We start from the raw sequence: 230686 nt of genomic DNA, 5'->3' as shown, positions 1-230686 counted from the left end.
GGGTCATCATTACTTATGAGTATATGGCTCCTAATGCCGCTTCATATGAAGATCAGACAAAGCGCTTATTACAGGCTCAGGAAGGAAACTACGATGTAATTGGCGTGGATGTGGCAGATGAGGAAAAGATATCTCCTGTGCTCGATAAAATGGTGGACTCAGGCCATAAAGTCATGACTTTTTCCAGTTCTGACGCAGCTCCTGGCTGTAAGAGAATTGCTTACGTTGGAAATACACACAACTACAGGGACGGAGCAGATTTAACAGAAGCTCTTTGCGAAAAGCTTGAACACAAGGGCAAGGTTGCTATGCTGGTTGGAAGCCATGGAGCTCCTTGTCATGAAGACAGAGCCAAGGGAGCAAAAGATACTATTTCAAAATATCCAAACATGGAGCTGGTGGCTGTTGAATATGACAACGACTCCATTGATACAGCCTATGAACTAACTATAAAAATACTAAAAGACAATCCTGATATTGCCGGTTTTATATGCTGCAATATGAGTAATCCTGTTGGAGCAGCAAGAGCCGTTACAGAACTTGGAAGTAATGCCGTGATTGTTGGAATGGATCATGATCAGGATGCTCTTCGCTATCTAAAAGATGGCATTATCTATTGCCTTGGAGTACAGGATTGCTACTCAATTGGCTTTGATACCTTACAGGTAGCAGTAAAAATAGCAGATGGAAATGTGCCAGGTGATCTTTTCCCAGAGAAAACTGATGAAAGTACAACAATCATCTATCAGGAAGATGCAGTACCCATGCTGGAAATCTTATATGGAGACATTTCGCAGTGAAAAGAAAAAGGCTTACTGAAAAGGCAGTGTCAGTAACTGCGGCGATAGGCAGTGTTCTTATCATGATAATGGTAATCGCCAATACTTTTTGGGCTTCTAAGCAGACTATTTCGTCAAGAAATCAGGCTGTTTCTGCGGTGAGTGCTTTTTACCTTGAATCCATGGCAGACAGACGTGCCAAGACAATTACAAACCTTATCAACAATAATTTTGACTACATGGAAAAGGCTGTAAGCGTCATAAATGGTGAAAAAATAGAATCGCAAGATGATCTTCGCGCGGCTATAGGCAGAATGAAAACTCTTTTGTCCCTTAACCGCTTCGCTCTGGTAGATGAGGATGATATAGTTTATACGCAGTATACCACCTATACTGGTGGTAGCAGACATCTTTTCCTTGCTGAGAAGACCTTAGATAGCAAAATGATCAGCACCGTCTTCATTTATGGCTCATCCAAAGAGCTCTGTCTTGCTATTCCAATTGATATAAAATTACTTGGAAAACAGTTTAAAGCATGCTTTGTTCAAATTGATATCAATGACATAGTTGATCTGCTTGCTTTTGATGATCAGGAAAGTACTCATTTTGCCCTATATTCTGCAAATGGCGGAAATATATCAGAGACAGAGCTTGGTCCCCTTATAGGAACAAAAAATATTTTTGACGCAACAAAAGGGAATGTTTCAGATGAAAAGTGGAATTCATTCCGCGATGATTTTGCAAATGAGAAAAAGGGAACATTAACTTTTACTATAAATGACGACGTGGTGGATACTATTTTCTATCAACCTGTGCCAGACACCGGATGGGAACTGGTTGTAATGATCCGCGAGAGCATTATTCAGGATCAGATAAAAGAAATCAGCAATAAAAGTCTTGCTGCCAATCGTATGCAGATATTCTTCCTGCTGTCAGTAGCTACTATTTTCTCAGCCATTTTGTTCTACATGATGAGGCGTGTTACTAACGATAAGCTGGAAGAGGAAAAAGAAAACAGCAAAGTCTTCAAGAGCATGGCAAATACAGACTCCATGACAGGAGTCAGAAATAAGCATGCCTACATGGAGACTGAATCTCAGTTAAACATCAGAATCCGTGAAGGAACCATCGAAAAACTTGCCCTCGTTGCATGTGATATAAATGGACTAAAATACGTCAACGACACCCAGGGACATGCTGCCGGCGATCAGCTTATCAAGGATGCAAGCGCTCTTATTTGTGATCTTTTCAACCATGGTTCTGTTTATAGAACAGGTGGTGATGAGTTTGTAGTTCTTTTGCTGGGAAAAGGTTACGATACCAGGGGCGAAGTCATTGAAGCCTTTAATAAACAGGTAGAAGAAAACATCAAGAACAATGGTGTTGTTGTTTCTATCGGCTATGCAACACTTCAGCCGAATGATGAGCAGTTACATGATCTGTTCGAGCGAGCAGACCATATGATGTATGACCGCAAAAAGCAGTTAAAGAGCATGGGCGCAAGAACCCGAGAATTTGATGAAACCAATTAATACAATGAGGCTGCCTTAAATCGGCAGCCTCTTTACATGTCTCAATCCCATCAAAAGCGGGAAGTTTTACCCTAAAATATTAAATACCATGATGCCGCCTATTATAAGCAGGGCACCAATTACCTTTTTGCTGGTTATCTTTTCCCCAAAGATAAATCTGGACATGATCATCACAAGTACATAATTAACAGGCTCCATTACTACAGTTCCCATGTAGCCAAGCTTATCATCGCCGTAGCAGACGATGCAGATTACCATGGACAACACTAAGAGTCCGTACCCTATTATCACGTAGGGATTCAAATACTCTTTGATAAAAGAGCTATGCTCCTTGTTGGCACTCTTTTTAAGGAGCATCTGTGAGCTGGCTGCAATGATCTCAGATAGCAGCATCAGCAAAAGAAAAACATTAAACATCTCTGTTCTCCTTTCCGCCTGCATCTGATCCGTCCACACTATCATTAGCATTTCCGGTATTATCCTCATCAGTTCCCATATTCATGATCACAACACCCGCAATGACCAGCAATACTCCAACAACCTTCCATGGTGTGATTCCTGTGGAAAAGAGAAGGAAATTCCAAAGCATTGACCACAAAAGCGTAATTGCCTTATTGGCGCTGGCAACTGAAATCTGAAACTTCTTGATCATCTGCTGCCAGATAAGTGCGTAAACTGCAAGGATCACAAACTCAAGACCAAAAAACAGTATATATTTAAATGATAAAAATGGATGTTCTGAAGCAAGCTTCCCAGCCACAGTTGAAAGGGAATACACAATAACCGCGCCCTGAAGCTGCAAGATATCCACAATTCCTATTTTCTTTTTCAATTTATATTTCTCCGATTACTCTAGTGTACTGACTCTTCCTAGGGAGTCTAAAGTCTTAGTTATCCCCTGGATATATTGCCTCCACGAAATGCTGTGCTATATGCTCGTTGCAGGCTTCGTTCACATGAATAATGTCTGTAAGCATCTGATCTGCATTGTCCTCATCGATAGTTCCATAATAATTGTCGACAAAAGAGACACCTCTTTCACCGGAAATATCGATCATAAACTGAAGATATGTTGTAAGTTTGCCGTTTCCAAGGTCTACTCTGTCTCCACTTACCATGCCAGTTGAATCATAGCCATAGCACATGGTAAAAGACATACATACGATCCTGATAAATGGATACTTTTCCTGAAGTGCCTTGATTCCTGCGTTAAGCGCTCCTCTGTAGGTAATAGGATTAACGTCGTTATTAGGATCCATACCGATTCTTCCATTTAAGTAGTCCTGGGCATTGTAGTAAATAACAATTGTATCAACCTTGTTAAAATCAAGGCTCTTGAGATTGTTGATTGAAGCCTGATATGTTCCATTATCAAATTTGCCGGCATTCTGCTCCATGAGACTATAGTCCCCGCTTGCAATGCTGTTTGCCACATTTATGAAGCTGAAAGCATCGATTGCATCGCCATCGTAGAAGTTTACGTTCTTATTGGAAACACAAGATGCTGGGAATCCACAATTGATCACAGTTGCGCCAAGTTTCTGTGCCACTTTGTTGCACACTCCGTCATCTCCCTGCATATGAGTGATGGCGTCATTTCCCAGAAACAGTATTGTCTCCTCGTCATCGTACTCATGCCCCTCTCTATTAGCCTCAGGCAAAAGAAATATCTGGTCCAGAACCTCTATCTCCATGCTGCCAGTCTCAGTCTGATCAAGCTCTGCTGTTCCCTGATTCCACTTAACAAGCTTAAATACTGAAAAAGCTATTACCGCAAGGATTATTCCAATTACAACAAAATGAAACCACATTGGTATGTCTGAGAAGCTAAAACTCTTCTTGTCAAAGTTTTCTCTTTTGCCTCTTGTTTCACGTTCATTTCTGTTCATAATGTAAGTCATGGCATCTATGTGCCACAGGCTCCTTTCATGATTTTTTATCCCCAGTCAGTTGATAATAATGTTTCAAAGTCGAACCCATCTATTATAGCACGCATTTTTGAAAGTGCATCTTCCATCTCTTTTGTCGACTTTATCTCATGGTCACCTTTCTTAAAACATTCTACCATATATTTGTTTATCTCCGGTTTATAGTGAGAATAGTCCGCATAGTTATTGAGGTCTGTCACTTCCTCCATGTCCTGGAAGTAGAAAAGATGCACATTATCATAATCTAGCAGCCTGTCAGCCACGTACTGGTACTGCGTTAAGGTTGCTTCAAGTGTATTTTCCTGCATCACGTTGTGCCAATACAAAATGCTATAGGGTGGGAAGAAGAAGTAAAACTCAGTCTCAGGATGGGCCTCTACGTAGGGAAGAATATTGACATCAAGATTCTCCTGCGTTGCTGGTATAAGTGTGTCTGCAGCCATCTCTTCATCCACCTTCTCAGGCTCTTCATATGTGTGCATAACCCACTGAATGTTGTAATATTCCGGAGTCCACCAACTAAAATATATTTCAGAAAGATCTGAACCCTTGCCCTGAACTATAGGCCTGAAAATATACTGAAAAAGGACATCTTTGTTCAGCAGATACTTAACATCATTAAATATATTGTCATCATACAGATACTCAGGCCTTGGATACTTCACAGTGTCTGTATCTGCCGCCATTACAGGTATATCCATTGCAAAGAACACTGCATCCATGCCATTTGTCTTCCTGGACAAGCTGCCTTCGTCATAGATAATTTCCAGAATATTGCTGTCATCCTTGGGATAAGCCCCGCTGTAACTGAGTTTCAAAGTATCAAATCCGCAAATATCCTTGAAATCATCCGTGTCAAAGTTTACAGTCATGGATGACCCTATAATGCAGGCATTGTAGGTCATATTCCGCGCCATTCCCGGGTTCTGGCTCAGCTGATTATCCACAATGTAGGGGAAATCCGCAAGCGGCGCATGGTAGTGGAAGAACGGATCAACATAGGCCACAAGCGCCGCCATTGCACACAGCCCTGCAAGCACCAACGCCAGGAGTAGGGCAAGGAGCCTTGCGTAGTGCTTTGTGCTATTACCTGCATTTTGAATTTTTTTGTTTTCCTGCATCATATCACTCATTTCTTATACTCAAATCTACTTTCTCAGAAATTCATATACAAGAATGTACTTACGCCGCCGAAACTTACAATGCACCACAGCAGTAGAAAAGCCGTAACAAGCGTGGTCCACAGTCCTATCTTGCGCTCCCTTGCCTTCTCCTGTGCATTCTTGCAAAAGAACACCATAACGACAGAGCCCACAAGAAATATCCACAAGCACAGTTCCCATACAAAATCAAGCTTCATAAGAGGTGTGACCTTTATCACATACCACAATTCATCAAGTTGGAATATTGAACTCATGCCAGTTCCAATCTTCCTGATTCCGCCTGCAAACATCTGCCTGAACAATCCAATAGCCTGCCTTGCACTTTCAGCCCTAAAGAAGACCCAGGCTGCAGTAACATAGATAAATGTAAGGCCAGTCCATAAAATATCCTTCTTACTCCCCACTTCACCATGCGCACTCTTGCTCTTTCCAAGTGCCCTTGTCTCCACAAACAAGACACCATGCATAGCTCCCCAGATGATAAAGTTCCAGCCGGTTCCATGCCAGAATCCGCTCAAAAGAAAGACAATCATGAAATTCAGGTACATTCTGCCAGCTCCCCGTCTGTTTCCACCAAGGGGAATATACAAATACTTGGTAAAAAACTTAGTGAGAGTGATGTGCCATCTTTTCCAAAAATCCACAATGCTCACTGCCTTGTATGGCGAATTGAAGTTTAGTGGCAGCTCAAGCCCCATCATCATGCACACGCCACTTGCCATATCACAGTAGCCGCTAAAATCAAAGTACAGCTGGAAGGAATAAAACACCGCAGTCAGCACAGCCTCTATACTTCCAAGGCCCAGAAGATTCTCATACCCATAATCCACAGCCTTCCCAAGGGTATCCGCCATGATCACCTTTTTAAATAGTCCCAGGGAAAAGAGGTAAAGCCCTCGCAGCACCGTCTCTGCATCAAAGCTTTTTTCACATGCCGCTTCAACCTGCTGCCTGTAGTCACCATATCCCATAAGTGGCCCCTGAAGAAGCTTTGGGAAAAAGAGAATGTAAGACAAGTAGTCTAAAAGCCTAAACTCCGCGATTTCGCCTCTTCCCAGATCTACAATATATGAAATCTGATTAAAGGTATAAAAACTGATAGCTATTGGAAGAAAAGCCCCCCACAGCTTAAAGAACAAAAGAAGTACAAGATTAGTAATAACTCCAACAGCCATCCATATATGAACTGGAGCTATCTCTTTTTGCCCAAAATGAAGCCTAACCCTGCTATCTCTCATGAAAGCCATAGGAATTGCAGTACATGCATTAAGACACAGACTTATCAGGATTATGCCAAGATTCTGCATCCCAAAAAGCCCATAAAAGCACAAAGATCCCAGCACAATCCACAAATCTACCAGCATCTGTGCCTTCCCCTTTTTGCGTCCCTCTCTCCTTATCCAGTTAAACCCAATAATAAAAATGGGCAAAAATAAAAGCAAAAACTCATACGAATTAAATGTCATTGTTTTCCAGCACCCTATAATGATCAATACATATTTATTATCTCTACAAAATGCTCAACGCCTGTTTTTAGGTCAAAGGCCTTCTTCCAGCCAATTCTCTCAAGATCTGCTGGATCGAGGATTTGTTTATTTATCGGTGATTGGAGGCTCTTTTCCCTGGAATCTGCCTCTTTCACAGACACGCTGACTCCTGCAGTTTCGGCAATAAGCTCAGCCAGGCCCTTTATTGTTATTTCATTTTCTCTTGAGCAGATGTCAAATACTCGGTTGTGAGATTCAAACTCTTTATCTCTCATGGCACCTAGTTCACCACTTAGCATGGCGCTGACAATTCCGGATGCGGCATCTGCCACGTAATTGTAGGAGCGAAGCTGAGTACCTGCGCTATTAAGGACAATATCTTCGCCGGCTACAGCTTTTTTAGCAAACTGGACATGGGCTCTGTCATCAGAGCCTGTGATTCCAGGGCCGAAGGTATGGCATGGTCGAACAACCACTATATTTATGTGTGAAAGGCACATGGCTTCCGCTGCTGACTTGCTCACAGGATAACAGGAACGAGGGCCTCTCCGGGTCACTTCATTTTGCACAAGCTGCATATATCTCTGAACATGGCTAGATAATCCTGCTACACTTTTACTGTCAGGACCAAGTACTTGATCATCTAGATAGTCATCCCGTAGCGCATCCTCTGAATCGACGCCTGTAATAGACCTCTTCCACTTATCAGCCCAACTTTTTCTATCCTCTTCATCCAGGGAATAAACTTCTCCGGAGGATACATACACAAATTTCTGGCAGCCATGGCTTCTGCCATACTCCAAAAGTCTTGCTGTTCCGCAGATGTTGCCCCTTACTGTCTCATCAGAATGATCTATAAAAGCTGATGGAAAGGCATTTCCAGCCGCATGGATGATGTAATCCACATGCTCATCTGGTAATTTGTCAAAAGAACTATCGTCAAGAATATCAAGACTGCAGAACTTCAAGCAACCAGCACCTGCAAATCTGCTAAATCTTTTTTCAAGTTTTGCCGTATTTCTGCCGCAGGCAATAACATGTATTTCTCCATACTCGCACAGCTCATCAACAATAAAGGAGCCAATGGTTCCACTAGCTCCTGTTACAAGCACGCTCATTCCGCGCAGCTTCTCAATTCCAAGAGTATGCTGTGCCGCAGTGTGCAAATCCTCTATATACAACTTGCTATCGTATATTGTTTTTTCCCTATCCAACTAACTTCCCTCTGTTTTCTCTATGTCAAACTCACCTTGATTTTCTCTTATCTCGATCCAATACGCAGCTGCGTGGCTCCATTTAGTCCACTCACATTGACATGTGTTTCAGCTTACTTAAGCCACTCGCTTCTCTTGCTAACAAGAAGTGCCTTGAAAATATCGATATCTTCAACTGTTGTAAGTTTGATATTCTTCTCAGACCCCTGGGAGAAAAAGACTTCTCTGCCAAGCTCGATCATAAGTGTGCAGGATGCAACTGAAGCTGTGATGCCCTTTTCAAGAGCTTCCCTGTGAAGGTCGCAGATCTGGCCAATCTTAAAGCCCTGTGGAGTCTGAGTTCTCTTTAAGTTATCCCTAGGGTACGATTCGTCAGACTTAACACCATCGGTTGTTGTGAGCATAGCTTCCGCACAGGGAATTGCTGTGATAGCGTTTCCATGCTGCTTGGTCTTCATGATACAGTCAGAAATTATCTCAGCTGAAACCATAGGTCTTATGGCATCGTGGATAAGTACAATGTCATCCTTGTCAAAATGCTTCTCAAGCTCATATACACCATTTCTAATGGAGCTCTGGCCGTTTTCGCCGCCATGAACTATATACTCAAGCTTATCGATATTAAACTGCTTGGCGTAGGCTGACACCATCTGCTCCCAGCCTTCAACGCACACAACAGCTATAGAATCTATCTCCGGATGATTCTGAAAAGCCTCCAGAGTATACACGATTACTGGCTTTTCATTTACAGTCAGAAACTGCTTGGGAATATCCTGATGCATCCTTGCACCTGTTCCACCTGCAATTATAAGAGCTACTGTTTTCATAAAAACCTTCTTTCCGAAATACAAAATTCAAAATTCAAAAAATCTATTCTGCTACTAATTCAATAGACGTTACAATTTAAATCTCAGCCACTGCTCATCACTCCTGGATCACATTGACATGCATTGGCACGCGCTTATCCTCTGGTGGCAGAGACATATAATCCTTGTAAGTCTTTTTAAGCCACTTATCATGATTCTTGGGAATAGGGAACTCTTTTCCCCTGATCATGCCTGTATCTGGCCCATAGATCAAATGCTCCGCGTCAAAGTCAAGTCCCCAGTATCTGGGATCTGGCTGCTCATTAGAAATAAAGAGGTATCTATGACCTCCCTCAACACTTGTACTAATGTCAGCACCAGATTCATTGCCAGCTCCTGCCTGGTCTCGTACAAGCCCCGCAAGACCGCCCTCAGCCTGGATATTCATATATCTATGAGCGATCCACTTAAATGGGATCAGCCTTCCCACACCAGCCAGGACAAAGGCTACCGCCTTCATGATTCCCTTAAACTTACTATAGTCAATAAAAGGCCTGTGGCCCATGGCCAGAGCATACAAGAGCTTTAACCTTGTAAGCTGCCACTTGTGGTTATCTGCCTCCACATCAAACACAAACAGATCCAGTGTAGGATGTGAATATCTGTTATCGTAAAAGTCCTCAGCCCCAAAGGTTGTGCCCTCGTAGGTAAGCGACTGATCTGCAATCTTGGTTATAAAGTCAAAAAATTGTGGATATCTCTCAAATCTGAGAAGTTTAAATCTCTTATCTGCTTCATTCTCATAGACTTCCAGAAACTTCTCATAATCTTTTCTGAGGAAAAGAATATCCACGTCATCATCCCATGGAATAAAGTCCTGATGCCTTACAGCCCCCAGAAATGTGCCTCCATGCAAAAAATACTGAATGCCGTGCTTTTTACAAATTCTGTCCACCTCGCACAACATGTCAAAATCTGACTGGTGAACCCTATCTAAATATTCCTGAATCTTTTTATCCATTGTACTACCTGAATTTCTATATTTCTTTCATTGTGCTGCTATCACCAGACAAACACACTGTCGTAATCCGACTTACATAGTATACGTGATAGCCACTATGCATTCCTCATATCTGTCTCATCCCCCGATGATCTCAGGATCGGCGTAAATATTGTAACCATGCATGCTGGTCACAAGTTCAAAGCCCAGATCAAGCAAATCCCCATCTATCTTTCTATCTTCAGCAAGGATAACATAGCTGCACTTGGTCTCTCTTGTGGCCTCAGCAAGTGCCTTGGCATCAATTACCTCGGGCTTTTCCATAACTTCATAAACATGATTGTAATAACCCCATTGAGTTACCACTATATCACGACCAAAAGGCATAAGTATGTCAGTATCATACTGCCTTACAAAATGCACCAGCTCAGATGGGAAGGCTGCGCGAACCCTAGGCTCTCCATCCTCCGGCGCGATCACATCACAAATATCAATAACCTTCTGTGGAATATGGTATAGATTCTCAGCAACTGTCATATGCCTGCTGGCATACACCAAAGAACCTGTAGACGCAATAATAGCAAGCGCCGCAACGAAGGCAATCCTCTGATACATACTCTTTTTCAGGGAAAAGATAAATCTGCAGGCGGCAAAACCAATGACCACATACATTGGGATAAGCCACATAATCCTGTAATAAGTATCACTTCCATCGTCAAAAACCGCCACATACAAAATCTTTGTAACAGGGAAAAGAAATCCCAAAAGTATCAAAAGCGGCACTATCCCGAGCATTATTTTCTTTTTTAAGCTCTTTTCACATATGACCAGGTAAATAGCCGATGCCAGGAACATAAGAAGAATCGCCCCGTTCCCGCCATAGAGCTTTAAGGCTACCCAGCACTCCATGAATATTCCGTACATAATGTCCTCACTAAACTAATCTGCTTATCTATATTCACGTTAATAAATTACGATTATCTATGCGATCACCTATTGATCAACATCCAATATATCAATACATATATCATGTTGGGGATCACGCAGCATATAGCGCCTAAGATAACGCGCAAATTTCTCTCAAATAAAAGAAGTACCAGCGTAAAGAGAGCGCACAAACCACTTCCAAAGAAAACGCCCAGTGAAGTACATACTCCTGAGAGCATATTTATAAGTGCCAGGAAAATCCAAGGCGAAATCCGATAAATAAGCTTCGCTTCCCTATATTCCTCGTAGGACTCTGTCGCCATAGCGCTTTTTCCACCAAAGATGGATCTTCTTTTGCTATCTTCCAGCATCCAGAGAAAAACCCAGAAGATCAGTGGAAATACGAGGTTACAAACAATTGTCTTGCCCTGCCAGGTCCTGGTCAAAAAGAAAGTGGCAGGTGTGTAGATTGACACATTTCCAAATAACATAAGGAATGAAACAATGATCATAAATACCGGAATAATTTCCTGTCTTCTTCTAAAAAGAATCCTTGCAATCTCAACATAAACCAGATAAACAAAGGGAATAACAAGAACCGGGATTACTGAGTGTGAAACAATAGTCGTATGTATTCCACTAACTCTTCCTATAAAAGCTGTCCACATAGTGATAACAGCCAGTGCATGTCTGACATCATAAGATGTTGACATTCCAGTGTATGGCAAAATGGTATTCATGACATCTGCCTGCTGTGCCAAGAGCGATTCTACAACATAATAGGCGTCATCCCCATCAAAGCTTGCAAACACCACAGATAGCACCATCTGAAGGAGAACAAGCGCAAAGAAAATTCCCCAGTAAATCCTGCTCTCCAGAGAGTAATTTATTTTGAGCATCCTGGGGTCAGACCTTGGGCTTAATAGCTCATGGGCAGACGCATGTGTCTCTCCCGGGAAAAGAGATAGCATAGACATGCCATTTCTCTTTAGCTGGAGAATTAGTCTCACAAGCCCTGCGCCTGCCAGCAAAAGCGTTGCAACCAGATAGTACTTCGTACAATAAGAAAAAGCATTGTAGACATAATGAAGCATACATGGTATAGCGATAACTTCAAACACCGCAAAATATACCACGTAGCCAAGAATCATAGTAATGCCCACTGTCCTTCTGACAATCGGAAGCATGCCATTTACAAGGACGCCAATCAAAAATGGAACTACAAGCAAAAAGAAAATTAGTTTTATTACTGACCAAGCAACTATAATCAAGCCAACATCCACCTTTTTTCACACTTATTTATATTCTCAGTCCTTGTCAGTGTTGAGCACGAGATTCAAGTGCTCCTGCAGGATGCTGATACCTGTGAGATTCTCACCACCTCTAGGGATGATGATATCCGCATACTTCTTAGAAGGCTCAACAAACTGCTCATGCATAGGCTTAACAGTTTCAGCATACTGAGTAAGGATTGAGTCAATAGAACGAGCTCTCTCAACCATATCACGGCGGATTCTTCTCATGAGTCTCTCATCCGCATCTGTTTCAACAAAGACCTTGATATCCATAAGGTCTCTAAGTTCCTTATTTTCCAGGATAAGGATACCCTCTACAATAATTACCTTTTTAGGCACAACATGCACTGTGGCATCTGATCTGTTGTGAACAGTGTAATCATAAACAGGCATATCTATTTCCTGATTATTCTTAAGTTTTTTTACATCCGCGATCATAAGATCTGTATCAAAAGATTCAGGGTGATCGTAGTTAAGGCGTGATCTGTCCTCATAGGAAAGATCATCATGTGCCTTGTAATATGAATCATGGTTGATAACTACAATGTCATCACCAAATTTCTCCTTGATCCTGCGCACAATAGTAGTCTTGCCTGAAGCTGTTCCTCCTGCAATTCCTACTATACAAACTTTATTAGACATAAAATTTCTCCTTTAACTATTTATACATGACACTTTTATCACATGATATACGAATACACCTATATCATTATACCAAAAGTTGATTAAAAGTTGATTCTCTTTTCCTCAACTACAAGCGGTCTTCCGATGACACGAGTATTGATATTCAGGATATACTCACCCATAAGCCCGATGAAAAAGAGCTGTATAGCACCGATCAGGAACATACCAATGATCATTGGAGCGTAGCCCGCATGGAAACTGTACCAGTGAGTAAGCTTAAGTACTAGATATACAAAGGCAACGATAATATCAATAAGTGCACATACAAAGCCTGCGATAGTGCACAGACGAAGTCCTACCTTGGTGTAGGAGGTGATGCTCAGCATAGCTGCGTCATAAAGTGTGTAAAAATTATTGTGAGTCTTGCCGGCACGGCGCTGTGGCTGTTCGTACTCAACAGTTGTCATGTTGAAGCCCTCGCCATACTCAGCAACAATACCTCTTATGAAAGGCACAGGATCATTGAGCTTTCTAAGAAGCTGGATAAAGGTCTTGTCATAAAGCCCAAAGCCTGTAAAATGCTCAATCATGCGGACATTACTCATGTTCTTTATCATCTTGTAATACATTGTTCTAAGGAAATAGATAAATCCGTTTTCCTTACTTGATGACTTTATACCGCTGACAATCTTATGTCCTTGCTCCCACTTTTCCACAAATACAGGAATAAGCTCCACAGGATCCTGGAAATCTGCGCAGATAGGAATAACGCAGTCACCATCAAGGCTGCACATTCCGTGAAAGGGTGAATTGAACTGACCAAAATTTGTGACATTAAAAATAGCCTTTATCTTGGGATTGCCAGCACAGATGGACTCTATCTTATCTCTTGTGCCATCTGTTGATGCATTATCAATAAAGACAATCTCGTAGTCGTAACGAGACAACTTTTCCTTAAGTACTGTTTCTACTGCTGTAGAGATTCCCTCTACATTTTCCACCTCGTTAAAGCATGGAATCAAGATACTGATTTTCTTCATAAAACTCCTTACAAGCGGCCAAATTCATGGCCAATACTACTATAAATAAAATGCGGCGCAGAATAAAAACACCGCCCCGCATTATACCCCTATTTGAAATTTTAGTCTACTTCTACTTCATCCTCTGCCTCTGAAACGCCCTTTTCATCAGCTTCGTGGTACTCTTTCTCCGTATTGACATTCCAGATGTTAGAACGGTCAGTTTCTCCACTGATGATATTCTTGACAGTCTCAAAGGATGTGCACATTGAATGGTCAATATTATTATATCTGTGCTGTCCGTTACGTCCTACGCAGTACAGATTGTCGATAGTGTTGAGATACTCAACAAGCTTATCCATCTCTTCATAAGTATCAAAGTAAGCTGGATATGCCTTCTTGACACGTTCCATGTGGTAGTCCATAACTTCTGAAGCATCGCTGATAAGGTTAAGAGTAACCATCTCATCGATAGCCATCTTGGCAAACTCATCCTCAGTCATGTTCCACATGTTATCGCCTTCAAAGCAGAAATACTCAAGGCCAACCCATACGGTATGCTCAAGATCTTTTACCAGATAAGGAGACCAGTTGTTGTAAATCTGGAATCTGCCCATCTTAACAGTTCTATCCTGAACATAAACCCAGTTATCAGGAACGATATTGCCAATAGTCTTGATCTTGGTCTTGTTCTCAAGGTTGAGCTTAGGAACAAGGACACCAAGAGTCATGTAGTCACGATAAGGAAGGCCTGCTGCAATCCTTGCTGGCTCTGCAGGAACATCATTCATTCCAGCTACCAGATCCTTGACAGGCATTGAGCTAATTACTACATCGCCGTCTATATCTATCTCCTTACCATCCTGAAGATAGGAAACACCTACGATATGGTTGCCCTTCTTGCGGATCTTAACAACCTTGGCATTCATGATAATTGTTCCGCCAAGCCTCTTGATTTCTTCTGCAGTAACATCCCAGAGCTGACCAGGGCCAAGCTTAGGATAGCTAAACTCCTCGATAAGAGAAGTCTCTACCTTGCCACCAGTCTTACCAGTCTTCTTGCGGAAGGCATTTCTCAAAACCTCTAAAATAGAAACGCCCTTAACTCGCTGAGCTCCCCAGGAAGGATCAATCTCAGATGGGTGTCTGCCCCAAAGATTCTCTGTATAATACTCAAAGAACATGGAATAAAGCTTCTTGCCAAATCTGTTGACATAGAAATCTTCCAAAGACTTCTCCTGTCTCTTGAAGATCATGGCTCCAATGTAAGAAAAGCCGCAGGCAATGGTCTTTAAAAGGCCCATGTTCTTGAAGGTCTCAACCTTAAGTGAAATAGGGTAATCATAGAACTTACGATCAAAAAAGATTCTGGAAACCCTGTTACGACGAAGCATAACTCTGTCTTCTTTCTCAGGATCAGGTCCACCCTCAGCAAGCTCCATATGCTTGTCAAGAACAATATCATCATATGAAGGATGTCCCTGAGTTGGGAGCATATTCTGCCACCACTCATTAACCTCAGGTACCTTGGAAAAGAACCTGTGGCCACCCATATCCATACGGTTTCCTTTATAATTAACAGTTCTGGAAATACCTCCAAACTGCTGTGTCTCTTCAAATACAATAACCTGATAATCCTGTGACTTAGTCAAAAGCTCATAGGCCGCTGTAAGGCCCGCAGGTCCAGCTCCGATTATCAATGCCTTCTTCATACGCACTCCCTCTAAACTTCAGTATTCTAGCGTTAGTTTCCAGAAAAGCGCAAACCTCTCCTAATATAAAAACCAACATATGTAGTATACATTACGCGCTTTTATACTTCAACATTTGAGGAAAATTTATTATTCAGCGTACTTCTAATTACCAAATAATAAATATTTTTTCACCGCAATCTATATTTTTGTGGTTAACGAAATATCGTAAATTCTTTAAGATTTTCTTAATCTTGTTCCCAAAATCTTCACAGCATGCTTTTTAGTGATAAAATGGCTATTGGAGTATTTAAAAGAGAGGTTAAAAGATATGAAGAAGAAATTCGCTGTACTTACAGCACTTACACTTTCATTCTCAATGGTACTTTCTGGATGTTCACTTGGAAAAGATGATTCCAAGGAAGCCACAGAATATATCAATGACGAAAATGTTGATGCATCAGATGATGCCAGTCAGGAAATTTCCAGTAACATTATAGTTGCTGACAGTTTAGAAGAGCCAGATTACAATGATCCTACAGCTGGTGCCAGTGTAGAAGTTGCTGAAACTCCTCAGGAAGAAAACCCTGTTGACGACAACCTTGTAATGGTATTCTTTGGAGACAGCCAGATGGCTAATGGCCGAGGCGATGGAACTGATATCCCGACACTTGTTGGCCAGAGAGTTCCAAATGCCACAGTATACAATCTTGGAATTGGCGGAACAACCGCTGCATTTAAAAGAACATCTGCAGGTTACCTTGACTATGAAAACTGGACAGATAACTGTTTCCTAGGAATGACATATTGTCTGTCTGGCCAGGTAGACAGAAACAAAGTTCTGGCCGAGAGCTTTCCTGATGTTCTTAATACAATGAACCAGATTGATCCATCTCAGGTAGATTATTATTTTATTGAATATGGTTTCAACGACTTCATGATGAAAACTCCATTAGACATTAATGATTCAGAAGGCCACCCAACAGACCTCCCTCAGGAATATACCTTCTACGGATCACTTTCCTACGGTATAAATGTCCTAAAAAAAATCAGCCCTCAGGCCAAAATTGTTATGATGTACCCATTTTATGGAATCTACAAGGACGGCAATGGCGCATATCTAGGAGATAGCTTTATTGTAAGTAATGGTGTTGGCACACTTTCTGATTACGCTGATAAGATGGGAAACGTTGCTGAGGATCAGGGAACCTTTATTTTTGATGGAATGTACCACACAAAGTGTGATCTCTACGTAGATACTCAGGAGCAGTACCTGCAGGATACAGTCCACTTAACAGAGACTGGCCGTAGGATCATGGCAAGACTTATCGCTCACATTCCTAATGGTGTAGAGGGTTACGAGCCCACAGCTTACAGAGACGGTGACTTCATCAAGATTGCAGAGTTCAATCCGGATGAGACTTACCGCATGGATCCTGCAACTCTCAAGGAACACTTCTCCGACCAGTACGACAAGTACATTAATGGTGACTACATCCTCGCTCAACCACAGTGATGAGCGCCGCAAATTTACGGCTATAATGATAAAGAAGGTCTGGTGACACTTACGCACGAAGCACAGTTGCTTTAGCCATTTTTATCATCTCATACCGATGCGCATCCTCGTAGCGTTTAATATCTTAAGAAATCCAGAGAAATTTACTATGATAATGCTAACACATAAAAGTTCAGGCATTCAAAGGGCCAGGCCGCGTTAGTAGAGTAAGAATGCACAATATTTTGTGACGTTCCAAACCGCGGAATCGAGCCCAAAGCATAAGTCTCAAGTGCCTTTGCACGCAGAGACTTATGCTTTGGGCTCGATGAAGTGCTTGGTTTGGCGGAACAAAAATTGTGTATCTTACGAAACTAACGTGGCCTGGCCCTTACTTCCTGAAAAACTAATCAAGCTTACTAATACCTATGACTGCAGTTGCTATGAGGCGGATGAAGTTCACTGCGACAAGTCCAATGGCCATGCCGAAGAGGCCCTGGATAAATGTTAGTGGAACAACAATTGCCGCAAAGGCTACGATGTAGATCACATTGATCACAAGCTGCATCTTCTCTTTTGTAAAACTCATGATTATGACCATAAGAGATCCCGAGATGAAATACAGTATCTGACCGAGGTTTGCCAGAAAGAAATAATCCTGCGCCTCCTCAAATACATCTGGATACATGATCTTTACAAACACCATTGAAACCACAGTGCACACAAAGGCTCCAATTATAGACAATACAGCCATTGCAACACCGATAAGTCCAAATTTCTTTTTATCAAGCTTTATCTTGTAGTTAGTAAAATAGCTGATGATTATGCCATTAAGCGGTGTTGTAAGCATAGCCACAATCTTACCTATAAGGCTTGCTGTATAGAACACTGTCACTTCTCTGGCGCCAACAGCAAGTCGTAGAAGTAACCTGTCTGAATTCAGGATAAGCGCACCAATAATGTTACTTGCTGATATTATCCAGGCTGACTTAAGATTATCCTTATAGCTTGCAGATAGCTTTGTAAAGGGGGCTCTGAAAATCTTTCCCCTAACTACTGTATATGCAATGCCGAACACTTCTCCCACAAGAAGCGTGATTGCCCAGCTTCCTGTGTATGGAAGGAGCAATAAGCCAATCAGGTAGCCTACAGATACAGAAGTAAAGAACAAAAAGTAATCCACAAATCTTATTGTCATTCTGTACTCAACATCTGCGTAATATCTAAACACTGTCACTATCATCAGGATCAGCATCTGGATATAGCTTGCAAACGTTAGCTCTTTTAACATAAAAAGAGAAATGAAGGTCACAAGAAATGACGCTCCGGCGATCATAGATAAAAACAAGTTGTAGTCGCCGTTTTCATGAGTTCTCTCCTTGGCTGCCACCATTCGTGAATAGCTGGCTGCAGTGCCAAAGCCCGATCCCATGATTGATACAAATGAAATCAAATAAAGAACGGTGCCAAAAGCCTCCGCTCCAATCCTGGCATTGAGGCCAGGATTGATCACAAGCTGTAGGACACCGTTGTAAATTACTAGTGCAAGTACACTAAATATAAAATCTCTGGAAGCGCCCAGTACCAGGCTCTTCTTCCCAGTATTACCCATTATAATCATTCTCCTTGTGTCTCTGGAGCATGTTAAGCTGCATTTCAAACTGTCTCCTGTCGCCTATAGCCATAGTTGACAATATAACGCCGGCAAAGAAGCTCTGCACTGCAGACAACATGATAAAGCAACATACGATAAGCGTAGGGAACCTTGGTACAAGGTGCGTAGCCCAGTATTCCTGCAGGATTGGAACAAAGAAAATAACAGAAATAAGTGCCAGAAGCGCTGCTATAAGTGTAAAGAAGCCAAAAGGTTTGTAGCTTCTATATAGTCTCATGATAGTTCTTAAAACCTTGAAACCGTCAGAGTAGGTGTTGAGCTTACTAACCGATCCTTCTGGACGATCTCTGTAATCAATAACAACATTATCAATCTGCATGTTGTTATATACAGCGTGAATAGTCATCTCAGTCTCAATCTCAAAACCCTTGGACAGTACAGGGAATGTCTTAACGAACTCATAGCTGAAAGCTCTAAAGCCTGTCATGATATCTCTGATATTGCAATCAAAGAGTTTGTTGATACTGCCTCTTACAAGGTTATTTCCAAAGTTGTGGAAAGGTCTCTTATTCTCCTGATAATAAGTTGATGAAAGTCTGTCTCCAACAACCATATCTGAATTGTGGTTAAGAACTTTATCCACCATCTCAGGAGCTGCATCCATAGGATATGTATCATCTCCATCAACCATGACATAAACCAGGGCATCGATCTCGCGGAACATGCGTCTTATTACATTTCCCTTACCCTGCATATATTCATTTCTAACAATAGCTCCAGCCTCTGCAGCAATTTCAGCTGTTCTGTCCTTGGAATTATTGTTATAAACATAAATAGTTGCATCAGGAAGAGCCGCCTTAGCGTCGCGAACAACCTTCCCAATAGTTTTTTCCTCATTGTAACAAGGAATAAGAACTGCAATTTTGTCCATTAAATCACCCTCATTTTGTATTTATGATATACGGATTGCTCCGCTTCACTCTCGTCATCCTATATCATTTGATGTTATCATCTTCATTATTCTTATTACCAATCTTCATTCGCTCATGTCCACCAAGCTTATTGGCAGCGTCCTGATCGCCGCGAAGAATAGCATTTACAATCTGCATTCTAAATCCGGCATCGATGAAGTCACAATGCTTACAGAATGGATAATTCTGACGGCCTGCTGCTATATCACGTCTAACCTTCTGGAATCTCTCACTGCCCCAGGCCTCTTTAAGAGTCATCTTTGTTAGGTCGCCAAAATCAGTCTTCTCGAAGTTATCACAGCAGCACAAGCCCATCTTGCCATTTGGCATAATCCACATATCTGTAAATGGTAAAAGACATGTCTCTTTAATTACCTTTTCTGTAGCCTGCTTGTTTGGCGCGCTTCCTGCTCTATTTGTAAGAACCTCCTGAAGGTATCTCATCTGGATCTGGATATCAAGATCCTTAAACTCCTCAGGATTAGCCTTAACATAGTCATAAAGCTCCTGAATGTTCTTGTGGAGCTTCATCTCCATTGAATAGTTATTGATAATAAGCTGATTGATGTATGGTGCTACCTCTTTTACCTTATCAATTGTAAGGATAAGGCCGTTAGTAGACATAAAGATAAAGCTGTCAGGAAGCTTCTCCCTGGCATACTTGTGTCTTTCTACAATCTTGGTATCAAGAAGAGGCTCGTTGTTACCATAAAGTGTAAGGTGTCCCTTGTAACCCCAGTCCGCAAGCTGATCGATTATGCTCTTGTAAAGATCGTCATCAATCTTCATAAGAGGTCTGCACTCAGCATGTACATTGGCGGTACAGAAAGAACAGGTTGAGTTACATCTGTTGATAGTCTCGATATTTACAACATTGGGCATTGGAACTTCCTTGGAATTAAGGAAGTAGTCGCAATACGCCTTCTGTGATTTACTTCTTGTAATAAACTGAAGTTTGAGGTAAGCATCACTTGCAAGGGTTGGAAAATGCTTTCTTGCAAACCAACCAAATTTTCCCATAAAACTGTTAACTCTAATTGGCATTTCTAAAATTCTCCCAAATTAGTTATTGTAATATTGCTTGTACCACTTGGCAAAAGACCTAAGTCCTTCCCTAAGCGGTGTAGAAGGCTTAAATCCAAAGTCTTCCTGAAGTGGAGTCACATCGGCATAAGTTACTTCTACATCTCCAGGCTGCATTGGAACAAGTTCCTTGTGAGCCTCAAAATCATAGTCCTGTGGAAGAACACCAGCGCTTATAAGTTCCTGCTGGAGGATATCCACAAAATCAAGAAGGTTTACAGGATCATTGTTACCAATATTATAAACCTTATATCTTACACCGTTCTCATTTTCAGAAGGAGCAGTTCCCATCACATTGATGACGCCTTCAACAATATCTGTAACGAAGGTGAAATCTCTTTTACAATTGCCATAGTTAAAGATCTTGATAGTCTCGCCCTTAACGAGCTTGTTTGTAAATCCAAAGTAGGCCATATCTGGTCTTCCTGCTGGTCCATATACTGTAAAGAAACGAAGGCCTGTGCTAGGAATTCCATAGAGCTTAGAATAGGAATGTGCCAGAAGTTCATTGGACTTCTTGGTAGCAGCATAAAGAGATACCGGATTATCAACCTTGTCGTCTGTGCTATATGGAATCTTCTTGTTAGAGCCGTAAACGCTTGAACTAGAAGCATAAACAAGATGCTCAACGCCGCGATAGTCAGCATTATCTGCATCTATCCCATCATAGGAATGACGGCAGGCCTCCAAAATATTGTAAAAGCCAATAATATTTGACTCAATATAGGCATCAGGATTCTCTATTGAATAGCGAACTCCCGCCTGGGCCGCAAGGTTAACAACAACCTCAGGTTTAAACTCGGCAAAAGCCTTGTCCACAAAAGATTTGTCTGCAATGCTGCCCTTGTAGAATACAAAATCTGAAGAACCGATAGTCTCGCAAACTCCGTACTCTCCAGCCTGTCCATTGTTCTTAACAAGCTCTGCAATGGCCTTGAGTCTATCCTTCTTGATACCAACATCATAATAATCATTCATGTTGTCGATACCAAGAATCCTGATATCTTTATATCTTTTTACAAGTTCCATGCACAGATTAGCACCGATAAAGCCTGCGGCTCCTGTGACAAGAACTCTTTTACCATTTAAATCAATATTCTTATCTAACATTTCAAATTCCTATTATCTGCAATCAGCAGAAACGCACCTCACAGCAAGATGCGTCCACTGACCATATATTTATAAGTTACTTTGCGCCACGTCCGAAGAGAACAACGCCAACTGTCTTAAGAAGAATCTTGAAGTCCTCAGTAAGACTCCAGTTGTCGATGTAGCGAAGATCAAGCTTAACTACCTCATCGAAATCCTCGATATCACTTCTACCACTGATCTGCCATAGTCCTGTAAGACCTGGTGTCATAGACAGACGTCTTCTGTAATGCTCGTTGTACTGCTTAAACTCATTCTCTGTCGGTGGTCTTGTTCCAACAAGGCTCATATCGCCCTTAAGGACGTTGAGGAACTGTGGAAACTCATCAAGACTAGTCTTTCTGATGAACTTACCAACCTTAGTTACTCTTGGGTCGTTCTCCATCTTGAACATAAGACCATTCATCTCATTCTGAGCCTCAAGCTCTTTCTTGCGCTCTTCTGCATCAGTATACATAGATCTGAACTTGTAGATCTTGAAACGTCTTCCGTTCTTACCAATTCTCACCTGTGAGAAAAAGACAGGTCCTGGTGAATCAAGTTTGATGGCAGGTGCAAGGAAAAGAGTGATAAGTCCTGTAAGTATGATTCCTACGATTCCGCCCAGGATATCGATGACTCTTTTGATGAAGAGTCTCTTATAGCTGGTGTGGAACATAGTATATGTAATAACTGAGTAATCAAGGAAATCTCCAACGTTTGTTGCAGCCTTGCCTACATCTGGAAGTTCAAGGTTATAGTGAGTTGTAACACCCATCTCCTCAAAGCCAAGGATAATATCCTGCATCTCGCGCTGAGGAATGTTAGGAGTGTTGATAAATACTTCATCGAAAGGATCAGTTATAAGGCGCTCTGTAAGGTTCTGGATTCCATGATGAATATGAACTCCATCGATGTACCATTCCTCTGATGAATCTCCATCAGCTTCTGAATCCACGCAGTATGCTCTTACAACCTTGTAGCCAACACCCTTACTGTTCTCAACAAGTTTCTTGATAGTCTGCTCCATCAGAGCCTTCTCTGAAACCACAACGACTCTCTCTACATTGAGGTCGCTTGAGATGTACTTTCTAAAGAACTTCTTGAAGATAATCCTCACTATATAAGTAAGAAGAATATCTCCCCAGATAAAGTTAAGAACTACAAATCTGGACAAAATATTGGACCAGCCCAGGAAGAATACCATGGACATTGAGGCCAATATCATGATAGCCATAAAGCGTATCACATATAAAAATTCTGACAGATACCCCCTTATTATGAAGTCTCTGTTCCAGTCTGCCAAAAATGCGTAGCCTACGCAAAATAGGAGAAACACAACGCATACCATATAATGAAGCGTTTTATCTCCCCAGTCATTGTTGTTGTTGAATCGTAGCCACGAAAAGAAAATGTAGGTCACGATTATGCACGCCATGTCAATTGCAAGGAGTACATAGGTCTGAAGCGTCTTATACTTGTTGCTCATATGATTTTCCCCATATTAATAATAATATATGCAGGTTCCTAAAGATCATTGGAAGCATATATTGTCTCTCCCTGCAAAACAGCATCCAAATCATAGTCCCACGCCATAACATTGTAACATATTTATGCAATAGTCCAAGTCCTAGGATATTATTTTTTCTTTTTTCTGATCAAAAGAACTATTGAAGCCAGTCCAGTAGCTATTCCCGTAAATACTCCAGTGCTCAACCCGCGTCTTTCATACTCCATAAGGGCTATCTGACTGTCAAACTTATACATAGGCGTACTTTCATCAACATAGCCTACAATATAGTTTCCCTGAGTTTTCAATTCCTGAGCCTCTTCTTTTGTAAGGTAAGTAGCTTCCATTCCAAGGCTTCTGCCAGATTCATTTAGTTCTCTACTGCCGTAGAAGGCATATGGTTCCTGGGTTAAAAGATAAAACAACATAACAGAAGCTATTCCGGCTGCCGCTCCAAAGCACATGGACTTGATGAGATCAGCTAATGACATGGAACTGATCCATGAATTTTCTTTTCTCAAGTTACATTTTGTGTTGCCAGCCAAAGCCGTATAGATAGCCGCTCCCATAAATACAAATACAAAATTCTTGAATGAAAGATTGTATAAATGTGGCTCCCAGATACCCATCACCAGCATTCCCATTAAAACTGCAAGTTCAGCCATGTGGGAATTTTTCAGGCTGTAGTGGATAAACCACATAGTAAGGCAGGCCATGACTACAAAGGTCACAATTCCAAGCTGCAGGAAAAGATATAGCTGAGACATATCAAGACCATAAGTAGACATCCACTCATCAGGATTATTTAACCTGATTCCAAATAGCGCCGGAGAATTGTTGGACCAGAAGTACTTGGCTATAGAAAATCTGGTGGTAAATATTGTCGTATCTATTTTTCTAAATACGCTCTCTGGCAGGATAAATGGCATAACGATTGCTATAAAGCATGTCCCTGGAAAAGAAATATAACAAACGATCTTTTCAAGGATTCCAGGTTTTTCCCTAAGACAAAACCACAGATTGATAATAAGGTAAGCTGTTCCTGCAAGAAGGCCAGTTCTACTGCCGGAATACTGGAATATATAGAGGTTAAATAAGAATGCAAGGACTGAGAATATCATGAGTTTAATTGTGTTTGTTTCCTGCATCAGTCTCTTGCTAACATAGTACATAACCAGCATCATAACTGATAGCACTGTCATGTGAAGGCTGTTAGGATGAGCATAGCCAAGTCCATGTCTGAACATAAGTCCGATCCCGGCTCTCTCCTGTGGATAATATATCTCATCAGCAAGGCCAAACACACCAGTGAATATCTTAAATAACGTTATAATAGCAGATACTATTGCGCCAGTTTTTACAACCTTAATAACGCTTACCTGTTTCATTCCAAGCATCATGCAAAAGTACAGGATAAGTCCCTTTTCACCAGTCTTTACATACACAATTCCCGCAAGCAGCATAAAGAAAGCAACTACTGCGTATTCCTTTATAGTATGCTTTGTTATCAGCATCTTAATTGCAAATAGTCCAAATACAAATAAAAGAGACAAATTAAATATCATCTGTCCCTCATAAAAGCCAAAGGCCTTAACAGCTATCATAACAGCAAAATAGAGAAGGTATATGCCTTCTCCAATCTGCGCTCTATTGTCTTTAATTTTTTTTAGAAAATCTGATTTCATCTTTTTCCGCCGCAAATTTATCTATTATATCGCACTCTTTCTGTAGATCATACTTTAGCAAACTGTTGGTACTTATCTTCTCAATTTATCAATCGTCTGATACCACAAATACTTCGCGTTAGTCACGAGATATCTTTTTACAAGACGCCTTGGATCCTGGAACAGTCTGTAAAGCCACTCAAAGCCGATATTCTGAATCCACTTTGGAGCTCTCTTAATTGTCCCTGCGTGGAAGTCAAAACCAGCGCCAACGCCCATCATAACGCCTTTTATCTGACCTTTGTGAGCATTCATCCACTTTTCCTGCTTGGGCGCACCAAGACCAATCCAAACAATATCAGCCCCTGAGTTGTTGATCATCTCAACATAAGACTTATCTTCTTCCTCAGTGATCGCTCTAAAAGGCGGAGAGAACATGCCCTTTATCACGATGCCAGGGTATTTTTCTTCCAGGTTCTTTTTAAGTTCATCCAGTGTTTCCTGGGAAGAACCGTAAAAGAAATGACTAAGGCTTCCATCAGCAGTTGCCCTGAACATATGCTCCATAAAATCAGGGCCTGCCACTCTTTCTGACAGTTCAAATCCTTCCTTGTGCTGGAACTGAGCTATAGGATTGCCATCAGGAAATACAAAAGCAGCTTCGTTAAGTACCTTTCTGTAATCCGCATTTTCTTTTCCCATAACAGAGGTATGTACATTAGAAAAGCAGATATACTGACCGGATAATTCCTTTATATGCCTCTTAACGTGAAGAACCGCTTCTTCCGTCCTTGCAACAGCGTAGTGAATGCCGAAGACATCACATTTTTCAGAACGCACTGCAAAGGGAACTGCCGCATAATCTCTGATATCGCTGACAATACCGCCACGAACCTGATAATCCAAAGCCTTGAGGGCCACATAAGGGTGAAGGCCACAGTCTTCGAGGGTTTTGATTACTCTATCTGTATCTCTACATATATTTCTGTCATGAATAAGCGCCTTAGCGTAATTGCCTGACTTCACCATTTCTTTTATCTCTTGATCACTTGGAAATGGTGCATACAGCTCCAAAACTTCCTCTTTGATATCTCCAACGCGCTTTAAATAGCGGATGATAGCTACTTTTCTGAAAAGATATACAAAGATCAGGTCAAGGCCTATAAAAGCTACGATGACAAATCTTGAGGAGTTCACTCCCTGCTGGAGAACATAGAGATATAGGATAACTGCGATGAAGAGCATTATCCTGCCCTTTATGATTGTAGCAATATTCTTGATCCCGTCATGGACAAAGCTGCCAACACGCTTTGCATCGTAAGCCATGAAAATAATAGCCTGCACCAGCACCACAAATATGGCAAGTGCCACGTACATGCCATCATAGATATCATCCCAGGTGTGAAATCTTTCTCTATATCTTATAAAAAGCGCACCGAAATAAGCCAGCAATAAAGCCAGCTCATCCAGTACTAATAATTTCTTTTTAGAAAATCCCCGAAGTCTCTCAGTCACTTTTTCAACCCGTCATTTGCTACAGCACACATATCGCAAGTGCTGCATTTATCTAATTCTTCCTTAGTAACCTTGCCATCACGCAAGTCTCTTACCACCTTGAGTTCATACATTGAGTAAGGCTTCTTCATGAAAAGAGCCTTGAACTTGTGGCGTATTACCCACCAGGCAGGAACCCAGATGTATTTGTGCATCGCAGGTGAAACTGAGCCAATCATCCAGCAGTCTCTGTCGCAGTGCCTAACCACTTTTCTAACCTTCTCAGCCTGCTCTGAATTCCAGAGTTCATCCCAGCTCTGAGTGTTAAGGTTTCCCATAACCTCTTTATCCTTGGTTCCATTACAAGGCATAACGTCTCCGTATGGATCAATAAAGAAGGTATCAAAACTCATATCGCAGGGCAGAAGTCTCTTTTGCCCATAAATATAATTGATAAGGCCGTGGTTAAAGTACGCTCTGAACCACTTCTTGGGGCTCTTTGACTTAAGGAGCATGTTGATAAGTTCCTCAAAGTGCTCAGCCACCATTGGCCTGTCGTGTATGATATTCTTGGCTTCAACAAAATAGAAGCTATTATGAAGTGAGGCTGTAGCAAACTCCATATCAAGCTCATCAGACAGCTTGTAAAGTTCGCACAGATCAGGAGCATTCCTATCCTGCACTGTCATACCAAAGCCTACATCCTTAAGTCCCATCTCACGGAGCTTTTTAAGAGTTGTATATCCTCTGTTAAAGCCATCCGGAAGTCCACGGATCTCGTTATTTGTCTGCTCAAGACCTTCTATGGAAATTCTGATTCCTATGTCAGGAAATTCCTTGCACAGATCAATTATCTTATCTGTGAAAAATCCATTTGTGGAAATAACGATTCTATCGCTCTTTTTGCGAAGCTCTCTTACTATATCCTTGATATCCTCACGAATAAAAGGCTCTCCACCTGTTATGTTAGTAAAATACATAGGCGGAAGCTTCTTTATTGTCTCTATTGAGATTTCATCCTTGGGATCAGATGGTGCCTTGTATCTGTTGCACATAGTACAGCGGGCATTACATCTGTAGGTAACGATCACAGTTCCATTTAACTTCTTTGACATTTGAATAAATCTCCAATTGCTATAAATAATGTGGGTGATATGATAAATCAACGTACATTATAAAACATGCTGGGCAACTTCTCAACATGTACGGTTTTTGTGCTTTTGGGGCTTTGGGGACTTTTGGGGTTTCTGCCTCTGGACTTTATACGAAAACCTGCATCTTCCTTATTTTCGTATAAGCTTGTTTTCTTACTTCTGTCTGCGTGCATTATACGAAAACCAGCATACATTAGATTTGCATGTAATCCTATTATCTCCCACAAGCATTGTCCATTACACGAAAATCATGGATTCCACAAATTTCATATAAGCCTGTTTGAAGACTTTCTCTACCGGCTATTACATGCAATCCCAGTTATTACCACTTTTCGTATAAACCAATTGCACAAAACTAATTTTATCTTATTACACACAAATCTATCTTTTTACTTTTTCGTATAAATTCCTTGTGCACAATCCCAATTTAGCCTTATATGAAATCCCCTTTTCTTTCATTTTCATATAAACTAGTCCAGTTCAATCTACTTTTTACTATTATATGAAAACGGCAATTCCGCTTGTTTCATATAAAATGCTCAGTTAATGCCCCAGCAAACTACTAAAAAGCAGCTCAATAAGAACCATTACACATCAATATTCTCAATCATCACCGGAATTCCGCGGTTTACGCACTCCCTGACAAGTGGTGCGGCATCGCCGTAGTAGCCAGCCCACTTGTCCATATATTCAAGTGAAAAGCCATTTGGATCATATATACAATTAGATATATTCCCTTGTTCAAGCTTTCCTACAAGTTCCTGATACTTCTCCCAGAGTTCACCGTCAATCTCCGGAAGTTCCGTAATGACCTGGGCCTGAGGTACTATTACCGCCACAACCCTATCTCCAGCATCCGCAAATATCTTGAAAGACCTTATTATTTTGTCTATTGACCTATTCCTATCTCGCAAAAGAAATCCCAAGGTAATGTGGTATATGATAACCTTTCGCCCTGCATATTTTCCAAGGAAAGCCGACCACCTGTCCTCCTCGCCGTCAGTACATCTTCCTCCATCACTTACGCCCGGAGATGTTTGCGGGTTTCCTGCATTCTCAAGTCCATTCCTGCTATTCTCAAGTCCATTCACAACACTCTCAAGCTCCACCACTTTCTGATTCCAGAAGCTTGCAGTATCTGCCCCTGTCATCTCAATCAAGGACTCCACATAAAAGTCCCTAAGGGCCTTGCCTCTTACCACGACTCTGTCCGCATTAAATACCCCCTCTTGCTGTACAAATGCCTTTATTGCTGTAGAAGCCTTGTCACCTGGCTCTGCTGGCGCATCCATATCAAGATAGGGCACATATACTAGCTCATCCGTGAATTTCAAAAGATTTGCAGAGTAAAAGAATTCATGCACAGTCATAGCCGTATTGTGACCGTCATAAGGAACCTGCATCACAATCACATCGGGGTGGATTCCCGCAAAGTCAAACTTCTCGCAGTCTGAAACCTGCACATACTCAGGGAAAAGAGTTCTCTCATCATGCTTATCATAGATATTACCCTCAAAATCGCAGTCATAGTAAAAGATAGGTAGCACGTAAACTTCATACTCAGGATTCGCTGAGTATGCCTTCCACAAAGGCTCCATGGTATCCCACCACTTTGCCCTTACTGGAAGAAACACGGCGATTTTCTTTTTTTCTATTTCACCACTCCAACCAGCTGACTTATACACTACATTACCATTATTATTTCCATTCCCTGCAGACTTATCCGCCAGCAGCTGGCTGGCCTTCTGCACATATCTCTGCACCGAAGAAAGAAGTTGCGTGGGCTCCCAGGTATAGCCATAGGGTTCTTTTCCAAAGTGGTCTCGTAGCATACGCTCCTGTTCTGCATAAACAGGGTACTCATGCATACCACCTGACTTTACAATTCGCATAAAATCACCGTATTCAAGTTCCAAAAGTTCCTCATATCTGGCGTTTACATCGATATACGTGTTCTCAAAGGGCATTTTGACTATGTTCTTATAAAGGTCCTTTGGGAAAATATGGTGTCCATAAGGCACATAGAAAACCATAAGTGCCACATCATCAGCGCTTCTTACAGGGCACTCACTAAAAATCTTTTCAACCTTCTTCCGAAGCTCCCAGACAAGTTTCCCGCTCTTACCGGTATCCTCAGCTTCCTTTAGCTTACCAATCGCAATATTTGCCCGTTCTCTTCGCTCTTTTTCTTTTGCCTCATCCTTGTAAAGGCCGTCCAAAGGGAAAATATCGATGCCGACAGTGTAAGGGCAGCCGTAAAACTCTCTCATGTGGGCTATTCCAAAATCAATTGTATGACTGTTGACAACGCGTCCTATAAACTCGCGATATTCAGGTTCTCTGTCTATAGTAAGTATCTCAAAGCCCTCTGGCAGCTCTTTTGCCGCGACTTCAAAAAACTTGTTATAGTCATCACGCATCATACAAATATCAAAGTCATCATCCCAGGGCACATATCCCCCGTGCCGCACTGCTCCGAGAAGTGTGCCGTAGTCTGCATACCAAGTAATTCCGTACTTTTCGCAAATGGACGCAACTAAAGAAAGGACCTTTAACTGCGACGCGAAGTAGCGTTTCATCATCGTAGATATGTAAAAGCCCTCTCGAACCTCCGGCTGAAAATAAGCTGGAGGAAATGTTAAATTTGTCAGGTCATTCCGTATTTTCTTCATCAACTCATATAATCAATTTTCTTTTGTGTTTTTTCATTCTTCAGATAGTTAAAATCCAGAGCCCTGGCCGATGAAATGATTTCCTTGTAGCTTGTCTTTTTCCCAAATAGGAGTGTTGTACCAAGTACAAATCCGTCAACGCCCTGAGGGGCATATTCAAGGAGCCTCTCTGGCCCGCAGGCGCCATCCCAGTAGAGCTCAAATTTCATCTTGGAGCGTAACTTTAAAAGCTGCTCAATCTTTTCACCAACATAAGGGAGAAACACCTGGCTGGCATTTCCTGGATTTACCGCCATTACCAGAACCCTGTCCACAATTCTCAGCATCTCTTTTACCGTCTCAACAGAAGTACCCGGATTTATGGCAATTCCCGGATACATCTTGGCGTCAACGATCTTCTGTAGGGTGGTTGAGGGATGATACTCAGCCTCAGGGTGGATGTACACAGTATCTCCAGGACGGAGCCTAGATAAAAAAAGATCTATGTTGCGCCTAGGGTGTTCAATCATAAGGTGCACATCAAGCGGCTTTTTGCTGACCTTAGCGATGTAAGCCATATCGTAAAGTGACATAGCAAAATTATCGACATAGCGACCATCCATTATGTCGATGTGGAAGGAATCAATCCCAGCCTCTTCCAGAGCTTTTACCTCTTTTTGCAGATTGCCATAATCTGCACACATCATAGATGCGCACAGCTTAAAGTCCTTCTTTTTATCACCCATATTCCGCTCCTCGCATGCTGATATAGCTTCCTGGACAGCGTCATTAGTTTCTGTATACACTAAATTCTGTTATATTCGCATACATTCGGTATTAAGTATATTTTATCACATTTTAATGATACAATATAGGTGAAAACTATATTTGAACCAGATTACAAGGAGCCCCAATGAAACCAGGTTCTTCCTTTATTCCAGCAGAATTCTTCAGCTCAGAAACACGCTTAGACTTCGAGATTCCAGAAACCATGAAAAGAGCCTGGGCAATCCAGCTCACTCTTTTACACCAGGTTCTGGAAATTGCTCAGAGAAACCACATAAAGCTCTGGCTTGACTACGGTTCGCTTCTCGGCGCAGTTCGTCACAATGGCTATATCCCTTGGGATGACGATATCGATATTTGCATGGAGCGCCCCAATTATATGAGATTTCTTTTTATTCTGGAAAAAGAGCTGCCGGAATACTGCAGGATTCGAAGTTTCTACACAACTCCTGGCTATGATCAGCCAAAGGCCTTCATTTCCAACAGAGACAAGATTGACCTGGGCGGCATACGACCTATGCAGCTTGAGAAAGATATCACTCCCCTCTCCGAGGCGGATATAACTGATATCTACTATGGTCTTCCTTACGTTGCCGGAATAGATCTTTATCCTCTTGACTATGTGCCAAAAAGACAGGAAAAGTGGGAACTAATAAGACAGATCTATACTGCAGTCTACGATCTTGCCATGGATTACGAAAAATATAAGAATGCTGGGGAATTGGATGGATATATTGAGCAGCTTGAAGACCTTCTAAACGTTAAGGTAAAAAGAGATGGGGATGCGCGCTTTGAACTATGGAAACTGGCCGATAGCGTTGCACAGATGACAACAAGACAAGAAGCCAGCTCCATGCTATGGTACCCAGACGCCGCCATGCGCTCCAATGATATGCGCAGGCCACTTTCTGCCTACAACGAAACTATTGAAACTGACTTTGAAATGCTAAAAGCCCCTATTCCAGCAGGTTTTAAAGAAGTTCTCAGTGCCTGCTATGGAAGCAGCTTCATGACTCCCGTTCGACAGGTCTCTACTCATGACTATCCATTTTACAAAATGCAGCAGGAATACATTGACAGGTGCAGATAATACTGACAGGCAAAAAATATAAATTATAAAAGAAAGCGTACTACTATGGCCGTAGATTTTTTAAATGAAATTTATGACGAAGCTACCATGCTCTTTGAACTAAAGAAAATGTGTGAATTTAGCCAGCGAGGACAATACAGGCTTTTGTCGGACACCTGGAATTGTCAAACGCAGATAATGGCCTCATTTTGCCAAAAAACTGCCACAATAAATAGTAACCTTGGTCTTCAAATATGGGATAAAATATCATCCATCAGCAGTTGCATCTCAAAATCAAACTACTCCCAGGTTGCTGACTTCATAGAAGAACTGCTGCCACAAATGTACGATGCCATGGCCCTTCGAGGCACCATCGATGTTACAGATGAAAACTACAGGCTATTCAGCTCAAAATCAGGGTTCCTATGCCTTGAAAACCTTACTACCCACAGCGTTTCTACCAGCACCACAGATCCATCTTTTGAAGCCTATAAAAAGGCATCTCTCCTATGCGAACCTAGCAAGAACGCTTTTTGTTCAATAGGCTGCAGCCTTGGCTATCTAGCCCAGCAAATGTACGAAGTATCTGACCAGTTGATGGATATTTATATATATGAGCTTAGTCAAAAGAGAATAGATTACGCCATGCAATATGGCGTTTTGGACAAAATTCCGCCCCACAAACTCCACATAGCAGTAGTCGCCAACATCCATGAGCTAGCAAAAATCATAATAAAAAGCCACCTTGATGAGGATAAAGAATATACAACAGCCTTTTTTATCGATTCAGAATTATTAGAGCCTCTAGAAAAAGAAAATGCCATTTTAGCCAATGCTATTTTGGAAAAAAACACAACCAGCCTCAATTTTCTAAATGTTGTTGAGCGTAATTTTTACTGTAACTACAGCAGTGTCAAAAAATTTGTCAGCGATATTGAAATAGCCAAACCATCTGAACACTGGATTGTTGTTGGCGGCGGCCCATCTTTAAACTACAGCATAGATTACATAAAAGAAAAAGCAAGTACAGCCACTATCATAGCTGCTACTACCGTGATCAGAAAACTTATAGATACAGGAATAATACCCGATTTCATGATAGCTATTGATATGCAGGCTAGAACATTCCGCCATTTAGAGGGCCTTAACGACCTTGACGTGCCGCTTATCTTGTCAGACTGCGCATCCTGGAAATTTGGAAAACTTTACAAAGGCGAAAAATACCTAATTCCAACTTCTGGAATGTATTTTTCAAAAGAAATCTATAAGAGGCAAAATGTATCCTGCCATGACATCAGTGGCACTGTATCCGCTGTTGCCATTAACATTGCTGCACTAAAAGGCGCCACTACTGTAGATCTTGTAGGCCTTGACCTCTCCTATCCCGGCGGACAGACCCATGCAAGCGGAACCATGGATAATTCAACTATTGACACCTCTAACCTTATAAATGTCCCTTCCGTCAATGGCCAGGAAGTAGCTACAACCCCAGTCTTTATGTCCTATATAAGGGATGTGGAAAAAATAATTGCTAAAAACCCCAACATAAAATTCATCAACAAATCCCGTGACGGTGCTTATATCAAAGGGTGTGCAAAATAAACTCACAGCTCGTAATTTGCAATCATTACGGGCTTTTTTTGTGCGATAAATTCCTGGACGATGGGCAAAGAGCTTCCATAATAGGCGGTAAAAGAGCTGACGAAGTCGCCTGTTGTCTTAAAATCAGCCCTTTCTCCCATATTGCTTACAAGGCCAACCGCTGTCTCCTTTGCAAGACTCTTCACTTTATCATAAAAAATCTCAAGCTGGTGGCTACTAGTCCCAATTTTACCTGAAACACTTATTATGCCCTGATAAAGATAGACTGTTACATCCACTTTATCAGCATTTTCTTTAAATATCTTAAAGCGCTCTTTTAGCGCATCTTCGAACCGATCCTTATTTTCAAAATATTCATAGGGAGCTATTCCAAAGAGGATTTTCTTTTTAGATATCTCTTTTTGTCTATCGTCAAAACCGTAAAGCCCCTTGGTAGCAATAATCTTGTTCTCCCAATAATTTCTATATTCTGCTGTATCCTCAAGAGCAAATTCAGTAAGCGCCTTAACATAATGACTTCTGATATTCTCAGACTGAACCAGCACCTTATCAGCATAGATCACGCCAGGCTTTAAGACATAGAACTGCATACCAAGCATATCCGGAAGATCATTTTCTGTATACTCACCCACAGGGCCAATAGGAACGTAAATAAGTTCACGGGTAAAGTTTCGAAGATTTCTTGAATAGTAATACTCTGGCACCGTGAGAACCGGATTCCACTCATCGTACGGATTTTGGATGTATATTCTATCTGGGCAGTGCTCTGCCAGATCAAAATCTGTAAAGCCAACCAAATAAACGTGATCAAGATTCACACTACCGGCATCAGCACTGTTTTCATCGCTACTTTCATCATGGCAAATTTTGTTATCACATTTTTCGCCATCTCTGTTCCAGCCGCATTCTGCCTCATTGTTACAATTATCATTCTCACCTGATTCGTTATCGCGACTCCTACTCTCCAACTCTTCTAAAATCCTCACATAGTCCTCAAAGTGCTCAGCCTCAAGGATTTCCTCGTCTGTGCTCTGGATTCGTCCGTAGAAATCCCTGTGCATAAGAGGAAGTGGCACAACATATACGTCTGTATCCGGATCTGCACACTCTTTTATAAAAGAGTTCTCAAGGCTCTTCCACTCAGAAGGCCCCACTGGAAGGAACAAAACTTCTCTCCTATTTCGCTCATGTGCAGCCATCTGCTCCGAACAGCTTGCACTGGCATCTTCCGCCGGATTCAGATTTTGCTCCTTATCATTACAGAAAGGCTCTGGCCTCTCCAGCATTTTCTTATCAAAAGAAAACTGTGGGAGCGATGCTCCTGTCTCACTTTCAAATGCCTTTCTCTGGCCTTCAAAAGAAGGATAGTCGTGGCCAGCAACTCCTTTTTTTACTACATTGTAATCCCCATAGCGGCTGCTTAATACCTTGTTATAGCAGGCCGGAACTGGAATAAGGGTATCTTCAAAGGGCAGGTACACAGTCTCTTTGTAGTATTCAAGTTTCTCTCCTTTTCCGCCCTTTAAAATCCAGGGAAAAATCTGCCCTATATGATGCGTATTATTCGAACCAGTCTTTTCATCTATTTCAGATGGAGACGTCACTTCCGCCATGATGCTTTCCGCGCGCCTGTACAGATCCACTGCCTTTCTAAGCGCAGCTTCATTATGTCCAGCGTCATTTCCAGTTCTACCAGAAATATCATTTTGGGAAATGCTTCCCTTACCACCGCTTGGCTTCTCAAGCTCTGTAATATAGGGCTCTGCCTCTGCAAGAAGGCGCATTATCCTATCGTCTCTCTCTTTTTCTTTGGCTGGATCATCATAAAGATAGTCCTTCAGGAAGATATCAACTCCTGAAAGCCACGGGAAATTATAGTTATTTAAAAGATGTTCGTCGTCGAACCTTATATGACTGTTGTTCACCACTCTTGCAAGAAAAAGCCAGTGTCCCTGGTGTCTCTCGTAATCATGGATGCAATAATTTGCAGGAAGCTCAGCATCGCAAACCGCACGGAATTTCTCGTAATCATCCCTTAACATGCAGATATCAAGGTCATCGTCCCAGGGCACAAAACCACCATGACGCACAGCTCCCAGAAATGAGCCCCAATCAGCAAAATATCTGATATTGTGAGCGCGACATATCCTGTCAATTTCAAAGAGCACGTCAAGAGCAGCAGCCCAGGACTGCTTAACCGCCGTCGGTATGTAGAAACCATTTCTGATCTCATCTCGAAAAAAATCCACTCCGTGTCGCATCAGGTGCCCTCACACACTTAGCAGTGCCTCGATTCTATCCTCATACCCAAAGGCTTCCTCAATCCTCGCTCTACCTGCTGCCGCAATCTGCCTCCGAAGGTCCTCACGAGCCAAGTAATAATCTGCCTTGGCTATGGCATCCTCAAGGGATGTATACAGAACGCATTCCTGCCCATCATAGAAATACTCTGCCAGCTCACTCTGATAACTTGATAAAAGAAATCCACCAGCCCCCATTACATCCAGTGCCCGAAGGGGGATTCCTGACCTATTTGCCTTAAGAACCGGGCACAGATTGATCTTACTTGCCGCAAATACCTGCGGCATCTCCTTAAGATAGTCAACAGCGCCGCAGTACTCCACGTTTGGAAGAAGCCGCTTCTCATCTTCGGTCAATTCAAAGGTATAGAGCTTAACCTGATGTCGCCCTGACAATACGCTTAGTAGCGTCATCCTCTCAAGGTGCGTCACGTGGGAAGCCACTGCCCACGCAAGCTCCATGCGGCTTATCTGGATAGCCTTCTCAGAAAGCTCGCGGTAGCGCTTCCTTACACTTTCCGAGAATTCTTCAGTTATCACATCATCAACAATATATCCGCCATATAACTGCAGCTGCGTCTTCACAACGCCATCAATGTATCCCCTCTGATATTCATCCATATGTGACATCATAGCCGGAAGCATGGACTCATAAAGCTTTCCAACAAAAGAAATCTCACACCCGTACCTTGCCTGATTTACCTTGATTCCAGCTAATCTCTCCACATTAACTGCAAGTGGCAGGTAGTACACATTAGATAGCCCTAACGCTTTATACCTCTCATAATCAGCCCTTGCGAAAAAGAAAATCCTATTGCACTCATACTCCATGCACTCCGCAGTAGGCAAATTGGGCGGAGAATCAAAGAACCATGACACATATTTTATATCATGCTCTTTGCACACCTTGGAAACCACCGGCCAGAAGTTTGTGGTCAGCACCAGATCAAAATTACCGTCAGATAAATCTTTTTCCATCCTGGCAGTAAACTTCTCGTCTTCGTACTTGTCAACACCCTCCCGATACAGCACATTGGCACACTTATGCCCTGCCTTTTCAAGATAATACACAAGGTCATACTGAATATATGAATTTAGGAAATCATAGAGAAGAATGTTCATTTAAACTTACCAGAATTAGCTCTTTGGCTATATTCATATCATCACTATACTAGTTTCGAGTTTACTTGCATTTCATCAATTCTCAGTTTCTTTACACTGTTTCAGATATTCTTTTGCCTTTTCTTCTGTAAGTTCAAACCTAGACTCAAGCTTTTTTATAATAGTCTCATCATCTATATTATCTTCAAGCTTATCCTCTATAAAGGCACGTATTCCTTGTTCTACTCCCTGCTCTATTCCCTGCTCAAATATCGCTTCTGTGGCTCTGCACATCTTGACCTTTCCTCCTTCTTGCTTATCTGTGGGGATGTTTGCACCAGTAAACTCATTGATCACATTAATCGACTCAACACTCATGCTCCAATCCTCCTCATGCTCAGATTGCATTTCAGCTAATAAATTATCTTCATTCTGTCTTTTGATAAACTCAAAAACATCTCCAACTTCTGTCTTAAACTTTTTGAAATCAGTAATATCATGTGGTGAAATAATATTTAATCTGTAATCATTACAATATACCACAAGAGTTATAATGGGTACTATTCTATCACTTACTTTTAGCCCCGATAAAAAATCATCCCCTTCGTCCGATAATACTTGAAATTCACGCCCCAAACCTCATCTCGCACTCTTTCAGGATTGCCAGGTCAAGCTCTGCAATCTTGCTCATAATAAAACCATTCTCTTCAAAAGGAATCTTTATTACTTCGTTTCTAAGAGCCACCAGCTCTTTTATCATCGAGAGTTCCTTGGAAGGAAGCCCTTCAAAATACTTCTTCACATTTTTCTTGTCCGCGCCAAGCCTGACAATCTGATCATACAGACAACGATTGACTCCATAAGAATATATATTTGCCATCATCATCTCAACTGCTGCCTGGCATCCAGGATAGTCTGGCATCTCATGGCACTTGTCGTAAGTTCCTCGAATTGCCCTATACGCTGAATCGTAGTATTTATCAATGTTCATCGTCTTGGTGTTGGAACCTGCCGTATCACAGTAGTTGTAAAAGATCTCTTTTACTGCCGCAATGCTCCCTGCTCTCAAATAAGTATATATGAGTATCTCAAGGTCCTCTAAGGCCGCCATGTTGTGTTGCATGCGAATCTTGGGCTCTTCAAAGATTTCCCTCTTAAAAATCTTAGTAACCAGATATCCACCGCTTACTATAAGCCTCGACCTCTTGTCATCGTCAAGCTCCCCTGCCAGATCATCACTGACCGTCAAAATTGCCTTATCAGTAGACTCGGCATAAAAGCCGGAATCCACAATATCTGCCCCTGTTTCAACCGCCTTAGCATAGAGCTTTTCATACATGGTAGGTGCCACAAAGTCATCTGCATCTGCCATACCAATATATTCTCCGGATGCAGCATCAAGTCCAAGGCTTCTTGCTCCTCCGCATCCCATATTCACCGCAGAATCCACCACCACAACCTTATCAGGAAATGCAGCCTTGCACCTGTTACAGATATCGATAGTATCATCCGTTGACGCATCATTGACAACTACAACCTCAATATCCTGAAGTGTTTGATTTACCAGGCTTCCAAGACTCCTTGCAAGTGTATCGTGTGCATTATAAGCTGGTACAACTACGCTAACTTTCTTCATTACAAATCTCCTGATTTTTTTATAAAACGACTTGGCTCCAGAATCGCCTAGATCACCATTATCACATGCACTTTTCTATAAGCATCTTTGCTCTCTCCTCGTAGGAAAAGTCTTTTTTAACCTTCTCATAGCCCTTTCTTGCAATAAGTATCCTTTCAGACTCGTGAGCCAGATAATAATCTGCTTTATCCACTGCTTCCTCTATAGTTGCAAAGGTCGCAATTTCGTCGGACCTGAAATACTCCTCCATCTCTTCCTGATGGGAAGTCAAAAGAAATCCGCCGCAGCCAAGTACATCCACTGCCCGCAAAGGAATTCCTCCTCTGTTGGCCCTAAGAACAGGGTTTAAATTGATCTTGCTACTTTTAAACACCTGTGGCATTTCCATTTCATAACTGACACTTTCGCAGAGCTTGACCTTATGACCAGCAAGCAGCTCCCTGTCTTCATCTTTTATTTTTCCAAAGAACAATCTGGTATCATAGCCTCTGTCACCGAACAGCCTCAATAGTGCTAGCCTCTCCACATGTGCAATATGAGCGCATATAGCATAAAAGAGATGAGCTTTTTCCGGTTGTATTGCCTTCTCCGATAGTTCCAGATAATGTTTCTTAACTCCATTAACAAAATCCGGTGTTAAAGCCGCATCAATTACTCCAGAGCCTGCCCTTGTTATCTGAACCTGGATCATAGCATCCACATATTGTTGCTGCTCCGGCGTCATTATGCTCTTGTATCCCAAAAGTGTACCAGACTTATACAGCCCTCCAACCAGGGAGATATCGCAGGCATACCTGTCTGTCCTATTGATTTTATCCAGTCTATCAGTATTTACCGCAAGAGGCAGATAATACACCGTATCAAGGCCATGTATATTTTTGAAAATCAGGTAGTCATTCTTGCAGAAAAAGAAAATGCGATTGGTAGGATAATCCATGGTTTCTGTGGAACTTATCTCCGGGGGGCTATCATAAACCCAGCAGCAGTGCGGAATATTGTTAAGATAACAAACCTTTGCCACAGTTGGATAATAGTTAGTTGCATAGACCATATCAAAAGAGCCTTCCTGTAGCTCTTTTCTCAAGACTGTTGCAAATTCCTCGTTCCATTCCTTATCCCTCAAGACATACTGAAAAAACTTGCACTTATGTCCAAGCTTAATAAAAGTATATTGAAGATCTCCAACGATAAGAGATCCCATAAGATCAAGCATGAGTATGTTCATATAGCCCACCAATGTTATACGCTTTTTAGTTTATTTTATCACATTTTGTAATATAATTATTATAAGTAGCTATCCAAAGTTTTTCGTTAAATTTGTTTTCTCTATGTAGGTGCAATATTCATGCCAAACGCAAAATTATATGCACACCTGCAAATACATAATGATATTTTATCGATTGCAGCCGATGCTTTAGGAATTTCTCCCGAAGGAATCAGCGATGTTGTCATGCTAAAAAAAGGAATGACTAACAAGTCATTTAAATTCACTGCAGATGGAAACGAATACATAATGCGTATTCCAGGAGAGGGAACTGACAAACTTATAAACAGAAAAAACGAAGCAAGCGTATATAAAGCCATCGCTGGTCTTAATTTGTGCGATGACCCTGTGTACTTAAATGCCCTAAACGGCTTCAAAATAACCAAATATCTCCATTCCGTAAGAAGTTGCGATGCAAAAAGCCATATGGATCTTGTCTTATGCATGAAGAAGCTCAGAGATTTTCACCAGCTTCATATAGTTGTTCCTCATGAATTTGACATTACTTCCCAGATAAACTTTTATGAAAAACTATGGAATGGCGCGCCATCGTCTTTTTCAGATTACACGGAAACAAAAGATCATTCATTATCATTAACTTCTTTTATTGATGCTCAAAAAAAAGACTATTGTTTAACACATATAGATGCTGTGTCAGACAACTTCCTCTTTTACAAAGACTTTGATGAAAAAGAAAAGCTGCAGCTAACCGACTGGGAGTACTCAGGAATGCAGGACCCTCACGTTGACATAGCAATGTTTTGTATCTATAGTCTGTACACCAAAAAAGAAATAGATAATCTAATAAATATTTACTTTGAAAATAATTGTCCTCTTCAAACAAGAATAAAAATATACTGCTACATATCACAATGTGGACTTCTTTGGTCAAACTGGTGCGAGTACAAGGAAAGGCTTGGTGTAGAATTCGGTGAATATTCTAAATGGCAATACCGATATGCTAAAGAATACTACGCAATAGCTCAAAAGATGCTTGAGGAGTTATAGCTATATGAATAAGATTACAAAAGCAATAATCGTTGCTGCTGGCGAAGGGAAGCGTCTTCGGCCAGTTTCGTATAAAACACCCAAACCCCTGGTTACAGTAAATGGAAAACGTATTATAGACTCTATCATTGACAGTCTTTATCTTAACCAGATTACCGAAATTTACATTGTTGTAGGTTATAAAAAGGAACTCTTTAATACGCTAAAAGATAAATATCCATCAATTCACCTTATAGAAAATCCATATTTTGATAAATGCAATAATATAAGCTCCTTATATGTAGCCAGAGAGTTTCTTGGAAACTGCTTAATACTTGATGGTGATCAGCTCATTAACAATTCAAAAGTATTTGACCCAAGTATTCACCATTCAGGATATAGTGCACTTTGGACAGAAAGCGAAACAAGTGAATGGTTAATGCAGACTCGTGACGATTTAGTAGTCAGTTGCTCGAGAAATGGCGGAAAAATAGGCTGGCAACTGTTCTCTATCAGTAGATGGAACAAAGAGGACGGATCCAAACTTAGAAAACATCTTGAACTTGAGTTTATGGAAAATCACAATGATCAAATATACTGGGATGATATTCCAATGTTTATACATGCAGATGAGTACCTACTTGGCGTATATGAAATAAATAAAGGGGATGTAATAGAAATAGATAATCTAGATGAACTTATAGCCCTTGATCAAAGCTATGCAAAATACAAAGGAAAGCAGGTGCACTTATGAAACTAAGTAAAAACAGAATAGACTGGATGATCACTCTGCTTCCATTCTTTTTGATAATGAGCCTGGCTTTGCTTCTTTTTCTTTTCCCTGACTCCTCAAATGCTATCATTGAAAAAATACGATTTTTCTTTGGGAATACACTTGGAATATTTTATCTCATTATCGGTATCTTCTTTTTAATTTTTTCTCTTTATCTTGCTTTTTCCAAATATGGCAATGTCGTACTGGGAGAAAAAGAAGAGAAACCCAGATATTCCTTTTTTGTATGGGGAAGTATGATGTTCACCTGCGGCCTTGCAGCCGATATTTTATTCTATTCTTTTTCAGAGTGGCTCATGTATGCAACAAATCCCCACGTTTCAGATCTAGGCCAGCCACTTGACTGGGTAGGCGTTTTCCCACTGTTTCACTGGAGCTTCATCCCTTGGGCCTTTTATCTGGTACTGGCTGTTGTCTTTGGTTACATGCTCCACGTAAAAAAACGCGAAAGACAAAGATACTCTGAAGCCTGCAGGCCAATTATTGGAAAAAAAGCTGATGGACTATTAGGCAGAATAATAGATCTCTTTGCGCTATTTGCTCTTCTGGCAGGTACTGCTACTACTTTCAGTGTAGCAACTCCTCTGATGTCTGCCATCATATCAGATTTGTTCCATATAAATGTTAACCGGACATTACTAACAATTGTTATCCTGCTCATTACCTGCTTTGTTTACACCTATGCAGTTCTGCATGGTCTAAAAGGAATCTCAATTCTTGCAAATGCCTGCATTTATCTCTTTTTTGGCATACTAGTACTAGTTTTTATAGTCGGAGGGCAAAGCAGATTTATCCTGGAATACGGTTTTCAATCTTTGGGCAAACTATTCCAAAACTATATTGAGCTGGCTACTTACACCGACCCCATCAGAAAAACAAGCTTTCCTCAGGACTGGACAATTTATTACTGGGCCTATTGGATGGTTTGGTGCATAGCTACGCCATTTTTCATTGGCAACATTTCCAGAGGCCGAACTATCCGTCAAACAATCCTTGGCGGTTTTGCCTTCGGAGTTGGCTCCACCATTGTAAGCTTTATAGTTCTTGGAAATTATTCCCTTGGACTTCAGACAAGTGGAAAAGTGGACTTTATTGCTACCTATGAGGCAAATGGTGATCTTTATCAGCTGATTATTGATATTATAAATACAATGCCTTGTGCAACACTCATTTCTGCTCTTATCCTTCTTACAATGATTGCTTTTTATGCTACTTCTTTTGATTCAATAGCCTATACAGCCGCCTGCTATAGCTATAAAGAACTAAAAAAGGGAGAAGAGCCTCACAAACTCATTGAACTACTATGGTGCATTCTTTTGATAGCACTTCCGGTAGCTCTTGTCTTTTCAGAAAGTTCTATGAATAATATCCAATCAGTCAGCATCATAACCGCATTTCCAATCGGCATCATCATGCTTATAATGGTTAGTAGTTTCATAAAAGACATAAATAATTAGACTACACATCTTCTCCATTTAAGACGTCTAGTAAATCTCTGCATATAAACTCTGAAGCGGTTACTCCAATAGCGCTCTTATAATCAAGAAATTGTGCAAAGATTTCCTCTCGGTTGCTCCTTTTTGGATCATCACCTTCTATAACAACGCTTCTAAGGAACTGCTCTATCTCATTATAATTCTCTCCTGGTACCCTATAGTAAGATTCAACGACTTTCGTTCCCATTTCGTTGAAACACTGCCCTTTCCTTGTAAGAAACAGTAGTGGCTTATCCGTATACAGGAACTCTGCTGTAAAAGAAATACTGTCCATGATCATAGCATCTGCCGTTTCAAAATACTCGAGATAACTCGCCTCTTCCACCACTTTGGAATTAGGTAGCTCATTCCACCTTGAAATATAGCTATCATATTCCTCATAGGAGCCAAATACTCCGTTTTTAACTGCTGATGACCTAAGATTGGGATGTGGTTTAAAGACAAAACTCACCTTATCTTTGTATTTCTGTGCCAGATACAATAAAAACCAGGCATTTTTGTGGAAGGTAGAAAAATGGAGAATACCATGATTCATAACAGTAAAATGCGGGGCTATGATCACCTTTTTGAATTCAGAAACATCTCTCCCGTCCGGAATCCGCCACAAGCTTCGGATATCGTCATCGTTAAAAATATGTTTCTCATAAAAATAATCCATCTTGGCATAACCTGAATATCTGACATTTTTACCTTTTAATAACTGATATTTCTGATATTCTTTAAGATTATAAGTAGAGTCACAATACACACGCCAAATAACATTCACAAATTCTTTATTGTAAACAGCGTTTATCAGGTAATCCGTACCATCACTTGCCTCAACATGTATTCCGTATGGGATATAGGCAACCAGACATCTCAAAGGAAGCATGCAAAACCACTGCACAGTAGGGAGTGACTGGAACCATGGTGAGAGCTGATAGAGCACATCAGGATACTCTCCCATTTCTTCCCAACTTCTATATTGCTTAGCTTCAAAATCAATTCCCTCTACGACTTTATAGCTGTTATTCTTAAACCAGCTAAGTGACTTTTTGTAAGTGTCAAAAGAATCTTCCTGATTCCTGTCAATCAGCGGAGAAACGACAATGCTGGTCTCAAAGTCATCTCTTTTCTCAAAGAATCTATAAACCTGCTCAGAAGGCCACTGGGCTGCGGAATAAGTTTGAAAAGCAACCTTTATCTTCTCATCTCTTTCCTTCTTTTGACAAAGATATGTCTTAGCAGACCTTATAGCAAGGTCATAAAGTTGCTCAAAAAGTTCCTGTCCACCATCAAGTGATTCCCTAAGAATAAAAAGTCCTAAAAGATGCTCCCACCTGTACTTATCCGGAATAATCTGCTTTGAAAAATCACCCTTATCAATACCATCAATAAGTTCATCAACTTTTTTAGAAAAATAATCAATTGATTCCTGGTCCATGCTTTTACCTCTGCAATGTAATATGCTTATTCCTACATCAGCTCTGTTTCAAAATAAAATTAGATTTGATGCCATATTTTTCTCGCTCATCTTTGTACTTAACATCAATGTCATAAAGAGCTTTTATCACTTTCTCCCTGTGCCTTGGATCTTGATTAGAGGCAAGCCCCTTATTTCTCTGATAATAATCATACAAAGGCTCATCAATATATCCGACATCATACTCTTTAGAAATTCTTAAAGTCATATCCCAGTCTTCATAAGCAAAAAGAGACTCATCAAATAGGCCAACCTTATCAAAACATTCTCTTTTTATGATCATAGAAGTACAGGCAACAAAGTTTTTTCTAAGAAGCCTTGGGAAGATAAACCCCTGATACCCTAGTTTATTGTCTTTAAAATTTGGAATACGTATCACAGGTTTCGTCAAATCTCCATCAAGCACCCAAGCGTAATTAAGAGTCATGCAATAAGCCATTCCTACATTTTTGCTCTGACTTTCCATAAAAAGAACCTGCTTTTCGATTTTATCAAGGCGACAATAATCATCGTCATCCTGATAAACGATATACTTTCCTTTGGAAGCACGTATACCTCTGTTTCTTGAATATGAAACCCCCTTATTCGTTTCATTTTTTATATATACAATTCTTTGGTCGTTAAAACTATTTACTATCTCTTCTGTGTTATCTGTTGAGCCATCGTCGATAATCAAAAGTTCAATATTTTTCCACGTCTGCATGAGAATACACTCAATGGATCTTGCAATATACTGCGCTCTATTGTGAGTTGCAATAATTACACTTACAAGACCTTCTTCAACTAGCTTTTTGCAGATTTCTTCCACGCCTTGATTGGTATCATGCAGAAAAGCTATCGTTTCAGCTTCCAGTCTGCCAAGTCCGCTCAAATATTCATTTTCACACCACACCGGTACAACTTTATCTGAAACAAGCTTTATTATTTTGAATAATTCATTAAAGACCCTAGTATTGATCAAGCAGGCTCTGGCAATATCCATGTTTTTTAGATAATATTCTTTGAAAAAATGAGCATCTACTAATTCTTTATATTCGGTATATAATTCCGGAATACTCTGTATTAGTTCAAAAAGTTCTGTTTGAATAGCCATTCTTGAAGAAATTCTATTTTCACCTGCTGTTTGTCCCTCTCCTACTAAAGTTTTCTCCGTAAAACCTACACACTTGCAATATCCATGATCTGCAGTATGAACTATCTTATCTGCGAAAAAAAATAATGGATAAGCAAAAGATATATCTTCATCGCTACCTTCATTAGTAAAACGCTGTCCTACATCTCTTAGAAAATGAAGACTATAAGCATTGCATAAATATTTTTCATCCACTTCTCCTGATGTCAAAAGTACCTTTCTCTGATGGGGACTATCTACCACTGTGATAATAGCTTTGTCTGGAGTCACTGGCTCAAGTTCAAAATATTCAAATGCTTCATGTACAATTGTCATTTTGTAGGAAATAATCTGAACGTCATACTCTTTTACCATTGCCAACAATTTAACGTTAAGATAGTCTCCTGCTCTTAGAAAAAATACGTAATCACCGTTAGCATAATCAATACCGAGATTTAACAGGTCACATTTAGAGCTACTATCGGACATGACTAGAATTATATGTTCAGGATCATTTTGCTCTATTTTCCTAAGCCTATCTTCTACACGCTCACCAAGTCCATTGACTATTATAATTTCAACATCAATGTCCTCTTGTTTCTGCTTTTCAAGATATTTTATCGACCTCTCAAGATTTTCTTTTTCATCTAATAGCGGGATTATTACACTGGCTTTCATCATGCATTATTCCTCTATGTATATCGTCTATCGCATTCTTCCATTATTTTGATATCAATTTCTGATATCCGTTTTATAACCTCTTTATTATCTCTATAAGGAATTGTTATTACCCTATTTTTTTCCATAACTAATCTTTTTAGCATATCTGTCAATTCATTTGATAATCCTTCGAAATAATTGGCTACATTTTTTACATCAGCGCCGTATCTATTTATCTGGTCATACAGACATCTATTCAACCCAAAAGAATAAAATTGTAATATTGTGTATTCCATAGCGTCTTTAATACTGTCATATTCGGGAAAGCCATGGCATTTGTCATATATTCCACCTATAACGCCATATACACTTTGATAGTAGCTTTCAAGATTCATATCTTTAGTAGCCGAATTCTGATTATTACAATAAATATAAAAAACTTCCTTTATATTCCATATTTTCTTTGCCCTAAAATACATATACTTTATAAGATCATTGTCTTCGAGACTTCGTACGTTCTCTCTTATCCGAAATCTTGGTTCATAAAATAGACTACGTTTAAATAACTTGCTTGTAATATATCCCCCTCCAAGAACAAGGATTCTTCGTTTTTCATCGTTAAGAGTACCTATGCAGTTATCTCCCACATTAAGTACCGCACGATCTGTAGCCTCAAAATAAATCCCGCTGTCCACTATGTCAGAATCAGTCTCAACAGCAGTATTGTACAGTTTTTCATACATTTCTGTAGAAACATAATCATCACCATCTACAAATCCAATGTACTCACCTGTCGCCGCATCAAGCCCCTGATTTCTGGCACCTCCTACACCTCTGTTGCTAACCCCATTAATTATTTCAACTTTCTCAGGAAACTGTTCCTTGCATCTTTTCATTATTTCCCAGGTATCATCAGTTGACGCATCGTTAACCACAACTATCTCTATATCTTCAAGACTTTGGTTAACCAAACTGCCAAGGCACCTGGCCAAAGTATCATGACAATTATATGCAGGAACTATCACACTCACTTTTTTCATTGTCATCACCCTTATCGCTCATTGTTTTCTGGTTTATCATGGTGCACCATGTTGCACTGAATTTCTCCATAGAAAACATATTTTCATATTTTCTTCTAGCATCATGCACCATTTGCTCATACTGCAGCTTACTACTGTCTCTTATGCTTACTGCCTTGGAAATAGTTTCAGCAAGACTTTCCACATTTCCTGAAGAAAAGACAAAGCTATCCCTGCCATTTTCAAGCCAGTAGGCTACTCCACATATATCAGAGACAATAGGAACTGCTCCCATCATCATTCCTTCTACCGCCGTAGCAGAAAAGGGCTCCATCCTTGAGGGGACGAGAACATAATCCATTCTGCTCATAAGTCTTAGCGTATCATCATGTGGAATAACTTCTTTAACGCTAACCTCCGGAAACTTCCTTGATGCATTTACTATTTCAGAATAATACTCCTCCTCACCTTCTACCCTTGCTCCGCAGAGCACAAATTCACACCTTGACCTGATATCATCTGGCAAGACTTCAACAGCCTTACATAAAATATCCTGTCCCTTTACAGGTGAAAAAGTTCCAGGGAAGATGAACTTTACCTTAGCGGCATTCAAGTTCCCGCCATAGCCATCCGCGCGGATTATCTCAATTTCTTTACCTCTATCCTCGATTCCAAAGGGTAAAAGACCTGTCTCATAACCACAGTAGTGTCTTATCAGTTCTTCGGTTACAGGGCTAACCCCGAAAATATGTATATTGGACTTCAAATCTTCCTTTTTGGGAAGTACTGTTTTATATGCTTCAAACCATGCCCGATGTTCATGTATCCACCATATAGTCTTTACTTCAGTAGTATTCAGTGCATAGATTGCTTCAAGGCAGAGCAAAGTGTTGGCCACTACCAGATCATATTTCCTAAATATTCTCTGCCACATTGCCAGATTGTCTAAAAAATCATCTGCAATAGTCACAGATACCTGCTTCTCTTCAAGTCTTTTCCTAAGGGCTCCATCTTCCATTGACACTACATCTACGTGGTATCCCTGATTTATGCAGACACTAATCGCATCCATTAGGACCAATGGAGCACCTGTATTATTTAAAATATGCGAGATAAACAGTATTTTCATAAGATTAAGCACCCGTCTCTAGAAAAAGATCTTAGCCCAGATTTTCAGCAACCACATCGAATTCCGATATATCAATTGGCAGGTCTTCAATCTTCTCATATAGTTTTATAAAGGATAATGCAAATCTGCGAACATCTTTATTTGCCTCTATTCCATATACCTCAGCCTTCGGAAATTCATATTTAATGCGTCCCAACATATTTCCGCATCCGCATTCCACATGAAGTACTTTAAAGTTCATCTCATTAGTAAAGCCTTTTCCCGAAAGAGACTTTACAAAATTCATCTCATTTTCACTCATGGCCGCTTGTATCGTTGGGTCAAATCCCCATTTATCCACAAGTATTACCCTATGAGTTTTAAACAACTCTCCTACATCATTGTTTTTCCTAAAGCTCTGTCCACCAGCATGATAAATAAAAGCGTTGTGGCAAACGAAAAGCTTATATCCTGCTGCCCTTATAGATAAAGACAAATCATCATCCTCGAGATATCCCGGAGAAAAAGACTCATCAAAGCCGCCTACCCTGTCAAAAACCTTTCTTTTGACAAGCATAGCAAAACCACATAGCTTGCTTTGCTCCTCAAGATAAATTTCTTTAGGAACATTTACCTGCGCTCCATATTCCATATACTGCTCAGGGGCGTCTAGTTTTATCTCCTCTCGCTGATCTGTTATAGCATAGTTCTGCATTGCACCCACAGCGCCTGCATCATTCAGGCTATATAACCCCATTCTCATCCAGAACAATGCATTTGCAGGCATTCTGGTATCATTATTAAGGTAAAAGATATCATAGCCCTCAGGAACATACTCACAGGCAGCATTATTTCCAGCAGAAAAGCCAAGGTTTTCGCTATTTAGTATTATCAGCGCTTCATCATGCTCTTTTCCCCATTCAGAGAGCCAATCCTGTGAGCCATCTGTGGATCCATTATCGAATATGACTAAAAGATATGAATCAGGATTACAGTTCGTATATATGCTTTCTATGCATCTTTGAAGGTAATATACGTTGTTATAGGACAATACAATAAAAGCAGCTTTATTTACCTTCGCCTGTCCAAAATCAAGCATTTCCTTTTTCTTCAAACTAATCCCCGATTTTAATGTCTCATCATCACAGAGAAATTCAGCGTTTTCATAACACAAAAAAGCCTGATCAGCATTTGAATTCCTGCACTTATCTCCAAGCTCTTCATATATTTTGTAGGTATCCTTATCCAGATATTTAAGCGGGCTCTCAGGCTTCACCTGATCCCTGATCTGATCTGTGCTTCCCTGGCTCGCCCTTGCAAAAGCTTCGTCATCAGCCCAAACCTCCTTATATCCTTCCTTATACTCGAGCTGGGCAGCCTGAAGCATCCGCTTGGGAGTTAGCTTTTCCTGATAATATGGATTATCAAAAAGATTTGCATTATCCTCCCTTACTTCATGCCCCTTCTCAAATGAGATTGCATCAAAATCCTGTGAAAGCCACTTAAAATCCCTGTCACAAATAGTTTCACAATTAAAGAAAGTGCCCCCCTGTCTAAATGAGTGCCACTCCCTAAGCATGTATGTGCTCTGTTTTTTAAGTGCTACGTAAGTTCCATAGGTCTCAAATTCGCTAAATGACGAATCCTGTATTTTCTCCGGAGGAATTGCATTTATTATCTTTTCCCAGAATTTCTCCCCTGGGATACTCTCGTTTTTTTCTATATCCGTGATCAAGTCGCGCATGATATCAGTGCGGATGAGCATGTGCTCAGAGACAAAAGATCTTTCTATAACCTTACTGAATCCAGGTAAAATAATCCCCATGGTGTCAAAATATTCCTTGTGAAACTCATGTTTCATATCAAGGTAGGGCTTTCCCGTTTCCTTGTGAAACATATTTACTTCTCTGCATGGAATAGTATCTCCATCCCAGACCATATAGTACTCATCCTGGCATAAAAAGGCATACTGCATCTTAAGAAACTGCTGATAATACCAGCCAGTAACCCCTCTTGGGAGTTCACGCCCCGCAAGTATGTTTTCCAGCCTCTTTTTCATGCAGACATGGACATCATTAAAAGGTATCACCTGGTTTTCATCTATCGCTTCTACCTTATCTCTTAGCTCTTTTGATTCATCTAGAATTTCTCTTACTTCCGGCGCACTGACAAAGCAAACAGGCCCATATCCTATGTTCTCAACAAGTCTCGGATACAAGTTTAGTAGCCTTTTGCTATCATTTGGCGTTATTACAATTAGTGTTTTAAAAGATATACTCTTTTTATCCAAATTTTATCCCTCGTGTGCGCGCTTTATTACATTTATAATTTTACCATATAACGTTATTTGTATAAAGAAATGCTGTATAATATATGTATTGGATAAATAGCTACCTAAAAGCATAAGGAAAGGTTAGGTCTTTTGCTATGAACCCACATAAATTTTGCTTTATATCCTGCTTTTCCGATATTGAAAGAGATTTGCAGATAGACATCGCAATCAGGCAACTACATGTTCCGCCAGGATATGAGCTTGAATATCTTGGCGTTAGCGATGTGCCATCGAAGGCTCTTGGATATAATGAAGCAATCGAGGCAACTGACGCTGAATATAAGATTTTTTTTAATGAAAATGTCACCTTAAGTAATCCCGATATTCTGAATGCAATAATACAAATATACATGGCAGATCCTGATATAGTGGTTATTGGAGTACTTGGAACTGCCAGAATGCCTGTAGATATGGTTTTGCAGCATGGGATCACCTATGGCAAACCCTCAGATGAAACTTTTCCAGTAGATGGCAAATATATTGAAGTTCTCTGCATATCCGATGATTTTTTGGTTGTTCGAGGAGATTTTAGATTTGACGATAAAACTTTTGATGGCGACTATTTTTATGCCGAGGCGCTATGTGCAAACATGCTAAAAAGCAAAAAGAAAATAGTAGTAGCAGATCAGTCTCTTCCTTGGATAAATAAAACGCTGCAACCTGACTATTCTCCTTCTTTTGAAAAATATCGCCAAATAGCACTTGAGAAATTCGGAGATATCTTTTGTATTGATAAGTCAGCTCAGAGAATTGGCGTTGTATACCTGGAAGAAATGTCTCCCAATGACCTTTTGTGGCCTCTTATGCAGACAAGGCACGACATCGAAATCGTTGACCTTGGGATTTCAATATACAGAAACACAGAAGAAGACATATCTAAAGTCTATGAGTATATCCGCAACCATCATATAGACGTTCTTTTTAGTTTTGACTTTTGCCCTGCCGTTTCTGATGCCTGTGAAAGAAGTGGCATAAAATATATATCCTGGGTATACGATGCACCTCAACAGGCGCTTTACGAGGATCAGATGACAAACAAGTGCAATTATATCTTTTCATTTGACAAGGATCAGACCAGGTTCCTTATGGAAAGTCAGTGCCCCCATGCCTTTTATCAGCCTCTTGCGACCAATATTACCCGCATCCAGCAGATAAACATATCTGAAGAGGATATAAAAAACTACTCCTGCGATATTTCTTTTGTTGGAACTTTATACTCAGATAATTCCTATGATGAGATAATTGAAAATCTTAGTCAGGTATCCAGAAAAGAACTAGATACCATCTGTAAAAATGCTTATGGAATATGGGATGGAAAGGACCGCATTCTGGGGAAACTGACAAACCATGCCAAATCTGAAATATTAAAAGCCATAACCACATCAACAAACTCAATGATTGAAAAAGCCCCAGATGAATATATTAACGCAAGGCTCATTTCCAGGCATCTTGCCAATATGGAACGCAAGACTATACTAGAGTGCCTTTCAAAATATAATCTTCGTTTCTACACAAGAGATCTAGAATGTCACCTGGAAAAAGTCAAAATCTGTCCGGCCCTTAGTTACTCATCCGAGCTGCCAATCGCCTATAATCTTAGCAAAATTAACTTAAATATCACTTTGCATACCATAACTTCGGGCATTCCTCTGAGAGTGTTTGATATCATGGGCTCTGGCGGATTTATGCTAAGTAACTTCCAGCCTGAATTAGAAGAACTTTTTGAGATTGGAAAAGAAATAGAAGTTTACCGCAGCTTAGAAGAGCTTGAGGAAAAGGTTTCTTTCTACCTGACCCATGAAAATGAGCGGGCCAGAATTGCACATAGAGGACTGGACAAGGTCATTAGGTTTCACAGTTATGAAACCTGCGTTGAGCGCATTCTTAAATGTGCCAACATCAGCTGAGGAAAAATAGCTATGACTACGACATCTGTGACCTGTTCATATATAAGAATCCCTGGTTTATTTCACGCACTATTCACTGATATGTATATAGGAGATTTAACTTGAATATTGTTTTTTTCAGATACAAAAACATATGCGAGACAGATTACATTGAGGCCTTTAAGCAACTTGGTATCAATGTTGTTGAAGTTGACCTGAATTCTATAAAGGCAGACTCACTGGAAAAAAGAGCAAATGCTGTGGGGGAGCACATTAAGATAAATACTCCAATGTTTGTTTTTACTATTAATTACTTTCCTTATATTTCTATAGTCTGTGAAGCCTTAAAGGTGCAATATGTAAGCGTTTCTGTTACCTGCCCCATGATTGAAATCTATAACACAACTATCCGAAACTCCTGCAACAAGGTATTTCTATTTGATAAAGAGCAGTATTTATCTATAAGAAATGAAAACCCAGGTGGAATCTTTTATCTCCCTCTGGCAGCAGCAACCCAGAGGCTGGGGTTAGTGGCTGAAAGCCCATCTGACTACAAATTCGATATTTCTTTTATCGGATCACTTTATAAGGAGAAGGATCCATTTACTAATTTAAAGCTGTCAGATGAAGATTTATCAAGATTTGAAAGCCTAATGCAAAGGCAGCTTGAAACTTCGATTTATTCCCAGGACTATTTGGAAAAAGAGATCACAGATGTGGATGTACAAAAGATAAAAAAGGCGTCATCTGATTTCTATCCTTCAGATCTAAGCGTAAGAGATCTTGACCGCTTTGTTGCTATTAATAATTTTCTTAGTCCTCACATGACTTACCTCGAAAGGTGCTCTGTACTTAATAAGATTGGCCAGAGTTTTCCACATAAACTACATCTTTTTACAGGAAGTGATACAAATAATATTTCCTCTGTCAAAAATGGCTCCATTTCTGTTCATGGTCCTGTTAACTCGATTACGGAAATGCCTCTGGTCTTTAGAGATAGCAAAATAAACCTTAACACTACAACCCGATCCATGAAATCAGGCCTTGCCCAGAGGATATGGGATGTTTTGGGATGTGGAGGTTTTCTACTGAGCAATTATCAGCCTGAGCTTGAGGACTATTTTGAAATAGGAAAAGATTTAGAAGTATATGAAAACTATGATGAGCTTATAGAGAAAATAGACTATTATCTAAAAAACGAGGACAAGCGCCTTGAAATTTCTTCAAATGGCTGTCTGACCGTAAAAACCAGTCATAGTACCTTAAACAGAGTAATAGAAATCATCCAAAAAATAGCCCCTTAAGGAGCTATTTTTTTATTGACTCTATTCCATAGCTTTTTCTGTCTTCTTCATATTCCTTGTCAATGTAGTCAAGTGCCGCAACTACCTTCTTTCTATGTTCCATGTCGCTTTTAAAAAGAGTTCCATGAGATGACTGATAGTAATCGTAAAGTGGCTTTTTAATAAAACCTGCGCGATAGTTCCTTACTATCCGAAGCGTGATTTCCCAATCTTCAAATGCATAAAGAGTCTCGTTTAACAATCCTACTTGTTCATAACACTCTCTTCTGACCATCATTGAAGGAAAAGTTACATAATTCCAGGGCAGTAAAGCCGGAAAAATATAACCTTTTTTCTTAATATCAGATATGCGCCTTGACGGCATGATAACTACATCTCCGCCTCTATTCTCAATCCTGTTTATATGATTTATAGTCTCATGAAATACCATGCCGGAATCCAGATCATCCTGCCTGAAAAAATCTATCTCCATCTCTATTTTTTCAAGCCTGCACAAGTCGTCATCATCATTTATAACAATATACTCACCCTTGGCAATCTTTATGCCGACATTTCTCGTTCCTGCTGGGCCAAGATTGTGGTCATTCCTTATATATTTTATTCTGGGGTCTGAAAATTTCTGAACCAGGCTTTGAGTATCATCGTCAGAACAATCGTCAATTATAATAAGTTCAAACCTCTGGTAAGTCTGTGAAAGGATATTATCTATTGCTCTTAAAATCTTATCTGCCCTGTTGTAGGTTCCCATAACAACGCTTACAAGGCTCTTTTCATATAGTGTTTCATGAAGCTCATGATCAGAAGTAAAAGTCTTATATAGAAGTTTTAATAGCTCCTTGTCACTTTGACTATAAGAATAGATAACCTCATTTTCAATCCACTTTGGGGCAATCTTCAGGCACACGTATTGAAGTGCCTGAAAAGAAGCCAGTGAAAACTGCTTCTTAATATCCAGAGCCTGCGCCAAATATAATATTTTAAGATAATATTCCCTGATAAAATGAGCGGTTACAATATCTCCATAATCCGACATTATCTCTGGAATAGAAGTAAGAAGCTCATAAAGAGAAGTCTGATTCTCTATAATGTTACTAACTCTTTTTGCAAAGTCAAACTCTCCCTCTTTAAGTCCATAGCTACAGTAGCCATTTTCCGGAACTATACATACAAGTCCTGCAAGATACAGCAGCGGATAAACTAGTATCTCGCTAACAGGCTGATCTACGTCCAGAAGAAAATCCCTTCTATAGATATGGCAAAAGATATTCTCGTCAAGCTTACTGTTTATAAGAAACTGCCTTCTACTCTGAACATCAGATAAGTAATAAACTTCTGCATCTGTAGTATCAAAGGGATCATCCATGAAATATTCAAAGTAGTCCATAGCTCTTGTGATATTGTAGGAAAAAATATCCGGAGTATCAGAAAGTTTATCACAAAGGTCTGCGATAGCACCCAGAAGCTTATCATTTATAGCATCGCCGGCTTCTAGAAATACCACATAGTCGCCTGTAACATGGGAAAGACCTATATTTATAAGGTCATAGGCAGATTTCTTTTCTTCTACCTTTATAGAGATAATTCCGGACGGATTCTCATCCTCCAAAGAAGTGATATTTTCTTCTGAAAGGTCAGATACGCAGTTATCAAGTATTATTATTTCTATCCGATTTAGCGAAAGGCTCTGCCTCTTGATGTAATCCCAGGTTCTATGAATATTCTGCCTTTCATCTGTATATGGAATTATCACACTAAATCGGATCATATTTTCCCTCGCGATGAAACAAAAACTATTTTTCGTTAATTAAATTATACAATTCATAATAACGGCTATGCAAGAAAGAATGTCGCTTGCCGGTCTTGTGCACGAAGAAAAAGGGCCTCGGTTGCCCGAAGCCCTTTTAGGTAGTTGCAATGTTTCAAACAGATGTTTTAAACATATATTGCAGATATATTAGCCGAGAAGTGAAAGAACACCCTGGTTAGTCTGGTTAGCCTGAGCCAGCATTGACTGACCTGCCTGAGCAAGGATGTTATTATTTGAATACTTAACCATCTCGGTTGCCATATCTGTATCACGGATCTGTGATTCAGCTGCCTGAGTATTCTCAACAACGTTATCAAGGTTCTTGATTGTGTGCTCAAGTCTGTTCTGGATAGCACCGAGATCAGATCTCTGCTTTGATACTGAATCAAGAGCTGCCTTGATATTTGTGATTGCAGATTTAGCCTTCTCGTGTGAGCTAACCTGCACGTTATCTTTCTGTACGCCGATAGCGGAAGCGCTCATCTTCTTGATGCAAACCTCAATCTGGTTCTGAGAATCTGTCTCAGATCCAACCTGAAGTTCCTTACCTGTAAATGTACCGTTAAGGAGCTGCTGGTTGTTGAATTCTGTTGCAGTTGCAGTACGTGTAATCTCAGTTGAAAGCTGATCAAGCTCAGACTTGATGTAGCTACGGTCAGAAGATGTAAGAGTGTCGTTAGCTGCCTTTGTAGCAAGCTCGTTCATTCTCTGAAGCATATCATGTACTTCGTTTAATGCACCTTCAGCTGTCTGTACTACAGAGATACCGTCCTGAGCGTTAGCAGAAGCCTGTGTAAGACCCTTAACCTGACGTCTCATTTTTTCTGAAATAGCAAGACCTGCTGCATCATCTGCTGCTCTGTTGATCTTGTAACCAGATGACAGTTTCTCACTTGACTTGGACTGGATACCAGTTGTGATACCAAGCTGTCTGTTTGAATTCATCGCTGTAATGTTGTGTTGTACTACCATAATTTTTATCCTCCTTGATAAATACGGCTGCTTCCATGCAGCTCGTTTGCTTTGTTTAGGAAATGTTTTCAGTGCTGGCCTAAAAACATTTCATTTGTTTTACACCTTTATTATCGACTATAATTCTAAAAACTTTAGACCTAAAATTATAAATTAAATATAAAGAATTCTTCTGGTGGAAAAATTAAGCGGTGGCCTTATAAAAAGCCACCGCCCAAAGTGCTTATGGATTTTTCTGTTTATATTACTGAAGGAGTGAAAGAACACCCTGATTTGACTGATTGGCCTGTGCCAGCATTGACTGACCTGCCTGAGCAAGGATATTGTTGTTAGAATATCTAACCATCTCCTCTGCCATATCTGTATCACGGATCTGTGATTCAGCAGCCTGTGTATTTTCTACTACGTTATCCAGGTTCTTGATCGTATGCTCAAGTCTGTTCTGGATAGCACCGAGGTTAGATCTCTGCTCTGAAACTCTCTGAAGCGCTGCCTTTACGGCTATAATCGCATTCTTAGCAAGTGAATGAGTCATTACACTGATCTGATCATCACCCTCTTTGAAGGTTCCAGCTTCTACCGCTTCTTTATATTTTGATTCAGTTTCTGGAGAGAAATCATTATACTGACCTGGCGCATTTGTTTGCGCTGATGTCTTTGTTTGTGCTGCAACACCCAGAATTGAAGCACTGAGTCTTGCGATATCGATCTGAATCTGGCTCATAGATGCTGTCTCTGAACCTACCTGCAGCTGTTTAGCAGTAAATGTTCCATCAAGAAGGAACTGATTGTTAAACTCTGTAGCATCAGCTGTTCTTGTGATCTCTTTTGAAAGCTGATTCATTTCTGCCTGGATATATGAACGGTCTGTAGATTGAAGTGTATCGTTGGCAGCCTTAACAGCAAGCTCATTCATACGCTGAAGCATATCATGAACTTCAATCATAGCACCTTCAGCCGTCTGTACGCAGGAGATACCATCCTGTGCGTTAGCAGAAGCCTGTGTAAGACCTCTTACCTGTCTTCTCATTTTCTCGGAAATCGCAAGACCTGCTGCATCATCTGCTGCACGGTTGATCTTGTAACCAGAAGAGAGTTTCTCAGAAGATTTAGCCTGGATATCAGTTGTGATACCGAGCTGTCTGTTAGAGTTCATCGCGGTTATGTTGTGTTGTACTACCATATTCAATTCCTCCATGACCGGGGCCCGCTTCCTTGCTGCCTTTCCATCGTTTTTTTATTGTGCAGACCTTAGCGGAGTCCCTTCCATGGCTGCTTGTTTTTCTCTTTTCACTATGAATATCGGCACTTTATTACATAACTTAACCCTTTTTGAAACTTTTTTTTAAATTTTTTCTACAATTTGAAATTTATTTTAAAAAATTTGCATTTTGCTATTAAGTTTTGAAAAAATATGCCGATATAGGCGCGAAAGTAGCATAAAAACAGCACCGCCGAAAGCGGTGCTGTTTTCTATATTATTCACTCAATTTTGTTTATCAAGAAACTGTGGCGGAATATCTTTAAAATTATTCATTGTCTGATAATAATTAAAGGCCGCCGCTGATGCCTGCCTTCCAGCGTTCATCTTCTGTCTTGCTGCTGAAAAGAACTGCTCAGCCAGGCGCTTGTTTCTATGTTCCGATGCTTCTATAGAAGCGCTCTTGCCAGTTATTTCTTCTATTAGCTGCTGCATTCGTTTGATCTGATCTTTATAGAGGTCTTTGTTTGCTCCAACTTCCTCTTTTACCCTGTCAAACAGAGACTGGAAGCCGTCATCCAAAAGCGATAGCTCATCGATAAGTTTTGCTTTTTCATCGAGGCAGGCATCAAATTCTGGTTCCCTTTCTTCGTCAAGGCTTGAGAGGATTTCTTTTTGCTTGTCATTTTCCTCTTCAAGTTTAGAGAGAATGCTGATCTTCTTAATAAGACTTTCTTCTAGCATATCCAGACTTGCTGCTACCATGGCTCCTCCTATAATGCATTACTGCACATTTTCCACATATCACTTTCTGAATACGAAATTTCTTTTTTGCCAACATTACGCATCCTTAACGTAAACGTGATTGGCTCTCATGACTTCGATCCAGTTATCTCTTATTGCGTGCATGTGCTTGTTGACTTCGGCTATGATTTCTTTGTCTTTAGAAATGTTGGCCTCAACAAGTCTCCTTGCAATATAAGAATACATGTTTTCGAAATCCTGTGCAACTGCGTACTTCATATCGAGCGTATTGCGAAGGTATTCAATGATCCTCTCTACCTTGATTATATTGTCGTGGGCCTTCTGAATATCTTTTTTCTCAATAGCAAAATCTGCGATATTGAGGAATTTGATGGCCCCATCATATAGCATAAGTGTCAGCTCCGGACCAGACGCTGTCATTACCTTATTATTTTTGTACTGTGCATAAGCATTTTGTTGTGCAGTCATTACTGGCATAATTGTACGCTCCCTCGTTTAATATTTTTGTCATTCCGTTTCGACATATGTACTAATGAATACACACATCAGATATTTTCGTCAGGTCACTGATCAGCCGCTGCCTCCGCCAAAGAAACTTGATAGCGAACCGCTTGCTGAATTAACCTTGGCAAGGGCTGTCTCCATCTTGGAGAACTGCTTGTAATACTTATCCTGCGCTGCCTCGTAGGCCTTCTGGGCCGTTGAGATCTTGGTGTTATAGGCACTGTACTGAGAAGCCATAAGCTTGTCTTCGTAGATGGTAAAAGAACTGCTGTACTGAGTACCTTTCATGAGATCTGAAAGTTTACCGTAGAGGTTCTTGGCAAGTGTTGAGAAGAAATCCTGCACCATCTGCGGATCAGAAGAAATAAAGCCTGAAAGAAGATCTGTGTTTCCACTTGTGGTTGTGTCATCTTTGTCACCATCGATGTGGAGAACATCCCTCTCGTTTTCTTCTGTTCCAAAGTAGCTTCCTGTGGATATTCCAAAGCTTGCAAGTGACATTTTCTGAGTTGTGCCATCCTTGAGCTTAACATCTATTGAAGAATTCATGATGTCTCTCATGGCTGTTCTAAGGGTTCCTACTGTCTCATCCTTAGAGAGAAGCCCTGTCTTTATCTTATCTTCCCAGGCTTCTACTTCCTTGTCGCTCATGGCGTCTTTTTCATCGTCCGTGAGCATCTTATATTTCTTGGCTGCGTCGGCGTTATAGACTGTAGCAAGCTCTTTTACCAGGTCGTTATACTCTTTTACCAGGTTCTTGATATTGTCCATGATGCCGCTGGTATCCTGCTTGGTTGTAAGTGTGATGTCGTCAGCCACCTGATTTGCAGTGATTGTAAGGCCGTTGATCTCGAAGGTATTGGACTTTGATGTATATTTTTCACCGTTGAGCTCGATTACGGCGTCATCTCCTTTGATGTAGTTTGATCCGCCATTGTCATTGAGCTTAAGGCCCAGAGCCTTCATGGCATCTGTCTCTACCATCTCGAAGTTATTCTCTGCTCCAGCCTCCTTGGATGAGATATAGAATCTTCCGTTATTCTCGTCGTAATTGAAGTTCATATTGCTTCCGAAGGTTTCGCGAAGCTTTGTAAGTACATTGTCAATTGTATCTGTAGCTGCGATATCCACAGACTTGGTCACTCTGGTATCCTCAGCGCCATCTTCTGGTGCTTTGCCAAGCTTGAAGCTAAGTGTTCCGCCACTTGAAAGTCCAAGTTGATCCATTGTTGTAGATTTTGTAGCCTTGGTAGCGTTTGCGCCTTCGCCAACTGTAACTTCTGTTCCAGTAAGATACGCTGATTTGGCAAGACTCTTAATGCTGAGGTTCTGAGTAGAGTCCATAGCACCATCGCCAGTTACGACGGTTGCCGCATTTGTATTTGAAACTGTGGTTGTTTTCTTGGTGTAGGCAGTTGAAAATCTCATGCTGCTGAGTGCACCGTTATAAAAAGAAACAACCTTCTTATTTAGTTCTTTCCACTTATCCTGCTTCCAGGTGAGCTTTTTCTGATCACCTACAGCAGTGTCCCATTTGGTTTTCTTGGTACTTGTAAGAGCAGTGATGATGCTCTCAGTATCAAGACCTGAGTTCATTCCTGTTATTCTGATAGGCATAAGCTTTCTCCTTTCTCAATCCGTGAGCGTGTTACATTGACGTCCTTGTCTTGTTGTTGCAGACTGACAGTTTATATGTCATATCCTGGCTTGCATATGCTAGTATGCAGCAATTGATCATACGGCATATTGGTAGCGCATCAGCGCTTCTCATCCACCATAAGTCCTGCAATTTCCCATACTTTGGCTATCATGTCCAAGGTCTCATCTGGTGGGAATTCCTTGATGACTTTCTTGGTCTCCTTGTCCACCATCTTGATGGTTACACGATTTGTCTTTTCATGAATTCCAAAAACAGCTTCCGCAGAGGACTTGGCATTCTTGGTCATCTCTGTGATAGCCTGTTTAACCTTGGCATTGTCGGCCTGGATCTGCTCCTCTGTCTCAGCCATCTTGCTCTGAGCCTGAGTGTAAGCCTGTGCTCCACTCTGGGCATCACCATTAGAGCCAGAAGAATTATCTGTGGCTTCTACTTTTAGTTCAATTGACTGAGAGCCGGCACTTGCCTCATGATTTACAATCTCTGACTGAGACTGGCTCTGCTCCTGTACTTGTGTTCTTACCTGCGGCTGAGTCTGCTGAATAAGCGGGCTAAAGCCGTTAATTGCTTCGATTCCCATAATCCTATACCTCCATGTCAGAATCAGGAATGCTCCTTAATTTATATGTTGCGCATTTGTTTTGTTTTAAATCTATGTAATAAAGAGTGCAGATGTGCATAGGTAACCCACAGTCTTTCTTATCACATATATCGGATATGGGGAGGTAATGTTTATAGGTGAGATGATAAAAAATTGAAGATTTAAGAAAAATTTTAGAATTTTTTGGGGGAAGTGATTGTCCCGAGCATATAAAAATGCTGATCATGGACAATTTATATGGTTCCATATCAAATCTTCACACCCGCAGGATTTCAGGAAGGAGCTTGGTATAGGCAAAATTCTCCAGCACTTTCTTTTGGCCAGCAGCCGCAATAGCTCTGCGTTCATCGTCATGCTCCAGGTAATAGGCAGTCTTTTCAATCATATCTTCCGGAGTGTAGGCAATAACAAGATCCTGGCCATCCACAAAGTACTCCGCAATCTCCTCCTGATAATTTGTTAAAAGAAATCCACCAGCCGCAAGGATATCCACAACGCGAAGAGGAACCCCAGACAGAATGGACCTTAAGGTGATGTTAAGGTTTATCTTGCTGCGGCGAAATACTCTCGGCATCTTGATTGTATAATCTGCAACGCCCATATTGCAGACACCTGGTATTTCTTTTGCCCCTGGAGTAGTATAAAGAACTGTCTCGAAGCGCTTTCCCATCTCAGCCAGGATGTGGTGGCGCTCATTTACTGTAACTTTCTTGCGAAGAATGTCACGAATAACGTTGTCGTAGTCGATTTCGTACTTGCCAGTTTGCTGGAACTTGATATATTCCCGGAGCTGCCTTACATGCTCATCAGAAAAAATCGCATCTTCCGTAAAAAAGTCTGCACCAAAAACCCGCTCCTGGGCTGCGATAACAGCATCAACGTACCCTTTTAGATATGGCGGAAGATAATTGACCTGATCATAGAAATTATATTCGTTGTCGTAAAGACTTCCAAGAAAGCACACTTCATGCTCGTAGATTATGCGGCCATCGGTCTCTGCATCAAGGTCGTGGCACAGCTGTGATAGGCGTTCTGCGTTGACTGCAAGAGGGCTATAGTGGAATGTCTGGGTGCCAATTTGTGCTGCGGTGTCATTGGCAAGCCGTGAGTTCTTGGCCGCCATCTGGGCATAGAGGCGCTTATCAAAAAGAAATATGTGATTCACCGAATTAGATGTGGTGTGAGAATCAAGAGTATAATGCGGGCAGTCAAAAACCCAGGAAACGTACGGAATCTGAAGCTTCTGACACACTTCAGAGATATTTGGGAAGTAGTCAAAGCTAAAAACCAGGTCGTATATAAGTCTATGCATATGCCCAGTGCTCACAGATTCTCCATCACTTATCGAATTGGAATTTCCTATAATTGCAGATTCCACCATACTCTTGGCATCGGCAGTTTCTTCACTCTCGGCTTGCAAGTTTATCCCTGTTATTTTCTCGTAAAATGTCATCTCTATCTCAGGCGTCAGGTCATACCCCTCCATCTTGAGCTTAATGGTATCAACCTGGTGGCCCAGACGCTCCATGGCGTCACGGCAGTCTTTTCCATTAAATTCATCCCAGTCATAATAAAGAATTCGCATTTGATCTCCATAACTTAGCTTCATTCGGATTTGTAGGACACATCCCTCACTTCGCGAGGACCTGACCTGGTCCAATACGATTCCTGTTTTTCTGATGAAAAAGAGGAATCTATATCTTTTACCATTATATCGTAAAGGCCGATACACTTTCCAGTGTACCGGCCTTATCTTAATCATATTTAACAACTATAAATGAAAATGTCATGCCTGCTTAAGCTGAAGTCCTCTGATATCTTCAGAATTCTTCTGAATGGCACGTTTCATTACTGAAATATCAGCAATAGCGTTTTCAAACTCTTCAGTCTTGTCCATATAACGCTTAGAAGTATCAAGATAACACTGCTCAATTGTATTGAGCCTTGGTATAACATTGTTCTCAAGCATATCAACTTTAATTACTGTGACATCATGCTCCAATGAATCTAGGCGCAATTCAACTCCATCTAAACGTGACTCGACTCCATCCAAACGTGACTCGACTCCATCTAAACGTGATTCAACTCCATCTAAACGTGATTCAACTCCATCCAAACGTGACTCGACTCCGTCCAAACGTGACTCGACTCCCTTTAGATTCTTTTTTAATATATCTTCTATTGCTAAGATATCCTCATTTGTTAAAAGCATTTTTCTTCCTCCATATTGCTCTTTAAGAGGACCCCGTCTTGTATTTCTATGTTATCACACTCACAGTGTCATGTCATTTGTAACAAATTAACAACAATTTACCTCACAAAAATGTCAACCTTATTGCGAAACTACATAAGCTTTATTGATTTGTGACATTAGTAACCTCTGATCTATCACTAATTACATTTTTATAATATATCGCTAAAGCATATCTATATTACTTCACTTTATTCCGTATTCTTCTAGTTCTTTCATCAAAAGTAAGTCAGAAATACCTCTAATTACTTTTTGTCTCGTATTTCCTCTTAAAGCGGTAAATAGAACTGACATAACAGCTGTCATATTTCTCTTTCCTTCTGTTCTTTCTACGTAAAGAACTTTTCCATCATACTGATAAAATTTCGTATCAGGAATACGTAATAATAGTTGTATATAGAAGGCTGTTACAGAGTAAAAGTCTTGCTTTATACTATCCCAATCCTTACCCACCATTGAACTAATACTTTTTTCGATAATATCGATAGCATTACCAAAAGAAACATTATCAATATCAATTCCATTATTCAAGCCAAAACTTTGGGCAAGATTTACATAATTTTGGCATACATAATCATAGTCTTGTTTAGATAAAGATGGTTGATTTCTTTTCTTATCTAATAAATCAAAACCTTCTTCTATTAGTTTCGCCTGAAATTTCTTTATAGCTTCAACAAAAGATTCATTATCGGTGTAATATAATACATACTCTTTTGTGAACAAATGCATAAGCGATAGTTTACCCTTTTCTTCTAAATCTTCCCTTATTTCAAACAACTGCTGAGGGCCAGTTCTTTTAAAAATTGCTATAGGCCAAAATGATGCTTGTTTTCGCTCAAAATCAATAGTGAATCCTCTTTTTTCGGCTTCCTCCCCCATTATTTCCATTATTATTTTTTTTCTATTAATCATTATGCTACCTCGCATCCATTAGGATCACCTATTCCTTTAAACCATCCATAAGCAATTATACAAAGGCATAAAAGGCGCTGCCACTCCCGCTGCTGCAGCTCCAGACGCGCCTATAGCAGCGGCCAAAGCCGCTAAAGCCGCTCCTAGTAAATATATAAGAAATGCTGCTAGTACAATAATCACAATTGCCGCAATTATAAGTCCTACTATCGCAGCAATATCTTTTGCAGAAATCACCTTACCATGTTCATCATATTCATAAGAAACATAATTGCCGAGAGCATCAGTTTCTTTCAAAACTCTATTACACTCATCATATTCATAAATGTGGATTAGTTTTCCTGCTATGCTAATACTGGTAATATTACCATTAGGGTCATATTCATAATACAACTTGTGCAAAAAAACAGGTGCCAAAATGATCTGGCACCTGTTTAACATCTTTTTACGAATATATCTTACACATGACTTTTTACAGCAGCTTCTTGAGTTCCTCGATTCCTGAAACATCAGTAGCCTGCTTGTTCTCGTTCTGAATCTGGATGTAAACTTCTTTACGGTAGATCGGAATCTCTTTTGGTGCGGCGATTCCGAGTTTGATCTGGTCACCCCTAATGTCCAGAACTGTGATCTCGATGTTGTTGTTGATTACTATTGCCTCATTCTTTTTTCTTGATAATGCTAACATTTGCCTTCTCCCTCCATGGTTTTGCTAGTCTTGTTTGTCAGTGCCCGGATTATGAATTTGCTTCTTTGTTTTTCTGCAAGATATCATAAATTGGGAACTTTACTGGATAGTCATCATTATCGATAATGGTCTGGGCTGCCTTTCTCTCTTTTACATTAATAATAAAAGGCCCCATGAGATTAACAGTCATCTGCTTCAGGTCGTGAGGCACGGTAACTGTAACCAGCACCAGAAGGTCGTCGTTCTGAAGATCCCCTACATCCTCAGTGATGCTAACATCTACCTCAGGCTTGTAATCAGGACACACAATAAGCGGATCCATTACCGGCATTGCGAACGTAGGCTCGTCAATGGATTGAAGCCACTTGATAGTGTCAGTTCCTTTCTCCTCATCGTACATAAGAGTAAATTTCTTGAGGTCAGGAAATCCGATTATTCCATTAGGAAAAGAAATTATCTTGCTATCATCAATTTCTACTTCGCCAAAGATTCTAGTTGTTAATTTCATTGCTTAACCTCCATGATTGATAATGATACCCATTACATAATTAATTATATACGCTATTTCGACATAATTCCACAAAATGTTTATACCTCGGCATTACATTTGATGATTTCGGATTGCTCCACATAAAAAATTCTGCGAGCAAATGAACTACTCTGCTACTACATAAGTGAATTCGATTTGTATATGAATATGTAAGCAGAGCGATTTTGGGGCTATGGAACTGAGACCAAGGGTCAATGTTAAGTATTTGATGATATCGGATTGCTCCACTTCGTTCTCGCAATCCTGCAAGCATTCGGAAATCGCCATTCTCACTTTGTTCGTCTGGCTTTTTTCCTCATGCTTGTTCGGTCTTCAAGGTCATATGTTGCTTCGTGCTAGCACGACAACATATGACTTTGAAGACCTATATCATCAAATGTAGTTCATAAGCGAGCTCTGACTGATCTTGCCGGTTGCCATGAGGCTTGCTTCGTAGGTGACCTGAGCAGTTGTGAGCTGCGTTGCAGTCTCAGCAAGATCAATGTCCTCATTATCTGACTGGAGAGTCTTGAAGGTTGTTGTCTGGTTCATGAGACGCTGATTTACCAGGTCAAGTCTCTTTGCTCTGGTGCCGTTTGCGGTAACAGCGATATTGGCTACATCAAGGGACTTCTGGTTGGAAGTTATCTTGTGCTCAAATTCCTGCTGCATCTCATCCCTAAGGTAGTTAAATGCTTTCTGGGCTGAGTCTATTTCCGCCTGAACCCTTGCCTTTACTGCATCATCTCCGGTGGAAGCCAATTTTTCTTTTAACGTCTTGATAGTACCGTCAATCTGCTGAAGCTCTGAGAGCATCTTGGAGAGGTCCTGGACATCTCTTCTGACACTTGTTGTAAAAACCGCATCAGCTGTAGTATTGACAACAACGCTCTGGGCAAATCCCACATCGTAAGCGATATCGTGGCTAGCCGATCCTCTGTTATACAGAATCGACTTGGCGTTTTCATCTATATAAGTGCAGTTAAAAAGATTCTGTGGCCTGATGTCGCCATTTACCCACTCTTTTTTATCGTAAATAACGTCAATTGACTTAGCATTTATCAGGTCTGGCAGAGTTGAGAGCCTGGCCTTTAATTCTTCATTCAAAAGAACTTCACCTGTAGCTGCATTCAGAACTGCCATAGCTTTTCCAGATGCAAGTCTTGCGTAAGCCTCATCAATCTCAGCTTCGCTACTTGTTGAGTAAAGAATATTGTTGTCATCATCTGACATTATCAGCGTTGTTTCTTTATACGAAGAGTTGACACTTCCGTTGGCGGTCACGTTGATGATAGTGTTGGTGTAGGTTCCATCGGTGTTCTCATAGGTATTATTGTCAACAATTGTGAAGGTTCCGTCGCTATTTACTGTTGCGGTATACCCGGCCTGATCCAGGGTGAGCTCGTAGGTCTGCCCGATTGCTGGTAAAAGAGGTAACTTAACCGAGATTCTACCTTCATCTCCGGTATATGTGACTGTCGTAACCTGCTTGCTCTCTATATTTGTGATGGCTGAGTCAACATTTCCTGTTGAGCTTAAAAAGATTCCATCGCCAGAAAGTGCGAAAGTACCTACCTCAAGGCCTGTAGTAGCGTCAACAGCCTCGATATTATAGTGGCCGTTTGTGTTAAGCGTCGCTGTGTAGGTGACTCCATCGCTTGTTATCTTGTAGTTTCCTTCATTATCTATAGGCACAGAAACAGTTCTCGTAATACCGTCAAGTGTCTTGTAGGTAAGATTGATAACATCTGTTTTGGAATCCACGGAGCTTGTAGCTGGCTGTATCAGTTCTTCTCTGTATTTGAGCATTGCCTGATTTGTTGTCATATTTCCATTTTCATCAGGAGTTGGCTTAACGTAATTTAAATTATCATAGGAAAGCCTGATCCTGCCTACAGTGCTCTCGATAATGCTGTGTTGATAAACTGTTTCTTCATCAGTTTTACTAAGAACTGTGGAGGAATCCAAAAGATATTTTCCCAGAATTCTCTTGGAATCACTGATAGAATCTGCATTGAATTCATCATTGATATCACGATAATCTGCTGTTGTTGTCTTATCAAATGTTAGAGATGTGTCAGTCCTGTATCCGGTAAAGACGTAACGCCCGGCGTAGTCTACATTTCCTGTCGAGTAATACTCTTTTGCCAAAGCATCCATCTGAGTTACGATGATTGAAAGATCGTCCAGGGTCAGGTCCTTGTTGGCGCCCTTGGTTGCCTGCTTTACAGAGTCTGTCAAAACGCTAGTTACTGTAGAAAGCGCATCTGCTGTGACTTCCAGCCAGCTCTGGGCATCCTTGGCATTTTTCTCGTAGTACTGCGAAAGCTGGGTTACGTTACTTCTAAGGCGCAGTGCACGAATCGCGATAACTGGGTCATCTGAAGGGCGAGTTAGCTTTTTTCCCGTAGACATCATGGTATTGAGCTGATCCTCAGTGACTTTGTTGTTATTTATGTTGTAAAGGGAATTGTTCTGCATGATCTTGTTGGTGATGCGCATATAAACCTCCGCTATAAACCGAGACTTTCCGTGTCTATCATACGCATCCATGCGACTTTATTTCTCATATCTTTTATCGGACAATTCACTACAATTCTGAAGTGGGGAAAGGAAGATTTGCGTTGGACTTGGTGTGGATTGAGGAAACTTGGTGATGCTAGGCGATGCAAAAAAGCTTGTTTTCTTGGCTGTGCATCACTTGGGCTGCAATCAGTGATGCTAAAAGACAGGATTATGAAGTTATGCATCACTCTGATTTGCCTTGTTGATGCATAACTTGTTTAATTGCTATTTTAGCATCACTTTTACTTGATCCAGTGATGCTAAAAGACAGGATTATGCAATTATGCATCACTCTGATATGTTTTGTTGATGCATAACTTGTTTAATTGCTATTTTTGCATCACTTTTACTTGATCCAGTGATGCTAAAAAGCATGTTTTCTTGGTTGTGCATCACTTGGGCTGGAGTCAGTGATGCAAAAAGACAGGATTATGATATTATGCATCACTCTGGCAAGTCTTGTTGATGCATAACTTGTTTAAATTCTATTCTTGCATCACTCTGATTTGCCTTGTTGATGCATAACTAGCTTAAATTCTATTCTTGCATCACTTTTACTTGATCCAGTGATGCAAAAAAGCTTGTTTTCTTGGCTGTGCATCACTCGGGCTGCAATCAGTGATGCTAAAAGGCAGGATTATGCAGTTATGCATCACTCGGATATGTCTTGTTGATGCATAGCTCATATAAATGCAATTTTAGCATCACTTACGCTAGAGTCAGTGATGCTAAAAGGCTTGCTTTCTTGGCTGTGCATCATACTCCGGTCTGGAGTATGAGTCTGTCGTAGATTTCTGTGAGGGTCTGGATCATCTTGGAAGAGAGGGTGTAGGCGTTCTGGTATTTAACAAGATTTGAAGCTTCCTCATCTTCATCAACGCCAGAGTCTGAAAGTCTCTGATTATCAATAGTGTTCTCAAGTGAAGTATAAGTATCCTCAAGTGTCTGAGAATTGCTCTTGTTAAGTGAGATGTCCGCAAGGACCTTGGTTAGGAACTCGCCGGAGGTGGCGCCGCGGAAGATCTTCTTGGTATCAAACATCTCTTTTAACTTCTTGAGATTCATGAACTCGGATTCGCCTTCTGTAACATCGGCCTTGGTTGCAAGTCTGTCTGCATTGTCCAAAAGAACTTCATTGACGCAGAAGTTGCCGCCTGTCAGGAAGTAGTAGCCTTTGTTTTCTGAGAGTGTTGTGAGATCCTCATAGCTGTACTGAGCTACAGAATTGGTGTCCATCATTCCTGTCAAAAGATTTACACCCTCCAGAGAGTCTGATGTGAAGCCATTTTCCATGATGTCATTAGTTGCAGCTGAGAACTGGCGAAGCCATTCATTCATCTGAGCCATGTAATATGGAAGGCCCTGGTATTTGTTGGAGTAACCGATTTTTACAGTCTTGCCAACATCAGGGATACTTGAAAGAGATCCTGGGTCGATGGTAAAAGTGTAAGTGCTGTCGCCGTCGTACTCCCACTTATCATATCTGTAGTCCTTGGCTCCGATGTGAATACGGCCGTCCTTGGGAATCGTGCACTTAGTCATATCTTTCAAATAAGATGCCTCAACTTTAACAGTCACAGTAACTGTGCCGTCTGGATACTGCTTGACATCAGTGCCCTTCCCGTGGAAGTACTGGGCATTGTTACCATCTCTCATTGCCAAAAGACCTTGCAACTCCCCACCAATTAGCTGAGAATCAATTGCAAAATCTGAAAGTTCATTGACATTGTCGCCGTCCTTGTAGCTGCCGTAGCCCCACTTGATGTCAAAAAGACCGCCCACGTCGTTCTGGCCTGTACTGCCGTCTTCATCTCTTGCAACACAGATCATCTTTCTATATTCATATGTATCAAGCAGCTCGTAACTTCCGGCAACCCAGATCTGATATCTTGTAGCTCCGGTTATCCTGCTTGGATTGTTTTCATCAACTATAGGTGTTTCCTTGGTTTCAACTGATATAAGCTTGGAAAGTTCATCGATCATGGCATCTCTTTTGTCCCTAAGCTCGTTGGCCTTGGCGCCAGTCATCTCGATGATGTTGATCTGCTTGTTAACGCTGGCAATCTCCTGAGAAATTGAACTTATGCGGTCGCAGCAAAGCTTGATTTCTGCGTTAACGTCAGCCTGCTCGTTCTGAAGTGAGCCGTATACATTGTTGAAATACTCAGTAACTGCCTTCATCTGGGAGATGTAGGTTGCCTTGGTCTCTGTAGTTCCCGCTGCTGTCATGACTGATTCAAGGGATGCTTCCATCTTGTTAAAAAGAGTTGAGAAACCGCTTGTTCCGTCGTCGTCCAGATACTTTTCAATAAGCTGGTTGTAATAGTTCTTTTGCGAAACATTACCAAGGAGCTGCTCGTTATTGCGATATTTAACATCATAGAATTCATCCCTGACACGCTCGATTGCGATAGTGTCAACACCGGCTCCCGCACAGCCATATCTTGCAAACACTCTAAGAGAGTTACTTGCAACCTGGGTTACTTTCTGACGACTGTAACTGTCCGTGTTTGCATTGGCTATATTGTTGCCTGTGGTGTTCAGGGAAGCGTTTGCGGCACGAAGTCCGGACGCTGCAATATTCAGACCAAAAAATTGTGATGTCATATCTTTTTCTCCTATAAAACAAAACAGAATTTCGAAGAAATTTCCTAAATCATAAAAATGTCACATTGATGCTCTACCTGCCCATCCTCATAAACTACGAAGACTACTGGTATCTCACATCCATGTGACTTTATCCTTAATATCCATATGTCGAAGCATAATTTCTTCGCTTCACAACTAATATCGGCATGAGACCAGCTTTTCATTAGCCTTTCCCATGCCGATTATGATTTCTACACCTCTACATCACGCGCCGAGAGTTGTAACAAGGTGCTCCAGCATCTCGCTGACAACGTTGATATATCTTGAAGAAGCGTTGTAAGCGTTCTGGAACATGATCATGAATTCCAGTTCTTCGTCACTTGATACGCCCACAATCTGCTCTCTGCCTGATGCAACGGCATCAACAGTCTGCTGCTGGGCCTCCTGGATGCTCTTATAAACATCGCCTGAGTTTGCAACCTGAGAAACCAGGCTGTTGTAGTAGGTCACGAAGCTGTTTCTTGTAGTAACATTGGGATTTAGAACGTACTCTTCCTTGGTAAATGCCTCTTTTAACAGGGTCATGGTCGTGTTGTCCTCTTCGCCGTCGATTTTTCTGAAGGTAAAAAGAGTTGGATCCATGAGGAGCTTTGGATTTACCTGGGCGTTCATAATTGTAAAGCCTGTTTCTACGGTGCCTGCAGGCTTTTCCTTGTTAAAATCGTAGGTTATCCTGTCGCCTTCGTTGGCAACCACAAAGAGCGTAAAGTCTGAAGGAAGTCCCACTGTCTCGTCGAGGTAAGCTGGATTTGATTCAGAATTTTCCATTATCTCGTTTATCTTAGTCATGACCGCGTGGATCATCTGATCGAACTCAGCCTGAATATTCATGATAACGGACTGGGAAATATTCTTGTTGTAGTAGTCCTGATCCTCCACAATATCGTGGTAGGTCGCGTTGTGATCACCTCTTGCCAAAAGAACTGACTTGAGCTTTCCAATATCTGTATTTATTGTAGTTGAAACGGTCTGCGTAAGGTCGTAGAGGTGTCCGCCGTCGATTGAAACTATAACCTTGTTGCCATCCTTGTCGTACTCTGACTTGGCAGCGTACTCCCAGTATGGAGTCGCGTAGCCAACAGGGCTTTCAAGGGTTCTATCTATTCCAATATGGTTAACGTGGTCAGTTGTTACAAAGGATGATCCTTCGAAAAGAACTGTCACATTACCAAATATATCTTCCATGTACTCGATCTTGCCGTATTCACCAAGTTTGTCCAAAAGAACATTTCTCTCATCGCGAAGGTCATTGGCTTTTTCCTGTCTTCCAGACTCGATTTCCACAATGTCTTCGTTGAGCTGGCGAATACGATCACCGTAGTTATTTATGTTTTCCACCATTGTTTCAACTGTGGAATCCATGTTTTCCTGATAAGAAACAAGTCCTTCGTAAACACTTTTTGCTCTTGTAAGAAACTCATTAGCACGAGTTACCATTGAGCTTTGATTTACCGCAGAACATGGGTCTTTTGCCAACTCCTGTATGGAAACCCACAGGTTGTTAAGGGAATCTGCAAACTCTGAGCCGTTCATCTCCTGGAGCTGATCCTCGATTTCCTCAAGAGCCTTTACAGAAACATCATAAAAAGCAAGTCTTCCGCTTTCCTGCCTGTAGGAAATATCAAGGAATTCACTTCTGACCTGCTTACAGTGATTGTAGTTAACACCGGTTCCAATCTGCTTCCAGGATATCTGCTCATTCTTTTTCTCAAGAGTCTGATAAGCTCTGGTGCCCTGGCTCACCTGCTGCCTGGTATAGCCTTCTGTATCCACGTTTGACATGTTGTGAGCCGTGGTGTTCAAGGCATTTTGTGAAGTTTGAAGGCCTGACTGGCCAACATATAGGTTTGCCATTAACATGGGCGGTTCTCCTTGTTCTACCACCGAAAATGGACCTGGGGGACGGGGTCAACGGTCCATTTTTGGGCGCAAAAAAGACACTATCGGGAAATTGTCTATTCCCGGGTGGGTTATCAAATGCTTCACTGCTTTGCATCAAACCCGCCCGATGTGTAACCTAGACAATCGCCTGTAGTGTCTAAAGCTCTGGAATAATTAGCTGTCTGTGGAGCTCTTTTAGACGCTTGGATGATATTCATCTCGAATCGAACCATTTCAAGGGAACTGATAAGAAGTTCCTGGTTCTGTCCGTTTACACGCCTGACATTTTCAGTGACGCTTTTTAGGCGATCTCTCTGAATAGACAGGTTTTTCTGATCTTGTGGTCTCTTTTCCAAGATTGTGATCAGATCGGTCAGTTTCAATGAATTAACATCCATGTTAAGCACGCTGGCTATGTTCTCCATCGCCACGATACGCTGCTTATCAAGGCGCTGGATCTTGCCTATCACATGCTGCTCTTCATCCGTGATTTCCGCAAGTGCCTTCAGATCGCCTGATACGATGATGGCGGTCTTTCGGCTTGACAACCCCAGTAATTGCTCGTACATAGTGCATTCCTGATCAAGTACCTGCACTAGATTTTCCATCAAACTAGCCACTGGAATTATCCTCCTATTGTTTTATTCTATTTTCAAAAAAGGCTATTAGCATCTCGTCTTTAGGCACCTATATCATCATGTTTCTCAGTCCCACACGCGATGAATCATCGCGCCCAAGGCCGTACTTTATGATAATCCTTCAGATGCTTCGTATTTCGCTAAAAGCTTGTCAGCAAATGCCTCTCCACTCACATCATAAGTTCCGTTCTTGATAGCAGCTTTGTACTTAGCTACAAGGTCCTCCCTGACATCTGGAGCTGCGCTTACAGCCTGTTTAGCAACCTGGATATCTTTTCCTATAGAAGAAAATGATACAGTATCTCTGATGTCATTTGTCTTCTTTGTAGGCTGCGCCTTATTAACTTTGCTGTTTGAATAAATCTGCTGAACCTGACTGTATGCTTCTATACGCATGATCTTTTCCTCCTTCCCTGGAGTATTTTTTTATCTACTTCATTTATCGGTAGATATTTGCATTACTTTAGTCTTTTTGGATTATTTCTTTTAGATCAAAAAAATTTTTCCCCACTCATTTAATGATCTTTGGATGCCTCATGTGACCGCTGCAATGCGCCTACTCCCAAGGGATTTCAACACTTTTCATCTGTTTCTACTTTTATTATCGGACACTTGGTAAAAAAACTTTAGGCTTTTTTTAGAATTTTTTTAAAATTTTTTTGTGGGCTTATACGAAATCTGCCTTAGTTTCTGGCTAGTTTCATGGCAGCAAGCCCTGTCCGTAGGACTTGCTGTCATGTTCATATCAAACAAATGCTGCAACAAGCGGAACTCACAATCTCGCGAGGTCGATCTGGTGCATGGTGCCGACGCCACCGCTCTCTTTCAGGAACAGGCCACTTGCGCGCATCATAGCTGCAACTGTAAGGCCCGCAGCCACGGGAGTAAATGCATTTCTAACTTCAACACTCTGGCCTTCTTCAGAACCAGGCTTGTACCCGTTATCCCCCTGCCCCTGATACTCAGTAAACTCAGTTGCTACGCTGCCAAGGAAAATAGCGCCAACATCAGCTTCCTGCAAAGACAAGAGCCTGTCTGTGCCATCTTCATCTCTAAGCCAGACCTGAAGCTTGCCATAGGCCTCATCATTTTCATCAATCCAGCCGTTGCCATCGCTGTCGAATTCAGTCAGATCAGCAAAGCCATCACCGCTCTTGGTGCCAAAAAGCTCTGACCCATCATTCACCACGCCATCGCCGTTTCTGTCATAGGCAAGAAAGCCTGAGCCTGCGCCGAGTCCTGCAACTTTTTCCTCAACTCCATCACAGTCAAGGTCAAAGAAAAAGCTCTGGTCGCTGATACTAGTCACATCGCTTCCAACGTTGATGACAAGCGGGTCAATGAAATTCACAGCACTAGGCATGCTGATTCCTGCTGCCTTTGTAAGTCGCCTTGACAAAGAAAAGTCCACATTAAAATCAATTTCACGGCCATCTTCTGTCTTGGCAATTCCCTGTCCGCTAAAAGATGTAGCTTCTTCCTCAACATGTCGCATCTCAATAGTAGTCACTCTTACCATTCCACTATTTGACAGTATGGACCTGACATCTCCAAAAATATTCCAAGCGCTGGTATTTTCAGTATTTCCACTGTCAAAGCCGTCACCTAACAGGTTTCCACTCGAAGCCTCTGAGCTGTTGTCTAATCTTCTTGCGCCTCCCCCGCCTAAGATCTGCAGAAAACTCATTAGTGTCTCCAGGAGCCTTGCTCTTATCTGGGCTATCTGCTCAACAAAACTTGTCTCCAAGTCTTTACCAAGCTCAGTCATACCGGGTCTTAGAGAATCGTAATTCTCACTTCCAAGAGCCATCTGTCCTGACATTTGATACTGCCAAGTGCTCTCATAAATATCCATCTTTCTGTTTGCTTTCAGCATTGCTGCAATTTCACTCTTTTCTTCCTCCACACTCTTTCCCTGACTCTGCAAATTGTCAAGAAAAGCGCCTCTTGAAACCACACCACTTTTCACGGATACCGTGTTTTCCTCATAGTAGTGGTTACTAGAGACCAGATTCACATTGCTCTGTGCAATCTTCATGCTACCTCCTAAATTATTGGAAGTCTTTTGCTCTACGATCAAGTCGGCTGACTCCTACTCGATTTCGCACACGAACATTCCGCACTTTGTGCTCCATGTTCTTACGACCGGCAAATGAATTTGTATGCAAGCATCCATTCGCTTGCCGGTCTTGTGCAACAAAAGACCTCCATGAAGAATAATCTTCCATGAAGGTTCACGCTTTCCATAGCTATGTGATCAATATTGATTGCTGGTGGGGTATCCACAGTGCTTATGCTTTTGGGCCAGGCATACCTGTTCATCGCTGGTGTACAGTTATCCACAAATGCACTAGTCTGCGAATACATATCAATTTCAATCATGTCAACTTAGATATCGACATATCCCACCATAAACTCAAGTCCATAATAAAAAGACTAAATATTCAAAATATTCTGTCTTAAAATCAAATTATTATGCAAGTCATAGCTCCAAACATCTTACACGAAATCCTACTTATAGACTTGTTTCGTGTAAGCCTGGAACCTTGGCTCTTCAGAACTCTTTATATGCAAGTTAAGGTATCTTAGATTTGCATATAAGCCCTTCGCATAGCCTAATACTCCTGGCCTTACATGAAATACACACCGGCCGTATTTTCATATAAGTCATAGCTCCAAACATCTTACACGAAATCCCACTTATAAACTTGTTTCGTGTAAGCCTGTAATCTTGGCTCTTCTGAACTCTTTATATGCAAGTTAAGGTATCTTAGATTTGCATATAAGCCCTTCGCATAGCCTAATACTCCTGGCCTTACATGAAATACACACCGGCCGTATTTTCATATAAGTCATAGTTCCAGAGGACTTACACGAAATCCTACTTATATACCAGTTTCGTATAAGCCTGGAACCTTGGCTCTTCAGAACACTTTATATGCAAGTCAGAATAATGTAGATTTGCATATAAGTCCTTCGCATAGCCTAATACTCCTGGCCTTACACGAAATGCACACCAACCGCATTTTCATATAAATCAAGAAAAAGAAGTGGGAAATAACAATTCCCTTTTCGGATCATTACTTCCCACTTCTCGATACTCAAATATTTACATCGAATTCATATCACAAGTCCAGCAAACACAGGCATCTGATTTCTAGTAGCTGCTTATATTTTCCAGCGCCTTACTCTTCCACGTCCCTCTCTCTTGGGCCGCTGACTTCCCCGGAGAGGAAGTGTCTTCTGCAGACGGAAACGTAGGACTCATTGCCGCCCATCATGATCTGCTCGCCGCTTCTTACTATCTTGCCGTTTGAGACACGGGCGTTAAAGTGAGCTCGTCTTCCGCACCAGCACACAGTTGGAACTTCCTCGATATAGTTGGCAATCTCCATAAGACGCTTGGAGCCGCTGAACAAGTGGCTTGTAAAGTCAGTTCTAAGGCCATAGCAGATAACTGGCAGATCATACTTATCCACAACAAGTGCCAACATATCAACCTGCTCCTCTGTCAGGAACTGGGCCTCATCCACAATGACGCAGTCAAGCTCTTTCCAGGAATCTGACTTGCCTGTAAGCCACTCTTTTTCCACAGTTTCAAGAAACTCCTCCACAAAGGTGCACTCTGCGGACAGTCCCATTCTGGACTTCACAGTCTTCTCGCCGTCACGATTCTCTGTGGCAGGTTTTAAAATGATGGCGTTCTGGCCCTTCTCAAAATAGTTGTAGCGCACCATCAGCGCATTGGCAGTCTTGGAGCTTCCCATAGCTCCATATCTGAAGTACAATTTCCCCATTTTATAAATTCCCCCATTTTCTTATTCATTTTTACAACAGGTAGTGTTCATACCACTGCTGGAACACATAGAAAGACCAGGCAATCCTTGAATAGTTCTTGCCTGTGGCTGCCCCGGCATCACCTGTCTGAAGATAAGCACTCAAAAACTTATTTACATATTCAGGATCAAAGATTCCCTGCCTTGTCAGGTATTCCTTGCTACTATAATCCACAAGCTTACCCTTAAGAGGCCCTCTCATCCAGGCATCAAGCGGCACGCAAAAGCCCTTCTTTGGCCTGTCCAGAAGCTCTTTTGGAATATAGTCATAGGCAATGTCCTTCAAAATATGCTTCTTATCGCCCTTGAAATACTTGTATTTGTGCGGAATCCTGTACGAATACTCCATTACAGCTGTGTCAAGGATTGGACATCTGGCCTCAAGTGAGTATTTCATAGAAGCCCTGTCCATCTTGACCATAATGTCATCGGTCAGATATGTATCCATATCAAGCAGCATACGTCTGACCTGCCAGTTGTTCACGCCATACCCTGATTCTATTGGGTACTTTATCATCATAGCTTTTTCTCTGTCCTCTTTTGGTAAAAAAGACATAGCAGCCTTCAAATACCACTCAGATGCAAGCTGTACCTTGGTTTCCGGATTTCTATTGCCAGCTACTACCCTCACCTTAAAGGGCAGCTTTTTCCACAGGGCTCCTCCAACTACAGGAATTTGGCAAGCTCCATAAGAAAGCGCTCCAAGAGCATCTATTTTCTGGGCAGTAGCCACATTATCATATACATTATATCCGCAGAAAAACTCATCTCCGCCATCACCTGAAAGAGCAACAGTCACCTGCTTTTTGGCAAGCTTGGATACCAGCATTGTAGGTATCTGCGAGCTGTCTGCAAATGGCTCATCGTAGTACTTTGGAATACTATCCACCATGTCAAACATGTCTCTTTCACTGATATACAGCTCTGTGTGGTTAGTTCCAAGATGCTGTGCAATTTCTTTTGCATACTGAGCTTCGTTGTACTTGGGATCATCAAATCCGATGCAGAAAGTCTTGATGGGCGTATCGCTATGGGACTGGGCTATAGCCGACACAAGGGATGAATCATAGCCGCCGCTAAGAAACGCTCCCAGAGGCACATCCGCGATCATCCTATCTGCAACCGCCTTGTTAAGCCTCTCTTTTAACCCGCTCTTTGCCTCTTCGTAGCTCTTTACAGGGTTAAAAGCCCCCTTGTGATAAGCTTCCTTGACGCTCCAGTATCTCTTTATCTCTATTTTTCCAAGGTTGAACTTCAAAAGACATCCTGACTCAAGCTTATACACATTCTGATAAATCGTATCCGGAGCTTTGATATATTGATGATGAAGATATCTTGGAATGACATCCTTCCTGATTTTTTGCACAAATCCAGGACACTTTACAATAGGCTTAAGCTCTGAGGCAAATACGATATTATCTCCGTCAAGCCAGTAATATAAAGGCTTCTTGCCAATCCTGTCTCTTACAAGATACACATTTCCATTTCTCTTATCAAAAAGAGCTATAGCAAACATTCCATGAATATGGCTTACAAAATCTTCGCCCCATTTCAGGTATGCAGCGATTATGACCTCTGTATCGCAACTCGTCTTAAATGGATAGTCCTTTATTTTCTCTTTTAACTCAAGGAAGTTATAAATCTCGCCGTTAAAAACCACTACGATATCATCATTTTGCGAATGCATGGGCTGATGACCAAGTGGAGACAGGTCAAGAATTGAAAGTCTTCTCTGGGCAAGGCCTATACAGTAGCCTCCGCCATAATCATACACTTCAACGCCGTTGTCGTCCGGGCCTCTGTGATACATAGTATCGTTCATGGCTCGAAGCTGGTCCGTTGTAATGCTATTCTTGGATATATATCCACAAATACCGCACATCTAGTAAGTCTCCAGGCTCAAATTTTTCTAGTCAATAATATATCTTCGATACTCTCGCAGTTCTACATTACACTTTCAAGAAAGTCCTTCCACTGGGCAAACACCGCCTTGCTGTTGCCAATGTCAGCAATCTTTCTTGCATTATTTCCAAGCCTCTCAGCTAGGTCTCTATCCTCTATAAGTCTGTTAAGGCCTGCCACAAGCGCATCCTCATCCTTGATAGGGATCAGAAGCCCGTCAACTTCATTAGTCATAACTGTTGCAGGGCCGCCACATGGGCAATCCGTTGCAACTATAGGCATTCCAAGTGCCATGGCCTCCAAAAGAGAATTCGGCATGCCCTCCCAATCGGATGTAAAAGCATACACACTGCCCTTAGGCAGCTCTTTTTCCAGGCTATCGCTGCCACCCATAATGAAAACGTAATCCTCTGCGTGGTTATCAGCAATTATCTTCTCAAGGATCTCCCTGGTTCCATCGTGGGAGTCGTCGCCATACATCTTAAGCACGTAATCCGGGTGCTTTTCATGAACCCGTAAAAAAGCTCTCACAAGCATAGACTGGTTTTTAAAGTCCACAAGTCTTGCGTGATGCACAACACTCTTTTCACGCTCCATGGGCGCTTCTACCCCAATATACTTGGGATTTATAGGATTTAAGATGACCCTTGAATTGTCCTGAAGAAGGGGTTTAAAGAAGTCCTTTTGGCCCTTTGTCTGGAACACGCAGCCCGCAGCCTTAGGGAATAGCCACTTGTTCTGAATTTTGTCGGTAAAAGAGTCATAGTGGCCCTTAGGATCTGTTCTGATTGATATAACTACTGGAATTTTCATGTTGCCAGCAGCCATGAGGGCTCTGTAGTTAGCTCTTTTGGCAAAGGCTATGAGAACGTCTGGCTTGTACTCTCTTACGAACTTTTTCAGATATTTGACCCTAAGAAGAAACTTAGTTACTCTTCCCTTATTCTGATCTTCGTCCCTAAGCCCCACGTGGATTCTCTTCACCGCGTCGTCTATCTGGTATTCGTCTTCTGCCTGCCATTCTGTGGCTATGAACACCTCATAGCCCTCTTTAGCAAATTGATTTGCAAGATTGGTTACTACTCTCTCTGCTCCGCCTCTTGCCAGGCAATGTAAGTGAAATGCAATTCTTTTCACGGTACTACTCCTTAAACACGCTTTGACCATCAAACAAGCTTATTTAATATCTTCTGCAGATCCTGCGCATACTTGTCAGGCGTATAAACACAGGCCCTTCCTCTCGCCACATCGCTGTAATGCTGCATTTTATCCTCTGAAGACAGCATAGCTTCTATGGCATGGGCCAGCGCTACGTCATCTGATGTCATATGTTTTTCGTCTGTATCTTCAATAGGACTCATGTCCCTTACAAGTATACCGTAGGCACCTTCTATAAAGTCAGGCATGAGTTCTCTCTTTGTACCCTTTTTCAAAAGATCTTCCAGCTCATCCTCAGAAAGAACTATCTCCCTGGGTCCTGTCTTGCAGTCTGCCGCAACAACAGGCTTGCCAAGGGCCATTCCTTCTAAAAGAGCATTAGGAAAGCCTTCATGGTTAGATGCAAGCACGTAAAGGTCGCTCTTTGCAACATAGGCAAAAGGATTCTTTCTAACACCTACAAAGCAGACTTTATCCTCGATACCAAGCTTTCTCACCAGTTCCTTGTAGGATTTGTACTCTCCCCTTCCAAGGATCATGAGTCTTAAGTCGCTGTGCTTTTGGGATTCAAGGTAAAAAGCCTTGATCAGATGCCATATTCCCTTGATGTAATTGTCCCTAGCCATGCAGGAAATAACTCTGGTGCCCTTTTCAAAAGGGAAATCCTGTATTTCTTCCTGTCCCAGGGTATCAATAGTCTCAATATCCGTAGGATTATAGATAAATTCAGTCTTGTTAAACTTATAATCCCTCTCAAGAATTGCCATTATCTCCCTTGAACAGGACAGAATAAGGTCTGACTTTTTAACAAATAATCGTATATGCCTTGGAGCCTCCATATCTGTGTAGCATCTAAGGCCTGTAACAAGCTTCTCTCCAGCCTTGGATAAAGAATTGGAGAGATTTGCTGTGGCTCCAAAACTATAGGAAATATCTATATTTCTTTCCTTCTTGATCTTTCTGATCTTGTTAGCTCTTTTAACTAAGGTAAGGGCCTTATTAAGTTTGCCCTTCTGACTTGGAAGATTGATGTTTACTACATCAACACCTGAAACGTCATAGTTGGCATTTTTGTCATCAAAAATCAGCAGGGTCACGTTAAAGAAATCCTGCATGAGCTTGGCTGTAATAGCAGCAACTCTCTCATATCCGCCCTGATGAAGGGTCGGAACAATGATCATAAGATTTTTTTTCATTAATCTTTAAAACTCCCATGTTCGTAGAAATAGCTAATTGCCCGAGCCTGAGTCTGCGCATCAAATCCGGCATCTGCAAGTTCCTGCTCAAATCTTGGTGTTTCTGCCTGCCTATCTGGCATATTTCCCAGATCTTCAAGTATCTTCCCAGCCCATTCCGAAGGGTCTTTTCTAATATCCATGCGGCTTACAAGCTCTGTTATGTCAACTTCAGTTGTGATGGTATCAGAGATAAGGCACTTAAGCCCTGCCGCCTGTGCCTCCACAACAGTTCCCGGAAGCCCTTCAAAAAATGACGGGAATAAGAAGTAGTCCATGGCCCTGTAATAGTCGCTGGAATTTCCCTTAAGGCCCAGGAACCTGACTCTGTCCTGGATTCCAAGATCATTAACCTGAGCTTTCACAGTGTCCATAAGTGATCCCTGGCCTAGCATTATCAGCAAAAGCTTCCTGTCTGGCATCTTCTCTTTAGCCAGTTTAAGGACCTGATCAAATATCCTTATCAGATACTCGTGGTTCTTCTGGTAATCAAATCTTCCTACGTGGCCTATCACAATTTCGTCCTCTGAAACCCCAAGCTCTGCCCGGATCTTGTTCCTGATATCAGCGTCATAAGCAAACTTTTTTACGTCAATTGCGTTGGGTATAGTCCTGACATATCCCTGGTCAAAGAGCTTGTCTCCAAACACAGCCCTACCGGCCTTTTCAGAACAGGTAAAATAGTGATCTGCAGTTCCCAGGCGTTTTAGCGGAAGGCGCAGGATCTTAGTTGCAATTCCCTTAAGCCCTGGCTCAGTGCCTGCATTTCTGGAGTGGGCAATAGTTACGGCTGCTCCACCCTTTTTTCTGGCAACTGGCAGGTACAAAGCTGCAGTGCTGGTCATGTGTCCATGGACAACCTGCCACTTTCCTCTGTTTTCGGAAAAGAAATTACTAATAGCCTTTTTATAAGCAAAATAATTCTTGCCCTCAAAGCGGGGTAAAACGTATATATTTCCCCCAAGCTCCCTGATTGCTTCATCGTAATAATCAGGCTCTCTTACAGCTAAAAGTTCATCTGAAGTTGGGGCCATTTTCCCAGTCTTCTTAGCAGAATAGTGCACCAGAAAATCAAACTGGATCTTGTCCCTGTCAATATTCCTATATAAATCCATTATACGGCTCTCAGCACCGCCAAGCCCCACGCGCCCAAAGACGTGAAGGACCCTGATTGGCTTGCAAACGCCAGCCTGTGAATTATTCATCTGAGAATTATTTTCCATATTCTTATCTTCCATCTAAATTCGCATCCACATCAAACCACATAGGCTGCGCTTTAGTATAACACAATCGCCGCTTTATAGGAAATTTCCCAAAGCTTTACTCATTTCCCTGCAAAACCACAAGCTTGTTGTATGGAATCTCGATGCCTTCTGCCTTGAAGCGCTTCATGATCTCGATAAGGCAGTCAGAGCATGTCCTTGGGTTATCCCTAAAGTCCCTGGTCTCCACCAGAACTCGCAGCGTGATTCCGCTCTCTCCAGCCTCCTTGCACAAGACAGTTGGCCTTGCGCCGAAGTGATTAGGGTGCTGCTCAATAACATCCGCCATAATATCCATAGCCCTGTAAATATCCGTGCCATAGGCAACTGACACAGTTATTGGAAAAGAGTAAGAGCGGTCCTGGGTGTAATTGATGATAGTAGCACTTCCAACAGTAGAGTTAGGCACGTAAATACGCTCATTCTGATAGGTCTTTATCACTGTGTGGCGAAGGGTAATATCCTCAACAAATCCCGGGTCAATTGAATCAATCGCTACCCTGTCCCCAATATCAAAAGGCCTGGACCTTGACGCCGACAGCGCGATCCCTGCAAACACGTTACTAAGAGTTGACTGGGCCGCAAGACCTATTACAACCGCTACAATTCCAGAGGAAGCAAGCGCTGTCTCCCAGGTCTTGGAAAAGGCCGGAATCCCGCTCAGAGCAAAAAGAGCTGCCACAGCCCAGAAGAAGGCCATAATAATGCCCTTTAAAAAGATCAGGTGGAGCTTGCCGCGAAGACGCTCCTTGCTAAAAACCTTCCCCATTATAAGGTTCAAAATCCACGCCACCACAAAGGGCAGTATATATTTTAAAAAGATATTCAAAACTTCCTCCATACTTAACTTCTCCTCACCAACTCACAACTCTAAATTACTTTTAATACAATCCAATAATCCGCATTTAGTGCTCCATTTTCCTGATCAGGTTCTCATCTTAACAAACGCTTCCAGTCTTGGGAGAATCAAGAAAATATAACCCCTCTGGTTTGCATTTATCAGCCCTTTTCTCTTAAGCCTGTCTCTGTACACAGAAAATTCTGGCGTGGTCATCCCTAGTGCATTTCGAATTTCCGTGACATTTGTATGGCCTGAAAGGCACATCTCTTTTACCACTGATCTGTCTTTCTCAGATAATTCATCCCAAATCTTGGCATATACATACTCTTCCAAGTACTGATCATACTCCGGAATAATGTCCTGAAGTTCCTTGTCCCTGTTCTGCCAGACCAGATATCCCAATACCTGAAAAGCATATGAGTAACCCTTAGTAAGCTTGGCCATTTCCTCAGCCTTGTCCTGCGAGATGTCAAAAACCCCCTTATATCTTGCAACTATAGCCGTATAATTTAACGGCTCAAGATTAACCTTGGGCGCTCTATACAAAAATGTAAGTGACTTCTCATTCTGCAAATCATAGATATTCTCGTATAATCCAGTCATTATGAGGAATACCGGATAATCTTTTCTCAAGAAGATCTGAAAAGCAGCGGAAAAAATCTTGATATTGGAAGAATTCGTCACCTCATCCACTGTGATAAGAAGCCTCTTGCCAGCCTTCTGCACATGAGACAGCATCTTATCCAGCGCTACCTCTATATCAGTAACCGGTGCCGCATTCTCTATAGATACCCCAAGCCCAAGCGCAGAAAAATCGAGTTTAGCCTTGATAAAAAGAGCATGCATCTCCGGAATTGCATACAGATCTGCTGCCAGCTTCTGCAACATATCACGCTCAGGATTAAGTTCAACGACAATCCACCTCTTATCGCGCCTCAATTCCTCTGCAATGCTAGTCATCATGACAGTCTTGCCAGTTCCTCTAGCCCCAGTGACCATGTAAACCTGATTAGAAGGTTCATCGTCCTGAAAAGTCTCTAAAACCTCATTAGTCTGCGTAATTCTGGATATATACTCTCCCGGTTTCTTGCCGAAAGATAAAGAAAAAGGATTGCCCATTTTGCAAATGACCTCCTACTTTATATTCACTATATTCCTTTATACTTTTTTATATTTCTTTATACTACTATCATAATTTTATACTTCTTTATACTAGCCGTCAAGCCCAGTAATTTCCTGATTTTAAGCGCAATTTATAATTATTTTATTTTTTATCTGGTAAAAGAACTGTTGACATCTTGTTACACTTGTTCTATAACATACTTATACAAATTGTTAGCAGCCCTCTCTGTTGAGTGCTAATTATATTTAACACAACATATACCACCAGAAATATACTGCTGACACCTAATATTCACAAAACCACTACAACAAATATTTATAGAAAAGGAGCGTGATTTTTATGTTAATGCCTATGCTTTGGAGTAATAATGATATTTTTGATGAGATGGATGATTTCTTTAACAGAGGATTCTGGAACTGGACAGAGAACGGAACCTGCAGAGATGGCGCCTGCCAGAATGACAGAGCCGCTAGAGATCACCAGAACACAGCTCTTTCTGACAGAAACGGATTTGCTGGTGCAAGCCTCATGAGAACCGATGTTATTGAGAAAGAGGATTCCTATCAGCTGGAGGCTGAACTTCCTGGATTTAACAAGGAAGACATCAATATTGATCTTAAAAACGATATCCTCACAATTTCCGCTCAGCACAGTGAGAACAAGGATGAGAAGGATGAAGGCGGCAAGTACATCCGCCGCGAGCGCAGATCTTCCTCCTACCAGAGATCCTTCCGCGTTGAGAACCTCAAACCTGAGGACATCATTGCCCAGTACAGAAATGGCGTCCTCACAGTCAACATCCCTAAAAAGGAAGCCCTTCCTGAAAAAGAAGAAGCTGCAAGAATTGAAGTGAAGGATTGATGTAAATGCCCTCCGCACTCTGGCTCATCAGCCAGGATGCGGAGGGCTTTCTTTTTCCCATATTTCTTTATAACTGAGTGTCAATAAATTCCTTAAATCTAGGTAGGAGCAGCTTTATCACTCCTCTGCTCTCAACATCTATTATGCCTTTCTCTTTAAGCCTTGCGCGTGGAATTGACCACTCACTATGACTCTTCCTAGTCATTTCAAGTAATTCACTGACTGGCATACTATCCTTTTTAGCTATAAACTGAAGGAACCACCTGTCATTTGGCGCAAGCTCGCTCCAAATCTTCTTGTATACCTTATCAGCAAGAATCTCATCAAAGCTCTTTAAGACCTCATCCGTAAGCTCTTTTGCCTTATAATCCCACATATACTTGCCAAGAGCCTGATACGCATAGGCATAGCCCTTAGTCATAAACGCCATTTTCTCGGCCTCCTCGTAGGAAACGCCCAAGGTGTTCTTGTAATCATCTCTGATATAGGTCACGTTAAGAGGCTTCATCTCATACTTGGTCGCCCTTAGGAAAAAAGTCAGACCATCAGCATTTTCAAGACTCTCAATGTCCTCATATAAACCTGCCAAAATAGCAAAAATTGGAAGTTCCTTCCTGATAAGTATCTGGAACTCCTGAATAAATCCAGTAATACTCTTAGTCTTGCGAGCCTCATCGATTGTGATAAGGAGCTTTTTCCCATGCTTCTTCATATGTTCCAAAAGAGCTTCCAATGCATAATCGATGCTGGCTACAGGACTTTTTTTGGAAAGATTAAGTCCTATTCCAAAGGCAGAAAGATTGAGACTTGCATCAACAAAGCTAGTAATAAAGGGAATCTCACTATAAAGCTTAGCAACAATCTCGCTTATGATCTCTGAATCAGACCGAATGTCTACTACAATCCAATCATCCTGCTCCCTGAAATATCTCTCAATTGCAGTAAGCGTAACCGTCTTGCCAGTTCCCCTGATCCCAGTCAGCTTAAAAACCTGCTCATCAGGCGAGTCATATTCCAACTCCTCAGTAATACTGTCAATTATAGAGTTACGACTCAAGTATTTACTTGGAATCTTTCCAAAACTAATAGTATATGGATTTCTACCTGCCATCAAATCATCTCCTAAGCTATATAAATCTATATAATTAACTTCTACCTATATAATACTATATAATTCTATATAATTCCAGAGAGACTATATAAAGCTATATAATTCTATATAAAACTATATAATTTCTGCCACATAAAAATGCCCTCCGCACTCTGGCTCATCAGCCAGGATGCGGAGGGCTTATCATTACTCCTCTTCCTCGTCTTCCATCTCATCAAACGCAATTATGGAATCAATTATATCCTCGAAATCTTCCTGTAATTCCTCAAAAGTGTCCCCTTCGTAGGTGTACAGACGGCCGTCAATCTCAACCTCACCAGTGTAGTAATCACACTTAGCATCATAATTCACTGTGCCAGTGTATCCTTCGTATTCAAGTTTCTCTTTCTTATCTGACATTACTTATCTTCTCCATTAAGCGCATTATAGATTGCATCAATATCATAGTCTGGCGCATATTTGCTGGCAAGCATGACTATATGGCGAATCCTCTCTACATCTTCCTCTAGCTCGTCGGCAATAGTCTCCAAATCCTTACCTTTAGCCAATTTCTTGGGAATCTTCTCAACAAAAAACTTTATTTTGCCTTTTCTTTCCCCTTTTCTCTCAGCCTCACTAAGCTCATCAGCCATTATTTCTCTAAGAGCCTCGCACATATTCTCATCTCCTCAAAAAAGATCCATCCACTGTAAGTAACAGTAATATTGCAGAATAAAACAAGCCTGTTGCATAGGCCATGTACCTTCCCTGTGGGAATATTAAAAGAGCCACTACTCCAGCGTTTATCATAAGTCCCAAAAGTGAAACTCCTCCAAACACAAAAATTTCCGTATAAGATTCTTTTTTTCTCATCTTAATACCAGCAATAGATAAAAGTATCACGTAAAGGCCATATAGAGCCATAGACGCTGCAACAATAATAGCTGGAGCTGGCTTTGCATTGGAATATGCAAAGGCCCTTAATAAATTTGCCAAAAAAACTGTCAAAAGATCCTTTTTATCCTGACCCATCAGAACCCTGGCCATGTGCGACTCTATCTCGCTATCAAGTATTCTGATCTGATCATAGCCCATATCGGGATTTTGCTGTTTTATGTACTCAAAAGTAGCAGGCAACACTATTTCGTAGCCTATAACATCGTAGCTGCTTGCAAAATGATCTGTAAGGCTATACCAGTCTGTTCCTCTGAAATTATCAAGGAGAATCTCCTGATCATAGCATTCATCATATATTTTCAGAAATAGTTCTTTTTCTCCAGGGAATATCTCATTATCCGTAAAAAGATCTGCATCAGACCTGTCTGCAGAATACATCATTACACATAGAGCCCCCATCCCATTTCCTGTGTGCTCGTGAAATACACCTCTTACCAAATAATTGTAAGTACAATCAAATAGTTTAGAAGAAGCGGAAATAGCAACAATAGATATCAGGACAATTAGAAAATGCTTAACACTGCGGGTTTTCTTGATAACTATAGTGCAGATAAAAGAGGCTGCTATCCACAATATCAGCACTATCATCATCTGCTTTCTGGTATTGACAATAACAAAAGAGATAACGACAAGGCTTACAAAATCTAATTTTCTTTTGTAAACCAGCCATCTTGAAAGCCTTATGCAAAACAGTACAAATAGCGGCATTGCCAACGACTCTGTCATGATCGATTCAGAATACATGGAACCTCTTTGGGCAACAAATCTGTTAAGAATAGAGGTAAGAAGCTGTGAAAAGAATACCAGCAAAACAAATACAAGTTTAAAAAATCCACCTCTTTTGTCCTGTGGTAGCAATTCTGATGCCAGATCATACACATACATTGTTGCCATGCAAGTAACATATACCCATAAAAGGCTTTGCAAAATCACTGCTACAAAAAGATATCTATTCTCACCAAAAATCGTTCTAAGAATCCATAGAAATGTTGGATATACAGGTTCTCTTGAAAAGTCCATTGATGCATAACTGCCTGAATCCACGCACCATATGGGGCCATCTATAAATGCTATTCCAAAAAAGAACAAGCAAGATAAGATCAAAACAAAAAGAGTAAGTCTGGTTCTATTCATATGTATTCCTTTGATTCTTTTTTATCTAAGTCGCAACTTGGCCCAAAAATGCCAGGCCACATATTTACTATATAGCCTGGCATGTGCTTACGCAACAATAATTGATTCCTGTACTATCATCCAATAGCCTTCTCGTATCTCTCTTCTACAACCTTCCAGTCCAGAACCTCCCAGAAAGCCTTGATATAATCAGCTCTTAAATTCCTGTACTTTAGGTAATAAGCATGCTCCCAAACATCAAGCGCCAGGATAGGCGTTCTGCCTGTGCCCTCAGAAATAGGATTGTCCTGGTTAGGAGATGCAGTAACATAGAGCTTGCCATCTTTATCTACAGAAAGGAAAGACCAGCCTGATCCAAACTGTCCAGCTGCTGCCTTGGAAAGAGCATCTATAACAGCCTCCAGCCCTCCGCAGTCCCTGTCTATCGCAGCTGCAAGCTTGCCACTTGGAGCTTTGGAAGGACTTGCACTAAATGCCTCGAAATACAGGTTATGATTATAATATCCACCGCCCTGATTCCTCAAACCCTTGCGAAGAGTCTCGTCAGAAACCTTATCAAGAGATGCCAATACTTCCTCAACAGGCTTATCCGCTAATCCAGCCTTCTCAGCCAGCTCATTGAACATCTTGGTGTAAGCTGCGTGATGCTTGCCATAATGAGTTTCTATTGTAGCCTGGTCAATGTGCGGCTCCAGACCATTTGCTTCATAAGATAGCTTTACCTGTTCGAACATAAAGAACATCTCCTTTCGTCAGAAAACGCCGGCCACAGCGGCAGGCGAACAATTGAGTATAAAAAAGAATATACGGCCAGGAAGCATTTACAGTGTAATGTAATTTCGTGACCATATATCCATTTTATCACACTTATATTTAATTCAATAGTATTAAAGCCAAATTTACATGCTTATCCCCTCATCAATTCAAATTAAGCATTAGCATCCCGTGGCAATAGACCAAAAGCTTTTACATGTAGTATACTAATAGATAAAGTCACCGTAGCAGCATAGTCTGCGGTTAACTGCTCAAACAAATAATGAAAAAGGACTCAACATGAAAAAGAAAACTCACTTATACATCTTCCTTGTATTAATTATTCTCACTATAATTGCTGCACTTGTCCCATTTATCTGGGCATCAAAATATGCGTATCCTTGGGCGGATGATTTCGGATATGGAGCCAACCCTCATTTGATATTCAGATCTACAGGTTCTGTTTTTGCTGCAATTGGTGCGGCCTTTGCTAGAACTGTAGAGGCTTATCTGACTTGGCAGGGAACCTACACTTCATGCTTTCTTATGGCACTTCAGCCAGGCGTTTTCAGTGTAAAACTGTATCATCTTACCGGAGCCATGATGATTACAGCTATGTTCGTTTCCTATTACATACTTTTCAACAGCATACTCAGGAAAGTTTTTAAAGCTTCTAAAACTATTACCTGGTGTATATTCCTTCTCACAACATTTATTAGTATAGAGGGAGTAGATGGCAAGGCTGAGGCATTTACTTGGTTTAACAGTGCTGTCCATTACACTTTTGGTCATGCACTTCTCATGGTCTTCTTGGGATTAACTTTTCTTTACATGCAGGATACAGAGCAAAAGAGGCCTTTACTTAATTGTATTCTTATTAGCATTCTTGGATTGCTAGCTGCAGGAGTAAATAATATTACTGTATTCGGTGGTCTCCTTACTCTCATTATTTTCATAGGATGCTCTATGCTCTATTTGACAATTTGGGGTAAAAGAAATTACAAGATTGTTTTTCGTATATTGCCAATGACTATAACATACATAATCGGCACTGTTATAAACCTTACCGCCATCGGAAACAAAAAAAGAATGGTTCTTGTAACAGACAAAACAAATGGTCTTTTTGTTACAGCAAAAAATGCCTTTGTATTAAGCAACGCTTTTATACAAAGACATTTCTCCCTAGTTACTTTAGCTTTTATTTTAATAACATGCATACTGACTTGGTACATGATCACGCAAGAAGAAGTCCTTAAAAATGTTGACTTCAAATTTCCTCTTCCTGGTCTGATTACCTTTATTAGTTATTGCCTGCTAAGCGCTTTATATGCACCATCAACTTATCTTGATGCATCAACAGAAATAACTATCGGTTATATAAACGGTAATCTAGGCGTTCGAAGGGTTGCCAATTGTGTATATTTTGCCTTTATTCTTTTATTAGTACTCAACATATTTTATTATTGTGCTTGGCTCTATAAAAAGAACTTTAACTACCATAACTCTATTCTAGGTACATCCATTGTGTGTATTTCTGTGGTTATGACTATACTCTCCATAAAGAGTCAAATCATTGAGACACCAGGCAAATACCTTACATCCGCTTCTATAAGCGATTTGTCCCTTAGCACAGCACAATACTATGGTTACCAAATGGCTCTCAATTTCCAAATATTGGAAACTGATGATGCCGTTGTTACTGTTTCACCAATAGCTGTTGATCCATTCGTTCTCTATCCTCGCGATGCATCAGACTGGAAAGAAGGAGTTAGAACATATTATGGCAAGGATGAAGTCAACTACGATCATGAGCCATACTTCTAATTGCGTTGCAATTAGAAGTTTTCTCTATAAAACTGCCAAGCATTCCCCCAATCAAACTCTACATCCTTGACAGATATTCCCGGCCCGTATTTCTCATTTTGATACACCAACAGATACCCCATTGTCTCTCCGCCACCGATATAATAGATATCATCTCTTTCGGAAAAAGCCTTAAATACATTACTTACCCCATTTTCATGTGCATAATACATTCCAATTGGAGAAGGAATCACCCAACCGCCAACAGCTATGATATTGTGGTAGAAGCCTTCATATTCAGTTCGATTTATGTCCCAAATATTGGTAGCCCCATTTAATCCGGCAAACATCTCATTTATGCTCATCACAAAAAGGCCATCTGTTTCATTTATGCTCTTAATGTAATTGTATCTAGAATAATCCCTATTTTCCCAACTCTTAATGCTATAATCAAGGTTCTCTTTTTGCCAAAAGAATAAAGCTATTACAGCACAAATAAGGCCTGCAATTTTTAGCGGCATTGCAACTTTCTTACCAAATGTTCCAAGGCTTTGGCTCATTGCAGTCCCTACAGCCTGTACTTTTTTACGATTATCACTGCACAACATCACCAGAGTCAGTATAAACAATATTCCTGCAAACCATATGCCAAACTCTGCTCTCCATGGTGCTCTGCGAAGGCATGCAAGATAATACATCTCAAATAGCACGCCACACGACAAAAATACTGAACCAATAAGCCCTGTCCAATTCTTTGATACAATAAAATAGACAACAGATACCAGCAAAACTACTACTGCCAAAATAGGCAAGTTACTCTCTTGTGCTGCCTTTCCAATAAGCCCGGCGGTATCTCCCGCAAGTTTAGTATCAAGCCTAAAGCGGTTCATCTTGATATCTTTACCAATCTCTGCCATGAGCTTTATCTTATCAAGGGAATAATTGTCGCAATCATTCCACATCCACTCTTCCATAAGGCGGAAATCCCACTCAGTAAATCCATTTGCTAAATACTCATCCTGAAAACGTTCAAAGTTATAGTTTCCAAAATCTCTCTTTTGGACCATGATCTTATCCCACTGATAATAACTGTCCCAATCTGAGTTCAGATGATATGCGATATAATTTGTACCCAATACCAGAAGACAGCCTGCTATAGGTATTAGCAGTTTCAATGTTGAGCCGAGCAAATTGCCTTTTATCTTCCTCATAGTATTGGCAGAGCATATCTTCGATTCAGTTTCCGCGCCATAGCAATGACTAATCATTAGTACAGCTAAAATTGTCACTATTCCCAATGGTGCAACCTGTACCATGCTTTCTTTTCTTACAGCCAGTCCAAGTGCCAGAAACAATCCGCCCGTAATTAGTCTGCACCAACTCCTCTTTTTTATGAAAATAGAACAACTGATCAAAACAAAGCCAGTAGCCACGTATATTGCTGCATTTTTGCTATACTGAACATTCACATAAAAATCTTTGAAAAGAAGAAGATTCACAATAACTGTCAAAACTGCCGTAAATGTCAGGCTTAGTTTTTCTGACAAAATCTGACAAATTATAAACATTGATAATAGATTGAAAAACAAAAAAGACAGTAAATAGCAGTTAAACCCCGGGAATAAAACATACAAAGCTTTTATAAAATATCCCCATAATATCCCGCTGTAAACCAAATATTGTGATGGCTCTCCATACGCACCAGCCGCTATCATATTTATTACTACATCATCATTGGTTTCATAACAAATATCACCATACGCAATACATAGAACAAATATGATAACTGATATAATGCCTATTTCAAGTTTTCTAACCGCTTCCTTGTAGTTGTTTTTATCTAATGCCATTGCAGCTCCTTAAGGTATCAGCACAGTGGTTGTATGCAATTTAAATAAATTAGCAGCACTTCGATTAACTATCCATTCACAATCAGAACCAATTCCCATAGCTGGTAGCGATTCAGAACCAGTATCCCACTGAAGATACAAGATTGCATCACTTCCCTCTTCAGCTAGTTCAAAGTAAGTCAATTCGTATTCCCTAATAGCTAACACTTCATTAAATCTTCCGCTTCTTAAGTCTCTATAGGTTCTTGCGCAAAAGCTATCACTGTAAATACTATGGCAAGTAGGTGAAATGATTAAAAATAGAATAGCAATAGCAGCCACACCGATTGTAATCATTTTCCCAATATTATTCGTTTTTTCTAGAAGCGCCGAATCCTGTATCCATTGTGAAAATATAAGCGACAACACGATAAGTAAAAGTCTTGCAATAATATAGTAGCTAGCAGTAACATGGCCTGTTAGTTGTACTCTATGGTACCCAAAAACTGCTGGGAATATAGTAAAATACTGCATTGCAAATATTCCAGCTATACTAATTAGCATCAATTTCCATGTAACTTTTTTTGAAATCACTTTTACCCCAAGAATTATTCCAGCTGTTATTACAATAACCATTACTGTAACCATTAAAGGATCAGCAATTTTCTTTAATTCAATAAAGTAGCACTGGAAAGTATCTCTAACAGCATCGACTACTGTCTCATGGCCTTCATTAAGATCATTTTGAGTTCGTTGGAAATTTCCTGGTGCTAGCACATTTATAAATGCCCCTATCATAGCAAAAATAAATGGGATAATAAGTATCTTACTTACTCTAACTTTATCAGACGCAAGAATAATAATTGCAAGGAGCATAGAACAGTTAATAGAAGTAATTACAAGTGATCCACCACTTGCCAAAAACGCAAACACTGAACTTAATACTAAATACAGAATTGCCTTCTTCCCTTCATTCTTAATAGCTCGTAGGAAAAATCCAGTAGTGAACATAGCCAAAGTGAACATTAACATATATCCAACATTGCCAGTATACCAATAAAAAATCATGGTCCCACCTGAACTTCCTGTCATTCCAAAACAAGAAATCATTGCAGCAAACATAGCTATGGCAAATGCTGTATTATCTTTTATCAATGTTCTAAGCACAAATCCCACTGCAAAAATAAAAAGAACCATATAAACCAGCATAGCCACATGAAAAGCTGGAAGTCCACCTCTATTGTAAGGTCTTACCATGTGGTCAAGGTACATTGCTGTATAACATCCTTGTTGAACACGATAAATATTTAATGTCTTGTAAAAAGATCCAATAACAGAGGACTTATACTCAGCAGCCCCATCTCTTCCTCCGCATTCATAACTAAAATCATCCTCTGCGGGAAAAGTATATAATGTCCCTGCCACCACAGAAAACATCATAACTATTGTAAGAATAGCCACCACAACGCCAACTATTTTCTTGATTCTACTTGTAATATCTGCCATTATCATCTCCGTTTGCTGTATCTATAAGATATCGAGTTAATTACTACATTGTTTCATTATCAGTTTTTTTCATTTGGAAGATTAATCCGCTCTTGCACGATATACAAAGGTCTCTCTTTTGCAACGTCAAATATATTACCGATATATATTCCCAGTACGCCAAGTGTGCTCAGAATAAGTCCTCCAAAAAAGAACACTGCTGCTGCCAATGTATTCCACCCTTCCGGATTAGCCACATGCATTGCCCAGGAAATTAGGACAAAAATAATATAAATCAACGAACCAATTGCTGAAATAGCTCCCACATAAACAGGAACATAGAGCACCCTGTTTGAGAATGTGGTCATAGCCCTTATTGCATACTCCACTTTCCTTCCAAATGTATAGGAAGATTTCCCTGCAAACCTTGTCTCATGCTCAAGATCAACAAAACCTTTCTTATATCCAGTCCATAACAGGAACATAGTAAAATCTCTTCCCTGCCCCTTTGTATGAACATAGAGATCTGTCGCTCTCTTACTAGCTATGAGGTATGTTCCAAGTTCATAATCAAAATCAAGTTCTGACAAATAGCTGAATACCTTATGAAAAGCCTTGGATAATAGCTGTACTATGGCTGAGTCCTTACGGTCATGGCGTCTGACAATTAGTACATCCAGTTCCTGTTCCCGCACCTTCTCATACAACATCGGAATATTTTCTGGTGCGTCCTGAAGATCACAGTCCATGGTAACAATCCAATCTCCTCTGGCCGCAGTCACACCGGCAGTAATTGCCTTATCCTGTCCGCAGTTCCTGGTAAGGCTTATAGCCTTTACATGTTCATCTGCAAGGGCTTCTTTCTTAATCGCATCCCAAGAGCCCATTCCATCTCGATCATCCACAAGAATAATCTCGTATCCAACTCCCATATTTTGCAGAGTTTCAGTATTTCTTCTAACTAGTTCAGGAATTGCCTCTGGGCAGCCATAGACAGGCACTACTACTGATATATCTATTTTCTCATTGTCGTTTTTTCCCAATTTCATACTCTCCTACAAAAAATTACTCACTCTTCACAACCACAGAATTCTTCTCATAGTACTTAGCTAAGTAATAGTTTATCCACTCATTTGGGTCACTTGTTGCATCATCAAAAGCTATGATTTCTGGTCTTACAGAATAAGGTTTCAAAACAACATCTTTGACGCTGTCATCTTTCAATACAGCAAGTCTTTCAACATTCTCATTATAGAAAGTCTTGGCATTTCCATTTACAACATCAGTAAATGCAGAACTCCAAGAATAGTAATATGGATCAGCTTTCACACACAAAGCACTTCCAAATACTAAAACCATTGTCAAAAGAGCTATCACGGTGCTACCAACCTGTGCAAAAGAGCCTTTGTCCTCTGGAACCCTTACAGAATATATCTCACCTTCAATCTTCTGCCTGCCCCAAGCTAGCATATACATAAGTTCCAACACCATCATAAGAACAAAGTTCATGAAAATATAGCCCCTAAGCCTTCCAGCATCTACATTAGATAGGGCAAAAAGCGGCGGAACAATAACTACTGCCATCATCCCTAATGCAAAAATAGAAAAAATAAATGGGTGCTCAAACCTGTGATTCAGTGTTCCAGCAAGTTTCCACATTATAATTGCAACTATAGCTAACAGAACTAGCACTTCCCATCTTGTCAGTGCATTAATGCAAACCTCAAAAACGTAGTAAAATGCAATTAAGACTGACTTAATAGGGCCAAATCCTTGTGTTTGACTCGCTCTCGAAGCGTTACCAGGACATAATACACTTGCCAGAAGTCCAATAAAATTAAATAAAGCCGGAAGCCACAAAAGCTTAAAAATCTTCTTACGTTCAGCATCCACATTTTCCAGTTTAATAAAGCCTACCTTCTCGAGAACAATCAATACAACTATCAGAAACGATATAACTGCAAGAGACAATGCTGTAAGATAGTTTGCTCCACCTAGCCAAAATCCCCAAAAGCATGCCCAGCACAACTTTCTAACTCGAGATCTCTTGTCATCACATAGAACTGCTCTTATTAAAAGGCCACTCCAAAAAAGTCCCATTCCCAGCATAAAAGTATAGTCTACGGCCCCTGTATACCAGTAAAACATCTCAACTCTTGGGCCATTTGCTGGCAATGAATGAATCATGATGATCAGCGTAAGCATTGAAATTATATTTGCAAGTTTCTTGTCTCCTTTAAAAACATGGACTATCAAAGTTCTAAAGAAATAACAAACTCCAAAAGTTAGAATAGCTATCATCACGTATACTACAAGAAAATACATTCTCTCTCCAAGTACACATGGGTTGAACCTATACATCAAACATGGAAAGAACGTGCCTTCCCATCTAAGATAAAAATCAAAAGCATAATAAAACGCCATAAAGAATGTTGCAAAAACATTTCCTGTACTCTCATAATACTTGATCATAGGGCCACCCTGAGCAAGGTCATCTGCTGAAAGCCAGTCAAAATGGCCAATAACCAACATCGGTATTATGCTTAGAATATAAAACACGGTAACTACTATATTAACTGTTTTTATACTAATATGTTTATTCCATTTAGGTAGAGAATAAATAAACATCTATATGCCTCCATAACTACATCTTAATTTGATAACTGTTCTTCAAGTTCATCTATGACTTCACTTATATTCGAACTGTCAACATGAATTCCAAACAACCCTTGTGGCTGTTCCTCTCCAAATACTATCTTTTCCATTTCATTTCCAACATATGGCCTAAAGTGTGATTCATCAAAATAGTACTTGCTAGATTCAGTATACTCATTAAGGCCTGAAAAATTATAAAAGTCAGTAACTTTCGCAACATCCTTTAGAAATTCCAGATAACCATTCTCAACGCCCTCGCGGTAAGTTTCCTCATAGATTGGCGTAGTCAGAACAACCAGCTTAATATCTCTGGCTTCACAAATATCCACAAGGTTCTGCAAAGCCTCTATACTTCCAGCTTTTTCTGTATACTCAAGACTCCTTGCTGAGCCTAAATTACGTACGTCTTGTCCAATACTCAAATCTGTATTCTTAATATCTACGCCATATTCGTAAAAGAGCTCTTTTTTCTGCTCGAATTCCCTGCTCCCAACTATTTTTTCAAAAATCTGTGGAAGGATTCTCAAGACAGGCTTTTGCTTAATATATGCATAATAAAACTTAAGTGGTGACATTTCATAGGTTTGATAGTTCACAAAAATCAGCTGGTCACGCTCATAGCTGATCCCTTTCCACATAGAAATCTCATCAATCATGATAATAAGTTCATCTATCTCAACTCCGCCATCTATCAAACTTTTCACTGTTTGATAATTCTCTTGCGGCGCTCCCATGGCATAAGTCATGTTGTACCACCGAAGGTCTTTCCCATCTTCTGTCGTCTGTGGTAGTCCATCTGGCGGTAAATTCGCAACTCTCGATGATCCTAAGATAAATGCATTGAACTTATCCTTATTGTTAAGTACATACTTGGTCTTAATATAGTTCTGATTTGGCGTAATATCTGTAAACCTGATATCCTCAACATGAAAAACATTGTAAGCATCCACAAACACGCTGATGCCCACATATATCAGCACCGGAATAATAAACAGACAAAGCTTCAAACTTAGTTTCTTCAATCTCTAATTCCTCTAAGCACAATCTAGAATCTATTATAAATGAATTCTGCACTATTTGCCGCCCCAAACAGCAAGATTAACAGAATCAACGCAAAATATCCACACCATCTTACTACAGCGTTCTGCTTCCTTATAATTTCAAGGCCGCAGGTCTTGGTTCCATAGGTGTAACTGCTGATAATTCCGAAAGCCACAAGGCCTAAAATGGATGTTCCCACATGAGCATCTGAAGTAACCATAAATAGTGCCTTCAGTCCACTAACAAATCCTTCAGTCCATGCTACGCCAGCCACCTCTCCAGGAATCTTGGCAAAAGAACTAACGATGTTCCAAAACTCTCCTACTGACGCAGAAGAGAACATAATCCAACCAATAGTTACAATCACAAAGGTAAGAATTACCTTTCCAATACTCAGCTTACCAGCGCTATCGCGCATTTTCCTTGAAGAGCCAAGCGCCCTTTCAATACAAAGCCACGCGCCATGATAAAGTCCCCAGATTATCCAAGTGATACCTGCTCCGTGCCATAGGCCACTGACAGCAAACGTTATCAAAAGATTCCTGTAAATCTTCCATGGACTAACCCTGCTTCCACCAAGAGGAATATAGACATAATCCCTAAGCCAGCTACTAAGAGAAATATGCCATCTTCTCCAAAATTCCCCAACAGACTGTGACAAATAAGGATGGTCAAAATTAAGCCCAAGGTCAAATCCAAGAGCCTTGGCTGCCCCAATAACTATATCTGAATATCCTGAAAAATCCAAATAAAGCTGAAATGAATAGAATATAGCAGACAGAAGAAGCGCTGATCCATACGATGTTTCAGCCCCTCTTACATTTTGAATATAAATGGCAAGATTATCCGCAATAACAAGCTTTTTAACAAGTCCCCAGACTATTAGCTTAAGTCCATCTGTAGCCTCATCATAATCAAAGCTTCGCTCCACCTTTTGTATCTGTGGAAGGAGCTTTTCTGCTCTCTGAATTGGTCCACTGGAAACACAAGGGAACAAGCTAACAAAAGTCAGCACATTTAAAATGTTCCTGTCAGCCTTAAGTCTCCCTCTATATACCGCATCAGTATATGTAAATGCCTGCAATGTAAAGAAAGACAGCCCTAAAGGAACTAAAAGATTTCTTGCACCAATAACTCCAACGGAAGAAAAAAGACCAATAAACCTTGCAACTACTATTGGTCCCAGTTCCAAGACCATAAACAACACATAAAGAGCTGTTCCCCTTGACTTCTCCCCGTTTCCAACGCCTTCAAGAACCAGGCCCGAAACATAGGTCACAATCCCAAGCACCAATAAAACAGGAATAAATCTAACATCATCCCAGGCATAGAAAACTACGCTGGCAAGGAAAATAAGTCCATTAGAAAAAAATGCGCCTCTTCGCGCATTTTTTCTAAAAAGCTGCAATATAAAATAAAATGTGAAAAACACGCATAGGAAAAATGCGATAAAAAGTTTGGTGTAAACCGGCATTTTCCACCTCTTTAATTCTGTAAACTCCAAAGGGATGGCCCATGGCTTGGATCATCCGGATTCTGTGCATAGATCATCTGGTATCCATTATCAGCAAGGAACTGATTCATCTGATCTCGTCTATATTGGCAGTATACCACAATAAGATCTGGAAGTTCCTCCTGAAGCTGTGCAAAGTAGTCATCCATAATGCTAGGATCAACTTCTCCAATAGGCACCTGGAATGAATATCTTGTAACATGAGGTCTTTCTGTCAGCACATAGATAGTGTCCCAGTTTCCAAACACTGATAAAGTCTTTGATTCATCTGTTGTATAATGAATAACCTCATAGATGTTGTTAGCTTCGCTACTAAGGTGATTTTCGTTTCTTTCAGCGTAAACCTTAGGAATACCAAGAACCATATCCTTCCATGAAGGGACAAAGACAAATGCCACAAGGCATACCCAGGCAGCAACTACAGCTATCCATGATGCAATGCTTGTAGCAGACTTTTTCTTATCTTCCCTATCTCTAAGCCCCTCGACTTCACTAAGAACTCCCGCAATAGGGTAAACCACTACAGGTACCAGGACCAGTCCGTAGTGCAAATACTCCCTACCACTCATGGACAGGAATCCAAACGACAATGCCATATAAACAAGATATGACACATTGAAAAATCTATTCTCTTTCCTGAAGCACTTAAGTATCATGCACACAGCCGCAACGATACTTGATGGAACCAGGAAAAATGACTTAAAGGCACTAATCTTCTCTGCCTTTGTAGCCACAGTATATTTCATATTGAAGAAAAGATAAGCATCCACGCATGCTCTGACATCATTGTTAACAAGAAGCCAGATAAATGCAGGAATTCCAACAACTGCCATTCCAATAAGAAACCACAGCACAAACTTCCCTAAATCTTCCCATTTCTTGAAAACTATCAGAGAAACGAAGATAGCAATGCAGAACACCACCCACACAGCAATCATATTAGGGCGAAGCATCAGCACCAAACCAAGGCATGCTCCAGAAATCACAATCCTAATCTTAGAAATAACATCATTCATGCAGTAGTCTGCAAATATGTATGTAGCAACGGCAATAAGAGGAATCGCATACTCCTCAGAGAAATTGCCACCTTCGAAGCATCTGTTCAGTATTGAAAGTCCAACCAGCGTAGCTACAGAAGCTGAAGTCCTTGATGAAACCAACCTTGCAGTCTTATACATAAAAAAGATAGCTACAGCTATTGTAACCACCTCGATATACCACACTCCGCAGTATCCACCAAGCCTTCTACCAAGCCAGTTCAGGACATACAGATATGGTCCCTTATGATCGAAAGTATCCCTATATGGCATGAAGCCACGCTCCATCATAAGAGCCACCGTCTGAAATACTCCCGAATCCACATTCAGTTCGCCCCTTATCCATGGGTGCAGGGGACTAGCAAATCCCTGAATAACAGCCAGCAAAAGAGATAACACTGCCGCTATTATATTTTCAATGCTACGCTTCTTTTCCATAAACCACTCTCACAACAAATAATTACTTACTCTTTTTCATCTGCCTCTTAAACTTCCTAAAATCAGAGCAGGCCTTAATTCCGATCTTTGTGATCTTCACAAGATCAATTGAGTTTTCCCCTCCCTGTCTAGGCTTAAAAGAAATCTCTTTAAACAAAGTCTTTTCCCCATAAAAGGCAAAGAACGTTGTAAACATAATGTTAGGAATATTATAATCCTCGTCAAATCTGTCAATGTACTTGGCAACTAATGAGGACTTCATAAGTCTAAATGGCGCATTTGCATCTGGCACCTTAACTCCAAAGTACATGGACAGCAAAAGGCATACCACATCCTCTACAAATGCCCTATCCTTACCATCTTCACGAGCAGTTCTGTTACCTATAACCGCATCGTAAGCCTCTCTATTATCCCAGAAGAAATCGAACTCCTTGGGATTTGTCTGCCCATCAGAGTCCGTCTGAAAAATATAGTCTGCTCCCTTTTTAATGGCATATCCGTAAAGTGCCAACAATTTGGGACCATGTTGCTTCAAACTGTCTTCTAATATCTCCAACTGCGGATATTTTTCTTGTAACTTCTGCAAAATCTCATGCGTTCTATCTGTGCTGCCACTATCTGCTACAACAAGCCTGGATTCTTTTGATTTTCCTTCTAACAACTTGTACCAACTTGTAACCACTGATTCTATATTTGCCTCCTCATTGTAGGCAGGCATAACTACATATAATGAATCCATTTTTTCTCCTAACAAACCCTTTTTCGGACTTATGTATATACTTTTTCCACAATCCATTTACAATACTGACCCACATCCATTCTGCTGGAACGAACATCCCTCAAATTCTGTCTGAATCTTCTTACCGTTTCCGAAGCATCCCAAAGACTCTTAATGGCATCAGCAAGTTTTTTTGCATTTCCACTTTCGAATAGTATTCCATCTACGTCATCACGGATTAGCTCCGGAATACCACCAATATTCGCCCCTATAACTGGAACTAGTCTTTCCTGGCTCTCCATGACGGAGAATGGATTATTCTCGTACCACTCAGATGGATATACAGTGCAAACGGCGTTTCGTATCAATTTATCAAGATCTTCTCCTGTTCTAAAACCAACTTCCTGCGCATAAGGTAGTTTCCTTATATCTTCCGCATAGTCTCCTTTGCCAGCAAATACAAAATCCACCTCCGGCAGCATACCACAGGCCTCAATCATTGTTCTAATGCCTTTTTCAAGAGAATATCTTCCAAAATAAAGGACATACTGCGATGGAAGTTTTGTACCATCACTTAAAGTAACGCTATTTCCGCTGCTAAAACTCTCCGCTCCTTTGAAGCCTGAACCAGGATTATTATTTTCAGCAGCTTTCGCGCAATCAACTTCACTCACATGTTCCACAAAATTGTGCATTGCAACTGTTTTCCCTGCAAACACCGGATTCATATCCATCTTGCTCTTCATAAACTCAGAGCAGCAGATTATCTTGTCTATATGTTTATAAACGCCCTTCCATTTCCAGAAGTATCCCTCCATAGCTCCAACAACAGACTTTGCAGTGGATCCATGAATACACTTATTCTTGATGCAATTACTGAAACGTCCACCAATACACTTCTCGCAATTATGGCCTGTAGATGGAATGTTAAACATATGATTAGGGCAAAGTAGCTGATAGTCATGTGCTGTAAAAACAATCTTACATCCATTCCAATTCAAATCAGTCTTATTCTCGGACTCAAGACTATTACTCAATTCTTTACTATATTCTTCCCTCCACTTAACAATCTCCAAAATTATAGAGGGTGTCAGCTGATAATTGAAATTGTTAAGGTGCACCACATCTGGCTTAAAGTCATCCAAAACCTGTCTAATTTTCTTCCTGGCTTCTGAGCTATATATAGTCTTAAGTGGATAGGTCAGCTTGGATATCTTACTACCACCATGAAAATCCATATCAGAGGTATATGCATCTACAGAATTTCCAACACACCTTCCCTCATGTTCCATACCAAAATACTGAACCTCATGACCGGCCTTCTCAAGAGCTTCGCCAAGTTTAAATATATATGTCTCTGATCCGCCATTTGGATAGAGAAATTTGTTAACCATCAATACTTTCATTTATTCAAAATCCTCAGCATAAATCTCTTTGATCATTCCAGAATACTTCGCAGCACCATTATGATTCATATGCCAATCATCAGCAAAATCCTCATATTCAAAACCTTCTGGTCTATAAAAATACGTCATCTGTGGGCAATGTTCCTGCCATAGGACTGCTCTTTTGTACCAATCTTCTACATATTCTATGCTGCAGACACAGTTTGGTCTTACAGGAATCATTACAAGTCGTGGAGTAATACCATTCTCAGCGCATAAATCCAGTATCTTCTCCATATAATAATTCTGCATTTCTCCAACAGGAAATGAATTATATTCAATAGTATCAGCACCTGTATCCCAGTTCTCATTTTGTGACATCCAGGAGCCTTTGTGTTCATTCACAACTATGTAGCATTCCATATTAGAACTATATCTCATAAAAATGCCACCGTTCATTAATGCAGATATATATTTATCCGGAAACCACAGCCTATACTTCTTTCTCTCATTCTCGTAATCTTCAATTAGTATTGACTGTTCTCCAAAGGCCTCTGCATCAGCAAATATAGCTTCTTCCTGCTCTTTTGAAAATCTATGAAAATAAAGAATACGCTTATATAAATTTTGATCAGTAATATATCCCTGATCTGAAAAGCCTATATAACACACCTTGGGAGCCTGGTTGTTCTCAAGATACTCTTCTAAAACGTAGTACATCTCTGCCGGAGAAACACCGCCAAGAGACAAATTATAAGTACTATCTGACAAATAATCTGGGCATAAAGCAGCATTTACTACAGAATCACCTATTACGAGAACCTTAACTGCTCCTTCATGATTCTGGCTACAAGCCTCCTTATTCCAACGAGAATAAGCGTACTCGCTATCCAAATAAAACATTCCACCATATATTATATAAAGCCAGACAAGACCCACTGGAACAACCGCAATTATCCCTGAAAGCCCCAACTTAGCTAACACTTTACATTTACTCCAAAAGCTATGCATCTACTGCTCCTTAAATCAATAATATCATCAGAACTGCATATATAAAAATTCCTCTGTAGATAGATTAAGCGATAAAACAATCATAACTACCAATGCCCAATAAAACGCATATCTGAATATCACACTTTTATTATTTAACCATACTCGCGGATCATCATACCTGTATGTTAGATTATCACTCACAATCAGCATTATCAGCGCTAATGCAAAGATTATAAGGCCAGCCATATTTGTGCCAATCATAAAAAGAGATCCATCAGATATCATACTAAAATCATTTATCATTATCATTCTCTTTAAGTAATCAAGAGAACTTGGAACATCAACTGACCTAAAGAATACAAACCCAATGCAGATTAATACAAAAGTCCTAATCCTCTGAAACCATATATAGACAGGATTCTCAGTGTTAAAGCCAATCTTCTTATATAGCATTGCCCAGTAATCTTTTGTCAACTCTGAAAAGCAGATAAAAAAGCCATGTAAAAGGCCTGATCCTATAATATATTTCCAGGCACCTCCGTGCCAAAAGCCTACCGAAACCCATGTTACTAACATAGCAAGTATAAGTGATAGATTCTTACTAAACTTTTTCCCGAATTTTCTCTTTGTTTTCTTAGAAATATTCTTGATAAACCTAGATCTTAAAAATGGATAATATATATAATCTTTTACCCACGCCCCTAGTGTTATATGCCATCTCCTCCAGTACTCAGCTACAGACCTAGCCATAAATGGTGCCTTGAAATTTTCAGATAATGTAATTCCTAATGCCTGAGATATTCCTAATACAATATCTGTATATCCGGAAAAGTCAGCATACAGCTGGATTGCAAAACATACTGCACCATAAATTAACGTTATTCCCTGATAGTTTTGATAATTTCCAAATATTTCTGCTACTACAATTGATATTCTGTCAGCAATTACTTTTTTCTTGAAGTATCCCCACAGAATACGTTTGAATCCATCATAAACATTCTGTTCATATAATTCTCTTGGTACGTCAAATTGCGTGCCAAGCTCCTTGTACCTACTAAAAGGCCCAGACAAAAGCTGTGGAAAATAAGTAGAAAAACATAGAAATTTGATAAGATTCGTTTCTGGTTCAACTAGCCCATACTTTACTTCCAACAAATAGCTAAGAATAGTCAGCGTATAAAATGATATTCCTACAGGTGCCATAAGCTGTAACAGTTTTATAGAACTAGAACCAGAAAAAAGTATCTGAATTCCCTGACCTATGCCAAGGAAGAAATCCACATACTTGAATACAAAAAGAAAAGATAATATCACTATAAAACCAATTACAAAAATAAAGTGCCAATTCTTCTTATAGAACCTAGCACCAACGTACGCCAATATTGACGCCAGTAGGAGAAATACTATCATCCTAAAGCCGCCCATTATATAACAAAACACCATGTTCCCAATAAATACCGTCAAATTCTGTACAGATTTAGGAACAAGATAATATATGACTATAAATGCCAATAATAAAACAAAATTTATCACTAGATTCTCCCAATCTCATCATCCATTCATCCACTTGGGAATCATAAGATAATATGCCCCATATTGATAGCTATCAAACGTATCCTCACTAAACAAATCCTTATCATCTGCATTTACAAAATATAAATATGCATTATCAGCATCAATACTATCTATTTGATCAGCTCTGCTGTAAACAAACTGCTCTTCATAACCATGATCAAAATGCCTGTCATAGCTGTTCTGCGTATTTCCTAGAACATAGTCAGAATCTAGATCAAATGCAAATAACACCCATATTTCCGTAACATCTTTTGAACCAGGCCATGCAGTATCAGGAGTAATATAATATCTATCGCATTCTATGTCTTTCATACGATAAGCTGCGTCAAGTACATACCTGGAACTAGCCTCTGGAACATAAAAAGACCTTTGATAAACTGTAGCAAAATCAAATACAAGTAATGCTCCCATTGCTAAATACACTGCCATAGTGATAGCAAATAACCGCTTTGAAGCATTCCATATACATCTGATTCCAATTACAATAAATATTATCTGCACATAATAGAAGATATTAAAACGTCTGATTAATCCGCTTAAATTCGTCACTACACCTTCACACAATGCCATAATAAACCAAAACAGCACCATGCTAAAGAAGCGGCTATTCTCATCCCTCTTTGTTGCCTTATACCAAGTATATACAAAGCCTATCACAGCAACAGGTACCATGCACAAGAATGCTGTTCCAAAATGCTCGACATTATCCCACGGAACATATTCTTGCTGAAGAATTGTTATGCCAAATATGTATTTGATATTTCTGATAAAAAAATCCAACTTATCATCTACAAAAAAGAGAATATCTCCAGCACGTTCATTCTCTACAAATGCAGGCAACGTAAATGGTCCCAAATGTATATCTTCCTGCACACCTAGGACATTTAATATCATCGTTGCAAAAAGAGGTCCCGAAGTAACTAAATATATGCCCATACTTATCAGCACTTCTTTAATAGTAACTATCTTATTACGCACAAAGTATATTGCCACAAGAACCAGAAATACCGGGACACAGTACAGGGATACCGCATATCCATACTGACATAATCCCATAAATACTATTCCAAGCCATAAGTACTTCCGTTTATCATTCTTTGCAAATAAATGCAGCAGGAAAAAGCCAATTATAAACAAATGAGGAAACGCATTGCAATCCAGCGCAAAATGGCTCTGAACAAAATGCCACGGATTCAAGAGACAAACAATTAACGCAATGATTCCAATTTCTTTTCCAAATGCACTCCTTAACAAAAGCCAAAAGAAAATTGCGCCAATCATACTGAGTATAACTGCCGCGACACGTACAGAAACTTCATTCATTCCAAATAGCTTTATAAAAGGGATAAGGTAATATATCAGGAAAGCGCTTTGCTCAGATGTTCCCCAAGCATACATATGAACAGGCCAAGTAATACCATGATGATCATAACCATGAATAAGCAAGCTCTTAGCATCATAGGATGACATAGCCTCATCCTGCATAAATCCATCTGGGAATGCAAAGACGCAAATAACGAAACCAATTAGCAATAGAAAAGCCACTATCAATCTTTCATGCTTTACCAGAAAAGAGTTTTCGTGTGCCTCTGTTTGTATCTTCCCTCCTGCCATAGCAAGCCTATACAGACTAAGGACTAATACAATTATTATGCATAATAGGCTTGCACTATTTACATATACCATAAAGCTTATCTCCAACCGCGCCTAATTCAGCATAGAAATTCATTAGGCCTCTTAATATATTACATAGTCTTCTGATACATGATGAACTTCTGTACCTTCATACACATCTACATAAACATCATCAACAATGTAGTGACATGTCTCGTCATAAACTGTTATTCCAAAGCCATTACAATCTTTGGTGTAATCATTACCATTTATCATATATCCTTCAAATAAATCGTCGGCACTTTTAAATCCTACAAAATCAACTCTGCCATCAAATTCTCTGTAAACATTGTACTCCGCAGATCCTTCAGTACTTACATCCACCTTGCCATTTCGAATGACAGCAAGTCCTCCAACGTCATACTCTGTCCCTAATCCCATGCTGGCAAAATCGGGTATTCCATCATATCCCTCTATTACCTTATAGTTTCCATTAAAAGAAACTATTATAGTGAATCTATCAGTATATCCGCTTAAGCTCTTCAAATAATCTCCAAGGTCATCTATCTTCTTGAGGTTAAAAGTAATCTTCCTGTCTTCAACATATCTTACATGAGTATCCCAATCTTCATATCCAGCCTTGCCAGCCTTATCTGCAAATTCATAATTAGAAACAAGATACTGTCCTAGTGCATTAGTCACTTTAGTAGCACCAAGGTCGTTTAAATGATTACCCTCTCGCAAATCTGTTGCAAAATCTATTCCACAAGACTCATAATTCCTGTAATAATCAAGGAAAGGAATGCCATTTTCAGCAAAATAATCTGATAGATAGTTCTGTCGCTTTTGTTCAAAAATATTAGCATCATCCAAAACAAATGGCGCATGGAAGAACACTAGCTCCACATCGTACTCTTTGCACAATTCAATTATCTTGTTGATATAGTACATATCTATTTCAGGAACATCTTCCCTGTCATCTACTATAGTCGGAGGTTCACATGGCAAACACTCATTACTACCATTATAGCCTCTGTTATATGTGCGTTCCTGAATAAAATCTGTCTTGGCCAGTTCCTTGTATCTTGAATGAACTATAGGCATTCTGAAAAGCATTTCTTCTAAATACTCTCTTGAATACCCCTGGTCGGAAGCTGTCTTAATAGCCCAATTAACATAATCCTTGGAATAATCTGTTGTAAGTGCAGATAAAGATAATGTTCTGTCCGGATTACTATAGTTAATAAAGTCCAAGGTCTCAACTAGCGCTACTTTTGGCTTATTCTTCTTAAATGCATCCTGCATAAAAAGATATGTACCGTCAACCTCCTGACTTCCAGACCACAGCGTATAACTAGCGATGCCGTAATCCTTCCATAAAATACTATTATCCACTGTACACACAGAATGTGATGCCCCAAATATAGCAACGTCAACAGGAACCTTTATATCATCATAAGCTTCTATACCGCCACCATTTCCGATATCCTTAATCCTTAGAACGTTGTAACAACAACTAAATGCCAATACGAATACTAGCACAAACGCTGTTATCTCAATTATTATCTTCCGTTTATCGTTCATTCCCAAACAACTGCCCCACAAAATCCCATGTAATAAATACATATGCCATCAAATAAACTATCGCTACAAGTGTATAATTTACATCAAAACAAAATAAAAACTTTCCATAAGTGCAAGCTGATACTAAATGCATGCCAAGAACTGCAGGCAAGATCTTATGTCTATAACAGATTGCAACATAGGTAAGTACTATTATCGCCAAATAATCATATCTTTCGTGCATACTTGGCAGAAATTCAAAGCATGTCATAACTACCCAGCCTAAGAGATAAAAAAACAACCTATCATTCCACTTTGGCTTTTTAACTGTTATTGCCAAGACCAAAACTGCAAAGATAATAATCGTAATAGCCATGGCAACATGATGATACATGTACTCAGAGAGTCCAAGATTCCATATTCCTGGCGAATTAATAGTCATTGCTCCATATTGCCTGGTCTGTCTGTAATATGTACCATACACTCTAGTAATACGCGCTCCACATATAATTGCCGGAAGCCCTGCTATAGCATATATCCCAGGAATCCATAAGAACTTGAGCACACTAAACTCTCTCAATACAAAGTAAGCTATAAGCAAAAACGGTAACACCAAAATCGTCTGCATTTTAAAAGAAAATGCCACCCCTAGAATAATGAATGCTACATTGTACTTCTTTTTAAGAAAATAATATATTCCACAGAGAATTATTCCAGAATATACAGAATCGCACTGTTTCCAAATGGCACTATTGGCAACCACCATTGGAAGTATCAGTGAAATAGCAGCTAATACCTTTACACTCTTGGCCTCAAGACTGTTTCTGCCACCTTCATATCCCATCAAAAGCATTACTATCTTGTAGATATAAAAGGCCATCACATAATCAAACACATATGAAAAGAAACAAATAAACCAATATGCCTCAATATCAAATCTAGAAGCCAAAATTAGCAAAAGATTATATGGCACATAGTAGTTTCCAATACCATTTGAAAGGCATTCTTTAACACTAAGTCCTCTGTAGTAGTCCACCCATACCGAGAGTTCTGACTTGTAATCAGAAGCTCCATTAGTAATATCCACAAGTGGCGTATATAGTCGTCTCAGCCAAACAGACAATAATATTACAACAATAAATACTATTTTATCTAAATTATTCTCTAAATAATTCAGAAGCTTTTTTTCAAAATTCGACATATCCGTCCTCTCCTACCCAAAGCTAAAATTGGAAATATATGAACTCCTTAGAATCAAATCCAGGCCCATACTGTCCAAAAACAATTGTGAAAATCAAAAGCGCTACAATTACTGCCACTCTGAATACCGCGTATTCTCCCATTAAGTACTTGCCAAAAGGTAGTCCCTTTCTAACACGGATAAAATCTACAACTACCAAGATCATCATGCCGATGGCAAGTATCCACATCTCAGTAATATCAAGTCCATAAGTATAAATGGTCCCATCAAATAATTTCCACCAGTCGCCTCTGGTAAACAACCTGTAATAAAACGTATATGCCTGCTCAAAAGAATCTGCCCTAAAGAACACCCACGCTGCATCAGCTATAAGTGTCACAATGGCAGCTCTGCAAAGCATAAATCCGACATTTCTCTTATTAACTCCCATATATTCATCTATCCTGCGTATCCATGGCTTAAGGAGATTCTCTATTACAAGCAGCACTCCATGCATAGCCCCCCAGAAAACAAAGGTCCAGTTTGCGCCATGCCACAATCCACTACATGTAAATACTATAAGCAAATTCAGTAATTTTCTGGCCTTGCCCTTTCTATTTCCTCCAAGAGGAATATAAAGATAATCTCTAAACCAACTGGAAAGAGAAATGTGCCATCTTCTCCAAAAATCAGTGACAGAAGTAGCAAAATATGGCGCATCAAAATTCTCCATAAGAGTTATGTTAAAAAATCTTGCAGCGCCTATAGCTATAGTGGAGTAGCTAGCAAAATCACAATAAATCTGAAGTCCAAAACCAAAGAAGGCCATTAAAAGGCCAACGCTGCCATACATATACACGTTATCATAGACATTATCCACAATGACTGCTACTCTATCAGCAATCACAAGTTTCAGGAACATTCCCCAGGTCATCAGGATAAATCCTTCCTGAATCCTTCTGACATCAAGAATATCCCTTCTGCTCATCTTGGACAGATTATCGATCTGCCCAAGGAGATTGCCGCTTCTCTCGATAGGGCCAGCAACCAGCTGAGGAAAGAATGAAACAAAAAGCGCATATCTGATAAATTTATGCTCTGGAGCAATATCTCCTCTATAACAGTCAATTGTATATCCCACTGCCTGGAAGGTATAAAATGAAATTCCTACAGGAAGAATAATATTAAAAGGGTCAAACCCTCTTCCTGCCACATGCATCATTGATCCAGCTACAAAGTTAAAGTACTTAAAGACAAACAAAATTCCAAAATTGGATATGAGACATGCCGCAACTATCAGTTTCTTTTTAGTTTCTGACGTTGCTTTTTCTAGCAACAGTCCACTTGCATAGGTAGCAGCTGTAGAAAACAATATCAGTACAATACATCTGTAATCCCAGCACATGTAAAAGAAATAACTACAAGCCAAAAGCCATATCTGTCTAAGTCTCTTTGGTATTATCAAAAATACCAGAAATACTATAGGAAAAAAAATCAAAAAATCTAAACTATTAAAAAGCATTTACCATTTCCTTTATAAGTTAAATCTTATCATTATATGATTAAAAACCTACTACCTTGATTTCTGAATATATCTCATTTTAAGGCAATAAATAATTCCAGCACTAATAGCAAACATAAATATTCCAAATTCTCTAACCATAAATTTAGAATTATGAACACAATGGTTCTTGGTAGCCATCCACCATATGAAACAATAACTTGCCACTACTACGAAAGGAATAAAAGCAAACAAACTATTCTTTATGGAGCGACCTACCTTTTTATAAGTAAAAAAGCTACAATATACACCGCAACCAACAATAATGTCCCTATTATTGCTGCTATTGTCACAACCAAAATGATACAAAAAAATGATTTTTAAACATCAACTACTTTACTTCTCATTTATATTTCCTATCCCAAATTAAAAAAATACATTTCGAAGGAACAAAGCTTAACGCAAGTAACAGCTTGTCCATAGGACTATTTACCTTGCATCTCGCTCTATCGTCTAAAATACTTTCTTTATCCTTGTTATTCTCATCATCTCTGTTCTTCGCAAATTGAGAATAAACCTGGTATAAAATAGCCATTTTAGCCTTGGCCTTAATATTCACTTGGGGATCATTAAGATAAACAGAAGACCTATACATCATTCCATATGGAGAAAAGATTTTCATCCTTCTCCCTGTTCTAGTAAGGCCTCCCTCTAAGTAATCACAATAGTATATAACCCGATTGATATGAACCATATTATAAGGTCCTGACATTTTTAGCCATACCGCATCTTCTGGCATAAACTTCTCTCCGTCAAACTCTTCAAAAGGATACATCTTTAGAATGTCAGTATAATAAACCTCTGCCTTATCTCCTAATAAATTATTATTAATCCTCTGCTGTCTATATGTATCAACCACCTCATCTACAGGAAACTCTCCTGTGTTAATCTCTCCATTGCTATATGCGCGGAGAAAACTAAATCCACATAGTTTATCTGATTCTTTACGATTATCATATAGTTCATGATAATCTAATATTGTCTCTACTGCATTCTCTGTCAGAAAATCATCACTATCAACGATAATTGTAAGCTCAGTTGTTATTTTTGAAATGCCTTTATTCAGTGCTCTATGCTTACCACCATTCTCCTGAATATCATATCTAATCTCAAAATTTGCAACTGCCATAAAATCTCGAACAACTTCTGCAGTATCATCAATGCTCCCATCATCAATAATCAGCCAGTTAAAATCTTTAACTGTCTGATTATTAAGAGATTTAAATAGTTTATTTAGTTTATCTCCCCTATTATACGTAGGAGTAATAATTGTCAATTTCATATACTTAAAGAACTTCAATCCATTTCTGAATAATGTTTTCCATTTTAAATCTTGAAATGCACTCTAAAGCCTTTTCTCTATACATTTGCGCCAAAGAAGCATCATCTATTAGTTTCATAATACCATCAGCAAGTATTCTTTCATCATTATCTGTAGTACACACTGGTACCAAAATTCCATACTCGGATACATCTACAGTTTTTGTTTCGTACCCAACATCTGTATTTGGAGCCAATATTTCCCTGGCCCCGCACTCTGTGGAAACACAAGGTAGTCCACATTGCATAGCCTCCAGAAGAACATTGGGCATTCCCTCAACATTTGATGAGAGAACAAATATATCTGCCTTTCTAAGATAAGCAGCTGGATTGATCACATTGCCAGCAAACATTACAATATCCAAAATTCCAAGTTCAGATGCTAGTTTTTCCAAGTCCTTCTTTCGTTCTCCATCGCCTAATATCAATAGTCTATATTCTGGATACGCTTTACAAGTAATAGCAAAAGCTTTCAGCAAATGATCCTGGCCTTTTTGATCTGTAAGCCTTCCAACATTAACTATGACTTTGTGCCCATCGATAAATTTTGAAACAGAATCCAAAAGCTTAGGATTATCATTCATATCACATATAGCATTATGAATTGTTACCACTTTATCTTGTGGAACATCAAAGAAATCAATGCAGTCTTTTCTTACAACTTCAGTAACTGCGACTATCTTGTCGCAGCGCTTATATGCGGTCTTGACATAAATTTTCTTAAAGATATTATGAGTAAACAGAGACTCCTTATTTCTAACGGAAACAATCTGTTTTTCACCAATACCAGAAAACACATTGATAATATCTGCCCCTGGAAGAAAACTTACACAAGTATCTATGCTCAACTTCTTCTTAATATTCCTAACTTCAGCAATTTGTCTCAGTACGTTAAGCCCTTTTTTTATTCTACTATCATCTTCATCAGATTTATGATTCAAAACAATAAGATTTTCAACTTCATCATGATAATCCGGATCATCATATACGACACAAACATAAGCCTTCGCGCTTATGTCATGATCATTAATATACTTAGATAATTGTCTTACAGTTTTTTCAGCGCCACCACCACTTAGAGAATGGGTAAAAAATATCACATTTTTCATAAATAACTCTCTCTAAATCGCTCACATCTTTTCTATCATTTTTGCTTTATTATCCATTTTTCTAAAAACATTCATTGAAAAAAGCATATACATTAATACGTATGGTATAGATAACCATACAACAGACATCTCCATCTTAAACAAGTATCTACTATATTGCGCTAACGATACCACATTTACTATTATCGCAATCCAAACATTACTATACTCAAAGGCCAAAAGATAAACAGATAATAAAACAACAGCCAGGAAATCATACCTTTGTCTCATACGAGGTAAAAACATATAGCAAGTCCATGATATCCATGTTGCCATCATCATAATATCCTTATCATCAACCCTCTCGCTTATGGTGTAGAATTTATAACAATACAGTACTAAAACCACTGCAGTAATGAGAATAGCTGGCATCGCACATACTTTCGGGTCGATGAAACCAAACTCATATATATTTGTTGTATTAGTCATCATTGCAGCACCTTCACCAGTTTGAAACAGATATGTTCCATATGTGTCCCAAACACTTCTTCCACAAAGAATTGCTGGCAGTCCACTTAGGAGAAAAATAAATGGTATCCATAGATATGTAAGAAAACTAAATTTTTTCTTGATAAAATACATTAAAAAAACTAACGGTAGCAGAAAAATAGCCTGGAGTTTAAAAGCAAATCCAATTGTCCATGCAATAATCGATTTATTGTATTTCTCTGTAGCCATGTAGTATAGAAACATGACACAAAAAGCTGTATAAACAGAATCACATTGTTTCCACAACGCTCCATTTAGTAGCATACAAGGTAAATATAGTATACAAACTGCAATCAAAGCAGCTCTTTTCTTGGAGATATATTTTTCCAATGCAGGTATCGTTAGGAATCTATATACATATAATGAACAGAGGCAATCACAAAGAATTGAAAAAAGCGCCATAATATAACACGGTTGCATTGGAAACAAGGAAGAGAATGCTACAATTAGATTATATGGTACATAATAATCGCCTATAGTCCTACCTAAACCGCCAATCACTCCATATTCCTTATATTCCAACCACCAGGGATACCAACATATTGTATAATCAGCACTGTATTCTGTAATGGGAATAAAATACGCTCGAATTAGTAATGCGATAGAAACTACAAAAAACAAAACAATTGCAAAACCCTTTTTCTCTACAAAAGAATGGATTTTTTTATCAACTTCAAGCGTCTTCATTTTCCCAATACCTCACTTTTTTCCCTCCGAGTCACTTTGCCTTCTCCAACCTCATATACAAGATCAGCATTCTGTATGGTAGAAAGCCTATGCGCAATAATAATAATAGTTTTTGTTCCATGAAGTCCATCAATCGCTTCCATAACAGCTTTTTCAGTCTCATTATCAAGCGCAGATGTAGCTTCATCCAAAACAAGTACTTCTGGATTATGATAAAGAGCTCTTGCTATACCAATTCTCTGTTTTTGTCCTCCAGAAATTCTTGCTCCTCGTTCACCAACTACAGTCTCAAAACCTTCTGGAAGAGAACTAACAAAATCCAATAACTGAGCCTTTCTTGCAGCTTCCTCTACTGCCTTATCATCTATTTCATCCTCTTCAATTCCGAAAGCTATATTCTTCCTGATAGAATCATCCGACAAATAAATCGCTTGTGGAATATATCCGATATTTTTCTGCCAGCCACTCATATTACTGTTGATATCTACTCCATCAACTTCAACTTTACCCGACTTTGGAATCAGTAGTCCTAAAATAATATCAACAAGCGTAGTCTTTCCTGAACCAGATTCTCCCACAAAGGCCACAGTCTTCCCCCTACTGATCATAAATGAAGCCTTTTTTACGATTTCCTTCTCAGAGTCATCATATCCAAAAGAAATGTTCTCAACCTTTATGGAATCTGTAAGTTCCATCTTGCCAAGCTTAGCCACTTGTTCCTTCTTTTCCTGGACAGACTCTACGCTCCTTAAATCCTCATATATCAGGTTCACCGATGGATAGCAGTTATTGATTGCAGATGTATGCTCATTGATTCTTCCAACTGATGGCATAAGCCGAAATGCAGCTGTGGCAAAAACCGCCAGCTGTGGAATAAAACTGCTAATATTACTACTGTCTGTCTTCATCTTAATGATAACAGCCAACATAAGTCCTATAATACAAATCGACTCTACAAAATACTTAGGAAGGACCGAGGCAAGTCGGCTAAGTCTGATACAGCGCATATTCAGTGAAAATGAGTGAGAAAACTTCTTGATAAAATACTCTTCGCGGTTTAAAACCTTGATTTCCTTGACTCCACCAAGAGCCTGATTTGCACACTCTAATATTTCAGCGCCATATTTCTGGCTCTGTCTTCCAACTTCTCTAAGCCATTTTTTAGAAAATAGGACATATAATGACACTGCAATAAACAAAGAAATAGATGTTATTATCGTAATCATAGGGCTAACGATAAATAAATATACTATAAGTGCCGAACAGACAACTATCTCCATTATCAGTTCCAAAGTATGAATAACCGCCTTGGTAAAATAGTCAGTATCCACCTGAATTGTTCTAATTAGTTCCGCTGGATTTGTTTTAAGATGATAAGCATAGTTTTCTGCCAAATACGCTTTTAATAGTCTTTTAGCTACTCTATGTTGCATCCCATAAGAAAACAAATAAACAGAATTCTTTTCATATGTAAGAAAAAGGTTCTTAAAGACATAAACAACAATAATAAATACTGCTATGCCAATAATAAAGCTATTTGTGTCTCTAAATCCCATTATCCTATATGTATATGACAAAAACTTGTTTTCCTCGATAACCGTAGGGGCAGTAATAATCTGAATAAAAGGAGTAAATACCGCAACTCCCATAAGTTCCAGTATGCCTCCAATCACAATAAGAAGCGCAATATACGCCATCTTAAACTTTTCCTGTTTGGAAAAAATATAGGACAATGTCTTAATCAATTCTTTTTCTCCATATCAGCCAGTATTTCTTCTATAGTATCTAGATAGTTCCTGAATTGGAAATTATCACATACATGTTTGTAAGCCTTGGCCCCCATTTTAGGGATATTATCCTTTTCAGATAAAATGCCATCCATTTTTGCATAAAGATCATCTTCATCACAATCCATGAAGACTTCTCCAGTTTCACCACAAGCTATATAGTCAGCAGTCCCATTATCTGTTCCACTTATTGTGGGAACGCTAAACGCCATAGGTTCAATAACAGTAATTGAGGCAGGTTCTCCCGTGCTAGTAAGGACAAACAAATCTGTCTCTTGATATATACGTTCCACCTCAGCCTTAGGCAAATTCTTAAACAGAATTATTCTATCTTCTAAGCCCTGCTCCTTTATATACTTCTCAAGCCTATCATAATATTCCTGATGAAATTTATCTGATAACTCGCCTGCTATAGTCAGCTTAATTTGGGGATATTTCTCAGAAAGGCGCTTAATCACATTCACCATCAGGAAGTGGTTCTTTCTCTCTTGATACTTCCCAATTTCAAAAACATTGATATTTCCATCTTTGTAATAGCTTCGTTCTTCTGGTGCAACTCTAGGCTCAACTATAAATGGCGCAAAGAAAGACTTGCCATCACGAACCTTGCCTTCCATATCTATTCCAATCTGTCTGGTTGGAGATATTCTGTATTCTGGCGTAAGCTTTCTAGCAAGTCTATGAGCCAAATCATATTTATAGTATCCAGGCTCAGCAAATACAGGGCTGAGATTATAGAGAATCGTTCTATATCCATTCTTTTTGCAGAAATGATAACAAAACATTGTGTATAAGGAACGTTCCCTCAGTACTATAACATCAGGATTAAACTCTTTAATAATCTTCTTAATGCCCTTCATTGGGGGAATTCCATACCTAAGATTAATATCTTTGGCAAAAGGATCATTTTTCTTGATCACATTAACATACAATTTGAAAAATACATTAAAAGCTTTAGAGTATCCCATAACATGAGGTACAACATATTTGTGATCCTCCACTTTTCCCTTATATTGGCTAATTACACATACTTCATTGCCATTCTCCTTCCAACCTTTCATGGTTGAAATCATATTAGTATGGTATCTGTGTAATACATATAATATTCGCATTATGCTCCCTCGAAACAATAATAATATTTTAACCGTAAATCATTTTCTGTATACTCAACGGTATATAAAGTTTTCTGTAAAACCGGCCCATCAAACATACTTCCATAATTAGCTTCAAAATCATCATCTATACTAAAAACATACACATATGTACATCCGTATTCAATAAGATGCCTTTTCCACTCATCCAATGATAGTTCACTGCCATCCGCATTTTCCATCATCTTGTCTTCCTGCAAATAAACATAATTGCCCGGTGTGATTAAATAATAAAAAGAATACTTATCAACTTTATCTTTCTGGTCAACTAAATATATGGTGTCATTCTCATTAACATTTATAAACTCTGTGTAGTATGTAGTAATTCTATCAAATGATGCTACTGGAAAATTGGATGTAGCTAATAATACTACTAGCAATATAGAAATTACTACATCAACCAGCTTGGAATCCTTATATTCTATAGTTAATATTTTGTACAAACCTATAATCACGAATATCAGTATATAAGTAAATAAATATCTGTTACATTCAGCAGATCTGGCTGTTTGTTCAAGTGTTCTTGTCGATAAATTCGCATAATATACAAATAAAGTATAGATAAGAAATCCTATATTTATCCAAGTAATAAAATTAGTATCCAGTTTTCTTTTCGTTTTATCCTCTTTTCTCAGGACAAAAAAATAACATAAGTCTACCGCTAAAATAATAACATAAAAAGGTATTAAAATCGCATATCCAAATCCATAAACTACATATCTGCCGTTGATAGAAAAAATACATTTTAAAAAACTATTTATAGTACTCTGTCTTATTTCAAGGGGGATAAGCATAGTGACTCCAGCAAATCCAAACAATAGAACCCCTATGGTTAATCCTTCCATAACCAGCATCCATTGTTTTTTTATAATAATTACCATAGCCAAAGCGACAACAATAAGTAAACTTGCTATACCCGCCAGATCAAGTAATGAGCCATGAATTAGTTCACTAAGAACAATAAGATACCTCAAGAGTGATGAATATCCGCTATCAATAAAACACAATGCATCCCAAATCAAAAGTGATGCAAGCACTGCAATAACCGCACAGATAAGCACTCTATTAAATTGCTTAGAAAATCTCTGTTTATTATCCGAAAAAGCTTCGCAACATAGCAAAACAGTAATTAACATCAAGGCTAATACAAACCCTGCTTTCTTGGATAAAACTAGAATTACAATTCCAAGGCAAACCCCTATAGCGTCTATCCTCGTTTTATATAGCAAAAAGTTTCTAATCTTTATTAGTATATATGCAGCTAATACACCAATAAATGTATCTAATGCCAAGGAATAATAACCATATCCGTCCTTTGATAAACACGGCAAAAGTATTGCTACTAATGTGAGCATTATCTTAGTAAAGTGATTCTTAATTTTTACATCTTCAACAATAGATACCAGCATATATGCAGTAAAAAATGCTTGACCTACTAAAAGAACAGCATCTGATTCATTTTTCCAAAAATATAAAGATAAGGTATTCCAAGAAATCATTCCAGGAATATAGCTAAACCTGTTTATTCTGCCAAAATAATAAAATTCCTTAGCAAATCTCGCCCATACTAATTGGGCATCTTTGTCAGCTATATAGCGGTTTTGCATAACCAATAATAACCATATAAAGATTACTACATAAGCCAACACACTAAAACCGTATTCTTTTAGCCGTTCATCAAGATTCCCTCGTATTCTCTGAACTACATATAGCAGTGACACTAAAGCTAAAACAATCAAAAGATATTTTGCCCAGATAAATCCTATTGAAGCTCCAAATGCATAAGCCACCATAGTTGTGCACATCATTACTATGGGCGCAATATACTCAAATTTTACTTTTTTCCACAAAGATATTGCCAAGATTACTGGCAATAGAACTATTGGGGTCACTATTCTTCCTCCTGCCTAGTACATTCGACCGTTGAAAAAGATCCATCCACTAATTCAACATCAAACGATACTCTGTCAATAACTTTTCCATTTCTAGAAATAGTAATGTCAACTAAATTAGAGTAATTACCTGTCTTTATGCTTAACTCATTGCCTGCTGCCTTAGTATTATCACAAAGCTTTTTAAAATATGTATTATTCAGTACCATATCATTACTTGTTTTTATTTCTGCGGCCACCTTTGATGACGATGTAAGCATTAGATATTCATCAAGAGTCTCCGATTTTCTGAATAAATTATCACAATACTCCTCATATTCATAGTAGTCCTTATTCCATCCAACGTAACTTTCCTGACTTCGCCTATCTTCCAGACCATACCCTTCACTAAGAATCTTTCCACAATAATCTGTTACTTTTCTGGCCCCCGAAGGATTTAAATGCCCAAAATTATAAAAATCTGTTTCGTAATCAACTATATCTAAATCAAGAAAATCCAGATACTGTAAATCATATTCTTTAGCAATAGCTGATAACCTCTCTGCTTCCTCCCACCCTGTCTCATCTGCGACATAAGGAAGATAGGTCAGAACAACTCTTATATTCCTAGCCTGGCACTCTTCTATTATCCTTCTAAGGTACACTTCAGCAGTCGTCTCATTATTCCACGAGTAAGTTGAAATTTTATCCGTTTTATTGGCCTTACATATTCCAACTCTAGACTCGGCACCCTTTTCAAGATTAACAGCAGGATTAAAATCATTCTTGGTTAGTTCATTCCATCTTGAATGATAAACTGAAAAGTTCCATAATAATCCTATTTTTGTTCTTTTCTCATCACTTTGACGAGCTGTTCCATCCTGAATTGATTTCTCAAGTCCCTCATCATTAAGCAAATCGTTTACTGCCATTATTTTTGTTTTACTAATAGGAAAGGCATCAAATGACAAATGCAGGTATGAGAATATATCTGAAGCTTTCCACTCACTAGATAATAAATAACCATCTATGACAACAACTTTTGGTGTCTTATAGTTTAATGCATTTTCCATAACCCAATAACTAGTTGCTATCTGACTGGAATGGCCTCCGAAATTATAGGAAACTATCCCATAGTCTTTCCATAATTGCATTGGAAATACAGCATTAAGCATATGACTACTACCCAAAAACCAAACATCTATGTCCTCTCTCTCATCGAAAAAATCTGCATACTTCTCATAGGATGCTTTCCTCTCAAACAGTGGAGTAATACTGCCTAATGCCACTCCTAAAAGTATAAGCGTAAACATAAAAACTAGGATTTTCTTAATCTTATCCACAAAACACCTCAAAACTGGAAATAAATAAAGTTAGCATCATTATATCCAGGTCCCCAAATTCCAAAAACAAGTATAAAAACAATGGCAAAAGCCACAACCAAGCTCCTAATTATCCAGCATTGGCTAAGAATAACTTCTCTTAATCTTATATCTTTATGTTTACACCAATCAACTATAGCCAATATAAAGATAGCAAATATCAAGAATAATAAATTACTCTCATCCAAACCACAATAACATAGAGATTTATCCACCAATACATTTGGATTATTAGCTGTAACAATAGATTTCACAATATATAATGCTTCCCTAGCACTAGATGCCCGAAAGAAAACCCAAGCAAAATCCACTAATAAAAATGTCACAAGTCCTTTAAAAAAATTGAATATTGCAGAATCTTCTTTGATTGCCAAAGCATCTACAACTCGATTTCTAATAGGTTTTATAATATCTCCTATCACTTGATATATACCATTTAGTCCTCCCCATATTATGAAGGAAAATGCAGCTCCATGCCACAGTCCACTCATCAAAAAAACAAAAACTATATTGAAGTATTTCCTCAGCGTTCCCTTCCTATTTCCTCCAAGAGGTATGTAAAGATAGTCTCTAAACCACGATGTCAATGAGATATGCCACTTTCTCCAAAACTCAGATACTGAAGTAGAAAAATATGGCGCATCGAAATTCTCCATAAGATTTATACCAATCATCTTTGCAGAACCAATTGCAATAGTAGAATATCCGGCAAAATCGCAATATATTTGCACTGCGAACAGTATAGTAGCCACTATCAAATAATATCCTGTATATGCAGTCGAATATCCATATATAGTGTCTACAAAAATCGCTGCTCTATCAGCTATGACTATTTTCAGAAAGTACCCCCATAGCATCATAAGTAGTCCATCTCTAAAGTTATCATAATCAAACTTATGAGGCCTTGATAATTGCTTTATCAAATTACCAGATCTCTCAATCGGCCCGGCAACAAGCTGAGGAAAAAAAGATACAAACAATGCATAATTAATTAGACTCTTCTCTGGCTCTATTTTTCCTCTGTAAACATCAATGCTATAGCCCAATGCCTGAAAAGTATAAAACGAAATACCTACAGGCAACACTATATCAAAAGCTGGTATTTTTATTGTAATGCCTGCTCTTCCGAATACACCATCCATAATATATACAAGAAAATTAGTGTACTTGAAAACTACTAATATTCCTAAATTCATGGCGGCACACAGATAAAGTATAATTTTTTTTATTTTTATATTATCTCTATATCTCCCAATTAATAAGCCTGATGCATACGTGATTAACGTTGACGCCATTATCAACACAATATACTTTGCATTCCAACACATATAGAAATAGTAGCTTGCAAGCAATAGCCATATGTTCTTCAGCTTGACAGGCAAGCTAAAATAAAAAAGCATTACTATAGGCAAAAAAACTAGAAAATTAATTGAATTAAATAGCACTCCTTATGCCCACCTTTTTCCAAAAACAATTCTAAACTTAGTATTATCGACAGTCTCATTAAGCCAGTAAATGCAGATAAGGCTAAGCACAAGAACAATAGCCTTACTGATAGTCCCAGCAATAGCCCCTCTATTAAAAATATATAGTAGTAGTAAAATTATCCCCTGGTTAAGGCAGAGATATACTATAGAATTTCTTCCTACGCTTTGAACAAATCTACCAATAAAGCTCTTTCCAAAAAATCTATCAATATACTTTGAAATATTAATCCAAACAAGCATGCCAAGTAAAGCATTTATCAAGAACAGTGGGACTATACCGTAGTTTTCTGTGCGTATATTGGCTTCCTCATTCATAAAAATTAGTATTCCGCCGATTATAGCCAAAATAAAAGTAGCTATATAATTCATATTAAAAAGAATTTTTATAAATCGTTGCTCTTGTAATCTAAAGGATAAATCTCCAATAAAATAAAACAGTACCCCCACCATAGCCTGATTAAGCGCCCACGGCAGTTCTATACCAAAAAACTGGTGAATCGAATATCCAATAGTAAAAAGCAACAAAACAAGCACTATTTTCACAAACGTATTATTAATTGCATGATCAATCCCCCAATAAATCACAAATACAAAAAAAATAGCCGAAAGGAACCAAATAGCTCCAACAATTGATAGTCCCGACGTATTAATCCAAAATAGCTTCAGAAACTTTTCTATTCCAGCTCCATATATTACAGCATCTATCACGTAAAACAGTATTCCAAACACAAAATATGGGATAATAATAGCTCTTGCTTTGTTCTTAATAAAGTTTCTAAACGAATTATATTTTTTCTTTTCATGGTCATAAAAAAAACCTGACGCTGCAAAAAACATAGGCATATTAAAGGCATGAATATAGTAACTACCCTCAGTCCAAATGCCAACATGCCCCATCATCATAAAAATGATACCTAAGCCACGAAAAACATCAATATATGATAATCTCTTATTCATAATATAGTCCCTGTTTCTTTGAACTAAAAACCATTGTATGCATCTATTATTTTTTTAGTTTCACATAAACATATTCATCATTAGCATAAACAGTTTCATACATATTATCGATTACCAATGGAAGATTCAGCTTCTCAAAATCAAGAACCTCATCATAAGTAAAACGCGTATTTAATCCAAAATAATTATATAAGTAAAAGCCCTCACCAAATAAGAAAGAAGGATCATCTTGAACATTATAGCTTAGCAATTTTCTAACATAATCGTAATGATTATTCATTTTAGTAATAACTGGTGAATAACCAATATCACCTGTTACCCCCAAGCACTTAAGTTCCTTCTCATTATAATCCAATGTGTTTAAATCACTAATAAGAACCTGCATTCTAAAATCTGTATATCTCCCCTGTTCCTTCATTGCATTTCCATATGCAAGCGCATAAACAAAAAAGCACCAGTTAACAATCAAAAAGCAAAGCTTAGATAAAGTAGGCCTAGATAAACAACTTAGCTTTATAAAAATAATGGCAATTAATGTGCCTAATCCTAGCATTCCTCTTGCATCTATAGAGTCTCTACTCATTATTAGCATCACATTCCACACGAATACACTGCTTAGAAAAGAAGCTGCGCAACCTAGCAAAACAGATACTATCTTATTGCGTTTTGTTTCACAAAATATCTCATACAGATAAAACAATCCCGCTAAACCTATAAAGAATAACCATAGCTTTCTAAAATCTACAGCAACCAACCTATACATATCTATGTAACGATATACAATAGTGGAGAGAATTCTATTCACTGGTACAATTGCAGTATCTCCTGGCTGCATTAGTATAAATGCAAATATCAGAAGAGCACTAACAAAAGCCAACATTGAAACTCCAATAAACTTTCCAATATCCTTGAGTTCTTCATCCTCACAAAACATGTCGACTGCAAGAAAAACTACTATAGTTGGGTAAATCCCTGAAGAGGTCTGATACGTAGTTATCATCAGCAACAAGCAAATCAAAGATATGATATAGAATTTTTTATAACCACTTTTTCTAAACAAAAATGGTAATATAGAAACCATTATAGACATTGCCATATATGGTGAGTCATACTTAAATGAAATGCAACCAAAAAAGTATGGGCATAATCCAACCGCTAAAGAAGCAAGCAAATTCATAAATGACACTTTTCCGGTCTTAGAAAAGACTTTAACTAGCATTAGAGATGAGACTGCCAAGAACAAGCAGGCAATAATCTGTGGAAAAGGCGAGATATCTATCAAATCCCAATCTGCATGCATTACATTTGATAGAATTGTTGTGGTCCATCTAGACCAATCCATCCAGCCATGATAGCCTATGTACTTACGCATTATGTCATCTGCATAATTGAAATCAGCTCGTAAAATAGAACTAAATGCTATCAAATAGATGAAAAAAAGTATTCCCGTCAATCTACCATTTTCATTAATAATTTTATTAATATATTCAAATGTTCTTGCCTCTATATTCTTTAATCCTTCACGAAACTTTGTAATCATAATAAAACCTTCCTATGCATCCACCCAAAATAATATAAAATAGTAAAAGAAATACTATTTCAGATAGTCTCCATACTAAGAGTTCACAAAACTATACCAAGAAGCTCATATAAACACTATTATCGGTTTCATACAATAACAATAATACTGGATATTGCTTGATTTACCGATACCTTATTTTTTCTTAACCTCATCAATAATAAAAGGCGGTCTTTTCCTTGACTCCTCAAGCGTTCTCCAGAGATACTCTCCTAAAACAGAAAGCATTATAAAAATCGCCCCAAAACCAAATAAAACTACAGACATTATCGATGCGTAGCCAAGAATTGGTGTCCCTTTAGTTATTTTTTCATAGATGACCATGATTATTCCGATGAGAGAGCAAAGAGCAAATAATGAGCCCAATGTTGCCATGCATCTTATAGGGAAATACGAAAAACTCATCATAGAGTCTACTACCAGCTTTATCTTTTTGCCCAATGTCCAGCGTGACTTGCCAACCTCTCTGTCTTTCCTATGGAAGTATATCTTTTCGGTTTTAAAGCCCACCCACATAACCTGAAGAGTGAGGGATGAATTCTTTTCGTCCATAAGTTTAAGAACTTCTATAGCCTTTCTATCTACCAAGTAGCAATCACATCCTCCTTGTGGCATATCCTTGTTGATAGTCTTTCTAACAAGCCAGTAATAGCATCCTGCAAAAAACTTTTTCACAGAGTTCTCATCTCTTGATTCTCTGATAGCCAACACTACCTTATTGCCACGTTTCCAGCTCTCATACATATCGAGAATCAATGTAGAATCTTCCTGCAAATCTGCCTGTTTGGTCACCGCGCAATCGCCTGTACATACAGAAAGTCCTGCAAGGATTGCTGCATGTTCACCAAAGTTTCTAGAAAGTTTGGTGCATACCACTCTGTCATCTTGAGCTGCTATTTTCTGTATAATTTCCCAGGAATTGTCCCCTGACCCGTCATCTACAAATACTATCTCGTAGTCTCCGAGCTTTCCTAATATTTTCTCTTTCATATCTGCATATAGCAGTTCAAGTGTGTCCGCGTTGTAGTACACAGGTACTACGATTGATAGTTTAGACATAATGCTCCTTATTGCTTAATTTTTCCAAATGCATTGATACAATCAATTACTTTATCTTGCTCTTCACCTGTCATTCCGTTATACATAGGCAGCGAAATAACTTCATTCGCATAATGCCCAGTTATTGGAAGGCTGCCTTCAGCCATATTTAGATATCCATACGCTTCAGATCTATGCGGTGGTATCGGATAATGAATTATTGTAGCTATATCATTATCTTCCAAGTACTGTTTCAAGTCATCTCTTTTGCCTGGGACTCTAAGCACATACTGGTGCCAGACAGATGTTGAATTGGGTGCTATAGTAGGCTTGATAACCAGTGGATTATCGATACCTTCAGTATATCTCTTGGCAAGTTTCTCTCTTTCCTGAGTTATCTCTGCCATATGCTTCAATTTCACTCTTAAAAGCCCTGCCTGAAGTTCATCGAGTCGGGAATTAGCACCTACAACCATATTGTAGTAACGTTTCTCACTACCATAATTTCTATATATCTTCATGAGCCTAGCCAGTTCTGGATCATCAGTTGTGATTGCTCCGGCATCTCCAAATGCTCCCATATTCTTGGATGGATAAAAAGAAAAGCAGCCAATATCTCCAAAGCTTCCTGTCATCTTCCCATTATGACAAGCCCCATGGGATTGAGCACAATCCTCAACAAGTTTCAGATTATGCTTCTTACAGATTTCCTGTATTTTAGTCATGTTTGCAGCCTGTCCATAAAGATGCACTACAAGGATAGCCTTTGTCTTATCTGTAATCTTCTCTTCTATCTTATCAGCATCTATCTGATAGTACTGATCAGGTTCTACAAAAACTGGAGTTGCATCATTTATGGTTATCCCCATCACGCTAGCTATATATGTGTTCCCCTGCACAATTACTTCATCGCCTTTTCCTATCCCAAGCACTCTAAAAGCAAGCCAAAGCGCATCCAGCCCACTGGCAAGACCTACAGCATACTTAGTGCCCACGTATTCTGCGAACTCTTTTTCAAAAGCCTCATCCTCTTTTCCAAGTATGTACCATCCAGAACGCAGAACTTCTAAAGCTTTCTGTTCATATTCTTCCTGATATTTATAAAAGCCGCGATCCATGCGGCTTTGCATTATTTTATCCATATTGAATTTCCCTTAATTTATTATGTTTTGCCAAAGCAATTCTTTGTATCATTGAGTATGTATTGAAATACTTGAGATGATATTTATGATTTCTATACTTGACAATTCAAGCTAGTAGCCCTCATTTCAAATGGGTGGTTGCTACGCTCTCAATCATTCTTCCTGCGACTCAACTTCTTTAATGAATTCATCATAATCACGTATATACTCGCCCTCAATATAATGCTCACTAGCCAATACAAGCAATACGGAATCCGGCGAAAAATCATACATTTCTTTCCAAACCATCGGCCCAAGATATAATCCCATTCTAGGCTTATCCAGAACGATTACTTCCTTCTTTTTACCATCATCAACAAGAACCTTGCTACTACCACTAACATTGATGAGAACAAATCGCGTATATCTATTAGCATGATTACCACGCTTGATATCAGGGTCTGATCCATACATATAAAATACTCTCCTAATATCAAACGGAACATCAAAACCCGAGCCTTCAGCAACTACTAAGTTGCCACGTTCGTCACCGTATTCTTTAAATTCTAGAACTTTGTAATTTGTTGAACAAACCATATTTTGTACCTTTGGTATAGTTATTTATTTTACCCAAAATCTCTATAATCTCTTACATTATCACTTTCATCATACATTCCAAATACCCACACTATCAGATCATATTACAGTGCCTTATGCTGTTGATTACACCATCACTGTATGGCAAAAAAACGAAATCAATCCCTTACTAAGCGTACTATTTCCTTCCTAAACGACGGATTTCCAACATCTATGCCATATAGCATATAGCCTCCAGATTTAGAAATTTCACCTGTAACGCCTTTATAACCTTCCAGCAGATTCTCAATCTCTTCTTCATCTTCTGGTTTGTGATAAGTACAAATCAAAAAACTGCAATTATCATTCGCTAATAGTTTCTCGGCGCCGGCAAGCACTTTCTTCTCCCTGCCCTCAACATCGGCTTTTACAACAAAGTGCGGTGCTGTATCAGCGTTCACGTCACTTATGTATCTAGCAGATACTTCATCAAGCATTATATTCCCATCGGAACAATTATCTGAGCAGTAACATGATATGATTTTAATTTTATCTTTGTATGGCTCAAATGTTTTATTTAGAGCCTCTACCCACATGGGGTCAGCCTCAAACAAAACGGCTTTTTTAATCCGCTCTATTATTGACAGACTGATTATTCCCTCCGCAGCCCCAACATCTAGGAATACACAACCATCAATAAAAGAGTTATCCTCTGGAAAATACCGATGAGGACTCCGTTTATCTTGTTCTTCAACAAGAGACATATAATACCTCTTCACAAAAGGCTTTGCCCATCCTCTAGGAAAAAACAGTTTCTTCTCTTCATAAAGAACATAAGGCATATGACAAGACAAATCGATAAAAACCTTAACATCAAGATTCTTGTACTCATCATGGAATGGGTACGGAAAGGCTACAATTGCATTATTATCTATCAAGTATTTCCATTCCTCAGGATAGTCATCCTTAAATCTTCCGGCCTTTATTTCCACAAGAAGGTAAGCACTCAACCGTGAGTACCTTATAATACTACCACGTTTATGAGATGATTTCTTCAGCTACTATTGTCGTGTTGCGCGATTCGCACAATTCGTCATATCAACTAAAGGAGGTTCATCTCATGAACACAAAGCAAAAGATTCACCATGCCAAAATGGCCAAATGGGCCGCCATTATCAAAGAGCAGTCCGATTCAAAAGTTCTTTATTAAATTTTGTATTTTCAAAATAATCCTTGGATTTATATTAAAAAGACAATCCTTTATTCTTCTTTTCAGAACATCTATATTTCCTTGCTCTTGACGCTTTTCTAAATCCAAGCTAATCCCCAGTTTTTTAGCATAATCACCAACTCCCAGAACCCACTTTCCTCTAAAAATAGCTCCAGTTTCATCAATTCTTTTCCAATTACTATTTTTTAGTTCTAATACTCTAACATTTCTTCCTCGTTCATCAAATGATAACACTCTTTCAAAATCCCAGGGAGATATCTCCTTATTTGTCATTTCATATAGATAATCTTTTCGAAAAATACCCGGCGCACAGGATAATCTATATGGTGCCCCAAATGGTATTTCGTTATAAATATCATCAATTGCTTTTGCTTGCTTTAAGCCTCCAATTTTACTATCTTCAAAATAAACTATCGCTATTTTTAAATCACTTTTCATTTTAGATATTGCTAATTCTATCGCCTTTTGATTTATCTTCTCCACAGGCCACTGATCTTCTAATAGAAAAATAACATAATCCTGTTCTATTTGATCAAGCGCTTCATGAAGCATCAATGCCCAATCCTTAGTATTAACATGAATTACCTTATCAAAGAAGCCATGTTCTGGAATCGGTTTACTCTCAGTTAGCAATGCTCTTTCATATGGACAGTCTCCCCACTGCTCTTCCAAACACTTACTACAGATTTCCCATGTATCTTCAAATTTATCGCATGAACATACCAACACTACTACATTAGAATTCATTTGAGTTCTCTCCAATATCAATTATCTTAAACGCATATCTCAATTTGTTATCGTAAAACGATTATGCTTTTTTATCCCTTCTACAAACAGAATCACAGTAATTGAAAAAAACATAGCCCCGCTCATAATCAATGGAATAGTCATCAACTTTACTCGGATCGCTACAACTAATATTATTAGTACCAAACCAATTGTCGCAGAAACAAATGTGAATACCTTTATCATATCTTTAGCAATAACAAACTGATAAAAAACAAAAAACATACCTAATGTAATGGAAAAAACAACATTTGGTATAATATATTCACCTGCTCCACTATAATTGTTCCCATATAATACAGCAATAATATCCTTGCTAAGCAACAACAATAATCCACTATACAACATCGAAATAACACAAGTTATTCCTTCTGAAATGAAAAAATAATTGTACTGCTTTTTAACATTATCCCCACAAGCCACTACTTTCGGTAAAAGAACCGTCGAAATAGGTGATGCTATCAAGAATATACTTATTTTAGCAAGATTACTGGCAACAGAATAAAAACCTAACTCTTTCTGAAAGCTATACATCTTACCAAGAAGAATATCTCCACCATTCATATACAATGAAACAATTCCATTTAACACCAATAAAAACAGGTAATCACATATCCGAGCTTTCTCAAATTTAAAACCTATAACACTTGAAACTGTCCAGCTATTTGATATCTTAGGAATCAGAACAAAAATCAATACTATTTCAGCTAATCCAAATCCAATAATCACGGCCATGGGACCAATTCCCAAATATCCAAGCAACACGCTAATAGCTAATCTAAGACTATATAAAGCAATACTTAACCATCCCAAAAAAGAAAAATCTTGTCTTCCTTGTACTATCCCAATAATAACATTGTAAATATTATTGACAAAAACCAATATCACAAACAACACATATTCTAGATAAGAAACAAGATCCAAATAATGCATAATATTCACAGCACACACAAGCAATAACACACTCTCAATTACACTTAATAATAATGCCAGACTTACTGCATCGCTTGCTTTTGAACTACATCCTTTATCCTTAGCCACCTCTTTACATACCATTATCTGAATCGGTATCATCAAAGTAGCTACCATTGATAAAAACGATTGAAATGCCATAATATTTGCATATTGTTCAACATTAAACACGCGTCCATAGATTATGAGTGATATATAATTAATTCCCGACGCTACACTAGATAAAAATGTAAACAGAACCGCTTTTTTCTTCAATAAGTTCTTTATCATATATTTTCCAAACAAAAAGCTATTACGTAAATCTACTTAGAATTTGACTATTTCTTCTCAAACACAAACATACCACAGTCATACTCGTTAAAATGATTTTGTTTAATAACCTCTACTGCCTGATCTCCCAAAAACTCATTCACTTTATAATCATGTATATATGCAAAACTAATCAACTTCATTTCACTGAATTGATCTAATATATAGGTTGGCTTAAATACCCTGTGTGAATTGTAAATTATGCCATTTCGATAGCTAATAGGTACACTAAAGTATAAAAAACCACCTCTTTTAATTACACGTTGCACCGCCTTCATAGCCTTATAGCTAGCAAATGCATCTGCTTTATCTCCATACCTAGATAATCCAAAATGCTCTACAGCATGTAACGTAGACAGCGATTCTATAGATGAATCCTCGAATTGTGATAAATCTGTCGCATCACCTTCAATAAATGACAAACCATCAATAGATATTGGTAACGGTCGAATATCTATCATTGTCACCGGAACTCTGTTACATAGCAAATGACTAATGAATCCATCAACTCTGCTACCTATATCATAATGAACACTAGGCTGATTCTTCATAACCTTTTGCGCCATATAAATATCTTGTAAATAATAATGTCTATCTATATTTCCGGCTTCCATCCTGTTATTACCAATAATAGGAATAATGCCTACAATAGGAAACAACTTATCTTTTTTTGAACCAAGGCGAATCAAGCCATATAAAAAGCGAACAATATCAATTGGTATATATATAATTCCTTTTATCTTGCAAATTAACAGCCACACTGCTTTCTTAACATAAATCCCCATTTGTTATAGGCAAAATGCCCCTCCTCAATTGTTAGAAAATGAATTACTTACCATAAGACTTAGGTCTCTCATTTATTTTTAATAACTTCTTCAAATATGAAATCGCTATTTGAACGCAAACATAATACAAATAAAACACATGCAAAAGCATCGTGCAATCCTTATGCTTTATAGCCAAATAAATGCTGTCACAAATAGGTACCGGAACGCATAATGCATATAAGCAAAACATCATAATTCTACTTTTATTTCGTTCCATCTTGTATGAAGAAAATCCGCCTTCATTCTTATATGAAATATTATTTATCACACGAAATTTCAATTTTTTTAAATATGTTTTTAAAGATGAACTACAATTATGACGTATCTTATCACGCTTGATGCATCCATAATATCCTGTATCTGTTATTATTCTGTCAAATGCACTACAAGTAAACGCTATACTTCCAAGTTCATCATTATAATGTGTTCTTACATAGTCCAAAGAATATGAGCACGTACCACTATCTGCCAATGGCAGAATATCTCTCGCTGTATACTTCATCACCGCATATCCGTCATGTTCTTCTTCTATATATTTTCTGTAGGTTTCATATTTATCGCCACGTGTTCGATACATAAACCGAGAGAATGGATCACCATATATATTCATGTATTGTGAAGATACTCCTACTATTTCTTTTCTCCCCAATACATACAAACTACTCAAAAGAACTTTACATTTAGGATTTTCTTCATAAAACCTTTTCTTATCTGACAATTGTTGTTTATATGTCAGTTCTTCATCTGAATCCATCCTAACAATATAATGCCCAATTGCTACTTTCTCCCCTATAGCTTTAGCAAATTCCGGAAGTTTTTGAGGATTATTTATTATTTTTGCTCCATATTTATTTGCAATATTGATAGTTGAATCTGTTGAGCCACCATCAACAACTATTATCTCTAAATCGTTTTTATCAATATCCTGTCTTTTTATTGATTCCAAGGTATATTCCAGAGTATTTTCAGAATTATACGTAGCTATTATTATCGAAAAAAAAGGTTTTATATCTGCAACATTATTTTTTAACATATCTATTTTTATGCAATCAACTCCATTACTCTATTAATCTCTCCATAAAATCCGCAATTAAAATAGAAGGCGATGCATCTTCAATAACCTCGCACATTTTATCAGAATCTCCTAATTGACTTATAAACACTTCGATATCACTTGCTTCCCCATTAAACAGTCTTGCATTAGCTCCTAGCCCTTCTTTTCTTTCAGTTACTTTTCTAAGAATCAAACATGGCTTTCTCATATAATATAGCTCTTCTTGATTGCTTCCCCCATCAGTAATAACAAACAATGAATTATTGAGGAGTTTCATAAAATCAAAATAGCCAACCCTTGGAAGCAAAATCACATTAGTCAATGTTTTAAGCTCATCCAACACACCTATTTTCACAAATGCATTTTCCGTTATTTTATGCATAAGAATAACACACTTTGTTTTTTTAGCTAAATTCTTAACCTCATTTACAACATCAATCACAAACGGCTTATTTGCCAAATTTTCCTGTCGGTGCATTACAAAAACGCAATACTCTTCTCCAGAAATTTCTTTAATAATCTCATTCTCAATAGGAATCTTCTTAGAATATGTCAAACTATCTAAAAGCGTATTTTGATAGGTATTTATTTTTCTACCGTTAGCTTTTCTTAAATTATTGTAAGCATATTCCCCTGGAGCAAAATGAACTCTGGCGATTCTACTTGTTAGCAATCTATCTATTTCCTCCGGAAATGGAGAAAAAATATTATGTGATCTTAGTCCAGCTTCAACGTGGCATACTGTCATCCCCAATTTTTTCCCGATTCTTGCCCCCATATATGTTGAAACAGTATCTCCATGAACTATCATATATGAATTTGCATAATCCATATCAGGAAATGTCCCTATAATCTTTTGCCGACTAATTCTATATGTTTTAATCCACCATTGAAGTAATCCCAAAGCAGTTTTTTTAATATCTTTTTCGTTACTTAATTCTAATTCAACTTCCCCACAATCAGTTTTTTTAATAATTACGCTGTCCTTAATGTCATTCTGACCACTTGCAACAATATGGCAATCAATATTCCTTTTTCTACACTCCTGTATTACCGGAAACACTTTTATTAATTCCGCTTCCGTCCCAATAAAAAACAAAATGCTTTTCATCTACTCCTAATCCTTTTCCATCCATTAGTCCCTAAGAAATTACAGATTACTCTCTCTTGTTATATAAATTGGTCGCTCTTTTACTTCCATGTAAATTCTAGCTATGTATTCTCCAATAATTCCCAACACTGTTATTGTAATACCTCCAAAGAAAAGAACTAACAAAATAATAGTTGTAGTATCCTGCCATTGTCTAGCACCAGATAACGTGTCTTTCAACAACTTAATAGCATATACCATAGATGCAAGAACAGCCATCATCCCAAGGTAAATCACGCCTCTTAATGGCGTTGTTGCAAATGCAATAAAACCACTTTTAGCATAATTCCATAAGCCTTTTATTGACCATTTGCTAGTTCCATGTAACCTCTCAACATTCTCATATTCTATCCATTTCGTCTTAAATCCAACCCACGAATAGATACCTTTTATAAAACGTTCTCTTTCAGGCATAGATGCTATTGCTTTTACTACTCTGCGTTTCATTACCCTATAATCTGTCATGCCAGGAACTAATTGCATACCTGTAAACCAATTAATTACATAATAGAACCCTCTGGATAGTATGCTTTTTATAAAAGGCTCTCCCTTTCTCGATATTCTTCTTGCCCCTATACAATCATAATCTTCACATTCTAAAAGTTTAAGCATCTCAGAAATAAGCATAGGAGGATGTTGCAAATCTGCATCCATTACAATCGTGTAATCGGCATCGCTCTTCTGTAACCCTGCATATAAGGCAGCTTCCTTTCCAAAGTTTCTAGCAAACGAAATATATTTGATGGGTATAATCTCTTCGTAAAGATTACTACATCTTTTTATCTCATCCAACGTATGATCAGAACTGCCATCGTCAATAAAAATAATCTTCCAATAGAAATTATTATTTTTCTGCACTTCCTGATTAATAGCTATTACAAATGCCTTGATGCAATCTTGCTCATTAAAACATGGAACCACAATATCTATACTTTTTTTCCCCATTCTAATCGTCCCCGCATAGAAAAATCATTTAATATCACTAAATTTTACTATTATATAATCTCTAACTTTTACAACACTTCCATTAAATGGAAAACATTCCATGTCATCAACAATACGCTTTATCTCTTCTCCATAAATATCATTATCTGGATTATAGACTTTACCTTGATCATAAACGCCTTCTATCCCATAATACTTTGTATTATTCGCAAATCCATATACTCTATGCATATATGCTCTAATAGTAGAATAAGTATAAAAATGATTATTATTTGACTCCGCCTCGTATGATACGTAAGGAACTCTTTCCAATAAATCTCTTACATCATTATCATAAATAATCAAATCCTTTTGATAATAATCAGAATCATTTATAGCTCCAACTAGTATCACTGTCTCTTCTCCAGAATAACCCTCGCAAGCCTCTATCCTATCAATCAACTGGATTGTAATCCTATCAGATACCTTTTGCATTTCATCTAATCTTGCAGATATCAAATTTGCCACTAATATTTCTTTAAATAACATAAATACCATTGAAAAAACTATGATTGTAGGTATGATTTTTCTTACTATTATATCAAACACCTTCTTATTCAAAGGTGTTATATCATTTACTCTATCTGCAATTTTGATATAAACCAAATAAATAGCAGAAAAAGTAAATATCATCAAAAAATGAACATTGTTAAACGCCAATACATAAATTGATCCTGCCGAAAGCGGAAATACAATTAAAAGAAAAACTAGCAACGCGATAGTCAAACACTTATTGCTATATTTTTTCAATTTTTCTTTTATTTCTACTGCCAAAACAATAAAAGCACTAATCAGTAAGACTATGCTAAGCCAAGTTGGAAATTGAACATAGGGTTCCCAATGTACATATATTCCAGTGAATCTTTGAAAAGATTTTTTATAGGCATTCAGAATAAAACTGATGATTTCTGTAAATGATGCCCCCGTAACAAGCCTATCTTCCCCCATATATGACGTTATAGGATTATCATTAATAACCGATGTCAATCTGGCAACTAAATAATAAACCAACAAAGAAACATCAAAAGCAACAATATACTCTATTCCTTTCCTCAAAACTAATTTATTATTTTCTCCATCCAAGACTTCAAATAATAGAATAATAATAACTAAAGTAGGAGCAAACGTAGCATATGAACCATACGCCCCCAAAGCAAACACCAGCGGAATAGCCGATAAAATGATTCGTATTACAATGTGATTTCTTTTCTTAAACCACACAAATACAGAAAAACAAGCTAAAACTAATGGAACAGCGAAACTATACGCATAAAAAAAATGTCCAAACATAATTGAATCATTAGTGGACACCACCACCGCAACTAAGAAAATACTCAACTTCTTCTCTAACCCAAGAAGTATGACAATTAAGTAAACTGATAATGACAAAAATACAATAGTCAAACAACCATCTAACCATGGAAGTTTACTACCTACCGTCAGCCAATTTACTACTCCAGAAAACCATCTTGCTCCGTCATATAATTTGACAACATGATAGTTCATAAAATAGTAAGGAAAGTCCCCATAAAAAAAATAATGCGTATACATAAATCCGTATGCCGCCAGGCAAATAATCGCCGTGAAAAAAAAACTATTTATTAACTTTTTGTTGTCACCTATTTTTTCAAATATATCAAAAATCATTTTGTCTCCTTTAAATGTATTCATTTTCATATTTGGATGTATCTATTTGTTTATTATTTTCACACCTAAAAAATCAATTCTCTCTTGTCTATACTCACAGCTTTTCCATCGGCAATCTCGTAAATAACATTGCAATTTCTGACAGTAGATAATCTGTGCGCTATAATTATCATAGTTAGTTTCCCGTAAAGACCTTCAATCTCAGACATAAGTGCTGCCTCTGTATCATTATCAAGAGCTGATGTTGCCTCATCTAAAATGAGAATCTGTGGATTTCTATATAATGCTCTAGCAACAGCATGGCAAAGGTGCCAGACACATTTTTCAAGGAACATACTAGATAAAACGCCTTCCAAATATCAAAAAGGATTACATTCTGAGCTGCTTGAAATGTACCATGCTTCAACCATCACTGAAGCACGAAAAATCCGTGATCGCATAATCAGCGACTACAATGATGTTTCTCCAACAGCGATGGAATGTCTTGATGCTGGCTTTGAAAGTGCAATGACCATCATGGTATTACCTGAGCGTCTTAGGATATATCACCGAACATCGGTAAGCCCTCAAAAGCTCGTACCTGTCCATTGTAACAAAAATCTGAGATGATTTCTCCAAATACTTTTTTGGAGGTTATCTCATGAATTCTTCTAAGGTTATCCATCAGGCAAAATTAAATGATTGGGCTGCCACGATCCGTGAACAACAAAACAGCTCATTGTCAGTTACTGCCTGGTGCAAGCAAAACCATCTATCCACAACTCAGTTCTACTACTGGAAGCGCAAGCTCAAAGATAAGTACGTTGAGTCTCAGCTTCCGGACATTGTTCCGTAAGCACTCAACCGTGAGTACCTTATAATACTACCACGTTTATGAGATGATTTCTTCAGCTACTATTGTCGTGTTGCACGATTCGCACAATTCGTCATATCAACTAAAGAAGGTTCATCTCATGTACACAAAGCAAAAGATTCACCATGCCAAAATGGCCAAATGGGCCGCCCTTATCAAAGAGCAGTCCGATAGCGGTCTCAACGTCAAACAGTGGTGCAGCCAGGAAGGTTATTCCATCCATGCTTATAACTACTGGAAGCACCTTCTAAAAGAGGAAGCCATGAAAAGTGTTTCCCTTCCTGAAATTGTTCCCTTACAGCAACCTATAATCCCAGAACAGCCGCTTCCCGCTCCACTTTGTATGCAAACACCCAATTCGCTCGATTCGCGCAATTCGTGTATTAGCGCATCCCCATTATCTGTTTCTTTTGGGGATATACAGATCAACATCAGGCCATCCGCTTCTGACGATGCCATTGTAAGCATCATTAAGGCGGTGCGTCATGTTTATGGATGCAGATTTCAGTTCATTTGCTGCCATCTATGTTGTCTGTGGCTACACTGACATGCGCCTCGGTATGGATTCCCTTGCTGCGATCATTGAAAGCAGATACCACATCTCTCTTTTTGTTCCAGGATCCATGTTCCTTTTCTGCGGTCACAGATCAAACAAGATAAAAGGTCTTGTTTGGGAAGGTGATGGATTCCTACTCTTCACAAAAAGAGTCGAAGATGGACGTTTCTCATGGCCACGCAATTCACAGAAAGCAAGAAGACTTTCACCCGAACAGTTCCGTCTTCTTAAAGATGGCTACAGCATCGATCCAGGAATAAGAGTCGTCCATCCTGAAAAAACTGCATAAACCTTTGTGCAAAACATAGAAATTTTCTTCGGCTATTACAGCCATCTTCCACTTGCCTGCTGAGCTTCATAATCTCTTCATAGCTGTCATCTACAGGGAATATATGGCCTTCTGCAGGCTTTTTCTTTTTCTCTGACACTCAACAGCTTATGCGAATATTCACATAAGCTGCTGAGCAGGCAATAAGACCATTCACTCTTGGCCGCAAGAACTGGGTAACAATGTATTCCCCCAAAGGAGCGTCCGTCAGTGCAATCATCTACAGTCTTGTTGAAACCGCAAAGCCCAACGAACTCAGACTGTATGACTACTTTGAATTCCTGATTGCAGAGATGTCCAAACATCTTCGTGAAGAAGCCAGGCAAAAGAAGCTGTTAGGCGAAGACTATATCCCCGACCGAAAATACATCCAGGATCTTCTTCCATGGTCTAAGAACATCCAAAAGCAGTTCCATCTCCTGAAGAAAAAATCTTAATTTTATTATCAAAGTGCAAATCTATGAAATCGCCAGTAAAATGGCGGTTTCTTCTTTATGTGGTACTCATGATTGAGTGCTTACGTTGTTTTGATGCCATCATAGCATTAAAAGGTAATGTTAATTCTGACAACGCACGTCGCAAAATGGATGGACGAGCCTATCAAGCAAAATAAAAGCATTAACAAACTAAAAGTCTGAACTCTCTGCATGATAGTCAGAGCGTAACGCAAAGCAGGCAAACGTTAAATAGCAATTCATAAATGATAAAGCAAAGATATCGTTGTTTTCCTTATACCCCAAGCTCGAATATATCCAATACTTGAATTATAAAGTAATTGTGAACTTGCCACGACACTAGTCGTTATTCAAATAGTTCTTTCTTGTCCCTTTCCACAGCAATCCCATTTCTTATTTCATATATAACATCACAGTTTTTAACCGTAGTTAGTCTATGAGCGATTATTATCAACGTCATCTTTCCATACAATGATTCTATTTCTGACATTAAAGCAAACTCCGTTTCATTATCGAGCGCTGATGTTGCCTCATCCAATATTAGAATCCTCGGTTCCCTATATAAGGCCCTGGCAACAGCTAGTCGTTGTCTCTGACCTCCAGAAAACTTTACGCCCCGCTCGCCTATAATCGTATCCAATCCATTGTCAGTACTCATCACAAAGTTATATAACTGGGCTTGCTTTAGCACCTCCATAACTCTATTATCATCAATATTCTGTGGTTCAACACCGAAAGCTACGTTTTCTCTTATAGTACTGTCCGTAAGATATACAGATTGGGGGACATATCCAATTACTTTACTATACCCCAAAAGGTCGTCGTATATGTTTTTACCATCGAGCAATATCTGTCCAATCTTAGGTATATGCAAACCCAAGATGATATCTGCCAAAGTAGATTTTCCTGCACCAGATTGGCCAACAATACCAATGGATTGGCCTTTTTTTATCTCCAAATCGAGTCCACTAAGTACTTCCTTCTCAGAATCTTCATACATCCAATGGATATTTTTTAATACTAGATTATTATCAAATTCTGTTGCAACGTTGATTTTTTTGTCTTCAGTAGTCTTTACCTTATTAACATCTTGCTTCCTAATCAAGCTTACATTGTTGTATACAGATTCAAGCGCTGGCAAGAAAAACGTAATATTATTCATATTGTTTGAAATTCTTCCCATAGATGGTAACAACCTGACTGCGCCCACAAGAAATGCCGCTATTACCGGAAGAGATTCAAAGAAATTACTATCAATATTTGCTCTAATACCAATATAAAACATTATTCCTATAACAAAAATCCCTTCTACTACATTAGTAGGGGCAGAGACTGCAATAGCTTGAACCATTTGAGGTTTCTGGGTTTCTAAAAACGATTTGTGGAAATTCGCAAGGAAATAACCTTGCTTTTTCATTACTTGTATTTCTTTTACGCCTTCTATGGATTCAAGAAGAACCTTTTGATTCTGCGCAGATTTTATTCTTGACTCATTACCGCTTGTAATGACTGCTTTCTTGAAGCCTTTGTACATAATAGCAACACACAACATACCAAGCGCACTGATAAGAATTGCCATATGCCAATCCGACATAATCATATAAATAACAATCATAACAACAGTCAATGATTCTGTAATCAGATTTGTAATGCACGTAAGCATGTTATTTACTGCTCTAGTATCACTTTGAACATCACGTAATATCTTAGTTGTTCCATAGTTTAGAAAAAAGTCATATTCTCTATTCATATAACTATCTAGAACAAGTTCTGATAATTCCCTGCAAATTTTAAAAGCATACCTGTTGCTATACCACAATTGAAAAGTAAGCACTATTTCCTTTAAAAAATATAAAATAGCAACTAAAATGCATACACACAAAAACGATTTATGAAAATCTGTAATTCCAGTTATCTTTGCAATCATTTCAGCTATATTACTGCTCATATAATTTTCAGCATCTGTCATTGCACTTACAACAGGTGTAAAAATATATACACACAAAGTATTAAGAATAGCACAGAAAATAGCCAATCCAACTAGAACCAACCCCAATACTTTTTGTCTTCTCGTAAGTATGTATATTAGCCTTTTGATATGTAATATCCATGATTTAATATGTATCAACATTATTATTCCTTTATCACTTGTCCCTTTATAATACTGCATATCTTATCTACAATATCATTTGTCAAATCAGCATACATAGGCAATGTTAGCACCTTCTTGCTAATATCAAGTGCTATTGGTGTATCATTTGCATCATATTCTTTACTATAGCAGTCACATGCATTTGAAATTGGATAAAAGTACCTTCTTGATCCTATTCCATTATTAAGTAAAAGATCATGAAGATCATCCCTAGTTTTCCCATAAATCGAAGGTTCAATGATTATTGGAAAATAGGCGTAATTATACTTCACATTCTCCTGACTTCTATTAGTTTTGATTCCTTGAATACCCTCAAGATTTTCTATATATCTATTGTATACTACTTCCCTTTTAGCAATTTCTTCATCAAAATGCCTAAGGTTGCAAATTCCCATCGCAGCACAGAATTCATTCATTTTGGCATTGGCACCAATTCCATTAATGGTCTCTTCATCCACGATACCAAAATTTTTTAGCTGATATAATTTTGTACCTAAAGCGGTATCACTATAGCAAGCAGCGCCGCCTTCTATAGTATTAAAAACCTTAGTCGCATGAAAACTAAAGCATGATACATCACCAAATTCAGCAACACTCTTTTCCTTATACTTCTCGCCAAAAGAATGTGCTGCGTCATAAATCACCTTCAATCCATGCTTATCAGCTATTTGCTGAATTTTTTCGACATCACAGATATTACCATATACATGAACGGGTAATATAGCTACTGTTTTGTCAGTAATTAAATCCTCAATTTTTTCCACATCAATCGTATAATTATTGGGATTAATATCACAAAAGACAGGCTTAAGTCTATTTCTAACTATAGCATGCGTTGTCGAAATAAACGTATAAGGAGTTGTAATTACTTCGCTACCTTCTTTAAAGCCAAATGCTTGAATTGTCAATTCCAGAGCCATATGTCCATTTGTAAACAGCTCAACGTTATCTGCTTCTAGCATCTTCTTCAATTCACTTTGTAAGAGTTTATGCTTCTCGCCCATATTTGTAAGCCAATGCGAATCCCATATTGCTGTTATTTCATCTATGTACTCTTGCATTGGAGGCATAGAAGATCTAGTTACAAGTATATTACTCATTTTTAACAAAACACCTCTCTCTAATTATCTCCAGCTTTACCAATAGCATCCTTCGTCAAGTCCCTTTGAATTATTTGATGTGACGCCACTTTCTTCAGGTGTAACTCTAATCCACGAATCATTATAATACTTACTAAAAAAAGGATGATCATCCCACCTTTGTCCTCTAATGCCAAAAAGCATCTGCAATTCTCCAGCATATTGTATTGCCTGTTTGCCAGCTCTCTTTATCATAGGAGCCAAATGAATCGCAAAAGATCCACACGATAAGATAGCTATATCAAAATCATGCTTCATTATCTCATCATACAAATAATTTAATGCATCAAACCATGTTTGAAACTGACTATTTTTCTGTTTACTAAAATACCATATGCTCTTAACTGGTATTAGCTCAAAATCTGGGAATTGCCACTCCCCATTATAAAGCTTTGATCTCTTTTCATATTGCATTTCTAAAAAGTCTGCAAAAATAGATACAACCAATACTTTTTTTCCAGCGAGAGCTTCTGACCAAGGTCTTTTTGCTCTGATAGGCGCCGTATTGCTCATAGAAACAAATTGAGCTTTATTAACATACCTTTCTGCTAAATATTCCTCCGAAATCATGTCTTGAAACACAGAAAAAATATCACTATCAGCAATATCCCTTCTAAAAATCATGTTATATTCATCAGTGCGATTTCCAAACAATTGAAGATTATTGGTCCAGTTATCACTTCTTCGCTTATATATTCTCCTTCCAAATAGTTGTTCTTCTTCCCACTCCGCAGCAAAAGAAACCTCTCCGTTTCCCGGTCTAGTCATAGCAAACGGTTTTCCTGACGCAATAGCATCATATATTATCCTATTAGTTTCTTCAACATTAGGAAGCTTTTCACCACAAAACAATTGAGAACTATTTGCTACTATACCAAGCCTATCCCTAAGTATCTTATGCTCAATTATTTCTCTAACGAAATAATGTTTGTATCTTTTTTTCCAATATGAATCATAGATTTCTAAATTCAAATTTTCATCTCCTTTTTGTCTAACTATCTAAGCATGTATTCTATCATATATATATTTTTTTTTCATTATAGTTCACAGCTTGGCCTTCGACTGTCTTCCGATTATAGGGTCACCACCATAAATGTTACTTCATTTGCCTTGAGTAGTAAATTGAAGTAGAATAACTAAGTAACTGTTGATAAGGAATATGAAAAGAATAAATAAAAATTACTAAAGGAACTGCCAATGTCTTCAAAAAAACTCGGAATAATGCAACCTTATTTTTTTCCATACATCGGATATTTTCAACTAATTAATGCAGTTGATGAGCACATCATATATGACGATGTTAATTTCATTAAAGGAGGATGGATTAATAGAAATAGGATACTTGTGAATGGTGAACCCTCTTATATCAACGTTCAGTTGTCAAAAGCTAGCCCAAACAAGCTTATCAACGAGTTATCCATCTATCCAGATTCACGCTTACAAAAAAAACTACTGCTCACTTTAGAAAGCAATTACAAAAAGGCCCCATATTTTGAAGTAATATATCCATTTTTGGAAGAAATGATATCTACAATGGACGGACAGTTGTCAACATTCTTAGCAGAATGCCTGAAAGCTGTGTGCAACTATCTTGGAATTCAAACAACAATTCTTTTGTCTTCTGAATTAGAAAAAGATTCCTCTTTAAAATCCGAAGCAAAAGTAATTGATATATGCAAAAGACGAGATGCTGACATATATATCAATGCCATCGGCGGACAACATCTTTATGATTATTCTCATTTTGCATCAAACGGAATCACACTAAGATTTATTAATTCTGCCCCTATTGTATATAAACAGTTTGATAATGATTTTTGCCCCAATCTGTCAATAATTGATGTTATGATGTTTAATTCAGTTGAAACCATAAAGAAATACTTAGACTCATACACCCTCATTTGAAAGGAAATGTTTAATGAATACTACAAACCCAAAACAAATTATTATCTTTGGCGCAACTGGAGATGTTGGAAAATATCTAACATACTACCTTCTAAAACATATTAACAAAAAAGATTTTGAAATAATTGCAATTGGTTCAAAAGAATCACATGTATTTGATGAATTAGAGGTCAATTATATTTCTGTAGACATAACAAATGCAAACGCCTTCAAAAAACTAGAGAACGTGACTAATCCTTATGCTGTAATTCACCTTGCTGGTATGATGCCCGCTAGGATGAAAGGTTATGATCCTCAACGTTATATTGATGTTAACATTACTGGGACTCTCAACATTCTAAATTATTGCATAAATAAAGGTATTGATAGAATACTCTATTCTCAAAGTTTTGGGGATATCAAAGAATATTCAGAAAAAAAACCTGTTCTGCATGCTGATATGCAACGTAGCTTTTCTTTTAATAATGATCATTCTGTATATGTAATGACCAAAAATATGGCAGTTGATCTTATTGAACACTATCATCAAAAATACGGAATCAAAAACTTTACTTTCAGACTACCCACCATTTATCTATGGTCCGAAGTAGATACATATTATGTAGATGGGGAAATCAGAAAAATAGGTTATCGTGACCTTATAGACAAAGCCATGTCAGGTGGAACAATTGAAATCTGGGGTGATAAAACACGCAAAAAGGACATGGTATATGTAAAAGATTTCTGCCAAATGTTGTATTTGGCTCTTATATCCACAAACAACAATGGATATTATAATGTGGGAACAGGTATCGGCACCAGCTTAGAAGATCAGATTAAAGGAATTATAGATGTTTTTTCTCCTAATAATATGAAATCCATAGTAAAAGAGCGTCCAGACTTGCCGAACGCTCCACAATACATTATGGACATAACTCCTGCCGTAAATGAACTAGGTTATAAACCTAAGTATAACTACATTGATATGCTTACTGATATGAAATACCATATGGAAAACAAAACATATTTTGGATGACGATTAGCCTTTATTATCAAGTGCCATTCAAATGGCACTTGATATAATATAATCTCATCCGTTTCTTTATCATTCAGTACTCTCGCCTGCCTATCAATTACAGTCTATTATTCTAGTTGCTCCGCAACAGAAACTATTTTCATATTATCTGTAGAATAATCACCACAAAAGTTACATATAGATGAATATCTCTTATCACAATAAAAATTTCTTATGGTTGTATAATCCAACGGTTTGTTCAAATCAAGCCAATCATCATTTTTCTTTGTCAATAGTCCATAGTCTTCTAACCCAGAAGCTCTTCCGCAGGTATAAATTTTCCCTTTCGCAATCATTTTGCATGCAACATTATCCATACACATGTAATATTGATAAGACAATTCTTTTTCACTTCTGTTGTTATTCTTAACATCTGAATTTCCAAATCCATACCATATTGGCATTGATATTTTTTCATATTTTATCTTATTTTCTTCAAGTACAGCAATTATTTCATCTCTCTTAGCAATTCTGCCATAATCACTAAACTTAAACAAAACTTTTGATTGTCCTTTATTTGAAACAAAATTTAACAGTTCATCACTAGGAAAGATTGTTCCATTAGTCGTTATCTCTATCATTGCAACCTTATCGCTCGATATCAAAATATCCAAAATAAAAGTCAAATCACTATATAAAAGCGGTTCCCCGCCAACAATATCAACGCATACACACATATCTATATCAGATAAAAAATTATTTATGTTTTGAGCTAATACTTCTTTTTCTTCATAATAATGTTCCCTTGCATAAGGGATAAGTTGAGAACATTCTTTACATCTCAAAGTACAATAATTTCCAACACTAACCACTACTCTCGGGAGTACTTTTGAGTATTTAGAAAAATCTAAATCAGAGTCAAAAAAAGATTCAAAATGTTCTATCTCGAATTTTATCTGATTCAAAAATTTATATACATATAATGATCTCTCTCCTTTTATACGCCCCCCAAAAAATCTCATTCGTCTAATACATATCTGTGCAAAACTGTAAGCCTTTTTTTCTCCCAAATGAACACCTCCCAAAAATCAAACTATGTTGTAATCAAACTTTAAATTTTCTCGATAAAAGCAACCATCGAAAATAATTTAAACAAACTATTTTATTGAATATAAAATCATGAACATTTTTATCTCCTTTGCTCCGCAACACTCTTTTGGAAACATTAGTAAATTTGTAGTCCTTTGAATAATCACGTATAAAATTGGTTTCGTCGCCTACTCTTGAATTCTGTCCACTTCCATCCAAACCAATATTCTCTACTAGGTTTTGGGCTGGACAAATTGCATAATAATTCATCTCTATCATGTACATACATATAATAACATCAGTTAAAGCTGGAATTATTCCATTGTCGAACAATGTCTTGGTTTTTCCTACTAGCATTCCCATGACTATTATGTTAAACGCACCAATACTATAAAACCTTAGCTTAAGCATTTTCATAGGATTCAAGCAAAATTTAATAACTTTGTCACTGCTTCTCCAACGTTCTATGTCTCTCATTTTCTCTGTAAAGTAAACAGTCCCCCATGTATTGCAACCTCTCATAAGAAAGTTAGATTCTATTTTCTCAACAGGTAGATTCTTACTCACATAGCCACAAACTGCAAATATATTATTCCCAGCATCTCCTACTAATGAATAGCAATAATCTAAAAAAGCTGGTGCTACTACAATATCATCTTCCATTCTTATAAATGCTTTGTACTTTTTTTCAGCATATTCTATCAATTGCTGCGCATTATTATTGGGGCCTAAATTGGTTGACCTATATATAACTATCATTTCAAAAAATGGGTTATTATTGACTAGTTCGTCTAATAATTCGCGTGTTTTATTATATCCAACTATGTAATCCTGACTAGGCGGATAGTCTACGGCAATATAAACCTTTGTCTTATCCGCATATTTGCAAGTTCCTAATGCCTCTAGGCATTTTGCCAAATGCTGATACCTATTACAAGTTGTTATTAGTACTGGTATCGTTTCTTCGACCATTTCCATATTATGCTATTAACCTCTCTATGCACGAATAAATCCATATTTTCCTAAATAATGCTCTTGATGAATCCATTCTCTACAATCATGTCTGTATAAATAATTTGCAAATAAATAAATTAGACCATGCAAATAAGCCCAATTATATTTTCGACGCATACCTTTTTTTTGAACTTGATTTTTAACTATGCATTTTACAATAACTAAAAATAGTTCGCACCATCCTCTAGGCTTTCGAAGAAGTGTATATGCATCTGATATACCACATCTATACGCTATCTTTTCAACATATTTAACTTCAGTTCTATTTTCTCCAACTTTATGCTTTACTCTACATTTAGGACTTATTACTGCCTTATAATTATGCTGTAATGCATAACCACAAACATAACTTTCTCCATCCCCCCTATATCTTAACAGGTTATCAGGAACTCCATCTGGGTGAAAACCTTTGCACTCTGTCAGTAACGCCTTCCTCACACCAAAATTACATCCCATAATATAATATGGTGAAACTCTTGAAATACAATCGTAATCAAATATAACACAGCTCAAAAGTGAAATGATTTTCGTTTTCTTTCCATCACTAAACTGAACAAATTCATTTAACCATTCTGGTTCTTGTTTCAAGAATAAAGGCTCATTATTTCCACCCACAAGCATAACTGTATCATCTTCAAATGCTTCAACCATTCCTTCTAGCCAAGTTGAACACGGAATAATATCATCATCTGCGTATACTATGATTTCTGAAGAGGAATGCTGATATCCCCAATTTCTTCCTACATGTAAGCCAATATTCTCATCATATTCATAAACAAAGTTTTTTATTTTTGTTGCAAACTCTGTACATACATCTGCTGTATTATCAGAAGAGCCATTATCAAACACAATAACTTCATAGTTGTCCTGTGATAAAGTTTGACCTACAATGGCTGATAATAATTCATCTAAATCAGCTGCTCGATTTCTCGTTGGAATAACAACACTTACCTTTTTCATTTATTATGTCCTTAAATTTAATCAAGTATATTTACCCCTATATAAACATCATAATGAAGCAACAAAATACGCTGTCCAACTATCAAAAGTTGTTTCTTTTTGTGTGTTGCAATCCACACATTCTAGCAGCTTAAAGCCAACACTCGATAGCATTCTTTCCACTTCTGGTCGAAATAAATACCTCATTTTATGTGTTTCGGAATTTTTTTTTGGGGGGGTAATTGTCTAAAACGTCTGCTTAATATTCCATGGAAATAATAAAAGAACTACCTACTCTTTTATTATTTCCCATATTTTTCTTAGCTTATTATTTATTCCTTTTACAGGTTCCCTAAAACAAGTGGTCGTAAAAATCTCATTCCATACCATGTGAGTCAGTGGAGGTGTATGTACATTCATAAAACAATTTATTAAATCGTTCCGTTCTTTGTTTACAAATACCATTATATTCTGTTTATACCACCAAGGTATGTTGTCATCTTCTTGAATCATTGGGCGAACGACGTCAAAGGGCTGAAACCCAGACTGTTCAAATAAATCAACCCAATATTTCATATATTGTTCATTTATATGACCCACTCCTGTTTGACCTATAGTGGCCGCAGAAAACAGAACACAATCACTCAAAGAAATCAAATCTTCAACAAATGAGCGCGCTCTTGATTCAGGTAAATGCTCAGCAACTTCTAAAGAAATCGCTAAATCATATCTGTTATCCAATTTTAATCGCTGTTCCAAATCACGAGGAATAAACCTATCCTTATCTATTACTAGGATGTTCTCTGTAACATAGCTTCCATCTACGCAATTAGCAAGACAGTCTTTAGGACAGTTATTTAGCTTCATAAACTCATCAATCCATACTCCTATTCCCCCTCCGACATCAACACAGGAACTAATTGGAGTTATATCATCTAAGATTTGAAGAATTTTATTAGCTGAATGCCTTGTCATCTTATCTCTACCGATATGAAATTCTTCATTGTATATTTCGTTATTCATAACACTTATCTCTCCTTAATAATTTGATTTTTATTATCATCTTTTGTACAGATTGAACGCTAGCTTTTGAGAACGTTAGCCTAAAACGTGCCAAGTATTTTCCCCTTATCCCCTAAATAATCAGTCTGATATATCCATTTTCTACAATTGCGATTCATAAAGTATTTTGATATTAAAAATAATAATCCTCGCGTATACTCAGCTTCATAGAGTTCTTTTGCTGTAATATTCTTTCTCCCAAAATGTTTGATTTTTCTTGTGAGCACAGAGTACAACAACTTGACTGCCTTTCTATTATTTCGGAGGTCAGAGTATGCATCTGATATGCCGCACCTAAAAGCTATTCTTTTTACGTATCCCAAGGTAAGCCTACTATTGCCAATTTTATGTTTAACACTTGCGCTTGGAACATAGACGGCTTTATATCCGTTATCCAAAACATATTTGCTTACATATGATTCTCCATCACCGCGATAACACAGCAAATCATCCGGCATCCCATCTGGATGAAAACCATGGCATTCTTTTAATAATGTCTTTCTTATGGCATAGTTACATCCCATGACATAGAATGTATTAATCTCTGTAATATCTTCATAATTGAATTGTATGCAACCAAAGAGGGAAAGAATTTTAATGTTTTTATCATCATCATAATAAATGAAATCATCAAACCATTCGGGCTTTCTACCTAGTAAAAAGGGGGGGGCATTATTTCCACCAGCTATCATTACTTTAGGATCTTCAAATGCTAACAAAACTCCTTCGAGCCAAGTTCCGGATGGGATAATATCATCATCAGCATAGACAATTACATCAGAACTAGAATGCTCTAGTCCCCAATTTCTTCCAATGTGAAGACCAGGATCTTCACAATATGTATATCTGAAGTTCTTTATCTTTTTGCTATACTTTGAACATATTTCAGCTGTATTATCAGAAGATCCATTATCAAAAACAATTATTTCATAATTATTTTGCGACAAAGTATGATTTGGAATTGAGGATAATAACTCACTCAAGTCAGATGCCCTATTCCTGGTTGGAATAACTACACTTATCTTTATCATTTACAGAATCTCTTTTCGACCATTTTTATAATGCAGCAACAAAATACGCTGTCCAACTGTCAAAAGAAGTGTTTTTCAGAGTGTTGCAGTCAGAACACTCCAACAGCTTAAACCCAACACTTGAAAGCATCCTTTCGACCTCTGGGCGGAAAAGGTACCGCATACTGTGAGTTTCTTTGATTTCTTTTGCCTCATTGGTACGCTTGTTTATTACATAAACGTCATAGTTGACATCAACGATATTCCTATCTACGTGAAATTCTGGCGTAGCAGTTCTAATAATCAAATTATTATCATCTTCCACCTTTTTAACCCTAACAGCTGGTTTATCTGTTAGGACACCTGGTCCATACCACGCATCGAAAATGAATAATCCATTAGCCTTAAGATTGGTCTTAGCAGTCTCAAATGCTTTTATAAGGTCATCGTCTGTTGTCTGGTACGACATTACATGAAACATAGAAATTGCAGCATCAAATAAAGTGTCTCCTCTATATGACCTAACATCAGCAACACTAAAGTTCGTATTTGCATGCCTATTAGCATTTGCAATCTGAATCATATTTTCAGAAAGATCTATACCAGATGCTTCGTAGCCTCTTTTGGCAAGCTCAAAATCATGGCGTCCCGTGCCGCATCCCATGTCTAATATACTCTTTACAGATGGTCTATATTTATTAATAAATCCTGTAACAACGTCTGCTTCGCTACTGTAATCTTTATCTCCATAAAATGCATTGTAATAATATGCATAATCATCAAATGTTTTCATTTTATCCCACCTTTTTTATATGCAAATCCTTTATTAGCTGGCAAACGTAGTGAATATCTTCTTCAGAAAGATCAGAACCACTTGGCATATAAAAGCCATTGTCTGCAAGCCAATCAGTTACAGGATATTCACCAGAGCAATCACACCCATAATCTTTTAGCGCCTTCTGTTTGCTCATACTATTGAACAAAAGCCTGGTTTCAACACCATTGTCTTTTAGGCGCTGTATAACTTCATCTCTGTTAGCTCCAAATTTTTTAGGATCAATTACTATTGTGTTCATCCAATTTACATTAACAGAATCTTTCTCATCCTTTTGGAAAACAATTCCTGGGACATCAGATAATTCTTTTAAATATAAATCGTGATTATAAATTCTCTTTGCACGATAATCGTCAGCTCTTTCAACCTGCGCCAACCCTAATGCTGCATGCAAATTGCTCATCCTATAGTTAAAGCCAATATTATCATGCATATAATTTCGCGGACCCACGAGTGGAAAGCACATATTTTTATAGTATCTGCACTGTTCAGCAATCTGTGTATTGTTGGTTACACACATACCGCCTTCACCAGTAGTAATGTTCTTGTTAGCAAAGAAGCTAAACGCTGCAACGTCAGATAAGCTACCAACTTTTCTGCCTTTGTAAATAGCCCCATGAGCTTCTGCTGCATCTTCGATAACATATATCCCATATTTTTTTGCCAAAGCATTAATTTCATCCATATCACATGGATTGCCAAAAATATGAACAGGAATAATCGCTTTGGTATGTTCATCAATTTTTTCTTCTATTTTTTTTACATCTATATTCCATGTTTCTTTGTCAGCATCTACAAAAACAGGCATTGCGCCAGTGTAACATACTGCAAATGCTGTCGCAATCATAGTAAATGAAGGGATAATAACCTTGTCACCTTTCCCTATTCCCAAAGCAGTTAATGCCAAATGAATAGCAACAGTACCATTAGTTACAGCAATGCCATGTTCAGTTTCACAATATTTTGAAAACGCTTCTTCAAATCTATTAACGTAGCTTCCGCTGCTAGAAATCCAACCAGTACTAACTGCATCCATAACATATTTTTCTTCATTTCCATCTAACGCAGGAGTACATACATGAATAGTCTTCTTTTCCATTATTATCCTTTCTACTACCTAATTGGCTCAAATCTAGTTTTATCTTGATCCCCCGTGTACGGTCCTTGCTTTATTTCATACATTTCTGTTTCTTCTAAACATTCAAAACCATGACCGCCATCCACTAGCAGAATTACATCTCCTGCATTAAGCTCTATAGAACTGACATATTCATGATTATTTCTGTAGAAATCACAACGAAGTAAACCACTTTTTATAACTAGCGTTTCTTTTGTATATAACACCTCTCTTTTCACAGGATTATGAACATGAGGCGCTATAATGTGTCCTTTCGGATGATGCATATATGCTAATTGCTGAGAATAGTCATTAGGAGTACAGAATTTTATTCCTTCTTCATTAAAATCATGGGTTATTACTATTGCTAGTACTTTGTCGTTATCCTTTATTTCTAATATTGGCATATATCATACTTCCTTCCACCGTTTCATATTGGTTTCAAAATCCTGAATTATTTTTATAACTTCGTTAGTATAGCTATAATTCTTTTTCTTTTCAATATAATCCTTTGCTTTATCCAGGAGCATCAATCTGTTACTATCATCAAGAATATTTTTCATTGCTTGTGCAAGATCATCTGCGCTATATCGATCAAAAAATATAGCAGCATCACCCAGCTGCTCTTTATGACCTACTAAGTCTGAAATCAGCACTGGGCATCCCAAAGCAATCGCTTCTAATGGTGGCAAATTATTGGGGCCAAGCAAAGATGGGTACACTAAAGCACGTGCGTTCTGATAAAGATATTTAACTTCACCAAGCTCCAAAAAGCCTAGAATATAAACCTGCTTATCCACTTCCAGCTTTCTAGCTTTATTCTCGATATATCCCTTTGTTCCATAATCGTGTCCAGTAAAAACGACATTCGCCGTGATAGCATAATCGTCTTTTAACTTCTTTAATGCTTCCAAAATTAGAGTGTGATTCTTATGCGCCCAAAATTGTGCTGGATAATAAAAAAACAATTCTGGAAGATTAACCGTTGGCTTAATAGCGTCACCCCTAAAAAGGCTAGGAACCATAAACTCTATTGTATGTATTCTATCTGCTGGTATATTATAGTTTTCTACTATTTCATTTTTTCCACTATTATTGCCCGTTATGATATAAGATGCACGCGGCAGCATACGCTGATACATTTTTTCTCTGCTATCCCACTCAAACGTTGAATTTGTCATTTCAGGGAACATTGGCAGTGTTCTATGGCCAAGATCCCATACGGTAAAAATGTATGGTGTTGATAATATCTCACATACCGGCATTGTAAACCAAAAAAGACTAATCCCTTCTTTTTTGGCAAGCATATCAAAATATGACGCCATGCTCTTTGTTGGAACCCTCATCCAAAGTCGTTCTTTAAAATCTTTAAAATGATAGGTCATCTGTATTATCCAATATTTCAAAAAGATGGTTAATTTAAATCTATTGATATTAATATACTCTATATTATTCTTTTTGCTTTTCAGCTTATCAAATAATCCACCTCTATAGATTACGCATATATCGCATAAATAATTCGATTCCTCTATCTCAGAAAGAATCGCACTAAGCATAGTAGACGTTCCCCCAAGTACGGGATTCTCATCTGGCAAAAAAACTCCTATCTTCATTACGCACCTGCATGACATTTAGTAAACTAAAAATCATACTTACCTTTCTTTTTTGGGTTAAAACCATTTCGAATACTATTAGCTTTTTAATTACCTAATTCTTATTTTCTAATTCTACACTGCTTTAATATTTTAATAATCTTTTTGTAGAAGCCAAACAGCTAGCTATCGCAAACGCCGCTACATAGGCAAGTATTTTTACAGCATTACTATCATTGTTGAAAACAACTCTAAATGCCTCTGGCATATAGTTTGTTATAGGGAAAAATAAAAATGAATTCATTCCAACAAATACCAACGATTTTATGATCAATAATTGTCCTGCATTCTCACATATTTCCAGTATCAACAATTAATAGATTTTTTCATTTACCACCGCTTAATAGTTGACATAATAGCGGTTATTTTTAAACCATTTCTGATGTTATGTCAATTTCATACCCCATATGTGATAGCACATATCTTTTCTTGTTATTTACCATTCATCAGTTCTTCTATAATTCTTTTTACATTTTTTTCAGAATTATAAACTAAATCCGCCTTGTACATCGATCGTTTTGAGGCAGTATTAATCCATTCTTCATTCGTTGATATTATTATATTAAGCTTATCTATTGCTTCTGCTTGATTATCATACGAAAATACATATCCATTTATTCCATTTTCTAATACTTCTCTACAATTTCCAACTTTATCTGATATAAACAAAGGCAAGCCGCACCAAAGAGCTTCAATACATGAAAGAGGATTTGGATCAGAAAATGAAGGGAGTAAGAATATATCACTGGCTGCATATAGATCTATCATTTCGTCTTCATTTTTATAACCAAGAAGCGAGACTGGAAGATTCTCTTTTTGAATCCTCTTCTCAAGTTCTTCTCTGAGTTCACCTTCTCCAGCAATAGCTATATGAACATTATTTTTGCTTGGACATTTTAATAATATATCCAAAAAAGCATCTATCCCTTTCACCTTACTTAGACGCGCTGGCATGATCATAAGCCGTTTATCCAATGGAAGCTTGTACTTTTCTCTGATAGCCTCTCTTTCTGATTGAGGTTTATTCTGTGCCTTTACAAACTTCTTTTCGTCAATCAGATTGGGGACAAATATGCCTTCAGCCTTGTCACCTGCATATTTCTTGATGAAATCATAAGACAATTCACCGGCATAAAGAAATGCATCAAATTTCTTATAGATATTGCTTCTTAGATATTCCAAAAATAGACTTACTAATTTATTATTGTCTCGCTTCTGATTGATATGGGATTCACTCCAAAAATAACATTTATAGCCTAATTTCTTTCTCTTTTTAGCTACTGTCCATATCCCTGGGCAAAGATAACTACCAGAACAAATCATAACATCTGGATTATAATCCTTGATAACACTAATTAAGTTTTTATTAAAGTGAATATAGGCATGTTTTATTACAAGTGTTCTTCCTTCCAACAGTTCTGTGTATGACGCTTTGTATTCATCATAAGTCCATTGCCTGTCTGGCTCTGTTGGTGCCATAACAAATACTTTGAAATCTATATTTCTTTTACGGCACTCATCGAATAAAAGATCAAAAAAATGTTTTCTGTATGGACTTAATATATTTGTATATAGAGCAATTTTCATATATATTCTCTTCTTAAATTTCCAACTATCAAAATGTTAATAAAGCGACGCACAGCGTCGCTTTATTATATAATTATATTATCTGCGGTGCAAATTAGAAATGATACAAGCTGTAGTAGAAATGTAAAATGTACTATTTCATCTCTACTAAATCAATTATTTTCCTTGCTTGATTATCCCAGCTAAATTCCTCAGCCCTCTTCCGATTGTGACTGAACAATTCATTTTTGTGTTTCGTAGATTTTTCTTTTGCCTTAAGTATAGCATCTGCCAGCAATACAGCACTACTATCACAGAACTCAAAACAGTCTGTAAATTTCTCCCAACCAGCAAATTTCGTAGATATAACCATTCTACCCGCCGCTAGATATTCCAAAACCTTCGACGGAAAATTGTTCTGATTCTGCTCCAAATCCATATTTCTCGGGTTTACTAATATGTTCATCTTTTGCATCAGTTGATAATATTCGTCATCCGGAAGAAAACCAATGTATTTAATACGAGTATCTCTAGATGCCGCTTCTTTAACCTTTTCTTCCAATGGCCCCTTTCCAGAAATATAAAATACGCTACCTTTATCATGATTCATGGCTATGGCTTCTAGCAAGATATCTACGCCTGTAACATCTGTTAGAGTTCCAGCGTACATATATCTAGTTATACCTTCATCACTTGGAGGTGCAAACTCCTTAAAACTATCTAGATTGATGCCGCCTTCCATAATTTCTATATGCGCATCTTGCGCCAAGAACCTTCTTGCTCGTTCAGAAAGCGCTATGACATATTTAAACTTCTTGTAGTCCTTGGATATTGCCTTTGCTATCATTCCACGAATGAAGTTGCCATTTTCCTTCATATCACCTGTGTGATCCGCAAGAATCAAAAGTGATTTGATACCCCTTTTGTTTAGCTTCGAAATAAGACCTAGATCATAGTAAACAACGTTATAGAATATAACTATATCATCCTTATGAACTTCCTTTAATATCTTTTTCTGATATCGTAATACTGACCAAATAATTGTCTTGTCTTTATATATAATGTCATTATCGTTTAACTCTAACTGTGTATATGCTTCTTTAGCACCAGGTATAGCCACATATGACATCTCTACTATTTCATGGCCCAAATTAGTTAGTACATGTTCGAGGTTTCTTATGTATTTCCCAGCTGCCGGAGATGCTCCAGGAAGAATCTGCTCAACATCAGGGTGAAGCATTGTGGAACATATAATAAAACGCATAAATAGTTTCCTTTACTTATTTTCTATCAACAAAGATTTTTCCATTCGATTGTGATTATAATAGTCAAACTCTAATGGAATTCTGTATCTCGAATCATTTTTTACTATTGCTACCACAGCATCCTGGAAATTTATGTAATTATCTAAGCTATATTTCCTATCAGTAGATTCCCTAGTAATCTTGCTCCAAGCACACTCCCAACTAATGGTTTTTACCCCATAGTCTTTTCTTATCAGATCACGCATTCCAGAATCAAGAGGCACATTACAACAAGTAAAATTCTTGTAAATGTCTGTGTCATAATATTGAATATATAGGTATTTCATTGTCATATTGATAAGTTTTTGAATATTACCAAATGTGAATTTTCTATATTTTTCTTGCTCATAAAGCACATCTTCTATTTTTTGCTCATAATAATAAAAGCACGGATTATCACCATGGACAACACTTTCCGCATACTCTTTAACAATCTCTCTTACAGATTCCATGCCTTCAATACTATGCTTCAAACTTGCTGCCTCAGTACGCCTTGTTGCATCATCCAAAGCCTCTAAATATATAAAGTTGAAAACAGCCTTTCGTATTTCTATATTTGACATAAAAACCTCCCCAAAAAGAAGTGGCGTATATAGAGATTACTAAGAGATTATATATTAAACATTCTTTAAAGAGACTAATATGTTTTTAGGTCCATAGTCAACAGTTATTCCTTTATTATAATCCAGTATCTCTTCGCATGCAGTGTCTTTGTAAACTATTGAGTATGTCCCACAAGCCTGAGCTTCTGCTGTAGTAAGTCCAAATGTTTCTTCATAACTTGGATTCACAAATACATCTGCTGCCGTATAAATCTCCGCAAGTTCTTTTGCACTGCTTGTTCTTGGAAGGGCAAGAATACTTGGTGCTTTCTTCGACAGGTCTTTTATCTGTGAGTCAGACAGTCCCACTAGAACAATCTTATTATGTCCATGCATTTCGGTATTCTCTTCCAGAAGCCTTGACAGCTCAATAAAATCATTAAGCCCCTTGCGCTCATTCCATATACTTGCAACGCCTAGGATCATCTTTTTATCCTGAATTCCATGGCCTTGCTTGAAGGTGCTTGGGGTAGGTTTGAAGATTTCTGTGTTTATTGTATTGTAATGAACTTCTACCGGGTATTCTGAGAGAAAGCTCTGTTTCACTTTTTCTTTTAACCAATTGGAAGGGGTAACTATAGTCAGATTTGGTACTCCGGTGAAGGCCTTTTTCTTGCGGCTATAATTGTCTGCGCTATTGTCTGTAATAGCCTTTGGGTACTGGTCTAACTGAGGACAATTATTGCAACCTGACTTCCATTTATCACATCCTACATATGTAAAGTGAGAACAATGGCCTGTAAATACCCAGCAGTCGTGAAGGGTCCACTTAACCTGCATTTGAGGCCGTGACTTGATCCATGCAAATAGGAGTTCGTAGTTTATGTAGTAGCCATGTATATTGTGAAGCCATAGGATATCTGGATCATATTCATCTGCCCACTTTAGGAACTTCTTCGTGGCTGCCTTTGATGCAAGGCCATGCTTATCTGTAAGTCTTGAGTATATGAGGTGGGAATAGACATCGATATTATTGCCGATGCGTATTCCATATTTCTGTATATCAGGCAACTTGTCTTTGGAGACTTTGAAGTTCCTGCCATATGCTGCTTTTACTTTGTATCCGTTTTGCTGGTACTCTCTGGCAATGTTCAGGACTATATTGCCTGTGGAACCAAAGCCCAGGACAGAATTTATGATGAGGAGTCGTTTTGACATGTGTTGTTATCCTTGGTATAGGGTAGTGATTGTTGCTTATTGGTTTTGCGATTTGCTTCACCTTAACAGGTTTCACGGGAGGTTCTTGGGAACGGAAAAAAATCAAGCGGTTATGCTAACGCATAACCGCTTATATTATAGCATATACTTGAGATGGAGAAGGTAACATATTGTAATCATATTATAGGGCTGTCCATTATGATTGGTGCTTGCTTGCTATCTTTGTTATCTTTGAGAACGCCCTGCAAATATGAATTCACCTATAATATTGATATGCCCGATGTAGCGCGGCGCACGCCGCCTTACATCGGGTTGATTACCCATTATAGCATCACACAGCCTCTGTCAAGGCTGCGCAGCACCGACGAAGGAGGCTTGGCCTTGATGGAGGCTGGGGGATGCTATATCTGTAAGTCCTCAAACGCACGTATGTGTTCATGATACCATAATTATGTGATGATTTCCCAAATCATTTTTATGGAAGTTATCTCATGACCACTTCGAAAATCGTCCACACGACAACCTTCAATAAATGGGCTGACCTTATACGTGAACAACACTCAAGTTTTTCTAACTACTAAAGCCTGGCGTGAACAGCATCAGGTGTCAAAGGACAAGTTTTTTCTACTGGAAGCGTAAACTCAAAAATCAATTTGTTGAATCACAGCTACCAGAGATTGTTCCTTTAGCATCGCCCATCTCTCAACCGTGTTGTACAAGTTGTGCAACTGATATAACCATGGCTACTTCTTCTCATAACAATCGACGACATTTCAATTGAGATTAATGACAACTCCTCTGAATTTCTGCTCTCCAAGGTTATTAAGGCGGTGCGTCATGCTTAAGGATGCCGATTTTAGTTACTTCCCAGCAGTATATGCAGTTTGCGGTCGCGCTGATTTAAGATGTGGGATATACTCACTCGCTCCCATTATCGGGAGAAAGTACAAAGTAAATCTTTGTGAATCTTTTCTCAGAGCCGAAATAAGATTCACTTCAGACGACATTATACAGAATTCATCAAGTCTGTGGGTGCCATAGCAGCAAAAGGCTCCATAGCTGCAGAAGCATATGCCATGCTAACTGAGATATTGCATCTGGATAACAACTTTGATGACCTATCTACCTCAAAACGCAAAAAGCAACGTCAACTAGTTCTAAAAGAAAAGGTTGATGCTTATTTCGCATGGGTAAAACTCAAATGCAGTCAGGTTACCCATGAATTGCTTGTAATATCCAATAATCTTGTGCTAATTCCATATTGTTGTAGCAGAGATAACTTTTCTAAGGGTTTCATCGTCCTATTAAATAGTTCTGGTAGCCTGTAGCGAGCCATTTCTACCAAATATTTCTCCAAATTCAAAATAGATATATCTATTGAACTTTTCCTATTTCTTCCTATCGATGGAAGAAGTTTATAAGCAGTTGATCCTTGCCCTCTAAACAATAGTTCCTTCTTGCATAGTGGTCTATCATTTTCTAATGCTTCCTCAACTGATACCACTTGTTCAATATACTGTGAAACACTATTTACCGAAGATATCTCTACGTCCATAATCTCCTCCGTCTAATATAATTGCGCATCTTCCAAAGACATCGCGTTTTCAAAGATAGTATTCTGTTAGTAGCGCAATAACTCCGCCAAGCACAGCTCATCCTTCCCATGAGCCTTACCCCTAAGCTTCTGATACTGTTTTATTGCATCTACAAGCACCTCAACATTATCTCCAAAGTAATCCTCATAGAACTGAGTGCTATTGTCGTAAGCCTGTTTACCTAACTTGATATTAGCTTTGGCATACTCTTTTGGACTTACTTTGGACTTTACCTTTTCGTAATCCTTTAGCTTACCCTCAGCTATAATCAACAACATTTCGAGCTCAGGTTTAGTGCAATACTTATCCACTTTAGTTATCTTTGTTTTATAATCTTTTGGAATATCTAACTTCTCATTCTGCTTATCGCCAATGCGTAGCACTTCCACTTCTCCAGGAAACATGTTAAGTCCCAGTTTGACCTGAGCGTTATTCTTTATCTGTCTAGCGTGAAAAATGCTTAATCCTAGCAGATTATCTTCTGAAAAAGTAAGGCAGCCATGTTCCAAAAGAATATCCATTACCTTCTTTTCATTCGAGCCTTCACACATTACTAGCAGTCTTTTCATTTAAGCTCCTTCTTCAATGACATCAGAGCTTCGTAATTTACCGCTGTCTCGAAAACGTTATTATAGAACTGCTTACTCTTTAAGAGTTCCGCTCTTACATCATAGTCTTTGTACATGTTGTGGATATTGACCTTTTTATCTGCCTTGGTGATGTAGATATTGTCCTGTCTGCCAAAGAGATCCAATAACTCACAATAATGAGTTGAAAATACAAGGGTTGAATTGTATTTATTTACGCTCTTATCCTTGTAAAGACTTATGATGTTCTCAACTAGTGTCTTATGGAAATGATTCTCTACTTCATCAATGATGAGGTCATCGCCTTCGAGCAGAGTCAGCACGACTAATGTATAGAGCAGTAGTCCCTTGGTTGTACCATTTGATAATCTTGAATATAGCTCTTTATCTGACAGAATCTCAGTCTTGCCGCATGATGTGAGTTTGAAATTACTATCATCTACCATCTTAAGGCTAGTAATGTTCTCATCAAAGATTCGGATGATGTTCATGAGCACTCTATCTGGCATATCTATTATTCTCTGCGCCATGAATGCAGCTTTATAAATGCCATATCCAAGGTCAAAGCTGCCATAGTAAAAAGCTCTTCTACTGAGTTTTTTCATCACAAAAAATACGCTGGATGTATCCTCAGGAAGTTCTCCATCTAGCGGATACTCTTCGTAGCCTTCTTCATCAAATATGCTATTTACGTTTGTTTTATAGTATTTCTTGTATGTGATCTTCTGATCAGCAAACAGAACTTTATCACTTATTTCATCTTCTTTTAACTTGGTCTGATATTTGTAGATTTTACCTTCATGATAAAAATATATGGTTAGCTTTACGCCATCTAAACTGTATTCCTTCTTGTTTACGCGAAATGTTCCTAGTATGTCATAGCACACGCTGAGAAGGTCTAACACAGAAGTTTTACCAGAAGCGTTTTTGCCCACAACTCCTATTGTAGAAAAAACAAAGAGTCCATCTGCTATCTCCTGCAATTCATACTCTTTATCTTCTGCTGTTTTCCTTGCTGTAGGAATGTAGCTGATTTCAAAATTATCTGCACAGTTTTTAAATCCAGAAGCGATTACCTTTAAAATTTTCATAAGTTTTATCTCCCTTCTGAGATTATTTTACAATATCAAATGATTTAAAACAACTTTTTTGTTTGAAAGCTTTTCTAGCATACTTAAAAAGAGCTTTTGGATGCATCCAAAAGCTCTATAATACGAATAAGGGACGCACTGCCTGTCACCGTGAAAATTCTGTGAACATTATACCACACCTCTCTACACTCCAGAATCTTCACATTCCTCACTTGCTCTGCTTGATTACCAATCATCTACCAGGTAATAGGAGTCAACCTTGTGCTTTGCACACCGCGAAGCGGCTTGAGGTTGACTCCTATTACTTGGTAGATATCATAACTACGGCAGAGCAAGGGTAAAAAAGCGGTGTGGAGAACCACACCGCATCCGCTTATGTCATCAGACCTAATATTTTTTCCACATCCCATAGCTCGTTAGGGAAAATAGAAACATCATTTTTATGTTTTCTTATTATTCTCACAGGCTCGACTGTATTGTCATATACATGCAATATATCGCATATTTTCATGAGCTCTTTGATATTTTTAATAGATTTATAGTATCGTGCTCAGTGAGCACGAACACGCACTTAATAAAATAACCTTCTTCCTTTGCTTTTCGAAGAATATTCAACTTGTAATCTGAGGAAAGCACTGTCTCAAAAGTAAAATCTTTTTTCTGCGAAAGAGATTCATATCTTTTATCATCAACGAATTTTGCTGCCTGCAAGTTATCCATGCCAGTAGACGCAACTACATCATCAGCGTTAGTATACTCACCCACAATTTCAAAATAGCTAGTAATAGTACTTTTTCCTGATCCGTTGGGGCCTGCCAACACCAAAATCATAGGTTTTTTAGTTGACATATGTCTTCACCCCATTAGCATGCTTCACATAGGCCTGCTTTGTTTGGAGATCATATCCTGCAATAGGTTTACGACATATTTTAGCTTTTTTAATGGCTGATTTTACTGCTTCAACTGCCCTATTATCCATTTCTTTATCTCTCTTACTAATAGCTTCAGCCGAAGTATTCTCTCCCGTGATTACTTTTACTTTATATTTTCCAACCTTACGTACATTCTCTGCCATAATTATCACCCTTCCGTTCAAAACACTTCCCCTTTTCCTACCTTCATTATACATCCTACCATTGGTGCCTGTCACCAATGTGGTACACTTTAGTTTCGTTTATTCTTGCCTGCGTATATTACTTCCCTCTGCACCCAGAAGCTTACAAAGAAAAGCACAGTATCAACAACGATCTTCACTACAATCTCTGGTAAAAAGGGCATCATTCCATGAAGTACTGTAACCAACGTTCCGCTAAGAAGCATGATCACAATAGCTAAAACACAGTACCCGAGAGCTGCTCTTAACTTGCTGCCCTTACCCTTAAACACAATCTTGTAATTAACTAGAAAGTTGTAGGTCGCAGAAATTACCCTCGCAAGGATAGTTGACAGCATAATATAGCCCATAGGTAGGGCCAGTCCTCTTGTCATGTGGCAAAACAGCATGAAAAAGCACGCATCCACCACGCTTGATGAAAGGGATGAAAAGATAAACTTCAGGAACACCACATAAATCCTAAATGAATCTCTTATTGGGTTAAAGTGGCTGGTTTTGTTTCCCTCAAGATAAATAGTCTCGATGGGCACCTCCACAATCTTAATCCCCAGTTCCTTGGTGGCCAGGAGCATGTTAGTCTCAAACTCGAACCTCTCTCCCTTTTCCGTCAAAAGATATTTCATAAACTCTTTTGGGATTCCTCGCAGGCCTGTCTGGGTGTCACTTACACCAATTCCTGTAAGGACCTTCATAACCCGGGATGTGGTCTTATTGCCAAACTCAGATCTGGAAGGGACATTCTCACCATCGAAATTGCGGCATCCCAAAATAAGAGCATTTTTTTCATCCTCCAGGGCCTTTATACATCTTTTTATATCTGCTACGCTGTGCTGGCCATCAGAATCTGCCGTCACAACGCCAACTAAATCTTCGAACTCATTGAGGCAATAGTTAAAGGCAGTCTTTAGCGCTCTGCCTTTACCCATGTTCACCGCATGCCACAGGACAATAGCGCCGAGATTACGGGCTTTTTCAAATATATCGTCGTACTCTTTTCCCACGGAACCGTCATTTACCACGACAACCGGAGAAAGCCCCGCTTCATTAACTTTTTCAAGAAGTCCTATGAGTTTTTCATCAGGCTCATAAGACGGAATCACAAGTGCAGTCCTTACCATCGTCACCTAACCATCTCAAGTTTTATATCATCGCCAAGAGCCTTAACCCGATAAACCGCGCCAGGCTCATATATTTCTCCCTCATCCAGCAAAAGAACTAAGTTCCCCGGATCAAAATCCTCAAAAAGAACCACATAAACGTAGCTTGCGTGGCTCTTTTTGATCCTGTCAGCGATAACTTCCGCCGAGTCTTCATTAAGAACAACGTCGTACACTGCCGCCACCGGGCTAAGTTCCTTACTAATGTACGCATCATGAACCCAGTGGTACTCACGGCCATCCTGGATTACAAGAACTCTTTTGCCTATAAGCTCGGGATTTGACAGAGCTTCAAGGATTTCTCTTCCCTCATCTCCCACCATGTCCTCATAGGCAGCTTCATCTTCCGAAAGGGTATTTCTGTACCCATACAAATAATTATAATCGCCCACATAATCCGCAGTCAAAAGTATGGCTACTGCAGCAATGGCAAGTGGTGCAAGGCCTCGAATCTTGGGAGCCTTAGCTCCATGCTCATTGCCTTCAACAGACTCTACACAAACTGATCCAGTTCTGCCTCGCACGTACATCCCTATCAGGAGCACCGACGTTCCCAGCGTAAAGGGACTTCCATACCTTCCCAAGGAATTGGCCATGGCAAAAGCATCCAGATACTGCTCCTCAGTCTGGAAAATAGAAACATGGGCAAGGAAAATCACTCCATAGGTCACAACGAAGGTAAATAAAAGATACAGGTTCAGCTTCTTATTCCTAACCAGGAAAAGAGCCACAGCAAAAATCAGCACAACAGCCACACCGGTGGAAATATCCAAAGTCCAGTTGTGATCTGCATGCATAGGCATAGTCCAAAAGCCCTGTATGAAGTACATCATCTTTTCCGCTGTGTTCTCAGGCAGATGATAGCCGGACTTTGCCATCTTGATCCCGGCACCTGTCAGCTTAGCAACTCTCCTATTTATCAGGCAAAAGATAAGCCAGCTAGCATAGAATCCACCAGATACTGCGATGGATGCCCAGATACCTTTTCCTTTTTTACCAAAGAGCACATAAAAGATCAGGGCAAAAATAGCCCACTCAATACCTACAGACTTGGTAAGTAAAAGAAGAGTTGTAAATACAGCAATGCGGCCGAAGTAGAAGACATCACTTGCGTCCTTCTCATAGTCCACAATTGCAAGGAGCAACGCACCATAGATAATCGCCATAGTAATATCTGCAGGTGTTCCGTAGAATATGATTCCACTAAAAACTCCTGGAAGAAGTAATACGATAATATACCATACAATCTGAATAAAGCAAGTTTTGGCACCAATTACAGAAGTCTTGTCCATGGCTTCACCTGATTTAATTGAGCTTCCATGCACACTTTCAATCCCCGCCAATGGCATAAGAAACATAGCATTCAGCGCAAAATACCCTGCGAACTGCAAACTCTCACGATACTGCATGCTACTAATCTGCAAAAATATCCACTTCCATATGGTGGTCACCGGAGGATAATCTCCAAACTCCGGTGAAACATTTCCGTATTTTCCAGGAAATCCATTTATAAAGAACATCTCTTTAGCATCAGAAGACCAAAAGTTAATGTCATCCCACCAGGTGAACATCTCGCTTCTTGTCATAAAGGCAACGAAAGCCACCACAAGCCAGAAAGTAATTGGGATTGGTGACAACAGCGGCTTTACCACATCCTTAATAGTAGATGTACGAAATGAATAGACAACCTCGAAAGCTATATAAACAGCCGAGATAACTCCAATCCACTTCATGCCCCGAAACATGGCCAGCACATACAGGATCATTATTAGAATCCCTGCTGCCACTGGTGCTGTATCCACAATATTCTCTTTAAATCTGTTTGATAGCCTGGCTGCAAACAGCCACAAAGCTATACTCGTAACAACAAACATGAAAAATCCTCAAAAACAAAAATCACTTCCCAAGAAGTATCCTCACATAAGGCGTCAGGGAATAAATACACGCATGCCCCAACCCAAAATTCTTTTTAAGGAAATAACACAGTGGTGCCTCGTGAAAATTTATATCTTTGCAATCTATCTAAAATAGATTTTATAGAGCTCTATACCCTGTTCCTCTGCCCACACCAGTTTTCTGAATGTAACCATCTTGATTCATCTTGTTTAATAACGCGACAATCCTGGTTTTCCCAAGTTCAGCTTTTTGGGCAATCGTTGTGCTTGAAAGACTTTTGGGGCCGTTTTCCTTAAGAATTTTCAATATTAGTTTTTCAGTGTCTCCAAGAACTTCTTCTGATTTTGTAAGAACTGGTAGGATAACCTTGATCATATTATCTGTTACAATATACTGAGGTTTCATAACGTAGTCCCTGTATGTTTCGCCAATTCTTCTAATACCGGTACCAAAACGTTCAATCATTTTAAGTCTTAAAAACACATTGCATATAATTCGATTCCTAGGAATAGATATTCCTCCATTCAGATATTCCTCAAGTGTTATTCCTTTGGGAAGTCCCCCTGGCGAAGTAATCTCTATTTTGTCCTTAAACATATATACTGTTATAGCAGCGTCTACATCCCATGTTCTGTGTGCTAACGCGTTAGCAATAGCCTCACGAAATGCTGCCTCTGGAATCAATTCTTTGGCATCTCTGGTACTGCCAGTGATTTCTTCGTATTGATAGTATTTCTTGAACATATCAATAGCATCAAAATACTGAGCCAGTATAGACTCATTATCATAGGCTTCGCGATCCATAATCACATTGATAGAATCCCCAAATCTAACTACGTTCACACCAGGAAAGCTGTTTTCATCAGCCAATAATTCTGCTGCCTTATTAAAACCTGATTCCTTAGAATATAGTTCTAAAGTTGTAAGAATATCTTTTGATATTTCCTTTACTCCTAGTTCTTCTTTTAATAGCTTTTCTAAAACATTAAAAGATAGGCTCTGATTTTTAGCCTTTAATTCCTCATAAGACAAATTATCCCCTTCAAGAATCAATCTACTAAGTTCTAATCTGTCCATCTCAACTGTGGAAGTATCATTCCTTTTATAAGCCTTTGAATCGTAATAATATGGCTTGTATGTCCCTTCGTAGACAGTTAATTCAATAATCTGCTTCTTTTCATCAACTTCAATGGAATAATCTGGTTTAGGTTTTATGTTGTCATTTATTTTACTTTCTATATCAAGGCACCTTTTCTTAGGATTACTGATTCCTATTGTATTTCCATCGTCATCTATGCCAAATAAAATCTTTCCAGTTCCATAATTTGCATATGCACTTACAGTCTTTAAAAATGTATCTGAAATTTTAAGTTTAAACTCAATACTCTTGGATTCTCTCATAGTAGGCCCTTCTTTCTTGGGCATATTATAGCATGAAGTGAACGAAAAGTGAACGCAAAAATTTGCGTTCACTTTTCGTTCACTTCGTAAATAATTATGATTATTTAATTTCCTAATAAGCCAGCAAGCTCTTCTTAATACTACGCCCTAATGGGGTATACTCTTTAAAATCATTTATGAAGTCAGCTCTTCTTGGTTCATTGAATTTCAGTGCACCTTGTTCTTCTAAACGGTTGAATTTGCATTCCGATTGAATAAGTAAGATGTCCCTTGCTAAAGCTATGTTAATGTCATCGTATGTGGAGTATATAGACTTTACAGGCCTTAGCGTTTCACCAAGACGACCAAAATCAGTCATATCATTTAACATAGCCATCAAACAAATCCTTGTTCGCTCATCCCTTGCTTCCTGAGCTAATTCTCTGTTTTCTTCACAATACAAGGTATAGTCCATTGTTTTTGTTTTGCCTATTTCAACTGTCATGATAAGTCTGATTATCAGGTTCTTATCATATGTACCTGAGTATCTGCAGTATTCCTCTTTTTCCAGATTCTCTGGAAGATAGAGCAACGCAATATATGACGCTTCGAGAATCCTCTGTCCATAAGTTTCCTTGTGATCATCTTCTTTCAGCATTGCTTTACGTTTCTTTTCAGATATAGGCCCCTTTTTATTATTAATATTCCACCCGAGAATAGGTATATCAATAATTCCACGAACTTCTTGGAAAATTTGCGCGCTATATATCAGTGGCTTTTCTATATCTTCTCCTGGATTAGCATCCAAATACTTTTTAACTTCTGTAAACAAGGCCTCCATTTCTTTGAAATAGACAACTAAGATGCTTTCTTCCCTTAGATACGAATCAGTCAATGCATCTTTTTCTTCCAAATAATTATGAATTAGATTAATTGATTCCTCTAATACCTCATGGGCATCTTTTGCAGTTTTAGAATTATACCTCTTGTTGTAAAAAAAGGATTTTTCATCAATCTCAGGATTATCTATCTTCACTTGAAGCAACCTGGAATATATGAAGTCACACAGCATAAATAGATCATATTCTAGGAGTTTATATCTCTTTTTGCTGGCTATACTCAAATGAATCTTACTTGAGACAGCGCAAAAGAAATTGTTAAAATCAAGTCCGGCATGAATGTCATCAATAAAAGCATCAACATTTGTAAGTCCCAACCCGAAATCATGGTTCCTATCCCCATAATAAGCTAGCTGGAACGCTCTGTTAAACGCTCTTTTTTTAGAGTCACCAATCAGCATGATCAGGTATTTTTCGCAGGCAGAAAGATCTCTGGCAGAAAAAATCTCTGCTAAATGCTTGGATCTTTCTACATAGTACAACATCTCATTGGAATCAGTATCCTCTTTCAGGAGCTTATCTATTATTGCATTACTATTTGTATTATCTTGTCTTGCATAAATGTAGATAAGCATTGATTTCATCTGAGGAGGGACTTTATCCAGACCAATAGAAAGCGCATTGATTGCCTCCGGCTTGTTCTGAAGTTCGCGCCTGATCATAGTGGAAATATCTCTTGAAATGAACATTCGCAAAATTGAGTTTTGTGCTATTTCTACACCTGAGGATGCTAATTGTTTGTAATTAATTACCTCTTGCACATAATATTGTGAAATCAAATATTTGCACAATTCAGGCTTACTCTTAATCTTGCAAAATGTAGCATACGAAATCTTATTATCATCGCTTAGTTCATTAAGTTTGTCATATTTTTCCCCATAGAAATACCAGAAATATGCCGCTTGATTTATGAAGTTGCCATAATTCTTGCCAAACTGTCTTTCAATATCATCTTTCATGATATTACGATAATATTTGATAACTTCGGCCCCCAATGAAGGATTCGCCGCCATTTCAGAGATAGACTCATAATTCTTGTACATAAAATTCAGGCTTATCTGTGATTTTTTGTACTTTCTGATTATGTCCTTTACTTTGCTGATCTTTCTTTCATCGCGAATCTTATTCAATGCTAAATAGGACTCTATAAACCTATTAAAACGGCGCGCTCTTATACCGTCATAAATAACATTTACCTCGTTGATATAGATTACGCATCCTGAGTACTTATCCCATTTTTTTGAATACTGGATATAGTTATATGTATTAACAGCAGTTATTATCCTATCGTCCTTCTCCGAGATATTCTGGGCATGCTCAAAAATATCCCCGTCTATATAAACATCATCTGACAGGAAGTTGCCGTCATCAAAGCCATCTAAAATGTAGACTGCATTAATCTTTTTTCCATGGGAATACTCACCCAAAACTTCTCTGGACTTTTCCATGAAATCATCAAAATATTTAAGAATACTCTCCTGAATGGTTGATGGTTCTACATTCTCAATAGAAAATTCCAGCTCATCTCTTCTTAGCAAGTCTTCTATATTGAAATAAAAAGGAACATAAAGAGACTTACCTGTAACAAATTTATTTAGAAGATAGAAATACTCTATTCCTAGAAATGTTGTTTTTCCTGAACCGCATGTTCCAACCACGTTAAGAATATGCTTGCCATCTCCGGTAGTACCTCTTCCTTCAATTCTCTTACTAACCCATTCCAGTAGTGTTGCGCTTCCTAAATCAGCTTTATGCTTTTTTACTACGGATTCATACTCCATGCATCTGCTGCATGACAAGAACAGGTCAGAAATATTCTTAACTAAGCCCTCATCCGAATTAAGTGCATCAGTATAAGCTCTGAATTTCTTTCCGCTTTTTACAGACAAAAGCTTATATGAGCTTTCCTTTATAAAGGGCTCAGACAACTCAAACGCCTTCTGTGGAAGTTCTCCTACTGAGGCTGCCATAATCTTTTCCTTGTCACAGTCACAGATTTCCCACGTTGGAAAAGCCAAAGATGTGTTGCTTTCCGCAGAATACTTACTACTAGCAGCAAGTGATTGAATACCACAAATAGCCTGCTTATCTAAAGAATAAATAGGCGCTCCACTATTTCCATTATCCCCAATTTCTTTAGACAAGATCTTCAAGTACTTTGTTTCACTTGTCTCGCCATTAATTTTGCCACTAGCGTTTACCATCTCATGATTCACGGTACTACTAAAGCAATAAGTAGCAACATTACTAAGGGAATTGATGTCACTTGGCTTTTCAAAGAGAATTGGCATATAGGTTGAAAATTTCTTATCTATGGCCAGCAGCGCATAGTCATGCTTGTCGTCATGATGTCTGGAAATAATATGTGCATCAGAAGAAACACCGCAAGAATCTAGTGTGATCTTGCTGTGCTCATCAATATCGCCAAAAAGGTGACCAGCTGTAAGTGCCAAGTTATCAGCACAAATCCACCCTGTTCCAACATCATTTTTATCTATGCTTATCTTACAGCCACATTTCTTTAACCGTTCATAGTATTGATCACTCATTTCTTGTTTACCCATTTCATCTTCACCCTAAAATTACCTTCGACTTTTCCTGAGATCACTACAATTTTGCCTTCAGTGTTAAGGCTGATACCGCATTCAATTTCAATTTCGTCGGCAGTGCTGGATATTTCGCTTACTTGGCTCTTTATGCCCTCATAAATATTCCCGATAGTTTTACCAACATTGTCTATAAGATCCTGAGTAATTGCTTTTGGACCTACTCCTGTCTCACGCATGCCACTGCCTTCAGTTTCATATGGTTCGATATAGTACTCCATTTCTTCATTTTCCACTTTTAACATCATAGCTTTTCTCTCCTTGTCATCATTTTTTGTCCCAAAAGCTCTCCGTGATCAATTAATAGCTCGTAAAACTACGTAAAATCACCGTGTCTACAGTAAGAATCGCACAATAAAATATCAATTGTCAATCAAAAAATTGAATATTTATTTCAAAATTATAAAAAAGAAATAATCTGGCTTTTTAACTGGATTTCTAGCTACATTTGACCACTAAATAATCAGAACCACCGGCTTAGCCGGTGGTCAGACCGAAGATAAAGTGGCTTTGAGAGCGCTGTTCTCAAAGCCACTTTGTCTTCGGTCTGAAGTGAACGCAAGATTTTGCGTTCACTTTTCGTTCACTCTTATGAACGATAATTCTTTTTTCGTTCACTCTCAATAATTCTCAGCCTTAAGCTGGAAGTATGCCTGTGGATGGTTGCAAACTGGGCACACCTCAGGAGCTTCTTTTCCCACTACGATATGGCCACAGTTGCTGCACTGCCATGGTGTTATCCTCCTAAAAAATTATACTGCTTCATTAACCGCTGTCGTACTAGTTATTCCCAGCTTACTCTCTATGATTGGAAGTGTTATCTGTTCTACCTGTTCTTGGGTAAATGACTTGATTACATCCCTCATGGTCTCTGAGCTCCAGTAAATTTTCAAGCTCTTTTTGGCCCTTGTTATTGCAGTGTAAAAGATAGAATGGGTTATCTTTTCAGCATTGTTGGAAGGAATAATAACCTTTACAGAATTATATTCAAGTCCCTGTGCCTTGTGGATAGATACCGCATAAGCTATCTGGAATGGAATAACTGTCTTTTTCTTTTCTTCATCCGTCAGCTCATCATCCCAAGCAATTACATCAAAACGAATCACTGATTTGCCATTAGGAGTAATACTTACTAATTCAATACCCTCTTCAGCACATTGTTCTGATGTAAAAAAGGCCTCCACTTCAATGGTAAATGTAATCTTTTCGTCTTCCTTGTCAATATCAACGATTTTGCCTTTTAGGTTATTGTACAGTAGCTCAAATCGCTTTGTGTCCAGGAATAATATCTTGTCACCGGTTTTAAAAATCCAATCATCCCAAGTATATTCCCTTCCACTTGTATTGGCATTTTGAAAGTATCTGTTTATATTGTTGAGACCAAATACTCCGTCGTAGTTCAGGCACAACACCACTTCATCTTCATCAATTGGCTTAAAAATTGCTTCTCCCAATTCTTCAGAATAATCACCATCCATAGACAATTTTTCTTCTATAGTTGGCTTCTTGTTTCTTACTTCATCCCACAATGCCTTCAATAGTGGGCTATCTGTACGCCAGTTATTTAGTAATTCGACATTGGCGCCTTCGGCTCTGATAATATCTTTTGCATAGTAAAACCAGTTTCCAAAATCAATTGATTCTATCTGGTAGATGTCCCCCGACATAACAATCATCTTGGCGTTATACATTTTGCCTATTGCCCCAATCATAGTTCTGTTATCAATTGTGCTGCACTCATCTATAAACACAATCTCTGAATTAACGTATATGCTAGATTTTGCCACACTATCAATTGTAGAATACTCAACATTACTATGATAACCAATGCGTCTCTTTAAATTTTGTAATGCAGTATGGGTCTTAGTCAGGAAAAGCTGCGATGATCCTCTCATCATATCTGATAAATATTCAAGGAGTGTAGTTTTCCCTGTGCCTGCAGCGCCATATATAAGCATTATTCCTGAATATACAAAAGCATATTTAAGAGCTATTTCTTTGTTAATATCAGTGATTTCAGCCTTTTTGCTTCTAATATAATTTTCATTCAATCGAAGTCTTTCGATATTTCCAGACCTGGATCTACCAAGTAAATTGCCTAGAATATTGACAGTGTCTCTTTCGTATGAATCTATAACTGCCAGATTGGTGCTTGGATCCATATTTATTTTATACCCGTTGGCTTTTTCCCATAAATCCAAGCTATCATTGTAATTTATGATAGCTTCTGCACCACCAATTTTATCTATATCAAAATAGAGTTCCCCTGTTTCTTCTGTGAGAGTTTCCATCGTGGAATATGGCTTAACACAGTCAACTTTTGTTTTATTATTAACCACTTCAGATACAGCCTCTACATAGTTCTTGGTTGACTTAGTTCCAGTAAGATTGGAAACAAGCGGATTATATTCAAAAGGTTTACATTTTGAGCAAATATGAGGCTCATCATACATCCAATAATAATTATCTCGTGGCATGATGCTTTCGAGGATTTCTTCTTTCATGGACAAAAGAGCAAACCTTACTGTATGCTTTCCATTTTTAACAGGGGAAGCCTGGAAAGAATAGTCACGGCGCAATTTTATGAGAACATCTCCAAATATATGCGTCTTAGCAGACTTATAAATATAGTCATATATTTTTGCGAAATCCTCATCGGAAGAATTGATAATATCAAGCAAATTGGCACTAGTTCCTGTCAAGTAGTCCATAAGGCTGTCATATTCACCGTATTTTCTACTGATTGCCGAAGGCACTTTTACCATCTTCGCAATCCTATTCAAGCAAGTAGGTGCGATGGATATTTTCCAGTTATTCAGCACCTTTATCTTACTATTTACACCTAAAAGAGTTAGATCTCTTTCTATATAACTTATCTGTATAGAATAATCTGTATCTATATCAATTTTGCTAAACACAGTAATTCTGTTATATTTCGTAGCATACATTCCTGCAAGCTGAAGAGTTAATTCATAGTACAATTCGCTGCCGATCTTTTTTTCCATTTTATTCTGAATATAATATCTAGGAGCAGCCACAACTCTTTTTGTCGTGTCAGCTTTTTCTATAATATCCGCAACTGCAGTATAATATTGTTCATTCAATGTATCCGTGTCTGTAGGAAAATCCTCCAAGTTCCCTAGTACACTTAACCCACATTTTTCTTTGAGGAACTTCCTAATCTTCCAAAGGTAGCTATAGTATTTGAGCATAAGTCTTTCTGACTGTCCGGCTCTGGGAATTCGAATTCCAATATACTTAAGTCCTTTCAGAAAATCGTAAAGATACCTTGTTTCCGGGTCATACTGAGCTATTCTCCATGCTAGCTGCTGGCTAACATCTGTATATCCTAATTTTATTGCATTCATGACTAGGGTTGCATAACACAATGAATATAAATTCCTAACCATTTTTTTTGAGCAACTATCTCTGAGTTTAACATTCCCTTTAACTTCGTTTATTATCTGAGATAGATCATTACATGTTTCATTTATTATATCTAAAGCCTCTTCCTCAGTTATCTTGCTACTATCAAGATTGTTTAGGAACAAATGATTATCCGCAATCTCAGAGAGCTTGCTCCAAAGCTTCTCCATTCCTGCGTAATCGGTTTTAATCTCATCCTGAGGAAATAAATGAATAGTCGCACTTTCTTTTGAAAAATCTATATCATTTATAAATTCAGGAGAAACATGCTTCCAAAAAAGTCGATGCGAGCGTCGATCTGGCGAAAACAGAACTATAAACAATATTCCAGGATTCGACGTCACCTTATATCCTATAAAAGCTGGAAATGCCAGACTGGTTAGACTATAAGATATTACGCCGCCACTTTCCCTATAATTACGGGTACCTTTTATCTGAACATCGAATATCTGCTCAGGAATTCTAGAAACGTCTGGTTCCGGCACAAATTCAAAAAAGCCATCATGATTAGGCCATTTGTCATTTGCCTTAAAATCTGAATATATCCGTCCTCCAAATGAAAGGTCAGAATTTAATGCATTTACCGCGTCTTTGTCTTCTGCTTCTCGCTCCGAATGAGTTGCCACATGCTCATTATAGTATTGTTTGAGCTGTGCCCTTTTAGCTGCATCCATATCCCCCATACCCCTTTTTCACATTTTTATTTTTAGTTTTTGTGCTAACCACCTTAAATACTGATTTACTACATTCTAGCAATTGGAAAATCCAGCGTCAATGCGCTTTTTCACCCATTTCGCCCATCAATAACTCTTCCATAGTGCATCCCAAAGTTTTCCTACGTCTTATCATGTTCATTGTATCTCTACAGAGATAGTTAACACCCAAGGCATCTATATCGCTACAGCGATACACTTTCAAGTTCGTAAATAAAAATGCAATATACCGCCAAGGCTGTACTCTCATTACACCTCAGCAATATATTGCACTTTAAGTTAATTCCACTTACCCATAATTCACAATTATGGCTTCCTTCAGATATATCATTCCATCCTCAAAATCAAGAGTCCTCATCTTTTCCACACAGTAGTGCCTGTCACCAATGTGGTCAAGCGCTTGGCGTGAGGCAACTGAAAAGATGCAGCGTAGCTATTCCCATAGCGGTTATCCATACGATAATGCCTGCATAGAATCCTTCCATTCCTTGATTAAAAGGGAGTGGCTTAACCGCTTTTCTATTATCAACTACAAGCACGCATATAGGCTTGTATTCGAGTATATCGAAACCTTTTATAGCACCGTTAGGATCCACAGCCACTGTGACTATATGTCTCCTAATGAATTTGAAGAACTATATGAGAGGGTTATGGTTACACCTGCTGCATAAGCAGGTAAACCTCTCATTTTAATTTGTACTTTTTATTGACATAGGGCCAAATAATTTCAAAATCCTATTGTTCACGAACCACAACAAAATTATCCTGTATAGATTCTCCATTTGTTTTTTCTAAAATCAAATCTTCTCTATAATTATTCAAACCATATGATTTTAAAAACAAACCTATGTTTTGCCTTTCACTAGGAACAATTCGGTTTCGTACCCAGACCATGCTATTTTGAGGGCTCATTGTGTACTCCCCCTTGCTCGCACTAGCCCTTAACATCATTGGAAGTTTCTTTAAATCTTGCCCCTGTGGTATAAATATACGAAACTCACGTTTTCTTTCATCATATTGCAATGTAGCCACCGCTGTATTCTGCGAACGTTTATTTGCTATTCTGTATTTCTTCATATCTCTGCCACCTCTTTGTTATCATTCCCCATATCTTTTTTCCATATACAGAAGGCAAGATTTCATCAATACCTCTCATAATATAGCCATAATCATCCTGAGAAAGAGAATTTAGTTTAATATCTTTAGGAATATAATTAAGGTTTTCCTCCAGCGAACGTGTAAAAAAATAATTGTTACACATCCTATCTTTCATTACATCATACTCAGAAGCCATTTCTTCATTGTCGTAACACGAAAATAACAAAGAAACTCCATGATCAAATAACGGTGCTAGCTGTATTGTCCCATCCTCATTTTGAATCAATTCAATATTTGCTCCATGCCTATCACGATTACATATAAGATAATCAAAAACCATCATCTTATAAATCTGCTCATCCCATCCCCTTTTTTTGCAAAAATCAATAGGCATTTCTTTCCCCTGACGCATCAGCTCAAAATATGCGTCAAAGGCCATTTTCTCCTGGCTATTTTTCCGAAAGTTTTTAGATGAACACATCCATGTTTCATATTCATTATCATCAATATTAACCAATGCATGTATCAATCGATAAGACACATGATTTATTCCCAACACGTCCAGTAACCTCGATGCTATAAGTTCATTCACAGATTCGTGACCAATTATGCCTCGATAGTCCGAATTGGATAACTTATAATAAGTCCGATTAATCCCCGTACCCACATACGTTTTAAGAAAACTTCCAGGTGTACCTTGGGACGTACGTGTACGATCATTCCATTCGAGATATCTATAATCCTGAAGCTTAAATATAATATCGTTCTTTTCTATCATTTTCATGACTCCATTTTGTAACTCACAGTCTGACTACGTCATCAAATCAATTAATTCACATCAATTTCTATCTTTTCCTGAACAGAGTTACCTATTTTAAATCGTGGCAATACCAATCCTTACGTAATTCTTTAATAATATCATTTACGTTCTTTGTACTGCCTGTATCACTGTCAGTTGGCAACTAATAAACCACTTCATATTAATCAGTAAATGATTCGTGTATAACCATTGTAACAGATTTATGTGGTGTTTTTTCAAATATCACTGGTATTTATAATAATCTTATCACCTATAATATTGCATCGTGCAAGTATATACTGATTACCACAATTCACTTCTACTGCATAAACATTTGGGTCCATCTCAACAATATAGAAATTATTCCTCACACCTCTTCTTCAAAGTCTTTTTCATAAAACAAGAATTTACGGCAGGCCAAGAGGATTGTAATGCAGACGATCCTGATCAGTATTTCCAGTGGAGCCTCATGCTCAACTACAAGGCCTCTGGCAAGAGCGAATATCAGTACTTCCACTATGGTATTCATAGAGTGCTTGATCAGCATTCTGATGAACTCTATGACAATGACTGCGTTAAAGGCTGTGACCAGAATGTCCTCTATGTAGTCATCAAAGGCCAGCTCCGTAAGAGAAGCCACATGTATTGCCAGCTGCAGGCAGCTATAGGCAACGCCTATCAGGAGGATGGCAGCGACGACCTTTTCCAGAAAGCTTGGCATTCTCAGTATTATATTATGAATTCGTTCTATATATTTTTTGCTCATTGCTCCAGTCCCTTTCTGCGTAAGCAACTGTATTAGTATCGGTATTAGCATTGGTACTATTACCGTTTATACTATACTCGTCCGGTAACAAATTTATATTTGTGTCTAAGCACATTTAATGTCCTATCTGTATATCCTACCTTTTTATCATTTAGTAGCCTTCCTAATACAATACCTGGGTCTCTACCTATTCTGTCCGCAAATTGTTTTATAGATTCAGCATCAAATCTTCTCTGTCTCAAAAATTCTTTATAATCTGTTGGATCAATCAGCATGTTCTGCGCATATGTATTAGCTTTTTCTTCTATCTCTCCTTTCTCCATTTCAAAAGATATGCCAAAATCTCCATTCATGATATGTCCTATTTCATGAAACAATGTAAACCAAAAAGTATCTGCATATAATCTTCTATCATTGACCATGAGCATAATATTATTTCCAACCTTCTTTGTGGCGCCATTTGTATTTGAACCTGCCATATTAGGCAATACCACAAATATAACTCCCGCATCGTAAAAAGCTTTTTTTATTCTTTTAAGAAATTCCTTGTGATTAGTTGTCTGAGTCAGCGCATAACAAACTGCTTCTTCAAATTTCTTTTTATCAAATCTAGGAGCTTCTGCTTCCAGGGCTTTATTTGTAGCTATCTGAACCATAGCATTCGCCTTTACTATACTTGCCTCATTCATTTCAAGCTTACTTCTAAAGTTTGCAGCCATATCTTCTTTTTTTAGGACTGTTAGTGATGAAACTTTCAGAAATCCTCTTGTCTCTGCAATTTGCGCTTCCTTTTTCCTAGGATGATCCTGAAGCCCATAATTAGTTCTGAAATACTTATAATCTAGATATTCGAAAACCTTCTTTTCATTTTCTAATTCTTTATCTGATTCGAACTCCGCTACTAAAGCGTCATATCCTTTTTGAAGATTGAGCCAATATCCAATGGTCGTACCAGTAAGCCTTGATAACTTCATTGCAATATCATTTGACAATCTCTGTTCTCCGCGAATAAGAATGCTCAAATTCTTTGGTGTAGTATCAAGTCTTTTGGCAAAGTCTTCCTGCGTAAGGCCACTTGTTTCAACTAATTCCTTTATGTAATATCCTGGGTGAAATGCAACTTTATCTTTATATTCAATATACTCACTCATAATGATTACTCACTTTCTTAATCTCAATAATTTCAACAGTTCCTGCAATCTCATCAATATTACACGGATCAAATGGTTCTTTATTTTCATCAAGCGGCCTTAGTATAATTCTCCAAGGCTCCTTCTTAGTTTTTACATCTATTGCAAAATACCCTTTATATTTATTTTTGCCCTTATCGTGCAATTCATGAAATCTAAATTGAGGTTGCACTATAATATCCTTTATTATTTCTGCACTACTAAGCGCGGCAATCCTTGCGTGCAAACTTAACGCTAAAGCCTTATTGCCTCCAAATAATTTCTGTGCATCCTTTATGCTTGTACACTGACTTTCAACTTTTGAGTCACTATATATTATTTCCACATAACGTCCTCCTTTCAAATTACCTATCAGGTAATTTTATTATAGCACCAAGTACGTTTTATTCAATATCATTCAATAAATAAAGGCAACAAACACGAAACTCTCGCGGTTGTTGCCTTTCTAGTAATATAGTAATCTCAAAAGAAACATTGGTGCCTGTATATGCACGTAAGGGCTCCGACTACCTAACTATCTTCTCAAAATCTTCTTTTCCATGCTTACAGATCGGGCAGATAAAGTCATCTGGCATTTCCTCGCCCACATACTCATAGCCGCAGATTCTGCATTTCCATACTGTTTCGCCCTTAGGCACTGCGGATGGATCTACTGGTTGTGGCTTTGGCTTGATCTCATCCTGATAATATGCATAAGTGCAGGATGGAGAATCTGAGAGGACCACCATTTCTGTTGGTTCGCAGATGAAGAGGGTATGTGAGCCAAGGTCTACTTCCTGCTCTACCTTCAGGGAGAAGTAGGCATTGGTGCCTGCTGTGATATATGGGATGCCATTATCAGCAGTTTCGTAGATGTTAGATGCACTGGCGCCTGCCGATATTTCTTTTGCCAAGGCATCGAGAGCGTCGGGAGCAAACTTATCTACGGTCTTGCCAGTCTGGAAGCCGAAGTGCTTGAAGAGCTGAAACTTAGCTTCGGTGCTGAGGACAGAGACATTGCACTTTCTTGTCTCTTTTACCATGTCATGAGTAAGGTTAGCCTTGTTGACGGCGATAGATATGCGGTTAGGGTCTGATGCCACCTGGATGGCGGTGTTGATGATGCAGCCATTTTTCTTATCACCTGAAACTGCGGTGCAAACAAATAGTCCGTAAGATAACTTGTACATAGTCTTGGTATCCATATGAGGTGCTCCTTTCTGTGGGTTGTGTGTGGAGTTACTGTATTACAATCTGCTTAAACATATAATTAAACACAAGATCAAATTCCTCATAAAACTTTTATAAAATAGTTTAATTATATCTTGCATAACCCTTGTTTCTGTGCACGTTCCTTAGCAGTATATCTGAATCTAATAGGTCCAAATTGCATGAATACCTTCTTTTCAAGGCCATCTTCTCTTTTTGGAGTCGCTGTCAATCCATATACATATCTTGCTTTCGCAGTTCCTATTACATCTTCTACAGTCTGTGCAGCTCCATGATGGCACTCATCCATAATCACCATTCCGTATTTTTCAATGATCGGATCAATATCATCGCCTTTACCCAAAGATGAAAAGATCGCAACATCGACAATGCCGGTCATTGAATTATGCCCTGCATATAGTTTGCCTATCAAACTTTTTCTTTTTCTGATTCTTCCTGTTTGGGTTTTATATTCTGGTAGCTCCGCATTTATATCCAAGAATTTCTCTAAGTCTTCTACCCAGTTTTTCTGTATCTCCGTATTATGAACAAGGATTAAAGTGTTAGTTTTTCTTTGGGCTATCATGTATGCACCAACAACAGTTTTTCCAAAAGATGTTGTGGCGGCAAGAACTCCGTTATCATGCTCAAGTATATCTTTTGCTGCTCTCATCTGTTCTTCATAAAGTTTGCCTTTAAAAGTGACATCTACATGTGTTCCTTCACGCCTATTGTCTTTTAGAGAAAAAGATATGTCTTTTTTCCCATGGCTTTAGTTTTGTATCATCATTTTCGTCACTGTCAAATTCATCGCATAATGCACCTAATATACCCTCTTTACACCATTCTTTAATCTTATCTTCTATGAAAGTTTCAGATATTCTCTTGACGCTTTTCAGACATTCTAACTGGTCATGATAAGCATTCCAGTTCTTATCAATAAATGCACTGTTGCCTGATTTCAACGCAAGTCCTTGCAACGGAAGGGCTATGAGGTTGCCTAATCCAGGCTTACCTGTTTTTGAATTAATGGGAATATGGTCTTGAGCAGGAAGCATCCTGTCATAATAACTAAAGGTCTTCATATTGACAGATTCTGCTCCTTTGGTAAGCAGAGCAGAGCCAAATCTTCTTGCAGTAATTGCAAGGATTGGTTTTTCAAAGAACATCCAGACGTGAGCACCATTACCAGATCTTGAGCGCTCTACAAGAACGGGAATATCATTATCTTCACATATCTGTCTGAATGCATTCACTTCTTGCATCCAGACAGCATCAGGATTAGCACCGTCATCACCGCATATACCTTCATCATGGCAGTCAAAATCAAATACCAGAAAATTAATTGTTTCATCTGGCAATAACGGGAAGATACCAAGTACATCCGAGGCATCCGCTTTATTTCCCATCATATGTTCATAAACGATTTCATCATTTAATTCTTTATAATTCTGATTCCTGCACCCTCCGCAGGTTACCTTTGCACCATTCCTTTTGGGGCACAATCCATCCTTCCAGAAATTCCAGCACTGAGTATAATAGTCATGTTTTCCCGTTTTCTTATTGGGCTTTCCAGATCGGAGGCTGTAAACATCATTTCGTCCATTAAAGAGATTACGAAAAAACTTGATGCGTTGCTTTGTTATTTCTAAAGGCTTTATCCTAGCTCCTTGATCTGAATCAAATAAGATATTCTTGTCTGGAGAAAGGTCTTCTATGTCTTTTGCTTCACGCCTATAGGCTATGCCTGCCGCATCAAGCAGGCCATGCAAGTACTCGATTTCATTCTCAAGAGTTGCGATTCTGGATAGATACTGGGATTCATTCATGCTAATAATTCCGATCTGAGTTATTTTTTATGATACGACGCCTAAAGTCACTCTTCCATCACTTTCCTTGCATATGAGCAAGTGGCCGTAACATTTACACAGTCCCGCTCTGCCTGCTCCAGTACCTTATACACAAGGCGCTTTGCTATACCCTTTCCCTGGTGGTCTGGTGAAACCGCGGTGTGGTATATGTTATATCCGCTTTCTGCAACCTGATAGTCGCACTCACCTATCTCTTTTCCCTTGTAAGTCGCTACACTGCGGAAGTTCTCTGGGTCGATTGAGACATCTATATCATGCCTGTACAGACATGTCAGAGCCCCGGATGGACATTGAATGATTGCCTGCCATATCTCTTTTGTCTCCGCCCTGTCAAGCTTGATCCAGGGCTTCTGTCCTGGGCAGAAGGTCTTGGGACTTCCGTTTACGCAGCGTTTTGCATGAAAGCACTTGTCGGAATTCCAAAATACTACTATGTCCACATTCTCGTATGTTCTGTGCATTAGGTGTCCTCCGATTTATCTAATGCCATTTCAAAAAATAGTACTAAATCACCGCCTCAAAGAGTACCTTATTTCCCACAGTAATTCGATTGACTCCTGTTTTCTTTTTCTTATTAAAATTGAAACTCAGCATATACCCTGTATTTAGACCGAAGTAATCCAAGTAATCACACAGCTGCTCTTCACCGCGCTTATTGTAGCTATCTCCGTGCCATATCTTCATTTCTATAATATATCTGACTCCCAGATAGTCTATGATCACATCAGTTCTGGTCTGATTTCTTGTCTGTGCCTCTATGTAGTAATTACCTGTCCCATTTATAATCGGTTTTAAATACAATAGGAACAATTCACGTCCATCTTTTTCCAAAAACTTGTCCACCAATGGGCCACAAATTTCGGTATAAGATGAAATAAAATGCTCCAGAATAAGTTTCATGTTAAGCTTGCCATCTGTAATAAAGATATTCTTAGCTAATCCGCTTTCCTTAACAAAAACATTATTATTCATGATTTCATCAGACAGGAAAAGATTATACAAAAATGTCTCATATATCCTATTAGCGATTACAACAAGGCCATTTCTGTTCTCAATAAATCCATACATCAGCATCTGAGCTAGCTCTTCCTGGTAATTGTTAAATGGAATGCTAACTCCTTCTATCAAAATACTCTTTAAAACTGCTCTTAGATTTGGATAGTTAGTAAGTTTTCCAATAAGGGATTCAAATAAAGTATTGTTGTCATTAACAATTATTTTAACAGCCTCATCTATTCCATTTCTTGTCCAGGCCTCAGATTGATTCTGAAATTTGGAAGGGACAAGCTTTTCATCGATTATTTGACACATTCTGCTCACCAGATAAGGATATCCATTGGTGTAGTCACTTATCTCTTTTGCCAAATACTTGGTATCAATCGTAATGCAATGGTCTGCCGCATATTCGTCCAGCATCTTTGCAATTCCTGCAGTATCAAGGCGCATAGATATATCGAAGTCAGCCGCTATATTCCAGGGACTATTCACTTTGTGCTGCCCTTCATCTCTAATTTTGCTCTTTATATGCTTAACGTCAGTTACACCAGCTAATATAACAGATTTAAAAGTCGGTATATTCAGTGAATCTCTGCGTATAAAACCTTCTCTAAGCTGCGCCAAAAAATCCAAAAAAACCTGATTATTAGTTGCACTATCCACTTCATCAATGATAAGAACTATTTCTCTATCTGATAGCTGGCACCATTTGGTAAAAAGATCAAACAGTTCTCCCATTTTAGCTTTATTATCATTTCTGCCAACGAAATCCTCAAAATAGCTTCTTATATTATCAGGCACATTTAATCCATTAGCGGCATGCATCAGTAACAGTCTCGATACTTCCTGTACAAAACTCTGCTCAGTTCTATATCCGGCCGCACTTATCCCTTGAAAGTCCAGGCTTATCACCAGATATACATCAGAAAGATTTCTGTTTAATGCAGTAAGTGTAGTTGTCTTACCGTATTGCCTTGCTCTGTTTATGGTAAAATACTTCTCATCTTCTACCATTTTTCTAATTGCAGCAATTCTATCAGAAATATCTACCATGTAATGTTTTTCAGGAATGCATACTCCAGTCGTATTAAATGTTTTCATATTGCAAAGTCCTTCATAATCTCATTAGTTATATCAAATGTGATTTTTCTCCTACAACCCTCATTTTATCATTATTTATCAGGGTGATAAAGCATGCAAAAATCAGCAGTTGTCATTGAGGATGCTTTCTCACCCCAATAGTTCCATTAATTGTTCCTTGCTCATGTTCATCAGTGACTTGCTCTCGCCGCTGAGGATGGCATCTGCCAGGTCTTTCTTGGCATTTTGCATGTCAATTATCTTTTCCTCGATTGTATCCTTGACGATCAGCTTGAAAACAGAGACTTTCCTGGTCTGTCCGATTCTGTGAGCCCTGTCTGTAGCCTGATTCTGGGCGGCAAGGTTCCACCAGGGATCATAGTGAATGACAACGTCCGCTCCCACAAGGTTTAGACCTGTACCACCAGCCTTTAGGGAGATGAGGAAAAGAGGAACCTCATTTTCGTTAAAGGCATGAACGAGCCTGATTCTGTCCTCCTTGGAAGTTTCACCAGTAATCTTGTAAAACTCAATTCCTAGCTTCTGCAGGTCTTTTTCCAGAAGTTCGAACATAGAGGTGAACTGAGAAAAGAGAAGTATCTTGTGCCCACCATCTATGGCACTCTGGATTAGTTCGATGCAGGAAGCTCTTTTGGCAGATTCACCTTTGTAGCCTGCGGTAATAAGTTCAGGATCGCAGCAGATTTGCCTGATCCTGGTCAGTTCTGCCAGAATCTTAATTCTGTCCTTGCCAGACTTATAATCCTCGCTCTCCAGCATTTTCTTCATGTGGGTAACCTGAGCATCGTAGAGTTTTCGCTGAGCTGGCTCAAATCTGGAGAAGCGGACTTCCTCCATCTTATCAGGAAGATCCTTTAGAACATTTTCTTTTAACCTACGCAAGATAAATGGGCCAACCATGCTCCTTAGCTGCTTGGTTATGGCTTCATCCTTGTACTTGGTGATTGCGTTCTCAAAGTCGCTTCTGAATCTGTCATAAGTATAAAGAAATCCTGGCATCAGATAATCAAAGATGCTCCAGAGCTCGCTTAACCTGTTTTCAATAGGAGTTCCGGTCAGGGCAAATCTGGTTTTGCTGTTTATGATCTTTACTGACTTGCTGACAGCAGCGGAGGCGTTTTTAATGAACTGCGCCTCATCAATAATCTCGTAATCAAACTCCAGGCTCTCGTAGAAGCCGATATCTCTTTTTAAAAGATCATAAGACGTGACCATAACTTCCGGTCTCGTCTTCGAAGACAATATCTTTTTTCTCTCTGTCTGCGTACCAGCAACAGTTTTGACCTTTATAGATGGTGCAAACTTTTTAAACTCTTCCTCCCAGTTGTAGACAAGGGATGCAGGGCAGACTATTAGGGCTGTAAGCTTTTTCTTTTGCTCTCTGGCCTCCTGAATCCTGCTCAGCAAGAATGTAATGACTTGAAGTGTCTTACCAAGCCCCATATCATCAGCCAGGATTCCTCCAAATCCAAGTTCTGACAAGGTTGAAAGCCACTTAAAACCGTATTCCTGGTAACCTCTAAGGACTCCGGAAAGGCTGTCTGGAACCTCAATCTCGCTCTCTTTTACCGAGTTAAAATTTCTCACAAGATTTTTGAAGTTCTTGTCCCTCTCAGCCGCAATATCATCGTGCTCCTCAAGCAATTTGTTGATATAAATTGCTCTGTATAATGGCAAATGGAGCTTTCCCTTGGTGAACTCCTTGGCTGAAACGCCCATGGCTTCCATGGTTACCAGGAGTTCCTCTATAGTGTCATCTTTTTCAAGCTGGATAAACTCGCCATTTCTTAGTCTAAAGAACTTTTTCTTTTGCCTATAGCTCTCCAGGAGGTCAAGTAACTCATCTTGAGTCATGTCGTCGGTTGTGACATCCAGGTTTAGTATTCCGCTCTCCACTGACACTCCCAGTTTGACATGTGGCGCTTTTCTGATCTTGAGCCGCTCAAAGTCCTTGGTGGCCTTGATCTCACCGATTGCCATCATTTCTTTTAACCCGGAGCTTAATATGTCAAATATGGCGTCGCCGGTCTTTTCTGCGTAGAATGTGTCCTCTGCTGTGCCTGTCTCCGGAAGAAATTTTATGAGTGTTGCTACAGCCTCCTGTTCAAAAGAGCTGTCTCTCCCCGCAGGAAGTGGATAATCCTCCTCAGTCAGCTGATGAAGGAAATGTTCTTCGTCCGCATATTTGGCGGAAACTCTGCCCTTTATGTTGTCTTCATCCGCATCAAGGTAGAAGATTATCTCACACTCAGGCGGAATGATATTTTTGATATCATCATAGTCTTCATCTATAGTGATCTCCGGAGCTTCTATCATCTGTGGAAGCATGCGGTAGTAAAACTCCGAAATGTTATTTTTTCCTATTCTGAACTGAACAAAGTTATCCCTTGCATTCTGGATGAGCATGCTTGCAATTGGTGATAAGTCCGCAATTCTTGAGAAAGTTCCCTTCTCTTTATCTATGATGTAATTGTAATCTTTCCCCTTGTAAATATCAGGAAGATGGGCGATTATGTTTAGGCCTGAGGGGGTGCCTGCTGCCTTGGAGTTCTTAGCTTTGCCTGAAGCCTTAGCTGGCCTTGTCAGCATAGTTTTGCTATTATCTCCGTCGAACAGATAATTGTTTCGGAGCGTATCGTCTACAAAACTTTGAATTGATATATCGATGTTTAGTTTTCCATCAGCTAGCTTGATTCTCTTAAGCTCCGATGCCCCATAGCTACGAGCATACTCATCAAAATCAATAGTCCTCCCATAGGCCATCTCATAAAACTTATCAAGAATTTCTGCAGATAGTTCAAGCTTGTCCTTGATAGTTGTTCCCTCTCCGGAATAATAGCCCCGAATCTCTCCTATCTTCTGCGCAATAAGCTCTGCATTAGCCCTGGCCTTATCCATAAGCTCATAGTAACCTTCTGACTCTTCATCAAAATCTTCATCCATGAAGGAAATCATATTATTCTTTCCAAGCTTATACCCCTCTGCATTTTCTCTTTTCTCCATCAGCTCAGAGATGTTCCTTAAGGCATACAGCTTATCTTTTCCTATCTTGAAAGACAGATTAAGCTTGCCAAAATTAGTCCTATCTCCCAGCGTGAGCTTTGGTTCAAGTCTTACGACTTTCTCTTTTTCCGTGGTCGTATCTATCTTCTGAAGGCTCGATAGCTTTCTGTAGTTCTTGAGCATCTGGCTACCAAGGTAATCGGTATCATCTCCGGGATTGTACTTGGCAATATACTCATCTGCCAGGAGCAAAAGAGCTACCACATGAGAGCAGAGCTGGTTGTAATTGTAGTCATAGTAGCTATATCTGTAGCTGCTGTCATGAAGAGCATAGCAGTCTTTAGACAAGAGCCTGTCCTTGGTCAAAAACACGCTAACCGAAACTGGATATTCGCGGTTTCCCTGAAGCTTTCCTCCAAAAGATATAACCAGTTCCTGGCCTCTTCCTGTTGTGGCATATCCTAATGAGTGTCGCTCAATAGTCAGATCTCCACTTTCTACAATTTCCATTGCTTCATGGATTGTTTTCTCGCCAACCTCATGTTTTCTCAAAATCGGTCCTATGCTGAAGTAGTTCTTCTCAGGGTCCGTCTTTAGCGAGTATGACAGATTCTCTGTCTCTCCGGCATGCTGTTCCTCTTGCCACTTAAACATCACCGCCGCTGCATGTTTGCACAACATTCCATCCCCTGCATAGGGACAATCACAATTAATCCTAATGCGTCCTTTCTTAAGTCCCTGAATACGCACGTTGTAGACATGAGTCCCCAATACCCTGGCTATGCAGCTATCCTCCGTGCTAATGTATCCCTTGACCTTTCCGCTCTTGTAGTAATCGCGCCCTCTATCAAGAATCCTCTGGCTAAAATATCTTGTCCAATTATCCATGTAGTTCCCCAACTTTTGATTTTGTATCTATTTGTAGCAATTCAGGATACAAAAATAGCAATATATTGCTATTTTTGTATGTTGATATAGCATTATATTGCTATTTTTTATTTCCTAAACTCATCCTTAGAATCAACGGATCTGTCATAGTAAGCACATAGCATCGCAGCTGTCATTGACTTACCAAATCTTCTTGGTCTGGATACGCAAATATATTTTTGCTGAGTTCCTAGCACTGAATTGGTATATTTGATCAATTCAGTTTTATCGACATAAATATCCGACGATATTGCTTCTATAAATCTATCTTTTCCTGGATTTACATATATTCCCATTATAATTGCTCCCCGAATATATCTCTGATTATCCTGATTCTATATTACATTTTAGACCTATGTTTTTCAATGCTCGCGCTAGTTAAAGCCTGTAATGCCTTTCCTGCTATTCCTCAGTTCTTGGTATTACTCAAACACTTTCTTCCTGCCACCATATACCACCCACAGGGGCATTGTAACCACCATAGCATAGCCGTATCTGAAATCCACTACAGGAGCGGCTATGAGAAGTGTCAGTGCCAGGAGCAGCAGCAAAATCTTGCACAGAACCGGCTCCTTGCGTCTGATGCTGATGACAGTAGAAATAACAAGCAGCCAGAAAAAGGCGCCGATACTAAAGAGCATTCCATAAAGAGGCACAAAATCCCCCATTTTAAGGGCAATTTCCTTGTACTTCACAACTGCCTTGCCGCCAATCTTGGGATACCAGTAGAGGCCGTAGGCGTTATCCATTATGCCGTCCATATCTGCGACCTTGGTCTGGACGCCAGGATAGATGTAGCCGCCCTCAAGATCATACCAGGCCTTCAAGGCCAGCGCTGGGTTAGACTTTACTTCCTTCATCCACAGTTTCAGATACTTGCTCTTGTTGTTCTGAATTTCTTCAGGATGGCCGGCTCTGATCAGCTCTTTTATGTTATCTGCAAAGTCCGCAGCGTAGAGGTCTCTTATGTAGGTGGTATCAATTGCAGTCTGTATCAGGGCCAGATCCTCTTCATCCAGAACTGCGTCTTCAACCAGCATTCTTGCCAGCTGCTGGGCTGGCACAGACAAAGACTCCACAAGATCAGGGCTATTCACCTGATAAAGTGTAAACACGGGGCCTTTTATAACGACCACAGATATGATGACTGCTGCCACTGAAATCAAGGCCCTTACAATGTCCTTCCTGAATGCAAACAGAAGAAATGGAGTCCAAAGAATAAAGGCAATCCAGGCATTTGAGCGAAGAAGCGCAAAGAGGATGCCTAAGAGCACTAGAATAAGCCATTGATATGCTGTCGGATTATGTGTATCCGTGCCAGCATATTTGTCTGTCGTCTGTTTATCTATTATCTGTCCATCAATCGCTTGTTTGCCTTCTGCTTGCAGGTTTCCCCTCATATCACAAACAAGGCAGAACAGCAGCATCACAACCCCTGCAAAAATGATATCCTTCCAGATAGTCACTGCAAACACTGCATTAAATGGCACAATTCCATAGAACAAAAGCGCCCGGATCTGCTTTCTTTTTCCGCCAAGGTGCATGATGAGATTGCCGCAGCACAGCGCCATAAAGATCATCTGAAACAGCGTATAGCAGGCAATTCCAATTTCTGGATCACCGCTCAGGCCATATCCTATCTGGTAAAAGAGCTTTATCAGCAGGGTATGTACCACAGGATGGTGGTTCGAATAAGGCTCTACTCCTATAATCTGCTCATACTGAACCAGAGAATCTGCCGTCATGATGCCCGGAAATTCGTATAGAAAATACGGCATCCAGCACAAAAGGCACACAAGGGACATGACTAAAAAGGCCTTGATACCCTTGTAGGGAGGCAGGTCCTCTTTTACCGTAAAAATATTGTTGAAATTTGCAAATATGACAGCTCTGTCCTTAGAAAGCAGTGCGCAAAAGATATTACTAATTGCGTTTACCAGGCACGCAAAACCGATAAATGAAATCCCAAGGCTAAGGTACCTGAACAGGGCACTGTTAAAGCCACCTGTAACCCTGTCGTAGGAATATATAGTCATGGCAAGCGCTGTCGCAAGCGAAATTGCGGTGCTGACTAAACCTGTGCGAAGAGATATTTCTTTTTCCACGCTGCTACAGTTATTATTGTGACTATCCTGGCTGCCGGCATTTCCCAGGGCCGATGCCCAATAGACAAGAACTAAGAAGACTACTGTCAGAGGATTTCTAACACTAATCCCAAGAATTATCCGAAGCGCCCAGGCGCCAAAAAGGCCCTGGGCAGCATTTATGATTTTTCGTAGATCTAAATTCAAAACTTTCATTTCACCTTAATAATTCTCAGCTTTTAACTGGAAGTAAGCCTGTGGATGATTGCAAACAGGGCAAACTTCAGGTGCCTGCTTGCCTACAACGATGTGGCCGCAGTTGCTGCACTGCCATACGCAGTCGCCGTCGCGGGAAAATACCAGCTTATCCTCAACGTTCTTAAGAAGCTTTCTATAGCGCTCCTCATGCTCTTTTTCAATAGCTGCAACCCCCTCGAAGAGCTCAGCTATCTCATCAAAGCCTTCTTCTCTCGCCTTCTTGGCAAAAGACGGATACATTTCCTGCCACTCATAGGCCTCGCCATCTGCTGCCGCCTTGAGGCAATCTACTGTTGTTCCGATTCCTGTAAGAATCTTGTACCAGATCTCAGCATGCTCTTTTTCATTGGCTGCTGTCTCAGCAAAGATGTTTGAAATCTGCACGTAGCCTTCCTTCTTGGCCTTTGAAGCAAAGAATGTGTATTTATTCCTAGCCTCTGACTCACCTGCAAAGGCTGCAAGAAGATTTTTCTCTGTCTCTGTCCCCTTAAGGTCTGCTGCTCTGTTTCTCCATTTGTTGTCTGCCATATGAAATCCTCCTAATTTAATAAAATTGTAGCAAGCAGCTTAATTTGCTGCCGCTATTGTCATTACTATCTCTATTGTTATTGCTATTCCTATTTCGATTGCTGTTGCTATTGTTATTGCTATTTCTATTCCTATTGTTATTGCTATCTTCAGCTTAGAGCGTTACAAGTACTTTTGCAAGATGAATCGCCTAACATTTTTTAAATCATTTCCTAACGAAATATTCAACGCAGTGCACGCTTCTGTCCAAGCAGCAATTGCCCCACTTCTCACTCCCCGTAAAGCTCCATCCACTCGCTTCTAGGGATTGCCCAGATCTTGGTCTTGCCGTAGAACTTGGCAGTCATGTAATTGTCGATATTGTCAGGATCCTCCACAACTGGCATGTGCATAAGTGGCCCCTGCTCGTTGTTGATCCCAGGAAGGCAAACCTCTGGTTCATCCCCCTCAAGAAGCCTTCTCTGCAGCGCAATCTGCTCTTTATAGTCATCAGCCTGCCCTGACAGGTAATACTCCATGCAGACATAGTCTGTATACTGCTTAACTCCATGCCTTGAAAGGAATGCAATCACCAGCGCCAGCACAACAAAGCCGCAATTAAGCACAATCTTTGCCCCTCTGGTCTCAGCCCCCTTTACAAGCAGCCCCTTGCAAAAGAAAAGCCAGCCCAGCACGTATATCTCAGCTGCCACAAGACATGTGAAAAATGTCAGGAAGTTAAAGTCATAATATCCAAAAGAAACAACGCCGCCACTATAGGCTCTTGGCGCATAAACACTGGCGTTCACGCAGAACATGACCAGCATGAACAAGAGTGGATGTGAAAAGACTTTGGCAAAAAAGCTTACTTTCTCCGCATTTTCTTTTCCCACCGTTCTAAAGGCAGCTAGAGTCAGCACCAGTACGGCCATAAGTGCGATCAGAATAAAGCCTCTTTCCAGGACAAAAGAGCCGGCTCCCTCAGACGCCGATAACCTAAAGGATTCAATGATTGTGGCAATAGGTCCTCCTGCTGGAGTTGCGCCATTTTTAAGGTCGGAAGCCGCTCTGTTAGCGTTTCCTGGTGCAATAACACTGATAACAAGGCCAACCATCAAGGCTGCGAAAGGAATCAGTAGCAGAAAGTCTTTTTTATCTCTTTTACCACCCAGCACGAACTCCGCCAGCCATATGAGAAATACCGCAATTGGCAGAAGCAGGGCCGCAGGGTAAGTGGCGCCGCCCATGAGCGCGCTGACCACAAACAGTCCCACCAGGTCTCTGATCCTGTGTGTCAAAAGAAATCTATCTCCCAGAACGATTCCGATAAGTGCCATAAACAGCGGCATTATGTAATGCACGCAGCCAACCCACCAGAAAATGCCGTTCTTGGGCGAGGGCATCAACTGAAATTCGAAGATTAGGAATAAAAGTCCCACCTGAAGCCAGTATAAGCCTTCAATCTGCCATCTCACCTTGAGGAAATGGTGAGCAAATGTGAGAAAGCCGATAATATGCAGTGTCAGGAAAATATAAGGCACGATAACGTAGGCGCTGTCTGAGAAAACCTCAGGATGCAGGCAGAATACAAAGCAGTCAAACCATGTGCCCTGCCATGAATACCAGGTGCTGACTGACGTCTGCCAGGCAGCCTTTATCGCAGCCAGTACTGAACCCGTCTGCAGAAAGATCAGGTGAGAACTAGCCCCAAAGTTGTAGTCATCGCCTGCTGCCGCGTCATAACCTGAAATTATAAAAACCGGAATTAGCGACAGCACGAGAATTATCCCCAAAATCCAGCATGTTAATTTGTCGTGTTTGCGTACAAAGTTTACCATGTATTAGTCCTTTTCTTTTCTTTCATCACATCTAGAACAAAGAGTCGCCCGAGCGGTATTGCAAAGCAACAAACTTCAGCTATGCACTGTCTACATTGCATATGCCTGCACTTTCAAGCGCAATATTGTAACACGTCCATAACAAAAATTGTTACCTCATTATTTAACATAATAGAGATAACAATTTGTTTTCATCATAATCCAAAATCGCAATTTCACCAGATAAATTGCGGGTTTCACCTTTTCTCCGGGTCACATTTCTCCCCGTAGTAGAGTTTAAGCGTCTTCCTGGCAACATCGTCCCAGTTGTACTTGCCGCAGACATAGCTAGAAGCCTCTTTCCTATAGGCCTCGACGGTCTCAGGATTAGCCAAAAGAGCCTGCATCTGGGATTTCAGATCCTGAACATTGCCCTTCTTGAAAGTGACAGCCTTGTCCTCAATAACGCCCACGCACTCTGGGATATCAGACACTAGGCAGCACTGGCCATAGCTCATGGCCTCTAAAAGAGTAAGCGGCATACCCTCAAGATCTGAAGGCAGCACGTATATGTAACAATTGCTAAGTAGCTCTGAAAGAACTCTTCCCTGAACAAATCCGGTAAAGATAATACGGTCATCGGAAGCCGCCATATCTTTTACCTTCTCTTCGAATTCCTTGGTGTCTGAACTTCCGCCGGCAATCACCAGTTTCTTGCTGGTGTGCAGGTCCTTGTAAGCATTTATCAGGTACTCAAGGCCCTTCTCAGGTACAAGACGTCCCAGAAAAAGAATATACTCGTCTTTCCTAAGCCCGTATTTCTCGCCGATTCTGTCGGGCTCAAGTCTGACTGGCTTGTTGACACCGTTAGGAATAAGCACGGTCTCACGGCCGTAGGTTTCCTTGAAGTACTGCTGAGCGCTCTCGCTTAGAACGATGATCTCATCAGCCTTCTTGACTGCGCATCTCTCGCCCTTCATGATGTAACGGCTGGCGAAATAGCCCCACTTCTGCCTCTTGTGATCCAGGCCGTGGATAGTTGCGATACATCTTTTCCCGAATAATTTGGGAATCCACATGACTGCGCAAGGCCCTTCTGCATGGAAATGCACCACATCATACCTTCCAAAGGCCGCTATAAGCGCACCAAAGAAAGATGCTGTTGCCGCAGCAAAGCCTCTTCTATTTATGGTTGGAACATTAAGAAGTCTCACGCCCTTGTAAGACTTGCCCACGTAGGCGTCGTACTCTTCCCCAGCTACGTGATGCCCCCTTCTGTTAAGGCAGGTCACATGGTGTCCCATCTGAGCAAGCCTTACAGAAAGCTCCTCAACAACAACCTCGACACCGCCTTCCCTCGAAGGAACCCTCTTATGTCCTATCATTGCTATATTTAATGTCTTTTTATTCACTTAAGTCTAGCTCCATATAGACAAGAATTTACAACACTTTGACAACATATTATACCATGCCAGCAAGCCTAGTGGAATATGTAAATGATTTGTGGCTCTTATCGCGCGACTGCGCATCCATAAATGAAAGATGTTGGCTATGCATCACTGGACCTCAGAAGAATGATGCAAAAAAGTAATAAAAGAGAAAGCCACTACGACTTTCTCTTTCTATAAATATCAATATAAAAATATACCATCATCGCAGGTTCTTCTAGCACTCTCCATCAGGCCTGAACTGAGAAATCCTCTTTTCCTACTCCGCACAAAGGACAAACAAAATCTGCTGGAAGATCGTCCCACTTTGTTCCTGGCGCAATCCCATTATCAGGATCACCGGCTGCCTCATCATAAATGTAACCACAAGTATTGCATACATACTTCATAAGATTGTTCCTCCTTTTGTTAAAAGATCTTACTATGCCAGTTCTCTTCCCACATGCATAAAACATGTTATATGAACCATACTTAAGTATCTGGGATTAAAACATGCTACATATAATTGGACTTGATAATATTATACAAAATACTTGTTCGTAATTACACTAAAATATTTATTATATTTTTGTCTCAGCGGCTTTTTTTGCCTCATGTTCCTTGGCAGCCTTGAGATACTCTCTCTTTTTATCAACATGGATCTGTTCAAGTTTCTCGTTGACCTGCGTTCTGTCAATTATATCTTTTACCAACTGATCAAGCTCGCTGCCTTCCGTGTAATCCGCAGGCGCAAAGTACTTGATGCGTTCCTCATACATCATCTTGAAGACCTTGTCCTTATCGTTGGTATCTGCGTTGTAGACTCCGATTGAATAACCGCCGTAGGCATTTACAAGTCTCATGCAAGGCACATCTGTGTCGCTATCGCCGATGTAGACCATGTTGCGGAAAGGAACTCTGACATCTTCCTTGGGAATATAGTCGTTGACCATAGGATCGTTGCAATCCAGCACACCCTTCTCAATCCTGAACAGGAACTGAGTCTTGTTTGTGTAGTTAACCACCTGTGCTGGCCAAACCGCCTCTCCTCTATCATTGTAAAAAAAGCTGCTGGCATAGATTCTTTCAAAGGCTCCGCTCTGAGCTACCTTGGTGCCCTCAATCATCTCTTTTAACCCAGAAGAAATGATGTAGTGCTCAACGATAACCCCTTTCTTAAGTCCATACTGACGAATCCTCTCAAACCAGGTATCCACGCCCTTAAAGAGCTGCACTTTTGCGCCATAGTCCATAAGAGCCTTGCGGTTCATGACAAATTTGCCTCTTGCCTCATCCACCATCTTGTACATGTAGGAAAGGTTCTGATCCATGTCATTGGCAAACGCCACCCTGTTGGAATCCTTCCAAAACTGGTTAACATCATAGCCCACAGACTGGATGTACCCCTGAGCCTGCATATCATCTGGTGAAAGAGTCTTATCAAAATCATAGCAAATTGCTATTACTGGTCTGTCTTCTTTTTGTTTTCTTGTGAACATACTTGTTCCTTTCTAAATAAATGCTTGTTACTTGTATTGATATCATTATTTGTATTTGCTGCTTGCCTACATTGATATCTTTATTTGCTGCTTGCTTGTATTGATATCTTTATTTGCTGCTTTGTTTGTATTGATATCTTTATTTGCTGCTTTGTTTGTGCATCTATGCTTGTATTATTACTTTGAATGCTTTATATCATTATATCTCAAATGTTACTAGGTAAACTAATGAATTTGTTGTGAACTCCTTCAGGAGGTTATGGCCACGCAGTCATGCAAAATGGGCACTTTTCTTTTTCTTGCATAATTTTCATGATCCACTGTCATGCAAGCTTTCTTATTTTGCTATTTTTGCATCATTCTCCTGACGTCTCTTGATGCATATTTGGCACTTTCCCTTTTCTTGCATTATTTCTCAGCCGGCTTGTCATGCACAACAGGCTCTTTCCCTCTTCTTGCATCATTCTCCTGACGTCCAGTGATGCATGCCCAGCTCTTTCTCTTTTCCTGCATGACTTTCTTGATCCACTGTCATGCAAACTTTCTTATTTTGCTATTTTTGCATCATTCTCCCGAGGTCCATTGATACATATCTGGCACTTTTCTTTTTCTTGCATGATTTTCTTGATCCACTATCATGCAAACTTTCTTATTTTGTTATTCTTGCATCATTCTCCCGAAGTCCAGTGATGCATATCTGGCACTTTTCTTTTTCTTGCATGACTTCACTCACCACAAGCAAGTTTTTAAGGGATTTTTAAGGTAACTACATTATATTATTCCTAGCCAGTATTTTGATCTAAATGCTACCCGCATAGTTTTGTTAGACAATAATCCAACATTATCTATAAAGATAGAAAAATAGTCCACAAATAATAACATCTCTAAATATTCAGTCGACTCTTTACATAATTTAAAACTTAATTGCACGCTATTTAGTTAATATCAATATGGCTATTATGCCGTTTTTACATAATTGTTTTTATGTAAATTCCAACTTAGAGTGCACTTCAAAAAAGCCTGTGTATACATGTATACAATCAAATCACACAGCACCCAAAGCCAGAAATCGCCCATATAATGCAATAATTCTGACCAATGGTCAGTATTTATCTTTCACCAGTAGGGGTCTTTGCCGAAATATTATTATCGCTATTTTATCTATAAATATTCTCTAATATGTGAACGCTTTTTCAAATATTCTTCATATAACGCTCACATATTGTTCTTATTTTAAACACACTTTCCCATTATAGTATTCCGTGCGCTCGTCACTGACGTATAGTCACAAAGTTGCTTCATAGCTGCGGTTCCACAAAGCTTAGCACAGAGCGGCTCAAAACTTCTATACTTCAGCCAAGGCATCACAATGCCACCTATCTTGGCACCAAGCTTTGGCTTTTGCGCCGCAAGGCGCTATCTACTTACATATAAAACGATATTTCAACAGAGTAGAAGACTTGTCTATCTTACTACTCATCTGCAAGCCGCTTGTCAGCCTAGCTGACGTATTTCGTATCAGCGGCTCTGCAATTTTTTAGAAAGGCCAGCGGCATTACTCCTCCGCTGGCCTTTCTAAATGTGGAAATCCACAAATCAATTTTATTCTCTTTTTTCCTTTAGTTATCCACAATCTAATTCTATTGCCAATCCAAAATACCGCTACAATCACCCTTTTTATTCAATAAAATCACTTGTTATCCACAATTTCCCTATAGGTTTCAGGTCTTTTCTCATCAAAAATCTCATTTGCCCACATTACAGTCACCAGGTTTTCTGTCTGAGACAAGTTCACGATATTGTGTGTATATCCAGGAAGCATCTGCACTGCCTGAAGTTTCTCACCTGACACCTCAAAATTGATGACAGGATATTCCTTGCCAGTTTCAGGATCTATGCCAAGCTTGCGCTCCTGAATGAGCGCCCTTCCGGAAACCACAATAAAAATCTCCCACTTAGAATTGTGCCAATGCTGCCCCTTTGTCACACCAGGCTTTGAAACGTTGATACTGATCTGGCCGCAACTCAAAGACTTTATAAGCTCAGAAAAATGTCCTCGGTCGTCCTGCGCCATCGGAATATCGTATTTCATCTTACTCTCGGGAAGGTATGACAGATAGGTTGAATATAGTTTTTTTGCAAAAGAACCATCTGGGATATCCGGCATTATGAGAGTCCGGGGCATGTCTTCGAATTTGTGCAAAAGCTCAACAATTTCGCCAAGAGTTGCCTTATGAGAAACCGGAACGCAGCAGTATCCGTCCGCATAATGCTCATGTCCTTCAAGCGCATCAAGCATTTCTTCAACAAGATCATCAATGTAAACCAGCTCCAGCTCTGTGCTAGGATCATTTACCTGAATTGGAAGATCGTTGGCAATATTGTTGCAAAATGTAGCAACCGCAGAGTTATAGTTGGGTCTGCACCACTTACCGAAAAGATTCGGGAAGCGATAAACCAGGACCTTGGCGCCTGTCTCTTTTGCATAGTCAAAAAAGAGTTCTTCCCCAGCCAGCTTGGATTTTCCATATTCAGAATTTGCAAAACGGCCGGTTAATGAGGCCTGGATTGAAGACGACAGCATAACAGGCGCTTTGTTGCCGCATTCTTTAAGCGTATCAAGAAGAGTACTGGAAAAACCAAAATTACCCTCCATGAATTCCTTGGGATCCTTTGGCCTGTTCACGCCCGCCAAATGGAACACGAAATCCGCTTCAAGACAGTAGTCTTTTAGCAGCATTGGATCAGTATCCACATCGTACTCAAAAATCCCCTCTATCTGGAGGTTTGGCCTCGTTCTATTTTTTCCATCCCGAATATTCTTGAGATTTTCCACCAGGTTTCGTCCCACGAATCCCTTGGCTCCAGTTATAAGGACTTTCATTTCTTGCTCCCTTGCAATACGTGATTGTATTTATTTCTTAATGTATTTTTATATAATTGCTTATTTCTTTATCGCTTGCCACATATCTATGACCAGAGAAAAAAACTACTTTATCATTTCCCCAAGCAGCCGCTCCAGCTCAGTAAAATGCTGCTCTTCCATGAAATTCTCGCGAAAATACCTGCGGGCATTATCACCATATCGTGAAATGTCAGAACAAGAATTCGCAAGATCAGCGCAAGTCTGGTCTTTACTTTGTATCTCTTTTGCAAACTTAGTGCCAGTCTGGTCTTCGCTTTGTATCTCTTTTGCAAACTTAGTGCCAGTCTGGCCTTCGCTTTGTATCTCTTTTACAAACTCCTGCAAAATCCGGCCATATGCCTCATAATCTCCAGCAGCAACGCATTTTCCACAATTTGCTTCTCTGATAACTTCCATAGCAGCGCCATTGGCCGCGGCCAGAATTGGCTTGCCTGCTGCCATGTAAGTCTGAAGCTTGCCAGGAAGCGTATCTCCGATATGTGTGCTTCCATCAAGTGTCAGAACACAGGCATCCGCCTTATTGTAAAAAGAAATAGCTTCTTTAAAAGGCTTTGGTCCATAAAAAGTCACAATATCGTCAAGCCCTAAATCTTCTGCCATTTTCTTTATGTTATCAAACTCTGATCCACCGCCCACCATGTGAAGAGTCACGTCGTTTCTGCCCTTGAACACAGTCATTGCCTTCATGAGGCAATCAAGATTCTGGGCTTTTCCTATATTTCCTATGAAAAGGAAGTCAACGTGAGCTATTTTTCCTGATGCTTCGCTATCCTGTACATTTCCAGCTCTTACTGATATTTCGCTATCTTGTACGTCTCGGGATCTAACAGGTGTTTCTTCATTCTGTGCGCTCCAAGCTTCATCAGGCTTATATTTCCGAGTATCAAGTTCCAATAGCCCCACATCCGCGTACTGCGGCAAGTAGCTCATCTTGCTGCGTGGAATTCCATTTTTTTCCTCCATATATTGGAAAAAAGGTTTTGAAGATACCGCAATGTGATCGCACTGCTTGTAAATACGCTTAGTCCAGGCATGTATCATCTTGTAGGGAAGCGTTCCCTCCTTGATACTCATGGCCTTTACGCACTCAGGCCATATGTCCATGCAATACAAAAATAGCGGTTTTTTGTATCTCTTTTTCAAAGCAATAGCAGGAACCGCCATGGTCACAGGTGAAACTTCCCATACATAGATTACGTCAAAGTCCGCATCACTAGCATTTCCCCATACCTCAGTGTGCTTCCAGTCCTGAGTCTTGGCCCGAAGCCATCCATCCGTCACAAATGAAAGATAACTAAGGCTCCTCCAGATAGGTCCATGGCGCCTTGCAATCGTTGGAACGCGGTACACATCTGCTCCCTTGTAATTCTGGTGCCTGTTCCTTCCATGCTTGTACTCTTCCGGGATTCTTGTAGTTGTGTAATCCGGAAGTCCCGTCAGCACTGTTACCTTATGACCTCTTTGTACAAGCTTTTCCACAATGTCATTGATTGCGTAAATATCAGGCCAAAAACACTCTGTAACCACCAGAATTCTGAGAGACTTACCCTCAGTAGATAAATTCTTATTTCTTTTTCCTGACTCTTCCACGCAATCTTTCATCTATGTTCCTAAGCGGTGTCCTTGTTTTTTACTTTATATGTTTATCTCTAAATCTAAAGTAAGATTTCTGTATATCTGAATCTCTAGTTCTATATCTATGGATTACTAGATATCTATGTCTCTAGTTCTATATTCCTATAAATCTCAAGATTTCTAGATATCTAGCTCTATATTTCTCTGGAGTTCTATATTTCCAGTTTTCTAATTATTTATCTTTGTTCCTATTTATACTAAAATGCTAGATTACAGCTTTGCATGTAATAGCTTTTTCATTGCTATCTTCATACTCTTATACGAAATATGCTTTCAAGTGTATTTGCATATAAGCCATTTCTTCCCGTTCTTTGCTGGCTATTACACTCAACTACGCGATATAGCTATTTTCATGTAATAGATTTGCTTAGTCCCTTGCGCTAGGTCTTATATGCAATCGTTAGTTTCCCTGATTTGCATATAACCATCACAAATTTTCTCTGAAAAAGTTCATATACGCAAACACCAGATTCCCACATTTGCGTATAACCCTCGCAAATTACCTCTGCAAATTTTCTTATACGAAACCACTAGATTTCCTGCATTGCATATAAAATCCGAAAAGCAAATCACTTACCAAGCTTCTTAAGTTCTTCCTGAACATAAGATGTAGTAAGGAGTTTCTTCACAGTGCCCTCAACATCAAGTCTTACAGTATTATGGCTTGTGTAAGCCTCGTCAGCAGCGGTGTGCACCTCGCCCTGAACATAGAACTTGTCATAGTTAAGGTCTCTGGCATCAGCAACAACGCGGTAATAATCGCCCATATCCTCAGCACGAAGTCTCTCTTCCTTGGTAAGAAGTGTCTCATAGAGCTTCTCGCCATGACGAGAGCCGATAATCTTAGTCTCAGTCTCGCCAAAGAGCTGCTGAACAGCCTTAGCAAGATCTCCAATAGTAGAAGCATCCGCCTTCTGGATGAAAAGATCTCCAGGATTTCCATGAGTGAATGCAAACATAACAAGGTCAACGGCCTCATCAAGGTTCATCATGAATCTTGTCATGTTAGGATCAGTAATTGTAATAGGATGACCATTCTTTATCTGTTCAATGAAAAGAGGAATAACAGAACCGCGAGAACACATAACATTTCCGTATCTTGTGCAGTTGAGTATTGTTCCACGCTCAGCAGCCATGCGGGCATTTGCATAAACAATGTGCTCCATCATAGCCTTTGAAATTCCCATTGAGTTGATAGGATAAGCTGCCTTATCAGTTGAAAGACAAATCACATGCTTAACTCCGTTCTCGATGGCCGCATGGATCAGGTTGTCTGTTCCTTCGATATTTGTGCGAACAGCTTCCATTGGGAAGAACTCACAGCTAGGAACTTCCTTGAGCGCTGCTGCATGGAAGATATAGTCAACACCTGGCATGCAGTCTCTAAGACTCTGGATGTTTCTCACATCTCCAATAAAGAACTTAACCTTGTTATAGTGCTCAGGATGGAAAGCCTGAAGCTCATGTCTCATATCATCCTGCTTTTTCTCATCTCTTGAAAAGATTCTGATCTCCTTGAGGTCACTATCAAGAAAGTGATCCAGTACGCAATGTCCGAAACTTCCTGTACCACCTGTTATCAGCAGTGTCTTGTCCTTAAATTCACTCATCTGTATTTCTCCTATCTTGCTATGATATTGTTTACTTTTACTCGTCCTTACCAGCACCATCACCGGCTCCTGCGTCATGCATTTCCTGCACGCGCTCCTGAGTAAAGCCCTCGGTGCTCTCTTTCTGCACCAGGATCTTCACAGTTTCAAAGAGAATCTGCAGATCCAGCAGCAGCGAATAATTTGTTATATAGAAAAGGTCCATCTTAAGCTTGTTAAGTGGGCTCGTATTATACTTGCCAAAAACCTGGGCTGGGCCTGTAAGGCCGCCCTTAACCTTAAGTCTGTACTTGAACTCAGGAATCTCCTCGCAGTACTTCTGCACATGTTCAAGCCTCTCAGGCCTTGGTCCAACAATCGACATATCGCCCTTTAGGATGTTCAAAATCTGCGGAAGCTCATCAATTCTAGTAGCTCTGATGACGTTTCCAACCTTGGTGATCCTGGGATCCTTCTCCCCGGCGGGATGCGGGCGTCCGTCTTTCTCAGCGTCAACGATCATTGACCTGAACTTCAGGATACTGAACTCTTTGCCACCCAAGGTCGCCCTTTCTTGGCGGAAAAAGACAGGTCCGCCGTCCTCAAGCTTGATGGCAAGCGCAGTAACAAGCAGTATCGGGCTTGTAAGCACCAGGCCTATCAAAGAGAAAACGATATCACAAGTTCTTTTTACAATTCTCTGAGAAAGGGAAAGTCCAGCATTTCTGCATAAATACAGAGGTGTATCAAAGAGGTTAATCTCCTCTGAGTTCTTGCCTATAATATCTGAAATCTTAGGAGTGAAGTACACCCTGATGTCTCTGCTAAAGCACTCTTTGAGGATGTCATTCTTGATCTCAGAAGGAATATCATTGATAAATACTGCATCGTAGGGCTCCATCATGCCATAAATCTTGTCCAGCCCTTCGTTAATATTCACAATCTTCTCGATGTGGAACTTGTCAGGCCTTCCATTCATGAAGTGGAGCTTGTCGTACTCTTCCAAGCTCAGCTCACCGGCCACTCCAATCTTTCCCGCAGACCTTGAATCCCAGATTTCAAGCACTCTGTGAGCCTTGAAAAAGTGCCTGTACAAATCAACCATAGGAATAACCAAAAGGCACAAGACCACAGACTGTCCAAATGCCAGCAATACGTATCTCCACAGGAAATTCGGGAAGAACCTGAACTGACCTGTAATAGCGCAGGATACCAAAACCTCGATCGCATCCACGGAAAACAGCGTCAGAACCTGAGATGCCAGTAGGTTGGCCTTTCTATCAACGCCAATCCTGAAGGCCTTAAGCGCTTTTCCCACAATGTGGTACAAAACAAAGTAGATGCCAGCTGCCATCAGCAGGTTACCCTTACCCATAAGGCTTCCCGTCTGGTTGTTGACCTTTACAAATTCACGCCACACCAGGAAAAAAGATATTGTGGCTAATACGGACAGCAGCACCATGCACAACCATCTATATATGTACTTGTTCTTTATCCTAATCTGCCCCATTGCTCCCCCGTTATCAGTTACTACTCATATTTTCAGTTCTTTCTCCAAACCATCTTGTTGACAACCCCAGTAAAGCTCTGGATTATCTTCACAACCTTATCGGATACATTCTCATCAACGTAGTCTGGAACTGGAATTCCGAAGTCGCCGTTTTCATTCATGGCAACCGCAGTATCAACCGCCTGGAGAAGGCTCTCCTGGCTAATTCCAGCAAGGATAAAGTTACCCTTGTCCATAGCCTCAGGTCTCTCAGTGCTAGTTCTGATGCATACCGCAGGAAATGGGTTTCCTACTGATAAAAAGAAACTACTCTCCTCAGGAAGTGTTCCTGAATCAGAAACCACCGCAAAAGCATTCATCTGAAGGCAATTGTAGTCATGAAATCCAAGTGGCTCATGCTGGATAACTCTTTTATCAAGTTCAAATTCAGAAGCCTCGATTCTCTTTCTGCTCCTGGGGTGACAGGAATAGAGGATAGGCATGTCGTACTTTTCAGCCATTTTATTGATTGCTGTAAAAAGAGATCTGAAGTTAGCATCTGTATCGATGTTCTCTTCTCTATGAGCTGACAACAAAATATACTTGTGAGGCTCGATATTTACGCCAGTTTCACGTGTGAGTCTTGCGTGAACATCAGAAGCCTTGATCTTATCGAGATTATCATGAAGAACCTCAGCCATAGGTGATCCTGTCACAAAAGTTCTCTCCTTGGGAAGTCCGCAATCTGCAAGGTATCTTCTGGCATGCTCAGAATAAGCCATATTAACATCCGAGATAATATCTACAATCCTGCGGTTTGTCTCCTCAGGAAGGCACTCGTCTTTGCAACGGTTTCCAGCTTCCATGTGGAAAATAGGAATGTGAAGACGCTTAGCTCCGATAACTGACAAGCAGCTATTAGTATCACCCAGAACCAGCACTGCATCAGGCTCTATCTCCACCATCAGCTTGTAGCTCTTATCAATGATATTTCCCATGGTTGCACCAAGGTCCTCACCTACTGCATCCAGGTAAACCTCCGGCTCATCAAGCTCAAGGTCCTTGAAGAAGACACCATTTAAGTTGTAGTCGTAGTTCTGACCTGTGTGGGCCAATACCACATCAAAATACTTCCTGCACTTTTTAATAACTGCTGAAAGCCTTATGATCTCTGGCCTTGTTCCTACTATGATAAGGAGCTTTAATCTTCCGTTGTTCTTAAATCCCTTAAATTCTGACATTTCTTTGTTATTGTCCCTTTTCTAGAATTTGTTCCAAATCAAATTAGCATATAAAAAGCGACCTTAATCACCTTTTATAGGTAAAAACCAAATACGAAAGCCATCTTTCTTACTTCCTGTACCAGTCAACAACCTTCTTGACTGCAGCAATTGAAGTCTGAACATCCTCATCTGTAAGCATAGGATAAAGAGGAATACTCATGATTCCCTTGTAAATCTTCTCAGCAACTGGGCAAAGACCTCTCTTATAGCCCAGGTTCTCGTAGAATGGGAACCAGTAAACAGGCACATAGTGAACCTGACACTGCACATTCTCAGCACTCATAGCGTCAAAGAACTCACGGCGAGTGCAGGTAAGCTTATCAAGATCAAGCTGAATAATATATAGATGTCTTGTAGTATCTGACTCTGGAATCTCTTTCTGCACGATGATCTCAGGCACATCCGCAAAAGCTTCATTGTACATCTTCACAATCTCTTTTCTCCTGTTAGAGAACTGATCGAGCTTGTGGAGCTGACTTATCAAAAGAGCTGCCTGGAAATCAGTCATTCTATAGTTAAAGCCAAGAGTCTGCATCTCGTAATACCAGATTCCTTCTGGGTTCTTCTCAACAAAGTCATCAGGATTACGAACAATTCCGTGCTGGCTAGCAAGACGAAGCTTCTTGTAAAGCACAGGATCATTTGTTGTGATAGCACCGCCCTCTCCAGAAGTAATTGTCTTAACTGGGTGGAAGCTAAAGCAGGTCATATCTGCAATAGAGCCCTCTGGCTGTCCCTTATATTTTGTTCCGATAGCGTGAGCAGCATCGCAGATGTATGTGATGTTGTGCTTCTTACAGATCTCTTTTATCCTGTCATGCTCAACAGCCTGGCCTGTGAAGTCTACCGCAACAACAGCCTTGGTGCGCTCTGTGATATGAGCCTCGATGCTGTCTGGATCAATGTTGTAAGTCTCTGGATCAACATCAGCAAAGACTGGTCTTGCTCCAACATAAATTGCACAGTTTGCAGAAGCAGCAAATGTAAGAGGTGTTGTGATAACTTCATCCCCATCTCCAAGTCCTGCCGCAATTGCTGCGCAGTGAAGAGCTGCAGTACCGTTGCAGACAACTACTGCATATTTAGCTCCTGTTACTTCACATATCTTTTTCTCAACAGTGTCAACAGAAGGTCCGCAAGTGATAAGGTCTCCCTTAAGTACAGAAGCAATTGCCTGCACATCATCATCCTGGATCCACTGACGTCCGTAATAAATCTTCTTCTCTCTAACTGGCTTTCCGCCATGTATCGCAAGTTTTTCTTTTTCCATTTTATGTATCCTTCTTTCTAAAACACGCACTCCGACACTCTATTATACCATGTAAGTCAACTAAGCAAAAATCATGAAATTATTGGGCCTCGATAGTACCTCGGCAAGTGCTCTACACAAAAGGAGAGTGAAGAAAAACCTCGTTTCTCTCCACTCTCCTAATCGTCGTCTTTAATTATTGCACTAGCAATCTTCCCCTAAAATCAGATCAAAGATCAAAGTTGCCTGTGACATCATTGTTAACAACGTAATAAGCCTTGTTTTCTTCTGGCTTAACATAGATATCAAGGTTCTTTATGTCCTTTTTACCGTATGCTTTCTTAGCCATAGAAACAAGCTGCTCTTCGTTTATTGCCTTATCGCCGAACTGAAGCTCGATCTTAGCATTAACCTTAGCTGCCATTTCATTTTCCTCCTCATGCTAAAAAATATTTGGATATATTATAACTCTTTTACGATAAAAGTGTGAATATATATTTCAAAAACAGTTAAAATATTGACTTTTTACACTTCTCAAATAAGTTGTCTGTCTATTATAATGAGGGTAGCAAAAGGAATTAACTGCACAGTCCTTGGATCAAGGCAAGTGCATCGCTCACGGAGGTGCCCATATGACAGATAAAAAACGCGGTGTTTCTCCCAAAAAGAGTTCAAAATTCCCAAGACTTCAAGCTATCAGAGTTGGCGAGTTTAAGCCCAGCCTTCAGACTCTCAGCAGTACTGATTGTGGCATTGATATCTCTGGCATAGCTTTTGAAGGTCTCAAAAAATGGAAGTAAAACTAAATATCTTTTAACATGAAATTGTTTTCTACGTGAAATTTATAAGGCGGTTGTGGGATCATATATCTCACAACCGCCGATTTTGTGCAACAAGATTTCAAATATCTGACAACATTTTAATTCATACTACAACTCACAAACAGACACGCAGCCGCCATTACAACCAGCACGATAGACAAGATCCGCATCCAGGCGTTCGTCTCCGGCTCCTCTACCTCTTTTTCCTTCTTAAGAGTTGCATATGTAAAAAGAACTACCCCTGCAATAAAGATTACTGCTGCGTAAATAAGAAGAATCCTGCTCATAGCCCCCTCCAAACATACGAAATTTCATGATATTATTATATCATGATATAGGTGTCATAATTCATAATGATTACGTGTTCACATGATAATCATTATAAATTCATGACCCGAACAAATATGAGGAATAAGCAATTTACTTAGTAAATTTGCGATTTCCCCCGGAGGCCTTCATGCACATAAAATTCTCCATTTTCGAAATCAACACTAAATTCCGCTACAATCTGGCACAGCTGGTAGAATTTGAAAACTCCACAGACGTCAAAAAGCAAAAGTGCAGAACTGCCTACATTCTGCTACTTGGCTTTATTACTTATAGTATTCTTGCAACGCTTTTTGCCACCGGTGGCTATGAGCACGGCAAAGTAACAAACCTCTGCATCGCCCTATTATTCGGCATTCTCGCCTACATCACCAGAAGAACTCAGGATCACATCTTTGCCAGCCTTGTCGGCTCTTATGGCATCAGCGCGATTCTCTTTTTCCATTTCATAACTGAAGTTGACTGGACAATAGGAATGGACGCCTTCTGGCTATTTATCCTGATCATGCCCTTTATCACCAATTACCTCTCAGGCGTAGTCTACGGCTCCATCAGCGCGCTCAGTGGCTTATTTCTCAGTCTCATTTTATTTCACACAGACATGAAATATTTCCTGCAGCCCTACGGCCAGAACATGCTGGACTGGTTCTCCGTGATCTACATCGTAGCCATGATTGCTGCTGCCTTCATGGAATACGAGCTCACCTGCTATCAGATTGAGAAAAAGATATCCGATGAAAAGATAACTTACTTCCAGATTGAAAGAAATCAGCGCCTCAGGGAGCAGCTTTCAATCTACGAAAATAACGAGAGCACTATTCGAAAATACAAACATGATATAAGGCATTTCAACAGGGTTCTTGCGGGATTTATCAAGAATAACGAATATGATAAGGCAAAAGAATATCTGAAAGAATTGGACTCTATGTTAGAGCGGGTAACTGCTGTGTCCTTCTGCGACAATAAGATTGTTAATGAGCTTCTGACAATTTATGTATCACGCTGCCAAAAGCTTGGTTTCAAACTAAGAGCCAAGGCTGTTGTCCCAGAGCGCTTCCCCATGGAGGAACTGGAGCTAACAAGTCTTGTGGCTAACATTCTTGAGAATGCCCTTGAAGCCCAGGAGAAATCTCCCAAGGAAAAGAGATTCATCCAGATAGAAATTATCTATGACGGCAGAAAGCTTAAGCTTCAGTCAAAGAACTACTGCCCCAGCGCTTTATCTTTTAACAAGGAAGGACTTCCCATCAGCACCAAGACAATACAAAGCGGCATAGGCACTGCTCAGATCCGCTCCATCGCTCAAAAATACAGCGGCTTTGCCTCCTTTACCCAGGAAGGTGATGTCCTCATCGTCAAGGCCGCCATGACATGCCAATAATTCCTGTCATCTATATACACAAAAGTCCCTTGCACGCACTAGTATGCAAGGGACTTTTCTCGTAAACATATCAGCAAAATTTCCATGTCTATAGTTCAACAGTCATACTGTCAATTTTGCTCACCTCGGTGACTTTCAAGATGCTCCGCGATCTTGGCCTTGATCCTGCTCTCCACGATCTGAGCAATTTCCTGTGTCTTCATATCCTTGTACTCTTCATAAGGAATTGGCTCCATGTAGTAAACATAGGTGGTTACTGGCCCGCAGACGTCGCTGTTATAAACCTTGTAGGAATCAACCAGCGCAACTGGAACAATCGGCGTTCTGGACATCTGTGCCAGCTTGAAGCTTCCTGGCTTGAACTGTTCCACAATATTTCGGTTATTTTCCTTGTAACCGCCCTCTGGGAAAAGAATGTACTTTCTGCCATCCTTTAGCTCCTGGGCAATTTCCTGGAACACCCTTATAGTCTGCCTTGGATTGTCCATTTCAAGACGCTTTCCCTGCACCAGCTCCAAAAACTCATTGACCAAAATGATATGGGATCTCTTTTCATCCATGACAAAGGTCAGGGGCTTTTCGTGTGTATTAAAGATTCCTAGAACGTCGTACTTGCCCTGATGATTGGGATACAGCATATATCCGCCTTCCCTGGGCAGGTTTTCCTGGCCGTAAGCAATTGTCTTGTAGCCTGAAGACTTATTCATCTTGGTAACCATCTCATTGGCCAGCGCATAGCGCTCTTCCTCGCTGTGCCTGTCAATATGACGTATCCATATTCGAGCCTTTAAGACGTAAAAAATTATTCTAAAAATATTAATTATTATTGTACGGTAGTAATTACGCATTGATCCTCACTATATTAACTCAAAGTTTCTCAACGAGAGACTTAAAGCCATACTCTAAAAATAACTCTTTGGCTCTATCCTTGTTGATATTAATACGGAAGTCCTCAAGACTCTTGCCCGTATCGTAATCTCTGCGGATCTGCGCCAGGTCTTTTGACAAAAGAGCTTCATCCCTGTGCTCAGTAAGTGCCTTCAAGGGGCTTCTGCTGATTCCAAGGTCATCCTTCCAGTGGGCGCCAAGAGCCTTAAGCGCCTTGGCATCTCCGCCGCAGGCATCAATAGCCTCGTAAACCTTCTCAACAGTACCATACTCAGCCAAAAGAGGTATTGCAGCACTGCTAACTCCCTTAACGCCAGGAATATTGTCGCTGGTATCTCCCTGAATTCCCTTAAGATCAGGAATCTGCTGGGGCCAAACGCCATACTCCTTGTAGCACAGAGGTGGTGTCATTTCAAAAGCCTTGTCCGGAATTGCCACAAGCTTACTGTTCCAGCCATACTCAGCCCCATACTTATTCTGAAGCTCATCTGCTGTCTCCTGCTTGGTCTGGATCAGCCACACTCTTGTGTAGTCGCTTACAAGCTGCAAATAATCGTGGTCCTTGGTAATGATATAAGAAGGGATCTCTTTTTCAAACTTGGTAACAACGCTGCCTACAATGTCGTCTGCCTCATATCTGTTATCGAAAAAGACCTGCAGCCCCATCTCAGAGAGCATCTTCTCCATATTTCCAAACTGCTCCTTCAAAGGCTGTGGAGTCTCCCCACGATTTCCCTTGTAATCAGGATATTTCTCCCTGCGGAAGGTATCCCTTGTAGCATCGAAGGCAAACATCATATGTGTAGGCTTCTGCTCAGCAATTATCTTGAGAATTGTTCTCATCATGCCGTACATGGCATTGGTATACTGCCCCTTATCGTTGTGCAGAATCTGGGAATAGAGCTTCTCCTTTTTCTCAGGATCCTTTTCAAACAAAAGAGCTTTTGGAAGATTGCCATAGTAATTTGTAACCAGCATTGAACTTCCATCTATTAAAATAAATTTCTCGTTAGCCATTTGATTCTCCAATATTTGTAGAATTGCAAGAGTTTCGAAGAAACGATGCAATTCGTATATCATATGATGTAGGTGCAAAAAGCATTGTGCACAAAGAGTATTATATCGTAAAAGATTTTTTTTGAAAATGCTATAAAAATCTCTTGCAAATCTTGTTAGCCTATGCTAATATCATTTTGTTAGCAAAAGCTAACAGATAGCAAAAACGTCAATGCCAAGGCGTTATTACACGTGACATACATAGTCATAAGAAATCTCCTACCTAGAAACAGGTGCATCTTGCCAATGCACCTGTTTTTTCTTATTTTTCTTATTTTTTCTATTTAATTGTCTCCGCATAAAATTCATTTCCATAAATTCAGCTCTACCCTCTCAAGGATCTGCGGAATCGCCCTTACAGAATTGACCTTATATCTCTCGCGCAGCGTATCTAGCAATTCCTGCTTGTCTGAATCCAATAAATCCAATGATCCACAATAGATGCAGAGCGCGGAATCTGCAATCTGCTTGCCACTAAGCGTATTCTGAATGATCAGACTATCGATCATTATTGATATATTGGAAAAAATATCATTTTCCAAAGAAGTAAGTGAAACAAGATATCTATTAGCTACATCAATAATTGCATTGTTGATATAAACGTAGCGAACCAAGAATCCGTCCTCATCATATCTGCTGGCCGGAACATTTATAGGGATTGTAGCAACTCCTCTTGTAATGAAAAGGTTAATTGTATAATTCTCTGTACCTATCACATGGCTTCCAATAGAATCTGCGAACACGTATACATAGCTCATGTTATCGATAAAAGAGCTCCGTCTGGCGATTCCTCTATTATTACTCTCATGAAAAGATACTACTACCTCTTCACCCTTGGTAGCATCAACCTTGATGTACAAAGAAATCCGATAGCATTCATCCAAGATACAGATAGCATTTTCATATTTCTCCTGAGATTTTATCTCTGAGATCATAAACGGCTGAATGCTGGCCAGATACTTCTTAACATATTCAAGCTTATCAATGCCAATATAATCAAGATACTTGAAAAGGTGCAGATTTAACTTAGAAGCATGCTGCGTTTCATCCAAAGTAATCCTTCCAAGCTTCGCAAGCTTACGAATCCTTCTAGCTAGCACCTTCTGCTGAAGGAGTTCCGTATCAGATGCAGTAGTTTTCTCCTCTTTGTCCGTATCATTTGGCAATTCAGGTTTATAAATCTGCTCAAAATACGCAAGCGCTCTCCTCTTGTGCCCATCATCCAGCGCTCTATATCTCTCTATCAGCAACTTCTCTGTATCATCAAGCACATAGTCAGCTGGGTGATCACTCAAACCAGGATGACCACTTGTCTTGCCACTGACCTCACCACTTCTCTTTCTGCTTCTTACGCCACTTCTCTCTCCAGTGCCTTCCTCATTCTCCTGATTTGCATCATCAGATATTAGATCATACAAACTAATCCCCAAAACTCTACTGATGATCAGCACCTTGTCTATTCCAGGGACTTTCCCTTTCCTCTTCCAATCACAAATAGTACTCTCAGAAATTCCCGATTTTTTCGACAATTCCTTCTGTGTTATGCCTCTTTCCTCGAGTATCTTGAACAACCTTTCATTAAAATTCATGCTACTACCCTCATACATTGGCCCAAGAAAACCAAAAATCCGCTATAGCGAATAGTTCTTTTCCTAAACTATAATACGCTATAGCGGATTTGTCAATTTGACATAAACTACGCCGCGGTACCAAGCCAGTTCTCGCAGGTTTAAAGTCGCAAAGGCAGTTTTTGTCTTGTGCCATAGTAAAAACTATTGTAGAATCAAGGCTACATCACGTCTGATGGAAATCCATTTGAAAAGATCAAACTTGAAAAGAGGATTTGCAAGGATAAAGAGATACTAAGTTTGAAAGTAGCATCATATTATTACTTTAGGGAAGTATTATGTATAGAATATTACAATGGACATGGGGACTTCCGCAGACACTAGCGGGAGCAATTTTATTTGTATCAAACAGAAAGTGCGAGCACTATTCATACAAGGGAGCAGTTGTAACAAAGTGGCATAGTAAATCCAGTCTATCGCTAGGAATGTTTCTTTTTGTTACTGATGATCCCTTTTACTATTATCAGGACTTCCGCCCAAAATATACCGAGGAACAATTCTCCAAAATGCTAATGGTGCATGAATATGGCCATACAATTCAATCCCTGATATTCGGGCCTTTGTATTTGTTCGCAGTAGGAATTCCTTCGATTACCTGGAGCTTTCTCCCTTATTTCGTTAGGAAAAGAGCTAACGAGAAAACCTCCTATTTTTCTGCCTATCCAGAGTGTTGGGCAAATAAGCTGGGAGAAAGAATGACCGGAGAATTATCTATCGGTGAGCCAGTGTAGATTCAAAAAAGGCCAAACTGCTCATAATCCTGATGGCTATCCTCTTGCTTTATTCTTCTCAATCAAACACATCTTCCCCGAATCTTACTCTTGCGTGGGCTTTGATGGCTTCCACGCACTTGTCAAAGCCAAGCTTGCTTGAATCAAGGCACAGGTCGTAGTTCATGGCGTCAGTCCAGTCCTGACCTGTGTGATGCTTGTAGTAATCAGCGCGGTATTTGTCTTCCCGGGCGCAGAACTTCTCTAGCTCTTTTCCCTTAAGGGGCTGAACCTTTCCGGCCTGCTCCATTAGGAAATCATGAGGCGCATGAACAAAGACGCTAAGGACATTGTCGTAGTCCTTTAGGACGAAGTCCGCAGCTCTGCCCACGATCACGCAGGGCTCAGTTTCTGCAAGACGCTTGATGCACCTTGCCTGCAGGTTAAAGAGATTATCAGGGGATGTAAAGTCTGGGCTTTCCGGGCCGATGATCTCGGAATTATAGACATGAACAGGGGTGCGCAAGAAGCCCTTATTCCTGAATCTTTCATCAGTATCAAGGAAAAGAGATTCCGCAATGCCGCTCTCCTCTGAAGCCAACTTAGTCAACTCTTTATCGTAATAATGAATTCCAAGTTGTTCTGCCAGGCGGATTCCAACGGTACGTCCACCGCTTCCATACTGGCGTGCAATTGTGATGGTGATTTTCTTCATGTGTGTACCTCTCAACTAATGCTCTACTCCTGGGATATACTAGCCTCGTGTAATACCTCGGCAAGTGCTCTACTCCTGGGACTCTCACTAAGTTCGATATGACCTCACTAAGTGTTCGCCCAAGGTTCGCACTAGCCTCGTGAAATACCTTGGCAAGTGCTCTACTCTCCAAGGTAAGCCTTCTTTATTGCCTCATCATTTAAAAGATCCTGCGCCGGGCCCTCTTTTACGATAGCCCCAGTTTCAAGGACGTAAGCTCTGTTTGCGATGGACAGGGCTTTCTTGGCGTTCTGCTCAACAAGAAGCACCGTAACTCCGTCCTTGTTGACGTCCTGAATGATCTGGAAAATCTCATTTACAAAAATTGGTGAAAGACCCATGGATGGCTCATCCATCAGTATGATATCCGGATGTGACATAAGGGCTCTTCCCATGGCCAGCATCTGCTGTTCACCGCCTGAAAGCGTTCCTGCCAGCTGGCTTTTGCGCTCCTCAAGCCTTGGAAATCTCTTGTAGATTTTCTGAAGGGTTTCCTCCATCTCCGCCCTATCGCTTCTAGTGTAAGCGCCCATTTTCAGGTTCTGAAGCACGGTCATCTCAGCAAACACGCGCCTTCCCTCAGGAACATGGGCCATTCCCAGGCTCACAATCTTGTGATTTGGGATCTTTGCAAGGTTCTGCCCCTTGTAAGCTACTAATCCCTTGTCTGCCTTGAGAAGCCCTGAGAGCGTATGAAGCGTTGTGGTCTTGCCAGCGCCGTTAGCACCTATAAGGGCCACCACTTCTCCTTTATCTACGTGAAAAGAAATACCTTTAAGCGCCTGGATCACGCCATAATATACACTTAAATCTTTAACTTCTAGAATTGGTTCCATAATAATTTGTCCTTTTTATTCTACTCCCCTAAATAAGCCTTGATTACATCTGGGTGAGCGAGCACTTCTTTGGTTTCGCCCTGGCACAGCACGCGCCCGAAGTTTAGAACTGTGAGTTTCTCGCAGATTCCGGAAACCAGCTTCATGTCGTGCTCAATAAGAAGAATTGTCATATCAAAATCTCTTCGAACAAGGGCTATGGTCTCCATTAGCTCTTTTGTCTCGTTAGGATTCATGCCTGCTGCCGGCTCATCAAGTAAGAGGAGCTTAGGATTGGTAGCCATAGCTCTTGCAATCTCAAGCTTACGCTGTTTGCCGTATGGAAGGTTGGAAGCCAGCAGGTCTTTTTCCTTATTCAGGTCAAAAACCGCCAAAAGACGCTCTGCCTCCTTGTCCATTTCTTTTTCCACCTTGCGATACCTGCCAACATGCAGGATTCCCTCGAGAGTGCTGTATTTGTAGCGCTCCGCAAGGCCTACCTTAACGTTATCCAGAACAGACATCTGGTTAAAGAGCCTTATATTCTGGAAAGTTCTGGCTATGCCTGCGTGATTTATCTCGGTTGTTGACTTTCTCGTGATATCCTGCCCCTCAAGGCGGATAATTCCTTCATTTGGCTTGTATACTCCGGTCAGAAGATTGAAAACAGTGGTCTTGCCGGCACCATTCGGGCCAATGAGTCCGTAAAGCTCGCCTTTTTCTATTTTCATATTGAAATCATCCACCGCGCGAAGTCCGCCGAAGGATATGCATAAATTGTTAACTTCAAGAAGTGCCATAATCAAGTCCCTTCAAATATTCATCTGCCATTCTGCAGATCTGTAATATCTTTTTCACGATATTGCAATCATATATTTCTGATTGATCTGGTTCATTTACGACAAACCCAATTACTTCAAGCCTTCATACCAGGAAGTTTCCTGGCTCCGAAAGTTCTTTTTCTCCAGTCGATAACCTTAGGTGACCAGGTGTAGATCATCATTACGATCAAAACTATAGAATATATCAGCATTCTGTAGGTGCTAAGTCCGCGGAGCAGCTCAGGAAGCAGGTACAGCACGCATGCAGCTATCACACTTCCTCTGATATTGCCGATTCCGCCCAGCACCACGTACACCAGAATCATGATTGATGCGTTAAAGCCGAAATACTGGCTTGTTGCGGTTAGTGTTGTAATGTTATGGGAAAAGAGAACACCTGCTGCCCCCGCAATCGCTGCAGAAATCACGAATGCCATCATCTTGTACTTGGTAACCTTGATTCCTGTTGCCTCCGCAGCAATATAGTTGTCCCTAACCGCCATAACAGCGCGGCCATCGCGAGAGTTTACGAGATTTTGTACAACAAACAGTGCCAGCAAAAGAACTATGATTCCAACTGTAAAGCTTGAATTGTGCGGAGTTCCTGTGATTCCCATTGCTCCATTTACAATGACCTGCCCATCAGCCTCCATTTCAAGGGCCATTGAATTCTTCATGGAAAAATGAAGTCCGTGGCTGTCAACACCGATGTAGAAGGCGTTGATCACATTCTTGATGATCTCACCAAAGGCCAGAGTTACAATAGCCAGGTAGTCACCTTTAAGCCTAAGAACCGGAATTCCAATAAGAAATCCAAAAAATCCAGCAAAAGCAATTCCTACTATGAAGGCAAGTACAAATCTTGGTCCCGCCGGAAGTTTGGTTTCCATGACTTTGGAAAAAAATGCACTTGTGAAAGCTCCAATGCACATAAATCCGCAATGTCCAATGGACAGCTCTCCCAGAATACCTACGCAGAGGTTCAGCGCCACAGCAATTACTGCGTAATATGTCATCGGAACAAGAAGTCCCTTCATATGGCTTGATAAATGTCCTGTCGCTGCCAGCGCAGTAAATATCAGGTACGCAGCCACCACAATGCCGTATGTTATGAGGTTGTCCTTGGTTTTCTTGCTTAATTTCATGCTTAATTTCCCGCTAACATTCTTGCTTGTTGTCATACTTATTCCTTCTATGTTTATATTTTGGTATTATCGGACTTCCGCCATGTAATACCTTTTGCTTGTTTTTTCTATTCTTGGTATTATCTGCTTCCGCCATGTAATACCTTTTAGCTTGTTTTCCTATATCTTGGTATTATCTGGTTTCTACCGCATAATACCTTTTAGCTTGTTTCCCTATATCTTGGTATTATCTGGCTTCCACCACATAATACCTTTTCACTTATTTCCCTATACCTTGGTATTACCTGACCATCGCCATGTAATACCTTTTCACTTGTTTTCCTATATCCTGGTATTATCTGACTTCCACCGCATAATACCTTTTCACTTGTTTTTTCTATTCTTGGTATTATCTGACTCCACCGCATAATACCTTTTCACTTGTTTTTTCTATTCTTGGTATTATCTGACTCCACCGCATAATACCTTTTCACTTGTTTTTTCTATTCTTGGTATTATCTGACTCCACCGCATAATACCTTTTCACTTGTTTTTTCTATTCTTGGTATTATCTGACTCCACCGCTCAGACCTTCTCCTGAATCTTCTTGCCCAAGATTCCTGTAGGCTTCACCAGAAGCACCACAACAAGAATTCCAAAAACAATTGCATCTGAAAGCTGCGATGAAATGTAGGTCTTACTCAGAATCTCAACAATTCCAAGAAGCAAGCCACCGATCATGGCTCCGGGAATTGATCCGATACCGCCAAGAACCGCCGCCACAAAGGCCTTGATACCCGGCATTGCGCCTGTATATGGAGAAAGAGATGGATAAGCTGAGCACAGAAGCGCGCCAGCAATTGCTGCAAGGGCTGAGCCAATAGCAAATGTCAGCATGATCGTGCGGTTAACGTTAATGCCCATGAGAACCGCGGCTCCCTTGTCCTCCGCAACAGCCAGCATAGCCTGGCCCTGCTTAGTTTTTTTGATAAAGAGCTGGAGAGCTATCAGCACCACGACGCTTATCACGATTGCCACAATAGTAACGCCCTGAATCCGCTGCTCGCCTTCGTTGAAGGTAATGCCTTCCCACTTTATAACAGAGGTAAAAGACTTAACGTCTGCGCCAAATATAAGAAGGGCCACATTTTCAAGAAAGTAGCTCACGCCGATAGCTGTAATGAGAACTGCCAGCGGTGATGCCGCGCCTCGAAGAGGCCTGTAGGCCACAAATTCAGTTGTGATTCCGAGAAGTGTACATAACACGATTGCCACTAGTACTCCTACAATTGAATTTCCAGAAAAAGTTGTGGTGACTGAAAAGATAATGTAGCATCCCACCATGATAAAATCGCCATGAGCAAAATTAAGCATCTTGGCAATTCCATAAACCATGGTATATCCCAGCGCTATGATGGCATAGATGCTGCCCAAACTAAGTCCATTTATAAGATATGTAAGGAAACTACTCATGAAAATCCTCCAACAAAGATATTTGATTTGAATATACTTGCGTATACTTGAATATATTTGAATATATTTGAATTTATATAAATAATATTCGATTACACTTTGAATAAAACTAATTATAGACTATTACAATTTATTGATCATATTTAATTATATATTATCGACTATCCTAATTATAATAACTATTTTAACTTGTGAGAATACTATTGTTTCTCGTGGTCATGCAAAACTTGTTTTTTCTTCTATCTTGCATGAACTTGTCTTGTACAAATGATACAAAATCGCTTGTTATCTTTATTTTGCATCACATATCCTCTGCCCAGTGATGCATAACCTGCCTTTTCTCTTTTCTTGCATCACATCGGCCCACTATTATCATGCAAAACTTCATTTTTCTTTATCTTGCATCACTTTTCCTCTGCCCAGTGATGCATAACCTGCCTTTTCTCTTTTCTTGCATCACGCCTGCCCACTATTATCATGCAAAACTTCATTTTTCTTTATCTTGCATCACTTTTCCCCCGCTCAGTGATGCATAACTTGCCTTTTCTCTTATCTTGCATCACACCAGCCCACTATTATCATGCAAAACTTCATTTTTCTTTTTCTTGCATCACTTGTCCTCTGCTCTGTGATGCATAGGAATTACAGAGAAATTTCCTCGTATTAGAACAAAGAGTCGCTAGCGACTCTTTCGCGCCCGAGCGGTATTGCGAAGCAATAAACTTCATCTCCGCGAGGTGCGCATCCACAGCGGAGCGTTTTTATTGAATAGGAAAGCAATTTCCTATTCAATAAAAAAGCAAAGGGCGCCTGTGACAACACCCTTCGCCGGATCAAGCGTCTATTCTAATTAACTGTTTTACTGTGCTGAAACGTATGCACCATTCTTGATAACAACAGCTCTTGGCTCCTTGTTAGGCTCGCCGCTAGCATCCCAGGTCATCTTGGATGAAGTAACTCCGGCAACCTCAATCTCAGTCATAGCGCTCTTTATAGCTTCGCAGATATCAGAAACACTCATATCTGGAGTAACGTTCTTTTTCTCAATTGCATTCTTGATGATGTAAACTGCATCGTAAGCATCGGCTGCGAACTGGTTTGGAACCTCGCCATACTTCTCTTTATACTTGCTGACAAAGTTAACAGTAAGATCATCTGTAGCATCGGCTGCGAAAGGTGTAAGAAGCATTACGCCCTCTGCAAGAGAAACATCAAAGTTAGCAACTGTAAGAATTCCATCAAGACCATCAACACCAAAGAATATTGGTGAATAGCCCATTGTGTTGGCCTGTGTCAGGATAAGAGCTGCGCTCTTGTAATAGATAGGAAGGAAAACAAGGTCAGCGCCTGCGTCCTTGGCCTTCTGAAGCTGAACGGAAAAGTCTGTTGCACTGTCAGATGTGAAAGCCTCTGCAGAAACGATCTCGTAGTTCTTGCCTTCTGACTCCTGAACGAATTTCTGATAAATTCCATCTGAATAGATATCTGAGCTATCGTAGATGATACCTACCTTCTTGGCAAGGTTGTTATCTGAAATATACTGAGCAGAAGCGATTCCCTGGTTAGGATCTGAGAAACATACTCTGAAAGCATTATCGTATTTTACACAGTCAACAGCTGATCCAGAAGGTGTAAGCTGGAACATGTTGTCAGCCTTGGTGTTCTCTGAAACTGCGATTGAGCATCCACTTGTGGTTGATCCAACAAGGATCTGCATTCCCCAGTCCTTAAGAGCGTTGTAGGCGTTGACTGACTTCTCTGCATTAGTCTCGTCGTCCTCTTTCTTGTACTCTACCTTATATCCGTTGATACCGCCAGCAGCGTTGATCTCTTCTACTGCAAGTTCTGCTGCGTTGCAGACTGCATTACCATAAGCTGCGTTATCTCCTGTAAGAGGTCCAATAGCACCAATCTTGAAAACAGCCTCTGCGCTGCCCTCTGTCTGAGTTCCAGAGCTCTCTGGCTGAGTAGTGCTAGCTGCGTCTGTGCATCCTGCCAGCATTGCAAGTGCCATCATGAAAGCTGATGCTGTACTGATTACTTTACTAAACTTCTTCATAATTGTGTTCCTCCTCGAATTTATTGTATGGATATATGATCAGAATCCCGCACCTGATGCGGTTTCCGAAGAATCAATGATAAGGCAAAAGAACTATATAACATCACCTTATACACGTTAGAACAAAGTTGTATATTTGTATACAATCTTATACTTTTAAAGATTAAAGCATAAAAGTAAAAAAGTCAACACGTACTATCGAAAATAAAAGTATAAAAATCGCTACCGAAAAAAAGACTAAAAAAGAGACTGAAAAAATGACTGAAATAAAAGACTAAAAAAAATCCGAACTAAAGACCTGGTTATAGTCAATAATCTATAAACATTTTATAAACATTTCAAATCTCAAACGTTTAAATGAATATGCGATATTTCGAAGGGTTGCTTTGGTACATTAACACTGTTAGAATTAATTCATAGGGGGATGAACATTATGCTTCAATTATCTTACTTGGGTATAGCGTTCGCGATTGTATTCTATTTTGTATTTGGAATTTGTGTGAGGCTCATGGCAATTAATGATCACACGCGGAACAAGGCGCGACTGGCTATCCTTATCACATCGTTTACGATAGTTACGATGTCTTCACTTTTTGCAGGGCTACTTAACCTGAATAGAGAGAAGTTTATTTTGGGTGTCTTTTTCATTCTGATCTCTGCCGTAGCATTTATTATTCTTGCTGCAATTCTCATCGAACTCCACCATATTAAGACTAAAGTTAAAATGCGCAGATTCATGGTTCTGTTTGATATAGTAGACAGATTCATCAATGAAGGTAAGACCAGAGACGAGATTTTATCTTATCTCGTAGAAATTCAGAAACTGACGTTAAAAGAGGCCAGAGATTTCCTGGATTTTATCTCAGATCCGACTAATTATAAGTTCCTTTCAGATGTTAACGATAAAATCCACGAAGCCCAGATCTTAGGGCGTTCCAAGTAGGCAAAAGCTCGCAAAGTCACTAATATGAAAACTCCCTGTAGCCACCACGGTTACAGGGAGTCTTTATTTCTCTATTATCTTTAATTCTAAGTACGTCTATATGTACACATCTTATCTATTTCTTGCTGTTTCCCCAGTAAAAAGGGATAGCGTCCATGCTCATAGAAAATCCACTGATCTAAATTCATCAAACTGAGGATCTTCAACGAAATTCTTTATAAGGTTAAGCGGTGTAAGTCCAATAGCTTCATGATGGATTTGCTCCTCAATAACCATTTTTTCGTAAGAAGAGAGCGAGCAATACTCAGGATGGCACTCCTCATATTTCTCGATCAACTGATCAAATAAGTTGTACTCCGGATCTCCCCAAGCAAATACTTCGGCTGTCTTCAAATTGGGTCTGAACGGAGAATACTGCAGCTGGCTGTTTCCCATCTGTTTTTACCCCTTTCCCGTACATTGGATAACCTAAAGCCGTGTGTTATCTTGTACTTTTACAATTGAAGTTTTATAGTCAAAAGAACTTGTTCGAAGGGCAGAAAAATCCCTCTTTATTATAATATCATACTTTTTAACGAAATTTAATAATTTAATTTTGAAAGTTTATGCTTTGTTTTTCTGTGGATAATTGCATATTGGGAGCCTGTAATGTACGATATACACAGAAGTTTATGGGCGTTATGATGTTGGGAAAAGACATCTTTCTTCCGCATATGTCCCGACAAGTTTATGAAAGGGAGATTAAATGGCAATATCTATAGGTTCTCTTGGAAGTGCTTATGGCATGAGCTATGTGCAGCCTATGAATCTGGCGGTAAAAAATGAATCCGAAGTTTCAGATGCATTCGTTCAGCACGCAGCTCAGGGAGCGATTCCAAACGTTAATCCTGTCGGATATCCCAATGCTCAGCTAATTGGCGATGATTCCGACAATGAAGATCCTATGAAGCTTGCAATAGGCATGGTTCAGAAATCTCAGGAAACGAGCAGAATGTACAATGAAGTGGCAAACAGATTCCAGGGCATGACAGTAGGATACTCACAGGATCAGTCAGGATATGGATATGATACAGCCGGAAGCAGGCTGGATCTATTCGCTTAACTTTGAAAGGTAGGATGGCAATTATATAGAAGGAGCGGCACGATTATCAGTGGATATTCGATGCCGCTCCTTGATTTTTGTAATTACTTGGTCTGGCGATTTACGTACTTATTGTGGAACTTGGAATAAGCAATCTTCTGGCTGCTATAAAGGCTTGAATAACCAGAAAAGGTGTAACTAAGGGCCACCGCCAAAAGATAATACGGCATTCCCTTAAATCCAAACAGTTCAAAGCAGATAAAAAGCGATGAAATTGGACAGTTAGTAACTCCGCAGAACAGCGCTCCCATTCCGATGGCTGCGCACAGGGCCGGGTCAAATCCAAGAATCTGTGAGTACAGGCATCCAAAGGTTGCCCCAATATAAAGGGCCGGCACAATCTCGCCGCCCTTGTAACCCGCACCAAGAGTAAGGGCTGTGAATATTATCTTTAGCAGAAAAGCATAAAAAGGCGCTTCTCCTTTTATTGCCATCTCAATAACGTCAGTTCCTGCACCGTTAAAGTATCTTACTCCTGACAGAAAGGTCAGTCCCGCTACAATCACACCGCCTACAAACACCCTAATATAGGGATTTGGCAAAAGCTTCTTATAATTTCTTCCTGCAAATTTCAAGGTCTGGCAAAAGATAACGCTGACAACTGCGCACAAGATTCCAAGAATTCCGGTAAACACCGCATTATAAAGGCTAAACTCCGGAACTACATTTACGGTAAAAACTTCCGCTGAAACACCCAGATATCTTGAAATTCCTGTAGCCACCAGAGCTGATATTACACACGGCACCAGGGCTGAATAGTACATTATTCCTACGTTTTCTATTTCCATAGCCATAAAGGCCGCCGTCATCGGTGTTCCAAAAAGAGCTGAGAACGCCGCACTCATGCCACACATGGTTATGATCTTGATGTTTCCATCCTTTAGCTTAAAAAGCCGTCCAAGGTTGTAGCCAAGACTTCCTCCCATCTGAAGTGCCGCGCTTTCACGCCCTGTAGATCCTCCAAAGAGATGAGTCAATGTAGTAGAGATAAATATGAGAGGCGCCTTAGTCACAGGCAGATTGTCCCCTTCCTGGATTGACTTGATAACAAGGTTCGTCCCCTTATCCTCGTAGTCTTTGCAGAGTCTGTACAAAAAAACTATGAAAAGACCCGCAAGTGGCAAGGCTGCGATTATATGATCATGCCCCACTCTAAATTCTGTAGCCCAGGAAATGGCATAATAAAAGGCCGTTCCTATAAGTCCCACAAGTAGTCCTGTGAGTCCTCCAAAGAACAGCCATCTAAAAAGCACTCTTATTCTTCCCAGCAAATCAAGGTCAGGCATATGCTCAATAATGATATTTATGGGGTTTTCTCTTTTTTCCATGCATTCCTCTTACTACACGTACATGTGTACCATTCAACCAGCTGCATGTATCTCATTTATCTACTTACATTATACAATAGATTCCGTTTTTTCATCAGGAAAAACAAGTTTCATATTAGATTCATATTAGATTAGTTTTCATATACCATTAGACTCAAACACCCCCAATTCCTATAATTCCTATAGGAACTGGGGGTATCATATATTTCTATCTTACAAGTCTATAGCTCAAATGCTAAGTGCAAGGTGGATAACGCTGCTTGCTGGAATTGTGAATTTAAGCTTGCCGCTTCCAAGGTTTTCCACAGCATCGAAGGCCTTTGCTACAACGTTTTCAGGCTCCTCGAAGGTGTTGTGAAGGTGCATCTCGCCGCCAACTACCTGACCAGAGATTTCTTTTACCTCAGTATCTGCTACTGCTGCCTCGATCTCGTAACTCTCGCTGCAAGAAAGGTTTGTGATTGTCACATGGATCTTGCCGTCTGTGCCAAGTGATACAGATTCTGTCAGGTTTGGAACCTTGTACTCATCCTCAAGTCCGATTTCCTGTGTCTCAATAAAGCTATCAAGAAGCTCAGCGTTCTGGTGGTACTTGTACATGTTGAACACATGGTAGGTTGGAGTCTTGATCATCTTCTGGCCATCTGTGAGGATTACGGACTGAAGTACGTTGATCATCTGAGCAATGTTGGCCATCTTGACTCTATCGCAGTGCTTGTTGAAGAGGTTAAGGTTAATACCTGCTACAAGCGCATCTCTGATAGTGTTCTGCTGATAGAGGAATCCTGGATTGGTTCCTGGCTCTACATCATACCATGTGCCCCACTCGTCAATTACCATGCCAACCTTGTGATCCTTGTCGTATCTATCCATGATTGCTGCATGGCCTTTAATAAGAGTCTCCATGAAAAGAGTCTTCTTAAGGGTCTTGTAATATTCTTTTTCATCGAAATCTGTAGCACTTCCCTTGTGCTCCCATGTTCCAGGAACTGTGTAGTAGTGAAGTGAGAGTCCATCCATGAAACCGTGAAGGTGAACAGGTGCCTTAAAGCAAGTCTTCATAACTTCCTCAGTCCATGTAAAGTCCTCAGCGTTAGCGCCGCAGCATACCTTATTTACATGCTCATCCTGCTTGTAATCGCGAACATAGGTCTGATATCTGCGATAAAGATTAGCATACATATCAGGAAGCATATTGCCGCCGCAGCCCCAGTTCTCATTACCAACTCCAAAGTAGTCAACCTTCCAAGGCTTCTCATGTCCGTTCTTCTTACGAAGATCAGCCATTGGAGATACTCCATCAAATGTCATGTATTCAACCCACTCTGACATTTCCTGAACTGTACCGCTTCCAAGATTTCCGTTTACATAATTCTTGCAGGAAATCTGGTCGCAAAGCTCCATAAACTCATGTGTTCCGAAGCTGTTATCCTCAACAACTCCGCCCCAATGAGTGTTGATCATCTTCTTACGGCCTTCCTTGGGACCAATACCATCTTTCCAGTGATACTCATCTGCAAAGCATCCGCCTGGCCATCTGAGAACCGGTACCTGAAGCTCTTTAAGTGCCTCAATTACGTCCTTCCTCATGCCGTTTACATTCTCGATGCCTGCATCTTCCTTGACATAGAGCCCCTCATAGATTCCCCTTCCAAGGTGCTCTGCAAAATGTCCCTGAAGCTCAGGATTTATGTGACCCTTGTGGCTCTTGGGATTAATGCTCAGTTTAAACATGTTGCTCTCTCCTTTACGCGGTGTATAATTATATTTTACATTAAAGTTTAATATTTTAGTTATTGCAAAACTATTACTAGCTTACTATATTTCATGCGAATCCGCAATCAAAAAATCATTTACAAAAGCTTCAAAAGTCCCTGTATTCCCTGAGTATTGTAGATTTCCTTGTAGTAGCTGACTTCGTCCTTGATGATAAGGTCGATCTGCCTCATGCCCAGAAGCTCTACCGGAGCCTTGTCATCAGTCATAATGTGGCCTGTTCCAGTGTAGGAAATTGCAGTGTCATGGGCTAATGTCATCATAGATCTTAAGGCCTCATTTTCTTCAAGCTCGATATTTGTCAAAAGAGTATCCATAAAAGCGCCATTGTTTGTGGCAAAGAGCTCTTTATTTGTTGAATAGGGAACGTCCACAACTACGGTGTTATCAAAGACTGATGCGATAGTATCTGCAAGATAAGTGTTGATGGAAGGAGCATCATTGCCAGCATTTACTCCAGCATCTGCCGTAAGTTCATCACTGTAGAGATTCATGTTGACCACCATTACTCCGTCATCAGTAAGGTGATCTTTGACCATTGTAAAAAATTCTACGGAGGACATCTGGAATGGAATAGTGATGTCCTGATAAGCATCCACCATGATCACGTCATACTTGCCGTCTATAGCTGCAAGATATGCTCTTCCATCGTAGGTTGTAACCTTTGTTTCATCAGGAAGTTCAAAGTATTTGTGGGCAAGATCAGTTATCTTATCATCAATCTCAACGCCCTCAACTTCAACATTATCAAAATGGCGGCTAAGCTGAGTTGCGTAGGTTCCAGAGCCCATGCCAAGAATAAGGACGTTTAGCTTCTGACCTTGAGACTCTTTTTCTTTTACCCCAGTCATATAAGGAGCTGCCATGGCGTAGTCGTAGTACATGCCAGTTAACTGGCCGTTCTTAACAAGTATGGACTGAACGCCAAAGAGCACATTGGTGGACAGAATTACGGAATTGTCAGTTTCCTTTACCTGAAGATAGTTGTAAACAGATTCTCCCTCGAAAGTCAGGTCTTTTTCCCAAAAAGCAAAGCTGGAGCTGTGGCCGAAAACTACGCAGAGCGCGAATATCAGAAGGCTTGAAACCACCTTTTTTGCTGCAGACGCTGATCCTGACTTATCCGCATCTCCCCCATTGCTGTCATCTGAATTCACATGCTGTACCACTTCCCCGCTTCCAGGACTAACAAAATAAAGAATTGCCAGTGCCAGGAGAATTCCCGCAAAGATAAGAAACGTAGCAGCTGTGCCCACTGCAGGGATTGTGACAAAGGTCGGAACGAAGGTTCCAATGATGCTTCCTATCGTATTGAAAGCGCCGAGAGTTCCAATAATCTTGCCGTTGTCCTCAAGGGAGTCTGTAGTGTACTTGGCAAGGCTTGGTGTTACCGTTCCCAAAAGAAATAACGGAAAAACGAACACTATCATGCAAGCCGCAAAGGCAGCAATAACAAGAAAGTTACTATTAACTGCAAAGATCAAAACTGCAGAAATCCCTAGAATTATGTATTTGCCAAGAACTGGAATTGCTGCGATCCAAAGAGCTGCAACGATGATCCTTCCATAAAGCCTTCCCGGATCTGGGTTTTTGTCGGCTGCCCTACCGCCATAGATGTTTCCAAGAGCCATAGCAATCATGATAGTTCCAATTATGATGGTCCACACAATCTGCGATGAACTAAAATATGGCGCAAGAAGTCTGCTGGCGCCAAGCTCTACAGCCATTACGGACATTCCTGCAAAAAACTCAGTCATGTATAAGAATAATTTGTTGTTTAAGATGGATTTGTTTTTCATGATTTTCCCCAATATATTTTATTATGATATGGAATTGTGAAAATACCCCTAGATCACTGACTCATCCACAATTACAATTCGAATATCATTATGAGAAGTATAGCATAGTCCTTTGCCGCAAGCTAGTGTATACAATCATATTGCAAGCAATCATACACCGCCGCGGCAACTTCATAATTTCGTAAATTTACATATTTATTTTCGCTAGTTTTCATAATTAGACGCCGCATAAATGCTATAATTACTGTGTATATGTATGGACATGGGAAGTACTCTCTCGGAGTTTTTTGCATATGTGGAATAAAGCGCAGGAAAGATTTAGAACTCGAAGCCTTATTGCTACCATAGTCCTGATAATAGCTGCTATGATCGGCTCTTTATTTTTCGTTTTTTTTATCAGGTCTTACACAAGGGAACAGAGTTATCTGGAACTTAAAAATGCTACAGAAGAAACCATCGAATCTATCGAGGGTGAATTTCGTGCGAGCAGAAATATGCTGCGTATGACCGCAAGGATCATTTCCTCCTCCCAGGATTCCCTTTCCTCCTTCAAAACTAATTCCTATCTGACCATAGGCAAGGTCACATCTTCTATTTCTGATATAGCAATCCTCACAGAAGACAACACCATTATAAGAATAATCGGAAATGACCTTGACGCCACAGGCGTACTGGATTTTGAAAAGATAAAGCAAAAAGGGGAGCACATATCAACTCTTCAGAAAGATCTTGATACTCCTGATGTCTATGACATAAGAACCTTTGTGCCCATCAGAAGAAAAGGCGAAACAATCGCTTTTATCTATGGAACAGTTACTCCCGAGGATATTCTAAGTGCCTGGGTTCCCAATATTTATGATGGTAGTGCAACAGTATCAGTTATAGAAAGAAATACTGGCATGTTCCTTATTGACGGCGCCGGTCGTCAGCTTCAGACCATTGAGGAAGCCAGCTTTAACCTTAATTCGCTAAGTGTCAATGGCTCTTTTACCGAAGCCATCAGAAACGGCAGTAGCGGCTATGCTGTAGGCACCGATAGTGCAACCGGCACTACCACTTACTATTGTTTCCTTCCAATGGACATTGCTGAGTGGGAAATGCTGGTAAGCGTACCCTCAGAGAGTGTTTACGCCCAGGTTCGGCCAATCCACACCTATCTGTATATTTTCTTGTTGGTTGCGGGCATCGGACTTGTCATCTATTTCCTCTACATAATCCACATCACAACCGGTTCCCTTGTAGGTATCGAAAGACGAGCCAATATGGACGCTCTAACTGGCCTTCAGAACAGAAACCGCTATGAATACTTCTGCTCCCATCTACAGCAGGGCACAGACGGTCTGGCCTGTATATATTTTGATGTCAACGGTCTCCACGAACTTAATAACACTCAGGGCCACGTTGCCGGTGACAATATGCTAAAGACTATCGCAACCCTCATCTCTTCTGAATTTGGCGAGAACAACACCTACAGGATTGGCGGCGATGAATTCGTGGCCTTTAGATATGAGCGGGACGAAAGCCTTGTTCGTAAGGACCTTGCCAAGGTGATCCAGGCAATTGAAGATAACAACTACCACGTAGCCTGCGGCCTTGCCATGGCTACACCTGACAAAAAGCTCCTAACTGTCATCAAAAACGCTGAAGCCGAGATGTACGAAAACAAACGCAAATACTACGAATCTATCGGAAAGGAGATGAGGGGATGAAAAAGACAAACAAGCTTCTTTCCATATGTCTTTGCGCCCTTATGCTCCTTAACAGCGGCTGTAGTTTCTATAAGCTCCCTGATATTGAAAATCACAACCTTGATGAATACTACAAAGAAGACGCTGCAGTCTATAAAACTCTTTATTCTTCTGAAACCATGAGCCTCAACTACCTGTCCACAAACGCACTTGTGGACAACGTTATCTGCTCAAATGTCATTGACTGCCTTATCGACTATGACTGTTATGGTAAAATAGTTCCCGGCCTCGCCAAAAGCTGGGATTCCAATAGTGCCATGACTCAGTGGACCTTTCATCTTAGGGATAACATCACCTGGGTTGATTACGACGGAAATTACTACGCAAATGTAACTTCCGATGACTGGCTCTGCGCCTCAGAATACGCCGATGACAATGACCTCTCCAAGCCCATTGATTTTACAGTTGAAGCTCCCGATGAAAAGACAATTATCTACACGCTCAAGGACTCCTGCCCATTTTTTCTTAGCATGCTCTCATATTCCGCTTTTCTTCCGGTTTCCAGGTCCTACCTTAAAAAAGTTGGCACCATGTTTGCCAAGGACCACAAATCTCTTTTGTATAACGGAGCCTTTATTCTTCACTATTTCCAGCCCTTTGAAAAACAGATCATGGTAAAAAACCCTACCTATTGGGATAAGGAGCATGTCTATATCGACAGAGTCGAGAACTACTATGATTATGATGCTTCTGATGTTTCCATAGAAAAATACCTGGAGGGCAGTATCGACAGGGCTATAATCCCATATGATCAGCTTGTTAAATCCCTGGAAGACCCGGAAATTTCCAAGCATATCCACCGTTCCAGACCAGATAGTTCTTTTACCTACTTCTATGCCTTTAACTTCGATCCGCAGTTCGATGAGAAATATGACCCAGAAAACTGGAAAAAAGCTGTAGTTAACGAGAATTTCCGAAAAGCTGTAATGGCTTCCTTGTACAGGTCTTCTCTTTTGTCAGTTTACGAGCCCGAGGACCCTGATTCCCTGATAAACAACACCATTACTCCACCAAGATCCCTATGGATAGATGGCCAGGACTATACTCAGCTCCCTGCCCTAAACGCAATTTCGGGAAGAGACAGCTACAGTATCGCTCAGGCCAAATACTTCAGAAAGCTTGCCAAAGCTGAGCTTGACGAAGAGGGTGTCAAATACCCCATCAAGATTCTGATGCCCTATGACCCTTCTGTTGAGGGCTGGGTAAAAGAGGCATATAAGGCAGAGCTCATGATTGAAGCGGCTCTTGGTAGAAATTTTGTAGATGTAGTTGTGGAAGCCGGCAATGACACTGGCTTTACCACTTCTGTAATTGAAAGTGGCAAGTATGCCTTCACC

194 protein-coding genes and 3 pseudogenes (2 of these 197 only partly in view) are annotated in these 230686 nt (G+C 39.4%); 27 read left to right on the top strand and 170 right to left on the bottom strand.

Annotation, left to right across the window (positions count from 1 at the left end):
* A protein-coding gene (locus G631_RS0106320) for a substrate-binding domain-containing protein (RefSeq protein ID WP_242829071.1) crosses the window boundary here: on the top strand, positions 1-800 show its 3' portion. It extends 268 nt beyond the left edge of the window; 800 of the gene's 1068 nt are visible here — the last part of the coding sequence; its start codon lies off the left edge, out of view; its stop codon occupies positions 798-800.
* Positions 797-2311 (top strand): sensor domain-containing diguanylate cyclase, encoded by a 1515-nt coding sequence (locus tag G631_RS20060; protein WP_026488730.1) that lies wholly within the window; start codon positions 797-799, stop codon positions 2309-2311. Before G631_RS0106320 ends, G631_RS20060 begins: the two co-directional genes overlap by 4 nt.
* A gap of 66 nt (positions 2312-2377) precedes the next feature.
* Here the strand turns inward: G631_RS20060 and G631_RS0106310 are convergent, their stop codons facing one another.
* The 13 genes from G631_RS0106310 to G631_RS0106240 all read right to left on the bottom strand — a co-directional run bounded on the left by G631_RS0106310 (position 2378) and on the right by G631_RS0106240 (position 15486).
* On the bottom strand, positions 2378-2728 hold the full coding sequence (locus G631_RS0106310) for a multidrug ABC transporter (RefSeq protein ID WP_026488729.1): 351 nt from the start codon (positions 2726-2728) through the stop codon (positions 2378-2380).
* Positions 2721-3143 (bottom strand): DMT family transporter, encoded by a 423-nt coding sequence (locus tag G631_RS18280; protein WP_051196936.1) that lies wholly within the window; start codon positions 3141-3143, stop codon positions 2721-2723. Before G631_RS18280 ends, G631_RS0106310 begins: the two co-directional genes overlap by 8 nt.
* Positions 3144-3198: 55 nt before the next feature.
* The gene (locus tag G631_RS0106300) at positions 3199-4200 is read right to left on the bottom strand and encodes a hypothetical protein (RefSeq protein ID WP_026488728.1); all 1002 of its coding nucleotides are present in this window, start codon (positions 4198-4200) and stop codon (positions 3199-3201) included.
* Positions 4201-4247: 47 nt separating this feature from the next.
* Positions 4248-5372 (bottom strand): hypothetical protein, encoded by a 1125-nt coding sequence (locus G631_RS0106295; RefSeq protein WP_026488727.1) that lies wholly within the window; start codon positions 5370-5372, stop codon positions 4248-4250.
* A 23-nt stretch (positions 5373-5395) separates the two neighbouring features.
* Entirely contained in the window at positions 5396-6766 is a 1371-nt protein-coding gene (locus tag G631_RS0106290) for an MBOAT family O-acyltransferase (RefSeq protein WP_051196935.1), read from the bottom strand.
* 125 nt (positions 6767-6891) lie between these two features.
* On the bottom strand, positions 6892-8103 hold the full coding sequence (locus G631_RS0106285; protein ID WP_026488725.1) for an NAD-dependent epimerase/dehydratase family protein: 1212 nt from the start codon (positions 8101-8103) through the stop codon (positions 6892-6894).
* Positions 8104-8216: 113 nt separating this feature from the next.
* A complete protein-coding gene (locus G631_RS0106280; RefSeq protein WP_026488724.1) occupies positions 8217-8930 on the bottom strand; it encodes an IspD/TarI family cytidylyltransferase in 714 nt (237 codons plus the stop codon).
* A gap of 97 nt (positions 8931-9027) precedes the next feature.
* Complete coding sequence (locus tag G631_RS20055) at positions 9028-9930, bottom strand: LicD family protein (RefSeq protein WP_051196933.1); 903 nt, start codon at positions 9928-9930, stop codon at positions 9028-9030.
* Positions 9931-10047: 117 nt separating this feature from the next.
* Positions 10048-10833 carry a hypothetical protein gene (locus tag G631_RS0106260; RefSeq protein ID WP_026488723.1) on the bottom strand — a complete coding sequence of 262 codons (786 nt, stop codon included), beginning with the start codon at positions 10831-10833 and terminating at the stop codon, positions 10048-10050.
* A gap of 65 nt (positions 10834-10898) precedes the next feature.
* Complete coding sequence (locus G631_RS0106255) at positions 10899-12107, bottom strand: DUF6077 domain-containing protein (protein ID WP_026488722.1); 1209 nt, start codon at positions 12105-12107, stop codon at positions 10899-10901.
* A gap of 36 nt (positions 12108-12143) precedes the next feature.
* Complete coding sequence (gene udk / locus G631_RS0106250; RefSeq protein WP_026488721.1) at positions 12144-12773, bottom strand: uridine kinase; 630 nt, start codon at positions 12771-12773, stop codon at positions 12144-12146.
* 83 nt (positions 12774-12856) lie between these two features.
* Complete coding sequence (locus tag G631_RS0106245; RefSeq protein WP_026488720.1) at positions 12857-13795, bottom strand: glycosyltransferase family 2 protein; 939 nt, start codon at positions 13793-13795, stop codon at positions 12857-12859.
* Positions 13796-13896: 101 nt separating this feature from the next.
* Complete coding sequence (locus G631_RS0106240; protein WP_026488719.1) at positions 13897-15486, bottom strand: NAD(P)/FAD-dependent oxidoreductase; 1590 nt, start codon at positions 15484-15486, stop codon at positions 13897-13899.
* A 310-nt stretch (positions 15487-15796) separates the two neighbouring features.
* Between G631_RS0106240 and G631_RS0106235 the strand changes: the two genes are divergently transcribed.
* Positions 15797-16981: an SGNH/GDSL hydrolase family protein gene (locus G631_RS0106235; RefSeq protein ID WP_026488718.1), complete on the top strand. Its 1185-nt coding sequence runs from the start codon at positions 15797-15799 to the stop codon at positions 16979-16981.
* Positions 16982-17366: 385 nt separating this feature from the next.
* Here the strand turns inward: G631_RS0106235 and G631_RS0106230 are convergent, their stop codons facing one another.
* The 10 genes from G631_RS0106230 to G631_RS18265 all read right to left on the bottom strand — a co-directional run bounded on the left by G631_RS0106230 (position 17367) and on the right by G631_RS18265 (position 30976).
* Positions 17367-18572 (bottom strand): lipopolysaccharide biosynthesis protein, encoded by a 1206-nt coding sequence (locus tag G631_RS0106230; RefSeq protein WP_026488717.1) that lies wholly within the window; start codon positions 18570-18572, stop codon positions 17367-17369.
* The gene (locus G631_RS0106225) at positions 18565-19506 is read right to left on the bottom strand and encodes a glycosyltransferase family 2 protein (protein WP_026488716.1); all 942 of its coding nucleotides are present in this window, start codon (positions 19504-19506) and stop codon (positions 18565-18567) included. Before G631_RS0106225 ends, G631_RS0106230 begins: the two co-directional genes overlap by 8 nt.
* A gap of 64 nt (positions 19507-19570) precedes the next feature.
* Positions 19571-20590 (bottom strand): radical SAM/SPASM domain-containing protein, encoded by a 1020-nt coding sequence (locus G631_RS0106220; RefSeq protein ID WP_026488715.1) that lies wholly within the window; start codon positions 20588-20590, stop codon positions 19571-19573.
* A gap of 18 nt (positions 20591-20608) precedes the next feature.
* Positions 20609-21739, bottom strand: coding sequence for an NAD-dependent epimerase/dehydratase family protein (locus tag G631_RS0106215; RefSeq protein WP_026488714.1), 1131 nt, complete (start codon positions 21737-21739; stop codon positions 20609-20611).
* A gap of 76 nt (positions 21740-21815) precedes the next feature.
* Positions 21816-23246, bottom strand: a complete 1431-nt coding sequence (locus G631_RS0106210; protein ID WP_026488713.1) for a sugar transferase — start codon at positions 23244-23246, stop codon at positions 21816-21818.
* 149 nt (positions 23247-23395) lie between these two features.
* A complete protein-coding gene (locus G631_RS0106205) occupies positions 23396-24952 on the bottom strand; it encodes a hypothetical protein (protein ID WP_026488712.1) in 1557 nt (518 codons plus the stop codon).
* Positions 24953-25024: 72 nt separating this feature from the next.
* Entirely contained in the window at positions 25025-26446 is a 1422-nt protein-coding gene (locus tag G631_RS21630) for a WecB/TagA/CpsF family glycosyltransferase (protein ID WP_242829070.1), read from the bottom strand.
* Positions 26443-27540 (bottom strand): radical SAM protein, encoded by a 1098-nt coding sequence (locus tag G631_RS18270; RefSeq protein WP_035789382.1) that lies wholly within the window; start codon positions 27538-27540, stop codon positions 26443-26445. Before G631_RS18270 ends, G631_RS21630 begins: the two co-directional genes overlap by 4 nt.
* Positions 27541-28166: 626 nt before the next feature.
* On the bottom strand, positions 28167-30251 hold the full coding sequence (locus tag G631_RS0106190) for a LicD family protein (RefSeq protein ID WP_081671260.1): 2085 nt from the start codon (positions 30249-30251) through the stop codon (positions 28167-28169).
* Complete coding sequence (locus G631_RS18265; protein WP_035789381.1) at positions 30251-30976, bottom strand: ribulose-phosphate 3-epimerase; 726 nt, start codon at positions 30974-30976, stop codon at positions 30251-30253. Before G631_RS18265 ends, G631_RS0106190 begins: the two co-directional genes overlap by 1 nt.
* A gap of 167 nt (positions 30977-31143) precedes the next feature.
* On the opposite strand from G631_RS18265, the gene G631_RS0106180 reads away from it, so the two are divergent.
* Together G631_RS0106180 and G631_RS0106175 are read left to right on the top strand one after the other, a co-directional pair.
* Positions 31144-32106 (top strand): LicD family protein, encoded by a 963-nt coding sequence (locus G631_RS0106180; protein ID WP_026488710.1) that lies wholly within the window; start codon positions 31144-31146, stop codon positions 32104-32106.
* A gap of 45 nt (positions 32107-32151) precedes the next feature.
* Entirely contained in the window at positions 32152-33687 is a 1536-nt protein-coding gene (locus tag G631_RS0106175) for a motility associated factor glycosyltransferase family protein (RefSeq protein ID WP_081671259.1), read from the top strand.
* 2 nt (positions 33688-33689) lie between these two features.
* Here G631_RS0106175 and G631_RS0106170 read toward each other — a convergent pair whose 3' ends face one another.
* The 5 genes from G631_RS0106170 to G631_RS0106150 form a co-directional block, all read right to left on the bottom strand.
* A complete protein-coding gene (locus G631_RS0106170; protein WP_026488708.1) occupies positions 33690-35948 on the bottom strand; it encodes a LicD family protein in 2259 nt (752 codons plus the stop codon).
* Positions 35949-35957: 9 nt separating this feature from the next.
* Positions 35958-37109 (bottom strand): CgeB family protein, encoded by a 1152-nt coding sequence (locus tag G631_RS18260; protein ID WP_051196931.1) that lies wholly within the window; start codon positions 37107-37109, stop codon positions 35958-35960.
* 75 nt (positions 37110-37184) lie between these two features.
* The gene (locus tag G631_RS0106160; protein WP_026488707.1) at positions 37185-37724 is read right to left on the bottom strand and encodes a hypothetical protein; all 540 of its coding nucleotides are present in this window, start codon (positions 37722-37724) and stop codon (positions 37185-37187) included.
* Entirely contained in the window at positions 37714-38724 is a 1011-nt protein-coding gene (locus G631_RS20050) for a glycosyltransferase family 2 protein (protein WP_051196929.1), read from the bottom strand. Before G631_RS20050 ends, G631_RS0106160 begins: the two co-directional genes overlap by 11 nt.
* A 61-nt stretch (positions 38725-38785) precedes the next feature.
* Positions 38786-39949, bottom strand: a complete 1164-nt coding sequence (locus tag G631_RS0106150) for a glycosyltransferase family protein (protein ID WP_026488706.1) — start codon at positions 39947-39949, stop codon at positions 38786-38788.
* A 120-nt stretch (positions 39950-40069) separates the two neighbouring features.
* On the opposite strand from G631_RS0106150, the gene G631_RS18250 reads away from it, so the two are divergent.
* From G631_RS18250 to G631_RS0106135, 3 genes are read left to right on the top strand one after another with little or no spacing between them, the layout of a single operon-like run.
* Entirely contained in the window at positions 40070-40996 is a 927-nt protein-coding gene (locus G631_RS18250; RefSeq protein WP_051196927.1) for a choline/ethanolamine kinase family protein, read from the top strand.
* A gap of 4 nt (positions 40997-41000) precedes the next feature.
* On the top strand, positions 41001-41729 hold the full coding sequence (locus G631_RS0106140; RefSeq protein WP_026488705.1) for a sugar phosphate nucleotidyltransferase: 729 nt from the start codon (positions 41001-41003) through the stop codon (positions 41727-41729).
* Positions 41726-43225, top strand: a complete 1500-nt coding sequence (locus G631_RS0106135) for a BCCT family transporter (protein ID WP_026488704.1) — start codon at positions 41726-41728, stop codon at positions 43223-43225. Before G631_RS0106140 ends, G631_RS0106135 begins: the two co-directional genes overlap by 4 nt.
* 1 nt (position 43226) lies before the next feature.
* Here G631_RS0106135 and G631_RS0106130 read toward each other — a convergent pair whose 3' ends face one another.
* The 5 genes from G631_RS0106130 to G631_RS0106110 are packed head-to-tail and all read right to left on the bottom strand — an operon-like array spanning position 43227 to position 50914.
* A complete protein-coding gene (locus G631_RS0106130) occupies positions 43227-44687 on the bottom strand; it encodes a CDP-glycerol glycerophosphotransferase family protein (RefSeq protein WP_026488703.1) in 1461 nt (486 codons plus the stop codon).
* A 37-nt stretch (positions 44688-44724) separates the two neighbouring features.
* Entirely contained in the window at positions 44725-46518 is a 1794-nt protein-coding gene (locus tag G631_RS20045; RefSeq protein WP_026488702.1) for a glycosyltransferase family 2 protein, read from the bottom strand.
* A gap of 11 nt (positions 46519-46529) precedes the next feature.
* Positions 46530-47537, bottom strand: a complete 1008-nt coding sequence (locus G631_RS20040; protein WP_051196925.1) for a glycosyltransferase family 2 protein — start codon at positions 47535-47537, stop codon at positions 46530-46532.
* Positions 47503-48645, bottom strand: a complete 1143-nt coding sequence (locus G631_RS0106115; protein ID WP_155833886.1) for a glycosyltransferase family 4 protein — start codon at positions 48643-48645, stop codon at positions 47503-47505. Before G631_RS0106115 ends, G631_RS20040 begins: the two co-directional genes overlap by 35 nt.
* Positions 48646-48676: 31 nt before the next feature.
* A complete protein-coding gene (locus G631_RS0106110) occupies positions 48677-50914 on the bottom strand; it encodes a glycosyltransferase family 2 protein (protein WP_026488700.1) in 2238 nt (745 codons plus the stop codon).
* Between the two features lie 137 nt (positions 50915-51051).
* On the opposite strand from G631_RS0106110, the gene G631_RS0106105 reads away from it, so the two are divergent.
* Together G631_RS0106105 and G631_RS0106100 are read left to right on the top strand one after the other, a co-directional pair.
* The gene (locus G631_RS0106105) at positions 51052-52863 is read left to right on the top strand and encodes a glycosyltransferase (protein ID WP_026488699.1); all 1812 of its coding nucleotides are present in this window, start codon (positions 51052-51054) and stop codon (positions 52861-52863) included.
* A gap of 101 nt (positions 52864-52964) precedes the next feature.
* Complete coding sequence (locus G631_RS0106100; protein WP_026488698.1) at positions 52965-54146, top strand: glycosyltransferase family protein; 1182 nt, start codon at positions 52965-52967, stop codon at positions 54144-54146.
* 4 nt (positions 54147-54150) lie between these two features.
* On the opposite strand, the gene G631_RS0106095 is transcribed toward G631_RS0106100, so the two are convergent.
* The 26 genes from G631_RS0106095 to G631_RS0105970 form a co-directional block, all read right to left on the bottom strand.
* A complete protein-coding gene (locus G631_RS0106095; protein ID WP_026488697.1) occupies positions 54151-55911 on the bottom strand; it encodes a glycosyltransferase family 2 protein in 1761 nt (586 codons plus the stop codon).
* A gap of 189 nt (positions 55912-56100) precedes the next feature.
* Positions 56101-56925, bottom strand: coding sequence for a flagellin N-terminal helical domain-containing protein (locus G631_RS0106090; RefSeq protein WP_026488696.1), 825 nt, complete (start codon positions 56923-56925; stop codon positions 56101-56103).
* Between the two features lie 244 nt (positions 56926-57169).
* Positions 57170-58108, bottom strand: a complete 939-nt coding sequence (locus G631_RS0106085) for a flagellin N-terminal helical domain-containing protein (RefSeq protein WP_026488695.1) — start codon at positions 58106-58108, stop codon at positions 57170-57172.
* Positions 58109-58411: 303 nt separating this feature from the next.
* Positions 58412-58891, bottom strand: a complete 480-nt coding sequence (locus G631_RS18235; RefSeq protein WP_051196923.1) for a hypothetical protein — start codon at positions 58889-58891, stop codon at positions 58412-58414.
* 75 nt (positions 58892-58966) lie between these two features.
* Positions 58967-59359, bottom strand: coding sequence for a flagellar export chaperone FliS (gene fliS / locus G631_RS0106075; RefSeq protein ID WP_026488694.1), 393 nt, complete (start codon positions 59357-59359; stop codon positions 58967-58969).
* A 102-nt stretch (positions 59360-59461) separates the two neighbouring features.
* A complete protein-coding gene (gene fliD, locus G631_RS20035; protein WP_026488693.1) occupies positions 59462-61012 on the bottom strand; it encodes a flagellar filament capping protein FliD in 1551 nt (516 codons plus the stop codon).
* A 140-nt stretch (positions 61013-61152) separates the two neighbouring features.
* Complete coding sequence (locus tag G631_RS0106065) at positions 61153-61632, bottom strand: flagellar protein FlaG (protein ID WP_026488692.1); 480 nt, start codon at positions 61630-61632, stop codon at positions 61153-61155.
* Positions 61633-61909: 277 nt separating this feature from the next.
* On the bottom strand, positions 61910-63238 hold the full coding sequence (locus G631_RS18225) for a glycosyltransferase family protein (RefSeq protein WP_051196921.1): 1329 nt from the start codon (positions 63236-63238) through the stop codon (positions 61910-61912).
* A 201-nt stretch (positions 63239-63439) separates the two neighbouring features.
* Positions 63440-63865: a hypothetical protein gene (locus tag G631_RS20030; RefSeq protein WP_051196919.1), complete on the bottom strand. Its 426-nt coding sequence runs from the start codon at positions 63863-63865 to the stop codon at positions 63440-63442.
* 225 nt (positions 63866-64090) lie between these two features.
* Positions 64091-64816 carry a hypothetical protein gene (locus G631_RS0106050; RefSeq protein WP_013283032.1) on the bottom strand — a complete coding sequence of 242 codons (726 nt, stop codon included), beginning with the start codon at positions 64814-64816 and terminating at the stop codon, positions 64091-64093.
* 36 nt (positions 64817-64852) lie between these two features.
* The gene (locus G631_RS0106045) at positions 64853-65326 is read right to left on the bottom strand and encodes an RHS repeat domain-containing protein (RefSeq protein ID WP_081671256.1); all 474 of its coding nucleotides are present in this window, start codon (positions 65324-65326) and stop codon (positions 64853-64855) included.
* On the bottom strand, positions 65289-65504 hold the full coding sequence (csrA, locus tag G631_RS0106040; protein WP_026488690.1) for a carbon storage regulator CsrA: 216 nt from the start codon (positions 65502-65504) through the stop codon (positions 65289-65291). The genes G631_RS0106045 and csrA overlap by 38 nt, the downstream gene beginning before the upstream one ends.
* A 49-nt stretch (positions 65505-65553) precedes the next feature.
* On the bottom strand, positions 65554-66012 hold the full coding sequence (fliW, locus tag G631_RS0106035; protein WP_026488689.1) for a flagellar assembly protein FliW: 459 nt from the start codon (positions 66010-66012) through the stop codon (positions 65554-65556).
* A gap of 414 nt (positions 66013-66426) precedes the next feature.
* A complete protein-coding gene (locus G631_RS20025) occupies positions 66427-68535 on the bottom strand; it encodes a flagellin N-terminal helical domain-containing protein (RefSeq protein ID WP_051196917.1) in 2109 nt (702 codons plus the stop codon).
* Positions 68536-69354: 819 nt separating this feature from the next.
* Positions 69355-71205 (bottom strand): flagellar hook-associated protein FlgK, encoded by a 1851-nt coding sequence (locus G631_RS0106025; protein WP_026488688.1) that lies wholly within the window; start codon positions 71203-71205, stop codon positions 69355-69357.
* Positions 71206-71451: 246 nt separating this feature from the next.
* Positions 71452-73107, bottom strand: coding sequence for a flagellar hook-associated protein FlgK (flgK, locus tag G631_RS0106020; RefSeq protein WP_026488687.1), 1656 nt, complete (start codon positions 73105-73107; stop codon positions 71452-71454).
* Between the two features lie 122 nt (positions 73108-73229).
* Positions 73230-73748: a flagellar protein FlgN gene (locus G631_RS0106015; RefSeq protein WP_242829069.1), complete on the bottom strand. Its 519-nt coding sequence runs from the start codon at positions 73746-73748 to the stop codon at positions 73230-73232.
* A gap of 126 nt (positions 73749-73874) precedes the next feature.
* On the bottom strand, positions 73875-74162 hold the full coding sequence (gene flgM, locus G631_RS0106010) for a flagellar biosynthesis anti-sigma factor FlgM (RefSeq protein ID WP_026488685.1): 288 nt from the start codon (positions 74160-74162) through the stop codon (positions 73875-73877).
* A 376-nt stretch (positions 74163-74538) separates the two neighbouring features.
* Positions 74539-75804 carry a hypothetical protein gene (locus tag G631_RS20020; protein ID WP_051196915.1) on the bottom strand — a complete coding sequence of 422 codons (1266 nt, stop codon included), beginning with the start codon at positions 75802-75804 and terminating at the stop codon, positions 74539-74541.
* A 1147-nt stretch (positions 75805-76951) separates the two neighbouring features.
* A complete protein-coding gene (locus tag G631_RS0106000; protein ID WP_035789380.1) occupies positions 76952-77563 on the bottom strand; it encodes a thymidine kinase in 612 nt (203 codons plus the stop codon).
* 31 nt (positions 77564-77594) lie between these two features.
* Positions 77595-79484, bottom strand: coding sequence for an asparagine synthase (glutamine-hydrolyzing) (asnB, locus tag G631_RS0105995; RefSeq protein WP_026488683.1), 1890 nt, complete (start codon positions 79482-79484; stop codon positions 77595-77597).
* A 62-nt stretch (positions 79485-79546) separates the two neighbouring features.
* Complete coding sequence (locus tag G631_RS0105990; RefSeq protein ID WP_026488682.1) at positions 79547-80641, bottom strand: glycosyltransferase; 1095 nt, start codon at positions 80639-80641, stop codon at positions 79547-79549.
* Between the two features lie 29 nt (positions 80642-80670).
* Positions 80671-81858 carry a glycosyltransferase gene (locus tag G631_RS0105985; RefSeq protein WP_026488681.1) on the bottom strand — a complete coding sequence of 396 codons (1188 nt, stop codon included), beginning with the start codon at positions 81856-81858 and terminating at the stop codon, positions 80671-80673.
* Positions 81858-83135 (bottom strand): glycosyltransferase family 1 protein, encoded by a 1278-nt coding sequence (locus tag G631_RS0105980; protein ID WP_242829068.1) that lies wholly within the window; start codon positions 83133-83135, stop codon positions 81858-81860. Before G631_RS0105980 ends, G631_RS0105985 begins: the two co-directional genes overlap by 1 nt.
* Before the next feature lie 82 nt (positions 83136-83217).
* On the bottom strand, positions 83218-84000 hold the full coding sequence (locus G631_RS0105975; RefSeq protein ID WP_026488679.1) for a mechanosensitive ion channel family protein: 783 nt from the start codon (positions 83998-84000) through the stop codon (positions 83218-83220).
* Positions 84001-84084: 84 nt separating this feature from the next.
* Positions 84085-85119 carry an ATP-binding protein gene (locus tag G631_RS0105970; protein ID WP_026488678.1) on the bottom strand — a complete coding sequence of 345 codons (1035 nt, stop codon included), beginning with the start codon at positions 85117-85119 and terminating at the stop codon, positions 84085-84087.
* Positions 85120-85462: 343 nt separating this feature from the next.
* Between G631_RS0105970 and G631_RS0105965 the strand changes: the two genes are divergently transcribed.
* Positions 85463-85984 carry an Hsp20/alpha crystallin family protein gene (locus G631_RS0105965; protein ID WP_026488677.1) on the top strand — a complete coding sequence of 174 codons (522 nt, stop codon included), beginning with the start codon at positions 85463-85465 and terminating at the stop codon, positions 85982-85984.
* 67 nt (positions 85985-86051) lie between these two features.
* Here G631_RS0105965 and G631_RS0105960 read toward each other — a convergent pair whose 3' ends face one another.
* From G631_RS0105960 to G631_RS0105940, 5 genes are all read right to left on the bottom strand, one after another.
* Positions 86052-87095, bottom strand: coding sequence for an ATP-binding protein (locus G631_RS0105960; protein WP_035789379.1), 1044 nt, complete (start codon positions 87093-87095; stop codon positions 86052-86054).
* Between the two features lie 186 nt (positions 87096-87281).
* On the bottom strand, positions 87282-87494 hold the full coding sequence (locus G631_RS18205; protein ID WP_035789378.1) for a hypothetical protein: 213 nt from the start codon (positions 87492-87494) through the stop codon (positions 87282-87284).
* Entirely contained in the window at positions 87494-87751 is a 258-nt protein-coding gene (locus G631_RS18200; RefSeq protein WP_051196912.1) for a hypothetical protein, read from the bottom strand. The genes G631_RS18205 and G631_RS18200 overlap by 1 nt, the downstream gene beginning before the upstream one ends.
* Positions 87752-87755: 4 nt before the next feature.
* Complete coding sequence (locus G631_RS0105945) at positions 87756-89165, bottom strand: hypothetical protein (RefSeq protein ID WP_026488675.1); 1410 nt, start codon at positions 89163-89165, stop codon at positions 87756-87758.
* Positions 89166-89281: 116 nt separating this feature from the next.
* Entirely contained in the window at positions 89282-89899 is a 618-nt protein-coding gene (locus tag G631_RS0105940; protein ID WP_026488674.1) for a superoxide dismutase, read from the bottom strand.
* A 319-nt stretch (positions 89900-90218) separates the two neighbouring features.
* On the opposite strand from G631_RS0105940, the gene G631_RS0105935 reads away from it, so the two are divergent.
* Positions 90219-91742: a hypothetical protein gene (locus tag G631_RS0105935; RefSeq protein WP_026488673.1), complete on the top strand. Its 1524-nt coding sequence runs from the start codon at positions 90219-90221 to the stop codon at positions 91740-91742.
* Positions 91743-91753: 11 nt separating this feature from the next.
* Here G631_RS0105935 and G631_RS0105930 read toward each other — a convergent pair whose 3' ends face one another.
* From G631_RS0105930 to G631_RS21105, 37 genes are all read right to left on the bottom strand, one after another.
* Positions 91754-93571 carry a hypothetical protein gene (locus tag G631_RS0105930; protein ID WP_026488672.1) on the bottom strand — a complete coding sequence of 606 codons (1818 nt, stop codon included), beginning with the start codon at positions 93569-93571 and terminating at the stop codon, positions 91754-91756.
* Positions 93572-93580: 9 nt separating this feature from the next.
* Positions 93581-95056, bottom strand: a complete 1476-nt coding sequence (locus G631_RS0105925) for a DUF6056 family protein (RefSeq protein WP_026488671.1) — start codon at positions 95054-95056, stop codon at positions 93581-93583.
* 59 nt (positions 95057-95115) lie between these two features.
* A complete protein-coding gene (locus tag G631_RS0105920) occupies positions 95116-96078 on the bottom strand; it encodes a glycosyltransferase family 2 protein (RefSeq protein ID WP_051196910.1) in 963 nt (320 codons plus the stop codon).
* A gap of 22 nt (positions 96079-96100) precedes the next feature.
* Complete coding sequence (locus tag G631_RS0105915; RefSeq protein ID WP_026488669.1) at positions 96101-97663, bottom strand: DUF6056 family protein; 1563 nt, start codon at positions 97661-97663, stop codon at positions 96101-96103.
* A gap of 23 nt (positions 97664-97686) precedes the next feature.
* Positions 97687-98712, bottom strand: a complete 1026-nt coding sequence (locus G631_RS0105910) for a hypothetical protein (protein ID WP_026488668.1) — start codon at positions 98710-98712, stop codon at positions 97687-97689.
* Between the two features lie 23 nt (positions 98713-98735).
* On the bottom strand, positions 98736-100205 hold the full coding sequence (locus G631_RS18195) for an MBOAT family O-acyltransferase (protein WP_026488667.1): 1470 nt from the start codon (positions 100203-100205) through the stop codon (positions 98736-98738).
* Between the two features lie 11 nt (positions 100206-100216).
* Positions 100217-101719: a hypothetical protein gene (locus G631_RS0105900; RefSeq protein WP_026488666.1), complete on the bottom strand. Its 1503-nt coding sequence runs from the start codon at positions 101717-101719 to the stop codon at positions 100217-100219.
* Positions 101720-101741: 22 nt separating this feature from the next.
* Positions 101742-102458: a glycosyltransferase family 2 protein gene (locus tag G631_RS0105895; RefSeq protein WP_026488665.1), complete on the bottom strand. Its 717-nt coding sequence runs from the start codon at positions 102456-102458 to the stop codon at positions 101742-101744.
* A 29-nt stretch (positions 102459-102487) separates the two neighbouring features.
* A complete protein-coding gene (locus G631_RS0105890; protein ID WP_026488664.1) occupies positions 102488-103843 on the bottom strand; it encodes a glycosyltransferase in 1356 nt (451 codons plus the stop codon).
* Positions 103844-104806, bottom strand: a complete 963-nt coding sequence (locus G631_RS0105885; RefSeq protein WP_155833885.1) for a hypothetical protein — start codon at positions 104804-104806, stop codon at positions 103844-103846.
* A 54-nt stretch (positions 104807-104860) separates the two neighbouring features.
* On the bottom strand, positions 104861-106348 hold the full coding sequence (locus tag G631_RS0105880) for an MBOAT family O-acyltransferase (RefSeq protein WP_081671254.1): 1488 nt from the start codon (positions 106346-106348) through the stop codon (positions 104861-104863).
* 18 nt (positions 106349-106366) lie between these two features.
* Complete coding sequence (locus G631_RS0105875; RefSeq protein WP_026488661.1) at positions 106367-108076, bottom strand: ArnT family glycosyltransferase; 1710 nt, start codon at positions 108074-108076, stop codon at positions 106367-106369.
* 51 nt (positions 108077-108127) lie between these two features.
* Positions 108128-109588, bottom strand: coding sequence for a hypothetical protein (locus G631_RS0105870; RefSeq protein WP_026488660.1), 1461 nt, complete (start codon positions 109586-109588; stop codon positions 108128-108130).
* Complete coding sequence (locus G631_RS0105865; RefSeq protein ID WP_026488659.1) at positions 109578-110768, bottom strand: hypothetical protein; 1191 nt, start codon at positions 110766-110768, stop codon at positions 109578-109580. Before G631_RS0105865 ends, G631_RS0105870 begins: the two co-directional genes overlap by 11 nt.
* Before the next feature lie 22 nt (positions 110769-110790).
* The gene (locus G631_RS0105860) at positions 110791-112269 is read right to left on the bottom strand and encodes an MBOAT family O-acyltransferase (protein WP_026488658.1); all 1479 of its coding nucleotides are present in this window, start codon (positions 112267-112269) and stop codon (positions 110791-110793) included.
* Positions 112270-112651: 382 nt separating this feature from the next.
* Positions 112652-113590: a glycosyltransferase family 2 protein gene (locus tag G631_RS18190; RefSeq protein WP_035789376.1), complete on the bottom strand. Its 939-nt coding sequence runs from the start codon at positions 113588-113590 to the stop codon at positions 112652-112654.
* Positions 113591-113594: 4 nt separating this feature from the next.
* Positions 113595-114737: a glycosyltransferase gene (locus tag G631_RS0105850; protein WP_026488657.1), complete on the bottom strand. Its 1143-nt coding sequence runs from the start codon at positions 114735-114737 to the stop codon at positions 113595-113597.
* A gap of 21 nt (positions 114738-114758) precedes the next feature.
* Positions 114759-115952: a hypothetical protein gene (locus G631_RS0105845; RefSeq protein ID WP_026488656.1), complete on the bottom strand. Its 1194-nt coding sequence runs from the start codon at positions 115950-115952 to the stop codon at positions 114759-114761.
* Positions 115949-117697: an ABC transporter ATP-binding protein gene (locus G631_RS0105840; protein WP_026488655.1), complete on the bottom strand. Its 1749-nt coding sequence runs from the start codon at positions 117695-117697 to the stop codon at positions 115949-115951. Before G631_RS0105840 ends, G631_RS0105845 begins: the two co-directional genes overlap by 4 nt.
* Entirely contained in the window at positions 117694-118851 is a 1158-nt protein-coding gene (locus tag G631_RS0105835) for a glycosyltransferase family 4 protein (RefSeq protein WP_026488654.1), read from the bottom strand. The genes G631_RS0105840 and G631_RS0105835 overlap by 4 nt, the downstream gene beginning before the upstream one ends.
* Positions 118851-120782: a hypothetical protein gene (locus G631_RS0105830; protein ID WP_026488653.1), complete on the bottom strand. Its 1932-nt coding sequence runs from the start codon at positions 120780-120782 to the stop codon at positions 118851-118853. The genes G631_RS0105835 and G631_RS0105830 overlap by 1 nt, the downstream gene beginning before the upstream one ends.
* Positions 120782-122104, bottom strand: a complete 1323-nt coding sequence (locus G631_RS0105825; RefSeq protein ID WP_026488652.1) for a hypothetical protein — start codon at positions 122102-122104, stop codon at positions 120782-120784. Before G631_RS0105825 ends, G631_RS0105830 begins: the two co-directional genes overlap by 1 nt.
* An 8-nt stretch (positions 122105-122112) precedes the next feature.
* Positions 122113-123339, bottom strand: a complete 1227-nt coding sequence (locus G631_RS0105820) for an MBOAT family O-acyltransferase (RefSeq protein WP_255345391.1) — start codon at positions 123337-123339, stop codon at positions 122113-122115.
* A 252-nt stretch (positions 123340-123591) separates the two neighbouring features.
* Entirely contained in the window at positions 123592-124587 is a 996-nt protein-coding gene (locus G631_RS0105815) for an acyltransferase family protein (RefSeq protein ID WP_026488650.1), read from the bottom strand.
* Positions 124588-124633: 46 nt separating this feature from the next.
* Positions 124634-126127 carry a glucosyltransferase domain-containing protein gene (locus G631_RS0105810; protein WP_026488649.1) on the bottom strand — a complete coding sequence of 498 codons (1494 nt, stop codon included), beginning with the start codon at positions 126125-126127 and terminating at the stop codon, positions 124634-124636.
* Positions 126128-126301: 174 nt separating this feature from the next.
* A complete protein-coding gene (locus G631_RS0105805; protein ID WP_026488648.1) occupies positions 126302-127225 on the bottom strand; it encodes a glycosyltransferase family 2 protein in 924 nt (307 codons plus the stop codon).
* Between the two features lie 8 nt (positions 127226-127233).
* Positions 127234-128346, bottom strand: a complete 1113-nt coding sequence (locus G631_RS0105800) for a DegT/DnrJ/EryC1/StrS family aminotransferase (protein WP_026488647.1) — start codon at positions 128344-128346, stop codon at positions 127234-127236.
* Between the two features lie 153 nt (positions 128347-128499).
* Positions 128500-128922 (bottom strand): sugar 3,4-ketoisomerase, encoded by a 423-nt coding sequence (locus G631_RS0105795; protein WP_026488646.1) that lies wholly within the window; start codon positions 128920-128922, stop codon positions 128500-128502.
* Between the two features lie 158 nt (positions 128923-129080).
* Positions 129081-129911, bottom strand: coding sequence for a hypothetical protein (locus G631_RS18185; protein WP_051196907.1), 831 nt, complete (start codon positions 129909-129911; stop codon positions 129081-129083).
* Positions 129912-130093: 182 nt separating this feature from the next.
* Positions 130094-130879, bottom strand: coding sequence for a hypothetical protein (locus G631_RS0105780; RefSeq protein ID WP_026488645.1), 786 nt, complete (start codon positions 130877-130879; stop codon positions 130094-130096).
* Between the two features lie 39 nt (positions 130880-130918).
* Entirely contained in the window at positions 130919-132160 is a 1242-nt protein-coding gene (locus G631_RS0105775) for an oligosaccharide flippase family protein (RefSeq protein ID WP_026488644.1), read from the bottom strand.
* 47 nt (positions 132161-132207) lie between these two features.
* Complete coding sequence (locus G631_RS18180; protein ID WP_051196905.1) at positions 132208-132984, bottom strand: DUF268 domain-containing protein; 777 nt, start codon at positions 132982-132984, stop codon at positions 132208-132210.
* 43 nt (positions 132985-133027) lie between these two features.
* Positions 133028-134059 carry a glycosyltransferase gene (locus G631_RS20015; RefSeq protein WP_026488643.1) on the bottom strand — a complete coding sequence of 344 codons (1032 nt, stop codon included), beginning with the start codon at positions 134057-134059 and terminating at the stop codon, positions 133028-133030.
* A 25-nt stretch (positions 134060-134084) separates the two neighbouring features.
* Positions 134085-135191, bottom strand: coding sequence for a UDP-N-acetylglucosamine 2-epimerase (locus G631_RS18170; RefSeq protein ID WP_051196903.1), 1107 nt, complete (start codon positions 135189-135191; stop codon positions 134085-134087).
* A gap of 39 nt (positions 135192-135230) precedes the next feature.
* Complete coding sequence (locus tag G631_RS0105755; protein WP_026488642.1) at positions 135231-136175, bottom strand: glycosyltransferase family 2 protein; 945 nt, start codon at positions 136173-136175, stop codon at positions 135231-135233.
* A 24-nt stretch (positions 136176-136199) separates the two neighbouring features.
* Positions 136200-137861: a glucosyltransferase domain-containing protein gene (locus G631_RS0105750; RefSeq protein WP_026488641.1), complete on the bottom strand. Its 1662-nt coding sequence runs from the start codon at positions 137859-137861 to the stop codon at positions 136200-136202.
* Positions 137862-137926: 65 nt separating this feature from the next.
* A complete protein-coding gene (locus G631_RS21105; protein ID WP_026488640.1) occupies positions 137927-138196 on the bottom strand; it encodes a hypothetical protein in 270 nt (89 codons plus the stop codon).
* Between G631_RS21105 and G631_RS21625 the strand changes: the two genes are divergently transcribed.
* Both G631_RS21625 and tnpA (G631_RS18165) read left to right on the top strand, forming a co-directional pair.
* Positions 138120-138470 carry a transposase gene (locus G631_RS21625; RefSeq protein WP_081671252.1) on the top strand — a complete coding sequence of 117 codons (351 nt, stop codon included), beginning with the start codon at positions 138120-138122 and terminating at the stop codon, positions 138468-138470. The genes G631_RS21105 and G631_RS21625 overlap by 77 nt on opposite strands.
* 31 nt (positions 138471-138501) lie before the next feature.
* Complete coding sequence (gene tnpA / locus G631_RS18165) at positions 138502-138696, top strand: IS66 family insertion sequence element accessory protein TnpA (protein WP_051196902.1); 195 nt, start codon at positions 138502-138504, stop codon at positions 138694-138696.
* A 100-nt stretch (positions 138697-138796) separates the two neighbouring features.
* Here tnpA (G631_RS18165) and G631_RS20905 read toward each other — a convergent pair whose 3' ends face one another.
* Positions 138797-138937: a hypothetical protein gene (locus G631_RS20905; protein WP_155833884.1), complete on the bottom strand. Its 141-nt coding sequence runs from the start codon at positions 138935-138937 to the stop codon at positions 138797-138799.
* Between G631_RS20905 and tnpA (G631_RS21620) the strand changes: the two genes are divergently transcribed.
* The 3 genes and pseudogenes from tnpA (G631_RS21620) to G631_RS21615 form a co-directional block, all read left to right on the top strand.
* The gene (tnpA, locus tag G631_RS21620) at positions 138869-139261 is read left to right on the top strand and encodes an IS66 family insertion sequence element accessory protein TnpA (protein WP_442855802.1); all 393 of its coding nucleotides are present in this window, start codon (positions 138869-138871) and stop codon (positions 139259-139261) included. The two genes, G631_RS20905 and tnpA (G631_RS21620), sit on opposite strands and share 69 nt — an antisense overlap.
* Positions 139200-139559 carry an IS66 family insertion sequence element accessory protein TnpB gene (tnpB, locus tag G631_RS0105730; protein WP_051196900.1) on the top strand — a complete coding sequence of 120 codons (360 nt, stop codon included), beginning with the start codon at positions 139200-139202 and terminating at the stop codon, positions 139557-139559. The genes tnpA (G631_RS21620) and tnpB overlap by 62 nt, the downstream gene beginning before the upstream one ends.
* Before the next feature lie 170 nt (positions 139560-139729).
* Positions 139730-139856: pseudogene (locus tag G631_RS21615) on the top strand (IS66 family transposase); the annotation flags it as partial.
* A gap of 543 nt (positions 139857-140399) precedes the next feature.
* Here the strand turns inward: G631_RS21615 and G631_RS0105720 are convergent.
* From G631_RS0105720 to G631_RS20005, 3 genes are read right to left on the bottom strand one after another with little or no spacing between them, the layout of a single operon-like run.
* Entirely contained in the window at positions 140400-142223 is a 1824-nt protein-coding gene (locus G631_RS0105720; RefSeq protein WP_026488638.1) for an ABC transporter ATP-binding protein, read from the bottom strand.
* Positions 142187-143305, bottom strand: a complete 1119-nt coding sequence (locus G631_RS0105715) for a DegT/DnrJ/EryC1/StrS family aminotransferase (RefSeq protein WP_035789374.1) — start codon at positions 143303-143305, stop codon at positions 142187-142189. Before G631_RS0105715 ends, G631_RS0105720 begins: the two co-directional genes overlap by 37 nt.
* Positions 143306-143341: 36 nt before the next feature.
* Positions 143342-144316, bottom strand: a complete 975-nt coding sequence (locus tag G631_RS20005; protein WP_051196895.1) for a hypothetical protein — start codon at positions 144314-144316, stop codon at positions 143342-143344.
* 225 nt (positions 144317-144541) lie between these two features.
* Here G631_RS20005 and G631_RS0105705 point away from each other — a divergent pair, with 225 nt between their 5' ends.
* Together G631_RS0105705 and G631_RS0105700 are read left to right on the top strand one after the other, a co-directional pair.
* Positions 144542-145249: a WbqC family protein gene (locus G631_RS0105705; protein WP_035789373.1), complete on the top strand. Its 708-nt coding sequence runs from the start codon at positions 144542-144544 to the stop codon at positions 145247-145249.
* 13 nt (positions 145250-145262) lie between these two features.
* Positions 145263-146264, top strand: a complete 1002-nt coding sequence (locus G631_RS0105700) for an NAD-dependent epimerase/dehydratase family protein (RefSeq protein WP_026488635.1) — start codon at positions 145263-145265, stop codon at positions 146262-146264.
* Positions 146265-146371: 107 nt separating this feature from the next.
* Here the strand turns inward: G631_RS0105700 and G631_RS0105695 are convergent, their stop codons facing one another.
* The 25 genes and pseudogenes from G631_RS0105695 to G631_RS18130 all read right to left on the bottom strand — a co-directional run bounded on the left by G631_RS0105695 (position 146372) and on the right by G631_RS18130 (position 176016).
* Positions 146372-147313, bottom strand: coding sequence for a radical SAM protein (locus G631_RS0105695; protein ID WP_026488634.1), 942 nt, complete (start codon positions 147311-147313; stop codon positions 146372-146374).
* Positions 147314-147347: 34 nt separating this feature from the next.
* Entirely contained in the window at positions 147348-148310 is a 963-nt protein-coding gene (locus tag G631_RS0105690; protein ID WP_026488633.1) for a glycosyltransferase, read from the bottom strand.
* A gap of 18 nt (positions 148311-148328) precedes the next feature.
* The gene (locus G631_RS0105685; protein ID WP_026488632.1) at positions 148329-149306 is read right to left on the bottom strand and encodes a glycosyltransferase family 2 protein; all 978 of its coding nucleotides are present in this window, start codon (positions 149304-149306) and stop codon (positions 148329-148331) included.
* A 270-nt stretch (positions 149307-149576) separates the two neighbouring features.
* Positions 149577-150308: a hypothetical protein gene (locus G631_RS18150; RefSeq protein ID WP_051196893.1), complete on the bottom strand. Its 732-nt coding sequence runs from the start codon at positions 150306-150308 to the stop codon at positions 149577-149579.
* An 80-nt stretch (positions 150309-150388) separates the two neighbouring features.
* Positions 150389-151378, bottom strand: a complete 990-nt coding sequence (locus tag G631_RS0105675; protein WP_026488631.1) for a glycosyltransferase — start codon at positions 151376-151378, stop codon at positions 150389-150391.
* Positions 151379-151403: 25 nt separating this feature from the next.
* Positions 151404-152150, bottom strand: coding sequence for a class I SAM-dependent DNA methyltransferase (locus G631_RS0105670; protein ID WP_026488630.1), 747 nt, complete (start codon positions 152148-152150; stop codon positions 151404-151406).
* A gap of 1 nt (position 152151) precedes the next feature.
* Positions 152152-153291: a DegT/DnrJ/EryC1/StrS family aminotransferase gene (locus tag G631_RS0105665; RefSeq protein ID WP_026488629.1), complete on the bottom strand. Its 1140-nt coding sequence runs from the start codon at positions 153289-153291 to the stop codon at positions 152152-152154.
* 14 nt (positions 153292-153305) lie between these two features.
* Positions 153306-153716 (bottom strand): hypothetical protein, encoded by a 411-nt coding sequence (locus G631_RS0105660; protein WP_026488628.1) that lies wholly within the window; start codon positions 153714-153716, stop codon positions 153306-153308.
* 3 nt (positions 153717-153719) lie between these two features.
* Positions 153720-154922: a glycosyltransferase family 4 protein gene (locus tag G631_RS20000; RefSeq protein WP_051196892.1), complete on the bottom strand. Its 1203-nt coding sequence runs from the start codon at positions 154920-154922 to the stop codon at positions 153720-153722.
* Between the two features lie 471 nt (positions 154923-155393).
* Complete coding sequence (locus G631_RS0105650) at positions 155394-156548, bottom strand: glycosyltransferase family 4 protein (RefSeq protein ID WP_026488627.1); 1155 nt, start codon at positions 156546-156548, stop codon at positions 155394-155396.
* A gap of 133 nt (positions 156549-156681) precedes the next feature.
* Positions 156682-157791, bottom strand: a complete 1110-nt coding sequence (locus G631_RS0105645) for a glycosyltransferase family 4 protein (RefSeq protein WP_026488626.1) — start codon at positions 157789-157791, stop codon at positions 156682-156684.
* Between the two features lie 12 nt (positions 157792-157803).
* A complete protein-coding gene (locus G631_RS0105640) occupies positions 157804-158394 on the bottom strand; it encodes a hypothetical protein (protein ID WP_026488625.1) in 591 nt (196 codons plus the stop codon).
* A 54-nt stretch (positions 158395-158448) separates the two neighbouring features.
* Positions 158449-159591, bottom strand: coding sequence for a glycosyltransferase (locus tag G631_RS18140; protein WP_035789372.1), 1143 nt, complete (start codon positions 159589-159591; stop codon positions 158449-158451).
* Between the two features lie 1207 nt (positions 159592-160798).
* Positions 160799-161146, bottom strand: a complete 348-nt coding sequence (locus G631_RS0105630; protein ID WP_026488624.1) for an FRG domain-containing protein — start codon at positions 161144-161146, stop codon at positions 160799-160801.
* A 66-nt stretch (positions 161147-161212) separates the two neighbouring features.
* Positions 161213-161755 (bottom strand): hypothetical protein, encoded by a 543-nt coding sequence (locus G631_RS0105625; protein WP_026488623.1) that lies wholly within the window; start codon positions 161753-161755, stop codon positions 161213-161215.
* Entirely contained in the window at positions 161752-162864 is a 1113-nt protein-coding gene (locus tag G631_RS0105620) for an AAA family ATPase (RefSeq protein WP_026488622.1), read from the bottom strand. The genes G631_RS0105625 and G631_RS0105620 overlap by 4 nt, the downstream gene beginning before the upstream one ends.
* 507 nt (positions 162865-163371) lie before the next feature.
* Positions 163372-163713 (bottom strand): hypothetical protein, encoded by a 342-nt coding sequence (locus G631_RS18135; RefSeq protein ID WP_242829067.1) that lies wholly within the window; start codon positions 163711-163713, stop codon positions 163372-163374.
* Positions 163703-163939: a hypothetical protein gene (locus G631_RS0105610; protein ID WP_035789408.1), complete on the bottom strand. Its 237-nt coding sequence runs from the start codon at positions 163937-163939 to the stop codon at positions 163703-163705. Before G631_RS0105610 ends, G631_RS18135 begins: the two co-directional genes overlap by 11 nt.
* Before the next feature lie 89 nt (positions 163940-164028).
* Complete coding sequence (locus G631_RS0105605) at positions 164029-165096, bottom strand: bifunctional glycosyltransferase family 2/GtrA family protein (protein WP_026488620.1); 1068 nt, start codon at positions 165094-165096, stop codon at positions 164029-164031.
* Positions 165097-165098: 2 nt separating this feature from the next.
* Positions 165099-167009: a hypothetical protein gene (locus tag G631_RS0105600; protein WP_026488619.1), complete on the bottom strand. Its 1911-nt coding sequence runs from the start codon at positions 167007-167009 to the stop codon at positions 165099-165101.
* A gap of 160 nt (positions 167010-167169) precedes the next feature.
* Positions 167170-168432 (bottom strand): RNA-binding domain-containing protein, encoded by a 1263-nt coding sequence (locus G631_RS0105595; RefSeq protein ID WP_026488618.1) that lies wholly within the window; start codon positions 168430-168432, stop codon positions 167170-167172.
* Positions 168433-168544: 112 nt separating this feature from the next.
* The gene (locus tag G631_RS0105590; RefSeq protein ID WP_035789371.1) at positions 168545-171874 is read right to left on the bottom strand and encodes a trypsin-like peptidase domain-containing protein; all 3330 of its coding nucleotides are present in this window, start codon (positions 171872-171874) and stop codon (positions 168545-168547) included.
* Positions 171856-172164 (bottom strand): CU044_2847 family protein, encoded by a 309-nt coding sequence (locus tag G631_RS0105585; RefSeq protein WP_026488616.1) that lies wholly within the window; start codon positions 172162-172164, stop codon positions 171856-171858. Before G631_RS0105585 ends, G631_RS0105590 begins: the two co-directional genes overlap by 19 nt.
* A gap of 372 nt (positions 172165-172536) precedes the next feature.
* Positions 172537-172647: pseudogene (locus G631_RS21340) on the bottom strand (rubredoxin-like domain-containing protein); the annotation flags it as partial.
* 21 nt (positions 172648-172668) lie between these two features.
* Positions 172669-176016, bottom strand: coding sequence for an ATP-dependent DNA helicase (locus G631_RS18130; protein WP_051196890.1), 3348 nt, complete (start codon positions 176014-176016; stop codon positions 172669-172671).
* A 461-nt stretch (positions 176017-176477) separates the two neighbouring features.
* Here G631_RS18130 and G631_RS20625 point away from each other — a divergent pair, with 461 nt between their 5' ends.
* Positions 176478-176726 (top strand): integrase core domain-containing protein, encoded by a 249-nt coding sequence (locus G631_RS20625; RefSeq protein WP_242829066.1) that lies wholly within the window; start codon positions 176478-176480, stop codon positions 176724-176726.
* A gap of 64 nt (positions 176727-176790) precedes the next feature.
* On the opposite strand, the gene G631_RS0105570 is transcribed toward G631_RS20625, so the two are convergent.
* The 25 genes and pseudogenes from G631_RS0105570 to G631_RS18090 form a co-directional block, all read right to left on the bottom strand.
* The gene (locus tag G631_RS0105570) at positions 176791-177132 is read right to left on the bottom strand and encodes a hypothetical protein (protein ID WP_026488614.1); all 342 of its coding nucleotides are present in this window, start codon (positions 177130-177132) and stop codon (positions 176791-176793) included.
* A complete protein-coding gene (locus G631_RS0105565; protein WP_035789370.1) occupies positions 177107-177931 on the bottom strand; it encodes a HipA domain-containing protein in 825 nt (274 codons plus the stop codon). The genes G631_RS0105570 and G631_RS0105565 overlap by 26 nt, the downstream gene beginning before the upstream one ends.
* 388 nt (positions 177932-178319) lie before the next feature.
* Positions 178320-178718: a hypothetical protein gene (locus tag G631_RS18125; RefSeq protein ID WP_051196888.1), complete on the bottom strand. Its 399-nt coding sequence runs from the start codon at positions 178716-178718 to the stop codon at positions 178320-178322.
* 71 nt (positions 178719-178789) lie between these two features.
* Positions 178790-179869, bottom strand: a complete 1080-nt coding sequence (locus tag G631_RS0105550) for a HigA family addiction module antitoxin (protein WP_026488612.1) — start codon at positions 179867-179869, stop codon at positions 178790-178792.
* Positions 179862-180233: a hypothetical protein gene (locus G631_RS0105545; protein WP_026488611.1), complete on the bottom strand. Its 372-nt coding sequence runs from the start codon at positions 180231-180233 to the stop codon at positions 179862-179864. Before G631_RS0105545 ends, G631_RS0105550 begins: the two co-directional genes overlap by 8 nt.
* A gap of 181 nt (positions 180234-180414) precedes the next feature.
* Complete coding sequence (locus tag G631_RS0105540) at positions 180415-181092, bottom strand: flavin reductase (RefSeq protein WP_026488610.1); 678 nt, start codon at positions 181090-181092, stop codon at positions 180415-180417.
* Positions 181093-181205: 113 nt separating this feature from the next.
* Positions 181206-181769: a DEAD/DEAH box helicase gene (locus G631_RS21335; protein ID WP_051196887.1), complete on the bottom strand. Its 564-nt coding sequence runs from the start codon at positions 181767-181769 to the stop codon at positions 181206-181208.
* Positions 181770-181824: 55 nt separating this feature from the next.
* The gene (locus G631_RS21330; RefSeq protein WP_051196885.1) at positions 181825-182925 is read right to left on the bottom strand and encodes a TOTE conflict system archaeo-eukaryotic primase domain-containing protein; all 1101 of its coding nucleotides are present in this window, start codon (positions 182923-182925) and stop codon (positions 181825-181827) included.
* A 47-nt stretch (positions 182926-182972) separates the two neighbouring features.
* Positions 182973-183428 (bottom strand): GNAT family N-acetyltransferase, encoded by a 456-nt coding sequence (locus G631_RS21100; RefSeq protein WP_196803825.1) that lies wholly within the window; start codon positions 183426-183428, stop codon positions 182973-182975.
* Positions 183429-183471: 43 nt separating this feature from the next.
* On the bottom strand, positions 183472-185064 hold the full coding sequence (locus G631_RS0105520) for an AAA family ATPase (protein WP_026488609.1): 1593 nt from the start codon (positions 185062-185064) through the stop codon (positions 183472-183474).
* A 129-nt stretch (positions 185065-185193) separates the two neighbouring features.
* A complete protein-coding gene (locus G631_RS18110) occupies positions 185194-188955 on the bottom strand; it encodes a DEAD/DEAH box helicase (RefSeq protein ID WP_051196883.1) in 3762 nt (1253 codons plus the stop codon).
* 113 nt (positions 188956-189068) lie between these two features.
* Positions 189069-189290, bottom strand: a pseudogene (locus G631_RS18105) (AAA family ATPase); the annotation flags it as partial.
* 126 nt (positions 189291-189416) lie between these two features.
* The gene (locus G631_RS0105505; RefSeq protein ID WP_155833883.1) at positions 189417-191285 is read right to left on the bottom strand and encodes a DUF6020 family protein; all 1869 of its coding nucleotides are present in this window, start codon (positions 191283-191285) and stop codon (positions 189417-189419) included.
* A 15-nt stretch (positions 191286-191300) separates the two neighbouring features.
* A complete protein-coding gene (gene rbr / locus G631_RS0105500) occupies positions 191301-191864 on the bottom strand; it encodes a rubrerythrin (protein ID WP_026488607.1) in 564 nt (187 codons plus the stop codon).
* A 269-nt stretch (positions 191865-192133) separates the two neighbouring features.
* Complete coding sequence (locus G631_RS0105495) at positions 192134-193681, bottom strand: hypothetical protein (protein WP_155833882.1); 1548 nt, start codon at positions 193679-193681, stop codon at positions 192134-192136.
* A 236-nt stretch (positions 193682-193917) separates the two neighbouring features.
* A complete protein-coding gene (locus G631_RS0105490; RefSeq protein ID WP_035789402.1) occupies positions 193918-195045 on the bottom strand; it encodes a glycosyltransferase family 4 protein in 1128 nt (375 codons plus the stop codon).
* A 293-nt stretch (positions 195046-195338) separates the two neighbouring features.
* On the bottom strand, positions 195339-195497 hold the full coding sequence (gene rd, locus G631_RS0105485) for a rubredoxin (protein WP_026488604.1): 159 nt from the start codon (positions 195495-195497) through the stop codon (positions 195339-195341).
* A 171-nt stretch (positions 195498-195668) separates the two neighbouring features.
* Positions 195669-196586, bottom strand: a complete 918-nt coding sequence (locus G631_RS18100) for an HAD family hydrolase (RefSeq protein ID WP_051196880.1) — start codon at positions 196584-196586, stop codon at positions 195669-195671.
* Positions 196587-198276: 1690 nt separating this feature from the next.
* Positions 198277-199470: a polysaccharide biosynthesis C-terminal domain-containing protein gene (locus G631_RS0105470; RefSeq protein ID WP_026488603.1), complete on the bottom strand. Its 1194-nt coding sequence runs from the start codon at positions 199468-199470 to the stop codon at positions 198277-198279.
* Positions 199471-199575: 105 nt separating this feature from the next.
* Entirely contained in the window at positions 199576-201114 is a 1539-nt protein-coding gene (locus G631_RS0105465) for a glycosyltransferase family 4 protein (RefSeq protein ID WP_026488602.1), read from the bottom strand.
* A gap of 602 nt (positions 201115-201716) precedes the next feature.
* A complete protein-coding gene (locus G631_RS0105460; protein ID WP_026488601.1) occupies positions 201717-202757 on the bottom strand; it encodes a polysaccharide biosynthesis protein in 1041 nt (346 codons plus the stop codon).
* A 37-nt stretch (positions 202758-202794) separates the two neighbouring features.
* Positions 202795-204246: a sugar transferase gene (locus G631_RS18095; protein WP_051196878.1), complete on the bottom strand. Its 1452-nt coding sequence runs from the start codon at positions 204244-204246 to the stop codon at positions 202795-202797.
* A 32-nt stretch (positions 204247-204278) separates the two neighbouring features.
* Positions 204279-205466 (bottom strand): non-hydrolyzing UDP-N-acetylglucosamine 2-epimerase, encoded by a 1188-nt coding sequence (gene wecB, locus G631_RS0105450; protein WP_026488600.1) that lies wholly within the window; start codon positions 205464-205466, stop codon positions 204279-204281.
* Positions 205467-205575: 109 nt separating this feature from the next.
* The gene (pseC, locus tag G631_RS0105445) at positions 205576-206778 is read right to left on the bottom strand and encodes a UDP-4-amino-4,6-dideoxy-N-acetyl-beta-L-altrosamine transaminase (RefSeq protein WP_026488599.1); all 1203 of its coding nucleotides are present in this window, start codon (positions 206776-206778) and stop codon (positions 205576-205578) included.
* A gap of 208 nt (positions 206779-206986) precedes the next feature.
* A complete protein-coding gene (locus G631_RS18090) occupies positions 206987-207181 on the bottom strand; it encodes a DUF6465 family protein (RefSeq protein ID WP_051196877.1) in 195 nt (64 codons plus the stop codon).
* A gap of 208 nt (positions 207182-207389) precedes the next feature.
* On the opposite strand from G631_RS18090, the gene G631_RS20895 reads away from it, so the two are divergent.
* On the top strand, positions 207390-207557 hold the full coding sequence (locus tag G631_RS20895; protein WP_155833881.1) for a hypothetical protein: 168 nt from the start codon (positions 207390-207392) through the stop codon (positions 207555-207557).
* Between the two features lie 119 nt (positions 207558-207676).
* On the opposite strand, the gene G631_RS0105430 is transcribed toward G631_RS20895, so the two are convergent.
* On the bottom strand, positions 207677-207865 hold the full coding sequence (locus tag G631_RS0105430; protein ID WP_026488598.1) for a hypothetical protein: 189 nt from the start codon (positions 207863-207865) through the stop codon (positions 207677-207679).
* A 170-nt stretch (positions 207866-208035) separates the two neighbouring features.
* Between G631_RS0105430 and G631_RS0105425 the strand changes: the two genes are divergently transcribed.
* Complete coding sequence (locus tag G631_RS0105425) at positions 208036-209286, top strand: sensor histidine kinase (RefSeq protein ID WP_026488597.1); 1251 nt, start codon at positions 208036-208038, stop codon at positions 209284-209286.
* A gap of 110 nt (positions 209287-209396) precedes the next feature.
* On the opposite strand, the gene G631_RS0105420 is transcribed toward G631_RS0105425, so the two are convergent.
* The 3 genes from G631_RS0105420 to G631_RS19985 form a co-directional block, all read right to left on the bottom strand.
* Positions 209397-210134, bottom strand: a complete 738-nt coding sequence (locus tag G631_RS0105420; RefSeq protein WP_026488596.1) for a lysophospholipid acyltransferase family protein — start codon at positions 210132-210134, stop codon at positions 209397-209399.
* A 19-nt stretch (positions 210135-210153) separates the two neighbouring features.
* Entirely contained in the window at positions 210154-211191 is a 1038-nt protein-coding gene (locus G631_RS0105415; protein ID WP_026488595.1) for a 5'-3' exonuclease, read from the bottom strand.
* 344 nt (positions 211192-211535) lie between these two features.
* The gene (locus tag G631_RS19985) at positions 211536-212819 is read right to left on the bottom strand and encodes a helix-turn-helix domain-containing protein (protein ID WP_051196874.1); all 1284 of its coding nucleotides are present in this window, start codon (positions 212817-212819) and stop codon (positions 211536-211538) included.
* A 317-nt stretch (positions 212820-213136) separates the two neighbouring features.
* Between G631_RS19985 and G631_RS0105395 the strand changes: the two genes are divergently transcribed.
* Positions 213137-213589, top strand: coding sequence for a hypothetical protein (locus G631_RS0105395; RefSeq protein WP_026488594.1), 453 nt, complete (start codon positions 213137-213139; stop codon positions 213587-213589).
* Between the two features lie 58 nt (positions 213590-213647).
* On the opposite strand, the gene G631_RS0105390 is transcribed toward G631_RS0105395, so the two are convergent.
* The 7 genes from G631_RS0105390 to G631_RS0105360 form a co-directional block, all read right to left on the bottom strand.
* Positions 213648-214283: a cytidylate kinase-like family protein gene (locus G631_RS0105390; RefSeq protein ID WP_026488593.1), complete on the bottom strand. Its 636-nt coding sequence runs from the start codon at positions 214281-214283 to the stop codon at positions 213648-213650.
* A gap of 161 nt (positions 214284-214444) precedes the next feature.
* On the bottom strand, positions 214445-215158 hold the full coding sequence (locus tag G631_RS0105385; protein ID WP_026488592.1) for an ABC transporter ATP-binding protein: 714 nt from the start codon (positions 215156-215158) through the stop codon (positions 214445-214447).
* Positions 215159-215178: 20 nt separating this feature from the next.
* Entirely contained in the window at positions 215179-215937 is a 759-nt protein-coding gene (locus G631_RS0105380) for an ABC transporter ATP-binding protein (protein ID WP_026488591.1), read from the bottom strand.
* A 116-nt stretch (positions 215938-216053) separates the two neighbouring features.
* A complete protein-coding gene (locus G631_RS0105375) occupies positions 216054-217139 on the bottom strand; it encodes a branched-chain amino acid ABC transporter permease (protein ID WP_035789369.1) in 1086 nt (361 codons plus the stop codon).
* Positions 217140-217303: 164 nt separating this feature from the next.
* A complete protein-coding gene (locus tag G631_RS20890) occupies positions 217304-217510 on the bottom strand; it encodes a hypothetical protein (protein ID WP_155833880.1) in 207 nt (68 codons plus the stop codon).
* A gap of 157 nt (positions 217511-217667) precedes the next feature.
* Positions 217668-218555: a branched-chain amino acid ABC transporter permease gene (locus tag G631_RS0105370; RefSeq protein WP_026488589.1), complete on the bottom strand. Its 888-nt coding sequence runs from the start codon at positions 218553-218555 to the stop codon at positions 217668-217670.
* 859 nt (positions 218556-219414) lie between these two features.
* Positions 219415-220614 carry an ABC transporter substrate-binding protein gene (locus G631_RS0105360; RefSeq protein ID WP_026488588.1) on the bottom strand — a complete coding sequence of 400 codons (1200 nt, stop codon included), beginning with the start codon at positions 220612-220614 and terminating at the stop codon, positions 219415-219417.
* A 433-nt stretch (positions 220615-221047) separates the two neighbouring features.
* On the opposite strand from G631_RS0105360, the gene G631_RS0105355 reads away from it, so the two are divergent.
* A complete protein-coding gene (locus G631_RS0105355) occupies positions 221048-221557 on the top strand; it encodes a hypothetical protein (RefSeq protein ID WP_026488587.1) in 510 nt (169 codons plus the stop codon).
* Between the two features lie 159 nt (positions 221558-221716).
* Here G631_RS0105355 and G631_RS0105350 read toward each other — a convergent pair whose 3' ends face one another.
* On the bottom strand, positions 221717-221992 hold the full coding sequence (locus G631_RS0105350) for a hypothetical protein (protein WP_026488586.1): 276 nt from the start codon (positions 221990-221992) through the stop codon (positions 221717-221719).
* Positions 221993-222302: 310 nt separating this feature from the next.
* Here G631_RS0105350 and G631_RS0105345 point away from each other — a divergent pair, with 310 nt between their 5' ends.
* The gene (locus tag G631_RS0105345) at positions 222303-222659 is read left to right on the top strand and encodes a hypothetical protein (RefSeq protein WP_026488585.1); all 357 of its coding nucleotides are present in this window, start codon (positions 222303-222305) and stop codon (positions 222657-222659) included.
* An 83-nt stretch (positions 222660-222742) separates the two neighbouring features.
* Here the strand turns inward: G631_RS0105345 and G631_RS0105340 are convergent, their stop codons facing one another.
* The 3 genes from G631_RS0105340 to G631_RS0105330 form a co-directional block, all read right to left on the bottom strand.
* Positions 222743-224026, bottom strand: a complete 1284-nt coding sequence (locus G631_RS0105340; RefSeq protein ID WP_026488584.1) for a chloride channel protein — start codon at positions 224024-224026, stop codon at positions 222743-222745.
* 228 nt (positions 224027-224254) lie between these two features.
* Positions 224255-225760, bottom strand: coding sequence for an alpha-N-arabinofuranosidase (locus G631_RS0105335; RefSeq protein WP_026488583.1), 1506 nt, complete (start codon positions 225758-225760; stop codon positions 224255-224257).
* Positions 225761-225879: 119 nt separating this feature from the next.
* The gene (locus G631_RS0105330; protein ID WP_035789367.1) at positions 225880-227601 is read right to left on the bottom strand and encodes a spermidine synthase; all 1722 of its coding nucleotides are present in this window, start codon (positions 227599-227601) and stop codon (positions 225880-225882) included.
* A gap of 293 nt (positions 227602-227894) precedes the next feature.
* Here G631_RS0105330 and G631_RS19980 point away from each other — a divergent pair, with 293 nt between their 5' ends.
* Together G631_RS19980 and G631_RS0105320 are read left to right on the top strand one after the other, a co-directional pair.
* Entirely contained in the window at positions 227895-229310 is a 1416-nt protein-coding gene (locus tag G631_RS19980) for a GGDEF domain-containing protein (RefSeq protein WP_051196872.1), read from the top strand.
* A protein-coding gene (locus G631_RS0105320) for a peptide ABC transporter substrate-binding protein (RefSeq protein WP_026488581.1) crosses the window boundary here: on the top strand, positions 229307-230686 show its 5' portion. Its footprint extends 408 nt past the window's final position; 1380 of the gene's 1788 nt are visible here — the first part of the coding sequence; the start codon lies at positions 229307-229309; its stop codon lies off the right edge, out of view. Before G631_RS19980 ends, G631_RS0105320 begins: the two co-directional genes overlap by 4 nt.

Origin of the sequence: Butyrivibrio sp. XBB1001, from assembly GCF_000424505.1 — a bacterium.
Lineage (GTDB): Bacteria > Bacillota > Clostridia > Lachnospirales > Lachnospiraceae > Butyrivibrio.
This window is presented reverse-complemented; position numbering and strand designations above follow the sequence as displayed.

Coding starts and splice junctions, on each gene's coding strand:
- G631_RS0106230 (WP_026488717.1), bottom strand. CDS start 18,572: ATGGGTAATACTGGGAAGAAGAGCCTGGTACTGGGCGCTTCCAGAGAT.
- G631_RS0106300 (WP_026488728.1), bottom strand. CDS start 4,200: ATGAACAGAAATGAACGTGAAACAAGAGGCAAAAGAGAAAACTTTGAC.
- G631_RS0105620 (WP_026488622.1), bottom strand. CDS start 162,864: ATGAAAATTTTAAAGGTAATCGCTTCTGGATTTAAAAACTGTGCAGAT.
- G631_RS0105650 (WP_026488627.1), bottom strand. CDS start 156,548: ATGAAAATTGCTCTATATACAAATATATTAAGTCCATACAGAAAACAT.
- flgK (WP_026488687.1), bottom strand. CDS start 73,107: ATGTTAATGGCAAACCTATATGTTGGCCAGTCAGGCCTTCAAACTTCA.
- G631_RS0105965 (WP_026488677.1), top strand. CDS start 85,463: ATGTTAATGCCTATGCTTTGGAGTAATAATGATATTTTTGATGAGATG.
- G631_RS0105945 (WP_026488675.1), bottom strand. CDS start 89,165: ATGAATAGAACCAGACTTACTCTTTTTGTTTTGATCTTATCTTGCTTG.
- G631_RS0106170 (WP_026488708.1), bottom strand. CDS start 35,948: ATGCGACACGGAGTGGATTTTTTTCGAGATGAGATCAGAAATGGTTTC.
- G631_RS0105640 (WP_026488625.1), bottom strand. CDS start 158,394: ATGTCAAATATAGAAATACGAAAGGCTGTTTTCAACTTTATATATTTA.
- G631_RS18090 (WP_051196877.1), bottom strand. CDS start 207,181: ATGGCAGCTAAGGTTAATGCTAAGATCGAGCTTCAGTTCGGCGATAAG.
- G631_RS0105715 (WP_035789374.1), bottom strand. CDS start 143,305: ATGAGTAATATACTTGTAACTAGATCTTCTATGCCTCCAATGCAAGAG.
- G631_RS0106135 (WP_026488704.1), top strand. CDS start 41,726: ATGAAACTAAGTAAAAACAGAATAGACTGGATGATCACTCTGCTTCCA.
- G631_RS0106095 (WP_026488697.1), bottom strand. CDS start 55,911: ATGATCCGATTTAGTGTGATAATTCCATATACAGATGAAAGGCAGAAT.
- G631_RS0106105 (WP_026488699.1), top strand. CDS start 51,052: ATGAACCCACATAAATTTTGCTTTATATCCTGCTTTTCCGATATTGAA.
- G631_RS21105 (WP_026488640.1), bottom strand. CDS start 138,196: ATGTTCCTTGAAAAATGTGTCTGGCACCTTTGCCATGCTGTTGCTAGA.
- G631_RS0106050 (WP_013283032.1), bottom strand. CDS start 64,816: ATGATTAATAGAAAAAAAATAATAATGGAAATAATGGGGGAGGAAGCC.
- G631_RS0105915 (WP_026488669.1), bottom strand. CDS start 97,663: ATGTTTATTTATTCTCTACCTAAATGGAATAAACATATTAGTATAAAA.
- G631_RS0106000 (WP_035789380.1), bottom strand. CDS start 77,563: ATGGGGAAATTGTACTTCAGATATGGAGCTATGGGAAGCTCCAAGACT.
- G631_RS20025 (WP_051196917.1), bottom strand. CDS start 68,535: ATGCGCATCACCAACAAGATCATGCAGAACAATTCCCTTTACAACATA.
- G631_RS0105590 (WP_035789371.1), bottom strand. CDS start 171,874: ATGGGTAAACAAGAAATGAGTGATCAATACTATGAACGGTTAAAGAAA.
- G631_RS21335 (WP_051196887.1), bottom strand. CDS start 181,769: ATGAGAGCAGCAAAAGATATACTTGAGCATGATAACGGAGTTCTTGCC.
- G631_RS0106025 (WP_026488688.1), bottom strand. CDS start 71,205: ATGACATCACAATTTTTTGGTCTGAATATTGCAGCGTCCGGACTTCGT.
- G631_RS0105415 (WP_026488595.1), bottom strand. CDS start 211,191: ATGGCTAACGAGAAATTTATTTTAATAGATGGAAGTTCAATGCTGGTT.
- G631_RS0106210 (WP_026488713.1), bottom strand. CDS start 23,246: ATGAGCAACAAGTATAAGACGCTTCAGACCTATGTACTCCTTGCAATT.
- G631_RS0105800 (WP_026488647.1), bottom strand. CDS start 128,346: ATGGATAAAATAATGCAAAGCCGCATGGATCGCGGCTTTTATAAATAT.
- G631_RS0105660 (WP_026488628.1), bottom strand. CDS start 153,716: ATGCCAATATTAGAAATAAAGGATAACGACAAAGTACTAGCAATAGTA.
- G631_RS0105980 (WP_242829068.1), bottom strand. CDS start 83,135: ATGGAAGATAAGAATATGGAAAATAATTCTCAGATGAATAATTCACAG.
- G631_RS0106245 (WP_026488720.1), bottom strand. CDS start 13,795: ATGAAGAAAATCAGTATCTTGATTCCATGCTTTAACGAGGTGGAAAAT.
- G631_RS0105900 (WP_026488666.1), bottom strand. CDS start 101,719: ATGGAAAAGAAGCGTAGCATTGAAAATATAATAGCGGCAGTGTTATCT.
- G631_RS0105460 (WP_026488601.1), bottom strand. CDS start 202,757: ATGAGTGAATTTAAGGACAAGACACTGCTGATAACAGGTGGTACAGGA.
- G631_RS0106225 (WP_026488716.1), bottom strand. CDS start 19,506: ATGGACAAAATTGCAGTTCTTATTCCTTGTTACAATGAGGAAAAAACT.
- G631_RS0105645 (WP_026488626.1), bottom strand. CDS start 157,791: ATGCGTTTTATTATATGTTCCACAATGCTTCACCCTGATGTTGAGCAG.
- G631_RS0105395 (WP_026488594.1), top strand. CDS start 213,137: ATGTATAGAATATTACAATGGACATGGGGACTTCCGCAGACACTAGCG.
- G631_RS20030 (WP_051196919.1), bottom strand. CDS start 63,865: ATGCTTTTAACAAATGAGGATATCTTAGCAATAGAAGATATATTAAAA.
- G631_RS0106295 (WP_026488727.1), bottom strand. CDS start 5,372: ATGAGTGATATGATGCAGGAAAACAAAAAAATTCAAAATGCAGGTAAT.
- G631_RS18095 (WP_051196878.1), bottom strand. CDS start 204,246: ATGGGGCAGATTAGGATAAAGAACAAGTACATATATAGATGGTTGTGC.
- G631_RS0105705 (WP_035789373.1), top strand. CDS start 144,542: ATGTCTTCAAAAAAACTCGGAATAATGCAACCTTATTTTTTTCCATAC.
- G631_RS0105665 (WP_026488629.1), bottom strand. CDS start 153,291: ATGGAAAAGAAGACTATTCATGTATGTACTCCTGCGTTAGATGGAAAT.
- G631_RS21100 (WP_196803825.1), bottom strand. CDS start 183,428: ATGCACAGAACATACGAGAATGTGGACATAGTAGTATTTTGGAATTCC.
- G631_RS0105935 (WP_026488673.1), top strand. CDS start 90,219: ATGAAAAAGAAAACTCACTTATACATCTTCCTTGTATTAATTATTCTC.
- G631_RS0105600 (WP_026488619.1), bottom strand. CDS start 167,009: ATGTTTGTTGTTACGAGTATAGCTTTGTGGCTGTTTGCAGCCAGGCTA.
- pseC (WP_026488599.1), bottom strand. CDS start 206,778: ATGGAAAAAGAAAAACTTGCGATACATGGCGGAAAGCCAGTTAGAGAG.
- G631_RS0105370 (WP_026488589.1), bottom strand. CDS start 218,555: ATGAGTAGTTTCCTTACATATCTTATAAATGGACTTAGTTTGGGCAGC.
- rbr (WP_026488607.1), bottom strand. CDS start 191,864: ATGGCAGACAACAAATGGAGAAACAGAGCAGCAGACCTTAAGGGGACA.
- G631_RS0105345 (WP_026488585.1), top strand. CDS start 222,303: ATGGCAATATCTATAGGTTCTCTTGGAAGTGCTTATGGCATGAGCTAT.
- G631_RS0105940 (WP_026488674.1), bottom strand. CDS start 89,899: ATGTTCGAACAGGTAAAGCTATCTTATGAAGCAAATGGTCTGGAGCCG.
- G631_RS0105870 (WP_026488660.1), bottom strand. CDS start 109,588: ATGAACGATAAACGGAAGATAATAATTGAGATAACAGCGTTTGTGCTA.
- G631_RS0106240 (WP_026488719.1), bottom strand. CDS start 15,486: ATGAAGAAGGCATTGATAATCGGAGCTGGACCTGCGGGCCTTACAGCG.
- G631_RS20045 (WP_026488702.1), bottom strand. CDS start 46,518: ATGATGAAAGCCAGTGTAATAATCCCGCTATTAGATGAAAAAGAAAAT.
- G631_RS0106065 (WP_026488692.1), bottom strand. CDS start 61,632: ATGGGAATCGAAGCAATTAACGGCTTTAGCCCGCTTATTCAGCAGACT.
- G631_RS0105895 (WP_026488665.1), bottom strand. CDS start 102,458: ATGGATTCATTATATGTAGTTATGCCTGCCTACAATGAGGAGGCAAAT.
- G631_RS0105390 (WP_026488593.1), bottom strand. CDS start 214,283: ATGAAGAAAATCACCATCACAATTGCACGCCAGTATGGAAGCGGTGGA.
- G631_RS0106205 (WP_026488712.1), bottom strand. CDS start 24,952: ATGAAATCAGATTTTCTAAAAAAAATTAAAGACAATAGAGCGCAGATT.
- G631_RS0105750 (WP_026488641.1), bottom strand. CDS start 137,861: ATGATTTTTGATATATTTGAAAAAATAGGTGACAACAAAAAGTTAATA.
- G631_RS0105420 (WP_026488596.1), bottom strand. CDS start 210,134: ATGCGTAATTACTACCGTACAATAATAATTAATATTTTTAGAATAATT.
- G631_RS0105425 (WP_026488597.1), top strand. CDS start 208,036: ATGCACATAAAATTCTCCATTTTCGAAATCAACACTAAATTCCGCTAC.
- G631_RS18260 (WP_051196931.1), bottom strand. CDS start 37,109: ATGAACATTCTTCTCTATGATTTCCTAAATTCATATATTCAGTATGAC.
- G631_RS0106280 (WP_026488724.1), bottom strand. CDS start 8,930: ATGAAAACAGTAGCTCTTATAATTGCAGGTGGAACAGGTGCAAGGATG.
- G631_RS0105690 (WP_026488633.1), bottom strand. CDS start 148,310: ATGGAAATGGTCGAAGAAACGATACCAGTACTAATAACAACTTGTAAT.
- G631_RS18200 (WP_051196912.1), bottom strand. CDS start 87,751: ATGTGCGAGGCTCTTAGAGAAATAATGGCTGATGAGCTTAGTGAGGCT.
- G631_RS0105845 (WP_026488656.1), bottom strand. CDS start 115,952: ATGAAGACGCTTGAAGTTGATAAAAAAATCCATTCTTTTGTAGAGAAA.
- G631_RS20040 (WP_051196925.1), bottom strand. CDS start 47,537: ATGAAAAAAGTGAGTGTGATAGTTCCTGCATATAATTGTCATGATACT.
- G631_RS20015 (WP_026488643.1), bottom strand. CDS start 134,059: ATGTTAAAAAATAATGTTGCAGATATAAAACCTTTTTTTTCGATAATA.
- G631_RS0105975 (WP_026488679.1), bottom strand. CDS start 84,000: ATGGAGGAAGTTTTGAATATCTTTTTAAAATATATACTGCCCTTTGTG.
- G631_RS18135 (WP_242829067.1), bottom strand. CDS start 163,713: ATGTCAACTAAAAAACCTATGATTTTGGTGTTGGCAGGCCCCAACGGA.
- G631_RS18150 (WP_051196893.1), bottom strand. CDS start 150,308: ATGAATAACGAAATATACAATGAAGAATTTCATATCGGTAGAGATAAG.
- G631_RS0105890 (WP_026488664.1), bottom strand. CDS start 103,843: ATGAAAGTATTGATGGTTAACAAATTTCTCTATCCAAATGGCGGATCA.
- G631_RS0105490 (WP_035789402.1), bottom strand. CDS start 195,045: ATGATAGGACATAAGAGGGTTCCTTCGAGGGAAGGCGGTGTCGAGGTT.
- G631_RS0105820 (WP_255345391.1), bottom strand. CDS start 123,339: ATGAATTTAGGAATATTAGTAGTTTTCAAGTACACTAATTTTCTTGTA.
- G631_RS0105605 (WP_026488620.1), bottom strand. CDS start 165,096: ATGGTAAGGACTGCACTTGTGATTCCGTCTTATGAGCCTGATGAAAAA.
- G631_RS0105835 (WP_026488654.1), bottom strand. CDS start 118,851: ATGCGAATATTATATGTATTACACAGATACCATACTAATATGATTTCA.
- G631_RS0106310 (WP_026488729.1), bottom strand. CDS start 2,728: ATGTTTAATGTTTTTCTTTTGCTGATGCTGCTATCTGAGATCATTGCA.
- G631_RS0105850 (WP_026488657.1), bottom strand. CDS start 114,737: ATGAAAAATGTGATATTTTTTACCCATTCTCTAAGTGGTGGTGGCGCT.
- G631_RS0106215 (WP_026488714.1), bottom strand. CDS start 21,739: ATGTTAGATAAGAATATTGATTTAAATGGTAAAAGAGTTCTTGTCACA.
- tnpA (WP_051196902.1), top strand. CDS start 138,502: ATGAATTCTTCTAAGGTTATCCATCAGGCAAAATTAAATGATTGGGCT.
- G631_RS0105875 (WP_026488661.1), bottom strand. CDS start 108,076: ATGGTATATGTAAATAGTGCAAGCCTATTATGCATAATAATTGTATTA.
- G631_RS0106115 (WP_155833886.1), bottom strand. CDS start 48,645: ATGAAAATACTGTTTATCTCGCATATTTTAAATAATACAGGTGCTCCA.
- G631_RS18190 (WP_035789376.1), bottom strand. CDS start 113,590: ATGAAATTGACAATTATTACTCCTACGTATAATAGGGGAGATAAACTA.
- G631_RS0105355 (WP_026488587.1), top strand. CDS start 221,048: ATGCTTCAATTATCTTACTTGGGTATAGCGTTCGCGATTGTATTCTAT.
- fliS (WP_026488694.1), bottom strand. CDS start 59,359: ATGACTGCACAACAAAATGCTTATGCACAGTACAAAAATAATAAGGTA.
- G631_RS20050 (WP_051196929.1), bottom strand. CDS start 38,724: ATGAAGAAAGTTAGCGTAGTTGTACCAGCTTATAATGCACACGATACA.
- G631_RS18235 (WP_051196923.1), bottom strand. CDS start 58,891: ATGGTAGCAGCAAGTCTGGATATGCTAGAAGAAAGTCTTATTAAGAAG.
- G631_RS18180 (WP_051196905.1), bottom strand. CDS start 132,984: ATGGGGATTTATGTTAAGAAAGCAGTGTGGCTGTTAATTTGCAAGATA.
- G631_RS0105430 (WP_026488598.1), bottom strand. CDS start 207,865: ATGAGCAGGATTCTTCTTATTTACGCAGCAGTAATCTTTATTGCAGGG.
- G631_RS0105340 (WP_026488584.1), bottom strand. CDS start 224,026: ATGGAAAAAAGAGAAAACCCCATAAATATCATTATTGAGCATATGCCT.
- G631_RS18140 (WP_035789372.1), bottom strand. CDS start 159,591: ATGTCAAAACGACTCCTCATCATAAATTCTGTCCTGGGCTTTGGTTCC.
- G631_RS18100 (WP_051196880.1), bottom strand. CDS start 196,586: ATGTTCACAAGAAAACAAAAAGAAGACAGACCAGTAATAGCAATTTGC.
- G631_RS18225 (WP_051196921.1), bottom strand. CDS start 63,238: ATGCGAATTCTTTATTATGACTGGGATGAATTTAATGGAAAAGACTGC.
- fliW (WP_026488689.1), bottom strand. CDS start 66,012: ATGAAATTAACAACTAGAATCTTTGGCGAAGTAGAAATTGATGATAGC.
- G631_RS0105495 (WP_155833882.1), bottom strand. CDS start 193,681: ATGGTAAACTTTGTACGCAAACACGACAAATTAACATGCTGGATTTTG.
- G631_RS0105930 (WP_026488672.1), bottom strand. CDS start 93,571: ATGGCATTAGATAAAAACAACTACAAGGAAGCGGTTAGAAAACTTGAA.
- G631_RS0105985 (WP_026488681.1), bottom strand. CDS start 81,858: ATGAAAAAAAATCTTATGATCATTGTTCCGACCCTTCATCAGGGCGGA.
- G631_RS20890 (WP_155833880.1), bottom strand. CDS start 217,510: ATGCGGTGGAGTCAGATAATACCAAGAATAGAAAAAACAAGTGAAAAG.
- G631_RS0105775 (WP_026488644.1), bottom strand. CDS start 132,160: ATGATAAAGAACTTATTGAAGAAAAAAGCGGTTCTGTTTACATTTTTA.
- G631_RS0106140 (WP_026488705.1), top strand. CDS start 41,001: ATGAATAAGATTACAAAAGCAATAATCGTTGCTGCTGGCGAAGGGAAG.
- G631_RS0106290 (WP_051196935.1), bottom strand. CDS start 6,766: ATGCTGGTAGATTTGTGGATTGTGCTGGGATCTTTGTGCTTTTATGGG.
- G631_RS0105335 (WP_026488583.1), bottom strand. CDS start 225,760: ATGTTTAAACTGAGCATTAATCCCAAGAGCCACAAGGGTCACATAAAT.
- G631_RS0105465 (WP_026488602.1), bottom strand. CDS start 201,114: ATGAAAGATTGCGTGGAAGAGTCAGGAAAAAGAAATAAGAATTTATCT.
- wecB (WP_026488600.1), bottom strand. CDS start 205,466: ATGTCAGAATTTAAGGGATTTAAGAACAACGGAAGATTAAAGCTCCTT.
- G631_RS0106150 (WP_026488706.1), bottom strand. CDS start 39,949: ATGAACATACTCATGCTTGATCTTATGGGATCTCTTATCGTTGGAGAT.
- G631_RS0106190 (WP_081671260.1), bottom strand. CDS start 30,251: ATGAAGAAAATACGGAATGACCTGACAAATTTAACATTTCCTCCAGCT.
- G631_RS0105670 (WP_026488630.1), bottom strand. CDS start 152,150: ATGAAAACATTTGATGATTATGCATATTATTACAATGCATTTTATGGA.
- G631_RS0105330 (WP_035789367.1), bottom strand. CDS start 227,601: ATGAAAAACAAATCCATCTTAAACAACAAATTATTCTTATACATGACT.
- G631_RS0106085 (WP_026488695.1), bottom strand. CDS start 58,108: ATGGTAGTACAACACAACATAACCGCGATGAACTCTAACAGACAGCTC.
- G631_RS0105970 (WP_026488678.1), bottom strand. CDS start 85,119: ATGGGCAATCCTTTTTCTTTATCTTTCGGCAAGAAACCGGGAGAGTAT.
- G631_RS0105780 (WP_026488645.1), bottom strand. CDS start 130,879: ATGAATTCTAATGTAGTAGTGTTGGTATGTTCATGCGATAAATTTGAA.
- G631_RS20905 (WP_155833884.1), bottom strand. CDS start 138,937: ATGGATGGAATAACCTTCCTGGCTGCACCACTGTTTGACGTTGAGACC.
- G631_RS0105815 (WP_026488650.1), bottom strand. CDS start 124,587: ATGAATAAGAGATTATCATATATTGATGTTTTTCGTGGCTTAGGTATC.
- G631_RS0106175 (WP_081671259.1), top strand. CDS start 32,152: ATGGCCGTAGATTTTTTAAATGAAATTTATGACGAAGCTACCATGCTC.
- G631_RS0105720 (WP_026488638.1), bottom strand. CDS start 142,223: ATGCAGTATTATAAAGGGACAAGTGATAAAGGAATAATAATGTTGATA.
- G631_RS0105630 (WP_026488624.1), bottom strand. CDS start 161,146: ATGGACGTAGAGATATCTTCGGTAAATAGTGTTTCACAGTATATTGAA.
- G631_RS0106045 (WP_081671256.1), bottom strand. CDS start 65,326: ATGTTTCAGGAATCGAGGAACTCAAGAAGCTGCTGTAAAAAGTCATGT.
- G631_RS21330 (WP_051196885.1), bottom strand. CDS start 182,925: ATGAATGAATCCCAGTATCTATCCAGAATCGCAACTCTTGAGAATGAA.
- G631_RS19985 (WP_051196874.1), bottom strand. CDS start 212,819: ATGAATTTTAATGAAAGGTTGTTCAAGATACTCGAGGAAAGAGGCATA.
- G631_RS0105675 (WP_026488631.1), bottom strand. CDS start 151,378: ATGATAAAGATAAGTGTAGTTATTCCAACCAGGAATAGGGCATCTGAC.
- G631_RS0105380 (WP_026488591.1), bottom strand. CDS start 215,937: ATGGCACTTCTTGAAGTTAACAATTTATGCATATCCTTCGGCGGACTT.
- G631_RS0105385 (WP_026488592.1), bottom strand. CDS start 215,158: ATGGAACCAATTCTAGAAGTTAAAGATTTAAGTGTATATTATGGCGTG.
- G631_RS0105865 (WP_026488659.1), bottom strand. CDS start 110,768: ATGTCGAATTTTGAAAAAAAGCTTCTGAATTATTTAGAGAATAATTTA.
- tnpB (WP_051196900.1), top strand. CDS start 139,200: ATGTTTATGGATGCAGATTTCAGTTCATTTGCTGCCATCTATGTTGTC.
- G631_RS20895 (WP_155833881.1), top strand. CDS start 207,390: ATGACAGATAAAAAACGCGGTGTTTCTCCCAAAAAGAGTTCAAAATTC.
- G631_RS0105860 (WP_026488658.1), bottom strand. CDS start 112,269: ATGCTTTTTAATAGTTTAGATTTTTTGATTTTTTTTCCTATAGTATTT.
- G631_RS18270 (WP_035789382.1), bottom strand. CDS start 27,540: ATGTCAAAGAAGTTAAATGGAACTGTGATCGTTACCTACAGATGTAAT.
- G631_RS0105520 (WP_026488609.1), bottom strand. CDS start 185,064: ATGAAAACATTTAATACGACTGGAGTATGCATTCCTGAAAAACATTAC.
- G631_RS0106260 (WP_026488723.1), bottom strand. CDS start 10,833: ATGTACGGAATATTCATGGAGTGCTGGGTAGCCTTAAAGCTCTATGGC.
- G631_RS0105470 (WP_026488603.1), bottom strand. CDS start 199,470: ATGAAAGTCCTTATAACTGGAGCCAAGGGATTCGTGGGACGAAACCTG.
- G631_RS0105585 (WP_026488616.1), bottom strand. CDS start 172,164: ATGATGTTAAAAGTGGAAAATGAAGAAATGGAGTACTATATCGAACCA.
- G631_RS0105565 (WP_035789370.1), bottom strand. CDS start 177,931: ATGATAGAAAAGAACGATATTATATTTAAGCTTCAGGATTATAGATAT.
- G631_RS0105925 (WP_026488671.1), bottom strand. CDS start 95,056: ATGGCAGATATTACAAGTAGAATCAAGAAAATAGTTGGCGTTGTGGTG.
- G631_RS20625 (WP_242829066.1), top strand. CDS start 176,478: ATGCAGCGTAGCTATTCCCATAGCGGTTATCCATACGATAATGCCTGC.
- G631_RS0105550 (WP_026488612.1), bottom strand. CDS start 179,869: ATGAGTGAGTATATTGAATATAAAGATAAAGTTGCATTTCACCCAGGA.
- G631_RS0106220 (WP_026488715.1), bottom strand. CDS start 20,590: ATGCCAATTAGAGTTAACAGTTTTATGGGAAAATTTGGTTGGTTTGCA.
- G631_RS0105685 (WP_026488632.1), bottom strand. CDS start 149,306: ATGAAAAAGGTAAGTGTTGTTATTCCAACGAGAAATCGAGCAGCTGAT.
- G631_RS20000 (WP_051196892.1), bottom strand. CDS start 154,922: ATGAAGATAGGAGTTTTTTTGCCAGATGAGAATCCCGTACTTGGGGGA.
- flgM (WP_026488685.1), bottom strand. CDS start 74,162: ATGCGTATAGAAGCATACAGTCAGGTTCAGCAGATTTATTCAAACAGC.
- G631_RS18195 (WP_026488667.1), bottom strand. CDS start 100,205: ATGCCGGTTTACACCAAACTTTTTATCGCATTTTTCCTATGCGTGTTT.
- G631_RS18265 (WP_035789381.1), bottom strand. CDS start 30,976: ATGGGTGATAAAAAGAAGGACTTTAAGCTGTGCGCATCTATGATGTGT.
- G631_RS0105625 (WP_026488623.1), bottom strand. CDS start 161,755: ATGAAAAGACTGCTAGTAATGTGTGAAGGCTCGAATGAAAAGAAGGTA.
- G631_RS0106090 (WP_026488696.1), bottom strand. CDS start 56,925: ATGGTAGTACAACACAACATTACAGCGATGAATTCAAACAGACAGCTT.
- G631_RS0105570 (WP_026488614.1), bottom strand. CDS start 177,132: ATGAAGAAATACAGAATAGCAAATAAACGTTCGCAGAATACAGCGGTG.
- G631_RS18250 (WP_051196927.1), top strand. CDS start 40,070: ATGCCAAACGCAAAATTATATGCACACCTGCAAATACATAATGATATT.
- G631_RS20055 (WP_051196933.1), bottom strand. CDS start 9,930: ATGGATAAAAAGATTCAGGAATATTTAGATAGGGTTCACCAGTCAGAT.
- G631_RS18130 (WP_051196890.1), bottom strand. CDS start 176,016: ATGGATGCAGCTAAAAGGGCACAGCTCAAACAATACTATAATGAGCAT.
- G631_RS0106130 (WP_026488703.1), bottom strand. CDS start 44,687: ATGGACCAGGAATCAATTGATTATTTTTCTAAAAAAGTTGATGAACTT.
- G631_RS0105805 (WP_026488648.1), bottom strand. CDS start 127,225: ATGTCTAAACTATCAATCGTAGTACCTGTGTACTACAACGCGGACACA.
- G631_RS0105360 (WP_026488588.1), bottom strand. CDS start 220,614: ATGAAGAAGTTTAGTAAAGTAATCAGTACAGCATCAGCTTTCATGATG.
- udk (WP_026488721.1), bottom strand. CDS start 12,773: ATGTCTAATAAAGTTTGTATAGTAGGAATTGCAGGAGGAACAGCTTCA.
- G631_RS0105700 (WP_026488635.1), top strand. CDS start 145,263: ATGAATACTACAAACCCAAAACAAATTATTATCTTTGGCGCAACTGGA.
- G631_RS0105595 (WP_026488618.1), bottom strand. CDS start 168,432: ATGAGAGAATCCAAGAGTATTGAGTTTAAACTTAAAATTTCAGATACA.
- G631_RS19980 (WP_051196872.1), top strand. CDS start 227,895: ATGTGGAATAAAGCGCAGGAAAGATTTAGAACTCGAAGCCTTATTGCT.
- G631_RS18205 (WP_035789378.1), bottom strand. CDS start 87,494: ATGTCAGATAAGAAAGAGAAACTTGAATACGAAGGATACACTGGCACA.
- G631_RS0106235 (WP_026488718.1), top strand. CDS start 15,797: ATGAAGAAGAAATTCGCTGTACTTACAGCACTTACACTTTCATTCTCA.
- G631_RS21625 (WP_081671252.1), top strand. CDS start 138,120: ATGAGAATCTGTGGATTTCTATATAATGCTCTAGCAACAGCATGGCAA.
- G631_RS0105375 (WP_035789369.1), bottom strand. CDS start 217,139: ATGACAACAAGCAAGAATGTTAGCGGGAAATTAAGCATGAAATTAAGC.
- G631_RS18110 (WP_051196883.1), bottom strand. CDS start 188,955: ATGGATAATTGGACAAGATATTTTAGCCAGAGGATTCTTGATAGAGGG.
- asnB (WP_026488683.1), bottom strand. CDS start 79,484: ATGTGCGGTATTTGTGGATATATATCCAAGAATAGCATTACAACGGAC.
- G631_RS18125 (WP_051196888.1), bottom strand. CDS start 178,718: ATGAGCAAAAAATATATAGAACGAATTCATAATATAATACTGAGAATG.
- G631_RS0105540 (WP_026488610.1), bottom strand. CDS start 181,092: ATGGATACCAAGACTATGTACAAGTTATCTTACGGACTATTTGTTTGC.
- G631_RS0105810 (WP_026488649.1), bottom strand. CDS start 126,127: ATGATTACAAAGTTTCGTGAAGGATTAAAGAATATAGAGGCAAGAACA.
- G631_RS20020 (WP_051196915.1), bottom strand. CDS start 75,804: ATGAAGATTGCACAGAGCAATGTGAATCTGGTCTCTAGTAACCACTAC.
- fliD (WP_026488693.1), bottom strand. CDS start 61,012: ATGCCTATCAGAATAACAGGAATGAACTCAGGTCTTGATACTGAGAGC.
- G631_RS0105610 (WP_035789408.1), bottom strand. CDS start 163,939: ATGGCAGAGAATGTACGTAAGGTTGGAAAATATAAAGTAAAAGTAATC.
- rd (WP_026488604.1), bottom strand. CDS start 195,497: ATGAAGTATGTATGCAATACTTGTGGTTACATTTATGATGAGGCAGCC.
- G631_RS0105795 (WP_026488646.1), bottom strand. CDS start 128,922: ATGGTTTGTTCAACAAATTACAAAGTTCTAGAATTTAAAGAATACGGT.
- G631_RS0106180 (WP_026488710.1), top strand. CDS start 31,144: ATGAAACCAGGTTCTTCCTTTATTCCAGCAGAATTCTTCAGCTCAGAA.
- G631_RS0105350 (WP_026488586.1), bottom strand. CDS start 221,992: ATGGGAAACAGCCAGCTGCAGTATTCTCCGTTCAGACCCAATTTGAAG.
- G631_RS0105960 (WP_035789379.1), bottom strand. CDS start 87,095: ATGGCAGGTAGAAATCCATATACTATTAGTTTTGGAAAGATTCCAAGT.
- G631_RS0105755 (WP_026488642.1), bottom strand. CDS start 136,175: ATGGGGAAAAAAAGTATAGATATTGTGGTTCCATGTTTTAATGAGCAA.
- G631_RS18170 (WP_051196903.1), bottom strand. CDS start 135,191: ATGAAAAGCATTTTGTTTTTTATTGGGACGGAAGCGGAATTAATAAAA.
- csrA (WP_026488690.1), bottom strand. CDS start 65,504: ATGTTAGCATTATCAAGAAAAAAGAATGAGGCAATAGTAATCAACAAC.